Source organism: Clavibacter sp. VKM Ac-2872 (assembly GCF_015351105.1).
In the GTDB taxonomy this organism is placed as follows: Bacteria; Actinomycetota; Actinomycetes; order Actinomycetales; family Microbacteriaceae; genus Clavibacter.
In genome coordinates this window covers 911,069-1,139,293 of record NZ_JADKRR010000001.1, presented here as the reverse complement: position 1 = coordinate 1,139,293, position 228,225 = coordinate 911,069, and the positions used below count along the sequence as shown (strand labels likewise).

At 73.4% G+C, this 228,225-nt stretch carries 205 protein-coding genes, 3 tRNA genes and 1 riboswitch (1 of these 209 running past the window's edge); of the genes, 72 read left to right on the top strand and 136 right to left on the bottom strand.

What is annotated here, in order from left to right:
• Nucleotides 1-196 carry the final stretch of a DoxX family membrane protein gene (locus tag ITJ40_RS05405; RefSeq protein WP_194666089.1) on the top strand. The gene continues 206 nt to the left of window position 1, outside the view, so the window shows 196 of its 402 coding nt (coding positions 207-402); its start codon lies off the left edge, out of view; the stop codon is at nt 194-196.
• Between the two features lie 10 nt (nt 197-206).
• Here ITJ40_RS05405 and ITJ40_RS05400 read toward each other — a convergent pair whose 3' ends face one another.
• From ITJ40_RS05400 to ITJ40_RS05330, 15 genes are all read right to left on the bottom strand, one after another.
• Nucleotides 207-575, bottom strand: a complete 369-nt coding sequence (locus ITJ40_RS05400) for a hypothetical protein (protein ID WP_194666088.1) — start codon at nt 573-575, stop codon at nt 207-209.
• Nucleotides 572-1,090, bottom strand: coding sequence for a hypothetical protein (locus ITJ40_RS05395; RefSeq protein WP_194666087.1), 519 nt, complete (start codon nt 1,088-1,090; stop codon nt 572-574). The genes ITJ40_RS05400 and ITJ40_RS05395 overlap by 4 nt, the downstream gene beginning before the upstream one ends.
• 137 nt (nt 1,091-1,227) lie before the next feature.
• On the bottom strand, nt 1,228-2,253 hold the full coding sequence (ilvC, locus tag ITJ40_RS05390; RefSeq protein ID WP_194666086.1) for a ketol-acid reductoisomerase: 1,026 nt from the start codon (nt 2,251-2,253) through the stop codon (nt 1,228-1,230).
• A gap of 166 nt (nt 2,254-2,419) precedes the next feature.
• Nucleotides 2,420-2,929, bottom strand: a complete 510-nt coding sequence (gene ilvN, locus ITJ40_RS05385; RefSeq protein ID WP_015489796.1) for an acetolactate synthase small subunit — start codon at nt 2,927-2,929, stop codon at nt 2,420-2,422.
• Nucleotides 2,926-4,761, bottom strand: a complete 1,836-nt coding sequence (locus ITJ40_RS05380) for an acetolactate synthase large subunit (RefSeq protein WP_228511818.1) — start codon at nt 4,759-4,761, stop codon at nt 2,926-2,928. The genes ilvN and ITJ40_RS05380 overlap by 4 nt, the downstream gene beginning before the upstream one ends.
• A gap of 44 nt (nt 4,762-4,805) precedes the next feature.
• Nucleotides 4,806-6,500: a dihydroxy-acid dehydratase gene (ilvD, locus tag ITJ40_RS05375; RefSeq protein WP_194666084.1), complete on the bottom strand. Its 1,695-nt coding sequence runs from the start codon at nt 6,498-6,500 to the stop codon at nt 4,806-4,808.
• A 65-nt stretch (nt 6,501-6,565) separates the two neighbouring features.
• Nucleotides 6,566-7,084: a monovalent cation/H(+) antiporter subunit G gene (mnhG, locus tag ITJ40_RS05370; protein ID WP_119372559.1), complete on the bottom strand. Its 519-nt coding sequence runs from the start codon at nt 7,082-7,084 to the stop codon at nt 6,566-6,568.
• Nucleotides 7,081-7,356 carry a monovalent cation/H+ antiporter complex subunit F gene (locus ITJ40_RS05365; protein WP_194666083.1) on the bottom strand — a complete coding sequence of 92 codons (276 nt, stop codon included), beginning with the start codon at nt 7,354-7,356 and terminating at the stop codon, nt 7,081-7,083. Before ITJ40_RS05365 ends, mnhG begins: the two co-directional genes overlap by 4 nt.
• Nucleotides 7,353-8,027, bottom strand: coding sequence for a Na+/H+ antiporter subunit E (locus tag ITJ40_RS05360; protein WP_194666082.1), 675 nt, complete (start codon nt 8,025-8,027; stop codon nt 7,353-7,355). The genes ITJ40_RS05365 and ITJ40_RS05360 overlap by 4 nt, the downstream gene beginning before the upstream one ends.
• Nucleotides 8,024-9,616 carry a Na+/H+ antiporter subunit D gene (locus ITJ40_RS05355; protein WP_194666081.1) on the bottom strand — a complete coding sequence of 531 codons (1,593 nt, stop codon included), beginning with the start codon at nt 9,614-9,616 and terminating at the stop codon, nt 8,024-8,026. Before ITJ40_RS05355 ends, ITJ40_RS05360 begins: the two co-directional genes overlap by 4 nt.
• A complete protein-coding gene (locus ITJ40_RS05350; protein ID WP_194666080.1) occupies nt 9,613-10,173 on the bottom strand; it encodes a Na(+)/H(+) antiporter subunit C in 561 nt (186 codons plus the stop codon). Before ITJ40_RS05350 ends, ITJ40_RS05355 begins: the two co-directional genes overlap by 4 nt.
• Entirely contained in the window at nt 10,170-13,175 is a 3,006-nt protein-coding gene (locus ITJ40_RS05345; protein ID WP_194666079.1) for a Na+/H+ antiporter subunit A, read from the bottom strand. The genes ITJ40_RS05350 and ITJ40_RS05345 overlap by 4 nt, the downstream gene beginning before the upstream one ends.
• A 74-nt stretch (nt 13,176-13,249) precedes the next feature.
• Complete coding sequence (gene otsB / locus ITJ40_RS05340) at nt 13,250-14,077, bottom strand: trehalose-phosphatase (RefSeq protein ID WP_194666078.1); 828 nt, start codon at nt 14,075-14,077, stop codon at nt 13,250-13,252.
• A gap of 5 nt (nt 14,078-14,082) precedes the next feature.
• Nucleotides 14,083-15,678, bottom strand: a complete 1,596-nt coding sequence (otsA, locus tag ITJ40_RS05335; RefSeq protein ID WP_194666077.1) for an alpha,alpha-trehalose-phosphate synthase (UDP-forming) — start codon at nt 15,676-15,678, stop codon at nt 14,083-14,085.
• 100 nt (nt 15,679-15,778) lie between these two features.
• Nucleotides 15,779-16,597, bottom strand: coding sequence for a fructosamine kinase family protein (locus ITJ40_RS05330; protein ID WP_194666076.1), 819 nt, complete (start codon nt 16,595-16,597; stop codon nt 15,779-15,781).
• Between the two features lie 147 nt (nt 16,598-16,744).
• Here ITJ40_RS05330 and ITJ40_RS05325 point away from each other — a divergent pair, with 147 nt between their 5' ends.
• Both ITJ40_RS05325 and ITJ40_RS05320 read left to right on the top strand, forming a co-directional pair.
• Nucleotides 16,745-17,620 carry a sugar phosphate isomerase/epimerase gene (locus ITJ40_RS05325; RefSeq protein ID WP_194666075.1) on the top strand — a complete coding sequence of 292 codons (876 nt, stop codon included), beginning with the start codon at nt 16,745-16,747 and terminating at the stop codon, nt 17,618-17,620.
• 190 nt (nt 17,621-17,810) lie between these two features.
• Nucleotides 17,811-18,113, top strand: a complete 303-nt coding sequence (locus ITJ40_RS05320; RefSeq protein ID WP_012037768.1) for a putative quinol monooxygenase — start codon at nt 17,811-17,813, stop codon at nt 18,111-18,113.
• A gap of 78 nt (nt 18,114-18,191) precedes the next feature.
• On the opposite strand, the gene ITJ40_RS05315 is transcribed toward ITJ40_RS05320, so the two are convergent.
• The 5 genes from ITJ40_RS05315 to ITJ40_RS05295 form a co-directional block, all read right to left on the bottom strand.
• A complete protein-coding gene (locus ITJ40_RS05315; protein ID WP_194666074.1) occupies nt 18,192-19,502 on the bottom strand; it encodes a hypothetical protein in 1,311 nt (436 codons plus the stop codon).
• A 119-nt stretch (nt 19,503-19,621) separates the two neighbouring features.
• Nucleotides 19,622-21,517 (bottom strand): YhgE/Pip domain-containing protein, encoded by a 1,896-nt coding sequence (locus tag ITJ40_RS05310; RefSeq protein WP_194666073.1) that lies wholly within the window; start codon nt 21,515-21,517, stop codon nt 19,622-19,624.
• The gene (locus ITJ40_RS05305; RefSeq protein ID WP_194666072.1) at nt 21,514-24,450 is read right to left on the bottom strand and encodes an MMPL family transporter; all 2,937 of its coding nucleotides are present in this window, start codon (nt 24,448-24,450) and stop codon (nt 21,514-21,516) included. The genes ITJ40_RS05310 and ITJ40_RS05305 overlap by 4 nt, the downstream gene beginning before the upstream one ends.
• 57 nt (nt 24,451-24,507) lie before the next feature.
• Nucleotides 24,508-25,086: a TetR/AcrR family transcriptional regulator gene (locus ITJ40_RS05300; protein ID WP_194666071.1), complete on the bottom strand. Its 579-nt coding sequence runs from the start codon at nt 25,084-25,086 to the stop codon at nt 24,508-24,510.
• Between the two features lie 82 nt (nt 25,087-25,168).
• Nucleotides 25,169-26,323, bottom strand: coding sequence for an SLC13 family permease (locus ITJ40_RS05295; protein ID WP_194666070.1), 1,155 nt, complete (start codon nt 26,321-26,323; stop codon nt 25,169-25,171).
• Nucleotides 26,324-26,480: 157 nt separating this feature from the next.
• On the opposite strand from ITJ40_RS05295, the gene ITJ40_RS05290 reads away from it, so the two are divergent.
• Nucleotides 26,481-26,669, top strand: a complete 189-nt coding sequence (locus ITJ40_RS05290; RefSeq protein ID WP_043560687.1) for a hypothetical protein — start codon at nt 26,481-26,483, stop codon at nt 26,667-26,669.
• 59 nt (nt 26,670-26,728) lie between these two features.
• Here ITJ40_RS05290 and ITJ40_RS05285 read toward each other — a convergent pair whose 3' ends face one another.
• A complete protein-coding gene (locus ITJ40_RS05285) occupies nt 26,729-27,958 on the bottom strand; it encodes a mechanosensitive ion channel domain-containing protein (protein ID WP_194666069.1) in 1,230 nt (409 codons plus the stop codon).
• Nucleotides 27,959-28,169: 211 nt separating this feature from the next.
• Between ITJ40_RS05285 and ITJ40_RS05280 the strand changes: the two genes are divergently transcribed.
• Nucleotides 28,170-28,826 (top strand): hypothetical protein, encoded by a 657-nt coding sequence (locus tag ITJ40_RS05280; RefSeq protein WP_228511816.1) that lies wholly within the window; start codon nt 28,170-28,172, stop codon nt 28,824-28,826.
• Between the two features lie 19 nt (nt 28,827-28,845).
• Here the strand turns inward: ITJ40_RS05280 and ITJ40_RS05275 are convergent, their stop codons facing one another.
• Entirely contained in the window at nt 28,846-30,228 is a 1,383-nt protein-coding gene (locus ITJ40_RS05275) for a glucose-6-phosphate dehydrogenase (RefSeq protein ID WP_194666068.1), read from the bottom strand.
• 56 nt (nt 30,229-30,284) lie between these two features.
• On the opposite strand from ITJ40_RS05275, the gene ITJ40_RS05270 reads away from it, so the two are divergent.
• Nucleotides 30,285-32,153 carry a glycoside hydrolase family 15 protein gene (locus tag ITJ40_RS05270; RefSeq protein ID WP_194666067.1) on the top strand — a complete coding sequence of 623 codons (1,869 nt, stop codon included), beginning with the start codon at nt 30,285-30,287 and terminating at the stop codon, nt 32,151-32,153.
• A 22-nt stretch (nt 32,154-32,175) separates the two neighbouring features.
• Here the strand turns inward: ITJ40_RS05270 and ITJ40_RS05265 are convergent, their stop codons facing one another.
• Both ITJ40_RS05265 and ITJ40_RS05260 read right to left on the bottom strand, forming a co-directional pair.
• Complete coding sequence (locus ITJ40_RS05265) at nt 32,176-32,994, bottom strand: alpha/beta hydrolase (protein WP_194666066.1); 819 nt, start codon at nt 32,992-32,994, stop codon at nt 32,176-32,178.
• Between the two features lie 65 nt (nt 32,995-33,059).
• Nucleotides 33,060-33,233, bottom strand: coding sequence for a hypothetical protein (locus tag ITJ40_RS05260; protein ID WP_194666065.1), 174 nt, complete (start codon nt 33,231-33,233; stop codon nt 33,060-33,062).
• Nucleotides 33,234-33,417: 184 nt separating this feature from the next.
• Here ITJ40_RS05260 and ITJ40_RS05255 point away from each other — a divergent pair, with 184 nt between their 5' ends.
• Nucleotides 33,418-33,840: a MarR family winged helix-turn-helix transcriptional regulator gene (locus ITJ40_RS05255; protein ID WP_194666064.1), complete on the top strand. Its 423-nt coding sequence runs from the start codon at nt 33,418-33,420 to the stop codon at nt 33,838-33,840.
• Nucleotides 33,837-35,165 carry an MFS transporter gene (locus tag ITJ40_RS05250; protein WP_194666063.1) on the top strand — a complete coding sequence of 443 codons (1,329 nt, stop codon included), beginning with the start codon at nt 33,837-33,839 and terminating at the stop codon, nt 35,163-35,165. The genes ITJ40_RS05255 and ITJ40_RS05250 overlap by 4 nt, the downstream gene beginning before the upstream one ends.
• A 27-nt stretch (nt 35,166-35,192) precedes the next feature.
• Here ITJ40_RS05250 and ITJ40_RS05245 read toward each other — a convergent pair whose 3' ends face one another.
• Nucleotides 35,193-35,759 carry a hypothetical protein gene (locus ITJ40_RS05245; protein ID WP_194666062.1) on the bottom strand — a complete coding sequence of 189 codons (567 nt, stop codon included), beginning with the start codon at nt 35,757-35,759 and terminating at the stop codon, nt 35,193-35,195.
• A gap of 96 nt (nt 35,760-35,855) precedes the next feature.
• On the opposite strand from ITJ40_RS05245, the gene ITJ40_RS05240 reads away from it, so the two are divergent.
• Nucleotides 35,856-37,388, top strand: a complete 1,533-nt coding sequence (locus ITJ40_RS05240; RefSeq protein ID WP_194666061.1) for an amino acid permease — start codon at nt 35,856-35,858, stop codon at nt 37,386-37,388.
• A gap of 10 nt (nt 37,389-37,398) precedes the next feature.
• On the opposite strand, the gene ITJ40_RS05235 is transcribed toward ITJ40_RS05240, so the two are convergent.
• The 5 genes from ITJ40_RS05235 to ITJ40_RS05215 form a co-directional block, all read right to left on the bottom strand.
• Nucleotides 37,399-37,890, bottom strand: a complete 492-nt coding sequence (locus tag ITJ40_RS05235; RefSeq protein WP_228511814.1) for a hypothetical protein — start codon at nt 37,888-37,890, stop codon at nt 37,399-37,401.
• Nucleotides 37,887-38,711, bottom strand: coding sequence for an HNH endonuclease family protein (locus tag ITJ40_RS05230; protein WP_194666060.1), 825 nt, complete (start codon nt 38,709-38,711; stop codon nt 37,887-37,889). Before ITJ40_RS05230 ends, ITJ40_RS05235 begins: the two co-directional genes overlap by 4 nt.
• Before the next feature lie 142 nt (nt 38,712-38,853).
• Entirely contained in the window at nt 38,854-39,084 is a 231-nt protein-coding gene (locus tag ITJ40_RS05225; RefSeq protein ID WP_194666059.1) for a hypothetical protein, read from the bottom strand.
• Between the two features lie 122 nt (nt 39,085-39,206).
• Nucleotides 39,207-39,701 (bottom strand): CarD family transcriptional regulator, encoded by a 495-nt coding sequence (locus tag ITJ40_RS05220; RefSeq protein WP_012298114.1) that lies wholly within the window; start codon nt 39,699-39,701, stop codon nt 39,207-39,209.
• Between the two features lie 272 nt (nt 39,702-39,973).
• Nucleotides 39,974-40,049 (bottom strand) — tRNA-Lys (locus tag ITJ40_RS05215).
• A 154-nt stretch (nt 40,050-40,203) separates the two neighbouring features.
• On the opposite strand from ITJ40_RS05215, the gene bcp reads away from it, so the two are divergent.
• Complete coding sequence (bcp, locus tag ITJ40_RS05210; RefSeq protein ID WP_043587778.1) at nt 40,204-40,683, top strand: thioredoxin-dependent thiol peroxidase; 480 nt, start codon at nt 40,204-40,206, stop codon at nt 40,681-40,683.
• 30 nt (nt 40,684-40,713) lie between these two features.
• Here bcp and ITJ40_RS05205 read toward each other — a convergent pair whose 3' ends face one another.
• Nucleotides 40,714-41,145, bottom strand: a complete 432-nt coding sequence (locus ITJ40_RS05205) for a hypothetical protein (protein WP_194666058.1) — start codon at nt 41,143-41,145, stop codon at nt 40,714-40,716.
• 245 nt (nt 41,146-41,390) lie between these two features.
• Here ITJ40_RS05205 and ITJ40_RS05200 point away from each other — a divergent pair, with 245 nt between their 5' ends.
• A complete protein-coding gene (locus ITJ40_RS05200) occupies nt 41,391-41,639 on the top strand; it encodes a WhiB family transcriptional regulator (RefSeq protein ID WP_012037746.1) in 249 nt (82 codons plus the stop codon).
• A 96-nt stretch (nt 41,640-41,735) separates the two neighbouring features.
• On the opposite strand, the gene ITJ40_RS05195 is transcribed toward ITJ40_RS05200, so the two are convergent.
• The 4 genes from ITJ40_RS05195 to ITJ40_RS05180 form a co-directional block, all read right to left on the bottom strand.
• Nucleotides 41,736-43,238, bottom strand: a complete 1,503-nt coding sequence (locus tag ITJ40_RS05195; protein ID WP_194666057.1) for a PAS domain-containing sensor histidine kinase — start codon at nt 43,236-43,238, stop codon at nt 41,736-41,738.
• A 9-nt stretch (nt 43,239-43,247) separates the two neighbouring features.
• A complete protein-coding gene (locus ITJ40_RS05190; RefSeq protein WP_194666056.1) occupies nt 43,248-44,849 on the bottom strand; it encodes a septum formation inhibitor-activating ATPase in 1,602 nt (533 codons plus the stop codon).
• A gap of 2 nt (nt 44,850-44,851) precedes the next feature.
• The gene (locus tag ITJ40_RS05185) at nt 44,852-45,490 is read right to left on the bottom strand and encodes a hypothetical protein (RefSeq protein ID WP_194666055.1); all 639 of its coding nucleotides are present in this window, start codon (nt 45,488-45,490) and stop codon (nt 44,852-44,854) included.
• Nucleotides 45,491-45,559: 69 nt separating this feature from the next.
• Entirely contained in the window at nt 45,560-46,165 is a 606-nt protein-coding gene (locus tag ITJ40_RS05180; protein WP_194666054.1) for a hypothetical protein, read from the bottom strand.
• A 391-nt stretch (nt 46,166-46,556) separates the two neighbouring features.
• Between ITJ40_RS05180 and ITJ40_RS05175 the strand changes: the two genes are divergently transcribed.
• Nucleotides 46,557-46,955 carry an Rv3235 family protein gene (locus tag ITJ40_RS05175; RefSeq protein WP_370531995.1) on the top strand — a complete coding sequence of 133 codons (399 nt, stop codon included), beginning with the start codon at nt 46,557-46,559 and terminating at the stop codon, nt 46,953-46,955.
• A gap of 118 nt (nt 46,956-47,073) precedes the next feature.
• Here ITJ40_RS05175 and secA read toward each other — a convergent pair whose 3' ends face one another.
• The 6 genes from secA to mtrA all read right to left on the bottom strand — a co-directional run bounded on the left by secA (nt 47,074) and on the right by mtrA (nt 55,847).
• Nucleotides 47,074-49,899 carry a preprotein translocase subunit SecA gene (secA, locus tag ITJ40_RS05170; protein ID WP_194666052.1) on the bottom strand — a complete coding sequence of 942 codons (2,826 nt, stop codon included), beginning with the start codon at nt 49,897-49,899 and terminating at the stop codon, nt 47,074-47,076.
• A gap of 199 nt (nt 49,900-50,098) precedes the next feature.
• A complete protein-coding gene (hpf, locus tag ITJ40_RS05165) occupies nt 50,099-50,788 on the bottom strand; it encodes a ribosome hibernation-promoting factor, HPF/YfiA family (RefSeq protein WP_194666051.1) in 690 nt (229 codons plus the stop codon).
• Between the two features lie 154 nt (nt 50,789-50,942).
• A complete protein-coding gene (locus ITJ40_RS05160) occupies nt 50,943-51,749 on the bottom strand; it encodes a phosphoribosyltransferase family protein (protein ID WP_194666050.1) in 807 nt (268 codons plus the stop codon).
• A gap of 61 nt (nt 51,750-51,810) precedes the next feature.
• Nucleotides 51,811-53,544, bottom strand: coding sequence for a lipoprotein LpqB (gene lpqB, locus ITJ40_RS05155; RefSeq protein WP_194666049.1), 1,734 nt, complete (start codon nt 53,542-53,544; stop codon nt 51,811-51,813).
• Entirely contained in the window at nt 53,528-55,162 is a 1,635-nt protein-coding gene (mtrB, locus tag ITJ40_RS05150) for an MtrAB system histidine kinase MtrB (RefSeq protein ID WP_194666048.1), read from the bottom strand. Before mtrB ends, lpqB begins: the two co-directional genes overlap by 17 nt.
• Nucleotides 55,163-55,166: 4 nt before the next feature.
• Nucleotides 55,167-55,847, bottom strand: coding sequence for an MtrAB system response regulator MtrA (gene mtrA / locus ITJ40_RS05145; RefSeq protein WP_194666047.1), 681 nt, complete (start codon nt 55,845-55,847; stop codon nt 55,167-55,169).
• Nucleotides 55,848-55,957: 110 nt separating this feature from the next.
• Between mtrA and ITJ40_RS05140 the strand changes: the two genes are divergently transcribed.
• Genes ITJ40_RS05140 through ITJ40_RS05120 form a run of 5 tightly spaced genes read left to right on the top strand, consistent with a single transcriptional unit; the run spans nt 55,958 to nt 61,431 of the window.
• On the top strand, nt 55,958-57,217 hold the full coding sequence (locus tag ITJ40_RS05140) for a hypothetical protein (protein ID WP_194666046.1): 1,260 nt from the start codon (nt 55,958-55,960) through the stop codon (nt 57,215-57,217).
• Nucleotides 57,214-57,900 carry a DUF4129 domain-containing protein gene (locus ITJ40_RS17405; RefSeq protein WP_194666045.1) on the top strand — a complete coding sequence of 229 codons (687 nt, stop codon included), beginning with the start codon at nt 57,214-57,216 and terminating at the stop codon, nt 57,898-57,900. The genes ITJ40_RS05140 and ITJ40_RS17405 overlap by 4 nt, the downstream gene beginning before the upstream one ends.
• Nucleotides 57,897-59,159, top strand: coding sequence for a DUF4350 domain-containing protein (locus ITJ40_RS05130; protein ID WP_194666044.1), 1,263 nt, complete (start codon nt 57,897-57,899; stop codon nt 59,157-59,159). The genes ITJ40_RS17405 and ITJ40_RS05130 overlap by 4 nt, the downstream gene beginning before the upstream one ends.
• Complete coding sequence (locus tag ITJ40_RS05125; protein ID WP_194666043.1) at nt 59,156-60,109, top strand: MoxR family ATPase; 954 nt, start codon at nt 59,156-59,158, stop codon at nt 60,107-60,109. Before ITJ40_RS05130 ends, ITJ40_RS05125 begins: the two co-directional genes overlap by 4 nt.
• Before the next feature lie 14 nt (nt 60,110-60,123).
• Nucleotides 60,124-61,431 carry a DUF58 domain-containing protein gene (locus ITJ40_RS05120; RefSeq protein WP_194666042.1) on the top strand — a complete coding sequence of 436 codons (1,308 nt, stop codon included), beginning with the start codon at nt 60,124-60,126 and terminating at the stop codon, nt 61,429-61,431.
• Nucleotides 61,432-61,452: 21 nt separating this feature from the next.
• Here the strand turns inward: ITJ40_RS05120 and ITJ40_RS05115 are convergent, their stop codons facing one another.
• Nucleotides 61,453-62,088: a TetR/AcrR family transcriptional regulator gene (locus tag ITJ40_RS05115; protein WP_194666041.1), complete on the bottom strand. Its 636-nt coding sequence runs from the start codon at nt 62,086-62,088 to the stop codon at nt 61,453-61,455.
• A 229-nt stretch (nt 62,089-62,317) separates the two neighbouring features.
• Here ITJ40_RS05115 and ITJ40_RS05110 point away from each other — a divergent pair, with 229 nt between their 5' ends.
• Together ITJ40_RS05110 and ITJ40_RS05105 are read left to right on the top strand one after the other, a co-directional pair.
• A complete protein-coding gene (locus tag ITJ40_RS05110) occupies nt 62,318-63,493 on the top strand; it encodes an MFS transporter (RefSeq protein WP_228511812.1) in 1,176 nt (391 codons plus the stop codon).
• A 53-nt stretch (nt 63,494-63,546) separates the two neighbouring features.
• Nucleotides 63,547-66,018: a glycoside hydrolase family 3 C-terminal domain-containing protein gene (locus tag ITJ40_RS05105; RefSeq protein WP_194666040.1), complete on the top strand. Its 2,472-nt coding sequence runs from the start codon at nt 63,547-63,549 to the stop codon at nt 66,016-66,018.
• Between the two features lie 52 nt (nt 66,019-66,070).
• Here ITJ40_RS05105 and ITJ40_RS05100 read toward each other — a convergent pair whose 3' ends face one another.
• Nucleotides 66,071-67,066 (bottom strand): stage II sporulation protein M, encoded by a 996-nt coding sequence (locus ITJ40_RS05100; RefSeq protein ID WP_194666952.1) that lies wholly within the window; start codon nt 67,064-67,066, stop codon nt 66,071-66,073.
• Nucleotides 67,067-67,082: 16 nt separating this feature from the next.
• Between ITJ40_RS05100 and ITJ40_RS05095 the strand changes: the two genes are divergently transcribed.
• On the top strand, nt 67,083-67,952 hold the full coding sequence (locus tag ITJ40_RS05095; protein ID WP_194666039.1) for an RDD family protein: 870 nt from the start codon (nt 67,083-67,085) through the stop codon (nt 67,950-67,952).
• A gap of 68 nt (nt 67,953-68,020) precedes the next feature.
• Here ITJ40_RS05095 and ahcY read toward each other — a convergent pair whose 3' ends face one another.
• The 6 genes from ahcY to ITJ40_RS05065 all read right to left on the bottom strand — a co-directional run bounded on the left by ahcY (nt 68,021) and on the right by ITJ40_RS05065 (nt 74,293).
• Nucleotides 68,021-69,505 (bottom strand): adenosylhomocysteinase, encoded by a 1,485-nt coding sequence (gene ahcY / locus ITJ40_RS05090; protein ID WP_194666038.1) that lies wholly within the window; start codon nt 69,503-69,505, stop codon nt 68,021-68,023.
• Between the two features lie 62 nt (nt 69,506-69,567).
• On the bottom strand, nt 69,568-71,958 hold the full coding sequence (locus ITJ40_RS05085) for a cation-translocating P-type ATPase (RefSeq protein ID WP_194666037.1): 2,391 nt from the start codon (nt 71,956-71,958) through the stop codon (nt 69,568-69,570).
• A 1-nt stretch (nt 71,959) separates the two neighbouring features.
• Complete coding sequence (locus ITJ40_RS05080) at nt 71,960-72,175, bottom strand: heavy-metal-associated domain-containing protein (RefSeq protein ID WP_194666036.1); 216 nt, start codon at nt 72,173-72,175, stop codon at nt 71,960-71,962.
• Between the two features lie 42 nt (nt 72,176-72,217).
• Entirely contained in the window at nt 72,218-72,499 is a 282-nt protein-coding gene (locus ITJ40_RS05075; RefSeq protein WP_194666035.1) for a metal-sensitive transcriptional regulator, read from the bottom strand.
• A gap of 148 nt (nt 72,500-72,647) precedes the next feature.
• Nucleotides 72,648-74,075, bottom strand: a complete 1,428-nt coding sequence (locus ITJ40_RS05070; protein WP_194666034.1) for a phosphomannomutase/phosphoglucomutase — start codon at nt 74,073-74,075, stop codon at nt 72,648-72,650.
• Nucleotides 74,076-74,077: 2 nt separating this feature from the next.
• Nucleotides 74,078-74,293 carry a DUF3499 family protein gene (locus ITJ40_RS05065; protein WP_012037719.1) on the bottom strand — a complete coding sequence of 72 codons (216 nt, stop codon included), beginning with the start codon at nt 74,291-74,293 and terminating at the stop codon, nt 74,078-74,080.
• 44 nt (nt 74,294-74,337) lie between these two features.
• Here ITJ40_RS05065 and ITJ40_RS05060 point away from each other — a divergent pair, with 44 nt between their 5' ends.
• Nucleotides 74,338-74,781 carry a metallopeptidase family protein gene (locus ITJ40_RS05060; protein ID WP_194666033.1) on the top strand — a complete coding sequence of 148 codons (444 nt, stop codon included), beginning with the start codon at nt 74,338-74,340 and terminating at the stop codon, nt 74,779-74,781.
• 73 nt (nt 74,782-74,854) lie between these two features.
• Here the strand turns inward: ITJ40_RS05060 and ITJ40_RS05055 are convergent, their stop codons facing one another.
• From ITJ40_RS05055 to manA, 5 genes are all read right to left on the bottom strand, one after another.
• Complete coding sequence (locus tag ITJ40_RS05055) at nt 74,855-76,372, bottom strand: DUF5719 family protein (RefSeq protein WP_194666032.1); 1,518 nt, start codon at nt 76,370-76,372, stop codon at nt 74,855-74,857.
• Nucleotides 76,359-79,418: a glycosyltransferase family 2 protein gene (locus tag ITJ40_RS05050; protein WP_194666031.1), complete on the bottom strand. Its 3,060-nt coding sequence runs from the start codon at nt 79,416-79,418 to the stop codon at nt 76,359-76,361. The genes ITJ40_RS05055 and ITJ40_RS05050 overlap by 14 nt, the downstream gene beginning before the upstream one ends.
• A 93-nt stretch (nt 79,419-79,511) precedes the next feature.
• The gene (locus tag ITJ40_RS05045; protein WP_012298082.1) at nt 79,512-79,829 is read right to left on the bottom strand and encodes a WhiB family transcriptional regulator; all 318 of its coding nucleotides are present in this window, start codon (nt 79,827-79,829) and stop codon (nt 79,512-79,514) included.
• 149 nt (nt 79,830-79,978) lie between these two features.
• On the bottom strand, nt 79,979-80,947 hold the full coding sequence (gene galE / locus ITJ40_RS05040; protein ID WP_194666030.1) for a UDP-glucose 4-epimerase GalE: 969 nt from the start codon (nt 80,945-80,947) through the stop codon (nt 79,979-79,981).
• Nucleotides 80,948-80,981: 34 nt separating this feature from the next.
• On the bottom strand, nt 80,982-82,298 hold the full coding sequence (gene manA, locus ITJ40_RS05035) for a mannose-6-phosphate isomerase, class I (RefSeq protein ID WP_194666029.1): 1,317 nt from the start codon (nt 82,296-82,298) through the stop codon (nt 80,982-80,984).
• Nucleotides 82,299-82,462: 164 nt separating this feature from the next.
• Between manA and ITJ40_RS05030 the strand changes: the two genes are divergently transcribed.
• From ITJ40_RS05030 to ITJ40_RS05020, 3 genes are all read left to right on the top strand, one after another.
• On the top strand, nt 82,463-83,641 hold the full coding sequence (locus ITJ40_RS05030) for an acyl-CoA dehydrogenase family protein (protein ID WP_194666028.1): 1,179 nt from the start codon (nt 82,463-82,465) through the stop codon (nt 83,639-83,641).
• Between the two features lie 100 nt (nt 83,642-83,741).
• A complete protein-coding gene (locus ITJ40_RS05025; protein ID WP_228511810.1) occupies nt 83,742-85,187 on the top strand; it encodes an O-antigen ligase in 1,446 nt (481 codons plus the stop codon).
• A gap of 48 nt (nt 85,188-85,235) precedes the next feature.
• Nucleotides 85,236-86,528, top strand: a complete 1,293-nt coding sequence (locus tag ITJ40_RS05020) for an O-antigen ligase (protein ID WP_194666026.1) — start codon at nt 85,236-85,238, stop codon at nt 86,526-86,528.
• A 27-nt stretch (nt 86,529-86,555) separates the two neighbouring features.
• Here ITJ40_RS05020 and ITJ40_RS05015 read toward each other — a convergent pair whose 3' ends face one another.
• From ITJ40_RS05015 to ITJ40_RS04985, 7 genes are all read right to left on the bottom strand, one after another.
• Nucleotides 86,556-87,026 (bottom strand): GtrA family protein, encoded by a 471-nt coding sequence (locus ITJ40_RS05015; RefSeq protein WP_194666025.1) that lies wholly within the window; start codon nt 87,024-87,026, stop codon nt 86,556-86,558.
• Between the two features lie 157 nt (nt 87,027-87,183).
• Nucleotides 87,184-89,037 carry a hypothetical protein gene (locus tag ITJ40_RS05010; protein ID WP_228511808.1) on the bottom strand — a complete coding sequence of 618 codons (1,854 nt, stop codon included), beginning with the start codon at nt 89,035-89,037 and terminating at the stop codon, nt 87,184-87,186.
• Between the two features lie 121 nt (nt 89,038-89,158).
• Nucleotides 89,159-91,177 (bottom strand): glycosyltransferase, encoded by a 2,019-nt coding sequence (locus ITJ40_RS05005; protein WP_194666024.1) that lies wholly within the window; start codon nt 91,175-91,177, stop codon nt 89,159-89,161.
• Nucleotides 91,177-92,340, bottom strand: coding sequence for a UDP-galactopyranose mutase (glf, locus tag ITJ40_RS05000; RefSeq protein ID WP_194666023.1), 1,164 nt, complete (start codon nt 92,338-92,340; stop codon nt 91,177-91,179). Before glf ends, ITJ40_RS05005 begins: the two co-directional genes overlap by 1 nt.
• Nucleotides 92,341-92,407: 67 nt before the next feature.
• Nucleotides 92,408-93,256 carry a glycosyltransferase gene (locus ITJ40_RS04995; RefSeq protein ID WP_194666022.1) on the bottom strand — a complete coding sequence of 283 codons (849 nt, stop codon included), beginning with the start codon at nt 93,254-93,256 and terminating at the stop codon, nt 92,408-92,410.
• Nucleotides 93,257-93,426: 170 nt separating this feature from the next.
• Nucleotides 93,427-94,389: a glycosyltransferase gene (locus ITJ40_RS04990; RefSeq protein ID WP_194666021.1), complete on the bottom strand. Its 963-nt coding sequence runs from the start codon at nt 94,387-94,389 to the stop codon at nt 93,427-93,429.
• Nucleotides 94,386-96,605, bottom strand: a complete 2,220-nt coding sequence (locus tag ITJ40_RS04985) for a hypothetical protein (RefSeq protein ID WP_194666020.1) — start codon at nt 96,603-96,605, stop codon at nt 94,386-94,388. The genes ITJ40_RS04990 and ITJ40_RS04985 overlap by 4 nt, the downstream gene beginning before the upstream one ends.
• A gap of 272 nt (nt 96,606-96,877) precedes the next feature.
• Between ITJ40_RS04985 and ITJ40_RS04980 the strand changes: the two genes are divergently transcribed.
• From ITJ40_RS04980 to ITJ40_RS04970, 3 genes are read left to right on the top strand one after another with little or no spacing between them, the layout of a single operon-like run.
• A complete protein-coding gene (locus ITJ40_RS04980) occupies nt 96,878-97,732 on the top strand; it encodes a glycosyltransferase family 2 protein (RefSeq protein WP_194666019.1) in 855 nt (284 codons plus the stop codon).
• Nucleotides 97,729-98,760, top strand: a complete 1,032-nt coding sequence (locus ITJ40_RS04975) for a glycosyltransferase (RefSeq protein WP_370531994.1) — start codon at nt 97,729-97,731, stop codon at nt 98,758-98,760. The genes ITJ40_RS04980 and ITJ40_RS04975 overlap by 4 nt, the downstream gene beginning before the upstream one ends.
• Complete coding sequence (locus tag ITJ40_RS04970) at nt 98,757-99,734, top strand: NAD(P)-dependent oxidoreductase (protein ID WP_194666018.1); 978 nt, start codon at nt 98,757-98,759, stop codon at nt 99,732-99,734. Before ITJ40_RS04975 ends, ITJ40_RS04970 begins: the two co-directional genes overlap by 4 nt.
• Before the next feature lie 33 nt (nt 99,735-99,767).
• On the opposite strand, the gene rfbA is transcribed toward ITJ40_RS04970, so the two are convergent.
• From rfbA to ITJ40_RS04955, 3 genes are read right to left on the bottom strand one after another with little or no spacing between them, the layout of a single operon-like run.
• On the bottom strand, nt 99,768-100,631 hold the full coding sequence (gene rfbA, locus ITJ40_RS04965) for a glucose-1-phosphate thymidylyltransferase RfbA (protein WP_086520766.1): 864 nt from the start codon (nt 100,629-100,631) through the stop codon (nt 99,768-99,770).
• Nucleotides 100,632-100,634: 3 nt separating this feature from the next.
• Complete coding sequence (locus ITJ40_RS04960) at nt 100,635-101,240, bottom strand: dTDP-4-dehydrorhamnose 3,5-epimerase (protein WP_194666017.1); 606 nt, start codon at nt 101,238-101,240, stop codon at nt 100,635-100,637.
• 25 nt (nt 101,241-101,265) lie between these two features.
• A complete protein-coding gene (locus tag ITJ40_RS04955) occupies nt 101,266-101,718 on the bottom strand; it encodes a GtrA family protein (protein ID WP_194666016.1) in 453 nt (150 codons plus the stop codon).
• Between the two features lie 180 nt (nt 101,719-101,898).
• Here ITJ40_RS04955 and rfbB point away from each other — a divergent pair, with 180 nt between their 5' ends.
• The 5 genes from rfbB to ITJ40_RS04930 all read left to right on the top strand — a co-directional run bounded on the left by rfbB (nt 101,899) and on the right by ITJ40_RS04930 (nt 106,660).
• Nucleotides 101,899-102,888, top strand: coding sequence for a dTDP-glucose 4,6-dehydratase (gene rfbB / locus ITJ40_RS04950; RefSeq protein ID WP_194666015.1), 990 nt, complete (start codon nt 101,899-101,901; stop codon nt 102,886-102,888).
• A complete protein-coding gene (gene rfbD / locus ITJ40_RS04945) occupies nt 102,885-103,739 on the top strand; it encodes a dTDP-4-dehydrorhamnose reductase (protein WP_194666014.1) in 855 nt (284 codons plus the stop codon). Before rfbB ends, rfbD begins: the two co-directional genes overlap by 4 nt.
• A 94-nt stretch (nt 103,740-103,833) precedes the next feature.
• Entirely contained in the window at nt 103,834-104,703 is an 870-nt protein-coding gene (locus tag ITJ40_RS04940; protein ID WP_194666013.1) for an ABC transporter permease, read from the top strand.
• Nucleotides 104,687-105,433: an ABC transporter ATP-binding protein gene (locus ITJ40_RS04935; RefSeq protein WP_194666012.1), complete on the top strand. Its 747-nt coding sequence runs from the start codon at nt 104,687-104,689 to the stop codon at nt 105,431-105,433. The genes ITJ40_RS04940 and ITJ40_RS04935 overlap by 17 nt, the downstream gene beginning before the upstream one ends.
• A gap of 87 nt (nt 105,434-105,520) precedes the next feature.
• Nucleotides 105,521-106,660: a glycosyltransferase family 1 protein gene (locus tag ITJ40_RS04930; protein ID WP_194666011.1), complete on the top strand. Its 1,140-nt coding sequence runs from the start codon at nt 105,521-105,523 to the stop codon at nt 106,658-106,660.
• A gap of 18 nt (nt 106,661-106,678) precedes the next feature.
• On the opposite strand, the gene ITJ40_RS04925 is transcribed toward ITJ40_RS04930, so the two are convergent.
• The 3 genes from ITJ40_RS04925 to ITJ40_RS04915 form a co-directional block, all read right to left on the bottom strand.
• Nucleotides 106,679-108,028, bottom strand: coding sequence for an LCP family protein (locus ITJ40_RS04925; RefSeq protein ID WP_194666010.1), 1,350 nt, complete (start codon nt 108,026-108,028; stop codon nt 106,679-106,681).
• Nucleotides 108,025-108,549 carry a 5-(carboxyamino)imidazole ribonucleotide mutase gene (purE, locus tag ITJ40_RS04920; RefSeq protein WP_194666009.1) on the bottom strand — a complete coding sequence of 175 codons (525 nt, stop codon included), beginning with the start codon at nt 108,547-108,549 and terminating at the stop codon, nt 108,025-108,027. The genes ITJ40_RS04925 and purE overlap by 4 nt, the downstream gene beginning before the upstream one ends.
• 126 nt (nt 108,550-108,675) lie before the next feature.
• Entirely contained in the window at nt 108,676-109,803 is a 1,128-nt protein-coding gene (locus ITJ40_RS04915; RefSeq protein ID WP_194666008.1) for a 5-(carboxyamino)imidazole ribonucleotide synthase, read from the bottom strand.
• A 136-nt stretch (nt 109,804-109,939) separates the two neighbouring features.
• On the opposite strand from ITJ40_RS04915, the gene ITJ40_RS04910 reads away from it, so the two are divergent.
• Nucleotides 109,940-110,443 (top strand): GtrA family protein, encoded by a 504-nt coding sequence (locus ITJ40_RS04910; protein WP_194666007.1) that lies wholly within the window; start codon nt 109,940-109,942, stop codon nt 110,441-110,443.
• Nucleotides 110,444-110,483: 40 nt separating this feature from the next.
• Here the strand turns inward: ITJ40_RS04910 and ITJ40_RS04905 are convergent, their stop codons facing one another.
• Together ITJ40_RS04905 and ITJ40_RS04900 are read right to left on the bottom strand one after the other, a co-directional pair.
• On the bottom strand, nt 110,484-111,278 hold the full coding sequence (locus ITJ40_RS04905; RefSeq protein ID WP_194666006.1) for a PH domain-containing protein: 795 nt from the start codon (nt 111,276-111,278) through the stop codon (nt 110,484-110,486).
• Between the two features lie 3 nt (nt 111,279-111,281).
• On the bottom strand, nt 111,282-112,064 hold the full coding sequence (locus ITJ40_RS04900; RefSeq protein WP_194666005.1) for a biotin--[acetyl-CoA-carboxylase] ligase: 783 nt from the start codon (nt 112,062-112,064) through the stop codon (nt 111,282-111,284).
• A 149-nt stretch (nt 112,065-112,213) separates the two neighbouring features.
• Between ITJ40_RS04900 and ITJ40_RS04895 the strand changes: the two genes are divergently transcribed.
• Nucleotides 112,214-113,785 (top strand): acyl-CoA carboxylase subunit beta, encoded by a 1,572-nt coding sequence (locus ITJ40_RS04895; RefSeq protein ID WP_194666949.1) that lies wholly within the window; start codon nt 112,214-112,216, stop codon nt 113,783-113,785.
• Nucleotides 113,782-114,015 (top strand): acyl-CoA carboxylase subunit epsilon, encoded by a 234-nt coding sequence (locus tag ITJ40_RS04890; RefSeq protein ID WP_194666004.1) that lies wholly within the window; start codon nt 113,782-113,784, stop codon nt 114,013-114,015. The genes ITJ40_RS04895 and ITJ40_RS04890 overlap by 4 nt, the downstream gene beginning before the upstream one ends.
• A gap of 290 nt (nt 114,016-114,305) precedes the next feature.
• On the opposite strand, the gene ITJ40_RS04885 is transcribed toward ITJ40_RS04890, so the two are convergent.
• The 4 genes from ITJ40_RS04885 to ITJ40_RS04870 all read right to left on the bottom strand — a co-directional run bounded on the left by ITJ40_RS04885 (nt 114,306) and on the right by ITJ40_RS04870 (nt 118,711).
• Nucleotides 114,306-115,328, bottom strand: a complete 1,023-nt coding sequence (locus ITJ40_RS04885) for a hypothetical protein (RefSeq protein WP_194666003.1) — start codon at nt 115,326-115,328, stop codon at nt 114,306-114,308.
• Entirely contained in the window at nt 115,325-116,671 is a 1,347-nt protein-coding gene (locus tag ITJ40_RS04880) for a sensor histidine kinase (RefSeq protein ID WP_194666002.1), read from the bottom strand. Before ITJ40_RS04880 ends, ITJ40_RS04885 begins: the two co-directional genes overlap by 4 nt.
• On the bottom strand, nt 116,661-117,365 hold the full coding sequence (locus ITJ40_RS04875; RefSeq protein WP_194666001.1) for a response regulator transcription factor: 705 nt from the start codon (nt 117,363-117,365) through the stop codon (nt 116,661-116,663). Before ITJ40_RS04875 ends, ITJ40_RS04880 begins: the two co-directional genes overlap by 11 nt.
• A gap of 98 nt (nt 117,366-117,463) precedes the next feature.
• Entirely contained in the window at nt 117,464-118,711 is a 1,248-nt protein-coding gene (locus ITJ40_RS04870; RefSeq protein ID WP_194666000.1) for a class I SAM-dependent RNA methyltransferase, read from the bottom strand.
• Nucleotides 118,712-118,784: 73 nt separating this feature from the next.
• On the opposite strand from ITJ40_RS04870, the gene ITJ40_RS04865 reads away from it, so the two are divergent.
• The gene (locus ITJ40_RS04865) at nt 118,785-119,456 is read left to right on the top strand and encodes a Maf family protein (RefSeq protein ID WP_194665999.1); all 672 of its coding nucleotides are present in this window, start codon (nt 118,785-118,787) and stop codon (nt 119,454-119,456) included.
• A gap of 21 nt (nt 119,457-119,477) precedes the next feature.
• Here the strand turns inward: ITJ40_RS04865 and ITJ40_RS04860 are convergent, their stop codons facing one another.
• On the bottom strand, nt 119,478-120,005 hold the full coding sequence (locus ITJ40_RS04860) for a hypothetical protein (RefSeq protein ID WP_194665998.1): 528 nt from the start codon (nt 120,003-120,005) through the stop codon (nt 119,478-119,480).
• A gap of 122 nt (nt 120,006-120,127) precedes the next feature.
• On the opposite strand from ITJ40_RS04860, the gene ITJ40_RS04855 reads away from it, so the two are divergent.
• Nucleotides 120,128-121,897: a biotin carboxylase N-terminal domain-containing protein gene (locus ITJ40_RS04855; protein ID WP_194665997.1), complete on the top strand. Its 1,770-nt coding sequence runs from the start codon at nt 120,128-120,130 to the stop codon at nt 121,895-121,897.
• A gap of 68 nt (nt 121,898-121,965) precedes the next feature.
• Here the strand turns inward: ITJ40_RS04855 and ITJ40_RS04850 are convergent, their stop codons facing one another.
• On the bottom strand, nt 121,966-123,405 hold the full coding sequence (locus ITJ40_RS04850) for an NAD(P)H-quinone dehydrogenase (protein ID WP_194665996.1): 1,440 nt from the start codon (nt 123,403-123,405) through the stop codon (nt 121,966-121,968).
• Between the two features lie 90 nt (nt 123,406-123,495).
• Between ITJ40_RS04850 and ITJ40_RS04845 the strand changes: the two genes are divergently transcribed.
• The 4 genes from ITJ40_RS04845 to ITJ40_RS04830 all read left to right on the top strand — a co-directional run bounded on the left by ITJ40_RS04845 (nt 123,496) and on the right by ITJ40_RS04830 (nt 127,789).
• Complete coding sequence (locus tag ITJ40_RS04845; RefSeq protein ID WP_194665995.1) at nt 123,496-124,323, top strand: purine-nucleoside phosphorylase; 828 nt, start codon at nt 123,496-123,498, stop codon at nt 124,321-124,323.
• Nucleotides 124,320-126,023, top strand: coding sequence for a phospho-sugar mutase (locus ITJ40_RS04840; protein ID WP_194665994.1), 1,704 nt, complete (start codon nt 124,320-124,322; stop codon nt 126,021-126,023). The genes ITJ40_RS04845 and ITJ40_RS04840 overlap by 4 nt, the downstream gene beginning before the upstream one ends.
• An 87-nt stretch (nt 126,024-126,110) precedes the next feature.
• Nucleotides 126,111-126,755 (top strand): MerR family transcriptional regulator, encoded by a 645-nt coding sequence (locus tag ITJ40_RS04835; RefSeq protein WP_194665993.1) that lies wholly within the window; start codon nt 126,111-126,113, stop codon nt 126,753-126,755.
• Complete coding sequence (locus ITJ40_RS04830; protein WP_194665992.1) at nt 126,752-127,789, top strand: hypothetical protein; 1,038 nt, start codon at nt 126,752-126,754, stop codon at nt 127,787-127,789. Before ITJ40_RS04835 ends, ITJ40_RS04830 begins: the two co-directional genes overlap by 4 nt.
• Here the strand turns inward: ITJ40_RS04830 and ITJ40_RS04825 are convergent.
• The 3 genes from ITJ40_RS04825 to ITJ40_RS04815 all read right to left on the bottom strand — a co-directional run bounded on the left by ITJ40_RS04825 (nt 127,738) and on the right by ITJ40_RS04815 (nt 129,641).
• Nucleotides 127,738-128,010: a PTS sugar transporter subunit IIB gene (locus tag ITJ40_RS04825; protein ID WP_015489688.1), complete on the bottom strand. Its 273-nt coding sequence runs from the start codon at nt 128,008-128,010 to the stop codon at nt 127,738-127,740. The genes ITJ40_RS04830 and ITJ40_RS04825 overlap by 52 nt on opposite strands.
• Complete coding sequence (locus tag ITJ40_RS04820; RefSeq protein ID WP_194665991.1) at nt 128,007-128,456, bottom strand: PTS sugar transporter subunit IIA; 450 nt, start codon at nt 128,454-128,456, stop codon at nt 128,007-128,009. Before ITJ40_RS04820 ends, ITJ40_RS04825 begins: the two co-directional genes overlap by 4 nt.
• A gap of 66 nt (nt 128,457-128,522) precedes the next feature.
• Entirely contained in the window at nt 128,523-129,641 is a 1,119-nt protein-coding gene (locus tag ITJ40_RS04815; RefSeq protein WP_194665990.1) for an adenosine deaminase, read from the bottom strand.
• Between the two features lie 103 nt (nt 129,642-129,744).
• On the opposite strand from ITJ40_RS04815, the gene ITJ40_RS04810 reads away from it, so the two are divergent.
• Nucleotides 129,745-130,680: a nucleoside hydrolase gene (locus ITJ40_RS04810; protein WP_194665989.1), complete on the top strand. Its 936-nt coding sequence runs from the start codon at nt 129,745-129,747 to the stop codon at nt 130,678-130,680.
• Nucleotides 130,681-130,747: 67 nt separating this feature from the next.
• On the opposite strand, the gene ITJ40_RS04805 is transcribed toward ITJ40_RS04810, so the two are convergent.
• The 8 genes from ITJ40_RS04805 to ITJ40_RS04770 all read right to left on the bottom strand — a co-directional run bounded on the left by ITJ40_RS04805 (nt 130,748) and on the right by ITJ40_RS04770 (nt 140,267).
• On the bottom strand, nt 130,748-132,046 hold the full coding sequence (locus tag ITJ40_RS04805) for a thymidine phosphorylase (RefSeq protein WP_194665988.1): 1,299 nt from the start codon (nt 132,044-132,046) through the stop codon (nt 130,748-130,750).
• Nucleotides 132,043-132,474: a cytidine deaminase gene (locus ITJ40_RS04800; RefSeq protein ID WP_194665987.1), complete on the bottom strand. Its 432-nt coding sequence runs from the start codon at nt 132,472-132,474 to the stop codon at nt 132,043-132,045. The genes ITJ40_RS04805 and ITJ40_RS04800 overlap by 4 nt, the downstream gene beginning before the upstream one ends.
• Nucleotides 132,471-133,775, bottom strand: a complete 1,305-nt coding sequence (locus tag ITJ40_RS04795) for an ABC transporter permease (protein WP_194665986.1) — start codon at nt 133,773-133,775, stop codon at nt 132,471-132,473. The genes ITJ40_RS04800 and ITJ40_RS04795 overlap by 4 nt, the downstream gene beginning before the upstream one ends.
• Nucleotides 133,772-135,133, bottom strand: a complete 1,362-nt coding sequence (locus ITJ40_RS04790; RefSeq protein ID WP_194665985.1) for an ABC transporter permease — start codon at nt 135,131-135,133, stop codon at nt 133,772-133,774. The genes ITJ40_RS04795 and ITJ40_RS04790 overlap by 4 nt, the downstream gene beginning before the upstream one ends.
• Nucleotides 135,130-136,671: an ABC transporter ATP-binding protein gene (locus ITJ40_RS04785; protein ID WP_194665984.1), complete on the bottom strand. Its 1,542-nt coding sequence runs from the start codon at nt 136,669-136,671 to the stop codon at nt 135,130-135,132. Before ITJ40_RS04785 ends, ITJ40_RS04790 begins: the two co-directional genes overlap by 4 nt.
• Nucleotides 136,672-136,752: 81 nt before the next feature.
• A complete protein-coding gene (locus ITJ40_RS04780) occupies nt 136,753-137,847 on the bottom strand; it encodes a BMP family ABC transporter substrate-binding protein (RefSeq protein WP_194665983.1) in 1,095 nt (364 codons plus the stop codon).
• 150 nt (nt 137,848-137,997) lie between these two features.
• On the bottom strand, nt 137,998-139,071 hold the full coding sequence (locus tag ITJ40_RS04775) for a BMP family protein (protein WP_194665982.1): 1,074 nt from the start codon (nt 139,069-139,071) through the stop codon (nt 137,998-138,000).
• A 74-nt stretch (nt 139,072-139,145) separates the two neighbouring features.
• A complete protein-coding gene (locus tag ITJ40_RS04770; protein ID WP_012037660.1) occupies nt 139,146-140,267 on the bottom strand; it encodes a mannose-1-phosphate guanylyltransferase in 1,122 nt (373 codons plus the stop codon).
• A 117-nt stretch (nt 140,268-140,384) separates the two neighbouring features.
• Here ITJ40_RS04770 and ITJ40_RS04765 point away from each other — a divergent pair, with 117 nt between their 5' ends.
• From ITJ40_RS04765 to ITJ40_RS04745, 5 genes are all read left to right on the top strand, one after another.
• A complete protein-coding gene (locus tag ITJ40_RS04765) occupies nt 140,385-141,560 on the top strand; it encodes a glycosyltransferase family 1 protein (protein WP_194665981.1) in 1,176 nt (391 codons plus the stop codon).
• A 140-nt stretch (nt 141,561-141,700) separates the two neighbouring features.
• On the top strand, nt 141,701-142,135 hold the full coding sequence (gene sdhC, locus ITJ40_RS04760) for a succinate dehydrogenase, cytochrome b556 subunit (RefSeq protein WP_081840904.1): 435 nt from the start codon (nt 141,701-141,703) through the stop codon (nt 142,133-142,135).
• A 2-nt stretch (nt 142,136-142,137) separates the two neighbouring features.
• Nucleotides 142,138-142,602, top strand: a complete 465-nt coding sequence (locus ITJ40_RS04755; protein ID WP_194665980.1) for a succinate dehydrogenase hydrophobic membrane anchor subunit — start codon at nt 142,138-142,140, stop codon at nt 142,600-142,602.
• A 33-nt stretch (nt 142,603-142,635) separates the two neighbouring features.
• Nucleotides 142,636-144,459, top strand: coding sequence for a succinate dehydrogenase flavoprotein subunit (sdhA, locus tag ITJ40_RS04750; protein ID WP_194665979.1), 1,824 nt, complete (start codon nt 142,636-142,638; stop codon nt 144,457-144,459).
• A gap of 59 nt (nt 144,460-144,518) precedes the next feature.
• Nucleotides 144,519-145,280, top strand: coding sequence for a succinate dehydrogenase iron-sulfur subunit (locus ITJ40_RS04745; RefSeq protein WP_094115337.1), 762 nt, complete (start codon nt 144,519-144,521; stop codon nt 145,278-145,280).
• A gap of 94 nt (nt 145,281-145,374) precedes the next feature.
• Here the strand turns inward: ITJ40_RS04745 and ptsP are convergent, their stop codons facing one another.
• A complete protein-coding gene (ptsP, locus tag ITJ40_RS04740; protein ID WP_194665978.1) occupies nt 145,375-147,030 on the bottom strand; it encodes a phosphoenolpyruvate--protein phosphotransferase in 1,656 nt (551 codons plus the stop codon).
• 123 nt (nt 147,031-147,153) lie between these two features.
• Here ptsP and ITJ40_RS04735 point away from each other — a divergent pair, with 123 nt between their 5' ends.
• The 13 genes from ITJ40_RS04735 to ITJ40_RS04675 all read left to right on the top strand — a co-directional run bounded on the left by ITJ40_RS04735 (nt 147,154) and on the right by ITJ40_RS04675 (nt 161,329).
• A complete protein-coding gene (locus ITJ40_RS04735; protein WP_194665977.1) occupies nt 147,154-148,263 on the top strand; it encodes a YihY/virulence factor BrkB family protein in 1,110 nt (369 codons plus the stop codon).
• A 10-nt stretch (nt 148,264-148,273) separates the two neighbouring features.
• A complete protein-coding gene (locus ITJ40_RS04730) occupies nt 148,274-149,119 on the top strand; it encodes an exodeoxyribonuclease III (protein WP_194665976.1) in 846 nt (281 codons plus the stop codon).
• Nucleotides 149,120-149,212: 93 nt separating this feature from the next.
• On the top strand, nt 149,213-150,223 hold the full coding sequence (trpS, locus tag ITJ40_RS04725) for a tryptophan--tRNA ligase (RefSeq protein WP_194665975.1): 1,011 nt from the start codon (nt 149,213-149,215) through the stop codon (nt 150,221-150,223).
• On the top strand, nt 150,220-150,984 hold the full coding sequence (locus tag ITJ40_RS04720; protein ID WP_194665974.1) for an HAD family hydrolase: 765 nt from the start codon (nt 150,220-150,222) through the stop codon (nt 150,982-150,984). The genes trpS and ITJ40_RS04720 overlap by 4 nt, the downstream gene beginning before the upstream one ends.
• Before the next feature lie 65 nt (nt 150,985-151,049).
• Nucleotides 151,050-151,194: riboswitch (FMN riboswitch) on the top strand.
• Nucleotides 151,195-151,264: 70 nt separating this feature from the next.
• Complete coding sequence (ribD, locus tag ITJ40_RS04715; protein WP_194665973.1) at nt 151,265-152,335, top strand: bifunctional diaminohydroxyphosphoribosylaminopyrimidine deaminase/5-amino-6-(5-phosphoribosylamino)uracil reductase RibD; 1,071 nt, start codon at nt 151,265-151,267, stop codon at nt 152,333-152,335.
• Nucleotides 152,335-152,985 (top strand): riboflavin synthase, encoded by a 651-nt coding sequence (locus tag ITJ40_RS04710; RefSeq protein WP_194665972.1) that lies wholly within the window; start codon nt 152,335-152,337, stop codon nt 152,983-152,985. Before ribD ends, ITJ40_RS04710 begins: the two co-directional genes overlap by 1 nt.
• Nucleotides 152,982-154,337 carry a GTP cyclohydrolase II gene (ribA, locus tag ITJ40_RS04705; protein WP_194665971.1) on the top strand — a complete coding sequence of 452 codons (1,356 nt, stop codon included), beginning with the start codon at nt 152,982-152,984 and terminating at the stop codon, nt 154,335-154,337. Before ITJ40_RS04710 ends, ribA begins: the two co-directional genes overlap by 4 nt.
• Complete coding sequence (ribH, locus tag ITJ40_RS04700; RefSeq protein ID WP_194665970.1) at nt 154,334-154,816, top strand: 6,7-dimethyl-8-ribityllumazine synthase; 483 nt, start codon at nt 154,334-154,336, stop codon at nt 154,814-154,816. The genes ribA and ribH overlap by 4 nt, the downstream gene beginning before the upstream one ends.
• 101 nt (nt 154,817-154,917) lie before the next feature.
• The gene (locus ITJ40_RS04695) at nt 154,918-155,778 is read left to right on the top strand and encodes an ABC transporter ATP-binding protein (protein ID WP_194665969.1); all 861 of its coding nucleotides are present in this window, start codon (nt 154,918-154,920) and stop codon (nt 155,776-155,778) included.
• Nucleotides 155,775-156,602, top strand: a complete 828-nt coding sequence (locus ITJ40_RS04690; RefSeq protein WP_194665968.1) for an ABC transporter ATP-binding protein — start codon at nt 155,775-155,777, stop codon at nt 156,600-156,602. The genes ITJ40_RS04695 and ITJ40_RS04690 overlap by 4 nt, the downstream gene beginning before the upstream one ends.
• Nucleotides 156,599-158,005 (top strand): MFS transporter, encoded by a 1,407-nt coding sequence (locus tag ITJ40_RS04685; RefSeq protein WP_194665967.1) that lies wholly within the window; start codon nt 156,599-156,601, stop codon nt 158,003-158,005. Before ITJ40_RS04690 ends, ITJ40_RS04685 begins: the two co-directional genes overlap by 4 nt.
• Nucleotides 157,995-159,536: an ABC transporter substrate-binding protein gene (locus ITJ40_RS04680; protein ID WP_194665966.1), complete on the top strand. Its 1,542-nt coding sequence runs from the start codon at nt 157,995-157,997 to the stop codon at nt 159,534-159,536. The genes ITJ40_RS04685 and ITJ40_RS04680 overlap by 11 nt, the downstream gene beginning before the upstream one ends.
• Nucleotides 159,536-161,329, top strand: a complete 1,794-nt coding sequence (locus ITJ40_RS04675) for an ABC transporter permease subunit (RefSeq protein ID WP_194665965.1) — start codon at nt 159,536-159,538, stop codon at nt 161,327-161,329. Before ITJ40_RS04680 ends, ITJ40_RS04675 begins: the two co-directional genes overlap by 1 nt.
• On the opposite strand, the gene ITJ40_RS04670 is transcribed toward ITJ40_RS04675, so the two are convergent.
• Entirely contained in the window at nt 161,326-161,628 is a 303-nt protein-coding gene (locus tag ITJ40_RS04670) for a hypothetical protein (RefSeq protein WP_194665964.1), read from the bottom strand. The genes ITJ40_RS04675 and ITJ40_RS04670 overlap by 4 nt on opposite strands.
• A gap of 213 nt (nt 161,629-161,841) precedes the next feature.
• On the opposite strand from ITJ40_RS04670, the gene ITJ40_RS04665 reads away from it, so the two are divergent.
• Nucleotides 161,842-163,257: an MFS transporter gene (locus ITJ40_RS04665; protein WP_194665963.1), complete on the top strand. Its 1,416-nt coding sequence runs from the start codon at nt 161,842-161,844 to the stop codon at nt 163,255-163,257.
• A gap of 105 nt (nt 163,258-163,362) precedes the next feature.
• Nucleotides 163,363-164,766 carry an MFS transporter gene (locus tag ITJ40_RS04660; protein ID WP_194665962.1) on the top strand — a complete coding sequence of 468 codons (1,404 nt, stop codon included), beginning with the start codon at nt 163,363-163,365 and terminating at the stop codon, nt 164,764-164,766.
• A 51-nt stretch (nt 164,767-164,817) separates the two neighbouring features.
• Here ITJ40_RS04660 and ITJ40_RS04655 read toward each other — a convergent pair whose 3' ends face one another.
• Complete coding sequence (locus ITJ40_RS04655) at nt 164,818-165,501, bottom strand: hypothetical protein (RefSeq protein WP_228511800.1); 684 nt, start codon at nt 165,499-165,501, stop codon at nt 164,818-164,820.
• A 135-nt stretch (nt 165,502-165,636) separates the two neighbouring features.
• Between ITJ40_RS04655 and ITJ40_RS04650 the strand changes: the two genes are divergently transcribed.
• Together ITJ40_RS04650 and ITJ40_RS04645 are read left to right on the top strand one after the other, a co-directional pair.
• Entirely contained in the window at nt 165,637-166,191 is a 555-nt protein-coding gene (locus tag ITJ40_RS04650; RefSeq protein ID WP_194665960.1) for an MOSC domain-containing protein, read from the top strand.
• 11 nt (nt 166,192-166,202) lie between these two features.
• Nucleotides 166,203-166,400 carry a hypothetical protein gene (locus tag ITJ40_RS04645; protein ID WP_228511798.1) on the top strand — a complete coding sequence of 66 codons (198 nt, stop codon included), beginning with the start codon at nt 166,203-166,205 and terminating at the stop codon, nt 166,398-166,400.
• Nucleotides 166,401-166,410: 10 nt separating this feature from the next.
• On the opposite strand, the gene ITJ40_RS04640 is transcribed toward ITJ40_RS04645, so the two are convergent.
• The 5 genes from ITJ40_RS04640 to ITJ40_RS04620 form a co-directional block, all read right to left on the bottom strand.
• Nucleotides 166,411-167,550 (bottom strand): LacI family DNA-binding transcriptional regulator, encoded by a 1,140-nt coding sequence (locus ITJ40_RS04640; protein WP_194665958.1) that lies wholly within the window; start codon nt 167,548-167,550, stop codon nt 166,411-166,413.
• An 85-nt stretch (nt 167,551-167,635) separates the two neighbouring features.
• Nucleotides 167,636-169,498, bottom strand: coding sequence for a glycoside hydrolase family 3 N-terminal domain-containing protein (locus ITJ40_RS04635; RefSeq protein WP_194665957.1), 1,863 nt, complete (start codon nt 169,496-169,498; stop codon nt 167,636-167,638).
• Between the two features lie 32 nt (nt 169,499-169,530).
• The gene (locus ITJ40_RS04630; protein WP_194665956.1) at nt 169,531-170,439 is read right to left on the bottom strand and encodes a carbohydrate ABC transporter permease; all 909 of its coding nucleotides are present in this window, start codon (nt 170,437-170,439) and stop codon (nt 169,531-169,533) included.
• Nucleotides 170,440-170,450: 11 nt separating this feature from the next.
• On the bottom strand, nt 170,451-171,392 hold the full coding sequence (locus ITJ40_RS04625; protein ID WP_194665955.1) for a carbohydrate ABC transporter permease: 942 nt from the start codon (nt 171,390-171,392) through the stop codon (nt 170,451-170,453).
• A gap of 3 nt (nt 171,393-171,395) precedes the next feature.
• Nucleotides 171,396-172,664 carry an extracellular solute-binding protein gene (locus tag ITJ40_RS04620; protein ID WP_194665954.1) on the bottom strand — a complete coding sequence of 423 codons (1,269 nt, stop codon included), beginning with the start codon at nt 172,662-172,664 and terminating at the stop codon, nt 171,396-171,398.
• A 230-nt stretch (nt 172,665-172,894) separates the two neighbouring features.
• On the opposite strand from ITJ40_RS04620, the gene ITJ40_RS04615 reads away from it, so the two are divergent.
• Nucleotides 172,895-173,416, top strand: coding sequence for a helix-turn-helix transcriptional regulator (locus ITJ40_RS04615; protein WP_194665953.1), 522 nt, complete (start codon nt 172,895-172,897; stop codon nt 173,414-173,416).
• Between the two features lie 24 nt (nt 173,417-173,440).
• On the opposite strand, the gene ITJ40_RS04610 is transcribed toward ITJ40_RS04615, so the two are convergent.
• Nucleotides 173,441-174,265 (bottom strand): ribokinase, encoded by an 825-nt coding sequence (locus ITJ40_RS04610; protein ID WP_228511795.1) that lies wholly within the window; start codon nt 174,263-174,265, stop codon nt 173,441-173,443.
• A 148-nt stretch (nt 174,266-174,413) separates the two neighbouring features.
• On the opposite strand from ITJ40_RS04610, the gene ITJ40_RS04605 reads away from it, so the two are divergent.
• The gene (locus ITJ40_RS04605; RefSeq protein WP_194665951.1) at nt 174,414-175,739 is read left to right on the top strand and encodes an MFS transporter; all 1,326 of its coding nucleotides are present in this window, start codon (nt 174,414-174,416) and stop codon (nt 175,737-175,739) included.
• Here ITJ40_RS04605 and ITJ40_RS04600 read toward each other — a convergent pair.
• From ITJ40_RS04600 to ITJ40_RS04590, 3 genes are read right to left on the bottom strand one after another with little or no spacing between them, the layout of a single operon-like run.
• On the bottom strand, nt 175,702-176,532 hold the full coding sequence (locus ITJ40_RS04600; RefSeq protein WP_194665950.1) for an ABC transporter permease: 831 nt from the start codon (nt 176,530-176,532) through the stop codon (nt 175,702-175,704). The two genes, ITJ40_RS04605 and ITJ40_RS04600, sit on opposite strands and share 38 nt — an antisense overlap.
• Complete coding sequence (locus ITJ40_RS04595; protein ID WP_194665949.1) at nt 176,529-177,362, bottom strand: ABC transporter permease; 834 nt, start codon at nt 177,360-177,362, stop codon at nt 176,529-176,531. The genes ITJ40_RS04600 and ITJ40_RS04595 overlap by 4 nt, the downstream gene beginning before the upstream one ends.
• Entirely contained in the window at nt 177,359-178,285 is a 927-nt protein-coding gene (locus ITJ40_RS04590) for an ATP-binding cassette domain-containing protein (RefSeq protein ID WP_194665948.1), read from the bottom strand. Before ITJ40_RS04590 ends, ITJ40_RS04595 begins: the two co-directional genes overlap by 4 nt.
• 193 nt (nt 178,286-178,478) lie before the next feature.
• Here ITJ40_RS04590 and ITJ40_RS04585 point away from each other — a divergent pair, with 193 nt between their 5' ends.
• Nucleotides 178,479-180,398: an ABC transporter ATP-binding protein gene (locus ITJ40_RS04585; RefSeq protein ID WP_194665947.1), complete on the top strand. Its 1,920-nt coding sequence runs from the start codon at nt 178,479-178,481 to the stop codon at nt 180,396-180,398.
• A gap of 6 nt (nt 180,399-180,404) precedes the next feature.
• On the opposite strand, the gene ITJ40_RS04580 is transcribed toward ITJ40_RS04585, so the two are convergent.
• The 16 genes from ITJ40_RS04580 to ITJ40_RS04505 form a co-directional block, all read right to left on the bottom strand.
• Nucleotides 180,405-180,773 (bottom strand): DUF2834 domain-containing protein, encoded by a 369-nt coding sequence (locus tag ITJ40_RS04580; RefSeq protein WP_194665946.1) that lies wholly within the window; start codon nt 180,771-180,773, stop codon nt 180,405-180,407.
• A gap of 124 nt (nt 180,774-180,897) precedes the next feature.
• On the bottom strand, nt 180,898-181,245 hold the full coding sequence (locus ITJ40_RS04575) for a DUF2834 domain-containing protein (RefSeq protein ID WP_194665945.1): 348 nt from the start codon (nt 181,243-181,245) through the stop codon (nt 180,898-180,900).
• Nucleotides 181,246-181,335: 90 nt separating this feature from the next.
• Nucleotides 181,336-182,136 (bottom strand): RNA methyltransferase, encoded by an 801-nt coding sequence (locus tag ITJ40_RS04570; RefSeq protein WP_194665944.1) that lies wholly within the window; start codon nt 182,134-182,136, stop codon nt 181,336-181,338.
• A complete protein-coding gene (locus ITJ40_RS04565) occupies nt 182,136-183,611 on the bottom strand; it encodes an NAD-dependent succinate-semialdehyde dehydrogenase (RefSeq protein ID WP_194665943.1) in 1,476 nt (491 codons plus the stop codon). The genes ITJ40_RS04570 and ITJ40_RS04565 overlap by 1 nt, the downstream gene beginning before the upstream one ends.
• Before the next feature lie 84 nt (nt 183,612-183,695).
• Nucleotides 183,696-184,286, bottom strand: coding sequence for an isochorismatase family protein (locus ITJ40_RS04560; protein ID WP_194665942.1), 591 nt, complete (start codon nt 184,284-184,286; stop codon nt 183,696-183,698).
• Between the two features lie 64 nt (nt 184,287-184,350).
• Nucleotides 184,351-185,838, bottom strand: a complete 1,488-nt coding sequence (dacB, locus tag ITJ40_RS04555) for a D-alanyl-D-alanine carboxypeptidase/D-alanyl-D-alanine-endopeptidase (RefSeq protein WP_228511793.1) — start codon at nt 185,836-185,838, stop codon at nt 184,351-184,353.
• Between the two features lie 140 nt (nt 185,839-185,978).
• Nucleotides 185,979-186,054 (bottom strand) — tRNA-Thr (locus ITJ40_RS04550).
• Between the two features lie 140 nt (nt 186,055-186,194).
• Nucleotides 186,195-187,751 (bottom strand): alpha/beta hydrolase, encoded by a 1,557-nt coding sequence (locus ITJ40_RS04545; protein ID WP_228511791.1) that lies wholly within the window; start codon nt 187,749-187,751, stop codon nt 186,195-186,197.
• A 17-nt stretch (nt 187,752-187,768) separates the two neighbouring features.
• Nucleotides 187,769-189,046, bottom strand: a complete 1,278-nt coding sequence (locus tag ITJ40_RS04540) for a DNA polymerase III subunit delta' (RefSeq protein WP_194665940.1) — start codon at nt 189,044-189,046, stop codon at nt 187,769-187,771.
• Nucleotides 189,043-189,678, bottom strand: a complete 636-nt coding sequence (gene tmk / locus ITJ40_RS04535) for a dTMP kinase (protein WP_194665939.1) — start codon at nt 189,676-189,678, stop codon at nt 189,043-189,045. The genes ITJ40_RS04540 and tmk overlap by 4 nt, the downstream gene beginning before the upstream one ends.
• On the bottom strand, nt 189,675-192,599 hold the full coding sequence (topA, locus tag ITJ40_RS04530; protein WP_194665938.1) for a type I DNA topoisomerase: 2,925 nt from the start codon (nt 192,597-192,599) through the stop codon (nt 189,675-189,677). Before topA ends, tmk begins: the two co-directional genes overlap by 4 nt.
• A 262-nt stretch (nt 192,600-192,861) precedes the next feature.
• Complete coding sequence (locus tag ITJ40_RS04525; protein WP_194665937.1) at nt 192,862-193,221, bottom strand: Rv3654c family TadE-like protein; 360 nt, start codon at nt 193,219-193,221, stop codon at nt 192,862-192,864.
• Entirely contained in the window at nt 193,211-193,612 is a 402-nt protein-coding gene (locus tag ITJ40_RS04520) for a TadE family type IV pilus minor pilin (protein WP_194665936.1), read from the bottom strand. Before ITJ40_RS04520 ends, ITJ40_RS04525 begins: the two co-directional genes overlap by 11 nt.
• A complete protein-coding gene (locus ITJ40_RS04515; RefSeq protein ID WP_370531993.1) occupies nt 193,609-193,842 on the bottom strand; it encodes a DUF4244 domain-containing protein in 234 nt (77 codons plus the stop codon). The genes ITJ40_RS04520 and ITJ40_RS04515 overlap by 4 nt, the downstream gene beginning before the upstream one ends.
• A gap of 328 nt (nt 193,843-194,170) precedes the next feature.
• Nucleotides 194,171-195,172, bottom strand: a complete 1,002-nt coding sequence (locus ITJ40_RS04510; RefSeq protein WP_194665935.1) for a type II secretion system F family protein — start codon at nt 195,170-195,172, stop codon at nt 194,171-194,173.
• Entirely contained in the window at nt 195,169-196,434 is a 1,266-nt protein-coding gene (locus ITJ40_RS04505) for a TadA family conjugal transfer-associated ATPase (protein WP_194665934.1), read from the bottom strand. The genes ITJ40_RS04510 and ITJ40_RS04505 overlap by 4 nt, the downstream gene beginning before the upstream one ends.
• A gap of 335 nt (nt 196,435-196,769) precedes the next feature.
• Here ITJ40_RS04505 and acs point away from each other — a divergent pair, with 335 nt between their 5' ends.
• Nucleotides 196,770-198,803 (top strand): acetate--CoA ligase, encoded by a 2,034-nt coding sequence (gene acs / locus ITJ40_RS04500; RefSeq protein WP_194665933.1) that lies wholly within the window; start codon nt 196,770-196,772, stop codon nt 198,801-198,803.
• Nucleotides 198,804-198,886: 83 nt separating this feature from the next.
• On the opposite strand, the gene ITJ40_RS04495 is transcribed toward acs, so the two are convergent.
• Both ITJ40_RS04495 and ITJ40_RS04490 read right to left on the bottom strand, forming a co-directional pair.
• The gene (locus ITJ40_RS04495) at nt 198,887-199,351 is read right to left on the bottom strand and encodes a RidA family protein (protein WP_194633578.1); all 465 of its coding nucleotides are present in this window, start codon (nt 199,349-199,351) and stop codon (nt 198,887-198,889) included.
• Nucleotides 199,351-199,533 carry a hypothetical protein gene (locus ITJ40_RS04490; RefSeq protein WP_012297657.1) on the bottom strand — a complete coding sequence of 61 codons (183 nt, stop codon included), beginning with the start codon at nt 199,531-199,533 and terminating at the stop codon, nt 199,351-199,353. Before ITJ40_RS04490 ends, ITJ40_RS04495 begins: the two co-directional genes overlap by 1 nt.
• A 105-nt stretch (nt 199,534-199,638) precedes the next feature.
• On the opposite strand from ITJ40_RS04490, the gene ITJ40_RS04485 reads away from it, so the two are divergent.
• The 3 genes from ITJ40_RS04485 (at nt 199,639) to ITJ40_RS04475 (ending at nt 203,267) form a co-directional block, all read left to right on the top strand.
• A complete protein-coding gene (locus tag ITJ40_RS04485; protein WP_194665932.1) occupies nt 199,639-202,176 on the top strand; it encodes a transglycosylase domain-containing protein in 2,538 nt (845 codons plus the stop codon).
• A complete protein-coding gene (locus ITJ40_RS04480; protein WP_194665931.1) occupies nt 202,176-203,120 on the top strand; it encodes a metallophosphoesterase in 945 nt (314 codons plus the stop codon). The genes ITJ40_RS04485 and ITJ40_RS04480 overlap by 1 nt, the downstream gene beginning before the upstream one ends.
• Nucleotides 203,121-203,193: 73 nt before the next feature.
• Nucleotides 203,194-203,267 (top strand) — tRNA-Pro (locus ITJ40_RS04475).
• 89 nt (nt 203,268-203,356) lie between these two features.
• Here ITJ40_RS04475 and ITJ40_RS04470 read toward each other — a convergent pair.
• The 3 genes from ITJ40_RS04470 to ITJ40_RS04460 form a co-directional block, all read right to left on the bottom strand.
• Nucleotides 203,357-204,562, bottom strand: coding sequence for an acyltransferase (locus ITJ40_RS04470; RefSeq protein WP_194665930.1), 1,206 nt, complete (start codon nt 204,560-204,562; stop codon nt 203,357-203,359).
• 145 nt (nt 204,563-204,707) lie between these two features.
• Complete coding sequence (locus tag ITJ40_RS04465) at nt 204,708-206,939, bottom strand: transglycosylase domain-containing protein (RefSeq protein ID WP_194665929.1); 2,232 nt, start codon at nt 206,937-206,939, stop codon at nt 204,708-204,710.
• Nucleotides 206,940-207,031: 92 nt separating this feature from the next.
• Complete coding sequence (locus tag ITJ40_RS04460) at nt 207,032-208,102, bottom strand: LLM class flavin-dependent oxidoreductase (RefSeq protein ID WP_370531992.1); 1,071 nt, start codon at nt 208,100-208,102, stop codon at nt 207,032-207,034.
• 29 nt (nt 208,103-208,131) lie between these two features.
• Between ITJ40_RS04460 and ITJ40_RS04455 the strand changes: the two genes are divergently transcribed.
• Nucleotides 208,132-208,659, top strand: a complete 528-nt coding sequence (locus ITJ40_RS04455; RefSeq protein WP_194665928.1) for a VanZ family protein — start codon at nt 208,132-208,134, stop codon at nt 208,657-208,659.
• Nucleotides 208,660-208,698: 39 nt separating this feature from the next.
• On the opposite strand, the gene ITJ40_RS04450 is transcribed toward ITJ40_RS04455, so the two are convergent.
• The 17 genes from ITJ40_RS04450 to ITJ40_RS16975 form a co-directional block, all read right to left on the bottom strand.
• Nucleotides 208,699-209,241 (bottom strand): sortase, encoded by a 543-nt coding sequence (locus ITJ40_RS04450; RefSeq protein WP_228511788.1) that lies wholly within the window; start codon nt 209,239-209,241, stop codon nt 208,699-208,701.
• 326 nt (nt 209,242-209,567) lie between these two features.
• On the bottom strand, nt 209,568-210,152 hold the full coding sequence (locus ITJ40_RS04445) for a sortase (RefSeq protein ID WP_194665926.1): 585 nt from the start codon (nt 210,150-210,152) through the stop codon (nt 209,568-209,570).
• Between the two features lie 88 nt (nt 210,153-210,240).
• The gene (locus ITJ40_RS04440) at nt 210,241-212,064 is read right to left on the bottom strand and encodes a DUF4012 domain-containing protein (protein WP_194666945.1); all 1,824 of its coding nucleotides are present in this window, start codon (nt 212,062-212,064) and stop codon (nt 210,241-210,243) included.
• Entirely contained in the window at nt 212,064-213,071 is a 1,008-nt protein-coding gene (locus tag ITJ40_RS04435) for a hypothetical protein (RefSeq protein ID WP_370531991.1), read from the bottom strand. The genes ITJ40_RS04440 and ITJ40_RS04435 overlap by 1 nt, the downstream gene beginning before the upstream one ends.
• A 303-nt stretch (nt 213,072-213,374) precedes the next feature.
• Nucleotides 213,375-214,769, bottom strand: coding sequence for a polysaccharide biosynthesis tyrosine autokinase (locus ITJ40_RS04430; protein ID WP_194665925.1), 1,395 nt, complete (start codon nt 214,767-214,769; stop codon nt 213,375-213,377).
• 356 nt (nt 214,770-215,125) lie between these two features.
• Nucleotides 215,126-215,800 carry a thymidine kinase gene (locus ITJ40_RS04425; RefSeq protein ID WP_043584435.1) on the bottom strand — a complete coding sequence of 225 codons (675 nt, stop codon included), beginning with the start codon at nt 215,798-215,800 and terminating at the stop codon, nt 215,126-215,128.
• Complete coding sequence (locus ITJ40_RS04420; RefSeq protein ID WP_194665924.1) at nt 215,801-216,508, bottom strand: LuxR C-terminal-related transcriptional regulator; 708 nt, start codon at nt 216,506-216,508, stop codon at nt 215,801-215,803.
• A 73-nt stretch (nt 216,509-216,581) separates the two neighbouring features.
• Complete coding sequence (locus ITJ40_RS04415) at nt 216,582-217,766, bottom strand: Rv2578c family radical SAM protein (RefSeq protein WP_194665923.1); 1,185 nt, start codon at nt 217,764-217,766, stop codon at nt 216,582-216,584.
• A 62-nt stretch (nt 217,767-217,828) separates the two neighbouring features.
• Complete coding sequence (locus tag ITJ40_RS04410) at nt 217,829-219,307, bottom strand: malate:quinone oxidoreductase (RefSeq protein ID WP_194665922.1); 1,479 nt, start codon at nt 219,305-219,307, stop codon at nt 217,829-217,831.
• Nucleotides 219,308-219,393: 86 nt separating this feature from the next.
• Nucleotides 219,394-220,488 (bottom strand): aspartate-semialdehyde dehydrogenase, encoded by a 1,095-nt coding sequence (locus ITJ40_RS04405; protein WP_194665921.1) that lies wholly within the window; start codon nt 220,486-220,488, stop codon nt 219,394-219,396.
• A 62-nt stretch (nt 220,489-220,550) separates the two neighbouring features.
• Entirely contained in the window at nt 220,551-221,816 is a 1,266-nt protein-coding gene (locus ITJ40_RS04400) for an aspartate kinase (RefSeq protein WP_015489607.1), read from the bottom strand.
• Between the two features lie 111 nt (nt 221,817-221,927).
• Nucleotides 221,928-222,527 (bottom strand): recombination mediator RecR, encoded by a 600-nt coding sequence (recR, locus tag ITJ40_RS04395; RefSeq protein ID WP_194665920.1) that lies wholly within the window; start codon nt 222,525-222,527, stop codon nt 221,928-221,930.
• Between the two features lie 6 nt (nt 222,528-222,533).
• The gene (locus ITJ40_RS04390; protein WP_194665919.1) at nt 222,534-225,047 is read right to left on the bottom strand and encodes a DNA polymerase III subunit gamma and tau; all 2,514 of its coding nucleotides are present in this window, start codon (nt 225,045-225,047) and stop codon (nt 222,534-222,536) included.
• A 46-nt stretch (nt 225,048-225,093) separates the two neighbouring features.
• Complete coding sequence (locus tag ITJ40_RS04385; protein WP_194665918.1) at nt 225,094-226,287, bottom strand: HTTM domain-containing protein; 1,194 nt, start codon at nt 226,285-226,287, stop codon at nt 225,094-225,096.
• Nucleotides 226,284-227,156, bottom strand: a complete 873-nt coding sequence (locus ITJ40_RS04380; protein WP_194665917.1) for a DUF5819 family protein — start codon at nt 227,154-227,156, stop codon at nt 226,284-226,286. The genes ITJ40_RS04385 and ITJ40_RS04380 overlap by 4 nt, the downstream gene beginning before the upstream one ends.
• 211 nt (nt 227,157-227,367) lie before the next feature.
• Nucleotides 227,368-228,033, bottom strand: coding sequence for an LPXTG cell wall anchor domain-containing protein (locus ITJ40_RS04375; protein ID WP_194665916.1), 666 nt, complete (start codon nt 228,031-228,033; stop codon nt 227,368-227,370).
• A partial coding sequence (locus ITJ40_RS16975; protein WP_228511784.1) for a hypothetical protein occupies nt 228,030-228,225 on the bottom strand: 196 nt, incomplete at its 5' end. The genes ITJ40_RS04375 and ITJ40_RS16975, both read right to left, overlap by 4 nt.

Below are 228,225 nucleotides of genomic sequence, written 5' to 3'. Positions count from 1 at the left end.
CGGCCTGCTGGTCGAGCCGCTGCGGCTCGCCGCGGGCGTGGCGCTGGCCGTCTTCCTGGTCGCGGTCTTCCCCGCGAACGCGCACGCCGCCCGGCACCCGGAGCGCTTCGGCCGCATCGCGATCCCGCTGGTGCCGCGCCTCGTGGCGCAGGTGGTGCTGATCGCGCTGGTGCTGTTCGCCGGGTGGCCCCTCTAGCCCTCCGTCGCTAGACGAGCGGCAGCAGCACCGCGAGGCCGACCGTGAGCGCGCTCGCCGCGGAGAGGCTCGCGAGCATCACGAGGACGCGCGCGGCCACCGGGCGTCCGCGCGTGGCGAGCGCCGCGAGGACGAACGCGACGACGGGCACGAGGATCGCGCCGACGAGCGTCGCGAGCGTGCCGGGCCGGAGCGACCCGCCGAACGCCGTGGCGATGTCGCGGAAGGCCGTGTACTGGTCGACGGCCTGCCACACGAGGATCCCGTGGGCGAGCGCGCCGACGATGCCGACGACCCAGCCGGCGCGCGTCGGCCGGCCGCGGCGCACCCGGGCCGGGGCGACGACGACGGCGCCGACCGCGGGCTGCTCGCCGCTCATCGGGCCACCACCCAGGGCCACGGGAAGAGGACGATCGCGCCGGCGGCGAGCGCGAGCATGCGTCGGCCGACGCGCATCCCGCGCAGGGCGGCGACGACGGCGGCCAGCCACAGCGGCGGCGCCAGGACCGTGAGGGCCTCGGTCGCCTGCGCGACGCCGACCTGGAAGGCGGATCCGGCGCTCGACGGGTTGTCGCGCACCACGAAGAACCAGGCGATGGCCTCGAGGATCGCGACGGCGCCGAAGAAGGCCAACCCCACCACCTCGGGCGAGGCGTCGGGCACGGCGCTGTCGTCGTCGTCGAGGGGCGCACGCGTTCCCTCCGCGGACCCGGTCGCGCCGGCCCGGCGCGCGGCCGTCGCCCCGAGGGCCGATGCACGGCCGCCCTCGGTCGCGGGGGCGGCGTCCGGGCGGCGGCGCGGCACCGCGCGCTGCGGCTCGGGCGAGCGGGCGAGCGTGGGATCCGCCTCCTCGCCGGCCCAGCTCAGGGCGTCGTCGTCGGGGGTGCGGGGCATCCCACGATGGTACGTGCTCGGATCCGGGCGCCCGCCGCACGCTCCCCGGCCACGGCACGGCAGGGGCAACCGCGGGACGCACGGACGCCCGGCCGCACGAGGCGACCGGGCGTCCGGTGATGCGGGTGGGGCGTCGGCTAGCGGGCGACTGAGCCGTCCGTGTAGTCGTCGTCGGCCTTGTTCCACGCGAAGAGCTTGCGCAGCTCGCGGCCGGTCGACTCGATCGGGTGCTCCTCGCCCTTCTTGCGGAGCTCGAGGAACTCGGGCGCGCCGGCGTCCTGGTCCTTGATGAAGCGGTCGGCGAACGCACCGGACTGGATGTCCGCGAGGACGGCCTTCATGTTCTCCTTGACGTCCGGCGTGATGACGCGCGGGCCGGAGACGTAGTCGCCGTACTCGGCGGTGTCGGAGATGCTCCAGCGCTGCTTCGCGATGCCGCCCTCCCACATGAGGTCGACGATGAGCTTGAGCTCGTGCAGCACCTCGAAGTACGCGATCTGCGGCTGGTAGCCCGCCTCGATCAGAGTCTCGAAGCCGTACTGGACCAGCTGCGAGGTCCCGCCGCAGAGCACGGCCTGCTCGCCGAACAGGTCGGTCTCGGTCTCCTCGGTGAACGTGGTGCGGATGGCGCCGGCGCGCAGGCCGCCGATGCCCTTGGCGTACGACCAGGCGAGGTCCCACGCGTGGCCTGACGCGTCGACCTCGACGGCGACGATGACGGGGACGCCGCGGCCGGCCTCGAACTCGCGGCGCACGGTGTGGCCCGGGCCCTTGGGGGCGACGAGGATGACGTCGACGCCCTCGGGCGCCTCGATGTAGCCGAAGCGGATGTTGAAGCCGTGGGCGAAGACGAGCGTCTTGCCCTCGGTGAGGTTGTCGCGCACGCTGTCGGCGTAGAGGCCGCGCTGGTGCTGGTCGGGCGCGAGGATGACGATGACGTCGGCCCAGGCGGACGCGTCGGACGGCGTCTTCACCGTGAAGCCCTGCTCCTCGGCCTTGGCGCGGCTCGTCGAGCCCTCCTTGAGGCCGATGACGACCTCGACGCCGGAGTCGCGGAGGTTCAGCGCGTGCGCGTGGCCCTGCGAGCCGTAGCCGATGACGGCGACCTTGCGACCCTGGATGAGCGAGAGGTCGGCGTCCCTGTCGTAGACGATGTCAGTCACGTGATGGATCTCCTTGTTCTGTCGTCCCCGCGAGGGGCGAGCGGCGGTCGTGCCTGGCTGCCCCGCGCTCGGGCGGGGCGTGGTCGTGCGGGCGGTGGGTGCGTGGGCGACGGGCCGACGCGCGGGGAGCCTAGCCGCTCTCCGCCCTGCGGCGCGTCGGACGGCGTCAGGGGGTGCGGAAGACGCGGTCGGTGATGGACTTCGATCCGCGCCCCATGGCGAGGAGCCCCGACTGCGCGAGCTCCTTGATGCCGAAGGGCTCGAGCACCCGCAGGAGGGCCTGGACCTTCCCCGAGTCGCCCGTGACCTCGATGATCAGCGCATCGGTGGCCACGTCGACCACGCGGGCGCGGAAGAGGTTCACGGCCTCGAGCACCTGGGAGCGGGTGGTGTTGTCGACGCGGACCTTGACGAGCAGGTGCTCGCGCTCGACGGCCTGGCCGGGGTCGAGCTCGACGATCTTGATGACGTTGATGAGCTTGTTGAGCTGCTTCGTCACCTGCTCGAGCGGGAGCGCCTCGACATCCACGACGACCGTGATGCGCGACAGCCCCTCGATCTCGCTCGCGCCGACCGCGAGCGACTCGATGTTGAATCCGCGGCGGGCGAAGAGCCCCGCGACCCGGGTGAGGAGACCCGGCTTGTCCTCCACCAGGAGGCTCAGGATGTGGCTCACTTCTCGGTCCTCCCGGTCTCGGCGAGGTCGTCGTCCCAGTCGGGCGCGTGGTCGCGGGCGTACTGCACGGCGCTGTTGCTGAGGCCCTGCGGCACCATGGGCCACACCATCGCGTCGCGGCTGACCACGAAGTCGATGACGACGGGCCGGTCGTTGGTCGCGAGCGCCAGGCGGATCGCGTCGTCCACCTCCTCCGGCTTCGTCACGCGGATCCCGAGGGCGCCGTACGCGTCGGCCATCTTCACGAAGTCGGGCACCATGCGGGTGCCGCCTCCCGTGTTGAGGTCGGTGTTGGAGTACCGGCCCTCGTAGAACAGGGTCTGCCACTGGCGCACCATGCCGAGCGACGAGTTGTTGATGATCGCGACCTTGATGGGGATGTCGTTGATCGTGCAGGTGGCGAGCTCCTGGTTGGTCATCTGGAAGCAGCCGTCGCCGTCGATCGCCCAGACGTGCCGGTCGGGCTGGGCGACCTTGGCGCCCATGGCGGCGGGCACCGAGTAGCCCATGGTGCCGGCACCGCCGGAGTTCAGCCACGAGTTGGGGCGCTCGTACTTGATGAACTGCGCGGCCCACATCTGGTGCTGGCCGACGCCCGAGGCGAACACGCCCTCCGGGCCCGTGATCTCGCCGATGCGCTGGATGACGTACTGCGGCGCGAGCTGGCCGTCCGCGGGCTCCGCGTAGCCGAGCGGGAACTCCTCGCGGAGGCCGTCGAGGTAGGTCCACCAGTCGGCGATGTCCTGCTCGACCGCCGAGGCGGCCTTGGCCTCGCGGAAGGCGATCACCAGGTCGGCGATGACGTCCTTCGCGTCGCCCACGATGGGGACGTCCGCGATGCGGATCTTGGAGATCTCGGCGGGGTCGACGTCGACGTGGACCACCTTGGCGTGCGGCGCGAACAGGGACGCCTTCCCGGTGACCCGGTCGTCGAAGCGCGCGCCGAGCGACACGAGGAGGTCGGACTCCTGCAGCGCGAGCACGGCGGGCACCGTGCCGTGCATCCCGGGCATGCCGAGCTGCTGCGGGTGGGAGTCGGGGAACGCGCCGCGGGCCATGAGCGTCGTGACGACGGGCGCGCCGACCGCCTCGGCCAGCGCGAGGAGCTCCTCGTGGGCCTTCGCGCGGATCACGCCGCCGCCGACGTACAGGACGGGCTTCTTCGCCTCGACCAGCAGCTGCGCCGCGGCCTGGATCTGCTTGCCGTGCGCCTTGACGACGGGACGGTAGCCGGGCAGGTCGATCTTCGGCGGCCAGTGGAACGGCGCCTCGAGCTGCTGCGCGTCCTTGGTGATGTCGACGAGGACGGGACCGGGACGGCCCGTGGAGGCGATGTGGTACGCCGACGCGATGGTCGCCGGGATGTCCTCGGGCCGCGTGACCAGGAAGCTGTGCTTCGTGATGGGCATCGTGATGCCCACGATGTCGGCCTCCTGGAAGGCGTCCGTGCCCATGAGGGTGGAGAACACCTGGCCGGTGATGGCGAGGAGCGGCACCGAGTCCATGTACGCGTCCGCGATGGCGGTCACGAGGTTCGTGGCGCCGGGGCCGGAGGTGGCGATGCACACGCCGGTGCGTCCGCTCGAGGACGCGTAGCCCTCGGCGGCGTGGCCGGCGCCCTGCTCGTGGCGGACGAGGATGTGGCGCAGCTTCGTCGAGTCCATGAGCGGGTCGTAGGTGGGGAGGATGGCGCCGCCGGGGAGCCCGAAGATGTCGTCGACCCCGAGGAGCTCGAGGGTGCGGACGACGGCCTCGGCGCCCGTGAGGATCTCGTCGCCCTGGTGGGCGGTCGGCGCCTGCGGCGTGGGGGGCGGGGTGGGCAGAGCTGGCATGGGTGCGCGATTCCTGGGAGGTGGTGCTGGAGGTGTGGAGGGGGTCATCCCGTGATGGCGCCCTCGGCGGCCGAGTGCACGAGCTTGGCGTACTTGGCGAGGACCCCGCGCGTGTAGCGCGGCGGGAGAGGTGCCCACCCCTCACGGCGGACGGCGAGCTCGGCCTCGTCGACCAGTAGGTCGAGCGTGCGAGCGGCGATGTCGACACGGATCCGGTCTCCATCGCGCACGAAGGCGACGGGACCTGCGTCCACCGCTTCGGGAGCCATGTGGCCGATGCACAGTCCGGTTGTGCCGCCTGAGAATCGACCGTCCGTCAAGAGTAGTACATCCTTGCCGAGGCCGGCGCCCTTGATGGCCCCCGTGATGGCGAGCATCTCGCGCATGCCGGGTCCGCCCTTGGGGCCCTCGTAGCGGATGACGATGACGTCGCCCTTCGAGATGCGGCCCTCGGTGAGCGCGTCCATGGCCGCGCGCTCGCGCTCGAAGACGCGGGCGGGGCCCTCGAACACGTCGAGGTCGAAGCCGGCCGTCTTCACGACGGCGCCCTCGGGGGCGAGGGAGCCGTGCAGCACGCTGATGCCGCCGGTCGCGTGGATGGGGTCGTCCATCTTCCGCAGGACCGTGCCGTCGAGGTCCGCGAGGTCCATGGACTCGAGGTTCTCGCGCATGGTGCGGCCGGTGACGGTCATGACGTCGCCGTGCAGGAGGCCCGCGTCGAGCAGGGCCTTCATGACGACGGGGACGCCGCCGACGCGGTCGACGTCGTTCATGACGAAGCGGCCGAACGGCTTGAGGTCGCCGAGGTGCGGGACGCGGTCGGCGATGCGGTTGAAGTCGGACAGCTGCAGGTCGACCTCGGCCTCGCGCGCGATGGCGAGGAGGTGGAGGACGGCGTTGGTGGATCCGCCGAACGCCATGACCACGGAGATGGCGTTCTCGAACGCCTCCTTCGTCATGATGTCGCGCGCGCTGATGCCCTTCGCGATGAGGTTCACGACGGCCTCGCCCGAGCGGTGCGCGAAGTAGTCGCGGCGGCGGTCGGCGCTCGGCGGGGCGGCGGACCCGGGGAGGCTCATGCCGAGTGCCTCGGCCACGCTCGCCATGGTGTTCGCGGTGTACATGCCGCCGCAGGCGCCCTCGCCCGGGCAGATGGCCTTCTCGATGCGGGTCAGGTCCTCCTGGCTCATGGTGCCGGCCTTGCACGCGCCGACCGCCTCGAAGGCGTCGATGATGGTGACCTCCTTCTCGGTGCCGTCCGAGAGCTTCACCCAGCCGGGCGCGATGGATCCCGCGTAGAGGAACACGGAGGAGAGGTCGAGGCGGGCCGCGGCCATGAGCATGCCGGGGAGCGACTTGTCGCAGCCGGCGAGGAGCACGGATCCGTCGAGGCGCTCGGCCATCATCACGGTCTCGACGCTGTCGGCGATGACCTCGCGCGAGACCAGCGAGAAGTGCATGCCCTCGTGGCCCATCGCGATGCCGTCGCTGACGGAGATGGTGCCGAACTGGAGCGGGTAGCCGCCGCCAGCGTGCACGCCCTCCTTGGCGCCCTGCGCGAGGCGGTCGAGGCTGAGGTTGCACGGGGTCACCTCGTTCCACGAGCTGGCGACGCCGATCTGGGGCTTCTCCCAGTCCTCGTCGCCCATCCCGACGGCGCGGAGCATGCCGCGCGAGGAGGTGGCCTCGATCCCGTCGGTGACGTCGCGGCTCCGGGGCTTCATGTCGATCTCAGGCATGGCATGAGTTTATGTCCTGCCGTCGAGCAGTCCCGGCCCCTGGGGGATGCGTGGACCGGGTCGGTTCAGCCGATGCCCGGGGGCAGGCGGCCCTCGTCCGCGTCCCGCGGTCCCGCGCCGCCGGCGACATGCCCGGCCTCCTCGGCGGCGATGTTCTCGGCGGATCCGACGGGCAGCGTCGACGCGTCCACCTCGTCGGCCGCGCGCAGCTCGTCGTGCGCCCGGTCGATGGCCTCCTCCAGCTCGTCGACCAGGAGGTCCTCGCGGAGGAAGTGGCGGAGGCGGTAGCCCGCGCGGCCGACCATGTGCGCGGAGATCGGCGCCGTCAGCATCTGGAAGAGGAGCACGGGCACGAGCATCGCGACCGTGCTGAGGCTCTGCGACTGCAGGGCCAGCGCGAGGAGCACGAGGATCACGCCGAGGATCTGCGGCTTCGTGGCCGCGTGCATGCGGGCGAGCGGATCCGGGAAGCGGAGGAGGCCGACGCCGGCCGCGACCGAGAGCACGCCGCCCAGGATGAGGAGCACGAGGCTCACGACGTCGAGGGCGTCGGCCAGCGGACCGGACACGAGGATGCCGTTCACGACGGGTCCTGCTTCGAGACGTAGCGGGCGACCGCGACCGTGGCGAGGAACGCGGTCATGGCGAGCACCAGCATCACGGGGAGCGTGCGGGTGTGGCCGTTGTAGATCATCTCGGCGCCGAGCACGCAGATGAGCGTCGTCAGCAGCACGTCGGACGCGATGATCCGGTCGAGGATGCTCGGGCCGCGCACGATGCGCACGAGCGCCATCGCGGCCGTGGAGAAGAAGAGGGCGCCGACAACGACCCAGCCGACCTGCATCACGATGCTCATGCGAGCTCCTCCCCCGTGGTGGTGATGAGCCCCGCCTCGAGGTCGCGGTCGCGCACCAGCTCGTGGGCGCGCTGCCTGCGGGTCTGCAGCAGCGGCTCGCGGCCCGTCTCGCGCCGCTCGCGGTTGACGCGCCACACGTCGTCGGCGGTGCCGAGCGTGAAAACGATGCGGCTCTCCACGTCGAGCGTCGTGCGCCGCACGCGCTCGACGTCCTCCGGGGTGGAGGTGCCGAGCGCGTGGAGGTACAGGATCGAGCGCTCCCGGTCGGCCTCCACGACGATCGATCCCGGCACGAGCGACACGAGCTCGGCCGTGAGCGTCATCACGAAGTCGCTGCGGGTGTGCAGGTGCACCGCGATGACCGAGTTGACCGGCACGCGGCGCCAGTCGAAGGCCATGGCGGCGACCTGGAACGACGCGCGCACGAGGTCGACCGCGAAGTGCCCGAGCAGGATGAGCGCCCAGCGGAGGTCGAACCGGCCGGACAGCTCGACGGGCGGCAGGTAGAACACGCGCGTCACGAGGAGCGCGAGCACGATGCCGGTGACCACCGAGATGACGGTCACGTGGCCCCAGAGCAGGAGCCACAGGATCACGAGCCAGACGAGCAGGGGCAGCTGCACGAGGAGCGAGAGCCGCTCGGCGCGGGCCCGGGCCTTCCGGGGGCTCATTCGACGCCGCCCGGGAACACGGTCTCGACGTAGCCGAGCTCGCCGGAGCCGTTGCCGGACCCGGGACCCGTGAGGCTCTCGCCCGCGCGCTCGGCGAGGGCGTAGACGGGACCCGCGAACACGGTGAGCGCGACGCTCACGACGACCATGCCGGCCGTCGCCCCCGTCATGAGCACGGGCGTCTTCCGCACGGTGGTCGTCGCCTCGCCGCCCGGTCGCTCGGAGAGCTGGTCGAGCAGGGGCGACTCGTAGTCCTCGACCTCCTCGGCGCCGCGCCAGAACGCCATGTTCCAGACGCGGGCGAGGGCGTAGAGGGTGAGGAGGCTCGTGGCCGCGCCCGCCGCGATGACCGCGTACGTGAGCCAACCGCCGACGTCGGCACCCGCGTCGAACAGCGCGACCTTGCCGATGAAGCCCGAGAACGGCGGGATGCCGCCGAGGTTGAGCGCGGGGATGAAGAACAGGATCGCCATGACCGGCGCCGCCTTGAGCAGGCCGCCGAGCCGGTTGATCGACGTGCTCCCTCCCGTCCGCTCGATGAGCCCGGATGCGAGGAACAGCGTCGTCTGGACGACGATGTGGTGGATCACGTAGTAGATGGTCGCCGTCATGCCGGCGACGGTGTTGAGCGCGATGCCGAAGATCATGTAGCCGATGTGGCTCACGAGCGTGAACGAGAGCAGCCGCTTGATGTCCGCCTGCGCGACCGCGCCGAGGATGCCGATCACCATCGTCAGCGCCGCCACCACCATGAGCGCCGTGGAGAGCTGGTCGGTCGGGAACATGACCGTCTCGGTGCGGAGGATGGCGTAGACGCCGACCTTGGTGAGGAGCCCCGCGAACACCGCGGTGACGGGCGCGGGCGCCGTGGGGTAGGAGTCCGGCAGCCAGAACGACAGCGGGAACACGGCCGCCTTGATGCCGAACGCGACCAGCAGCATGATGTGCAGGATCAGCTGCACGTCCGGCGGGATCTCGTCGAGCCGCACCGAGATCTGCGCGATGTTCACGGTGCCGAGGGCGCCGTAGATCATCGCGATGGACGCGAGGAACAGCATCGACGAGACGAGGCTCACGACGATGTAGGTGACGCCCGCCCGGATGCGTGCCTCCGTGCCGCCGAGGGTGAGGAGCACGTAGCTCGCCACGAGCAGGATCTCGAACCCGACGTAGAGGTTGAAGAGGTCGCCCGCGACGAAGGCGTTGAAGACGCCGGCCGCGAGGATCAGGTAGGTCGGGTTGTAGATGGACACCGGCGTCTCGCCGTCGCCGTCCTCGAGGCCCTGGCCGATCGAGAACATGAGGACCGCGAGCAGCACGATCGACGAGATCAGCAGCATGAGCGCCGACAGCCGGTCGACCACGAGCACGATGCCGAAGGGCGCGGCCCACCCGCCGACCTCGACGGACTGGCCGCCCTGCTGGTCCACCAGCACGAGCAGCACGGCGCTGATCGCCACGACGACCACGAGCGCGAGGACGGACACGGCGACCTGCAGGCGGCGCTGGCGCGCGGCGACCAGGGCGGCGGCCGCTCCCAGCAGGGGCACGAGCACGACCAGCGGGATGAGGGTCTGGAAGATCGTCACGAGCCCTCCCCCTTCTCCTTCTCGGCGCGCTGCGTGCGGAAGTCGCGGTCGTCGTCGTCGTCGGCGGAGTCGTCGATGGCTTCTTCCAGGTCGGATCGGTTGTCGCGGAGCTTGCGGGCGGAGGCGATAGCGGCCTCGGCGTTGGTGCCGAACTCGGTGTCGTCGTCGTCGGGGACGGTGGGCTCCTCGCCGAGGCCCGTGCGGGGGCCGCGCATGGCGAGGTCGTCCTCGTCGTCCGTCACCACGTCCGCGTTCGCCAGCCGCCAGGAGCGGTAGATGAGCGCCATGAGGAAGGCCGAGACGCCGAAGGTGATGACGATGGCCGTGAGGATGAGCGCCTGCGGCAGCGGGTCGGCGTACTCCGACGGATCCACGTCGGGGTCGTAGATGGGGGCCAGGCCCACGCGGCCGGACATGATGAGGATGAGGATGTTGGTCGCGTTGCCCACCAGGAGGAAGCCCAGGAGGACGCGCGTCATGCTGCGCTCGAGCATGAGGTAGACGCCCGTGGCGTACAGCGCGGCCATGATCACGATGAGGGTGACGGAGACGCTCACACGCTCACCCCCTGCTCGGTCTCCATGCCGTCCGCCCCCTGCTCGACCGTCCGATCGCTCTCCTCCTGGCGGTCGACCTCCGCGCCGAGGCTGCGGAGCACGTCGAGCGTGAGGCCGACGACGACGAGGTAGACGCCGACGTCGAAGAAGGTGCTCGTGACGAACTCCACGTGGCCGACGAAGGGCACCTCGGTGTCGATCCACGTGGAGGTCAGGGCGTCGGCGCCGAAGACGAGCGGGACGATCGCCGTACCGACCGCGAAGACGAGGCCCGTGCCGAGGACGCGTCCCGCGTCCACCGGGGCCGCGGCGCCGAGCTCGTACCGGCCGCCGGCGAGGTAGCGCGCGACGAGCGCCATGCCCGCGAGGAGCCCGCCCGCGAATCCGCCGCCCGGCAGGTTGTGGCCGGAGAACAGCAGGTACACCGATACGACGATGAGGCTGTGGAAGAGGAGCCGGACGACGACCTCGAGGAGGATCGACCGGTTCTGCGGCGCGAGCGTGCGGCCGGCGAGGAGCCACGGGCTCCGCTCGGTGCGTCCCTGGTCCTTGATCGCCTGCCTCGCGTCCGTGCGCGGGCCGTCGGCTCCCCGCTCCACCTCGAGCGGCGCCGACGACGACGCGTCGTGCCGGCCGGAGAGGCGCGCGAGCAGGCTGCGGCGCGACGGGGCCGTGAGGCGCGGCAGGGAGTCGGTGCGGCGGTTGAGGAAGATGAGGCTCGCCACGCCCGTGGCCGCGACGATGAGCACCGAGATCTCGCCCATGGTGTCCCAGCCGCGGAGGTCCACCAGCGTGACGTTGACGACGTTGCTGCCGTGGCCCTGCTCGTAGGCGAGGCGCGGGAACTCGAGCGAGATGGGCGACGCCACGCGGGCCCCGAGCGCGACGACCGCCACGGTGGACATGAGGACCGCGACGGCGATGCCGATGGATGCCCGCCAGATCGGGTGCACCGAGCGGTTCCGCTCCCCCAGGCGCACGGGCAGCCGGCGGAGCACGAGGACGAACGCGACCAGCGTGATCGTCTCGATGAGCACCTGCGTGAGCGCGAGGTCGGGCGCGCCGTGCAGGGCGAAGAGCGCGGCCATGCCGTAGCCCGTGACGCCCACGAGCACCACGGCCTGGAACCGCTTGCCGGCGCGCGCGGCGGCGATCGCCGCCACGATCATCACGACGCCGATCACGGGCTGCGCCGGGTGGTCGAACGGCACGGCGGTGGTCGGCCACGAGCGGTTGAGCGCGAGCGCGGATCCGACCGAGCCGATGAGCACGAGCAGGATCACGCCGAGGTAGAAGGGCAGCGAGCCGCGCTGCGTGGTGGCGGTGGTGCGCGCGGCGACCCGGTCGATGAGGCGCATCGACGCCCAGTAGATGCGGGCCGCGTCGACCCACGACGGCACCCGCGACTGGAGCGCGAAGACGCCGTCGCGCAGGCGGAACATCGTGAGGCCGACCACGAGCGTGCCCGCCGAGATGAGGAGCGCGGGCTCGATGCCGTGCCAGAGCGCGAGGTGGTACGTGTGGTCGGGCTCCCCGGACGCGCCGGCGCTCACGGCCGGGAGCGTGTCGGCGTAGCCGACGATCCAGCCGTCGACGGACGACGCGAGGAAGCCGAGCACGAGGCCGGCGACCGCGAGCACGGCCGGGGGCACGAGGAAGTCGAGGTGCTCGTGCACGGGCTGGACCTCGTCCACGCCGCGCTTGCGGGCGAACGCGCCCCACATGAAGCGGGCGCTGTACGCGACGGTGAGGCAGGAGCCGAGCGAGACGCCGACGAGCGCGACCCAGCCGAGCCCGCCGCCCTGCTCCGCGTCTGTGAGGAGCGCCGTGAGCACCGCCTCCTTCGCGACGAAGCCGAGGAAGGGGGGCAGGCCCGCCATCGAGGCGAGGGCGAGCGCCGCGACCACCGCGAGCACGGGCGCCCTGCGGCCGAGCCCGCTGATCTTGCGCAGGTCGCGCGTGCCCGCCCGGTGGTCCACGACGCCGACGACGAGGAACAGGGTCGCCTTGAACAGCGCGTGCGCGAGGAGGAGGGCGACGCCCGCGAGGGCGGCGTCGCGCGTGCCGTAGCCGACCACCACGGTGAGGAACCCCAGCTGGCTGACCGTGCCGTACGCGAGCACGAGCTTCAGGTCCATCTGCTTGAGCGCGCGCCACCCGCCGACGAGCATCGTCGCGACGCCGAGCGCGACGAGCAGGACCCGCCAGCCGGGGACGTCGGCGTACCCGGGCGCGAGTCGGGCCATGAGGTAGATGCCGGCCTTCACCATCGCCGCGGCGTGCAGGTAGGCGCTCACCGGGGTCGGCGCGGCCATCGCGGCGGGCAGCCAGAAGTGGAAGGGCACGAGGGCCGACTTCGAGAGCGCGCCGAGGAGGATCAGCACCACGGCGACGGGGATCAGCTGGCCCCCGGGCGGATCCGCGACCAGCGCGGCGAGGCTCGTGGTGCCGCCGGCCACCGAGAGGATCACGAGGCCGACGAGCATGGCGAGCCCGCCCGCCGTGGTGACGAGGAGCGCCTGCAGCGCGGCGCCGCGGCTCGCCTTCTTGCCGGTGTAGTGCCCGATGAGGAGGTAGGAGAGGACGCTCGTCGCCTCCCAGAAGGTGAAGAGGACGAACACGTCGTCCGCGAGGACGAGGCCGAACATGACGCCCGCGAACGCGACCAGGAGCCCGGCGAACCGCCCGAGCCCCTCCTCGCTGGAGCGGAAGTAGCGCGCGCAGTAGAGGAGCACGAGCGCGCCGACGCCCGTGACCACGAGGGAGAGGAGCCAGGACAGCGCGTCCATCCGCATGTCGAGCGTGATGCCGAGCGACGGGATCCACTCGACGCGCTCGACCACCTCGCCGTCGGGCAGCACGGCCGGGGCCTGCGCGACCGTGTAGGCGAAGGCGGCGGCCGGCACGAGGGCGGCGACCACGAACGCCCGGACGCCCAGCACGCGGGCGAGCACGGGGACGGCGACGGAGGCCAGGAGGAACACCGAGAGGAGGACGATCACGTGCGGTCTCCTCTCGCGAGTCGGCTATTTCCCCAGTCTACCTGAGCCCTGCCTGAGAGACCTGGGCGCGCGCGTCAGTCGGGGTGGACGGCCGGCTCGGCCCGGAGGTCCGCGAGCACCTGGAGCACGCGCGCGACATCGTGCGGGCCGTCGACGCGGAAGTCCGCCGCCGTGGCGCCCGTGCCGCTCTTGAGCCCGAGGTCGCCGGCCTGGAGCGCCGCGAACGCGTCCTCGTCGGTGACGTCGTCGCCCGCGTAGAAGACGGCGGTCGCCTCGGCGTACCGGCGCAGGTGCTCGACTGCCTCGCCCTTGGTGGCGTGCCGGACGCTGAACTCGAGCACGTCCTTGCCGGAGCGCACCTTGAGGCCCTCCACCTCCGCGTGCGCCTCCTGCGTGGCGACGAGGTGCGCGATGCGGCTGTGCTTCTCCGTCGCGAGGCGCGTGTGCAGGGCGAAGCCCGCGGGCTTCTCCTCGATCCACACCTCGTCGAGCGAGTCGGCGACCTGGCCGAGCACGTCCGACAGCACGCCGCGCTGGGTGAGCTCGCCCTCGTCCAGCGTGAGCTCGATGTCGTCGGTGTCGAGGCGGATCTCCACCCCGTGCGACCCGACGAGCAGCACGTCGTCCGGCAGGTCGGCCACGGCCTCGAGGCTCCGCAGCGCGCGGCCGGACACGAGCGCGACGCGCGTCTCCGGCAGGGCGAGCAGAGCGAGCACCGCCGCGCGGGCCTCGGGCACCGCGCGCGCCTTCTCGGGATCGTCGACCTCGGGCGCGAGCGTGCCGTCGAAGTCGAGGGCGACCAGCAGGCGCGGCGTGCGCGCGAGCTCGGTGAGCGCCTCGAACAGGCGGCCCGGGAATCCGCGACCGCCCTTGGCCTGGATGTCGGTGGTCAGCTCGGCCACGCGCGCTACCAGCCCTCGTCCATGAGCGGCTCGACGACCTCTTCGTCGGGTCCCTCGTGGATCGAGGCGGCGTGCGTGCGCCCGAGGTCGGCGAGGAACGAGCTCGACCACGCGGCCACGTCGTTCTCGAACACGCGCTTGCGGAGCGACCGCATGCGCTTGCGCTGCTCGGCCTTCGGCATCTCGATGGCGCGGAGGATCGCCTCCTTGAGGCCCTCGATGTCGTGCGGGTTCACGAGGAGCGCGGCCTTCAGCTCGTCGGCGGCGCCCGCGAACTCGCTCAGCACGAGCACGCCCTCGTCCGAGTGCTTGGTGGCCACGTACTCCTTGGCGACGAGGTTCATGCCGTCGCGGAGGGCGGTGACGAGCATCACGTCGGCGGCCAGGCACAGCGCCACCATCTCCTCGCGCGGGTAGCCGTGGTGCAGGTAGCTGATGGCGGTGTGGCTGATGGAGCCGTAGTCGCCGTTGATGCGGCCGACCGTGAGCTCGATCTCGTCGCGCAGCTGCTTGTAGGTCTCCACCCGCTCGCGGCTCGGGCTCGCGACCTGCACGAGCGTCGCGTCCTCCACCTTCACGCGGCCGTCCGCGAGGAGCTCGCCGAACGCCTTGAGGCGGTGGCCGATGCCCTTCGTGTAGTCGAGGCGGTCGACGCCGAGCAGGATCGTGCGCGGGTTGCCGAGGTCGGCGCGGATCTGACGCGCGCGCTCCTGGATGGCCGGGTCCTTGGCCAGCTCCTCGTAGCTGCGGGCGTCGATCGAGATCGGGTAGTGCTTCGCGACGACCTGGCGCGTGCGGAGCTCGCGGACGGGCTTCGACGGCTTGGTGCCCGGGACCGTGAGCGGGATGCCGCCGCGCACGGGGACGTCGACGGTGGATCCGCGCGTCGTGTACCCGAAGAGGCGGCGCACCGCGCGCGTGAAGTTGCCGGCGTCGGCGACGCGCTGGAAGCCGATGACGTCGGCGCCGAGGAGGCCCTCGATGATCTGCGTGCGCCAGGGCAGCTGCGAGTAGATGCCGTAGGGCGGGAACGGGATGTGGTTGAAGAACCCGATGGTGAGGTCCGGCCGCTGCTCGCGGAGCATCTTCGGGACGAGCTGCAGCTGGTAGTCCTGCACCCACACGGTCGCGCCGGGCGCGGCGGCCTTCGCGGCGGCGTCGGCGAAGCGCTGGTTGACGGTGACGTAGGTGTCCCACCACTCGCGGTGGTAGCTCGGCTGCGCGATGACGTCGTGGTACAGCGGCCACAGCGTGTCGTTGGAGAAGCCCTCGTAGTACTCGGCGAGGTCCTGCTCGGTGAGCGTGACGGGGATGATCGAGATGCCGTCGTCGACGAAGGGCTCGACGTCGTGGTCGGCGATGCCCGGCCAGCCCACCCACGCGCCCTCGTTGGCGCGCATCACGGGCTCGAGCGCCGTGACCAGGCCGCCCGGCGAGTGCCGCCAGGACGTGGTGCCGTCGGGGGCGACGACGCGGTCGACCGGGAGGCGGTTCGACACGACGACGAGGTCGTAGGCGCCGGGCTCGACGTCGGCGCCGTCGTGCGCGGCGGGCCTCGTCGGCTCGGTCGCGGAGGGCGTGGATGAAGGTGGCGGAGTCACGGTTCCCGTCTCGGTTGCGCAGAGCTCTGTGGTACCTGCTCGGTGAGTCGAGGCTACCAGCCCCACCCGGGCCTGACCGGGGGTGTCGCGTCCGCCGGCGTCACATCCGGAGCACCGCGCGGGCCGCGTCGTGCAGCGCGTCGCCGTAGGCCGGGCCGTGCGACGCGGCGTGCACGGCGAGCGGATGCAGCTGGTGCAGCTGCACGCGTGCCCGCCAGCCGACGGCGAGGGACCCGGTGTCCGCGTAGGCGCCGAGGAGGTCGTCGAGGCCCGGGCAGCCGAAGAGCGCGAGCATGGCGAGGTCGGTCTCGTGGTGGCCGCCGTGCGCGGCGGGGTCGATGAGGACCGCGCCGGCGTCCGTCCACTGCACGTTGCCCGCCCAGAGGTCGCCGTGGATCCGCGCGGGTGGCGCCGGGTCGTCGAATCGGCCGTCGGCGGCGAGGTCGCACGCGCGCTCCACGTCGGACGCCTGCGCGGCGGTCGCGTTCCCGGCGTCGACCGCGCGGCGGAGGTACGGCAGCACGCGCTCCCGGGCGTACCAGGCGCCCCAGCCGCCCTCCGGTGCGCCCGCGGCGCGCAGCGACAGCGGCTGACGGCCGATGAACGCCGGGCCGTCGAGACCACGCGGCGGCGATCCGAACGCCGGCGCGCCCGCGTCGTGCGTGACGGCGAGCGCCGCACCGAGCGCGCGGGCCGCCTCGCGCGTGGGCCGGGCGGGCGCGAGGCGCTCGAGGTCGATGCGGCCGGGCGCGACGTCGCGCACCCGCACCACGCGCGCTCCCCCGTCGGGCTCGGCCTCCGCGAGCCACGCGAGCCCGGCCGCCTCCGCCTCGAAGAACCCGCGCGGCGCATCGGGCCGCTCCTTCCGGAACGCGCCGGCGCTCCCGCCCCCGCTCCCGCCCGATGCCGCAGCCGCCATGCCCGCCCCTCGCCTCGCGGGCGGCTCGTCGGCCGCCCTCCCGTCGCATCCAGCATGCCGACCCCCGCTGTCCGCGTCGCGCACCCGACACGCGCCGGACCGCCCGCGTACCCCGCGGGCACAGGGCCGGCAGGTAGGGTCGCCGACGTGATCCGAGTAGGCATGAGCACGACCTGCGTGTACCCCCAGCCCGTCGAGAACGCGTTCGTCATGGCCAAGCGCGCCGGCTTCGACGGCGTCGAGATCATGGTGACGAACGACGAGGTCACCCAGGACGCCGACGCCCTCCGCGCGCTGTCGGAGAGGCACGGCCTGCCCGTCCTCTCCATCCACGCGCCCGTGCTGCTGCTCACGCACTTCGTGTGGGGCCGTGACCCGAAGGTGAAGCTGGAGCGGTCGGCCGAGCTCGCCCGCGCGGTCGGCGCCCCCGCTGTCGTGGTGCACCCGCCGTTCCGGTGGCAGGCCGGCTACGCCGAGTCGTTCCTCGACATCGTGCGCTCCATCCAGACGGAGACGGGCGTCGAGATCGCGGTCGAGAACATGTTCCCGTGGCAGGTCGCCGGCCGCAGCATGAAGGCGTACGCGCCCGGCTGGGATCCGCGCGACATGGACTGCGACGCCACCACGCTCGACTTCTCGCACGCCTCGCTCTCCGGCCAGGACGCGCTCGAGATGGCCAAGGCCCTCGGCCCGCGCCTGCGCCACGTCCACCTGTGCGACGGATCCGGCTCGCAGGACGACGGCCGCATCCTCGACGAGCACCTCCTGCCCGGCCGCGGCACGCAGCCCGTCGCCGAGACCCTCCGCTGGCTCGCCGAGCAGGGCTGGCAGGGCGGCGTCGTCGCCGAGGTCAACACCCGCAAGGCCAAGACCGAGGAGCAGCGCCTCGCCATGCTCGTCGAGACGCGCGAGTTCGCGCAGCGGCAGCTCCGGCTCGACATGGCGCCCGAGAAGACGCCCGTCGCGCCGCCCGTGGTCTCCGGGTACCAGCGGCTCCGCACCGCGCTCCGACGCGACAGGTGAGCCGCCGGGCGCCGGACCGGGCGCCCGCCATCCCCTCTCCGCGCGCCGCCCCTGCTGCGCCGACACGCCCGCTCGACCGGGTCGGGACTGCTGCACGACCGCACGGGGTTGGATGGACGAGGGGAACGTCCCCGCACATGATCGACGTCGCGCGCGGCCCCGCCCGCCCGCCGTCGGGACCGGAGACACCATGAGCACCACCGTGCACCTCGAGATCCAGGTCGACGAGAGCCGCCTGGCCGACGTCGCCGACGTCCTCGCCGAGACCCTGCAGGCCACGCGCGCGTTCGCGGGCAACGAGGGCCTGGAGGTCCTCGTCGACGACGCCGACCCCGCCCGCATGGTCGTCGTGGAGCAGTGGGCGTCGACCGCCGACCACGACGCCTACGTCGCCTGGAGGGCCACGCCGGAGGGCGCCGCGCGCCTCGGCGAGGTGCTGGCCGCGCCGCCCGTGACCCGCGTGTTCAGCGGGCGCATCGCGCTCGCGCTGTAGCGGCGCGCGCACGACGCACGACGAGGGCCGCCCGGGCATCCGGGCGGCCCTCGTCGTGCGCGATGCGGGATCCGGCGGTCAGCGCCCGCTGAGGTCGTAGGGGCGGTGGTGCGGGTCCACCGTGGCGAGGTACCCGCCGTCCGCGAGGGCGGACGGGACCGCGATCGTCCCGCGCACCGTCGCCGTCGTGCCCGCGACGTCGATCTCGAGCACGGACCCCGTGCCCGCCCGAGACAGGAACAGCTCGGAGCCGTCGTCGGACGCCGCGAGGAAGCGCGCGGCGGATCCCGCGCCCGGCGCCTGCCCGAGCGCCGGCAGACGCACGGTCGTCACGGCGCCGTCGTACAGCCCCGCGCGTCCGCGGGCCACGAGGGACAGCGCGTCCACGCCGCCGGAGGTCACGACCGCGGCCGCGTAGCCGGGCGTGACGACCGCGCGGGTCGACATCCCCGAGCCGAGCGCCACGCTCGCGACGCCCGCGTCGCGCATCGACGACGACGTGAGCAGCGTGGGAGCCCCCGGCCCGGTGCCCGTCTGCGTGCCCACGGCGGTCTCGCCGTCCGGCGCCATGCGGGGCCGGTAGCTCTGCACGGCGGGTTCGGGGTACGGCCGGGAGACCGACGCGCCGAAGCCGCCGCGCGTCAGCGGCACCGTCTCGATCCCGTCGTGCAGCGTCGATCCGATCGCGGTGCCGCGCGCGTCCGCCACGGGGCCGTGCGGGTACGCGCCGAGCGGGGTGGTCGCCACGGGCGTCGGGGAGGTGTCGCCGCCGAGGATCGCCGCCACGTCGTACGCGTCGAGGCGGCCGCCCGCGGTCACGACGAGCCGCAGCGGCGAGCCGACGAGGAACGTCTCCATCTCCTCCGTGCCGCGCTCCCCCGTCGTGGCCAGGGTGACCTCGCTCGTGCGCACGGTGGCGGTGCGGGCCAGGCCCTTGCGGGTGTCGAGCACCGTGACCTGCTGGGTGGTGGATCCGTCGATGTCCGAGCCGACCGCGACGAACCGGTGGCTCGGGTCGTCCGCGATCCAGCCGGCCCGGGTCCATGCGCCGGCGGCGGCGGGGATGGGCGTGGCGGACGCGATGCGCGGGACGCCCGCCGACGTGATGTCGACGAGGTCGAGCCGCGGCCCGGCCTCGTCGACGAAGGCCACGCGGCCGTGGCCCATCTGGATCACGCCCGCGTGCGTGCCGAGCACCGCGTCCGGCAGAGCGCCGGTGATGCGGCCGGTCGACGCGTCGACGACCGAGACGTCGTGGGCGGACGGATCCGCGACGAGCAGCCACCTGGCGCGGGGTGCCGCCTCGGCAGCCGGGGTGGGTGCCGCGAGCGAGCCCGCGAGGAGGCCGAGGGCGGCGACGCCGGCGGCGAGGAGGGAGGGGATGCGCATGGGACCGCTTTCTGAGAATGGTTCTCAGAAGAATACGGGCTCCGTGACGCGCTCGCGACGCGCCGTGCGCCGTCCCGCCCCGGCGACCGGCCGACGCGCGCGGCCGCCGGGGCGTGACGTCACATGGCGACCGCGACCGAGGACGGCGCCGTCCCGGGCACGAGCCCGAGGCTCGTCGCGCGGCGGGAGCGCCTGGTCACGAGGTACGACACCGCGAGGCTCAGCAGCAGGAACACCGCGAGCACGCCCGCCGCGCCCCACGCGACGCCCGGGGCTCCGCCCGCGATGATCGCCTGCATGCCCGACGCCGCGTACGTCAGCGGCAGGAACGGGCTGATCGCCTGGATGGGCGCGGCCAGGAGCTGCAGCGGGATCACCCCGCCCATCGCCGCGGCCTGGACGGCCAGGAGGATGAGCGACACCACGAGCCCGGCGCGGCCGAACGCCTGCCGGAGCAGGTGGTGGATCGCCGTGAAGGCCGCCGCCGTGACGGCCGCGAACCCGAGGGTCGCGGGCAGCAGCGCGAGGGACAGCCCGAGCGCGGCGTGCACGAGCGCGACGAGCAGCACGACCTGGGCGAGCGCGATGAGGGCGGCGCGCCCGAGCACGCGCCCCATCACCCGGCCGGTCGCGGCCGAGGAGGCGAGCAGCCGGCGGGCGGCCGGACGCAGCACGAGGAACGTCGCGAACGCGCCGAGCCAGAGGCCGATGGGGACGAAGATCGCGGCGATGGCGTCGCCCGGGCTGGAGATCTCGTTCTCGCGGTCGACCGTGAGGCCGACCGGATCCGCGACGACGCCCGAGGCCCGGGACGCCTGGTCGGCGTCGAGCGACGGGATCTGCTCGGCGCCCTGCGCGAGGCCCTGCCCGAGGTCGGTCGCGCCCGACGACAGCGACGTGGCGCCGGTCGCGAGGTCGCCCGCGCCCGTGGCCGCGGACGTCGTGCCGGTGCGCAGCCGACCGAGGCCGTCGCTCAGCTGGCGGGCGCCGGAGACGAGCGCCGGCCCGTTGGCCGCGAGCTGCGAGGCGCCGGACGCGCTCTGCCCGATGCCCTGCTGCACGCCCTGGATCCCGGCGGCCGCCTTCGACGCGAGGTCCTGGCCCTGCGCCGCGTACTGGTCGAGCCCCTGCTCGAGCGGCTGGAGCTGGGCCGCGATGGGCGCGCTCTGCGGGTTCTCGGCGAGCTGCTGCCGCAGCCCCGCCACCTGCGCCGCGATCTTCCCGGCCCCGCCCGCGTACTCCCCGACGCCGTCGGAGACCTGGGACAGCCCGGCGGCCCCGGTCTGCAGCCGGTCGAGCCCCGAGGAGAGCTGCGAGACGCCGCCCGTGTAGGTGCCGAGGCCGTCGGCGAGCTTCGACGCGCCCTGCTGGGACTGCCCGACGCCGTCGCCGAGCTGCGTGATCCCGTCGCCGAGGGTGGTCGCGCCCGCGGAGAGCTGGGTGGCGCCGTCGGCCAGCTTGTCCGCCCCGGCGCCCGCGTCCGTGAGCGAGCCCTTGAGGCCGCCGAAGGTCGTGTAGATGCCGGAGACGAACTGCGAGGTGATGGCGTTGCCGAACACGCTCGTCATGCCGACGCCCACGGCCTGGGTGGCCGCCCCCGTCAGGTAGCCGTGGGCGTCGTCCGTCTTCACGCTGATCTGCGCGCGCTCGGGGGCGTCCGTCGACAGCGACACGATCGACGCGGAGAAGTCCTTCGGCACGGTGAGCACCGCGTAGACCTCGCCGTCGTCGAGCATCCGCTGGGCCTCGTCGGCGTTCGTGATGGTCCAGTCGAAGGCCTGGTTGTCGTCCGAGGTCAGCTGGGTGACGAGCAGGCGGCCGGCGAGCACGGGTGACTCGGTGCCGTCCTGGGCCTTCTGCTGGACCATCTCGTCCTGGTTGACGATGGCGGCCGGCACGCGCTCGACGCCCTTCGCGACGTCCGACAGCGAGCCGATGAAGAGGCCGGCGACCGCGAGCGGCACGATCGCGACGAGGGCGACGGCGAGGCGTCTGCGGGTGGAGCGGATGGTCATCGGACGGTCTCCTTGCCGGTCGTGACGGGCTGGTCGATGTCGGGGCGCTCGACGGCGCCTGGCGCGTCGTCGGCGGCGAGGCGGAGGCGCACGGTCGGCCTCCCCGGGATCCGGTGGTCGTCCGGGAACCACGGCGCGCCCACGAGGACGGTCGTGCTCTCGTGGACGAGCACGAGCAGGGCGGCGAGGAACGCGCGCTCGGCGGCGGCGTCCGGGAACGGATCCACCACGTCGAGCACGAGCACGGGAGCGCGTCCCGCTGCGGCCACGGCCGTCAGGGCGATCGCGCGCTCGAGCGGCAGGAGCGATCCCACCGGGTCGTCGGCGCCGATGGGCCGGGCACCCGCCGCCTCGGCGGCGCGGCCGATGCGGTCGAGCCACTCCTCCTGCCGGGCGCGGGCACCGCGACGGCGGCCGAGCGGCTCGGACAGGTCGATGCGCTCGGCGAGGAGGTCCCCCACGGTCAGCCCGGAGTCCACCCGGTCCACGCGGCCGAGGTCGGCCATCGCGACGCTCGTGAGGACGCGACCGGATTCCGAGGCGAGCGGGTGGCCCGCGACGTGCGCGCGGCCGGACAGCGGCGCGAGCCGGGCGCCGAGCGTGGCGCCGAGGAGGCGCCGGTCGGCGACCTCGCCCTCGACGAGCACGAGGGATCCGGCCGGGGCGCTGAGGTCGACGGGCAGGAGCCTGCGGCCCGGGACCCCCGCGACGAGCCGCTCCGCCGCGACGGCGGCACCGGACGCGCGGGCCCAGTCGACGTCGTCCTGGTGCTCGCGGAGGCCCTCGCCCTCGATGTCGACGTCCGGGAGGATCCGGTCGAGCCAGCGCGGGATCCACCACGCGCGCTTCCCGAGGAGGGCCATGGCGGCGGGCACCAGGGTCATGCGCACGAGGAAGGCGTCGAAGAAGATGCCGACCGCGAGCCCGAGGGCGATGGTCTTGATCACGCCGGCGCCCTCGGGCACGAACGCCGCGAACACGAAGAACATGATGAGCGCGGCGGCCGTCACGACGCGGGCGGCGCCCGAGAAGCCCGTGACGATGGCCCGCTTCGCGTCGCCGTGGTGCACGAAGTCCTCGCGCATCCCGGAGACGAGGAACACCTCGTAGTCCATGGCGAGCCCGAACAGGATCGCCATGAGGAGGATGGGCATGAAGCTGAGGATGGGGCCGGGAGTCACGCCGAGCGCGTCCGCGAACAGGCCCTGCTGGAAGATCAGCACCACGGTGCCGAACGACACGACGACGCTCAGCAGGAAGCCGACCGCGGCCTTCACGGGCACGAAGATCGAGCGGAACACGATCATCAGCAGGATGATCGACAGCCCCACCACCACGATCCCGAACGGCACGAGGGCCTGGTCGAGCCGCTGCGAGATGTCGTTCTGCACAGCCGTCGTGCCGGTGACGGACACGCGCGTGTCGTAGCGGTCCTGGAGGCCGGGGGCGAGGTCGCGGATCGACTGCATGAGCGCCGTCGTCTCGGCCGACTCGGGCGGGCTGTCCGGCACGACCTGGATGATCGCGGTGTCGACGGACGGGTTCGGCGTGCCGGCGCCCACGAACGCCACGTCGTCGAGACCGCGGATCTCGTCGCCGATCTTCCCGAGCACCCCGATCGGATCGGTGGTCTGCGTGATGTCGACGAGCACGACGAGCGGCCCGTTGTGGCCCGGGCCGAACGCGTCGGAGACGGTGTCGTACGCGACGCGGCTGGTGGATCCGGCGGGCGAGGTCGCCCCGCTCGGCAGGCCCAGCTGGAGCTGCGACGCGGGGACGGCGAGGAGGCCGGCGATGCCGATGACGATCACGACGGGGATGATCGGCACCTTGGTGACGATCGCCACCCAGCGCGCGCCGAGCGTGCGCTGCGTCCCCTCGGCCTGCGCCTTCGCGCGGCGGGCGGCCCGCGAGCCCGCCTTCGGCCGGAGCCGCTCGCCCGCGAGGCCGAGCATGGCCGGCAGCAGCGTCGTCGCGACGCCCATGGCGAGCAGCACCGCGAACGCCGCGCCGAGCCCCATCACCGTGAGGAACGGGATCTGCACCACCAGGAGCCCCAGCAGCGCGATGATCACGGTCACGCCCGCGAAGATCACGGCGCTGCCGGCCGTCGCCACCGCGGTCGCCGCCGACCGCTCGACGGGCATGCCGTTGGCGAGCTGCGTCCGGTGCCGCATGAGGATGAAGAGGGCGTAGTCGATGCCCACCGCGAGGCCGATCATCACGGCCAGCAGCGGCGAGGCGCTCGACACCGTGACGAACCTCGAGGCGGCGAGCAGCGCGCCCGCGGACGCCGCGACGCCGACCAGCGCGCCGATGAGCGGGAGCCCCGCCGCGAGCATCGACCCGAAGGTGAGCACCAGCACGAGGCCCGCGAACAGCACGCCGAACGCCTCCGTCACGGTGACGCCGTAGTGGATGTCCTGGAAGAGCTGGCCGCCGAACGACACCGTGAGGCCCGCGTCGGTCGCCGCCTGCGCTGAGGCCCTCAGGGCGTCGAGCGTCGCCTTGGTCACCTGGTCGCTCTGCCCGGAGAACTGCACCGTCGTGATCGCCACGGTGCCGTCGTCGGAGACCGCGTCCGTCGCGTACTCGGAGAACGGCGACAGTGCCGTCGTGACGCCGGGGACCTCCCCCGCGGCCGTCGCGACCGCCTCGATGGCCGTCTTCTCGGCGTCGTCCGTGACCTTCGCGCCCGCGGGGGCCTTCGTCACGATCTGCGCGCTCGCGCCCGCGGCCTGCGGGAACACGGCGGCCAGCCGGTCGATGGCCTCCTGCGACTCGGTGCCCGGGATCGAGAACGACTCCTGCGTCTTCCCGCCGAGCGCGAGGCCGCCGCCCAGCAGGATGCCGAGGACGAGGATCCACGCGGCGATGACGCGCCACGGGTGGAGGAACGAGATCCGGCCGAGCCGGTACAGAAGCGTGGCCATGGGCGGGTGGCTCTCCTTGCGTGGGACGTGCGGGGGATGTGCGGGGGCGGAGCGGGATCAGGCGGAGCGGGTGCCGAGGGGGGCGAGGAGCTCCCCCACGACCACGACGAGAGCAGCCCTGATCTCGTCGTCGGGCAGCGGTTCGTTGGTGGACCAGTCGTCGCTCGCGGCGAGGATGTACGCCGCGCCGCCGAGCGCCACGCCGAAGCGCAGCTGGTCGAGCGTGCTGTCGAGCGCGCCGGCGGTCTCGCCGAGCGCGCGCACGAGGTCGTTGGCCCGCTCGATCACGGCGAGGTGCCCGAGCGAGCGCCCCTGCGTGATGAAGAGGGCCACCTCGTGCCGGTGCAGCAGGAGGAAGTCGATGAAGGGCTCGACGAACTGCCGCCGGGCGTCCGCGTCGCCGCGGATGGAGTCGGCGCGCTGGATGACCTCGGCGAGCGCGTTGATCGTCGGCTCGAGCAGGGCGTCCAGCAGCGCCTCCTTGGAGGCGAAGTGGTAGAGCACGCTCGACTTCGAGTAGCCGGCCTCGTCGGCGATCTGCTGGAGCGAGGTCGCCTGGAAGCCGTCGCGGGCGAAGCGCGCCGCCGCGATCGTGCGGAGCTCGTCGCCGGCGGAGGCGCGGGGGGTTCGGGTCACCCGGAGAGCCTATGTCGACCGATCGGTCAGTCCCTGCACGATCGGTCAGACTCCCAGTCGTCTGCCAGGCGGGGGCGGCCGATCAGCGTGTGAGGACGAAGGCGAGCATCGCGAGGCCGACCGTGAGGGGCGCGACCACGAGGCCCAGCAGCACGTAGCGCGACCACGTGATGTGGACCCCCATGCTCACGAGCCGCTCGTGCCAGAGCAGGGTCGCGAGCGAGGCCCACGGCGTGATGAGCGGGCCCGCGTTGACGCCCACGAGGATCGCGACGAGGCGCTCCGGGGATCCCGCGACGGGCTCGAGCGCGAGGTACGCCGGCAGGTTGTCCACGGCGTTGGCGCTCAGGGTCGCGACGCCCGCGAGCCGGAACAGCGCGGCGGCGTCCTGTCCCTGGCCCGAGACCGCTGCCATGACGGCGGTGAGCCCGAGCGACTGCGCGGCCTCCATCACGATGAACAGGCCCGACGCGAACACCACGAGCTGCCAGGGCAGGAGGCCGAGCCGGAGGACGCGGGGGCGCCGGACGGCCGTGAGGATCGCGAGGACCACGGCCGCGGCGAGCGCGGGGATCCACACCTCGACACCCGAGACGAGCGCCGGCACGAGCAGGCCCACCACGATGGCGCTGCCCACGAGGAGCACGCGGTCGGCGGGGGCGGTCGGCGGCCCGACCTCGTACCGCGTGAAGAGGTCCCTGCGGTGGATCACGAGGATCGCGAGCACGGGCACCGCGATCGCCACGAGCGCGGGCGCGACCGTGAGCGCCGCGAAGCCGGCCGGCCCCAGCCCGCCGAGCTCGTGCTCCGCGAGCAGGTTCGTGAGGTTGGAGACGGGCAGCAGGAGCGATGCGGTGTTCGCGAGCCACACGGTCGTGAGCGCGAACGGGAGCGGCGGGAGCCCGCAGTGCCGGGCGAGCACGACGACCACGGGCGTGAGCAGCACGGCGGTCGTGTCGAGCGACAGGAAGATCGTGCAGAGGCAGGCGAGCACGACGGTCGCGAGCCAGAGGGCCCACGTGCGTCCGCGGCCGAGGCCCGCCGCCCGCTCGGCGATCCAGGTGAACAGGCCCGCCTCGCTGGCGAGCTCGGTGACCACGGTGATCGCGACCACGAAGAGGAGGATCGGCCAGACCCGCTCGTACAGGACGCCGAGGTCGTCGAGCGGGAGGGCTCCGGTGGCCACGGCGACGGCGCCGACGACGAGGAGCACCACCCCGATGAGGGCTGTGCGCACGGGCGCCTCCTGTCTGATCCGCGATCACTGTACTCACCGCCCACGGGGAGTCCGCACCGCCTGCGGAAAGGGGACGCCACGGACGGCGGCGCGCGGCGGCCGGGCGGCGGACGCGACGGCCGGATCCCGGTACCGTGGAAGCACACTGGGAGGTGTCATGCGCAAGTACATCCTGAACGGCAGCGTCCTCAGCGCCCTCGTGGGCGGCTGGAGCACCATGCAGACGACCCGTCGGGGTCCGCGCGACTGGAAGCTCGGGCTCATGTGGCTCAGCTGGGGCATCACGGTGGCGATCGCCATCGGCACGGTCATCGAGGACTCGCGCGACGGGCAGATCGGCAACTAGCCGCCCCACCCCGTGACGCGCACGCCGCTCGGGGCGTGCGCGTCCGTCGTGCGTGGGCGTCAGTCCTGCGTGCGCCAGCGGTCGCCGTCGACCTCGAGGTCGATGCGCTCCTCCGCCGGCACCGTGGAGATGGGCCCGGTGAACAGGCCCGCGCGCGTGTCCCCCTGCGCGGTGCCCGAGAACAGCCCCGTCGGCTCGGGCTCGGCCGCACGGCGTCCCGCGCGGGGCTCGTCGCCGTGCTCGGCCGGATCCACCATCTGCACGCGCGTCCGCGGCAGCGACTGCGGGCTGTGCTCGTGGAGGAACGCGACGAGGCGCTCGCGCACGAGGCAGCGCAGGTCGAACAGGGTGGGGGCGTCGACGGCGGAGACGAGCACCCGGATCCGCACGTAGCCGCCGACCGCGTCCGTCACCTGCAGCACGGAGACGCGCCCGTCCCAGAGGTCGGTCGTGGCCAGCACCCGGTCGAGCTCCTCGCGCATGCTCGCCGGCGTCGCGCGCCAGTCGAGGTCGAGCTCCACCGCGCCGAGGAGCTCCGACTTGGTGCGGGTCCAGTTCTGGAACGGCGTGGTCGTGAAGTAGGTGGACGGCAGCACCATCCGCCGGTCGTCCCAGATGTGGACGACCACGTACGTGAGCGTGATCTCCTCGACGCGCCCCCACTCCGTCTCCACGATGACCACGTCGTCGACCCGGATGGCGTCGCTGAAGGCGAGCTGCATCCCGGCGAACACGTTGGCCAGCGTCGACTGCGCCGCGAGGCCCGCGACGATCGAGACGAGGCCGGCGGAGGCGAGGACGCTCGCACCGGCGGCCCGCGCGCCCGGGAACGTCAGGAGGATCGCGCCGATCGCCACCACCACGATCGCCACCACCGTGAGCCGCCGGATGATGAGCACCTGCGTGCGCACGCGCCGGGCGACCCGGTTGTCCGCCACGTCCACCCGGTAGCGCGCGAGCCCCAGGTCCTCGAAGAAGATCGCGAGGGAGCACACGAGCCAGGCGGCCGCGACGATCGTCAGCACGTGCAGCAGGTGGTCGAGGCCGTCGCGCACCTCGCCCGGCGCGACCGAGGAGCGGAGCGCGATCCACACCGCCACCACGACGAGCAGCACGCGGAACGGCCGTCGGGCGCGGCGGACGAGGCGGGCCGCCCACTCGCGGCGGCGCGCGATGACGCGGACGACGAGGGCGACGATCGCCGTGACGAGCAGGGCGGCGGCCACGGCGGCGAGCAGCGTGACGCTCACGGCGACGACGGGCACGGCGAGCAGGGTGGGCAGGTCCACGGGTCCTCCATACGGGTCGGGCGGACCGCGCTGTCCCGGGCGTCCAGTCTCGCAGGCGCTGTCCGCGGCGACCCTCCCCCCGATTCCGGGAACGGGGGCGCGTCCCGACGCCCCCGCCCCGGGATCACCGGCGTGTCGCGGGTCAGCCCGGGCGTGTCGCGCACGATGATGGTCCCGATCGTCGCTGGTGCGATCGGGGAGGCCGTGGATCATGTTCCGGTGGCGCAGAGGCAAGTCCGTCCCGACCGAGGCCGCGCCCGCGGCGTCCGAGCCGAGGCCCGAGGCACGGCGCCCCGTCGCCGCGCCGGCCGCTCCCCCGGCGCCCGCCGTCTCGACCGCCACCGGCGAACTCGCGGCGATCGCGGCACGGCTGCACGGCGGACCCGTGCGGCCGACCCACGTCCCCGCGCACAAGGCCATGCCGGAGGACCCGTCCGCGGACGCCGCGCGCGCCGGCACCGACGATGCCGCCGACATCGACCGCGAGCCGGACCTCCGCCCGCTCGCCCTGATCGTGCAGGCGGCGCTCGCCCACCACTTCGGCCCCGACGGCGCGTGGGCGCTCGTCCGCCGCACACCCGACAGCACGGCCGGCTTCTTCGACGAGCTGATGACGGCGCACATCGCCCGTGACGTGGCGCTCGCGCTCGGCGCCTCCCCCGCGGCCGCCGACCTGCCGCTCGAGGACGCCCGGGCCACGGGATCGGACGGGGGCGGGTCCACGGCGCGCGACGCCTCCGCGCATCAGGACGCCGTCGCCCGCGAGCTCGCGGTGTTCGACGAGGATCCGCTCGCCGGCTCGCTCGCCGAGCTCGCCGGGGACCCGCGCCGCGTCCCCGCCGCGCTCCGCGCCGTCCTCCGCGCCTAGTCGGTCGACGCGCGCGGGCTCAGCCCTTCGGCGCCACCTGCGGTCCGTCCCACGGACCCGCGGATCCGGCCGGGTACTCCTCGAGCGGCACGTCGCCCGCGCGCCACGCGGCGATCACGGGCGCGACGATGCGCCAGCACTCCTCGGCCGTGTCGCCGCGCACCGACAGGCTCTCGTCGTCCGCGAGGATGCCGTCGATTACCTGGCCGTAGGGCGGCAGGTCGCCGGCGTCGAAGGCCGTGACGAGGTCGGCGCGGTCGATGACCTCGGGATCGGCCGGGCCGTTCACGTTGAGCTCGAGGTGCAGCTCGTCAGGGGCGATGAGGATGCGGATCCGGTCGGGCTCCTCGGCGCCCGTGAGGCCGGCGGGCACGTGCGGCGCGGGCTGGAAGTTCACGACGATCTCGCGCCGGTGGTCCGCCATCGCCTTGCCGGAGCGCAGCCGGAACGGCACGCCCGCCCAGCGCCAGTTGGCGATCTCGACCGTCATCTCCGCGAGCGTCTCGGTGCCGCGGGACGGATCCACGCCCGCCTCGTCGGCGTAGGCCGGCAGCTGGCGCCCCTCGACGTCGCCCGCCGAGTAGCGGGCGCGGCGCGAGGAGGCCACCGGGTCGCCGCCCCAGGGCCGGGTCGCGCGGAGCACGAGCGCCTTCTGGTCCCGGATGTCGCGCGCGTCCGTCGTGGCCGGCGGCTCCATCGCGAACACGGCCATGACCTGGAGCAGGTGGCTCTGGATCATGTCGGTGAGCGCCCCCGCGGTGTCGTAGTAGCGGGCGCGGCCCTCGAGCGCGAGCTGCTCGTCGTAGACGATCTCGACGCTCGCGATGTGCCGCGCGTTCCAGACGGGCTCGAGGATCCGGTTGGCGAAGCGGAGCCCCAGGAGGTTCCGCACGGTGGAGCGGCCGAGGAAGTGGTCCACCCGGTGGGTGCGCTCCTCGGGCACGAGCGTCGCGAGGAGGCGGTTGAGCGCCTCGGCGCTCGCGAGGTCGGTGCCGAACGGCTTCTCGAGCGAGAGCGACGTGCCCTCGGGCAGCGTCATCCCGGTCATCGCCCGGCAGGCCCTCTCGGTGACGGCCGGCGGCAGCGCGAAGTAGACGGCCGGGGCCGCGTCGCACGCCGCGAACAGGCGCTCGAGGTCGGCCTGCGCGGTGACGTCGGCCGCCCGGTACGTCGTGCCGGCGAGCACGCGGTCGACCGCGGGGCCCTCCGCACCGAGAGAGGCGAACGACGTGCGGACGACCTCGCGCCAGCGGTCGTCGTCCCACTCCTCCGTGCCCGCGCCGACGAGCTGCAGGTCGAGGTCGGGGCGGTGGGCGAGGAGCTCGCCGAGGCCGGGGAGGAGGAGGCGCGCGGAGAGGTCGCCGCTGGCGCCGAGGATGAGGAGCGTGGAGGTCGCGGGCATGCGGTCAGGGTACGCGGCGCGGGCGGGAACGCAGGTGACCCGTGGGAGCATGGCGCATGGCCATGCGCATCGAGGACTACGCACTCATCGGGGACTGCCACACGGGAGCGCTGGTCGGACGCGACGGCTCCATCGACTGGCTGTGCCTGCCGCGGTTCGACTCCGCGTCGATGTTCGGGGCGCTCCTCGGCACGGACGAGCACGGATCCTGGCGCCTCGCCCCCGCCCATCCCGACGCCGCGGTCTCGATGCGCACCTACCTCGGCAACACCTTCGTGCTCTGGACCAGGTGGGAGACGCCCGACGGCGCCGTCGAGGTCACCGACTTCATGTCCATGGGCAACCGCCGGGCCGACGTCGTGCGGCGCGTCCGCGGCATCAGCGGCACCGTGCGGATGCAGGGCGACCTCCGCCTGCGCTTCGGCTACGCGACCGCGCTGCCGTGGATCCGCAAGCTCGACGACGGCGATCCGCGCCTCGTCGCGGTGGCCGGCCCCGACGCGGTCGTCGTCCGCGGCCCCGAGCTCACCGCCACGAACCACCACCACGGCGTGGCCTTCGACGTGCAGGCCGGCGAGACCGTGGACCTCACGCTCACCTGGTACCCCTCGCACCGCAGCGAGCCGCCCGCGTTCGACGTGGACGCCGCGCTCGAGCACACGACCGAGTGGTGGGAGTCGTGGGCCAGCTCCATCGAGCACTCCGGACCGCACCAGGCCGCGGTCCGCCGCTCGCTCCTCGTGCTGCGCGCGCTCACCCACGAGGACACCGGCGGCATCGTCGCGGCCGCGACCACGAGCCTCCCGGAGCAGTTCGGCGGCCCGCGGAACTGGGACTACCGCTACGTCTGGCTGCGCGACGCGTCGCTCACCCTCGAGGTGCTGCTCGCGCACGGCTTCGACGACGAGGCCGACGAGTGGCGCACCTGGCTCCTGCGGGCCATCGCCGGGGATCCGGGCGACGTGCAGATCATGTACGGCCTCAGCGGCGAGAGGTACCTCCCCGAGCGCGACCTCGAGAGCCTGCCCGGCTACCAGGGGTCCGGCCCGGTGCGCGTCGGCAACGGCGCGTTCGAGCAGTACCAGGCCGACGTCATCGGCGAGGTGATGCTCGCCCTCCAGGCCGCGCGCGACGCCGGCGTCGGCGAGACCGAGTTCTCGTGGCCGCTGCAGCGCGCGCTCATCGGCTTCGTGGAGGAGAACTGGGAGCGGCAGGACAGCGGCATCTGGGAGATCCGCGGCGCCGAGCAGCACTTCACGCACTCGCGGGCCATGATCTGGGCGGCCCTCGACTGCGCGGTGCAGGGCGTCGAGCGGCACGGGCTCGACGGGCCGGTGGAGCAGTGGATCGAGCTGCGCGACCGGGTGCGCGACGAGATCCTCGACCGGGGCGTGGATCCCGCGACCGGCGCCTTCCGCCAGCACTACGGCACCACCGAGGTCGACGCCTCGCTGCTGATCCTCGCCCAGGCCGGCTTCTGCGCCTACGACGACCCGCGCATGCTGGCGACCGTCGAGGCGATGGAGAAGACGCTCATGCACGAGGGGTTCCTGCTCCGCTACGACACGAGCGCCGGGGTCGACGGCCTGCCCGCGGGCGAGTACCCGTTCCTCGCCTGCTCGTTCTGGCTCGTCGAGCAGTACGCCCGATCCGGCCGCGAGGCCGACGGCCGTGCGCTGATGGACCGGCTCGTCGCCCTCTGCAACGACGTCGGGCTCCTCTCGGAGGAGTACGACCCCGTCGGGCGCCGCCAGGCGGGCAACGTGCCGCAGGCCCTGTCGCACCTCGCGCTCGTCCGCGCGGCGGATGCCCTGGAGGCCGCCGCGGCCGCGCATCCCGATGACCTCGACCGCGCGCACCGCGACGGCAGCCCCGCCCTGGCCCACGCCGAGGCGGCGCGCGGCGGGTCGTCGACGGCCGCCTGATCCGGCGCGCGCCGGCCGTACGTCAGAGCGCGCCGAGGAACCGCGCGACGGCCGCCAGCGCGTCGGGGTGCCGCGGGGTGTCGGCGTGCGTGGCGCCCGCGAGCTCCACGAGCGGCGCGTCCGGGCGCAGCGCCTTCACATGGCGGGCGGCGCGGAGGCGCTCGGGATCCCGCGTGCCGGCGACGAGAAGCAGCGGCACCGCGGATCCCGCGACCACCTGATCGGGGACGCCGGCGTCCCGCTCGGACTCGCGCATGTAGGCGGCGAGCGCCCGGGCGTCGTCCGCGAGGAAGGCCCCGCGGGTCGCGGCGTCCACGGGGTCCCCGGTGTGCCGCTCCCACGCCTCGAGGAAGCCGGGCATGCCGCCCGTCTCCAGCGCCGCGATGCAGCCGGGGAAGAACACGCGGTCGAAGACGCCGACGCCGCTGCGGGGCGATCCGCCGAGGCTCGACGTGGAGACGAGGCGGTCCGGGTGCGCGGCCGCGAGGGAGAAGCCGACCCGGGCGCCCAGGCTGTAGCCCACGTGGTGCACGACGGGCGCGCCGACCGCGTCGAGCACGGCCACGACGTCGGCGACCATCAGGTCCATCGCGTAGGCGGCGGGCTCGTGCGGGACGCCGCTGCGCCCATGGCCGCGGAGGTCCAGCGTGATCACCTGCCGCGTCGGCGAGAGCGCGCGCACCCAGCCGAACCCGCGCCAGATCGCCTGCGAGAGGGCCGTGCCGTGCACCAGGACGACGGGCGCGCGGACCGGGTCGCGGGGATCCCCGTCGGCCGGCCCGGCGCCGAAGGTCCGGTAGGCGATGCGCGTGCCGTCGAGGGGGTTGGTCGCGGTGTCCACGGGGATCCAGGCTACGCGGGTCCCCGGGCGGGGCCCGGCGATCCGGGAGGGGCGGGTCGAGCGGGCTAGGCGCCGTCGCCGTCCTCGTCGGTGTGGTGCGGCGTGTCCTCCTCGGGCTCGAAGTGGTCGTTCCCGCCGTCGTGGCCGGCGGCGACGCCCGTCGCGCCCGCCGGGATCGTGCCCTCGCCGCCGAGCTTCTCGTCGTCGTGCGCGTCGGCCGTGCCGTCGTGATGGGTCATGTCCGTGCCTCCTCCGGTCGCGCGGCCCGTGCCCGCGTCGTCGCGGGTGCATCGCGGCCGGCGATGTCCTCCCATCCTGCCCGGCTGGGCGGCCGACGCCCGGCGCATGTCCGGCCGATGCGCTCACAGCATCCCGTCACGCCCGACGCGATCGTTAGCAGGACTAATGAGCTAGCCTAAAGACATGCCCGACTCCCCCGACCTCAGCCAGACCCTGCGCGCCGGCGTGATGCGCCTCGCGCGCCGCCTGCGTGCCGAGAAGGCCGACCACGAGCTCAGCGACAGCCAGTTCGTCGTGCTCGCCCTGCTCCTCCGCGACGGGCCCACGAGCCCCGGCCGGCTCGCCGAGATCGAGCGCGTGACCGCCCCGAGCATGAACCGCACGGTCAACTGCCTGGTGGAGGCCGGGTACGCCGAGCGCTCCCCCGCTCCCGACGACGGCCGCCGCGTCACGGTCTCCATCACGGACGCCGGCCGGGGGGTCGTGCAGGAGACCCGCCGTCAGCGCAACGCCTGGCTCTCCCTCCGCCTCGCCGAGCTCACGGCCGCCGAGCGCGCCACCCTCGGCGAGGCAGCGGCCCTCCTCGGCCGCATGGCCGCCGCGTGAGCGCCGTCTTCCGGAGCCTGCGCGCCCCGAACTACCGCATCTGGTTCGCCGGTGCCCTTGTCTCCAACGTCGGCACGTGGATGCAGCGCACCGCCCAGGACTGGATCGTGCTCACCGAGCTCACCCGCTACGACGCGACCGCGGTCGGCATCGTCATGGCGCTGCAGTTCGGCCCCATGCTCCTGCTCTCCCCCTACGCCGGCCTCATCGCCGACCGGTACGACAAGCGCCGCGTGCTGATCATCACCCAGGGCACGATGGCCGTCCTCGGCCTCGGGCTCGGCCTCGTGGTGCTCTCCGGCCGCGCCGAGCTCTGGCACGTCTACCTCTTCGCGCTCCTGCTGGGCATCGCCTCCGCGCTCGACGCACCCGCCCGTCAGTCCTTCGTCTCCGAGCTCGTCTCCGACGACGACCTCTCGAACGCCGTCGCGCTCAACTCGGCGTCCTTCAGCGCCGCGCGCATGATCGGGCCGGCCGTCGCCGGCGTGCTCATCGCGGGCGTCGGCACCGGATGGGTGTTCCTCATCAACGCCGTGAGCTTCATCGCCGTGCTCATCGCCCTCACGCGCCTCCGGGTCGGCGAGCTGCGGCGACCGGAGCGCGTCGCCCGGTCGCGCGGTCAGCTGCGCGAGGGCTTCCGCTACATCGGCGGGCGTCCCGACATCATGGTGATCCTCGTGATCGTCTTCCTCGTCGGCGCCTTCGGCTACAACTTCCCGATCTTCACCTCCACCATGGCGAGCGTCGAGTTCGGCAAGGGCGCGACCGAGTTCGGCCTGCTGTCCTCGAGCCTCGCGGTGGGATCCGTCGCGGGCGCCCTGCTGTCGGCCCGCCGTGAGCGTCCGCGCATCCGCCTGGTGTTCGTGGGCGCCGCGCTCTTCGGCATCGCGACCGGACTGGCCGCGATCGCGCCCACCTACCTGCTCTTCGCGCTGGCGCTGGTGCTGGTGGGCGTCGTCTCGCAGACCCTCATGACGAGCGCCAACAGCACCGTGCAGCTCACGGTCGAGCCGCGCATGCGCGGCCGGGTGATGGCCGTCTACATGGCGATCTTCGTCGGCGGCACCCCGCTCGGCGCGCCGATCGTCGGCTGGGTCGCGAACACCTGGGGCCCGCGCGCCGCCCTCATGGTGGGCGCAGCCAGCGGCATCGTCGCCGCCCTCATCGCGATCGCGTGGCTCGTGCTGCACCGGCACCTGCGCGTCTCGTACCGGATCCACCGCACGCCGCATCTGCTCGTCACCCACGACGGCGACGGCCGCGACCGCCGCGAGGACGCCCGCGAGGACATCGAGGCGGACGAGGCGGTCGCACGCCGAACCTGACGCGTCGCGCCTGCGCCGCGACCGTGCTCAGGGCGCGGGTGCCTGCGTCGCGGTCTGCGGCACGTAGCCGACGTCGTCGAGGCAGTAGTCGAGGAACGCGTTCGTCGCGCGCAGGTACTGCCCGGTGTCGAGCGACGCCCCGTCCGTGTCGGCGCCCGAGCGCAGCGCCTCCAGCTCGTCGACGATCGTCGAGAACGAGGCCACGAGCGGTTTCATGTTCTCCGGCGCCATGCCGGCGAGCGCGGCGTCGCCCTGCTTCACGCGGTCGAGGAGGGTCGGATCCACCTGCTTCCCGTCCCCGAGCGCCTGCACGAGCTTGGTGGAGTCGGGCAGCACCTGCGCGAGCGTCGAGCACGTCGCGAGCTCGTCCTGGGTCGGCGGGCCGGGCGCGCGCGTCACGGTCGGCTCGGGGCCCGGGGTGCCGCCGGGGGCGGCTCCCAGGTCGGGGGTCCCGCTCGCGGCGGGCGCCGTGGAGGCGGGGGCGGGCGCATCCGACCCCGCCGTGCACCCCGCGAGCACGAGCGCTCCCGCCGTGGCCACGAGGACCGGCGCCCACGATCGATTCCGGCGAACTGGACGGTGCGTGCGGGCCATGCGGGTCTCCTCGGCGCGTATCACAGGTGATCTTCCCCGCGGAAGTCGATCGACGCGGGTGTCCGGGCGCATGCCCCGTACCACTACCGTATTCGGATGACACGAAGCGAGAGCGACCGCAGTACCGTCACGCCCGATCCGGACTTCGTGGCGCAGGACTTCAGCCACGAGCAGGAGGGCTACCAGCACGGGTTGAAACCCCGGCAACTCCAGATGATCGCCATCGGCGGCGCGATCGGCACCGGCCTCTTCCTCGGAGCGGGCGGCCGGTTGGCCTCCGCGGGCCCCGCCCTCGCGATCGTCTTCCTGATCTGCGGCGTCTTCGCCTTCTTCATCCTCCGCGCGCTCGGCGAGCTCGTGCTGCACCGGCCGAGCTCCGGGTCGTTCATCTCCTACGCCCGCGAGTTCTACGGCGAGAAGTTCGCGTACGCCGCCGGCTGGATGTACTTCCTCAACTGGGCGACCACCGCCATCGTCGACGTCACGGCCGTCGCCCTCTACATGCACTACTGGTCCGCGTTCACGGCCGCGCCGCAGTGGCTGCTCGCCCTCATCGCCCTCGCGATCGTCCTCGCGCTCAACCTCGTCGCCGTCAAGGTCTTCGGCGAGATGGAGTTCTGGTTCGCGCTCGTCAAGGTGGCGGCTCTCGTGATCTTCCTCATCGTCGGCATCGTGTGGCTCGCCTGGAGCTTCCCCGTCACGGTGGGCGGCGCCGATGTGCAGACCGGCTGGACCGTGCTGCAGCAGAACGGCGGCATCTTCCCGCAGGGCCTCGTCCCGGTCGTGCTCGTCGTGCAGGGCGTCGTGTTCGCCTACGCCGCGATCGAGCTCGTGGGCACCGCGAGCGGCGAGACGCAGGACGTGGAGAAGGTCATCCCCCGCGCCATCAACTCGGTCGTGTTCCGCATCGCGATCTTCTACGTCGGGTCGATCGTGCTGCTCTCGCTCCTGCTCCCCTACACGGCGTACAGCGCCGACCAGAGCCCGTTCGTCACGTTCTTCTCCAGCCTCGGCTCGCCCGAGGTGGGTGCCATCGCGGGATCCGTGATGAACTTCGTCGTCCTCACGGCGGCCATGTCGAGCCTCAACGCGGGTCTCTACAGCACGGGCCGCGTCCTGCACTCCATGGGCATGAACGGCTCGGCGCCGAAGTTCACGACGGTCATGTCGAAGGGCGGCGTGCCGTTCGGCGGGATCCTGCTCACCGGCTCGATCACGCTCCTCGGCGTGGCCCTCAACGCGGTCGTGCCCGACCAGGCCTTCGAGATCGTCCTGAACGTCGCGGCGCTCGGCATCGTGGCCGGATGGGCGACCATCATCCTGTGCCAGATGCGCCTGCGCACCTGGGCGAAGCAGGGGAAGGCCAAGGAGCCCACGTTCCGCCTGCCGGGCGCGCCCGTCACGTCCTGGCTGACGCTCGCGTTCCTCGTCAGCGTGCTCGTGCTGATGGCGATCGACTGGCCCATCGGCACGCTCACGGTCGCGTCGCTCGTGATCATCATCCCGCTGCTGGTCGTGGGCTGGTACCTGCAGCGCGACCGGATCCTCGAGATCGCCCGCGTGCGCGAGGGCGTCACGGGCCCGTTCCCGGTGACCGGGCGCGACGCGGCCGACCAGCGGAAGCGCTGACCGGCGCCCCTCAGCCCGAGCCGGCGCCGCCGTCCCCCACCCCGGGGGCGGCGGCGTCGTCGTCCGCCCGCACGGCGGGCTGCGTCGGATCCGGCCGCAGCCGCCGTGCGAACGCCAGCAGCTCGGCGTCGTGCTGCATGACCCACGCGACCGCGGCGTTGAGGCTCTCGCGCCGCTGGACCCACACCCGCAGCCCGTCGGATCCGAGGCCGCAGGCGTAGACCTCGTAGGAGAACGGGGCCGCGAGGTCGGCCCGGTGCCGCAGCACCCATCCGAGCGCCGGACCGTCGCCCACGCGGACGAGCCACGCGCCGCGCACGGGGTGGGCGTGCGGGTGCTCCGGCACCGGGCTGATCGCGCCGGTCGCGTCGCCGCTCTGCTTGCTCCACATGCGGATCCCCTCGGGTGCGCCCCACACGGGCACCGCGCCCGCGTCGACGCCCGGCCGCGTCGAGCAGAGCGTACGCGCGCGCACCGACGCCGCCCGAGGGGTGCGCCTCACGAGCACGCATCGAGGACACGGTCGACGGCACCACGATCCGCGTCGTCGATCGAGAGGCCGTACCTGCTCACGACGAAGGCGAAGCGGGTCACGTAGAGGCAGCGGTACGCCGCGTCGGGCGGGAGCCACGTGCCCGGCCCCTGATCCGACTTCTCCTGGTTGGTGGGGCCGTCGACCGCCTGCAGCTCGTTGAGGTCGGTGGCCAGGCGCTCGCGTCGCTCGTCAGGCCACGACCACGCCCCGTGCTGCCAGGCCCAGGACAGCGGCACGAGGTGGTCGATCTGCACGGCGGCGCTCGAGCGCGGTCCGCGCACGAAGTCGATCCCGTGCCCCGTGTACGCGTCGTCGAGATGGCCCGCGACCACCGTGCATCCCGGGTCCGAGGGCGAGAAGACGACGCGGACGAGGTCGCGGACGAGCACGTCGTCGCGCTGGTCGCAGCCGTTCCCGTCGGCGTCCGCCCACGCCGGGCCGAAAGCATCACGGTCGTAGCGTGGATCTCGCCCGCGATCGTCCCCGCGGATGGCGTCGGTCAGCCGACGCGCCGCCACCACGTCGATCCGGCCGCCCCGCACGAGTCCCGCCCCCGCGAGCGTGCGCACGACGGCGCCATCCGGGACATCGGCGCTCAGGTGGCCGACGCCCGCGTCCGGCCCGAGGACCGCCTCGCGCGCCCCCACGACCACCGCGACGAGCACGATGGCCACGGCCGTGGCCGCGAGGAGCACGCGCACCGCCCGGCGCCTGTCCCGCAGGAGTCGCGCGACCAGGTGCCGCGCCGTCCGCCGTGGGCCTCCGCTCCGCCGCGCCCGTTCGTCCATGCAGCCCCCGTCCCGAGGGCATGGCTACACCGGCGATCCGACGGGCTCCCGGCCCGTGGATCGACGGGCGGTGAGCGGCGCCGGCGTCGTCCTGGGGAGGAGGCGCCGACCCGGCATCGCGCCGGATCGCGGCGCAGCCGGATCAGATCAGCGCGCGCGCCGCTCCGACCAGCGGGAGCACGGCGCCCAGGGACGACGGGCCGGGCGTGTTCTGCCCGGCGCTCGCGAGGCGCACGAGCGCGAAGGCGATCACGGCGACGATGACGACCGCGGCGATCACGTAGATCCAGATGCGCAACCCGCGGCGCGCGGGCCGGAGGGGGTTCTGCTCGAGGGGGCCGTCGTGGTCGGGTCGTTCGGGGTGATCGCGCATGCTCGCACCCTACGCCGGACGCGCCGCCGATCGACGACCGGACCGGATGCGCCGACGGGCGGTCCCCCGGGTCGAGGGACCGCCCGTCGGCGGTGCCGCGCCTGCGAGGGCGCGGCGGAGGGTCAGGCGGAGATGCTCTGCGCGAGGACGCCGTCGAGCACGACGGAGGCCTCCTCATCGGTGGACTTCTGCGCGAGCGCGAGCTCCGAGACGAGGATCTGGCGGGCCTTGGCCAGCATGCGCTTCTCCCCGGCCGAGACACCCGAGTCCTGGTCACGGCGCCACAGGTCGCGGACGACCTCGCTGACGCGGCGCACGTCGCCGGAGCCCATCTTCTCGGTGTTCGCCTTGAAGCGGCGCGACCAGTTGCCCGCCTCCTCCTCGACGTCGCCGCGGAGCACGTCGAAGACGGCCTCCACGCCGGAGCTGTCGATGACGTCGCGCAGCCCGACGAGCTCGGCGTTGTCGACGGGCACGTCGATGACCAGCTCGCTCTGGTGGATCTGGAGGGTGATGTACTTCTTGTCGACCCCCTTGATGGTGCGGGTCTTGACCGCGGTGATCGTGGCGGCGCCGTGGTGGGGGTACACGACGGTCTCCCCTACTTCGAAAATCATGCAGTGCTGTCCTTCGATACCTCGAGATGTGTGCCGGAGATGTCGCGCACGCGCATGCACAGCCGCGTGGGCGCCGACGTCCCGCTCCGCGTCCAGCCCCGCGGGCGTGGACGTGGCGCGTGGCCGGTGCACCGAGATCACCGGCCGCCGCGGCGCTCGGCTAGGGGCGTCCGCGGTGATGGTCCGACCGGTATTCTCTCACGGTTCTCCCGCGCCCACGGACGCGCGTGATGCACGTGGCGCGGTGTCGAGATGCTCCGACGCGGAGCGTGTGGTGCACCCCCTCGGACTTGAACCGAGAACCCACTGATTAAGAGTCAGTTGCTCTGCCAATTGAGCTAGAGGTGCAGGTGAGGACCCTGTCGTGCGGGGTACCGGACCGAGAGATGACACTAGCACCACGTGCGCGGCGGACGCGAATCGGCCCCGTGGAGCGCCTGATCGGGCCCCGAGCGCACGGCCATAGCATGGACGTCGACACCCGCGAACGAGAGGCTCCCCCATGACCGAGACCGCCCGCCTCGAGAAGGGGCAGCCCGCCCCCGACTTCACCCTCCCCGATCAGGACGGCACGCCCGTCACCCTCTCGGACCTCCGCGGCCAGGACGTCATCGTGTACTTCTATCCCGCGGCGGGGACGCCCGGGTGCACCACGCAGGCGTGCGACTTCCGCGACAGCATGGACTCCCTGCAGGGCGCCGGCTACCGCGTGCTCGGCATCTCGAAGGACCCCCAGGAGGACCTCGCCCGGTTCCGCGAGGAGCAGGGGCTCGGCTTCACGCTCCTGTCGGACCCCGACCTCGAGGTCCACCGCGCCTACGCCGCGTACGGGGAGAAGTCGCTCTACGGCAAGAAGGTCACGGGCGTGATCCGCTCCACGGTCGTCGTGGACGGCGAGGGACGCGTCGCCCTCCCGCTCTACAACGTCAAGGCGACCGGGCACGTCGCGTCGCTGCGGAAGAAGCTCGGCGTCGACGCCTGACGCGCGGGTGTCGAGGCGGTGCGGGTCGACTCAGTCGCGACGGCGCGTGGCGAGGAGCACCGACCTCGTGAACAGCAGCACGAGCACGAGCACGGACGGCACGATGAGGCCCCACCCGAGGTCCTGACGCGCATCGGCGCCCTGCAGGCTGCCCACGCCGACGGCGATCTGCAGCACCTGCCAGGTGACGGCCGCCGGCCGCACCCAGCTCCGACCCCGGAGGATCCCGCGCACGACGGCCGCGAGGAACACGGCGGCGAGCGCGGCGAGGGCGATGAGCGCGACGGCGCTGGCCACGGACGACGGCGTCGAGGTGATCAGATCGACGACGAGGAGGACCGTGACGCCGGCCATGCCCAGCGCCTCGAGCGCGACGATCGCCATGAGGAGGACCACGGCACGAGATCGACGGGGCGCACCCGCGTCCTCGCGCGGATCCAGGGCATCACCGGTTCCGGTCACAGCACGTTCCCATACAAAGCTATTGATTGATCGTTGGCTCTATGCGACGATATTCGAGGTCGAGTTCGTTCACAGGGTGGTGAGCAGATCCGGAACCGAGCTTACAAGGGACGCATCCCCGAAGCTGAGCATCTCACGAGGAGGGCCCACATGCCCCGTCCCGATGCGGTTCCCGGACGCCTCGCCCCACCCCCATCCCGCGGCAGATCTGCCGTGCAACGAGTACCGACCCGAGGAGCATCCCTATGGACTGGCGTGACAAGGCAGCCTGCCTGACTGTGGACCCCGAGCTGTTCTTCCCCGTGGGGAACACCGGACCCGCCGTCGACCAGATCGACAAGGCCAAGGCCGTGTGCGGCCGCTGCTCCGTCACCGAGATGTGCCTGCAGTACGCCCTGGAGACCGGCCAGGACTCGGGAGTCTGGGGCGGGCTCAGCGAGGACGAGCGCCGCGCCCTCAAGCGCCGCGCCGCACGCGCCCGCCGCGCCAGCTGACGCGCCCACGACGCACCACCGACGAGAGAGCCGGGCCGCCCACGGGCAGCCCGGCTCTCTCGTCGTCCGGGCGCACCCGTCGATCGGTGCTCCGACTCAGGTCGTGACGGGGGCCAGCCAGCGCAGCGGCACCTCGATGGTCACCTCGGTGCCACTGCCCATCAGCGTGTGCCAGTCGATCGTGCCGCCGAGCTCCCCCTGGATGAGCGTCCGCACGATCTGGGTACCGAGCCCCGTCCCGACCTTGCCCTCGGGCAGGCCCACGCCGTCGTCGCGCACGCTCACGGTGAGGGTCTCCTCCGTGCGCGCGGCCTCGATGGCCACCTCGCCCGAGCGCCCGGCAAGGCCGTGCTCGACCGCGTTCGTCACGAGCTCGGTGAGCGCGAGGGCGAGCGGCGTCGCATAGGCGCTCGGGAGGATCCCGAAGCTGCCCAGGATCTTCGGATGCACGCGCGTGTTGTGCGCCGAGGCCACCTCCGCGATGAGCAGCAGGACGCGGTCGAACACCGCGTCGAAGTCGACGTTCTGGTTCAGCCCCTCGCTGAGCGTGTCGTGCACCACGGCGATGGCGCCCACCCGGCGCTGCGCGTGGCCCAGCGCCTCCCGAGCCTCCTCCGTGTGCGACCGGCGGGCCTGGATCCGCAGCAGGCTCGCGACCGTCTGCAGGTTGTTCTTGACCCGGTGGTGGATCTCACGGATGGTCGCGTCCTTGGTGATCAGCTCGCGCTCCTGGTGGCGCAGCTCCGTCACGTCGCGGCAGAGGACGACGGCACCGACCCGCTCGCCGTGGCTGCGGATCGGGATCGCGCGGAGCGAGACGGTGACGCCGCGCGACTCGATGTCCGTGCGCCACGGCGCCCGACCGGCGACGATGAGCGGCAGCGACTCGTCGACCGTCAGCCTCTTGCCGGTGAGGAGGCTCGATGTGGCGTCCGCGAGGGACTCCCCCTCGAGCTCCTCGGAGAAGCCCATGCGGTTGAACGCGCTGAGGGCGTTGGGGCTCGCGAAGGTCGTGATGCCGTCCACGTCGAGACGCAGGAGGCCGTCGGACGCGCGAGGCGCACCCCGGCGGGGGCCGGTAGGCGATCCGAGGTCAGGGAAGTCGCCGTCGGCGATCATCGCGAAGAGATCGTTGGCGCACTCGTTGAACGTCAGCTCCTGGCGGCTCGGGGTCCGGGTCTCGCTGAGGTTGGTGTGGCGCGTGATCACGGCGATGGGTGTGTCCGTGACCTCGGGGCTGCCCTGTGCCAGACGACGCAGCACCGGCACAGCCCGCACCCGCGTCGGCGTCTCCTCGTACCAGTCCGGCGCGGACGAGTCGATGATGCGGGCGGTCTCGTGCGCGTCGGTGACCTGCTTGCGCCACTCCGCCTTGATGGGCTGACCGACGAAGTCGCGGTAGAACAGCGTCGCCGAGCTCGACGGCCGGGCGTGCGCGACCGCGACGAAGCTGCCGCTCACGGTGGGGACCCACAGCACGATGTCCGCGAACGCGAGATCGGCGAGGAGCTGCCAGTCGCCGACGAGGAGGTGCAGCCACTCGACGTCCGCGTCGGAGGACAGACCCTGGGCATGCACGAGATCGCTGAGCGTGGACACGGCTACAGCCTATGCGGGCCGCGCACGCTCCTCCCCCGCCGGGTCGGCGCCTCGACGCCGCGAGGCGGTCGCCCGACGCATGCGCCGGGACGCGTCCTCGGGAGGCAGGAGCGTGGCGCGGGTGAACCGCGACCACTCGACGAGCGCGGGCGATCGCGGGGCGATGTCGCGGAGCGTCGCCCCCGCCAGCACCGCGGCGTCGAGGGACTCCCGATCCTCGGGGACGTACGCCGCGGCCTCCACGCTCCCGAAGCGGAAGAGGGTGCGTCGCACCTGGCTGGCGGCATCCCATCCCCCGGCACTGGGGCGGACCCGGTTGACGAGCACGGAGACCCTCGACGGGTCCACGATCTCGAGGAGCTGCACGTACGCACGGAAGAAGCGCGACAGACCGACCGTGTCCGCCGAGACGACGGCGACGACATGGTCAGCGCCGCGGAGCACAGCATGCGTGGCCGCGTTGCGGCGAGGCGCGAACATGTCGCTCGAGATCTCCTCGTCGTCCTCCAGGTTGAACGACGCGTCGACCACGGTGCAGTCGCGCCAGCCACGGCATGCCTGAAGCACTGCGGAGACCCGCCCCTCGGCGAGCTCGGGCCACCTGTCCGGGCGCGAGATGCCCGTCAGGACCGAGAACCCCGGGGCCCGCGTCGAGGGGTGGTGCTGCGCGATCCGCTCCAGCTCCTCCACCGTGAGGCTGTCGGCGGCGGCGAGGCGGCAGGCGGCGGCGAAGCCCGGCGCCTCGTCCAGCAGGCCGAGGGTGGCAGCCACCGTGCCGCCGTGGACGTCGGCATCGATGAGCACAGCCGATCGGCCCGCCGCAGCGAGCTCGCCGGCGATGGCCAGGGCCGTCGTCGTCCGCCCTGGCGCTCCCTGCGGGCCCCACACGGCGATCACGCGGCCGACCCTCTCTCCCCGGCCGACGTCGCCGTGGTCCCGCCCCTCCTCGCGGAGCACCGGAGCCGGCACACGCGGGCGACGGACGAGCCCGAGACGATCTCGCAGCGGCCGAGCTCGGCGGTCCCCCGCCGACCGCGCGCGCGGGCTGCCCTCGGATCGGGAGGAGCCGCCCGGTCCGTCCCGGTCGTCGAGCGGGTCCGTGGGGCCGTCGGAGCCGCGGGAGGTCCGCCGGGTACCGGCATCCGCGATCCGGGCGCGATCGGGTGCGTCGCCCGAGCCGATGCGCTCGGGCGCATCGATCTCCAGGTGCGCGGCCACGGCGTCCGCACGACGGACGCCCGCCGCCATCCCGCCTGCCGCCCCGAGCGGACGTACCGAGAGCAGCAGCGCCTCGATCTCGCGCCACGTGGCGCCCTCGTCGACGACCTCGTGGTGTCCCAGGGACTGCGCGTTGCGACGATCGGCCTCGCTCGACGCGACCGCGACCGCTCGCGCCCCTCGTTCGTCGAGTGCGGCGAGCACGTCCCGGTCGAGCGTCGCGGGGGATGCCGCGATGACCAGGTGCAGGGGGTCGATCGTCGTCGCCCGGACCGCGGAGATCACCTCCGCCCCGCCCGTGACGCGAGCGATGACGGTGTGACCGGCCTCGACGATGTCGCGGAGCAGCGCGTCCTCCACGCGAGGCGGGAGCGCGAGGATGAGCGAGGCCACGATCAGGCCCCCGCATCGCCGACGGGCACGAGCGTCATCTGGTCACGCGCGTCGGTGGAGGAGAGGACAGCCGCCACGTCCTCACGCGGCACGGTCAGCTGCACCTGGGTGTGGTCCTGGTCCGCGACGAAGCCCTCCGGGCGGATGACCTGCGTGACGGTGGCTCCTGAGACGATGACGCGCGGCGCGTCGTAGGCGTTCGTGCCCGAGCCCTTCGCCGCGGCCGCCCAGATGTCGACCACCGTGCCCGGCGCGACGAGGTGGTCGGCACCCGCGGACGTGGGGATGACGACCGATGCGGTGGTGCGCGCATCCGCCGAGGAGAGCGATGACCGCGGCACGAGCTCGCCGGCGCCCACGAAGCGCGTGACGACGAACCCGTCGGCCGAGTCCGGGGAGACGTAGAGGTCGGCGGCGCCGTCGATGCGGACGCGCACGGGCACGAGGTCGGAGGCGTGGACCGTGGTGCCCGCGTCGAGTGCGGAGCCCGCGGCCATGACGACCACCGAGGAGTCCGCGGAGCGCAGGAGCGCCACCACTCCCCCTGTCGACACGAGGACCAGGACCAGCCCGACGATGAAGCGGGGATCCAACCAGACGGGACGGCGCGCCGGACGCGCAGGACGAGGGGTGGGAGGCATGCCGGTCAATGTCGGGGACGGCGCACACGGGCGTCGCGCGTTGTCCACATGCTGTCGCGACGCGCGAGATCAGACGCGGACGAGGACGATCCCGGCGAGAGGGACCAGCCGGTACCCCGAGACGGCCGACTCCCGGCGAGGCGCGCCTGCCTCGTGGACCGCCACGTCGACGTGGTCGCGGGCGACGCGATCCAGCGTGCCCCCGACGACGGTGTCACGGAGCCGCAGCTCGACGCGTGCACGACGTCGGCAGAGGTCGCGGAGGACGAACGGCAGCCCGATCCGATCGACGATGCCGCGCTCGGGCGGGAGCTCCGCGACGGGTGCGAGGCTCGCCCGAACCTGCTCCCGATCCAGGGCGAGCGCGTTGATGGAGGAGAGCGGGAGGATGCACGCCCGCTCCTCACGCGACGGCGCATCGCCCGGGAGGGTCAGCTCCCCCGAGAGCCAATCGCGTCCGAGCACCTTGGCCCGGAGGTCGATCCACGTGCCGTCCGACAGGGACAGGCGCAGCGGTCGCGCCTGATCGGACGAGGTGAGCGCCCTCAGGCGGTCGCGCATGACGGTGCGCGCCACGCGCATGCGCTCCTCCTCGGCGCGCTGGTCCCGTTCCTCCGCGAGCCGGGCCGTCTCCCACTGGCCCTCGAGGTCGTCGAAGAGGTTCTCCCACCTCATCGGTCGCCGGCCCTCGGCATCCGGAGGGCGCGGCGCGGCGGCGGGGACGGCTGGCACATCCGGCTCACCTTGGGTCCCTTCCTTGAGATCCGCTCTCAGTTCTCCACATCTTGTGCCCTGGACGTGCGCCGAGCCTCTCGCACTGTCACAGTTGACCAGTCATCGTGGTCCCCCCGATCGGGGGGGAGCACCGGGATGGGAGTGACGCATGAGTGAAGCAGTGCCACGGGAGGATCTCCCTGACCGCCGGAGCACCGTCGCCGGGAATGCCGAAGGCGCCTCGACCCGTCGGTCCGGTGATCGGAAGGCCGCAGCAGCGACCTCGCAGGCCACGAGCGCATCGGTCGGTCCGGCCGCCGCGCCGGCGGCGACCGCCACGGTCCGGGGCACGGTGCGCAAGCGCTTCGACGTCGACGACTTCTTCGGACGCCAGCCCTGCAGCAGCCAGGATCTCCCCCCGTCGGGTCCGCTGCTCGAGAACCTCACCCGCTGCGTCATCGAGATCCTCGCCGGAGCGCGCGAGCTCGACCAGATCGCCCGCTGGGTCAGCGACGACGTCTACCGCCACCTTCTCAAGCGCGTGGTCCTCAGCGCGCGGGCCCGGCGCACGAAGGGGCAGTCGGTGACCCGTCCGGTGTTCACCATCGGCACGGTCACGTCGTTCTCGCCCCGGGACGGGGTCATCGAGGCCGTCATCGTGGTCCACGGTCGCGCCCGAGCGCGCGCGGTCGCCATCCGGCTGGAGGGCCTCGACCGACGCTGGCGCGCGACGGCCATCAACGTCCTCTAGCAGTCACTCCTCGCACGACGAAGGGCGCACCTCCCGCGGGAGGTGCGCCCTTCGCCGTGCTCTCAGCCCTGGAGCCGGACCCGGGCCGACGAGATCGCCGTCGGCCCGGGCAGGAGGGCTACTTGCGCCGGTCGGCCTTGCGGCGCTCCTCGCGGTTCTGCGGAGCCGACGTGGAGGCGCCGGTCGGCTGGCCGAAGGCACCGCGGGCGGGCGGACCCTGCGGGGTCTCCGGCTCGTCCTCGCCGACGAGCACGGCATCCTCCGCCTGCTGGTCCTTCTGCGCCTTCGCCGTCGCCGCCTTCTCGATCTGCCCGCGCTGGTTGCGGACCTCGACACCACCGTCGTCGGTCGGCGCGGTGTAGCGGAGCTTGTCCGCGGTGGCCTGGTTCGCGGCGAGGCCCTTCGCCTGGATGCGCGGGCCGACGGACTCGGCATCCACCGGAGCCTGCACCTCGACCTCGAGGTTGAACAGGAAGCCGACGGTCTCCTCGCGGATGGCCCCCATCATCTGCTGGAAGAGCGCGAAGCCCTCGCGCTGGTACTCGACCAGCGGGTCGCGCTGGGCCATGGCGCGGAGGCCGATGCCGTCCTTCAGGTAGTCCATCTCGTAGAGGTGCTCGCGCCAGCGGCGGTCGATCACCGAGAGCACCACGCGGCGCTCGAGCTCGCGCATCGCGGCCTCGCCGAGCTGCTCCTCGCGCTTCGAGTAGGCCAGCTTCGCGTCGGACAGGATCTCGCGGCGGACGAAGTCGCGGTTGACGCGGCCCTTGCTGCCGGCCTCCGTGATGACCTCGTCGATGGTGATGGATATGGGGTAGAGCGTCTTGAGCTCGGTCCACAGCGCGTCGAAGTCCCAGTCGTCGCCGTTGCCCTCGCCGATGTGGGAGTCGAGCACGTCGTCGATGACGGCCTCGAGGAAGCGCTGCGAACGCTCCTGGAGGTCGTCGCCCTCGAGGATGTGACGGCGGTCGCCGTAGATGGCCTCGCGCTGGCGGTTGAGGACGTCGTCGTACTTGAGGACGTTCTTGCGGATCTCGGCGTTGCGCGCCTCGACCTGCCCCTGCGCGCTGCGGATGGCGCGGCTCACGACCTTCGACTCGATGGCCACGTCGTCCGGCACGCTGTCGCGGCCCATGAGGCTCGCGGCGGCGCCGTTGTTGAACAGGCGCATGAGGTCGTCGGTCAGCGAGAGGTAGAAGCGGCTCTCGCCGGGGTCACCCTGACGGCCGGAGCGGCCGCGGAGCTGGTTGTCGATGCGGCGGGACTCGTGGCGCTCGGTGCCGAGGACGTAGAGGCCGCCGGCCTCGATGACCTTCGCGGCCTCCTCATCGACCTCGGCCTTGACCTGGGCGAACACGTCGTCCCACTCGGTCTCGTACTGCTCCGGCGTCTCGACGGGGCTCAGCCCGCGCGCGTTCATCGCGGCCACCGCGAGGAACTCCGCGTTGCCGCCGAGCATGATGTCGGTGCCGCGGCCAGCCATGTTGGTGGCGACCGTGACGGATCCGAGGCGTCCGGCCTGCGCGACGATGGCGGCCTCGCGCGCGTGGTTCTTCGCGTTGAGGACCTCGTGGCGCACGCCCTTCTTCGCGAGGAGCTTGGAGAGGTACTCGCTCTTCTCGACGCTCGTGGTGCCGACGAGGACGGGCTGGCCCGCCGCGTGGCGCTCCGCGATGTCCTCCACGACCTGCTCGAACTTCGCCTTCTCGTTCTTGTAGATGAGGTCGGACTGGTCCTTGCGCTGCATGGGCCGGTTCGTGGGGATCGGGACGACGCCGAGCTTGTAGGTGCTCATGAACTCGGCAGCCTCGGTCTCGGCCGTTCCCGTCATGCCCGACAGCTTCTTGTAGAGGCGGAAGTAGTTCTGCAGCGTCACGGTGGCGAGGGTCTGGTTCTCGGCCTTGACCGCGACGCCCTCCTTGGCCTCGATGGCCTGGTGGATGCCCTCGTTGTAGCGACGGCCCATGAGGATGCGGCCGGTGTGCTCGTCGACGATGAGCACCTCGCCGTTCATGACGACGTAGTCCTTGTCCTTCTTGAACAGGGCCTTGGCCTTGATCGAGTTGTTGAGGAAGGAGATGAGCGGGGTGTTGGCCGACTCGTACAGGTTGTCGATGCCGAGGTGGTCCTCGACCTTCTCGATGCCGGCCTCGAGGACGCCGACCGTGCGCTTCTTCTCGTCGACCTCGTAGTCGACCTCGGGCACGAGTCGCTTGGCCACGTTGGCGAACTCCGTGAACCAGCGGTTCGCGTCGCCCGCGGACGGGCCCGAGATGATGAGCGGCGTGCGGGCCTCGTCGATGAGGATGGAGTCGACCTCGTCGACCACCGCGAAGAAGTGGCCGCGCTGGACCATGTCGGCCGCCTGCCACGCCATGTTGTCCCGCAGGTAGTCGAAGCCGAACTCGTTGTTCGTGCCGTAGGTGATGTCGGCGGCGTACTGCTCGCGGCGCTGCTGCGGGGTCTGGCCCGCGAGGATGACGCCGGTGGTCATGCCGAGGGCGCGGAACACGCGGCCCATGAGCTCGCTCTGGTAGCTCGCGAGGTAGTCGTTGACCGTGATGACGTGGACGCCGCGCGAGGCGATGGCGTTGAGGTACGCCGGCAGCGTGGCGACGAGGGTCTTGCCCTCGCCCGTCTTCATCTCGGCGATGTTGCCGAGGTGGAGGGCCGCGCCGCCCATGATCTGGACGTCGAAGTGGCGGAGGCCGAGCGTGCGCCGGGAGGCCTCGCGGACGGCGGCGAAGGCCTCGGGGAGGAGGTCGTCGAGGGACTCGCCGTAGGCGTGGCGCTCGCGCAGCTCGACGGTCTCGTTCTTCAGCTCCTCATCCGTGAGGTGCGTGAAGTCCTCCTCGAGCTGGTTCACGGCCTTCGCGTAGTTCTGCAGCTTGCGGAGCGTGCGCCCCTCGCCGACGCGAAGGACCTTCTCGAGTACTGAGGCCATCGGTGTCTCCCTGCGTAGATGGGCGGGCGCCGGATGACGACGACCGCCGTGACGGCGCGCGGATGTCGCCGCCGACGAGCTTCGCCATAGTACCGGCTCGTCCGGCGCCGTTGCCGGGAGCGACCTGACCCGCGGGCCCCGCGTCACGCACGAGGCCCCGCACGCCGGAGCGTGCGGGGCCTCGTGCGGAGGATGCGGATCAGCGGCGGAGCGACCGGGATCCCGCGCCTGCTCCCGCGAGCTCCTGCTCGCCGTCGGCCAGCCCGATGACGCCGTAGTCCCAGCCCTTGCGGCGGTAGACGACGCTCGGGCGGTCGGTCTCCGCGTCGATGAAGAGGAAGAAGTCGTGTCCGACGAGCTCCATGTGCTCGAGGGCCTGGTCGACGGTCATGGACTGCGACGGGAAGACCTTGGTGCGGATGACCACGGGGCAGTAGTCGTCCTCGTCGACCGGCTGGTCGACCGGGGCGACGCTCTTCCCGTTGACGCGCTCGATGAGCTCGGCGTCGGCCGGGTCGAGGTCGATCTGCGCGAAGCCCTCGGTGGCGGCCTCCTGCAGGGACACGGGGCGGTGGTTGCCGCGGTGGATCTTCTTCTTGTCCTTGGCGCGGCGCAGCCGTTCGAGCATGCGCCCGAGGGCGAGGTCGAAGGCCGCGAACTTGTCGGCGGCGCTGCTCTCGGCGCGGATCACGGGGCCAGGGCCCACGAGCGTGATCTCCACGCGATCGTCCCCGGCGGATCCGCCGGACTTCTCGCTGTGGCGCGAGACCTTGATGTCGAGAGAGATGGACTTCTCGGCGAGCTGGACGATCTTGTCGGCCTTCTCGGTGGCGTACACGCGGAATCGGTCGGTGATCTCCGCGTTGCGGCCGGTGATGTTGATGTCCATGACGTACCTCCAGATCATGACGCGTCGCCCGCTGGAAGAGGGCGATCACTTTCACGCCTTTCGGGCGAGCCTAGACCTCGGGCTCCTCGCAGCGCGAGGCATCCGGCGGGTGGACCGCGAGCGCATCGGACATGCACAGGGAGCGACGGGTCGGTCAGCGGGTGCGCGGCTCCTCGGCGGCCGACCGGTCGGGGACGGCCGCGAGGACCGCGCACGCCACGACGTCGCCTCCCGCGGCACGGACGGCGCGGCAGGTCTCGCGGAGGGTGGCCCCGGTGGTGAGGACGTCGTCGATGACGAGGATCCGGCGGCCGGTGAGGTCGATGCGCGCCACGAGGCAGCCGTCCACGTTCGCTGCGCGCGCCGCCACGCCGAGACCGGCCTGGTCGGCGGGCCGGCGGGTGAAGCGGAGCGGGTGGCGCCGCAGCCCGGGCACGCCAGGAGCGCGCAGCGGGACGATGCCGGCGCGGGCGAGCAGGACCTCGACGGGCGCGTAGCCGCGTCGGCGGAGGGAGGCCGCGGTCGAGGGGACGGGGATCGCGTCGAGGGGCCGCGCGGGGGCGGCGGGGTCGGCCCCGCGCTCGGCGACGGCCAGGGCCGCGCGGACGGCGCCGATCAGGGTGGGCGCCATGGCCCGCGCGGCGTCCGTGCGGCCGTCCTCCTTGAGGCCGGACAGGAGCGCGGGCCAGGGCGGGGCGTACGCGCTCCCGGACCCGACCGGCACGACGCGGGCGGGCACACGTCCGCGGGGCGCGGGGACGGCGGGCAGCGCGAGAGCCCGCACGACGGGCGCGGACGGGATCGCGGCCCGGCAGGCCGGGCACACGGCGCGGTCGGGGGCGCCGCAGCCCGCGCAGGTCACCGGGGCGACGACCGCGAGGGCGTCGAGCAGGGCGGAGCGGAGCGCGGACGGGACGCGGACGGACGGGGAGGCGGCGGGCCGGCCGGGCACGGGGATCACGCGCGCAGGGTCGCACGCGCCGGGCCCGTCGTCGGCGGCCGGGGCGGATCCGTGGAGGGGTTCAGCGCTTGGTCGCCACGAACGAGACGCCGGTCGCCGTCTGCTGCCAGGTGCTGCCCCGCGGCGTGAGCAGGGCGCCCGCGCTCGTGAGGACGCGCAGGCCGCTCTCGTCGTTGGCGCCGGTGATGGAGACGCCGTCGGCCGCCGACCCCATGTCCTTCGACGGACCGCCCACCTGGTGCATCTCCACCTGGCGCTCGCCGTCGGGCGCGAGGGTCAGGGTGGCGACGTCGAGCTCGTCGACCCACGTCGCGTCCAGCGGGGTGCCGGGCGACGCCAGGAGCTCGAGCGGGGCCGTCGTGAGGGAGGTCGGGACCCCGCCGTCGCGCACGATCGACGCGACGAACAGCTGCGGCCCCGCGCCCGTCTCGAGCTGGACGAGCACGCGGGCGCCGTCGCGCGCGACCTCGAGGGAGACGACGCGGCCGGTGGCGGTCCAGCTCACGGCGACGGGGTGGCCCACGCCGTCGGGGCCCCACGCGACGAGCCCGCGGGGATCCGAGGCGGGCGTCGACCAGACGAAGCCCTGCGCGTCGAGGGACGGCGCGACGAGGCCGGGCCGCGTGTCCAGGAGGACGGCGTCGCGGTCGCCGTCGCCGACGGACCACACCCCGGACGCGTTCCGCACCGCGGCCTGCTGCCCGTCCGCGCTGAGCGTGGCGGCATCGGCTCCGAGGGCCGTCACGCGCGTGCCCAGCGTCCCGAGCGGCGCGACCTCTCCCCCGCCGAGGTAGCCGAACGCGCCCTGCGCGAGGACCAGCGGGCGCGACTCGGCCTGCGGGTCCTTGACGGGGCCGCGGCCGCCGAGGTCCGGCACGGTGAGGGGCGTGCCGTCGACGAGCATCTGCACGTCGAGCACGGACGGGATGTTGGAGAGGCTCTGGCGCAGCTGAAGCTTCATGCGCTGCTGGGTGACGGAGTCCGCCGCGCGCGCCTCCGTCGACAGGTCCACCTGCGGCGTGCCGCCCGCCGTCGTGACGGCCGAGGACGCCAGCCGCGTGCCCTCGGGGAAGGCCGTGACGACCGCGGGCTGGGACAGCCACGGCGACGGGCCCTGGAGGAGCGACTTGACGATCCGCGTGCTGACGCTCTGGGACGCGCGCGTGACGAAGAACCGGAGGTCGGGCACGAGGAACGAGAACGTGGGGTCGAAGAAGTAGAGGGCGTGCGCGCTGAAGATCTCGCGGAAGTAGGTGGAGCGCAGGGCGATGCCGTCCGGTGCCTTCGCGATGCGCCACTCGCCGCGCTCCTGGACGAGCTGGAAGGACAGGCGCGTCTCCTGGTCGCTGCCGACCTCGCGGTAGTGGCCCTGCCCGTCGACCGTGGCGATGGTCGTGACGGAGTAGCTGTAGGTGCCGTCGACCTCCTCCGAGGTGCTGGCCTGGCCCTCCCACACGACGACGCTCGCGAACGGATCCCAGCGCGACGCGAAGTCGGACGAGAGGAACTGGCGCGCGACGCCGTACTGGTCGGCGGAGCTCGTGGCGGCGTCGACGAACCCGGCGATGACGTCGTCCGGGCCGTCGCCCGCCTGCGGGCCGTCCGGCTGGTAGCTGACGCCGGACTCGTCCGTGACGGTGGCGGGATCGCCCTCGGAGACGGGGCCGCCGGACGGGATCGAGACGCAGCCGGCGAGGAGCACGGCGCACGCCGCGACGAGCGCGACGGCGGCCGCGCGCCGGGGGCGGCGGGGGGCGCGGCGCGGACGCGGGCGGGGATCAGGTGCTGGGGACACGGGCGTCCTCCTCGTCGGCGCGGTCGTCGGCAGGGTCGTCGGGCGGCAGCGCGACGGGCGAGCCCTCGAGGGGGACGTCGGGGCGCCGGGGCAGGGTCAGGCGGAAGCAGGATCCCTCGCCGGGCCGCGACCAGAGCTGCAGCCAGCCGTGGTGCAGGTTGGTGTCCTCCAGGGAGATGGCGAGGCCGAGGCCCGTGCCGCCCGTGGTGCGCTGGCGCGACGGGTCCGCCCGCCAGAACCGGTCGAAGACGTGGCCCATCTCCTCGTGCGTCATGCCGACGCCGTAGTCGCGGACGGCGAGCGCGACGGCGTCCCGGTCGCTGTCGACCGTGATGACGATCGGTCGGCCCTCGCCGTGGTCGACGGCGTTGCCGACGAGGTTGGTGACGATCCGGCGCACGCGGCGCGCGTCCATCTCGGCGTCGAAGTAGCCGCCTGGGGCGACGAGCCGGAGCTCCGAGCCCTTCTGGGCGGCGAGGCCCTCGAACTCCTCGATGGAGTCCTCGACGAGCCGGACGAGGTTGGTCGGCTCGGTCACGAGGTCCACCGCGCCCGCGTCGAAGCGGCTGATCTCGAGCAGGTCGGCGAGCAGCGTCTCGAACCGCTCCACCTGCGTGTGCAGCAGCTCGGCGCTGCGGGCGGCAGGCGGGCTGAAGTCCTCGCGGAGGTCGTAGAGCACGCCGCCCGCGAGCCGGATCGTGGTGAGCGGCGTGCGCAGCTCGTGCGAGACGTCGGAGACGAAGCGCTGCTGCAGCTGCGAGAGGTCGGCGAGCTGCGTGATCTGCGACTGCAGCGAGTCGGCCATGCCGTTGAACGAACGGGCGAGGGTCGCGATCACGTCCTCGCCCTTCACCGGGAGGCGCTCCTCGAGCTGCCCGGCGGCGAGCTTCTGGCTGGTGTCGGCGGCCACGCGGATCGGAGCGACCACGAGCCGCACCACGAGCCACGCGATCGCCCCGATGAGCACGATGAGGAAGAGGAACGCGAGGAGGATCGTGCCGGCCACGAAGTCGAGGGTCTGCTGGATGTCGCCCAGGTCGTAGACGAGGTACAGCTCGTAGCGGCCGGCCGAGGGGATGTCGATGCTCGAGCCGACGACGATGCCGGGGCTCGTGGCGCCCTGGTCCCCCACCGGGATGGCCACCGACTGCCACTGCTGCGTGCCCGTGCCCGCGCCGACCGCGCGGCGGAGGTCCGCGCTCAGGAGGCTGTCGACGTAGTCGGCGGTGGACGCGTTCTGCAGCACGTTGCGCGCCTCCGTGCCGGGCGTGCGGCGGAAGGCGAAGTCGGAGAGGTTGATGGCGCTGCCGCGCAGCTCGTCGAAGACCTGCGTGCGGAGCTGCTCGAGCTCGGTCTGGTCCGAGGCGTCCGAGGAGGTGAACTGCTCCTGCATCCGGCTGGTGGCGCTGTTCGACTGCTGCAGCACGGTGTCGAGCCGCTGGCGGAAGAGGTCGCTCGAGATGCTCTGGGTCATGAGCACGCCGATGAGCAGGACGGTGACACCCGAGAGCGCGACGGTGATGAGGACGGTGCGGAACTGGAGCGACACCGACCAGATCCGGGTGAGGCGGCGCGGCCACGACCTCCAGTCGACGAGCCACACGGGCAGCGGGCGCATGGGGCTAGGCCGCTGCCCCCGCGCGGTAGCCGACGCCGCGGACGGTCATGACGATGCGCGGGTTGTCGGGGTCGTCCTCGACCTTCGCGCGCAGGCGCTGCACGTGGACGTTGACGAGGCGCGTGTCGGCCTTGTACTGGTAGCCCCACACCTGCTCGAGGAGCATCTCGCGCGTGAACACCTGCTGCGGGCGGCTGGCGAGCGCGTGCAGGAGGTCGAACTCGAGGGGCGTGAGGTTGATCCGCTCCTCGCCGCGGCGCACCTCGTGCCCCTCGACGTCGACCACGAGGTCGCCGACCTGCAGGAGCCCGGGCGACGCGGCGGCCGCGGGGCGCAGCCGCGTGCGGATGCGGGCCACGAGCTCCTTGGGGTTGAAGGGCTTGACGATGTAGTCGTCGGCGCCGGACTCGAGTCCCTTCACGACGTCGGCCGTGTCGGACTTCGCCGTGAGCATGATGATGGGGATGCCCGACTCGGCCCGGATGAGGTCGCACACCTGGATGCCGTCGAGGCCCGGGAGCATGAGGTCGAGGAGCACCAGGTCGGGCTTCGCGTCGTGGAACGCGGCGAGCGCCTGGCCGCCGTCCGCGCAGAAGGAGGGCTCGAAGCCCTCGGTGCGCAGGACGATGCCGATCATCTCGGCGAGCGCGGTGTCGTCGTCGACCACCAGGATCCGTGCTGTCATCTGAACGTGTTCCCTGTCCTCGGAACCCCCAGGGTAGCCGGTGGATCCGCCCGGATCGGCGGGAGACCCGGCGCGGGACATCGCGCGCCGCCTGTGGGAGGCTGGCGAGCGTGACCGATGACCAGAGCTGGCAGGCCCCGGGCGGCGCTCCGTCCGGTCAGGGAGGGTCCCCGGATCCGGATCGCACGCCGGGGGACGCGGGACACGCGGCCCCGCCGGCGCCCGGATCGCCCGGCGCTCCGGCGTACGCTCCCCCGCCCGGTGGAGGCTTCCCGCCGCCCGGCTGGGGAGCCGCGCCCGGCTGGACCCCGCCGCCGAAGCCCGGCCTGCTGCCGCTGCGGCCCATGGGCCTCGGCGCCATCCTCGCGGGCTCGTTCCAGACGCTGCGACGGAACCCCGGCGCCACGGTCGGCAGCGCCCTGCTGATCCAGGGGCTGGTCGGCGTGATCACCCTGGTGATCGTCGGCGGGGTGACCGGGTTCGTCGTCACGCGCATCTTCTCCGCCCGTGAGGCGGACCAGGGGCCGCTCATCGCCGGCGGCGTCGCGGCGGTCGTGATCGCCGCCGTCGTCACGCTCGTGCTGTCGATCGTCGCCTCGGCGTTCCTGCAGGGCGTCGTCGCGAGCGAGGTGGCGCGCGGCACGCTCGGCGAGCGGCTGCGCATGCGGGCGCTGTGGCGCCTGGCCCGGCCGCGGATCGTGCCGCTCGTGCTGTGGAGCCTCTCCCTCACGGCGGCGTGGACGCTCGTCCTCGCGGCGCTCGCCGGCATCGTGGTGCTGCTGGTGCTCGCCGGGGGTGCGGGCATCGTCGCGGGGATCCTCGTGGGTGTGCTCGGGGTGATGGGCCTCGTGGTCGTCTCCGCCTGGATCTCGACGCGCCTCGCCCTCGTGCCGAGCGCCATCGTGATCGAACGGCTCCGGCCGCTGGCGGCGGCCCGGCGGTCGTGGTCGCTCACCCTCGGCTCGTTCTGGCGCGTGCTCGGGATCCTGCTGCTCACCGCGGTGATCGTGTCCGCGGCCGCCAACGTGGTGACGGTGCCGCTGACGCTGCTCACCTCCATCCTGCAGACGGTGCTCTTCCCGAACGGGGAGCTCGACTTCCAGACGTTCGACGCCTCCGTCGTCTTCTACATCGGCGCGCAGCTGCTCTCGCTCGTGGTGAGCGTGGTCGTGGGGAGCATCGGCGCGGTCGTCACGTCCGCGAACGCGGCGATCCTCTACATCGACCTGCGGATGCGGCGCGAGGGGCTCGACCTCGAGCTCGCGCGCTTCGCCGAGGAGCGCGCGGCCGGCGCCGGGTCCGCCACCGGTCCGGACGCGCGCGACCCCTACACCGCGCCCGCGGGCGCCCCCGGCACGGGACGCGCGTGATCGCCTCCCCGCTCCTCACCGCGGTCGCGCACGCCGCCGCGGTGCCGCTCGACCCGGACGCCGACGACGGGCGGCGCCTCCTCCTCGACGAGCTCGCCAAGCCGGAGTACGAGGCGGCCAGGCCGAACGCGCTGGACCTCGCGGCGCAGGCCGTGGGCGACTGGATCGCCGGGCTGATCGGCGGGGCGGGCGGCGGACTCGCCGACCTGGCGCCCGTGGTGATCGCGGTGCTCGCGCTCGCCGTCGTCGTGGTGGCCTTCCTCGTCTTCGGGGCGCCGCGCCGGGACCGCGGGCGGGCGGCCGCGCGCGGCGACGGGCTGTTCGGCTCCGACGACCGGCGCTCGGCCGAGGAGCTGCGCCGCGCGGCCGAGGCGTCGCGGCGGGCGGGCGACCTCGCGGCGGCCGCATCCGACCTCTTCCGCGCCATCGCCAGGGAGCAGGCCGAGCGCACGATCGTGGCCGTGGATCCGGGCACCACCGCGCGCGGGTTCGCCCGGCGCGCGGGATCCGCGCATCCGGCCCACGCCGCCCGCCTCCTCGTGGCCGCCGACGACTTCGACGCCGTCCGGTACCTCGGCCGACCGGGCACCGAGGAGATGCTCGACCGGCTGTCCGATCTCGACCGCGACCTCCGCACGGCCGTGCCCGTGCTGCACGAGCCCGTGGGCGCGGGCCAGCGGTGAGCGTCCCCGCGCCCGCGGCCGCTCCCCCCGGCCTCGCGACGCCCGAGACCCGGACGCCGCGGCAGGCGCTCCGCCGGGCCGGCACGTGGATCGCGCTGGCCGCCCTCGCCGTGATCGTCGCGCTGGCATCGCTCGCGGTCTCCGGCGCCGCCCGGCAGGGCGACGCCCTCGCGCCCGACAACCCGGCACCGGGAGGCACCCAGGCGCTCGCCCGGGTCCTCCAGGCGCAGGGCGTCGAGGTCACGCTCGCCACCACGCTCCCCGCGGCCCGGGCCGCCGTCGGGGACGGCGACGACGCGACGCTCGTGCTGGGGGCGACCTCCGACCGCCTCGACGACGACCGGCTCGCGGAGGTCGGCCGCCTCTCCACCCGGACGGTGCTGCTGGCACCCGACTTCCGCACGCTGCAGGCCATCGCGCCCGACGTCGCGGCGGGCGGCGCGGCCGAGTCCGCCGACCGGGCGCTCGACGCCGGCTGCGCTCTGCCGGCCGCGCGGGCCGCGGGATCCGTGCCCGACGACGCGCCCGTCTTCCGGTACCTCGGCGACGACGCGGCGGACGCCGTCGCGTGCTTCCCGGACGACACCGGCGACGCGTTCGCGCTCCTCCAGGTGCCCGCGACGCTCGCGGCAGGCGGCACCGTGACCGTGCTCGGCGCGGATCCGATCCTCACCAACGACCGCATCGCCGAGCAGGGCTCCGCCGCCCTCGCCCTGGGCGTGCTCGGCGAGCGGCCCCGGCTCGTCTGGTACACGCCGTCGCCCGACGACGCGGCGGGCGACGCGCCCCCCACGCTCGGCGAGCTCACGCCCGGGTGGGTGACCCCGGCGATCCTGCTGCTGGGCGCCGCCGCCCTCGCCGCCGCCGTGTGGCGCGGACGCCGCTTCGGCCCGCTCGTGGTGGAGCGGCTGCCCGTCGTGGTGCGCGCCGACGAGACCGCGGAGGGCCGCGCGCGGCTGTACCAGCGGGCGGATGCGCGCGGCCACGCGCTCGACGCGCTGCGCGTGGGCACGGTCGACCGGATCGCCACGACGCTCGCGCTCGGCCGCCTCGCATCCGTCGACGACGTGGTGGCCGCATCGGCCGCGACCCTCCGCGAGGACCCCGCCGGGATCCGCGCCCTGCTCCTCGACGACGCCCCTCGCACCGACCGCGACCTCGTCGACCTCGCCGGGCGCCTCGCCGCCCTCGAGCGCCGCGTGGCCCGCGCCGCCGACCCGACAGACCCCACCGACCCGACCAGGAGAATGGATCCATGACCGACGACCTCCGCACCAGCCTGCTCGCCGTCCGGACCGAGGTCGGGAAGGCCGTCGTCGGCCAGGACGGCGCCGTGACCGGCATGATCATCGCCCTCCTCGCGCGCGGCCACGTGCTCCTCGAGGGCGTGCCCGGCGTCGCGAAGACGCTGCTCGTCCGCGCGCTCAGCGAGGCGCTCCGCCTCGACACCGCGCGCGTGCAGTTCACGCCCGACCTCATGCCGGGCGACATCACCGGATCCCTCGTCTACGACTCCCGCGAGGGCGCGTTCTCGTTCCGCCGCGGGCCGGTGTTCACGAGCATCCTGCTGGCCGACGAGATCAACCGCACGCCGCCCAAGACGCAGTCGGCGCTGCTCGAGGCGATGGAGGAGCGGCAGGTCACGGTCGACGGCGAGAGCCACGCGCTGCCGGATCCCTTCCTCGTCGCGGCCACGCAGAACCCCGTCGAGTACGAGGGCACGTACACGCTGCCCGAGGCGCAGCTCGACCGCTTCCTGCTGAAGCTCGTGCTCGACCTGCCCGAGCGCGAGGCCGAGGTCGAGGTGCTCCGCCGGCACTCCACGGGCTTCGACCCGCGCGACCTCCAGGCGGCGGGCGTCCGGCCCGTGCTCGACGCCGACGGGCTCCGTCGCGCGCAGGCCGCGGTGCGCGAGGTGCGCGTCGGCGCCGACGTGCTCGCGTACATGGTCGACCTGGCGCGGGCGACCCGCCGCTCGCCGTCGGTGCAGCTCGGGGTGTCGCCGCGCGGATCCACGAGCCTGCTCGCCGCGAGCCGCGCGTGGGCGTGGCTGAGCGGCCTCGACGCCGTGACCCCCGACCACGTGCAGGAGATGGTGCTGCCCGTGCTCCGCCACCGCATCGCGCTGCGGCCCGAGGCGGAGCTCGAGGGCGTGTCCGTCGACGCCGTGCTCCGCGGCGTCATGGCGCAGGTGCAGGTGCCGATCTAGTGGCGCGCCGCTAGATGGCCCTCACCGGACGCACGGTCGCGCTCCTCCTCCTGGGGATCGCGCCGCTCGTCGCGCTCGGCGACGGCTCGGACGCGGCCTACGCGCTCCTCGCGGGCTGGATCCTCCTGGTCGCCCTGCTCGTGGCGACCGACCTGGCGCTGGCCGCGAGCCCGCGCCGGGTGGCGCTCGAGCGCGTGCTGCCCGCGCGGATCCGCCTCGACGAGACCGGCGAGAGCGTGCTGCTCGTGACGAACCGCGGATCCCGCACCCTGCGCGGCGTGGTGCGCGACGCCTGGCAGCCGTCCGCGGGCGCGTCCTCCACGCGCGACCGGGTGCGGATCCCCGCCGGCGAGCGCCGCGCGATCCGTCTCTCCCTCACGCCGACGCGCCGCGGCGAGCGTCGCACCGAGCGCGTCACGATCCGCGCGCACGGCCCGCTCGGCCTCGCCGCGCGCCAGGCGACCCTGCTCTCCCCGGGCGCCGTCCGGGTCCTGCCGCCGTTCCGGTCGCGCCGCCACCTGCCATCCCGGCTCGCCCGCCTGCGCGAGCTCGACGGCCGGACCGCGCTCATGGTGCGCGGGCAGGGCACCGAGTTCGACAGCCTGCGCGACTACGTGCGCGGCGACGACGTCCGCTCCATCGACTGGCGCGCGACCGCACGCCGACAGGACGTGGTCGTCCGCACCTGGCGGCCCGAGCGCGACCGGCGCGTGGTGCTCGTGCTCGACACGGGACGCACGGCCGCGGGCCGGATCCGGGACGAGACCCGGCTCGACACCGCGTTCGAGGCGTCGCTGCTGCTCGCGGCGCTCGCCACGCGCGCGGGCGACCGCGTCGACCTCGTGGCCCACGACCGCCGCGTCCGCGCGCGCGTGCGGGCGGGATCCGGCGGCGACGTCGTCTCCCGCATGGTCGACGCGCTCGCGCCCGTGGAGCCGGAGCTCCTCGAGACCGACTGGACGGCGGTGCCCGCGCTCGTGCGCCGCATCGTGTCGCAGCGCTCGCTCGTGGTGCTGCTCACCGCCATCGACTCCCCCGGCAGCGCGCGTGCCCTCCTGCAGGTGCTGCCGCAGCTGACGCGCACGCACCACGTGCTGGTGGCCGCGGTCGTGGATCCCGGTCTCGCCGAGCGCGCGGCCGACCGCTCCGGCCGCGCCGCCGTGTACCGCGCCGCCGCCGCGGAGCGCGCGCTGCTCGACGTGGCGCGCGTCGAGGCGGCGGTGCGCCGGCTCGGCGCGGACGTCGTCACGGGGGCCCCGGCCGACCTGCCGCCCGCGCTGGCCGACCGCTACATCCGGCTGAAGGCGACCGGGCGGCTCTGAGGCGGAGGCCGAGGCCGGCGGTCAGGCGGTCGCCGCGGCCGGATCCGCCGACGGCACGGGGAGCGCCCCGCCGCTGAGCGCGCGGATCGCCCGCTCGAGCGCGTCGCGCATGTCGATCTCGGGGCGGTAGCTCCACTGCAGCTGCAGACCGTCGCTCACCGCGACCGCGACGCGCGCGAAGGAGTCGGGGTCGAGGCCAGCGGGCAGCTGCACCCCGAGGGCACGCACCTGCGCGGCGACGGATCCGACCACGCGGTCGTACCGGTCGGCGATGTAGGAGTGCGCCGGATGCTCGGCGCCGGCCGCGTCGACGACCAGGCGCGAGTACAGCGCGACGAGGCCGGGCGTGTCGGCGTTGTGCGAGCTCGCGCGCAGGAGCATGCCCACCATGTCCGCGGGATCCCCGTCGGGCACCGCCTCGCGGTAGTCGGCGGCGGAGTGGGCGTCGCGCTCCTCGAGCACCGCGGCGATGAGCGCCTCGCGCGAGTCGAAGTAGTGCAGGACACCGGCCTTGCTGATGCCCACGGCGTCGGCGATCTCCTGCAGCGACGACGCGGAGTAGCCCCGCTCGGCGATGAGGGCGAGCGCCGCCTCGAGGATCTCGCGGCGCCTGGCCGCGCCCTTGGCGTAGCGGCGGGGGCCCTCGTCGACTGCCATGGCTCGACCCTAGCGATCGATGAGGGCCCTCAATACCTACCGTAGGTCGGTTTCGCGTGCTACCGTCGTGCCGTTCCGCCGACGAGGGCGGACGGGAACCTGGAGGCACCGTGGCCGACGCAGTCCGAGATCAGCAGTCCGAGATCAGCAGACCGAGGGCGCGTCGCGCGCCCGCGCAGGAGACCCCGACGGCACCCGTCCCCCCGGATCCCGTCGCGCCGAGATCGGGATGCCCATCGCGCTGCTCGGGCTGTTCGTCGCCCTGCTGCCGCCGATCATCGTGTCGCTCGCGCTCAAGGTCGCCGAGGTGGCGCCCGGCAGCACGGCGGGCACGCTCAGTCTCGTCCTGGGCCTCGGCGCGCTCGTCGCCCTCGTCGTGAACCCGCTCGCCGGCCGCCTCTCCGACCGCACGCCCGGCCGCTTCGGCATGCGCCGCCCGTGGATCATCGGCGGGGTCGTCCTCGGCTACGGCGCGCTGCTCCTGCTCACGCAGGCGACCACCGTGCTCGCGCTCGTGGGCGCCTGGATGCTGGTGCAGGGCTGCTTCAACGCCGCCATCGCCGCGCTCATCGCCGTCATGGCCGACTCCGCCCGCCCGCGCAACCGCGGCCGGGTGGCCGCCGCGATCGGCGTCGCGCAGAACGGATCGCTCGTGGTCGGCACCTTCATCGTCCAGCTGTTCACCACCACGACGCAGCAGGTGCTCGTGCCGGGCGCGATCGGCGTCGCCGTGGTCGTCGTCTTCGCGCTCGTCTTCCGCGACCGCGTGCTCACCGAGCGGCCGACCACGCGCCTCGGCGTCAAGGAGGTGCTCGGGTCCTTCGTGTTCGACCCGCGTCGCAACCCCGACTTCGGTTGGGCCTGGCTCATGCGCTTCCTCCTCACGGCCAGCGCCGTGACCGCCACGAACTACCTCGCCTTCTACCTCATCGACGACCTCGGGGTCGCGCAGGCCGACGTCGCGAACGCCGTGTTCGTCTCGACGCTCTTCAACGTGATCGGCGTCGTCGCCACCACCTTCGTGGCCGGCTGGCTGAGCGACCGGCTGGGCCGCCGCAAGGTCTTCGTGGCCGCCGCGGCCCTCGTCGCGGTCGTGGGCCTCGTGATCCTCGCCCTCGCGCCCAGCCTCGCCGTCGTCTACGTCGCGCAGCTCGTCATCGGCGCGGGCATCGGCTCGTTCTACGCGGTCGACCTCGCCCTCATCACCGACGTGCTGCCGAGCGACCAGGACAACGGCAAGGACCTGGGCGTCGTCAACATCGCGCAGGCGCTGCCGCAGTCGCTCGTGCCCACCGCCGCGAGCGGCGTGGTGGGGATCGCCGGCTACCCCGGCCTCTTCCTCGCCGGCGCCGCGGCCGGCGTGCTCGGCGCGGCGGCCGCCTTCCGCGTGAAGGGCGTCCGGTGACCGCCGGACGCGAGCAGGATCGACCGGACGCCGACGTCACCCGAGGAGCACCCATGGACCCGCACGACACCACCCCGCTCGACCCCGCCACCGCCCGCCTCGAGGAGCTGGCCGCGCGCCTCACCCTCGAGCAGAAGGTGCAGCTGATCACCGGCCGCGACTTCTGGACGACCTGGCCCGTGGAGGGCATCGGCCTCCGTCGCATGCTCGTCTCCGACGGCCCGAGCGGCGTGCGCGGCGAGGTCTGGGACGAGCGCTCCCCGTCGCTCAACCTGCCGTCGGCGTCCGCGCTGTCCTCCAGCTGGGACACCGGGATCGCCGCGCGCTACGGCCGCGCCTCCGCGGTCGAGGCGCGCCGCAAGGGCGTCGACGTCGTGCTCGGCCCGACCATCAACCTGCACCGCTCCCCCTACGGCGGCCGGCACTTCGAGGCGTTCAGCGAGGATCCGCTGCTCACCGCCGACCTCGCCGCCGCGTACGTGCGCGGGGTCCAGGAGAACGGCGTCGGCGCGACGCCCAAGCACTACGTCGCCAACGAGTACGAGACCGACCGCTTCACGGCGGACAGCGTCGTGTCCGAGCGGGCGCTGCGCGAGCTGTACCTCGCCGCGTTCGAGAAGGCCGTCATCGAGTCGCGCGCCTGGCTCGTGATGAGCTCGTACAACTCCATCAACGGCACGACCTCCACCGAGAACGACCTGCTCGAGACCCCGCTCAACTCCGAGTGGGGCTTCGACGGCGTGGTCGTCAGCGACTGGACGGGCGTCCGCAGCGTGGACGCCGCGCGCGCCTCGCAGGACCTCGAGATGCCCGGCCCCGTCGGCGCGTGGGGCGACGCGCTCCTCGACGCCGTGCGCGACGGCCGCGTGCCCGAGGCCGACCTCGATCGCAAGGTGATCCGCCTGCTGCGCCTCGCCGCCCGCGTCGGAGCGCTCGAGGGATTCGACGCCGTCGCCCCCGCGCCCGTCGAGGTCGAGGACGGCGTCGCGTTCGCGCGCACGGCGGAGGCGGCCGGCACGGTGCTCGTCCGCAACGAGGACGCCGCCCTGCCGCTGGACGCGTCCGCGCTCCGCACCGTCGCCGTCATCGGCCACAACGCCGTCGAGGCGCGCACGCAGGGCGGCGGCAGCGCGACCGTCATCCCGGAGCACGTGATCACGCCGCTCGACGGGATCCGCGACGCCCTCGGTGACGGCGTGGAGGTGCGGTACGCGCGCGGCGCGGTCGTGCAGAACGGGATCCAGGAGCTGCCGCTCGCGGAGATCCGGAACCCCCGCACGGGCGAGCCCGGCGCCCTCGTGCGCTTCCTCGACGCCGACGGCCAGGAGATGTTCACGGAGGACCGCCGGGCGACGACCCTCATGTACTTCGGCGGCGACGCGCCCACGGGCACGGCGGCGGTCATCGAGATCACCGCGCGCTGGACCCCGCCGACGACGGACGAGGTGCTGTTCGGCTTCAGCGCCACCGGTCGCGGCCGCCTCTTCGCCGACGGCGAGCTGCTCCGCGAGGACGGCGCCGCGCCCATCGGCATGGACCTCGGCGCGAGCCTCCTGTCCCCGCCCTCCATCTCCGCGCCCCTGCAGACGACGGCGGGCCAGCCGGTGGATCTGAAGGTCGAGTTCGAGCTGACCAGCGCGCCCGGCGGCCTCGCGGGCATCCTCGGCATCACGGTGGGCCTCGAGGCCGACGAGTCGGAGCCCGAGCGCATCCTGGACGAGGCCGTCGCGGCCGCGACCGGCGCGGACGTCGCGATCGTCGTGGTCGGCACCAACGCGCAGGTCGAGTCCGAGGGCTTCGATCGCGAGACCCTCGCGCTCCCCGGCCGCCAGGACGAGCTCGTGCGCCGCGTCGCCGCCGCGAACCCGCGCACGATCGTGGTCGTCAACTCCGGATCCCCCGTGCTCCTCCCCTGGCGCGACGACGTGCAGGCGCTGCTGCTCGCCTGGTTCGGCGGCCAGGAGTTCGGCGGCGCCCTCGCCGACGTGCTGTTCGGCGCCGTCGAGCCGGGCGGCCGCCTCCCCACCACCTGGCCCGCGACCGAGGAGGACGTGCCCGTCCGCTCCGTCACGCCGGTGGACGGCAAGGTGGTCTACGACGAGGGGATCCACGTCGGCTACCGCGCGTGGCTCCGCTCCGGCGCGACCCCCGCGTACCCGTTCGGCCACGGCCTCGGCTACACGACACACGAGATCGACGACCTGCGCGTCGCCGAGGACGGCAGCGGCGGGATCACCGCGACCGTCCGCGTGACCAACACGGGCGACCGCGCCGGCAAGCAGGTCGTGCAGGCCTACCTGTCGCGCGACGGATCCGCGGTCGACCGTCCGGTGCGCTGGCTCGCGGGCTTCGCGTCCGTCGAGCTCGCCGCGGGCGCGTCCGCCGAGGTGGACGTCGCGATCGGCGCGCGGACCTTCGCGCACTGGGACGGCGGCTGGCAGCGCGAGCCCGGCGCGTTCCGGCTGCACGTGGGCACCTCGGTGACGGCGACGCCGCTGGAGGCCGAGGTGGATCCGGCGGCCTGACCGGCGCAACCCGCACGACCCGCGAGGCGGGCGGCGCGGCGGATCCCGCGGCTCAGCCCGCGACGATCCGCCGGCCGCCCGCCTCGAACTCGTCGAGGTCGCCCGTCGCGCCCGCGCGCGCCGCCCGGCCGCCCACGACCACCATGTAGAAGAGGAACGCCCCGAGGGCGACCGCGCCGATCGCGATCTTGAGCGGCACGGGCCACGGCTGCGGCGTCACGAAGCCCTCGATGATCCCGGAGACCAGCAGCACGAGCACGAGCCCCATCGCCACCGTGATGAGCGCGCGCCCGTCCTCCGCGAGCGCCTGCCCGCGCGTGCGGGCGCCGGGGGCGATCCACGCCCACGAGATGCGCAGGCCCGCGGCGGCGGCCACGAAGATCGCCGTCAGCTCCAGCAGGCCGTGCGGGAGGATGTAGGAGAAGAACGTGTCGCCCTCGCCGTAGGAGAACATCACCGCGGTCGTCGTGCCGAGGCCCTGCGCGTTCTGCAGGATGACGTACGGCACCCACAGGCCCGTGATGCCGAAGGCGACGCACTGCGCGGCGATCCACGCGTTGTTCGTCCAGACCTGGCCCGTGAACGAGGCCGCCGGGTTCGCGCTGTAGTAGTCGATGAAGTCGTCCTCGACGTACTTCCGCAGGTCGGCGTCGCTGCCGAGGCTGGCGATCATCGACGGGTCGCGGAGGATCCAGGTGGCGTAGAGCGCGACGATCGCGACCGTGACGAGGGCGACCGCGAGCGTCAGCCAGCGGATCCGGTACAGCGCAGCGGGCAGGTCGACGGCGAAGAACGCGGGGATGCGCGACGCGACGTTGGTCGTCTGCCCGGTGAAGCGCATGCGGGCCCGCGAGAGCGCCACCGAGAGCCGGTCGCCCTGCGCGGTCGATCCGGCCGCCGCCTGGATCGCGGACAGCTCCGCCGCGCCCGCCTGGTACCGGTCGACGAGCTCGTCGGCGTCGGGTCCGGTGAGACGGCTCCGGCCCGCGAGGCGGGCGAGCCGGTCCCAGTCGTCCCGGTGGGCGGCGGTGTAGGCGTCGAGGTCCATCTGCTTGACTATATGCATGGCGGCAGCCGACGCGCACGACCCGATGCTCTCGGACGGTCCCGACGCGCTCGTGGTCGGCGAGGCCGTCGCCCTCGACGTCCGTCCCGCGGGCTTCGTGCTGCGGGCCGCGGGCGCCGCCATCGACGTGATCGCCTCCCTGGTCGTGGGCCTCCTGCTCCTGCTGCTGATCGGGCGGCTCGCCGAGGCGGGCCTCCTCGACGGCGCGTCCGGCGCCGCCGCGGCCATCGCCGCCATCGTGCTCGCGATCGTCGTGCTGCCGGTGGTCGTGGAGGTCGCGTCACGCGGCCGGTCGCTCGGGCGGTGGGCCGTCGGCGCGCGCATCGTGCGGGCGGACGGCGGCGGCATCGGACTCCGGCACGCGGTGGCCCGGGCGCTCGTCGGGATCCTCGAGATCTACCTCACGCTCGGCGGGCTCGCCGCGCTCGTGGGCCTCCTCAGCCCACGCGCCCAGCGCCTCGGGGACCTCGTGGCCGGCACCCGCTCGCAGCACGAGCGGGTGCCCGCGTATCCGGTGCCCCTGCCGCCCGTCCCGCCGCACCTCGTCGCGTGGGCGTCGGAGGCCGACGTCGGGCGCCTGCCGGACGCGCTCGGCCGCCGACTCGCCCGCTTCCTCGCCCAGCGCACCTCCATGACGCCGGCGTCCCGCGCGCGCCTCGCGGCGGAGCTGGCGAACGAGGCCGCGGTGCACGTGTCGCCCCTGCCCGCCACGGATCCCGAGTCGTTCGTCACGGCCGTCGGCGCCGTCCGCCGGGAGCGCGAGCACCGCGCGCTGATGCTGGAGCGCGACCGCATGGCGTCGCTCGAGCCGATCCTCGCGGGGCTCCCGCACGGGTTCCCGGCGCGCGGCGGATCCACGCCCGGCTGAGCCGCCGGACGCGACGACGCCGCCCGTCCCGTGGCGGGGACGGACGGCGTCGGCATGACCCGCGCGGATCAGTACCGGTAGTGGTCCACCTTGTACGGGCCCTCGACCGGCACGCCGATGTAGGCGGCCTGCTCGGGTCGGAGCTCGGTGAGCTCCACGCCGAGCGCGTCGAGGTGGAGGCGCGCGACCTTCTCGTCGAGGTGCTTCGGCAGCACGTACACGCCGATCGGGTACTGCTCGTTGCGCACCCAGAGCTCGATCTGCGCGAGCACCTGGTTCGTGAACGAGTTGCTCATCACGAACGACGGGTGGCCGGTGGCGTTGCCCAGGTTCATCAGGCGCCCCTCGGAGAGCACGAGCACGCTGCGGCCCGACGGCAGGCGCCACTCGTGCACCTGCGGCTTGATCTCCACCTTCTCGACGCCCTCGAGGCGCTCGAGCCCGGCCATGTCGATCTCGTTGTCGAAGTGGCCGACGTTGGCGATGATGGCCTGGTGCTTCATGCGCTGGATGTCGTCCACGCGCACGACGTCGACGTTGCCCGTGCCGGTGACGAGGATGTCGACCGTCTCGATGACGGACGAGAGCTTCGCGACCTGGTAGCCGTCCATCGCGGCCTGGAGCGCGCAGATGGGGTCGACCTCGGAGACGATGACGCGCGCGCCCTGCCCGCGCAGCGCCTCGGCCGCGCCCTTGCCCACGTCGCCGTAGCCGACGACGAACGCGACCTTGCCGCCGATGAGCACGTCGGTGGCGCGGTTGAGGCCGTCGGGCAGCGAGTGCCGGATGCCGTACTTGTTGTCGAACTTGCTCTTGGTGACCGAGTCGTTGACGTTGATCGCCGGGAACAGCAGCTCGCCGTCGCGCGCCAGCTCGTAGAGGCGGTGGACGCCCGTGGTGGTCTCCTCGGTGACGCCCTGGATGTCGGCGGCGCGGCGGGTCCAGCGGTCCGAGGACGCGGAGAGGCTGCGGCGGAGCGTGTCGAGGATCACGCGGTACTCGTGGCTGGCGTCCTCCGGCGTCTCGGGCACGACGCCGGCGAGCTCGTACTCGCGGCCCTTGTGCACCAGGAGGGAGGCGTCGCCGCCGTCGTCGAGGATCATGTTCGGGCCCGTCCAGTCGGCGTCGGCGGCCTGCGCCTCGCCCGACCAGTCGAAGATCTGCTCGGTGCACCACCAGTACTCCTCGAGCGTCTCGCCCTTCCAGGCGAAGACCGGCACGCCCGCGGGCGCCTCCGGGGTGCCGGCGCCGACCGCGACGGCGGCCGCGGCCTCGTCCTGCGTGGAGAAGATGTTGCAGCTCGCCCAGCGCACTTGGGCGCCGAGGGCCGTGAGGGTCTCGATGAGCACGGCCGTCTGCACGGTCATGTGGATGGATCCGGCGATGCGCGCGCCCGCGAGCGGCTGCGACGCGCCGAACTCCTCGCGGAGGGCCATGAGGCCGGGCATCTCGTTCTCGGCGAGGCGGATCTGGTGGCGGCCGGACTCCGCGAGGGAGAGGTCGGCGACGCGGAAGGGCAGGGCGGTGCTGGTGGCGTCCGGGAGCAGGGTCATGCGTCCAGTCTCGCATCCGACGCGTGACGGCCGCCCGTGGATGACGGACGGGCGCGCGCCCGCTAGCGGAAGGACCGCAGACGCAGGCTGTTGGTGACGACGAAGACCGACGAGAGCGCCATCGCGAGCCCGGCCAGGAGCGGGTCGAGGAGGCCCAGCATGGCGACCGGGATCGCGGCCGCGTTGTAGGCGAAGGCCCAGAACAGGTTGCCGCGGATCGTGCCGAGCGTGCGCCGGGCGAGCCGCACGGCGTCGGCCACGAGCACGAGGTCGCCGCGGACGATCGTGATGTCGCCCGCCTCGATGGCCGCGTCGGTGCCCGTGCCCATCGCGATCCCGAGGTCGGCCTGCGCGAGGGCGGCGGCGTCGTTCACGCCGTCGCCGACCATCGCGACCACGCGGCCCTCGGCCTGCAGGTGGCGCACGGCATCGAGCTTGCCCTCGGGGAGGACACCCGCGATCACCTCGTCGATGCCGACCTCCGCGGCGACGCGGTGCGCGGCGCCCGCGGTGTCGCCCGTGAGGAGGACGGGGCGGAGGCCGAGCGCGCGGATCCGGCGGACGGCCTCGGCGCTCGTGGGCTTGACGGTGTCGGCGACGGCGAGGACGCCGCGCACGGCGCCGTCCCACGCGACCGCGACGACGGTGGATCCTCCCGCCTCGGCGTCCCGCAGCGCCGCGGTGAGCGCGGCGTCCGGCTCGGCGGACCAGGCGTCGGCGAGCCACGCCGGTCGGCCGACGGCGACCGCGCGGCCGTCCACCACGCCGTGCACGCCGAGGCCCGCGGTCGCGACGAACCCGGACACCTCGGGCAGGGACCCAGCGCCCGCGGCCTCGACGACGGCGCGCGCGATCGGGTGCTCGGAGCGCTGCTCGAGGGCGGCGGCGACGCGGACGAGCTCGTCGGCGTCGACGCCGGCCGCGGGGACCGCGCGCACGAGTGACATGACGCCCGTCGTGACCGTGCCGGTCTTGTCGAGCAGCACCGTGTCGATGCGGCGGGTCGACTCGAGCACCTCGGGACCGGTGATGAGGATCCCGAGCTGCGCGCCGCGGCCCGTGCCCACGAGGAGCGCGGTCGGCGTCGCGAGGCCGAGGGCGCACGGGCAGGCGATGATGAGCGTCGCGACCGCCGCCGTGAACGCGGCCTCGGGCGCGAAGCCGAGCAGCAGCCAGCCGACGAGCGTGCCGACGGCGAGCACGAGCACGACGGGCACGAAGACGGCCGACACGCGGTCGGCGAGGCGCTGGATCCGGGCCTTGCCGGTCTGCGCCTCCTCCACGAGCGCGGCCATGCGGGCGAGGCGGGTCTCCTCCCCCACGCGCGTCGCGCGCACGAGCAGGCGGCCGCCGGCGTTGAGGGTGGCGCCCGTGACCTCGTCGCCGGGGCCGACCTCCGCCGGCAGGGACTCGCCCGTGAGGAGCGAGCGGTCGACGGCGCCGGATCCGTCGACGACCACGCCGTCGGTCGCGATCCGCTCGCCCGGCCGCACGACGAACTCCGCGCCGACGCGGAGGTCGCGGATGGGGATCCGCGCCTCGACGCCGTCGCGCACCACGGCCACGTCCTTGGCCGCGAGGTCGAGGAGCGCGGCGAGGGCGGCGCCGGACGCGCGGGCGGCCCGCGCCTCCAGGTAGCGGCCGCCCAGGAGGAAGACGGTGACGGCCGCGGCGACCTCGAGGTAGACGTCCCCGGATCCCCCGCCGGGCTCCGAGACGAGGCTCATGGTCATGCGCATGCCGGGCTCGCCCGCGTCGCCGAGGAAGAGCGCGTACAGCGACCACAGGAACGCGGCCGCGACGCCGATGCTCACGAGCGTGTCCATGCCCACGCCGCCGTGGCGCGCGTTGATGGCAGCCGACCGGTGGAACGGCCAGGCGCCCCACACCGCGACGGGCGCGGCGAGGGCGAGCGACAGCCACTGCCAGTCGCGGAACTGGAGCGCGGGGACCATCGCCATGAGGAACACGGGGACCGTGAGCGCCGCGGACACCACGAGGCGCTGCCGGAGCGCGAGCTCGTCGGCGTCGGGGCGGCGGGCGGCGACGGCGTCCCGGACGGGCGGAGCGGCGACCGCGCGCACCGCCGGGGGCTCGGGCACCACCGGGACCTCGGGCGCAGCAGGGACGGCGGGGACGGACGCGACGCCGTCCGTCGGCGCGCTCCCCCATCCGGCGCGCTCGGACGCCCGGTACCCCGTGCGCTCGATCGTGCGGATCGCGTCCTCGACGCTCGTGCCCGCGGGCAGCTGCACGCGCGCCCGACGGGTGGCGTAGTTCACGGCGGCCTCGACCCCGGGCATCCGGCCGAGCTTCCGCTCGATCCGCATCGCGCACGATGCGCACGTCATGCCCTGCACGTCGAGGTCGACGCGCGTCAGCACCACGCCGTCCTCGGCCGGCGCGGCGACGGGACCCGCGGCGGGTCCGGATCCGGATGCGGGGTCGGTCATGTCAGAGCCCCGCGACGTACCCGGCCTCGTCGACCGCGGCGCGCACGGCCGCGGGGTCGAGCGGCCGCTCGCTCTCGACGGTGACGGTGGACGCGCCGCCGACGACGAGGTCGACGGCCACGGACGCGACGCCCGGCAGTTCGCCGACCTCCTCGGTGACGCTCGCGACGCAGTGCGCGCAGGTCATGCCGGTGACGGGGAAGGTCGTGGTGGTCATGGGGACTCCTTCGGGTCGTGCGATGTCGATGGGCACGGCGGATCAGGACCGGACGAGCCGCGCGATGGCCGCGGAGGCCTCGCGCACCTTGTCGTCCGCGACCTGGCCGCCCTCGCTCGCGGCCTCCGCGAGGCAGTGGGCGAGGTGGTCGTCGAGCAGCTTCAGCGCGACGGTCTCCATGGCGCGCGTGACGGCGGAGACCTGCGTGAGCACGTCGATGCAGTAGGTGTCGGACTCGACCATGCGCTCGATCCCGCGCACCTGCCCCTCCGCGCGTCGCAGCCGCTTGAGGATGTCGTCCTTGCCCTCGCTGTACCCGACCATCGCGGCCACCTCCCGTTCCCGTCCATGGTACCCCCTGGGGGTACCGGAAGGAACCCCCCTGGGGTATGGCCGCGTGCACAGCCTGGGACGCGACGACGCCGCGCCCCTCGAGGGGGACGCGGCGTCGGAAGCGGTGCGGGTCGCGGGATCAGGCCCCGCGGATCAGCCCCAGGAGCTCGTCGCGGAGGGCGGCCATCTTCTCCTCGGTCGACGCCTCGACGTTCAGGCGCAGCAGCGGCTCGGTGTTCGAGGGCCGGACGCTGAACCACCAGAACGACCCGTCGTCGCCGACCGGGCCGTCGACCGTGAGGCCGTCGAGCTCGTCGAACTCGCCGCGTCCGCGGAAGGCCTCGACGATGCGCTCGTAGGCGGCCGGCACGTCGTCGACCGTGCTGTTGATCTCGCCCGACAGCGCGTACGGCGTGTAGCGCGCCGAGAGGTCGGACATGAGGCCGTCGGTCTGGCCGAACTCGGCGAGCAGGTGCATGGCGGCGAGCATGCCGTTGTCGGCGCCCCAGAAGTCGCGGAAGTAGTAGTGCGCGGAGTGCTCGCCGCCGAAGACGGCGCCCGTGGCGGCCATCTGGTCCTTGATGAGCGAGTGGCCGACGCGCGTGCGGACGGCCGTGGCGCCCGCCGCCTCGATGGTCTCCGGCACGATGCGCGAGGTGATGAGGTTGTGCAGCACCGTGACCTCCTCGCCAGGCGACTGCGCCTTCACGCGTGAGATCTCGCGGAGCGCGACGATGGCGGCGACGGCGCTGGGCGTGACCGCCTGCCCCTTCTCGTCCACGACGAAGCAGCGGTCCGCGTCGCCGTCGAAGGCGAGGCCGAGGTCGGCGCCGTGCTCGACGACCGCCTTCTGCAGGTCGACCAGGTTGGCGGGCTCGAGGGGGTTCGCCTCGTGGTTCGGGAAGGTGCCGTCGAGCTCGAAGTACAGCGGGATGATCTCGATGGGCAGCTCCGGCAGGCCGGCCGCGGTGCCGAGCACGGCGGGGACGGTCATGCCGCCCATGCCGTTGCCGGCGTCGACCACGACGCGCAGCGGACGGATCCCGGCGAGGTCGACGAGCTGGCGGAGGTAGCCCGCGTAGTCGGCGAGCACGTCGCGCTCGCGCACCTCCCCCGCCGGCTCGACGGGGGCGATGCCGTCCGACAGGAAGCCGATGGCGCGGTCGCGGATGGCGGCGAGGCCCGTGTCGAGGCTGATGCCCTGGGCGCCGGCGCGGGAGAACTTGAGGCCGTTGTACGTGGCCGGGTTGTGGCTCGCGGTGAACATGACCGCGGGGGCGTCGAGGGATCCCGACGCGAAGTAGGTCTCGTCCGTCGAGCAGAGCCCGATGAGGAGGACGTTCCCGCCGCGCGCCGTGGCGCCCCGGGCGAAGGCCCGGGCGAACGACGGCGAGGAGTCGCGCATGTCGTGGCCCACGACGATCTCGCCGCCAGCGGCGCCGAGCTCGTCGACGAAGCCGGCGCCGAGGGCCGTGACCAGCTCCTCGGTGAGCTGGCTCCCGACGAGACCTCGCACGTCGTAGGTCTTCACGATGGCGGTCAGCGTCTCGGCGGCAGTCGTCGTCATGCTCAGGAACCTACCTCACCGAGGACGCCGTGCCGGACGATCTGCCAGCCCTGCGGGGCCGAGAGGCGGGCCGCGTGGCGGTCGCAGAGGTCGTAGCTGTGCGGCTCGGAGTCGTGGCTGAGGGGACCGAGGACGGCCATCGAGTCCGCGTAGACGTAGGTGAGCGTGGTCGTGGCGCCGCCGGTGCAGCCGACGCGGGAGCAGGGCCTGTTCGTCATGTCGGGCCCACACTACCGCCGACCCCGGCCGGTACGATGGGGCCATGCCACGATCGCGCCGCCGGGGAGGCCACGTCTCCATCCGGGGATCCTGGCGGGATCGGCACGGCCGCGGCCTCCGCTCCCCCGTCACCGGGCCGGAGCTGCCGGTGCTGCGCACGCGCGCCGACGTCTTCGACGAGACCATCGCGTCCGCTGCCGAGTACCTCCGCGGCCTCTGGCCCGATGAGCTCGACCGCGTCTCGTTCGAGGTGGCCGCGCTGCCCGCCGACAACAGCGAGCGGGACGGCATCGACCGCTGGAGCGTCCTCGCCGACGAGCGCCGCGTCATCTTCTACCGGCTCCCGATCGAGCGCCTCGCCCACCTCCACGAGGACGACGCGTACCACCAGCGGGCGCTCGTCGAGGGCTGCGTGTACCGCGCGGTCGCCGAGCTGCTCGGCAAGGACCCGTGGGACCTCGCCCCCGACAGGTACGACCCGCACTAGGCGCGGATCCCGAACGGGTGCCAGGCGTCCGCCGGACGCGCGCGCCGCGGTCCGGCGGACGTCGCGCTCGGCGTCAGGGGTGGACGCGCAGCGGGTCGGCGGCGGGCAGGACCGGCACGACGGGAAGGGCAGCGGATCGCCCGGGCTCGGCGAGCGTGACGGTCGCCGTGAGGCCCGTGGCCCCCTCGAGCAGGTAGGTGCGCCCGCCCTCGACGGCGGCCGAGACCTCGGATCCCGCGGGCACGTCGAGCGACACCGCCGCGGAGCCGTCGGTCGGCCGCGCGGTGACGGCGGCCGGCTGGTCCCCAGCGTTCCGCAGGTGCAGGAGCGGTGCCGGGCCCGCGGGCACCGAGACGAGCGCGTCCCGCGTGAGCGCCTCGGCTGACGGCAGCCACGCGAAGTCGGTCGCGCCGCTCTCGGCCGCGCCGGACACGCTGCGGACGGCCGCCGTGACCGGGACCGAGCTCTGCACGGTCACCGCGTAGCGCCCGTCCGTGAGGTCGGCGACCGGCACGTCGACCGTGCGTCCTGCGTCGACCTGCACCGTGAAGGTGGTGCCCGTGCCGTCGGTGCCCTCCTCGGGGGTGACGCTCACGCTGACGTCCGCGTCCTCGGTCCCGGGGGCCAGGATCCGCACCGCCGTCGTGCGGTCGGGCTCGGGGCCGGCATCCGAGCCCGTTCCGGGCGCCGATCCGCCCTCGTCGTCGGCGGCCGCATCCTGGCCGTCGACGGGCGCGACGGGCGCGGCCTGCGAGTCGATGCGGAGGCCGGTCATGGTGAGGGCGGTGGCCGGGGAGGCGGCAGGACCGATCCAGTCGACGCCGCCTGCGAGCAGCCCGCGGACCGTGCTCTGCTCGAGCCGGGCGACGACCTGGCCGCCGCGGCTCTGGACGTGCACGGCCGGGGAGGAGAGGTCCGGGGCGAGGCCCGCGAGGCTGAGCACGCGGCGACCGCCGGCCGGGACCGAGATCCCGCTGGCGCCGGGTGCGCTGACGGCCCCGTCCTCGCCCGTGATGGCGAGGTCGACGGTGGAGGAGACGCCGGACGGGTTGTCGAGCACGACGAACGTGGTGCGGCCGGTGGTCGTGGCGCCGCCCACGAGCCACGCGTCGGCGGTGGCCTCGGAGCACGACGCGGCGGCGAGCCCGGCCAGGTCGGCCTGCGTCGCGATCTCGGAGGCCGCGCCCGCGAGGTCGGTCGGCGCGTCGTCGACGGCGCCCGCGGCGGCGAGCACGGACGGCGCGCTGGACGCCGCCCCCTGCACATCGGGGGCCTGGATGCGCGAGGTGCGGACGGCGGGGGCGGTGCCGGTCGATCCGGTCGTCGCGGATCCGGTCGTCACGGCGGCGCTCCCCACGGCGACCGCGGTCGTCGTCGACGCCGCATCGGCCGCGGGCGGGCGGAGGAGCGCGCCGGGGCAGACGCGCTGCTGGTCGGTCGCCACGGGGGTCACGAGCACCGAGGGGGCGCTCGCGTCGACCGCGGCGGGTGGCAGCAGGAGCGCGCCGGTGACGACGACCCCCAGCACGGCGACGCCGACGATCCCGGTGGTCACGCGCGTCGCGATGCGCACGGCGTCACGCCTGGCCATCTGTCCTCCTGCGGTCGTCGTCGGTGGCGAGGTCGCGGTCGGGCGCGGATCCGTCGTCGCCGCCCTCCCCGTCGTCGCCGGAGCGGCGCTCCCCCGCCTGCGGGATGTCGCCGAACGGCACGGACTCCGCGGCCTGGCCCGTCGGCTCGTCGGGGTAGGCGGGGGTCCCGCGGTCATCGTGCACGGGCCGCGGCTCCGCGGCGTCCGCCGGGCGTGCGTCCGTGGCGGCCACGGGCTCGCGATAGGCCGGCAGCGGTCGGCTGCGCGCGGCGAGCCCGCCGGTGGGGATCGCGAGGAGCAGGGTCAGCGCGAAGACGAGCGCCTGCGCCGCGAGCACGCTCGCGCGACCCGGGTCGTCGAGGTTGCCGGGACCCGCGACCTGGGCGACGAGGTCGTCGCTGCCCACGAAGCGCCACAGCAGCCCCGCCTCGGTCTGCCCGACGGCGGTGAACACGGGGTCGTCGTCGAGCGCGGCGCGGGCGCGGTCGTGCACCGCGGCCTCGGCGTCGCCCCCGGGCGTCTGGAGGAGCACGTAGCTGATCCCGAGCGCCCGGAGGTCGTCGGTGGCGTCGAGGCCCGATCGGGAGGCGACGTTGCCCGCGAGCTCGGCGACGCGGGTCTGCGTGTCGGACAGCGGTCCGATGGTCGAGTCGACCGTGGAGACCTGCTCGAGGGTCCGGCCGGCGCCGCGCTCGACGTCGGCGGACAGGGAGCCGTCGTCCCCGGCGCGCAGCACGAGCGTGCCGACCGCGGGATCCGTGGCGGCCTCGGCGACCACGAGCCCGGGCAGCGAGGTGTCCGCGGTGGCGCGCACGACGGTGGATCCGGCGGCCGCGGCGGAGACGAGCGGCAGCGCGAGCACGACCAGGGTCACGGCGGCCACGAGCCCGGGTACGACCGATCGGCGGCCGAGCGTCGCGAAGCCGAGGACGAGCGCTCCGGCGAGCCCGAGCCAGAGGAGGCTGAGCCCGGATCCGGGCCAGACCGCGACGACGTCGGACCCGGTCGACTGCATCACCGTCCGCGCGGCGAGCACCGCGGTCGCGAACCCGAGCACCGTCACGCCGAGCGCGAGCGCGGCGCGGTGCGACCCGCGGAGGAAGAGCGCGGCGATCGCGCCCAGCACGAGCGGCGCGACCAGCACCGCGACGACCACGAGGGCCACGCCGGCCGGCGACCCGGCGGCCAGCCCGTCGACGAACGCGGACCAGCCGCCGAGGCCGGCGGTCGGGAAGCCCAGCGCGAGGCCGGGCACGTCGGCGGGCGTGAAGCCCGCGGGGACTGCCGGGTCGGCGGCGAGCGCGAGGGGCTGCCCCTGCATCACGCGGGAGACCACGAGGGGCGCGACGAGGGCGAGCAGCGGCACGGGGATCGTCACGAGCCGCCCGGCGTGGCGTCCGGCCCGCACGGTGGCGACGAGCCACAGCACGAGGACGGCCGGGACGAGCGAGGGGGCGGAGGCGCCGACGGCGGCCATCAGGATCCCCGCCACGGCGGACGCGGACCACGAGCGCGGCGCACGCAGCACCGCCAGCGCGAGCCACGGGAGGAGCAGGTGCGCGAGCACGGCAGGCAGGCGGCCGTCGCCGAGCGCGACGAGCAGCGTGGGCGCCAGGGTCCAGACGAGGGCGGCCAGCGCGCGCAACCAGGCGTTCCGCGTCAGCTGCGCGGCGCAGAGCCACGCAGCGAGGGCGGCGAGGGGCAGGGCGGCCACGAACAGGCCGAGGACGGCGAGCGACGGCTCCCACGCGGTGACGCTGCCGAGCACGGCGAGCACGTAGGCGAAGGGGTCGGAGGGGGCGACGGGCCCCGCGCCGGATCCGCGGACCCCGATGCCGACCTGCGCCCACAGCGCGCCGGCGCTCGGGCCGAGCGGCAGGAGCTGCCCGCCGACGAGGGCGGTGCCGGTGAGCCGCGGCAGCCACATCACGGCGGAGAGGAGGAGCGCCGCGAGCACGGTCCAGCCGCCTCCCGTGGCGAGGAACTCCACGCCGTCGGAGACGCCCATGTGCTCCACGCGGTACTGCTCCCGGGCCAGCGACCGGCGGCGACGTCCGACCGCGAGCGGCTGACGGAGCGACGCGATGCTCGACCACGGCGCCGTGCGCGTCGAGGCGAGACGACGACGGCTGGCCAGGATCCGTCCGGGCGCCACCGCCACGCGCACCGCGGCGCCGATCTCGCCGGGCGCGGCGGTCGGCCGCTTGCGCAGCATCTGCAGCAGGGCGCGCAGGATCGCGAGCGGCACGAGCGAGAGCCAGTGGAACGAGACGGCGGCCGGCGGCGCGTACGCGAGACGGCGATGCAGCTGGGCCTGCCGGCGCAGGCGACGGCGGCGACGGCGCGGCGTGCGCTTCCCGAGGAAGGCCGTGCCGGGGGCGGCGTCGCCCGCCGAGGCGACGCGGGCGGCGGGCACGACCACGACGCGGTGGCCGGCGAGGCGGGCGCGGACGCAGAGGTCGAGCGCGTCGTCGATGACGGGCAGCGCGTCGTCGAACCCGCCGAGCTCGTCCCAGAGGCGGTGGCGCACGAGCATGCCGCCCGCGGCCACGCCGAGGACGTCGCTCATCTCGTCGTACTGCGCCTGGTCGAGCTCGACGTCGACGACGGGCACGGCCGCGCCGAGCGTCGTGAGCGTCGTCCCCATCTCGTGGATGTAGCCGGGGTGGTCCCACTCCATGAGCTTCGGGCCGGCGACCGCGACGCTCGGCGAGGCCTCCACGGCGGCGAGGAGGCGCTCGAGCGCGTCGGGCGCCGGCGCGTTGTCGGCGGAGAGCAGCCAGAGCAGCTCGTGGTCGCCCTCCGGCGCCGGGATCACGCGGACGGCCTGCTCGACCGCCTGCCCGAAGGTCATGCGGGCCGGCGCCTGCACCATCCGGGTGGGATCGGACGCCGCGAGGAGGGCGGCGGATCCGTCGCGGGACCCGAGGTCGACCGCGACCACCTGGTCGGGCCGCCGGGTCTGTGCTGCGAGGGCCTGGAGGGTCCGGTCGAGGAACGGCGCGCCCTCGTGGGCGACGAGGATCGCGGTTACTCGTGGCTGCATGACAGAGGAGACCCTACGTGGTGCGTGATGGGGATCCGCCGCAGCGGGACGGCGCGCCGGAACGCGGGCGCCGCGGGGCCGTGGGTGGCCGGGTCAGACCGCGCGCTTGCGGAGCTTCCGGCGCTCGCGCTCGGACAGGCCGCCCCAGATGCCGAAGCGCTCGTCGTTCTCCAGCGCGTACTCGAGGCACTCGCTGCGCACCTCGCACGAGCCGCAGATCTTCTTGGCGTCGCGCGTGGAGCCGCCCTTCTCGGGGAAGAACGCCTCGGGGTCGGTCTGCGCGCAGAGCGAGTCGGCCTGCCATGCGAGCGGGTTGCCGTCGTCGACGCTGCGGACGCCCGGGACCCCGAGTCGGACGGGGTCGACGAACCAGTCGTCGGGGACTCCGGCGTGGTACTCAGGTAGTGCCATGTCACGATCTCCCCACGCGGCCGGGGCGCCCGGCCGGCCCCAGCTCATCGTCATAATTACACCGGTGTAACTCGCTCGCGTCAAGCCGCGGAGCGTAAACCCTCAGCCGCTCCTCGAGGGTTGCGACGCGCCGCCGCTCGCCGCCGGCGCTAGGCCGCGGTGCCGGCCTGGCGGGCGTGCCAGGCGCTCGTGACCATGTCGTCCAGGGAGTGGCGCATGGCCCAGTCGATGTCGCGCGCGGCGAGCTCGCCCGAGGCCACGATCCGCGCCGGGTCGCCGGGGCGGCGGTCGCGCACCTCCGGCTCGAAGTCGATGCCCGTGGCGCGGGCGATGGCCGTCATGATCTCGCGGACGCTCACGCCCGCGCCGCTGCCGAGGCAGTACACGGGCTCGACGGGCTCCCCCGCCTCGAGGCGGCGCGCGGCCGCGACGTGGGAGGCCGCGAGATCGACGACGTGGATGTAGTCGCGCACGCACGTGCCGTCGGGCGTCGGGTAGTCGCCGCCGTTGATCCGCGGCGTGCGTCCGTCGAGCAGCGCGTCGAAGACGAGCGGGAAGAGGTTGTGCGGGCTGGTGTCGAAGTAGCCCTCCTCGCCGGATCCCACGACGTTGAAGTAGCGGAGCGACGCGTGCCGGAGGCCCGCCGCGATGCCCTGGTCGCGCAGGAGCCACTCGCCGATGAGCTTGGACTCGCCGTACGGCGACTCGGGCGCCTTGGCCGTGCGCTCGTCGACCAGGTCGACGTCGGGCGTCCCGTAGACGGCCGCCGAGGACGAGAAGACGATGCTGTCGACGTCCGCGCGCTGCATCTCCTCGAGCAGGACGGCCGTGGCGGTCACGTTCTGCTCGTAGGTGTGCAGCGGGCGCTGGACGGAGACGCCCGCGTACTTGTAGCCGGCCACGTGCACGACGCCGCGGATGTCGCCCGATCCGAGGACGCGGGCGAGCAGCTCGCGGTCGAGCACGGATCCGCGGTGGAACGGCACGCCGTCCGGCACGAACGACGCGTGCCCGCTCGAGAGGTCGTCCAGGACGACCGTGTCGATCCCCGCACGCGCGAACGCGGAGACGATGTGCGAACCGATGTAGCCGGCGCCGCCGGTGACCAACCATGTCATGCGGCCACCCTATCGACGGCGATCCGGCCGCCGGTCACGCGCCGACGCCGTCGTCCGCGCCGTCCGCGTCGCCGCCGGGTGCGGGTGCGGGGGTCGTCGCGAGGAACGCCTCGCCCTCCCCCGTCACCACGAGGCGGCCCTCGTCCGGCGTGATGAACACGGCGTCGCCGCGGCCGACGACGACCGTCGACGCCTGGCCGCGGACGGTCATCCGTCCCGAGGTGCACAGGAGGACGGCCGGCCCGTCGACCACCACGACGCTCGCGCCCGCATCGCCCGCGGCATGGTCGCGCGTGGCCGGGGTGATGTGCGCCAGCAGGAAGTCGGGGACGTCCGGCCGGTAGAGCTCGACGCCGGGCGCGGCGTGCTCGGGCGCGAGGTACGGCACCGGCAGCGCCTGGAACTCGAGCACGTCGAGGAGCTCGGGCACGTCCACGTGCTTGGGAGTGAGGCCGCCGCGCAGCACGTTGTCGGAGGCGGCCATGAGCTCGATCCCGAGCCCGTGCAGGTACGCGTGGATGTTGCCCGCGGGCAGGTAGAGCGCCTCCCCGCGACGGAGCGTCACGCGGTTGAGGAGGAGGGACGTGACGATGCCGGGATCCCCCGGGTACGCCTGGGCGAGCTCGCGCACGGTGCGCATCTCGGTCGAGAACTCGCGGCACTGCCGGTCGGAGGCGAGGCTCGCGAGCAGCGTGACGCGGTCGACCAGGCGACGCACCTCGGGTCCGCCGCCCATGAGGAAGGCGAACGTGTCGCGCAGCACGTCGGCCTCGGAGCCCGTGAGGCGCGACAGGACGGTGCGGATCACGGCCGGGTCGGAGTCGGGCCCGGACGCGTCGAGCGTGAGCAGCAGCGTGAATACCTCCCGCACCTCCGCGAGCGGCCGGAAGCCGCAGAGCGCGTGGAACTCGTCGCTGAGCGCGAAGATCAGCTCGGGCTTGTGCAGCGGGTCCTTGTAGTTGCGGTGCGGCGCGTCGATCGGGATGCCGCGCCCCTCCTCGTCGCGGAAGCCGAGGCGCGCGCGATGCAGGTCCGGGTGCGCCTGCAGCGAGAGCGGGCCGTCGGCGGCGAGCACCTTGAGGAGGAACGGGAGGCCGGGACCGTCGCCGTGACGCAGGCCCCGGGCGAGCGGGCCGAGGGTGGTCGCGGGATCGCGGCGGATCCACTCGGCGAGGGTCCTCGCGCCGCCCGCGGATGCCGGGTCGACCACGCGGGTCGGCGAGCCGTCGTGCGCGCCGAGCCACAGCTCGGCCTCGGGGCCGCCGGATGCCTCGCGGCCCAGGAGCTCGGCGATCGCGGTGCGGGACCCCCAGGCGTAGTCGCGGGGGGTGTTGGCGATGGCAGTGAACACGGGCGATCCTGTCGGGCTTGGCGGCTACCTACAACGCCCGGGCGGGCGCGTCCTGTCCGGACGCGACCAAAGTACCAATCGATGACGACCCGGCCGGGACGCCGACCTAGGCTCGGCCGCAGGCGCCCGTCCCCGAGGGCGCCGACGAACCGCAACGGAGCATCGTGTCCCTCACCCCCCTCATCGGCGACTTCTACGGCTACGAGACCCGGCTCGGCGACCGGGAGAAGGAGTCCCTCGCCGACCTGCGCGCGTACCTCGAGGCCGAGGTCCGGCCGCACGTCAACGGGCTCTGGGCCCGCGCCGAGTTCCCCCGCCACGTGATCGCGGGCCTCGCCGCGCGCGGCATGTTCGGCATGCCGTTCCCCGAGACCCGCCCGTTCGAGAACTCGGCCGTGTACCGCGGCTGGGCGGCGCTCGAGCTCGGCCGCGTCGACGCGAGCATCGCGACCGTCGTCGGCATGCAGAGCGGGCTCGTGATGGGCAGCGTCGCCGTCGCGGGATCCCCCGAGCAGCGCGCCGAGTGGCTGCCGCGCTTCGCGTCCGGCGAGCTCCTCGGGTCGTTCGGGCTCACCGAGCCCCTGTCCGGATCCGACTCCGCGCGCGGGCTCCGCACGGTGGCCACCCGTCGCGGCGACGAGTGGAGCATCACGGGCGCCAAGCGCTGGATCGGCAACGGCACCATCAGCGACGTCACCGTCATCTGGGCCAAGGACGCCGACGACGGCCAGGTCAAGGGATTCCTCGTCCCGAACGACTCCCCCGGCTTCCGCGCGACGCGGATCGAGGACAAGCAGGCGCTGCGCATAGTGCAGAACGCGGACATCGAGCTCGACGGCGTCATCGTGCCGGACGCGAACCGGCTGCAGAACGGCACGTCGTTCGCCGACACGGCCGCGGTGCTGCGCCTCACGCGCGCCGAGGTGGCGTGGGCAGCCATCGGCATCTCGATCGGCGCCTACGAGGCCGCGGTCGCCTACACGGGCGAGCGCGAGCAGTTCGGCAAGCCGCTCGGCGCCCACCAGCTCATCCAGGACCTCCTCGTCCGCAGCCTCGGCAACATCACGGCGTCCATCGGCCTGGTGACGCGCGCGTCCGAGATGGTCGACGAGGGCACGCAGTCCGACGAGCACTCGGCCCTGGCCAAGGCGTACGCCACGAGCCGGATGCGCGAGACCGTCGCGTGGTGCCGCGAGGCGTTCGGCGGCAACGGCATCGTGCTCGACTACGACGTGGCCCGCTTCTTCGCCGACGCCGAGGCCATCTACTCCTACGAGGGCACCCGCGAGATGAACACCCTCATCGTGGGACGGGCGATCACGGGGCACGCGGCCTTCGTCTGATGGACAGCGGGGCGCGCGTCGCGCGGGCGATCACGGGGCCGCCGAGCCCGCTCCGCCCGGGCGGCGGGACGCGGGCCTCGGGCCGGATACCCTGATGGGCATGCCCACCGCCAGCCGCCGAGCCCTCCGGAGCTTCGCGACCTTCGTCCTCGTCACCACGTTCGCCGGTGACATGTGGCGCGACAGCCTCAGCTGGTGGGGGTTCGGCGCCATCGCGCTGGCCGTGCTGGTCACCTGCATCACGCTGCTCGTGCGCTCACGGCCCCTTCCGCGCGTGCGCGTGCTGCCCATCCCGCTCCTCGCGTTCACGGGCATCGCGGTGCTGTCCATCGCGTGGTCGCAGTACCGGCCGGAGTCGGCGCTCGGCGTGATCATCCAGCTGTCGACGTCCATCGCGGCGCTGACGCTCGTGGTGGCGCTGTCGTGGGCGGAGATCGTGCAGGCGCTCGGGCGGGCGCTCCGCATCATCCTGGGTCTGTCGCTCGCCTTCGAGCTCTTCATCGCGGTCGTGGTGCGCCAGCCGGTGATGCCCTTCTTCACCGACTACGGTCCCCGCGCGCCGGCCGCCTTCGCGTGGACCCGCGGGGAGCTGCTCAGCGGCGGCCGGATCCAGGGCGTCGTCGGCAACGCGAACCTGCTCGCGATGGTGGCGCTGCTCGGCCTCATCGTGTTCGCGCTGCAGTACGCGGCGCGCACGGTCCGCCGCCGTGACGCCGGGATCTGGATCCTCGTCGCCCTCCTCACCCTGACGCTCACGGGCAGCTCGACGGTCCTGGTCGCGCTGATCATGACCGGCGTCGTCGCCGCGCTCGCGCTCATCGCCCGACGCGTCGGCATCCGCGGGCGGCTCGTGCTGGCGGGGGGCGTCGTCGTGGCCGCCGTGGTCGGCGCGGGCGTGGTCGCCACGCGCACGGCCGAGGTCTTCGAGCTCCTCGGGCGCTCCCCCGACCTCACGGGCCGGTTCCAGATCTGGGAGTCGGTGCTCGGCCTCGCGCAGCAGCACCCCGTCGTCGGCTGGGGCTGGATCGGCTACTGGGCGCCATGGGTGCACCCCTTCCAGGGACTCGCCGTCCGCAGCGGGGTCACGTACCTGCAGGCCCACGACGCGTACCTCGACGTCCTCCTGCAGGTGGGGGCGATCGGTCTCCTGGCCTTCGCCTCGTTCGTCGTCACCACCTACGTGCGGTCCTGGTGGGCCGCCATCGACCGTCCGCAGCACCGCAGGGACCGGGTCGAGCCGTACTCCACCCTGGCGCTCGCGCCGCTGCTGCTGATGACCGCGCTGGTCGTGCAGAGCCTCGCCGAGAGCCGGCTGCTGTACGAGGGCAACTGGCTGCTGCTCGTCGTCATCGCGATCGCGACGAAGTCCGGCATGGTCGCGCGCGAGGACGTCCCCGGGCCCGACGACGCGCGCCGCCGCCCGGTGCGCCCCGAGGCCGGGCCGACCGTCGCGGTCGCGTCCCCTCCCCGGATCGACGCCGCGACCCCCGCGGCCGCGCCGTCCGCCGCGGCGCCCTCCCCCGTCGCCGACCCCCGCGTCGCCTGATCCGCGCGGCCGCCCGGTGCCCCGCCGACCGCCCGTGATGGCCGACGCATGACCCGCCCCGCCCTCCTGCCCCTCCCCGAGCGCGTGCCCGACCTCCTGGGCTCCGCGCGCTTCTCCGCCGCGCTCACCCAGTGCATCCTCGGCACGGCCGTCCTGTCGCACGCGCTCCGGTCCACCGTGGGCTGGGCCGGTCTCCTCGCGATCGTCACCGCGCTCGTGGCGATGGCCGCGGCGTCCCTCGCGGCGAAGCGGGGCGACTGGGAGTGGCGGGGCCTCCTGCCCATCTCCCTGCTCGTCCTGGTCGGCTGGTGCGCCGCGACGCTCCTCTGGACGGCCTACCAGCCGGACGCGGCCGGGGGCGTGCTCTACCTCGCGGCGTCCGCGTTCCTCGCGGTGTACGTCGGCGTCGTCCGCGACCTCATCCAGATCGTGCGCGCGGTCGGGGACGTGCTGCGCCTGGTGCTGGTGTCGTCCCTCGCCCTCGAGGTGCTCGCCGGGCTCCTCATCGACGGCCCCATCCCGTTCCTCGGGATCCGCGGCGCGCTCGAGCGCCTCGGCCCGATCCAGGGGCTGCTCGGCGAGCGCAACGCCCTCGGGATCCTCGCCCTCGTCGCCGCGGTGACGTTCGCGGTCGAGCTCATGACCCGGTCCGTCTCGCGCGGCCGCGGTGCCTTCTCCCTGGTCGTCGCGCTGCTCGTGGCGTCGCTCACCCGGTCGTCGGTGATCCTCGGCACGTTCCTCGTGCTCGCCGTCGCCGCCCTCGCGATGCTCGGCCTCCGCCACCTCGCGCGGCAGGCACGGCCGCTCGCCACCAGCGCGGTCCTGGTGCTGGCCGCCATCGCCGCGGTGCTGGTCGTGGCGTTCCGCTCCCCCGTGCTGCAGGTGCTGCAGGCGCGGCCCGACTACCTCCAGCGCGTCGCGCTCTGGCGCGAGATGCTGCGCCTCATCGACCTCAACACCATCGAGGGCTGGGGCTTCGTCGGCTTCTGGCGGCTCGACGCGTACCCCTACACGGCGCTCGACCTCGTCAGCCGGGGCGCCCAGGAGACCGGTCGCAACGCCTACCTCGACCTCTACCTGCAGGCGGGCCTCGTCGGGCTCGTGCTGTTCGCCGCGTTCTGCGCCCTCGCGCTCGGGCGCTCCTGGGTGCTGGCGACCACCAAGCGCGGCGTCGGCTACGTCTGGACCGCGCTCGTGCTCGTCGTCCTCGTGGTCGCGTCGCTCGCGGAGAGCGTCACGCTCGTGGAGTGGGGGTGGGTGCTGCTCGTGATCTGCGCCGTCAAGGCCGCGCAGGGCCGCAGCTGGCGGCACGGGCTCCCGGAGCAGCACCGGCCCGGATGACGCGCGGGCGTCGGCCGGGCGTCGGGATCAGCGCGCCGCCTCGTCGCGCGGCCGGCGGAACGAGAAGAACTTGTGGCCGGTGTAGCTCGCCACGGTGATGACGACGGTCACGAGCACCTGCGCGACGATCGGCTGGAGCGGCGTCGTCTCCACGACCAGCGGCAGCAGGATCATGTTCGCGAACAGGGGCATGAGGTTCACGAGCGTGTAGCGCGAGAAGTCCGGCAGGAGGTTGCCGCTCACCCGGAAGACCAGCTTGCGGTGCAGGGTGAACGCGATCGGCAGCTGCACCGCCCACGCGATGACGAGGACGACCGGGTACGGGATCTCGTGGCCCCACAGCAGGTAGAAGAGCGCGAACCATGCCGTGCCGAGCACGGTGTTGAAGCCGCCGACGAGCAGGAACGCGACACGCTCGTCCTTGATCAGCCGGAGGAGGATCCCGGGGGGCGGGGTCGGCTCGCGGGGGGCGTCGACGTCGTGCGCGTGCTGGTCCATGTGCTCTCCTCGCCGCGCCGGGCGCTCGAGGAGCCGGCCGACGGGCCGCCCCGTGGTCGACCGGTGCGGCCCCACTGTATCCGGTGGGTCGACCGCTCCCGGCCGCTCCCGCCTGCCGCGGCGATGCAGCCGGGCGGGAGGAGCGGCCGGACGCGGATCAGTAGGCGGCGCCGACCGGGATCCGGGCGAGGGCCGCGGCGCCCATCGTGGTGATGGTCGGCGACGAGGTGCCCGCGAGGGCGACGAGCCGCGCCCAGCTCGACACCGGCCGCGCCTGCCCGCCCTGGAGGACGTACACGCTGGGATCCGACGCGCTCTTCACGAGCACCGACCCGGTCACGGTCCCGCCGGTGGCGTCGAGCGCGTTGCACGTGGTGGGCACGAGGTCCGTCACGGGGAGACCGGTCGAGCCGGGGTTCGCCAGGGCGACGATGCCGCCCTGCGTGGCGAGGTACGACGTGCCGCCGCAGCGCACCAGCAGCGACAGGTTCGCCGCGGACCGCGCGTAGCCGTCGAGGGTGCCCTGCGTCACCGTGCTGTAGGCCTGGCCGAGGCCCAGCTCGCGCGTGACGGCGAAGTCCGGCACGCCGACCCGGCGGTTCAGCCCGTCGACCACGTAGACGTCGGCGCTGCTCGCCGACTTCACGAGCGTGCCGGGCTCGAGCGCCACGTGGCCCGTCGAGTACCGCGCGCCGACCTGCGCGCGCATCTGCCCGACGAAGGCGGACGCGCCGCCGTTCAGCGCGACGAGCGCCGACCAGCTGGACACCGGGTACTTGACGCCGCTGTCGAGGAGGTACGCCGTGCCGTCGCCGGGCAGCGTGAAGAACGCGCTCATGGCGCCGGCCTGCGGGACCGCGCGGAGCTGGCCCGGATCCAGGGGGACGGCCGCCGAGCAGCTGTACCCGTACGACGCGACCAGGTCGCAGGAGGAGAACGCGTGCTGACGGTCGCCCTGCACCAGGCTGATCGTGCCGTCCGCCGGGTCGCGCACGAGCTCGGACGCCGGGATGCCCGTGACGAGCGCGTCGAGGTACGAGCGGCCGACCGTGCTGATGCCGCCGAGCGCGGAGAGCGTCTGGTAGACGGCGAAGTCGGTGACCGGGTGCTTCTGCCCCCCGCTCACCAGGTAGACGCTGTCGTCGGTCGCGACCTTGACGAAGGAGGACACCGGGCCGTCGCTCGTGCTGCCGAACCAGTCGGTGTAGAGGCGCCAGAAGTTGCGGTTGCCGTACGAGGAGCACGAGTCGCCCGTGCCGTAGAGGTTGTTCAGCGCGGCGGCATTGGGCTGGTAGGGCGTGTAGATGTAGAGGCCCGCGGTGGCCTGGTTGCGGATGGTGACCTGCGAGGATCCGCAGTCCGCGTTCGGGTGCCAGAGGATGCGGTTGCTGCGCCCGGCCTGGTAGTTCCAGCGCGCCGGCGTGGACTGGTACACCTTGAACTGGTGCGCCGCGTTGTAGACCTGGTTGAAGAAGCCGTAGTACAGGGAGTCGCACGCGGCGGTGTCCGGGCAGCCGTAGCCCGTGGCGCTGCGGAACTGGCGGTCGTTCGGCGTGCTGTCGGTGACGAGGCCCTGCTCCTTCTCCAGGAGCACGAGGAGCGCGGCCTGGCTGACCCCGCACGCGCGGCCGACCCAGTAGACGATGTCGGCGCCGCTGAGGCGCGACGCCTGGAGGCTCGAGCAGCGGCTGTCCGCGGCGCGCGCGGGCGTGTTCTCCACGTAGGTCTTGAGGCACACGTAGCCGGAGGCGCAGCTCGGGACGCGCGCCTGCAGGAAGGACTGGATGTCGCCCTGCGACATCGCGTCGCCGTCGTAGAACTTGGCGTCGCTGATGATCATGCCGGGGTCGAAGTCCGCGCCCGACGCGGCCTGCGCGGGCTCGGCCGGACCTCCGATCGTGCCCGTGCCGACGAGCCCGACGCCGAGCGCGACGGCCCAGACGGCCAGGCAGGCGATCAGCCGCGAGCGTCGGCGCGCGCGCCGGACCCGGTCCACCCCGTTGTCGAACAAATGCGTCCCCCTGCGTCCCCGTGCCGTGAGATGCGATTCTCACACACGAAGGGGCGTCCGCCGCACCGTGGTGCGGATCGGACGCCCCTCGGCGCTCAGCGGATGATGGATCCGCGACGGGCTACTTCTTCCGGCGCCCCGCCTGCGGCTGGTCGACGCCGAACGTGCGGGCCCAGGTCTCCGGGCTCGTGACCGTCGGCAGGGCCGCGCGGTACGCGGCCTTGAGCTGCGGCCAGCGGGCGAGGATGCGCCAGCGGAGCACGATGCTCGTCCACAGCATGCGGCGGAAGAGCACGGGATCGCGCCGGTGCAGGAGCGCGGCCGAGCCCTCCGCGTTGGAGACGAGGACGCTGTCGAACGACGGGACGACCCACCAGCGGGCGTCCTCGAAGGAGAGGTGCGCCTCCGGTCCGCGCGTCGCGGCCTGGCTGAGCGGGGAGAACGCGTGGCGCGCCACCGTCCGGGCGAGCCACACGATGCGGGCGATGCCCGCGGGGGCGCCTCCCCCGCGCCGACGCTGCGGCTTGTCCGGCGCGACGATCTCGGGCAGGGCGGCGCGGTCCTTGATGGGGACGCCGTCCGTGAAGCCCTGCGCCAGCTCGCGCGTGCGGGCGAGGCGCGTGACCATGTCCTCGTGGAGGCCGCGCGGCCCGCGGAGGATGTTGCGGTAGGCCTCGTGGCGGGCGGCCAGCGCGAAGTACTGCATCGACACCAGGTGCCGGACGTCCGTGGCGAGGTTCGCCGTGAGGAACCGTCCCCCGCGCTCGTAGGGCGAGTGCAGCAGCGCCGCGATGAGGCGGTTGCGCGCGTGGAAGAACGCCTGCCAATCCTGCGAGTCGTCCTTGTCGACCCAGGACACGTGCCACACCGCGGCTCCCGGGAGCGTCACGGTCGGCACGCCGACCTCCTTCGCCCGCAGCGCGTACTCGGCGTCGTCCCACTTGATGAACACGGGCAGCGACAGGCCGACCTGCTTGATGGTGGAGACGGGGATGAGGCACATCCACCAGCCGTTGTACTCGGCGTCGACGCGACGGTGCATCCACCTGGTCTGGCGGAGGTTCGACGCGCTGAAGTCGTGGCGCGTGGGCGTGACGGGACCCCACATGAAGTTCCACATGTCGAAGCCCTCGGCGTACGCGTGGAGCTTGCTCTTGTCGTACATATCGAACATGTGGCCGCCGACGATGGTGGGCGTCCGCGCGTAGTCCGCGAACTTCACCGCGCGGCGGATGCTCTCGGGCTCGAGGGTGATGTCGTCGTCCATGACGAGGACGTAGTCGCTCGCGCCCTCCTTGAGCGTCTCGTACATGCCGCGGGAGAAGCCCCCGGATCCGCCGAGGTTGGCCTGGTCGATGACGCGGAGCTTCTCGCCCAGCAGCTCCTGCGCCCGCGGGAAGGCGGGCTGGTCGGCGACCTTCTGCGTGCCCTGGTCGGTGACGTACACGTGGTCGAGGAGCGCCGCGACGTCCGGCTTCTCGCCGATGTCGGTGAGGAGCTTCACGCAGTACTCGGCGCGGTTGAGCGTGGTGATGGCGATGCTGACGGATCCCGCGGCGCCCGTGGTGGGGACGGTGCCCGCGGGGGCGTACCAGCCCGCCTCGACGAGCGCGAAGTCGGCCTCCTCGCCCATCAGGTCGAACCAGTACCAGCCGCCGTCCGCGAAGTACGTGAACGGGAGCTCGAAGCGGGAGGTGGTGGATCCGGTGACCGACGCGCCGTCGACCTTCTGGATCACGCCGCGCGCGTTCGAGCGGTAGACGATGACCTGGCCCTCGCCGCTGGTCTCCACCTCGAGCACGACGCCGTCGAGCGTGGTGCTCGCGCGCCAGTACGAGGCGGGGAACGCGTTGAAGTAGGTGCCGAACGAGACCTTGCGACGGTGGGGCACCTGGAAGCCGCGGTCGCCGCGGATGGCGCTGATGATGCCCATGTCGCTCAGGCGGACGACGGCGTTGTGCGAGTCCGAGTCGACCACGCGCAGCGGCGAGCGCCGGCGCTTCTCGGGCGCGACCGGGATGCTCGTCCAGTAGTCCGCGTCGACGTACAGCGGGACGATGTCCGGATCGTGCTCGGACGGCAGGATGACGCGCTGGATGAGGTCGAGCCCGGCGGGCGCGCCCGCGTGGTCGGCGGCCATCAGGAGGCGTCCTTCACGAGGACGGGCTTGAGCCTGTTCTCGTACATCGAGAGCGCCGCGCCGATCGCCATGTGCATGTCGAGGTACTGGTAGGTGCCGAGGCGTCCGCCGAAGAAGACGCCCTCCTCCTGCTTGGCGAGCTCGCGGTACTTCAGCAGGCCCTCGCGGTCGGCGGCCGTGTTCACCGGGTAGTACGGCTCGTCGTCGCCCTCGGCGAAGCGCGAGTACTCGCGCATGATGACCGTCTTGTCCGCGGGGGCGTCGCGCTCCGGGTGGAAGTGGCGGAACTCGTGGATGCGCGTGAAGGGCACGTCGGAGTCGGCGTAGTTCATGACGGGGGTGCCCTGGAAGTCGCCGACCGGGAGCACCTCGCGCTCGAAGTCGAGCGTGCGCCACGACAGCGCGCCCTCCGAGTAGTCGAAGTAGCGGTCGATGGCGCCCGTGTAGACGACGGGGACCTTCCCGACGACCGATGCCCGGTTGATCTCCTGGGTCTCGTCGAAGAAGTCGGTCTCGAGGCGGACCTCGATGTTCGGGTGGTCGGCCATGCGCTCGAGCCACGCGGTGTAGCCCTCGACGGGGAGGCCCTCGTGCGTGTCGTTGAAGTAGCGGTTGTCGTACGTGTAGCGCACGGGCAGGCGGCTGATGACCTCGGCCGGCAGGTCCGTGGGATCCGTCTGCCACTGCTTCGCGGTGTAGTCGCGGATGAAGGCCTCGTAGAGGGGGCGCCCGATGAGGGAGATGCCCTTCTCCTCGAGGTTCTTCGCCTCGCCGGCGTCGAGCTCCGATGCCTGCTCGGCGATGAGGTCGCGCGCGGCCTGGGGCCCGTGCGCGGACCGGAAGAACTGGTTGATGGTGCCGAGGTTGATCGGCAGCGGGAAGACCTCCCCCTCGTGCTCCGTGTAGACGCGGTGCACGTAGGGCGTGAAGTCCGTGAAGCGGTTGACGTACTCCCACACCGTCTCGTTCGACGTGTGGAACAGGTGCGCGCCGTAGCGGTGCACCTCGATGCCGGTCTCCGGGTCCTTCTCGCTGTACGCGTTGCCGCCGATGTGGTCGCGGCGGTCGATGACGAGGACCTTGAGGCCCAGCTCCTCGGCGACGCGCTCCGCGATCGTGAGTCCGAAGAAACCGGACCCGACCACTACGAGATCAGGGCTCATGGCACATTCCTTTGCTGGGGTGGCGCCCGACGGGCGCTCGACGGGACTGGTCAAGGGTAACGGGGGATCAGGCGCGGGCCTGCGGGACCGTCCGGTCGCGCGTGATCAGGCGACGGTACAGCCCGCGGCGGACGGCCTCGGGGATGAGGCGGTAGCTGCCGCGGACGAGCACGTTGCGGAGCGCCTGCGAGGGCGACGTGAACCGGCGGCGGCGGAACTCCCGCTGCAGGCGGAGCTCGGCGACGAGCTGCGCGACGCCGCCGCGGCGGGCGTAGGCGCCCGCGCTCACGCGGTACATGACGAGCGGGTCCGGGAGGTTCTCCACCCGCGCGCCCGACTGGATCATGCGGGCGAAGAGGTAGTAGTCCTCCATCAGCCCGAGCGGGAGGTAGCCGCCGGCCCGCTTCACCGCGGCCCGCCGGTACACCACGGTGGGGTGGTTGAACGGGTCGTGGAACCTGGCGTAGCGGGAGATGGCGTCGGCGCCGACGGGAGGGGTGCGGCGTCCGGCGATGGTGCCCACCTCGTCCGCGAACTCGTACATGCCGGTGCCGACCAGGTCGAGGCCGTCCGAGATGAGCGCGAGCTGGCGGGCGAAGCGCTCGGGGAGGCTGATGTCGTCGGCGTCCATCCGGGCCACGACGTCGTGCGAGCAGGCCTCGAGCCCGCGCTCGAGGGCGTAGGCGAGGCCCATGTTGCGCGGCAGCTCGACCGTGACCACGGGCACGGGCGACGCCTCCGCGAGCTCCGCCATGGTGCGCGCCAGCTCGGCGGACACGGGTCCGTCGCGGACGACGACGACCTCGTCCGGCCGGAGTGCCTGGTCGTCGACGCTGCTGCGGAACGCCCGGCGGAGGAAGTCGGGACGGTCGCCGCGGTACACGGGGAGGAGGAGCGAGAAGGCCTCGGTGGGCACGGGTCCTCCATCATGTTCCGTGCTGCGTGCGCAGCGGGGCCGTCGGTGCCGGACGGACGGCCGGGCGGGCCGGGGCGCGTCGAGCACCAGAGTCTACCGGGAGCACGGCGGGTGTCCCGGCGGCTGTGCGGCCCCGCAGCCGCCGCGCCGGGCGATCCGGCGCGGGGCGCTCAGGCGCGATCGGCGCCCGCCTCGATGCGGCGCACGCCCTCGGTGATGCCGCCGAGGCCGGCGAGGACCTCCGCGGCAGGGCGGGGACGCCGCCGGAGGCCCTGGCGCACCCCGTCGACCAGGCCGCGCACCAGCAGCGGCCGATCCGCGGACCGGGCGATCGTGCGCGCCCAGCTGACGAGCGCCGCGCCTCCGTAGAGCACGCGCTCGCCGGGCGAGAGCGCGCGGGAGAGCCGGAGCATCCAGATCTTGTTGCGCACCTCGAAGACGAAGCGGGCCCCGGGATCCACGTCCGTCGACCCGAACGTGCGCGTGCGGTGCTCCACCGTGCTCCCGTGCACGAGGTACCCGCGACCACGGCGCAGCAGGCGCGCCGAGTACTCGAAGTCGTCGTTCCAGAGGAAGTAGTCGGCCATCGGGAGCCCGTGGGCGCGGATGGCGTCGGCCTCGATCATCATCGACACGAACGACGCCGTGCGGACGGGGGTGCAGCCGCGCCGGGCGGCGCGCGCGATGCTGGCGCGGCTCGCCGACGGCCTGGTGCGCGGCGTGTTCATGGGGTGCGGCCGGCCGTCCGTCCAGCGCACGGCGGACGCGAGCACGACCGTGCCGCGCGGGGCGGCGGAGCGTGCGCGCAGCAGCCCCTCGAGCGCGGACGGATCCGGGACCGTGTCGTCGTCCATGAGCCACACGAGCTCCGCGTCGTGGACCGAGAGCGCCCGCTCGATGCCCGCGGTGAACCCGCCTGCGCCCCCGGTGTTCGTCGGCAGCGTCGTGAGCGCGACCTCGGGGAAGCGCTCGCGGATGACGTCGGCGGACCCGTCGGTCGAGGCGTTGTCGATGACGACCACCTCGTGCAGCGGCACGGTCTGCGCGGCCAGGGCCGCCAGCGTCTCGACGACGAGCTCCCGCCGGTTCCAGGCGACGACGACCGCGACGACGCGCGGCGGCAGCGCGCTCATCGCGCGGTCACCCGGCGGCGGCGACGGCGCACCACGAGGCGGCCGATCGCCCACGCCGCCGTGAGGAGGATCACGAGCGCCGCGGACACGACCTGCACCTGCCATCCCGGGCTCCAGAACGACACCGTGACCGTCTTGCCGACATCCGCCGCGGAGACGTCCACGCCCAGCAGGAAGCCGTCGACCGGCTTCGCGCGCAGCTCGGCGCCGGACACCTGGTAGCCCGGCCACGGGATGAGGGCGAGGGCGACCGTCCCGCCGTCGGCCGGGGCGGCGTCCACGCGGAAGGTGGATCCCATCGGGTCGTCGTGCAGCAGCGTCACCCGCGTGCCGTCCGACGACCACGCGATGCCGCCGGCGCCCGTGAGCGGCGTGTCGCGGACGATCGTGCGCGTGGTCGGGGTGTCCTCCACCACGCTCCAGCCGGACGGGACGTCCTCCCAGTCGCTGCGCGCGACGGCCTTCGCGGGGTCGCTCCCCCGCTGGGCCTTGATCACCTGCACGGTGCTCGCGCCGATGAGGTCGATGAGGTCGACCCCGGTGTCGGATCCCTTCACCGGCTGGAACAGGCGCTCGTACAGGGCGCCGCAGGTGAGCCCGTTGAACTGCATGCAGACCTTGTTGCCGTAGCCCGGGTAGTAGACGGAGGAGTACGCGTTCTGGACCGGCTTGCCCGTGACGTACCAGGAGTTGCCGAGTAGGGTCTCCGCGTAGTCGGTGGTCTGCGGGAAGCCGACGACCAGGATGTCGCCCTCCGCGCGCGGGAGCTGCGTGCTGTAGGCGCTGACGTCCGCGGGGAGGTCGTACGTCTCCAGCGGGGACCTCGGCGAGCGGTAGTGCTGCGGGACCAGCAGGGCCACGGTGCCGACGATCGCGACGACGGCCATGGCCGCGGACCGCGATCGGCCCGTGGCGCGTGCACGGTCCGCGACGCGGCCGACGACGGCGGGCCCGCGACGCGGGCGCCAGCCGACCGCGAGCGCGTACACGAGGAGGACGAGGGCGCCGACGAGCACGACGGCGACGAACGCGGGCTTGACCGCGCGCGGATCCTGCGTGAGGAGCAGGGCCCCGTTCACGGCGACGATGGCCCACGCGGCGTAGAGGTGGCGACGCGTGAGGACGCGGCGCATGCTGCGCGAGAAGCCGAGCGCGAGGACGATGAGGATCACGGTCGTGAGGTACGGGACGATGCGCACGGGGTAGCGGAGCGGCCCGATCTCCGACGGGGCCAGCACGCCCGCGATCGCCGCGACCCCGATGATCAGCAGCGACGGGCGGCGGACGAGGAGCGCCCAGAGGCGGCGCCAGTCGATGAGCACCAGCAGCGGGACGAGCCACGACACGTAGGTGATGGGCGCGCCCGGGATGGTGCCGTTGTAGTAGTCCATGAACGGGCTGCCCATGGGCATCCCCGAGATGGCCAGGTCGCTGAGGTCGACCGTGAGGAAGCCGTCGTTGCCGATCGAGTTGGACCGCCCCGACACGGACGAGGTGAGGACGCCGGGCAGGTGGACCAGGATCGCGAAGAGCCCGGCGATCACGGAGAGCCCGAGGGCGCGCAGCACCTCGGGGCGGCGGCGGCGGATGAGCGCCTCGACGAGCAGCGCGCCGAGCGCCGCGGCGAGCATGAGCGTGGCGGCCGCGTACCCGATGCCCACCACGGTCACGGCCGCGAGGACCGCGCCGACCGGATTGGCGCCGAGGCGCACGACGCGCCGCGAGAGCCCGACGGCGAGCGGCCAGAACGCCCAGGCCATGAGGCCGTTGACCCAGGAGGGGGCGTCGAAGTAGAGGGTGAAGCCGGCCAGGGGCACGGCGGTGGCCACGACCGCGGCCCAGGGACGGGTCACGCTGTATGCGCGGGCCAGCACGTAGAGGCCGGCGGAGGCGATGGCGAGGCAGACGAGCTTCACGATGGTCGAGTAGAGGGCCGCGTTCGACATCAGCTGCGATCCGAGGCCGACGGCCCACAGGAAGGGGCTGTAGATGCCCCACGCGCCCTCGGCCTGGTAGTTGCCGGACTGCCACACGGTGGGGTTCAGCAGGGACCAGTTGCCGTCGAGGATCCGCCGGCCGATCTCGAACCACTGGCCGTAGGCCCCGGCCTCGGTGTCGTTCACGAAGTAGTAGCCCGTGAAGAAGAGGATCGGGATGATCGCGCCGACCACCGTGGCGGCGACGGCGGCGGTCGGCCACAGGAGCTTGCTGCGCATGGGGAGAGGAGTCCGTTCGTCGTGTGCCGCCCGGACCGGCTGGGTCGGCTCGGGCGGGACTCACCCTAACGCCTGGCTCCTCCCGGCCCCGTGACCACCACCCGGTGCGCGCGGCGGCCTCCCGGGTCGCGGGCGGGCGCCGTGAGAGGATGGCCCCCGTCCGCACGCGCACCGCGGTCGCCCACGGTCTCCGTCGCACGTCGCACGATGACGTGCACCGGGTGGGGCTCGACCCGGGCGCGTCCCCTCCTGCCCCGCCGAAGGAGAGCCACGTGGCCCCACGCGTCTCGATCGTCATCCCCGCATACAACAACGCCGACTACCTCCAGGAGACGGTGGACTCCGTGCTGGCGCAGACCTTCACCGACTTCGAGGTCGTGATCGCGGACCACTCCTCCACCGACGGGACGTGGGACGTGATGCAGCGCTACGCCGACGAGCCGCGGGTCCGCCTGCTCCGCACCGACGCGGGCGGCGGGGCCCTCCGCAACTGGAACCGCGTGAGCCAGGAGGCCCGGGGCGAGCTGATCAAGCTGGTCTGCGGCGACGACCTCCTCTACCCGACCATCCTCGAGCGGCAGGTGGCCGAGCTCGACGCGTCGCCGTCGGTCGTGCTCGTGGCCTCGCCGCGCGACATCGTCGACGCCGACAGCCGTCCGGTGGTCCGCGACCACGGCGTCTCCGGATCCCGCATCGCCGTCTCCGGCGCCGCGGCCGTCCGCCGCACCATCCGCTCGGGCACCAACATCTTCGGCGAGCCGGGCTGCGTGCTCATGCGCCGGGCCGACCTCGAGGCCGTGGGCTGGTGGGACTCCCGCTGGCCCTACCTGATCGACGAGACGACCTACGCCAAGGTGCTGCTCCGCGGGGACTTCGCGTCCGTCGGGCCGAAGGCCCTCGCCGGGTTCCGCATCTCCGACTCGCAGTGGAGCGTGCGCCTCGCGGGCGAGCAGGCCAGCGCCGCCGCCGGGTTCCACCGCTGGGTGCTCGAGGCCCACCCCGGCGTCGTCTCGCGGGCCGACGTCCGGATCGGCGACACGATGGCCCGGGCCAAGGCGCTCTCGCGACGGCTCGTCTACCTCTACCTCGGACGGCGCATGTCGCGCTCGGCCGGGAGCGCCGCGTGAGCGCCGTCGAGCCGCGGGACGCGGGGGCCGACGTGATGCCCCCCGACCACTCCGTCTCCGTCGTCATCCCCGTGTACCAGGGCGAGCTGACGCTCGAGGCGCTGATCGCGGAGATCCAGCCGTTCACGGTCCCGCAGATCACCCGCGACGGCCACAGCTACGCCGTCACCGAGGTGCTCCTCGTCTTCGACAACGGGCGCGACGGATCGCCCCGCGTCCTCCGCGAGCTCAAGCGCCTGCATCCCTTCGTCCGGCCCATCTGGCTGAGCCGCAACTTCGGGCAGCACGCCGCCACCCTCGCGGGCATGGCATCGTCGGGCGGCGACTGGATCGTCACGCTCGACGAGGACGGCCAGCACGACCCGGGCTTCATCCCCGACATGCTCGACGTGGCCATGCGCGACCTCGCGTCGGTCGTCTACGCGAAGCCGACGAACACGCCGTCGCACGGCCTCCTGCGGAACGTCGCGTCGCGCGGCGCGAAGGTCGTCCTCAACGCCATGTCCTCCGACCAGGACGCCGAGCAGTTCCAGAGCTACCGGCTCGTGCTCGGCTCCGTCGGCCGCAGCGTCGCCGCCTACGCGGGGTCCGGCGTGTACCTCGACATCGCGCTCGGCTGGGTCGCGAACCGCATCTCGACGTGCGACATCACCCTCCGCGACGAGGGCGAGCGGCAGTCCGGCTACTCGCCCCGCCGCCTCTTCTCGCACTTCTGGCGGATGGTGCTCTCCAGCGGCACCCGGGGCCTGCGCGCCGTGAGCGTGCTCGGGGCGCTCTTCCTCGTGGTCGCGCTGATCTTCGTGATCGTCATCGTCGTCAGCCGCCTCACCGACAACTCGGTGCCCGCGGGCTGGGCGTCGACCATCGTCACGATCCTCGCGTCGAGCGGCATCATCCTGTTCTCCCTCGGGATCATCGCGGAGTACGTCGGCGTCTCGGTCGGCATGGCGCAGGGCCGGCCCGCCTACCTGATCGTGCGCGACCCCCTGGACGGCCCGCACGGGCGTCCGCCGCGCGGACACGTATGACGGCCGCCGTCCCCGTCTGGGTCATCGGCGCGCGCGGCCTCCTCGGCGCGTCCCTGCTCGACGCCCTGACGGCGGATCCCCGGTGGGCGCCCGTCGCGGCCCGGCCGCTGCCCTGGGCGAGCGCGGACGAGTCCGCGGTGCGGACGGCCGCGCGCGCCGAGGCGGAGCGGCTCCTCGACGCGGGCCGCGCGGCCGGTCGCTGGGCCGTCATGTGGTGCGCGGGCGCCGCGGTCACCGGCAGCACGCGCGCGCAGCTGGACCACGAGCTCGGGCAGCTCGAGGCCGTGCTGGACGAGATCGCCCTGGCCGCCGCGGTCGCACCGACGCCGGGCGGCGCCCTGTTCTACTCGTCGTCCGCGGGCGGCGTGTACGCGGGGGCGGCCCGGCCGCCCTTCACGGAGGCGACGGAGCCCCGGCCGCTCGCGCCCTACGGGGAGGCGAAGCTCCGCGCGGAGGGCCTCGTGCGCGCGTTCGGCGAGCGCGCCGGCGTGCGCACGCTCATCGGGCGCATCGCGAACCTGTACGGACCGCGCCAGGCGGTCGGCAAGCCGCAGGGCCTCATCACGCAGCTGGCCCGGGCGAACCTGTCGCCCACGCCGGCCTCGATCTACGTCCCGCTCGAGACGGTGCGCGACTACCTCTACGCCGACGACTGCGCCGGCCTCGTGCGCGACGCGACCGCGCGCCTGCTCGGCCTGCCGGCGGACACCCACGTGGTGAAGATCCTGGCGTCCGGGCAACCGGTCACCATCAGCGCGCTCCTCGGGCACTTCACGGCGCTCGGCAAGGCGCGTCCGCACGTGATGCTCGGCCTGTCGCCCCTCGCCGGCTACCAGGCGGTGGACCTCCGCCTCGAGAGCGTCGTGTGGCCGGACCTCGACGAGCGCGACACGATGCCGCTGCCCGCCGGGATCCACATCACGGCGCAGGCCCTCATCTCGGGCCTGCAGTCCGGCGAGCTCACCGCCCGCTGACTCGAGACGCGCTGACGCGAGACGACCCGGCCGCTACGCGTCGAGCAGCGTGACGAGGTAGCGCCCGTACCCGCTCTTGATGAGCGGGCGCGCGAGCTCCTCGAGAGCGTCGCGGTCGATCCAGCCGGCGCGGTACGCGATCTCCTCGATGCAGCCGATCTTGAAGCCCTGGCGGTCCTCGATGACCTTCACGTACTCGGAGGCCTGCATCATGCTCTCGAACGTGCCGGTGTCGAGCCACGCGGTGCCGCGGTCGAGCACCTGGACGTGGAGGCGCCCGGCCTGGAGGTAGTGGTCGTTGACGGCCGTGATCTCGAGCTCGCCGCGCTCGCTCGGCTGGATGCCCTTGGCGATCTCGACCACGTCGTTGTCGAAGAAGTAGAGGCCGGGCACCGCGTAGGCGCTCTTCGGCTGCGCGGGCTTCTCCTCGATGGAGACGGCCGTGAAGTCCTCGTCGAACTCGACCACGCCGTAGGCCGTGGGGTCGGCCACGTGGTACGCGAAGATCAGCGCCCCGTCGATCTCGGTGTTCTTCCGCAGGCTCGTGCCGAGGCCCGCGCCGTGGAAGATGTTGTCGCCGAGGACGAGCGCGACGGAGTCGTCGCCGATGAACTCCTCGCCGATGACGAACGCCTGCGCGAGGCCGTCGGGCGAGGGCTGCACCGCGTACTCGATGCGCATCCCGAGGTGCGAGCCGTCGCCGAGCAGGGCCCGGAACTGGTCGTTGTACTCGGGCGTCGTGATGATGAGCACCTCGCGGATGTCCGCCATCATCAGCGTCGACAGGGGGTAGTAGATCATCGGCTTGTCGTAGATCGGCATCAGCTGCTTGCTGATGCCCTTCGTGATCGGCCAGAGCCGGGTGCCGGAGCCGCCGGCCAGGATGATGCCCTTCATGGGTCAGCTCACCTTCTGCGAGTCGTGGAAGGCGCGCATGTCCGACCAGGTGGGGAGGAGTCCGGCGGCCGCGGCCTCGGCCAGCGTCGGGGCGTCGGTGTCCTTCGGGGAGAGGAGCGGCTCGCCCGCCTCCTCGGGGAAGACGAGGCCGATCTCGGGGTCGAGCGGGTCGATCCCGTGCTCGGCGCCCGGGTTGTAGACGTCGCTCACGAGGTAGGTGACGGCCGCGTCGTCGGTCAGCGCGACGAAGCAGTGGCCGAGGCCCTCGGAGATGTAGACGGCCTTGTGCGTCTCGGTGTCGAGCCGCACGCTGTCCCACTGCCCGAAGGTCGGGGATCCCACGCGGATGTCGATGACGAAGTCGAGCACGGCGCCGGACACGGCCTTCACGTACTTGGCCTGGCCGCGCGGCACGTCGGCGAAGTGCACGCCGCGGACGACGCCGCGCTTCGAGACGCTCATGTTCGCCTGGCGCAGGTCGAGGCGGTGGCCGACGACCCGCTCGAGCTCGTCGAACCGGTACCACTCGAGGAACACGCCCCGGTCGTCGGCGCGCTGGACGGGGGTGATCTCGTAGCCGTCGGGCACGGCGAGCTCTCGGATCTGCACGGGTCGGAGTCTAGCAACGCACCCATCAGCGGCCGGGGTCGCCGTCGGCCCGCGGACGCCGGAACGAGAACCAGCGGTGCCCGACGTAGCTGATGAGGGTGATCACGACCACGATGAGCGCCTGGGCCAGGAGACGCGGGACGCCGGATGCGACGAGCAGCGGTAGCGAGACGGCGTTGAGCGTGATGGACACGGCGTACACCGACACGAAGCGCGCGAGGTCGCGCAGCACGTGGCCGCGGACGCGGAACACCAGCCGCCGGTAGAGGAGGAACGCCACGAGGATCGCGACCGCGTAGCTGCCGGCGAGGGGCACGAGCGATCCGAGCACCGGGAGCCCCGCCGCGTCGAGCGCCCGTCCCGCGGTGGCGGCCAGCCCCGCGAAGAGGAGGAACGCGAAGGCCGTGTTGAACCCGCCCACGAGGAGGAAGGCCACGCGCTCGTCGCGGAGGAGCGCGCGGATGCGGGAGACGGCCATCCCCGCATCCTGCCCGTCGCCGGATCCGGATCCGCCGCGCGACCCGCGCCTCCCCCGCACGGGGACATGGCCACGCGGCCCGTCGCCGGTACACTCGCAGGCGGTCCGCCCCCGACAGCAGCGGACTCTCCCCCGACGTCGGCCCACCCGCCCGGCGTCTCGACGACAGGACGTATCCCCATGAGGATCCTCGTGACCGGCGGCGCCGGCTTCATCGGCTCCAACTTCGTGCGCCACGCGCTCCAGGACCACTACGCCGGGCTCGAGGGCGCCGACGTCGTCGTGCTCGACGCGCTCACCTACTCGGGCAACCTCGAGAACCTCGCGCCCGTCAGCGACTCCCCGCGGTACACGTTCGTCCACGGCGACATCCGCGACGACGCCGTCCTCGACGAGTGGATCCCGCAGGTCGACGCGGTCGTGCACTTCGCGGCCGAGAGCCACGTCGACCGCTCCGTCCGCGACGCGAGCATCTTCGTGGAGACCAACGTGCTCGGCACGCAGAAGCTCCTCGACGCCGCCCTCCGCCACGACCTCAAGCGCTTCGTGCACGTGTCGACCGACGAGGTGTACGGATCCATCGCCGAGGGCTCGTGGGACGAGGAGCGGCCGCTCGAGCCCAACTCCCCCTACTCCGCGTCGAAGGCCGGCAGCGACCTGCTCGCCCGCTCGTACCACCGCACGCACGGGCTGAACGTCTCGATCACGCGCTGCTCGAACAACTACGGGCCGTACCACTTCCCCGAGAAGGTCATCCCGCTGTTCGTCACGAACCTCATCGACGACGAGCACGTGCCGCTCTACGGCGAGGGCCTCAACATCCGCGACTGGCTGCACGTCGACGACCACTGCCGCGGCATCGCGCTCGTGCTCGTGCAGGGCGCGCCCGGCGAGATCTACAACATCGGCGGCGGCACCGAGCTCACCAACCGCGAGCTCACGCAGCTGCTGCTCGACGCCACCGGCCGCGACTGGTCGTACGTGGACCGCGTCGAGGACCGCAAGGGCCACGACCTCCGCTACTCCGTCGACATCTCCAAGATCCAGCGCGAGCTCGGCTACGCGCCGCAGGTGCCGTTCGAGCAGGGCCTCGCCGACGTCGTGCAGTGGTACCGCGACAACCGCGCCTGGTGGGAGCCGCTGAAGGCGCGCGCCGAGCTGCCCGCGTGAGCCGGATCCTCGTCACCGGCGGGCGCGGCATGCTCGGGCAGGACCTCCTGCCCGCCCTCGCCGCCCACGACGTGACGGCGCCCGCGCGCGCCGCGCTCGACATCACCGACGAGTCCGCCGTCCGCGCCGCCGTGGCCGGGCACGACGTGGTCGTGAACCTCGCCGCGTACACCGCGGTGGACGCGGCCGAGGAGCACGAGGACGAGGCGCGCGCGATCAACGCGACGGGAGCCGGCGTGCTCGCGCGCGCCGCGGCGGAGGCGGGCGCGCGCATAGTGCACGTCTCCACCGACTACGTCTTCGACGGATCCGCGACCTCGCCCTACCCGGAGGACGCGCCCCACGCGCCCGTCTCCGCCTACGGCCGCACCAAGGCCGAGGGCGAGCGCCTGGTGCTCACCGGCCACCCGGACGGCGCGAGCGTCGTCCGCACCGCATGGCTGTACGGCGCGGGCGGGCCGTCCTTCCCCTCGACGATGCTGCGGCTCGCCGCGTCGCACGACACGGTCTCCGTGGTCGACGACCAGCGCGGCCAGCCGACCTGGACGGTCGACCTCGCGGCGCGCATCGTGGAGCTCGTCGACGCCGGTGCGCCCGCGGGCGTGTTCCACGGCACGGCCACCGGCGAGACGACCTGGTTCGCGCTCGCGCGGGCCGTCTTCGCGGAGGCGGGACTGGATCCGGAGCGCGTGCGACCCACCGACAGCGCCTCCTTCGTGCGGCCCGCTCCCCGTCCCGCGTACTCCGTGCTCGGTCACGACGCCTGGCCCCGCGTCGGCCTCGCGCCGCTCCGCGACTGGCGCGCGGCGCTGTCCGACGCCGCCGCGCACGGCGTCCTCCGGGCACGCTGACAGTTACACTCGTGTCCGGTCCGATCCCGGACGCCGCAGCCGAACCCGCTCCGCGCCTCGCGCGAGCCCCACGCAGTCCGAAGGGCACCACCACGTGTCGAGCATGACGACCTCCCACTCCCGGGAGTTCTCGAGGCCCGGCACGGGCGCGGGGCTCCTGGACGTGTACCGCCGCCGCTACCTCCTCTCCCTCCTCGTGAAGAAGGAGGTGCAGGTCAGGTACCGCGGATCCGTCCTCGGCTGGCTCTGGTCGTACGTGAAGCCGGCGGCCCAGTTCGCCGTGTTCTTCGTGGCGATGGGCGTGTTCCTGCAGCTGAACCGCAACCAGGTGAACTACCCCGTGTACCTGTTCTCCGGGATCATCCTCATCAACTTCTACACGGAGGCCTTCTCCAACTCCACGAAGTCGCTCGTGGACAACGGGGCGCTGATCAAGAAGATCTACCTGCCGCGGGAGCTGTTCCCGGTGTCGAGCACGTTCGTGGCGCTGGTGAACTTCCTGCCGCAGCTCGTCATCCTGCTGATCGTCTGCCTCCTCGTGGGCTGGGCGCCCACCCCCGTCCAGGTGCTCGGCATCTTCCTGGCCATCGCCATCATCGGCACGCTCGCCATCGGCCTCGGGATGCTGTTCGGGGCGGCCAACGTGTCGTTCCGCGACTCGCAGAACTTCGTCGAGCTCATCGTGATGGTGGTCGTGTGGGCGTCGCCCGTGCTCTACCCCTACGCCCAGGTCGCCAAGGTCCTGCCGGACTGGCTGCTCGTCGTCTACCAGCTCAACCCCGTCACCGCGGCGGTCGAGCTGTTCCACGCCGCGTTCTGGTACCCCACCACGGGCGGCACGGGCGAGCTCCCGCCGAACCTCTGGGTGTACGGGTTCATCGCCCTCGGCGTCTCGCTCCTGAGCCTCCTGCTCGGGCAGCTCGTGTTCAAGAAGCTGGAGGGGCGCTTTGCCCAGGACCTCTGAGTCGGACGCGCTCCCGCGCATCATCGTCCGGAACGTGCGCAAGTCGTTCCTGCTCCGCCACACGCACTCCATCAAGGAGACGGTCATCGCGGCCGTGCGGCGCAAGCCCCTGGCCTCCACGTTCGACGCGCTCGCGGACGTGAGCTTCGAGGTGCGGCCCGGCGAGTCCGTGGCCCTCATGGGCTTCAACGGATCCGGCAAGTCGACGCTGCTGAAGCTCATCTCCGGCGTCTACCAGCCCGACAGCGGCGACGTGCTCGCGCGCGGCCGCATCGCGGGCCTCATCGAGGTGGGCGCGGGGTTCCACCCCGACCTCTCCGGCCGCGAGAACATCTACCTCAACGCGGCCATCCTCGGCATGAGCCAGGAGGAGATCGACGCGCGCTTCGACCAGATCGTCGAGTTCAGCGAGATCGAGAAGTTCATCGACACCGAGGTCAAGCACTACTCCTCGGGCATGTTCCTCCGCCTCGCGTTCTCGGTCGCGATCCACACCGAGGTCGACATCCTGCTGGTGGACGAGATCCTCTCCGTCGGCGACGAGCCGTTCCAGCGCAAGTGCCTGGCGAAGATCCGCGAGCTGCACGACGCGGGCAAGACGCTCGTGGTCGTCAGCCACGACCTCGACATGGTCTCCGACCTCTGCGAGCGCGGCATCCTCATCAAGTCGGGCCACGTCGAGTTCGACGGGCCGTCCAAGGAGGCCGTGGAGCGGATGCGCCAGGGCTGACCCCGGGCGCTCCTCCCCGATCCCGGGCGCCGCGTCGGTACGATGGTCCTCCCGCGGGCCGACCCGACACCCGCGCGATGGAGGACCGTGACCACCACGCTGCGCGTGATCATCGACCAGCTGACCGGCCCCACGCCCGGCGGCATCGGCCACTACGCCGAGGACCTGACGAGAGCCATCGTCGCCGCGACGCCCAGCGGGTGCGAGGTCGAGGGGGTCGTCTCCGCGATCACGCCCGAGCAGACGGCCGACCTCGAGGCGCGGCTGCCCGGCCTCGCGCGCATCACGCGCGTCCCACTGCCCCGCCGGGAGCTCTCCCGCGCCTGGCAGCTGGGCCTGCCGACGCCCGGCACGACCGGCATGGTCCACGCGCCCGGCCTCCTCGCGCCGCTGCGCCGCCACGACCGCGTGAACACGAACGACCAGATCGTCGCCACCATCCACGACGTCAACGCGTGGACCCACCCCGAGAGCATGACGAGCGCGTCCGTCGCCTGGACCAAGGCCATGGCCAAGCGCGCGCGCAAGCACGCCGACGCCGTCGTCGTCCCGTCGCACGCGCTGGCGGAGGAGCTGGCGCGCTACGTCGACCTGGGCGACCGGGTGCGCGTGATCGGCGGAGCCGTCAGCCCGCGCATCGCCCTGCCCGCGGATCCCGCCGCCCGTGCCGCGGAGCTCGACCTGCCCGCCGAGTACCTGCTCACCGTCGGGAGCCTCGAGCCGCGCAAGGGCGTCCAGGCGCTCGTGCAGGCGCTCGTGCGCCCGGAGACCGGCGACCTGCCGCTCCTCATCGTCGGCCCCGCGACGTGGGGCGACGTCGAGCTCGCGCAGGTGGCGGACGAGGCGGGCGTCGATCCGTCGCGCGTGCGCAGCCTCGGATCCCTCACGGACGCCGACCTGGCCGTCGCGCTCGACCGCGCCACGGTCTTCGTGCACCCCAGCCTCTCGGAGGGCTTCGGGCTCCCGGTCGTGGAGGCGCTGTCCTTCGGGACTCCCGTCGTCCACTCGGACGCGCCCGCGCTCCTCGAGGTCGCGGCCGACGCGGGCGTCGTTGTGCCCCGTGAGGACGCCGCCGGCTACCCGCTGCGCCTCGCCCAGGCGATCGGCGGCCTGCTGTCCGACACGGCCGCGCGGGAGCGCCTCGCCGTGGTCGGCCAGGATCGCGCACGTGCCTTCAGCTGGCGGGACTCCGCGGAGAAGGTCTGGCAGCTGCACGCGGACCTGTAGGCGCGGCCGCCTCCGGGGTCAGCCCGCGGAGCCGTTCGCGAACTGCTGCTGGATCGCCTGGCGGATGGCCGGGAAGTCGGGCTTCTGGGAGTCGAACCGCGGCGGCACGATCTCCAGGTCGTCGATGGGCTGGTCCTTCGTCTTCAGCGCGAGCTGCGTGAAGTAGCCGAGCATGCCGCGGGGGATGTCGGTCTTGACCACCTGCTGCCCGGCCTGGGCGATCGCGTCGAACTTGGTGAGCACGTTAGCCGGGTCGAACTGCTTCAGCACCGCCTGCTGCACCTCGCGCTGGCGCGACATGCGGTCGTAGTCGGTGGTCTGGTAGCGGGAGCGCGCGTACCAGAGCGCGTGGTAGCCGTCGAGCTTCTGCTCCCCGGGCTCGATCCACTCGGGGATGGGCACCGGCCGGAACTTGTCGTCGTGCCCGGATCCCATGCCGATGCGGCGCTTGACGTCGATGTCGATGCCGCCGAGCGCGTCCACCATCTCGGAGAAGCCCTGCATGTCGATGAGCGCGTAGTACTGGATCGTGAGCCCCGTGACGCCCTGCACGGCCTCGCGCATCGCCTCGATGCCGGGGAGGCTGCCCTTCGCCTTCGCGTCGGGGTAGAGGTCCTGCTTGTAGACCTCGACCTCGGTGTAGATCGAGTTGAGCATGCAGGCGTCCACGTCGCAGCGCTGGTAGCCGTTCGGGTAGCGCTTCTGGAGGGGCGAGCCGTCGGAGAACGGCACCTTCTCCATGTCGCGCGGCAGGCCGACCATGGTCGCGCGCCCGGTGTCGGCGTCGATGCTCACGACGGTGATGCTGTCGGGACGCAGGCCCGCCCGGTCGCTGCCCGCGTCGCCGCCCAGCAGCATGATGTTGTACCGCCCGTCGACGGGGGCCTCGGTGGCGTAGTCGCCGAAGATCCCGCCGAGGGCGCCGCGGCCGACGCCCACGATGTAGGCGGCGTAGCCCGCGGATCCGGCCGTGCCGACCAGGAGCAGCACCGAGAGCGCCGCGATGATCGGCCGGGCCCGGGGGGCGACGCGCACGATGCGGGTGAGCCGCAGCGTGTCGAGCGCGAGCACGACCCAGAGCACGGCGTAGGCCGCGAGCAGCACCTGCAGCACGACGAGCAGCCACTCCTGGGACACGACCTGGATGAGGGCGCCGCGGGCGAACAGCGCGAACCCCCCGACGACCACGGCGAGCGCCCAGACGGCGAGCGTGGAGGCGAGGCCGATCCGACCCAGGCGACGGTTCCCCGCGAGGACCTGGGCGGATCCGGGGATGAGGACGTTCAGCACCACGAGCCACCAGGCCCGGGTGGTCATGATGCGCGGGGACCGGGTGTCCGGGTGCCGGATCGGCTGGGTCAGGCTCACGTGCGGGACGACACCTTCTGCTGCAGGGCGGCGTTCTTGCGCTCCACGAGCTCCGCGAGCTCGGCGCGGTGGCGCGCGAGGGCGTCCGCGATGCGGTCGTCGGACGTCGAGAGGATGCGCGCGGCGAGCAGCCCCGCGTTCTCCGCGCCGCCGATGGAGACGGTGGCGACGGGCACGCCCGCGGGCATCTGCACGATCGAGAGCAGGGAGTCCATGCCGTCGAGGGTCGCCAGGGGCACGGGCACGCCGATGACGGGCAGGGTGGTGACGGAGGCGAGCATGCCGGGGAGGTGCGCGGCGCCGCCCGCCCCCGCGACGATGACGCGGATCCCCCGCTCGCGCGCGGTCTGCCCGTAGGCGATCATGCGCTCGGGCGTGCGGTGCGCGGACAGCACCTCGACCTCGTGGGCGATGCCGAGGGCGTCGAGCGCGCGGGACGCCTTCTCCATCACGTTCCAGTCGGAGTCGGAGCCCATGACGAGGCCGACGAGTGCAGGGGTGTCGGGATTCACGGGCTCCATGCTAGGTGGCGGATCCTCGACGCCCGCTGCGCCACGCAGCCCGCGCCCGGCCGATCCGCGACGTCCGCGAGCGCCCCCGCGGGATCCGACGCGCGCCCCCGCGCACGGGCCCCGCCGGGTAGCCGGTCAGCCGCGGAAGAAGGCGGCGGCCGCGCGGGCCCGGTACGCGGTCTCGTCCAGGTCGTCGCCCACCACCGTGACGTGCCCGACCTTGCGACCGGGTCGCGAGTCCTTGCCGTAGAAGTGGAAGCGCGCCTCCGGCTGGTCGGCGAGCGCACGGGGGTAGCGGTCCGCGACGGTGCCGGACTCGGGCCCGCCCAGCACGTTGATCATCACCGACCACGGCGCGAGCGGCCGGGTGGATCCGAGGGGCAGGTCGAGCACCGCGCGCAGGTGCTGCTCGAACTGGCCGGTGACCGCGCCGTCCATCGACCAGTGGCCCGTGTTGTGCGGGCGCATGGCCAGCTCGTTGACGAGGAGGCGCCCGTCGACGGTCTCGAACAGCTCGACCGCGAGCACGCCCGTGACGCCGAGCCCCTCCGCGATCCCGCGGGCCATGTCCTCCGCCGTCTCGCGGAGCCGGGCGCTCGCGCCGTGCGCCGGGGCGATGACCTCCGCGCACACGCCGTCGCGCTGGATCGACTCGACGACGGGCCAGGCGGCGATGTCCCCGGAGGGGCGGCGCGCGACGGACTGCGCGAGCTCGCGGGCGTAGTCGACGAGCTCCTCGGCCAGCAGCGCGTCGCCCGGGCCGAGCGCGGCGAACCAGTCGTCGGCCTCCTCGGCGGAGCGCACCACCCGCACGCCCTTGCCGTCGTAGCCTCCGCGCGGCGTCTTCACGACCGCGACGCCGCCGTTGTCGGCGAGGAAGGCGGCGAGCGCCTGCTGGTCGGCGACGCGCGCCCAGATCGGCACGGGGACCCCGAGCTGCTCGAGCCGCTCGCGCATGAGGAGCTTGTCCTGCGCGACGAGCAGCGCGTCCGGTCCCGGGTGCACCGCGACGCCCTCGGCGACGAGCGCGCGCAGGACGTGCTGCGGCACGTGCTCGTGGTCGAACGTGATGACGTCCACGTCGCGCGCGAAGGCGCGGACGACGTCGAGGTCGCGGTAGTCGCCGACGGCCGTGGCGGCCAGGCCGGCGGACATGCCGTCGGCCTCGGCGAGCACGCGGATCCCGATGCCGAGCTCCACGGCGGGCGCGATCATCATCCGGGCGAGCTGGCCGCCTCCGACGACTCCGACGGTGGGCGTCATGGTGTCCTCCTGGTGCAGGTGGGTGGGCCCGCAGGCGCCGGCGGGCGGCCTGGGGACGGTCGGTGGGCGGGACCAGCCGGTATCATCGTCCGTCACGCCACCCGCCATCCTCCCCCATCCAGGACGGACCCCGCCCATGTCCCCCCGTCGTCCCCTCGCGTCGCTCGGCGTCCAGATCGCGCAGTTCGGCGTCGTCGGCGGCGTGGGCTTCATGGTGGACCTCACGGTCTTCAACCTGCTGCGCGCCACCGTGCTGCACCCCGACGCCGTCGAGGCCGGACCGCTGCTCGCCAAGGTCGCCTCGACCGTGGTCGCCATCGCCGTCAACTGGGTGGGCAACCGCTACTGGACCTTCGGCACGCAGCGCACCACGCGCCGGGGTCGGGAGGCGCTCGAGTTCCTGGCGGTCAGCGTGATCGGCATGGCCATCGGGCTCGCATGCCTCTTCGTCTCGCACTACGTCCTGGGGTTGACGTCGCCGCTCGCGGACAACGTGTCCGCCAACGTCATCGGCCTGGGGCTCGGATCCGCGGTGCGCTTCGTGCTCTACCGCCAGTGGGTGTACTCCCCCGCGCGTCGCCATGCGGCCCCGCCGGCGTCGGCCCGCGCCGAGGACGCCGACCGGGTCGCGGTCTCCTAGGGTCCCGACTCCGCGAGGCCGTCCGGCGACCGGATGCCGGTCAGCCGCGCTGCCAGGGCTGCGTGTCGTCCGGCCACACGGATCGGGGCTCGTCCTGCTGCCGCCAGGCCGGGTCGCCTGGCCGCCCGCGGCGCGACTCCTCCTGGCGGCGGCGCTCGGCCACCATGTTGGCGTTCTCCTCCATGAGGTCCTGCAGCGCCTGGACGACGAGCACCGCGGACGGCACGTCCCGGAGCACGACGGGCGACTCCAGGCCGGCGTTGATGGTGACGTGGCCGCTGCGGTGCAGGTGCTGCAGCGGGCCGCGGCGGAGGGTCACGTCGTATCCGCGGGAGTGCAGCAGCTCCTGCCGGGTGCGCACGAAGAAGCCGTGCGACACGATGAGGCGCCTCGTCGTCACCGTGTAGCGGCGGTTCAGCCAGACGAGCACGGGCAGCAGGGTGACGAAGACCGCGACGCCGGCGAGCGACACGAGCAGCAGCGCGTTCTCCCACGGCTCCGGGAACCAGCCGCCGAAGTACCCGCCCGTGAGGCAGATCGCGAGCAGCAGCAGCACCGGGAGCGTCAGCGCGCGGCCGTGCGGGCGGAGGCGGACGAGGACGCGCTCCGGGTCGGCGGCGACCATCTGCTGCGGCGGCGCGGCGGGCGGCGCGGCCGGGCGCCCGAGGCGCGGATCCACGTCGTGCGGCGCGGTCAGGCGGCCGGCCTCGTCCTCGGCGACGCGACGGCGCTCCTCCTTCTCGGCCTTGCGGCGGGCCCGACGTCCGCCGCGGACGGGGAGCGCCCGCCCGCCCTCTCCGGGTGCGTACCGCTGCGTGTCACCCGTGTGCGCCATGCCTCATTGATACCGCAGATGCGTCACGTCCCCGGCGGCGACAGACGTCACGGCCGGATCCCCGGCGGACTCCACGGTGAGCCGCCCGTCGTCGTCGACCCCGGTGGCGCGCCCGAGGAGCTCGCCGCCGCCCGGCAGCTCGACGCGGACGGCGCGGCCGATGGTGGCGCAGGTGCGGGCCAGCTCGTCGACGAGGCCCGCGGCGCGCGCGTCGCCGTCGGCGGCAACCCAGGCCAGGTACCTGGCGCGGAACGCGGCCAGGTAGGCGGCCAGGACCGCGTCCACGTCGGGGTGCGGCACGCCCGCGAGCCGCAGCGACGTGGAGGTGGGCGTCGGCAGCTCCTGCTCCTCGAGCGTGAGGTTGAGGCCCGTGCCCACCAGCATGCGGCCCGGCGCGACGAGCTCGCCGAGGATCCCGGACACCTTCCGCCCGTCCACGTGCACGTCGTTCGGCCACTTGAGGGTCACCTCGGCGGGCGGGGGCACGACGTCGCGCAGGGTCGCGACGAGCGCGAGCCCGGCGATGAGCGGCAGCCATCCGGGGTCGAGGTCCGCGCGCCCGGGAGCGCAGAGCACGCTCACCGCGAGCGTCCGCCCGGGCGGCGCCACCCAGACGCGGCCACGGCGGCCGCGCCCCGCCGTCTGGTCGAGGGTGAGCACGACGGATCCGTCCGGCCACCCGGCCGGATCCGCGGTCGCCCGCCGGGAGAGCTCGTCGTTGGTCGAGCCGACCGTGTCCAGGGCGAGGAGGCGCGGGGCGGCGCGGCGGCTGAGCGGGAGGTCCATGACGTCACCGTACCGAGCGGATCAGGAGGACACCGCACCCCGGATGCGCCGTCTTCTGTGCGTGGTCCACAAGAGCGGGGCGCGCACCCGCCGGTACAGTGAGGCGGGTGACTGCACACGAGCCAGACGAGGACGCCGGCGCCCCGGACATGTACACGACCGCAGGCAAGCTCGCCGACCTGAAGAGGCGCTACCACGAGGCCGTCACCGCGAGCGGCGAGGCCGCCATCGAGAAGCAGCACGCGCGCGGCAAGATGACCGCCCGCGAGCGCATCGACCAGCTGCTCGACCACGGGTCGTTCGTCGAGCTCGACGAGTTCGTCCGCCACCGGACGCACGCCTTCGGCATGGACGCCAAGCGTCCCTACGGCGACTCGGTCGTCACGGGCACGGGCACCATCAACGGCCGCCAGGTCGCCGTGTACTCGCAGGACTTCACGATCTTCGGCGGCTCCCTCGGCGAGGTCGCGGGCGAGAAGATCATCAAGGTCATGGAGCTCGCCATCAAGACGGGCGTCCCCATCATCGGCATCCTCGACTCGGGCGGCGCCCGCATCCAGGAGGGCGTTGTCGCGCTCGGCAAGTACGGCGAGATCTTCCGCCTCAACACGCGCGCGTCGGGCGTCATCCCGCAGATCTCCCTCATCATGGGCCCGGCCGCGGGCGGCGCCGTCTACTCCCCCGCCCTCACCGACTTCGTGATCATGGTCGACAAGACCAGCCACATGTTCGTCACCGGGCCCGACGTCATCAAGACCGTCACGGGCGAGGAGGTCGGCTTCGAGGAGCTCGGCGGCGCGCTCACGCACAACAAGGTCTCGGGCGTCGCGCACTACCTCGCCAGCGACGAGGACGACGCGCTCGACTACGCGCGCACGCTCCTCGGCTTCCTGCCGGACAACAACCTGGCCGAGCTGCCCGAGTTCCCGCGCACGGCCGACCTCGAGATCACCGCGCAGGACCTCAAGCTCGACACGATCATCCCGGACAGCCCGAACCAGCCGTACGACATGAAGACGATCATCGAGCTCGTCGTCGACGACGGCGAGTTCCTCGAGACGCAGCCGCTGTTCGCGCCGAACATCATCGTCGGGTTCGCTCGCGTCGAGGGCCGCTCCGTCGGCATCGTCGCCAACCAGCCGAACGCGATGGCCGGCACGCTCAACATCGAGGCGGGCGAGAAGGCCAGCCGCTTCGTGCGCTTCTGCGACGCGTTCTCCATCCCGATCCTCACGCTCGTCGACGTGCCCGGGTACCTCCCCGGCACCGAGCAGGAGTGGACGGGCGTCATCCGCCGCGGCGCGAAGCTCCTGTACGCGTACGCCGAGGCGACCGTGCCGCTCGTCACGGTCATCACGCGGAAGGCGTACGGCGGCGCGTACATCGTCATGGGATCCAAGCAGCTGGGCGCCGACATCAACCTCGCGTGGCCCACCGCCGAGATCGCGGTGATGGGCGGCCAGGGCGCCGTCAACATCCTCTACCGCGGCGAGATCAAGGGCGCCGAGCAGGCAGGAGAGGACGTCGCGGCCGTGCGCACGCGGCTCGCGAACGAGTACACGTACAACGTGGCGAGCCCGTTCCTCGCGGCGGAGCGCGGCGAGCTCGACAACGTCATCCAGCCGGCGGCCACGCGCGCGTCGGTCGTGAAGGCCCTGCGGGCCCTGCGCACGAAGCGCGCGAGCCTGCCTCCGAAGAAGCACGGGAACATCCCGCTGTGAGCGACGCGCAGACGCCGGCCGACGCCGCGATCGGCGGGTTCCGCGTGCTCGGTGGCGCGCCCACCGAGGAGGAGCTCGCCGCGGCGACCGCGGTCATCGCGGCGCTGGCGGCGCAACCGGCCGCCGAGCAGCCCGTGCGCCGCGCGCCGGACGCGTGGCAGCGGTCGCAGCGCAGCGTGCGCGGCACGCTGGTGCCGGGTCCCGGACGCTGGCGCGGCTTCTCCGGCTGACCGGTCGCCCGGCCCGCCGGGTGCGCCCGCCGCATGCCGTGTCCTCCCAAATGACGACTTGGCCGCTCCCTCCCGCTGCGTGAGACTCGTCGTGCTGGGGGGCCCGCATCGCGGGTCAGTCAACACGGCGTCGTCCATCTGTGGTGAGCAGACGACGCCGGGGGGCGGATCATCTCGATGCTCGGGTCATCGGGATGACCGGAGAGGCGCGAGGGCGGACGGTGCAGGCACCGGCCCTCGCGCCTCTCAGCACCACCGAGCCGTCGCGCGGACCGTCGCGGCGCAGCAGCTCAGCTGCGCGGTCGCGGGATCTCCAGCCACAGGTCGACCTCGTCGTCCAGGTCGTCGCTGCCCAGCAGGCTCGCGCTGCCGTCCCCGGCCACGCTGAGGCCGACGACGGTGATCGCCGTGTCGGATCCCTCGGGCACCGTCCGCGCGATGATCTTGTCCGCCCGCGTGTCCCGCACGGCCTCGGCCAGCCGGTCGAGCACGGCGTCGCGCGTGGCGTCGTCGAGGTCGTCGATGCCGCCCTCGTCGAGGAGCGTGACGACCGTGCCGCGACGCCGGGCGAGCATGACCTGCTCGCGGACCGCGTCGTTGAGGAGGGTGCGCCCGCGGATCTCGTCGCGGATCGCGCCCTCGAGGTACAGGCACTCCTGCCGCTCCTCCGGGGAGAGGTCGCCGCCGGTCTCCACGATGCGGCGCAGCATCGGCACCGCCATGCGGCTCGTCTGGCGGAGCCGGAACTGCCGCTCGTAGAGGTGCGCCTCCTGCGCGGCCTGCCAGTCCGCCGCCTCGCGCTCGGCGCGGTGGAACTGCCGGGCGTCGCGGGCGGCCTTGGCGAGCGCGTGCGCGAGCACGTGCGAGACGGCGACCCAGAGCGCGCTGCCCGTGACGCCGTAGGCGACGAGCCCGGCCGGTCCGCCCCAGAGCACGGTCTGCACCGCCAGGATGACGATGCCCGCCCAGGCGAAGCCCTGGCGGCGGCGCGCGGACGTGATGGTCATCAGCGTGCCGACCGCGGCGACGTGCCACGTGGTGAACGGCGCGAGGGGCCCGGGCGTGAGCTGGCTGGTCACGAGGACGGGTACGACGGTCGCGACGGCCAGGTTGAACGAGGCGAGCCAGACGGGCATGACCGTGGGGCTCGTGGGCCAGAGGCTCATGAGCGTGGCCACGAGGTACAGCGCGACCGCGACGAGCGTGACGGCCGGATCCGCGGGGGCGCCGATCGCGACGAGCGCGAGGACCACGTGGTACGCCGAGAAGAGGGCGGCGAGGCCGAGCACGATCGAGCGCGGGACGACGATCACCGGTGGCCCCTCTCGCGGTCCGGGCGGTCCTGCGGCGGCGCATCGAGGTCGTCGGGGAGGAGAGGGACCTCGGGGGCGGCGGCGTCGCCCGGAGCGGGCCAGCGGATCCGCACGGCCGTGCCCTCCCCCGGCGCCGAGTCGATGGTGACGAGCCCGCCGGCCTGCGCCACGCGCTCCTTGATGGACACACGGAGCCCGAGGCGCTCCGTCGGGATGCGGCGCTGGTCGAAGCCGACGCCGTCGTCGACCACGTCGATCGCCACGCCCTCGTCGCCGTGGCCGGAGATGACGAGCATCCGGGTGATGGTCTCGGCCGACGTGCCGGCGTGCTGGAGGCTGTTCATCATCGCCTGCACGGCGGCGGAGTAGATGGCCTCGGCGGTTGCCACCGGGACCGTGCGCGCGCCGAGGTCGCGCGTCTCGAGGACGAACGGCGCGGAGAGCGCGGAGGCCGCGTCGACGATGCGCTTCGCGACGGCGCGGAGGGGCACCGAGGCGTCGTCGTCCGTGCCCTGCTCCGCCGCGGCCAGGTGCCCCATCGCGTTCGCGGCCATCGTGGCGGCGAGCGTGCGGGCCGCCGGATCCGCGGTGCGCGCCGCCGAGAGCAGCGTGGTGAGGACGCTGTCGTGCACGATCGCGTCGACCTGCACGCGCTCCACCTCCGTGGCGTGCTGCCGCACCGCGTGCGAGTAGCGTGTGAGCGCCGTCCCCTGGGCCCAGTCGACGCCGAGGGCCGCCTGCCGGAGCACCGTGACGATCATGAGGACCGAGCCGCCGAGGATGATCGAGTAGAGGACCTGCAGGAACGAGTCGAGCGGGGTGATGACGCCGTGGCGGAGCGCCACCTCGAGGAAGCCGAGCCCGAGCGGCACCGCGACGGTGTAGATGACGGCGATCCAGAGGCGGAAGGCCATCGCCGCGCACGTCGTCGCGACCGTGAGCTCCTGGTAGAGGAACGGCTGCGGGACGGTCGAGAGGGTCTCCGGGACGATCGCGAACGGCCACGTCGCGAGCGCGAGGACGAAGACCAGGGCGACGGTCGCGTGCGCGGGCACGACGCCGCGACGGATCACGCCGGCGACGCAGGTCCAGACGAGGCTGCCGAAGAACACCACGAGGAAGGCGATGCTCCAGGCCGGGCGCATGGCGTCCAGCTGGCCGTTGATGACCTGCAGCGACTGCAGGGCGAAGAGGAGGCCGAACGCGCTGGCGCCACGGCCGAGGATCGTCTCGATGCGGGCGAGGCTGATGGGGTTGTCGGGGGTGCGCGGCGGGGCGCCGGCGAGGGCGCGCGTCGCGGGAGCCGCGGGGGGCGGCGCGCTGGCCGGAGGCCTAGCGGCCATCGCCGCCGTCCTGGTCCAGCCCCGGGAGGATGCCGTCCTCCACGGCACGCCGGAGCAGGTCGACCTTGGTGGGAGCGGGACGGCCGACCTCGACGTACTTCACGCGGATCCGGTCGAGGTACTCGCGCGCCGTGCTGTTCGCGATGCCGAGCTGCTGCGCGACGAGCTTGAGCGGCAGGCCGGAGGCGTACAGGTGCAGCACGTCGCGCTCGCGCCGGCCGAGCTGGGCCTTCGCGAAGTCGCGGTCGGCGTCGATCGCGGTGGCCCACTCGAGGTTGTTGAGCACGTCGCCGCGGGCGACGGTGGCGACGGCCGCCATCACGGTCTGCGTGGCCGACGACTTCGGGATCACGCCAGCTGCGCCCGCGGCGAGCGCCTCGCGGACGCTCGCGACGCGGTCGGCGATGCTGTGCACGAGGACAGCCGCCCCCGTGCCCTGCGCGGCCTTGACGTTGTCGGTGACGGAGGACCCGTCCCCCAGCGAGAGGTCGAGCACGACCACGTCGCACTCCCGGCCCACCAGGCCCTCGACGAGCTCGCGGGCGTTGGCGGCGGCGAGGATGAACTCGTATCCGGCGTCGAGGCATGCGGCCTTGAGGCCGAGGCGCACCGACTCGTGGTCGTCGACGACGGCGACGCGGACGGGAGGGCGGCTCTCGGCCACCCGATCGGATCCCTGCGTTGTCTCGGTCATCCGGATCCCCCTCGTCGCGTGGCGCCGTCGAGCTCCGACGGTCGCCTCGCCCACTGTATCGCCCGGCCGCCGCGTGCCCTCGGCGGCGGATGCCCCGGTCAGGAGGCGGCGGGCACCAGCACGGCCACGCTCTCGACGTGGTGGGTGTGCGGGAAGAGGTCGAACGACCGCACCGACCGGAGCGCGTAGCCGCGCTCGGCGAACAGAGCAACGTCGCGGGCGAGCGCGACGGGGTCGCACGCCACGTACACGATCTGCGCCGGGTGCAGCTCCGCGAGCGCGTCGACGACGGGCTTCTTCGCGCCCGCCCGCGGCGGGTCGAGCACGACGGTAGCGCCCTCGAGGCGGCGGCGCTCGGCGGGGCTCGCCTCCCGCGCCAGCTTCTGCAGGTAGCGGTCGACGCGCGACGTGAGGGACGCGGCGCCCACCCACTCCGCCAGGTTGTCGCCGGCGAACTCGGTGGCGACCTCGTCGCTCTCCACGCTCGTGATCCGCGTCGTGTCGCCGAAGCGGTCGCCCACGGCGGCGGCCAGCAGGCCGACTCCCCCGTAGAGGTCGAGGTTGGCGGCGCGCGGGTCGAAGAGGGCCTCGTCGATGGAGGACTGCACGGCGTCGTAGAGCGTCTCGGCCGCGCGGCGGTGGACCTGCCAGAAGCCGCCGGCCTCCAGCTTGAACTCGCGGTCGCGGACGCGCTCGGTGATGGTGTCCCGGCGTTGCGGCTTGCCGTCGATGAGCAGCATGCGCACGTGCCCGTCGGCGGGGGCGACGAGGTCGATCCCCTCGACGCCCGGGAAGCGCTGGCCGAAGGGCGCGGCGCCGTTGACGCCGGCGGTGGCGAGGGGAAGCGACGCGACGGGGATCACGCGGTGCGAGCGCGACGCGTACGGACCGACCTCGCCGTCGTCGCCGACGTGCAGGCTCACGCGCGTGCGCCAGCCGAGGCCGTCGGACTCGTCGTCGCCGGGGAGCGCCTGCACCTGCACGTCGTGGTCGACGTGCGCCATGCGGGACAGCGAGTCGACGACGACCTGCCGCTTGAGCTCACGCTGGTGGGGGAGGTCGATGTGGCCGAGCTCGGCGCCGCCGACGCGGTCCTCGGGGGCACGGTCGACGGAGGCCTCGGCCCAGACGTGGGGGCGGCGGTGCGGCGACGCGTCGAGCACCTCGACCGTGTCGGCCCGCCAGAACGACTTCTTCGAGTCCTCGGTGATGCGCGCGCGCACCCGCTCGCCGGGGATCGCGTCCGAGACGAAGATCACCCGCCCGTCGTGCCGCGCGACGGAGACCCCTCCGTGCGCCATGTTGGTCACGTCCACCTCGACCTCGCGGCCCACCTGCTCACCCATGCGGCAACCCTGACACACGCGCGGACGTCCTCGGGACGCGCGGACGCCCCGACCCGCGTGCCACCATGTCGGCGTGACCACGCGCCTCCACCTCGCCTCCACCTCCCCCGCCCGCCTGGCCCTGCTGCGCTCCGCCGGCATCGAGCCCGTCGTGCTGCCCTCCCACGTCGACGAGCCCGCCGCGGTCGCGGCCGCCGAGGCGGGTCGGGAGCCGCTCGGCCCCGAGGACATGGTGCAGCTGCTCGCGCGCGCCAAGGCCGAGGCGGTCGTCGGGCAGCTCGTCGCCGGCGCGCCGATCACGGGCCTCGTGCTCGGCGGCGACTCGGCCTTCGAGATCGACGGCGTCGTGCACGGCAAGCCCCACACGGTCGCGCGCGCCACGGAGCGCTGGCGGGCGCAGCGCGGCCGTGAGGGGCGGCTGCACTCCGGGCACTGGCTGATCGAGGTGGCCGACGGCCGCATCGTCCGCGGCATCGGGCGCGCGGCCGTCGCGGACGTGCGCTTCCGCGCCGACATCACCGACGCCGAGATCGACGCCTACGTGGCGACGGGCGAGCCGCTGCTGGTCGCGGGGTCGTTCACCATCGACAGCCTGGGCGCCGCGTTCATCGAGCGGATCCAGGGCGACCCGAGCACGGTCGTCGGCCTGTCGCTGCCCACCCTGCGGACGCTCGTCCGCGAGCTCGGCACGGAGTGGACGGACCTCTGGAACCGGCAGGGCGCCGTGGAGGCCCGGCTCGTCTGACGGTCACGGCGCCGGCGGGCGTCAGCCCATCCCGAGGACCTCGATGCGGTCGGCGAGGTAGGCGTCGAGCGCGCGCGTCTCGTGCGCGGCCGGCCCCCACTGCACGCGGAGCTCACGGCCGCGCAGGGACAGCGGACCGGATCCCGCGGCCAGCGACCCCGCGTCGAGGGCGATCGGCTCCCAGTCGTAGTCGACCGCGTCGCCCTCCGCGAAGGCCCGGACCGCCTGGCGCCTCGCCTCCTTGCGCGCCTCGACGCCCGAGTCGAGGCCCTGGGAGCGCGTGGGCTCCACGGCGCGCGTGATGCTGCCGGTGCGACGGAGGGATCCGTCGGCCGAGAGGAGCAGCACGCCGAGGCGCCAGGCCCGGCCGACCGGCACCATGGCCGGCTGCCGCTTGATCGGCCCGAACGAGCGCTTGGTGCGCACCTCCGCGAGGGCCTCGTCGGGCGCGCGGCGCGCCTGCAGCTCGGCGACCGTGGCCGCCAGCAGCTCCTGGAGGTCCTCTGCGGCGGCTCGCGCGTCGTCGTCGCCGGTGCCGGGTGCGGTCATGCGTCGATCATGCCAGGGGCACGCCGGGAGCGGCCGGTTGTGGGCGCGCGTACCCGACGGCCCCGCATGTTTGTGCGGACCCTCCGAAGCCGGGCGCATCCCAGACCCTAGGCTGGGGTCTCATGACGCGTGTGAACAAGGTCCTCATCGCCAACCGGGGCGAGATCGCCGTCCGCATCATCCGGGCGGCGAGGGATGCGGGGATCGGGTCGGTCGCCGTCTACGCGGACCAGGACCGCGACGCGCTGCACGTCACGCTCGCCGACGAGGCGTACGCCCTCGACGGCCAGACGAGCGCGGACACCTACCTCGTCATCGCGAAGCTCCTCTCCATCGCCCGCCGGTCCGGCGCCGACGCCGTGCACCCGGGCTACGGCTTCCTCGCCGAGAACGCCGACTTCGCCCAGCAGGTCATCGACGCCGGCCTCGTCTGGATCGGCCCGTCGCCGAGCGCCATCCAGCAGCTCGGCGACAAGACCACGGCCCGCCACGTCGCCGAGCGCGTGGGCGCGCCGCTGGCCCCCGGCACGCTCAACCCCGTCTCCGGCGCGGACGAGGTGCTCGACTTCGTCGACGTGCACGGCCTCCCCGTCGCCATCAAGGCGGCCTTCGGCGGCGGCGGCCGCGGGCTCAAGGTCGCCCGCACGCGCGAGGAGGTGCCGGAGCTGTTCGAGTCCGCCACGCGCGAGGCCGTCGCGGCGTTCGGCCGCGGCGAGTGCTTCGTCGAGAAGTACCTCGACCGGCCGCGCCACGTCGAGACCCAGTGCCTGGCCGACTCGGCCGGCACCGTCGTCGTGATCTCCACCCGCGACTGCTCGCTGCAGCGTCGCCACCAGAAGCTCGTGGAGGAGGCGCCCGCGCCGTTCCTCACCGACGAGCAGAACGCGCAGCTCTACGCCGCCTCCAAGGCGATCCTGCGCGAGGTCGGCTACGTCGGCGCCGGCACGTGCGAGTTCCTCGTCGCGCAGGACGGCACCATCTCCTTCCTCGAGGTCAACACGCGCCTCCAGGTCGAGCACCCGGTCTCCGAGGAGGTCACGGGCATCGACCTCGTGCGCGAGCAGTTCCGCATCGCCGCGGGCGGCCTCATCGACTACGACGACCCGGCGCCGCGCGGCCACTCGTTCGAGTTCCGGATCAATGGCGAGGACCCGGGCCGCGGCTTCTTCCCCGCGCCCGGCCCGGTGCACGTGTTCCAGGCGCCCGGCGGCCCCGGCGTCCGCGTCGACTCCGGCGTCCGCGCGGGCGACGTCGTCTCCGGCGCGTTCGACTCGCTGCTCGCCAAGCTCATCGTCACGGGATCCAGCCGCGAGGACGCCCTCGAGCGCTCGCGTCGCGCGCTCGACGAGTTCGAGGTGCAGGGCCTGCCGACCGTCCTCCCCTTCCACCGCGCGATCGTGCGCGACGCCGCGTTCGCCCCGGCCGACGGCGCGCCCTTCTCCGTCTACACGCGCTGGATCGAGACCGAGTTCGACAACACCATCGAGCCCTGGTCCGGTGCCCTCGAGGACGCCGCCGAGGCGCCCGCCCGCCACACGGTCGTGGTCGAGGTCGGCGGCAAGCGCATCGAGGTCAGCCTCCCGGAGGACCTCGCGCCCGCCGCGGGCGCGTCCTCGTCGCGTCGCGCGGCCGCGGCACCGGCCCGGCGCACGAAGTCCGGGTCCGTCGACACCTCGGGCGGCGGATCCGTCACGTCGCCCATGCAGGCCACCGTCGTCAAACTCGCGGTCGAGGAGGGCCAGCAGGTCGTCAAGGGCGACCTCCTCGTCGTCCTCGAGGCGATGAAGATGGAGCAGCCGCTCACCGCGCACACCTCGGGCACGGTCTCGGGGATCTCCGCCGAGGTCGGGCAGACCGTCCCGTCGGGGCACCGCCTGCTCGACATCGTCTGACCCCGCGCACCACGCGATGACGGCCGGTCCCCGCGGGGCCGGCCGTCGTCGCGTGCGGGGCGGGTGCGTCAGAGGACGATGTGCATCGCGCGCGCCGCGTCGGAGATGCTGCCCGACAGCGACGGGTAGACCGTGAAGGCGCGGGCGACGTCGTCCACCGTGAGCCGGTGCTCGACGGCGAGCGCGAGCGGGAAGATCAGCTCGCTCGCCTTGGGCGCGACGATGACGCCGCCGATGACGGTGCCCGAGCCCGTGCGCGCGAACAGCTTCACGAAGCCGTCCTTGACGTTCTGCATCTTCGCGCGGGGGTTCGAGGCGAGCGGGAGCTTGTAGATGTCGCCCTGCGCGAGCCCCTCCTCGATCTGCTTCTGCGACCAGCCGACCGTGGCGATCTCGGGCTGCGTGAAGATGTTGGAGGTCACGTTGCGCAGCTCGGTGGGACTGACCGCGTCGCCCATCGCGTGGTACACGGCGGTGCGGCCCTGCATGGACGCGACCGAGGCGAGCGGCAGGAACGTGGTGCAGTCGCCGGCCGCGTACACGCTCGGCACCGACGTGCGCGCGACGCGGTTGACGCGGATGTGGCCGCTGTCGCTCATCTGCACGCCCGCCTCCTCGAGGCCGATCCCGGAGGTGTTCGGCACGGATCCGACCGCCATGAGGCAGTGGCTGCCCTCGACGACGCGGCCGTCGCTGAGCGTCGCGACCACGCCGTCGCCCTTGCGGACGACGGACTCGGCGCGGGACTTCGAGAGCACCGTCATGCCGTTGCGGGTGAAGACGTCCTCGATGACGCGGGCGGCGTCGGCGTCCTCGCCCGGGAGCACCTGGTCGCGGGAGGAGATGAGCGTGACCTTGGCGCCGAGCGCCGTGTAGGCGGAGGCGAACTCGGCGCCCGTGACGCCGGATCCCACGACGATGAGGTGCTCGGGGACCGAGTCCATCGTGTAGAGCTGCGTCCAGGTGAGGATCCGCTCGCCGTCGGGCCGGGCGGTGTCGAGGATGCGCGGGCTCGCGCCCGTGGAGACGACCATGGTGTCCGCGTCGATCTCGTCGAAGTCGGTGCCGCCGCCGCCACGGCCGGTGGAGACGATGAGGCGGTTGGGCCCGTCGAGCCGGCCCTCGCCCTGCACGATGCGGACGCCCGCGCGGATGAGGCTCGACTTCATGTCCTCGGACTGCTGGCGCGCGAGCCGCAGCAGGCGGTCGTTGACGGCCTGCAGGTTGACGGCCACCTCGGGGCGCACGGGCCGGCGGTTCTGCTCGCCGCGGGAGAAGAACTGGACGCCGAGGTCGGCGGCCTCGCCCAGCGCGTTCGTGGCCTCGGCGGTGGCGATGAGGGTCTTCGAGGGGACGACGTCGGTCATCACGGCCGAGCCGCCGACGCCCACGCGCTCCACCAGCGTCACCTCCGCACCGAGCTGCGCTCCGGCGATGGCGGCCTCGTAGCCGCCGGGGCCCCCGCCGAGCACGGCGATCCGCTGGTTGGCCTCGAACTCGTATCCCATGCGCACATCATCCCGCAGGCCCGGGGCCCACGCGAACCCGGCCGTCGTGGCGGCCGGGGCCGCCCGCGCCCGCGCATTTAGGATCGGGGCATGACGTACAGCAACCCCCTCGAGTCGCCCGACGCCGACCCCCAGGAGATCGCGCGGCAGGCGGCCCGGCAGATCGCCGAGCTCACGGGCGTCGAGCGCCACGACATCGCCCTCACGCTCGGCAGCGGATGGGGGAAGGCGGCGGACCTCATCGGCGAGACCACCGCCACCATCCCGGCCACCGAGGTCGTCGGCTTCTCGAAGCCCGCGCTCGAGGGGCACGTCGGCTCGCTCCGCAGCGTGCTGCTGCCGTCCGGCCGCCGCGCCCTCGTCATCGGCGCGCGCACGCACTACTACGAGGGCCACGGGGTCCGCCGGGTCGTGCACAGCGTCCGCACCGCCGCCGCGACCGGCGCCACGACGATGATCCTGACGAACGGCGCCGGCGGCATCACGGAGCACTGGACGCCCGGCACGCCCGTACTCATCAGCGACCACATCAACCTCACCGCCGACTCGCCGCTCGAGGGCGCGACCTTCATCGACCTCACCGACCTCTACTCCGCCCGTCTCCGGGCGATCGCGCACGAGGTCGAGCCCGACCTCGACGAGGGTGTCTACTGCCAGTTCCGCGGACCGCACTACGAGACCCCGGCCGAGGTGCAGATGGCGAAGGCGATCGGCGGCCACATCGTCGGCATGTCCACCGCCCTCGAGGCCATCGCCGCGCGCGAGGCCGGCATGGAGGTGCTCGGCATGTCGCTCATCACCAACCTCGCCGCGGGGATCCAGAAGACCCCGCTCAGCCACGAGGAGGTCATCGAGGCCGGCCGCGCCGCCGAGGGTCGCATCGGCGGCATGCTCGCCCGCATCGTGGGCGCCCTGTGACCCGGGAGGAGACCGCTGCCCTCGCAGCCGCCGCGCGCGCCTGGCAGGCGCAGGACCCGGATCCGATCACGCGCGCCGAGGTCGACGAGCTGCTCGCCCTCGTCGACGGCACGGCTCCGGGCGCCTCGGCGGCGGACCGGGAGCAGGCGGCCGCCGGGATCCGCGACCGCTTCCAGACGCGCCTCCAGTTCGGAACGGCCGGGCTCCGCGGCGAGCTCGGCGCGGGGCCCAACCGGATGAACCGCGTGCTCGTCGCGCAGGCCGCCGCCGGCTTCGCCGACTACCTGCGCAGCCGCAGCCCCCGTCCGAGCATCGTCGTCGGGTACGACGGGCGCCACAACTCGAAGGTCTTCGCGGAGGACACCGCGCGCATCATGGCGGGCGCCGGCGTCCGCACCGTGCTGCTCCCCCGGGCCCTCCCCACGCCCGTCCTCGCGTACGCGGTCAAGCACCTCGCGGTGAGCGCGGGGGTGATGGTCACGGCGTCGCACAACCCGGCGCGGGACAACGGCTACAAGGTCTACCTCGGCGACGAGGACCACGGCGCGCAGATCGTCAGCCCGGCCGACCGCGACATCGCGGCCTTCATCCACAAGGCGGCGGGCGATCGCACGGTGCAGCAGCTGCCGACGGCGGACGACTTCGCGATCGCGCCGGAGACGCTGATCGACTCCTACGTGCGGGAGACGGCCGCCCTGTTCACGGCTCCGCTCGCACCCCTGACCTGGGTCTACACGCCGCTGCACGGCGTCGGGTGGGAGACCGCGGCGCGCGTCTTCGACGCGGTGGGCGTCGACGCCCCCGTCGTCGTGGCCGCGCAGGCGGACCCCGACCCGGACTTCCCCACGGTCGACTTCCCGAACCCCGAGGAGCCGGGCGCGCTCGACCTCGCGTTCGAGGCGGCCGTGCGCGCCCACGCCGAGCTCATCATCGCCAACGACCCGGATGCCGACCGCCTCGCGGTCGCCATCGCGGACGAGCACGGCGCATGGCGGCGCCTCTCGGGCAACGAGGTCGGCATGCTGCTCGGCCTCGGGATCGCCGAGCGCCACGCCGCGGACGGGAACACGGGCACGTTCGCCTCGTCCCTCGTCTCCTCCCCCGCGCTCGAGGTCGTCGCGCGTGAGCTGGGCTTCGGCTACCGCGAGACGCTCACGGGCTTCAAGTGGATCAGCCGCGTGCCGGATCTGATCTACGGCTACGAGGAGGCGCTCGGCTACCTGGTCGCGCCCTGGATCACGAGCGACAAGGACGGCATCTCCGCCGCCGTCGCCGTGCTCCACGGCGTGATGCTGCTGAAGTCGCGCGGGCAGACCATCGACGACTACGACCGCGAGTTCGCCGAGCGCTTCGGCTCCTTCGCGAGCGACCAGATCTCGGTGCGCGTCACCGACCTCGCGGTCATCCCGCGCATCATGGCGAAGCTCCGGCAGTCGCCGCCGGCCTCGATCGGCTCCCGTCGCGTCGAGCGCATGGACGACCTCGCCGAGGGCACGGCCGACCTGCCGCCGAGCGACGTGCTCCGGTTCCACCTGGGCGACGGCGCGCGGCTCATCGTGCGGCCGAGCGGCACGGAGCCGAAGATCAAGGTCTACCTCGACGCGCAGAGCACGGAGGGCACGGTGGCCGAGCGCCGCGACGCCGCGCGCGCCATCGTCGCCGACCTCGCGCAGGCCGTGCCGCTGCTGCTCGAGGTCTGACCGCCCGGATCCGCGGGCCCGCGCTGGCCCGCGGATCCGTCGCACGGTGCACTGGTAGTGGCGCTATCAGTGCGCTAGCCTCGCCGCATGCGCATCACGGAGCTGGCCGACGCCACGGGCGTGGCCCCCGCCACCGTCAAGTACTACGTGCGCGAGGGCCTGCTCCCCGCGGGCACCCGCGTGAGCGACAACCGCACCGACTACGACGAGGAGCACGCGCGCCGCGTCCGGCTGATCCGCGCCCTCATCGACGTCGGCCAGCTCCCCGTCGCGCGGGCCCGCGAGGTCCTCGCGGTGCTCGACGACGACGTCGAGGCACGGCAGGTGCAGCGCGTCTTCGCCGTGGCGCAGCAGGCGCTGACGCCGGGACCCCCGAACGCGGATCCGCCGCCTGCGGACGCGCTCGCCCGCGTCGACGCGGCCTCCGCCGCCGCCGGCTGGTGCGTGCTCGAGGGGCACACCGGACGCGCGCAGGCGGCGCGCGCCGTCGCGGCCTTCGCGCGCTCCGGCCATCCTGTGGCCGAGGACTACCTCGCGCGCTACGCCGAGGCCGCGGCGATCCAGGCCGACGCCGACCTCGCCGCCGTCCGGGGCCGCCCCGACCGCACGGCGATGGCCGAGCTGATGGTCGTGGGCACCGTGCTGGGCGACCAGCTCGCGGCCGGCCTCCGCCGCATCGCGCAGGCGACGGCGTCCATGCCCGCGCAGGCGACGACGGGCGGCGGCGCGTGATCCGCCGCGCCGTCGCCTGGCACCGCCCGCTCATGGCGGTGTCCGCGCTCATGGCCGTGGTCGCCGTGGCCTGCCTCGTCGGCGGCCTGGTCGACCACCGCATCGTGACGGGCGCGCCCGTCTGGGACAAGCCCGCCAAGTTCTCGCTGTCGATCCTCGTCTACGCCGTCTCCTGGGCCTGGCTCATCGAGCACCTGCCCAGCTTCCGGCGCGGCGCGCACCTGCTAGGCACGGTCGTGGCCGTCGCGCTCGTGGTCGAGCAGGCCGTGATCGTGGGCGCGGCCGCGGCGGGCACGACGAGCCACTTCAACGTCGCCACGCCGCTGGCGACGACGCTGTGGGCCGTCATGGCCGCGTCGGTCACCGTGCTCTACCTCTGCGCGTTCGGCACCAGCCTCGCCGTGCTGCGGCTGCGGCTGCCCGACCCGGCGCTGACGCTCGGGATCCGCGCGGGCGCCCTCATCGCGCTCGTCGGCATCGGCCTCGCCTACCTCATGACGTCGCCGACCGCCGCCCAGCTCGCCGACTTCCACGGCATCGCGGGCGCGCACACGGTCGGGGCGACCGACGGCGGCCCCGGGCTGCCCGTCCTCGGCTGGAGCACGACGGCGGGCGACCTGCGGATCCCGCACTTCGTCGGCATGCACGCGCTGCAGCTGCTGCCGATCGTCGCCCTCGTGCTCGGCGCGGCCGCACGACGGATCCCCGCGCTCGCGCCCGACCGGGTGCGCGTGCGCCTGACGGCGATCGCGGCGGCGGCCTACCTGGCCGTGATCGCGATCGTCACCGTGCAGGCGCTGGGCGGCGAGCCGATCACCGCGCCCTCCCCCGGGATCGCGACGGCGACCGCCGCGGTGGCGATCGCGGCCCTCGTCGCGGCCGTCGCGGTGGTGCTGCGCGGCGGCCCGCGCCCACGTGCTGGCGGCGCGGACGCGGATCACCCCGACGGGGCCTCGGCACGCGGCGCGGACGCGTCGGAGGGTCAGCCGAGCGCGGCGTCGAGCTTCGCCGAGATCTCCTCGAGGTCGAAGTAGTTCTCGATCACGACCACGTCGGCGTACGTGGGCCCGATGCGGTCCACGAGCTCCGGCGACGTGAGGATCACCTGCGCGTCCTCGCCGAGGGACGCGACGCTCGCGAGGTCGGCCGCCGTGACGTCCGCCTCGATGCCGAGGCGCGCGAGCGCCCGCTCGGCATTGACCTTGAGGATGCCGGACGTGCCGATCCCCACGCCGCAGATCGCGACGACCTTCATGCGCTCTCCTCGCCGGCCATGATGCGCCGGACCTCGTCGACGGTGGTGGCGGCGCGCAGCCGCGGGATGGCGATGGCGTCGTTGAAGATGTTGGCCATGTCGGCCACCGAGGAGACGTGCCGGTCCACCGTCGTGACCGCGAGCCCCACGATGACGTCCACGGGGTCGTTGTGCGCGTGCCCGAAGGCCACCGGCTCCGTGAGGGTGACGACCGCCAGGCCGTCCGCGAGCGTCTCCGGGCCCGGCCGCGCGTGCGCGAGCGCGAGACCCGGGGCGATGACGACGTAGGCGCCGAACTCCTCGACCACGCGGATCATGGCGTCCCCGTACTCCGGCGTGGCCGCCCCCGAGCGGACGAGCGCGTCGCCCACGAGGCGCACGGCGGCGCGCCAGTCGGCGGCCTCGGCGCCGAGGGTGACGGCGTCGTCCGGGAGCGGTGGGAGCACGGGGTGCGGCCTCTCTGTCGGGGCGGGCGGACGGGTCGAGCGGGACGGGAGGCCGTGGGCCCCGCGCTACAGGCGGGCGAACCCGTCGGAGATGATGTCGGCGAGCGCCTCGCGCTCCTCCAGCGGCAGGAACGCCGCGGCGGCCGCGTTCAGCTGGAAGGCCTCGTGGTCGTCGAGGTCGTAGGCGAACGCGTCCGTGAGGAGAGACAGCTCCCGGCTGATGCTGGTGCCGCTCATCAGGCGGTTGTCCGTGTTGACCGTCACGGCGAAGCCCAGCTGGTAGAGCAGGTCGAAGGGGTGGTCGACCATCGCGTCGCCCCAGGCCTCGATGGCGCCGGTCTGCAGGTTCGACGACGGGCTGAGCTCGAGCGGGATCCCGCGGTCCTTGATCCACTGCGCGAGCGTGCCGAGGGTGACGAAGACGTCCTCGCCCTCCTCGCTGTCGATCTCGATGTCCTCGGCGATGCGCACGCCGTGGCCGAGCCGGAGGGCGCGGCCGTCGAGGAGCGCGCCGCGGATGGACTCGAGGCCGTCGGCCTCGCCCGCGTGCACCGTGCGGGGCATCCACTCGCGCGCCAGCAGGTCGAACGCGCCCTGCATGCGGGACGGGGGGAAGCCCGCCTCGGGCCCGGCGATGTCGAAGCCGACGACGCCGCGGTCGCGGTGGCGGATGGCGAGCTCCGCGATCTCGGTGCCCCGGTCGAGGTGGCGCATGGCGCTGACGAGCTGGCCGACGCGGATGGATCCGCCCGCCTCCTCGACGCCGCGCACGGCCTCCTCGATGCCGGACTGCACCGCCTCGACGGCCGCGTCGAGCGTCAGCCCGTTCGCGAGGTGCTGCTCCGGCGCCCAGCGGATCTCGCCGTAGACGACGCCGTCCTCCGCGAGGTCCTCGACGAACTCGCGGGCGACGCGCGCCAGGTGCTCCTCGGTCTGCATGACGGCGATGGTGACGTCGAAGGTCTTCAGGTACTCGACGAGCGACCCCGAGTCGGCGCTGGTGCGGAACCACTCGCCGAGCGCCTCGGCACCCTGGGCGGGCAGCTCGAGGCCGATCTCGTCGGCGATCTCGACGATCGTGCCGGGACGGAGGCCGCCGTCGAGGTGGTCGTGCAGGGAGACCTTGGGGAGGTCGCGGAACGACCCTCCTCCGGGCAGCGTGGAGTCCTCGGGAGCGATCGTCATGGGACGAATCTACTAGCCTCGACGCGGCCCGCGCCGGAGTAACAGGCACACGAACGATCGGTGCGCGATGCGTCGGCGGGCCGCGACCCGAGCCGGAGGACCCATGCCCACCAAGATCCTGATCGACTGCGACCCGGGGCACGACGACGCCCTCGCCCTGATGCTCGCGCACGGCAGCCCCGAGGTGGAGCTGGTCGGCATCACGACCGTCGCCGGCAACCAGACGCTCGACAAGGTGACGCGGAACGCGCTCGCGGTCGCGACCGTCGCCGGGATCCAGGGCGTGCCCGTCGCCGCGGGCTGCGCGCGCCCGCTCGTGCGTCCCGTGATGACGGCCCCGGAGATCCACGGCGAGTCCGGGCTCGACGGGCCCGAGCTGCCGGAGCCCACCGTCGCGCTCGATGCCCGGCACGCGGTGGACCTCATCATCGAGACGGTCATGTCCCACGCGCCCGGCGAGATCACCCTGGTGCCGCTCGGCGCGCTCACGAACATCGCCCTCGCCGTGCGCCGCGAGCCGCGCATCGTCGAGCGCGTGAAGGAGGTCGTGCTCATGGGCGGCGGCTACCACCACGGCAACCGCACGGCCGTGGCCGAGTTCAACATCGCGGTGGACCCCGAGGCCGCGCACATCGTGTTCGGCGAGGCGTGGCCCGTGACCATGGTGGGCCTCGACCTCACGTACCAGGCGACCGCGACCCCCGAGGTCATGGCGCGCATCGCCGCCCTCGGCACGCCAGCCGCCCGGTTCGTCGTCGACTCGATGGAGCACTACGGCCGGGCGTACCACGACCGGCAGGACTTCCCGAGCCCGCCCGTGCACGACCCGTGCGCCGTGGCGCGCGTGATCGACCCGCGCCTCGTGTCGGTGCGGCGCGCGCCGATCTCCGTGGAGCTGGCGGGCACGCACACGACCGGGATGACCGTCGCGGACCTGCGCCGACCCGCGCCCGCCGGCTGCACGACGCAGGTCGCCGTCGACCTCGACCACGCCGGGTTCTGGGATGTCGTGGTCGACGCCCTCGAGCGCATCGGCTGAGGCGCCGCACGGCACGGCGCGGCACGGCACGGCCGCCGTCACGGGACGACGACGGCCGGCCCGCGGATCAGCCCTCGGCGGTGATGCGCTCCCGCACGAGCGGGCCGCGCGCGACGTGCTCGTCCGCATCGCCGACGCGGTACGCGCCCTCGAGCGACTCCAGCGCCCGGGCGAACCGCTCCGGCTCGTCGGTCGAGAGCGTGAAGAGCGGGTCGCCGCGACGGACACGGTCGCCCGGCTTCGCGTGCAGGTCGACGCCCGCGGCGTGCTGCACGGCGTCCCCCTGGCGCGCGCGGCCGGCGCCGAGGCGCCAGGCGGCGATGCCGAACGGGAGGGCGTCCTGCTGCACGAGGACGCCGTCGCGTTCCGCGGTGACCACGTGGGTCTCGCGGGCGACGGGCATCGCGGCGTCCGGATCCCCGCCCTGCGCGCGCACGGTGGCGCGCCACGAGTCCATGGCCCGGCCGTCGCGGAGGGCGACGTCGACGTCGGCGTCGGGGATGCCGACAGCCGCCAGCATCTCCCGGGCGAGCGCGAGCGTGAGCTCGACGACGTCGGCGGGACCGCCGCCCGCGAGCACCTCGACGGATTCGCGCACCTCGTTGGCGTTGCCGATGGCGAGGCCGAGGGGCACGTCCATGTCGGTGAGGAGCGCGGTGGTGCGCACCCCGGCGTCGGTGCCGAGCTCGACCATCGTGCGGGCGAGCTCGCGCGACCGGTCGATGTCGGTCATGAAGGCGCCGGATCCGAACTTCACGTCGAGCACGAGCGCGCCCGTGCCCTCCGCGATCTTCTTGCTCATGATGCTGGAGGCGATGAGCGGGATCGCCTCGACCGTGCCCGTGGTGTCGCGCAGCGCGTAGAGGCGCTTGTCGGCCGGGGCGAGGCCGCTGCCGGCCGCGCAGATCACGCCGCCGTGGTCGCGCATCTGCTGCACCATCTCCTCCGTGGAGAGGTCGGCGCGCCAGCCGGGGATCGACTCGAGCTTGTCGAGCGTGCCGCCGGTGTGGCCGAGGCCGCGGCCCGAGAGCTGCGGCACGGCGACGCCGTAGGAGGCGACCAGCGGCATGAGCGGGAGGGTGATCTTGTCGCCCACGCCGCCCGTGGAGTGCTTGTCGACCGTGGGCTTGCCGAGCTGCGAGAAGTCGAGCGTCTCGCCGCTCGCGATCATCGCGAGCGTGAGGTCGCGGATCTCGGCGCGGTCCATGCCGCGCAGGAGGATCGCCATCGCGAGCGCGGCCATCTGCTCGTCCGCGACGTAGCGGTCGGTGTACGCGGCGACGAGCCAGTCGATCTCGGCGGTCGAGAGCCGGCCGCCGTCGCGCTTGGTGCGGATGAGGTCGACGACGTCGAACGCGGCGCTCACGCGCGGTCCCCGTACGCGTTCAGCGTGCTCGGGCCGAACGCGTCGGGCAGCACCTCGTCGATCGTGCGGATCCCCGACACGGTCTCCAGCAGCATCCCCGGCACCGCGTGCTCGAACAGCAGCTGCCGGCAGCGCCCGCACGGCATGAGGATGTTGCCGTCGCCGTCCACGCACGTGAAGGCGACGAGCTGGCCGCCGCCCGTCAGGTGCAGGACCGACACGAGCGCGCACTCGGCGCACAGGGTGAGCCCGTAGCTGGCGTTCTCCACGTTGCAGCCGGTGATGACGCGGCCGTCGGTGGCGATGGCCGCGACGCCGACGGGGAAGCGCGAGTACGGCACGTACGCGCGGCCCATGGCCTCGTGCGCCGCCTCGCGGAGGGATCCCCAGTCGATGCCGACCGACTCGACGGGCTCCACCGCGCTCACGACTTCACGTAGGGCTTGCCGGCGGCGGCAGGTCCGCGCACCTGCCCCACGAGGCCCGCGACCGCGGCGATGGTCACGACGTACGGGAGCATCAGCATGAACTCGCTCGGCACGGGCGAGCCGATGACGCCGAGGACGTTCTGCAGGTTGCTCGCGAAGCCGAACAGGAGGGCCGCGAGGGTGGCGCGCAGCGGATCCCACCGGCCGAAGATCACGGCGGCCAGGGCGATGAACCCGGCGCCCGCCGTCATCTCCTTGTTGAAGGCGCCGACGGAGCCGAGCGTGAAGAACGCGCCGCCCAGGCCCGCTATCGCGCCCGCGAGGGAGACGTTCCAGAACCGCGTCGCGGAGACCTTGATGCCCACGGTGTCGGCGGCCTGCGGGTGCTCGCCCACCGCGCGGAGGCGCAGGCCCCAGCGCGTGTGGAAGAGGCAGTACCAGACGAGGAACACGGCGACGTACATGAGGTAGACGATGATCGTCTGCCGGAACAGGACCGGCCCGATGATCGGGATCTGGCCGAGGACAGGGATGTCGATGCGGTCGAAGCGCGGGGGCGAGTTGAGCGTCCCCGGATCGGCCGACAGCACCTGCGAGAACAGGAAGCTCGTGAGGCCCGTCACCAGGACGTTGAGGACGACGCCGACGATGACCTGGTCGACCAGGTACTTGATGGCGAACGCCGCGAGCACGAACGACACGAGCATGCCGGCGACCATCGCGGACGCGAGGCCGATGAGCGGCTGGCCCGTGATGGAGGCCACGACGGCGGACACGAACGCGCCCGCGAGCAGCTGGCCCTCGATCGCGACGTTGACGACGCCGACGCGCTCCGAGAGCACGCCGCCGAGCGCGCCGAAGATGAGCGGCACCGACAGGGCGACCGTGCCCACCAGGAGGCCGGGCACCGGGATCGTCTGGCCCGCGGACGCCCAGGTGAGGAACGCCACCAGGAACAGGATCGCGAACACGGCGGTGAACCACAGCGGCACCTTCGCCGACCGCCGCACCAGCAGGGCGGACACGACGGTGAGCGCGGCGAGCAGCACGGTGACGACGATGCCGGTGGCGGCCGTCGGCAGCACGACCGGCGCGAGCTGGATGAGGTCCGTGCCGGTGGAGAGGCCGAACGTGCTCGATCCCTCGCGGCGGAACAGGACGAACAGGACGAGCGAGATGACCGTGAAGATCCCGAACGCGACGGGCGCCTTCCAGCTCGTCGCGACGGCGCGCTCGAGGGCGACGGCCGCGGGGTCGTGCGGCGCCGGGGACGGCGCGGCGGTGGGCGTGGTCGCGGTCATGAGCTGAGCGCCGCCTTCCGGGTGCGGGTGGTGCGACGCGCCTGGCCCGGCGCGGGCAGGCGGAACACCGCGCGCACGAGCGGGGGTGCCGCGATGAACAGGACGATGAGCGACTGGACGACCACGACGATGTCGATGGGCACGCCCTCGGCCGCCTGCATCGAGAAGCCGCCGGCCTTGAAGGCGCCGAACAGGATCCCCGCGACGAAGACGCCCCACGGCCGGCTGCGGCCCAGCAGCGCCACCGTGATGGCGTCGAAGCCGATGCCCGCGTCGATCCCCGAGCTGAAGCCCGTGGTGACCGTGCCGAGCACCTGGCTCGCCCCCGCGAGGCCCGCGAGCCCGCCGGAGATGAGCATGGCGTAGAGGTAGGAGTTCTTGACGTCGATGCCGGCCACCCGCGCGGCGCTCGGGTTCTCGCCCACCGCGCGGAAGCGGAAGCCGAGGCCGGAGCGGTTCAGCAGGTACCAGACGATGACCGTCGCGACGACGACCACGAGGAAGCCCGCGTGCAGCGAGTACCCGTCGCCGAGCAGCGCCGGGAAGATCGCGCTGTCCTTCATCCCCGGGGTCTTCGGGTTGTTCGACCCGGGCGCCTGGAGGAGGCCGGGCGTGCGGAGCAGGTAGGAGAGGAGGTAGAACGCGACGTAGTTGAGCATGATCGTGACGATCACCTCGTGCGCGCCGGTGCGCGCCTTGAGGAGGCCGACGATGCCGCCCCATGCCGCGCCGCCGACGATGCCCGCGCCGACCGCGAGCACCAGGTGGATCACGGGCGGCAGGTCGAAGCTGAAGCCGACCCAGCCCGCGCACGCGGCGGCGATGAGCATCTGGCCGCGCGCGCCGATGTTGAACAGGCCCACGCGGAACGCGAGCGCGACGCCGAGGCCGGCCGCGATCAGCGGGGTCGCGAAGGTCAGCGTCTCCGTGAGCGGCTTGATGCCGTTCGCGAAGCCCGGGCGGCGGAAGTTGTAGATCGACCCCTGGAAGAGCGCCGAGTAGGCGCCGGACGCGGCATCCCAGCCGGCGCGCAGCGTGTCGAGCGGGCGGCTGAAGAAGTACCCGGCCGCCTTCTGCGTCTCCTCGTCGGTGACGGCGATGAGCAGCGCGCCCACGACGAGCGACAGCACGACCGCGAGCACCGACAGCAGCGCGCTGCCCGACGCGATCTCGCGGAGGACCTGTCCGGCGCGGGATCCCCCGTCGCCGTCGGCGCTCGCCACGGCGGGGACGCCCGCGGGCGCCTCGGAGCGCGTGGGGTCGCCCACGGACCCGGCCTCGCGACCGGAGGCGGGCAGCTGCCCCGCGGACGGGTCGTCGGGGCCCTGGCCCTCGGGACGAGTGGTGTCGTCGGTCATGCGGTGCGCCCTCCGGCGGTCGTGGGGGTGGGGACGGATGCGGGGACCTCGCCGGCCATCATCAGGCCGAGCACGTCGCGCGGGGTGTCGCCCGGGACGATGCCGACGATGCCGCCGCGGTACATCACGGCGATGCGGTCGGCCAGCGCCGCCACCTCGTCGAGCTCCGTGGAGACGACGATGACGGGCAGGCCGCGGTCGCGCGTCTCGACGACGCGCGTGTGCACGAACTCGATGGATCCGACGTCGAGTCCGCGCGTGGGCTGCGCCGCGACGAACAGGCGGAGGTCCCGGCTGAGCTCGCGGGCGAGCACGACCTTCTGCGCGTTGCCGCCGGAGAGCCGGCCGACGTGCGTGTCGATGCCCTGGGTGCGGATGTCGAACTCGCGCACGCGGTCGCGCGCGAACTCGTCGAGGTAGCCGAGCTTCAGGGATCCGGCGACGACGAACGGCGGGCTGTCGGAGCGGTCGAGCATGAGGTTCTCGGCGATGGTGAACTCCGGCACGAGCCCGTCCTCGTTGCGGTCCTCGGGCACGAAGCCGACGCCCGCGTCGAGCACGCGGCGGACGGAGCGGCCGGTGAGTCGCGTCCCGTCGAGGTCGATGGTGCCGGACACGCGCGGCTGCAGCCCGAGGATCGCCTCGGTGAGCTCGGTCTGGCCGTTGCCCTGCACGCCCGCGATGGCGAGGATCTCCCCCGCGTGCACCTCGAAGCTCACGCCGTCGACGACCACCTGGCCGGACGCGTCGATCACCGTGAGGTCGCGCACCACGAGCGCGGCGTCGCCGGGCGTCGCCGGCTCCTTCTGCACGGTGAGCGACACGCTGCGCCCGACCATGAGGGACGCGAGCTCCGCGTTGCTCGCGGTGGGCTCGGCCTCGCCGACCACCTTGCCGAGCCGGATCACCGTGATGCGGTCCGCGACCTCGCGCACCTCGCGCAGCTTGTGGGTGATGAAGACGATGCCGGTGCCGGCGTCCCGGAGCTGCTTCATGATGACCATGAGCTCGTCGGTCTCCTGCGGCGTGAGCACGGCCGTCGGCTCGTCGAACACGAGAACCTCGGCGTCGCGCGACAGGGCCTTGATGATCTCGACGCGCTGCTGCACGCCGACGGGCAGGTCGGCGACGAGCGCGTCCGGGTCGACGTCGAAGCCGAAGCGGGCGGAGATCTCGCGCACCTTCGCGCGGGCTCCGGCCAGGTCGAGCCGGCCGCCGAGCTTCGTCTCCTCGTGGCCGAGCATGACGTTCTCCGCGACGGTGAAGACGGGGATGAGCATGAAGTGCTGGTGCACCATGCCGATGCCGGCGGCCATGGCGTCGCCGGGTCCGGCGAAGCGCGCCACCCGGTCGTCGAGGAGGATCTCGCCCTCCTCCGCCTGGTACAGGCCGTAGAGGACGTTCATCAGCGTGGACTTGCCTGCGCCGTTCTCGCCGAGGAGGCAGTGGATCTCCCCCGGCTGGACCACGAGGTCGATGTGGTCGTTGGCGACCAGGGCGCCGAAGCGCTTGGTGATGCCCCGCAGTTCGAGCTTCATCGGATCAATCCTGTCGGTGGGTCGGGTGGACACGCGGCGGGGGGACCGGCGCCTGCCGATCCCCCCGCGGTGCGTTCGATGCTACTTCGTCAGCGACGAGGGCGACTCGACGGTGATCGAGCCGTCGATGATGCCGGCCTTGATCGTCTCGAGCTCGCCCGAGAGGTCGGACGGGACCGCGGACTCGTAGTCGTGGAACGGGGCGATGTCCACGCCGCCGTTCTTCAGCGTGCCCACGTAGGGCGTCGCGTCGAACTTGTCGTCCGCCGCGGTCTTCACGACGTCCTCGACGCCCGCGTCGATGCCCTTGAGCACCGAGGTGAGGAAGAGGTCCTTGAGGTCGGGCGCGGTCTCGTACGCGTCGGAGTCGACGCCCACCATGACGACCTTCTTGTCGCTGGAGTCGCGGATGGCCTCTCCGGCGCTGAGGAAGATCGGGCCGCCGACGGGCATGATGACGTCCGCGCCCTGGTCGATGAGGGTCTGGGCCGCGGTCTTGGCCGTCTGGTTGGCGACGAACTCGCCCGTGAACGACCCGCTCTGGCTCGCGACGTCCCAGCCGATGGCCTTGACGTCCTTGCCCTTCTGCTGGTTGTAGTAGTCCACGCCGTCGACGAAGCCGTCCATGAAGATCGTGACCGTCGGGATCTGCAGGCCGCCGAAGGTGCCGACCGTGCCGGTCTTCGAGTACGCCGCCGCGGAGTAGCCCGCGAGGAACGCGGCCTCGCTCGTGTTGAAGGTGATGGGCTTGACGTTCGGGGCGTCGATCGAGGCGTCGTCGATGATCGCGTACTCGATGCCCTTGTTGGCGGCCGCCGCCTCCTTGGTGGCGTCGGCGAGCAGGAAGCCGACGGTGACGATGAGGCCGCAGCCCTGGTCGGCGAGGTTGGTGAGGTTCGGAGCGAAGTCGGTCTCCGCGGCGGACTCGACCGTCTTGGGGGTGGCGAGGCCGAGGTCGGTGGCCGCCTTGGTGAGGCCCTCGAAGCCGAGCTGGTTGAACGACTTGTCGTCGAAGCCGCCCGAGTCGGAGACCATGCAGGAGACGAGGTCGCTCTTCGCCTCTCCACCCGCACCTCCCGTCGTCGACTCGGGGGCGGCGCCGCAGCCCGCGAGGATCGCGGTGATGCCGACGGCGGCGAGACCGCCGAGGGCGGCCTTTCGGGTGGTGATGGTCACTGTGGCCTCCAGGTGCAGCCCGGGTCAGCCGGGCGATGTGCGTTCATGTTACCCATGTACGGGAATGCGTCCCGTGCCCCGATCGGGCCCCGGGACGCAAGCGTTATCGATCCGGGACGGGCCCGAAACACCGCGGCAACACGGCCTCTGCTAGGGCGTCGAGACCGACTTCACCTGCACGTCGCCGGAGACGATCCGGGCCTTCAGCGCGTCGAGCTCGGACTGCAGCTCGGGCGACACCGAGGCGGCGAGGTCGTGGTACTCGGCGAGGCCCACGCCGCCGTTGGCGAGAGTGCCGACGTAGGGCTCCGAGGAGAACGTCCCCTTCTGGTCGTCGGCCACGATGTCGACCACGGCCTGGCCGGTGTCCTTGAGCACGCTCGTCAGCAGGAGCGGGCGGTACTCGGCGGGGAGGGTGTCGTAGCCGTCGTTGTCGACCCAGATCAGCTTGCCGCTGCCGTGGGCGAGGATCGCGGAGGCGGCGCCCTCCCCCACCTGGCCGGCCACCGGCATGATCACGTCGGCGCCCTGGTCGAGCAGGTTCTGCGTCGTGGTCTGGCCCTTGGACACGTCCTCGAAGTCGCCGGTGAAGGTGCCGTCCTGCGTGGCCGCGTCCCAGCCGAGGGCCTGGACGCTCGTGCCGTGCGCCTGGTTGTACGCCGCGACGCCGTCGACGAAGCCGTCCATGAAGAGGGTGACGGGCGGCTGGTTGCCGCCGCCGAAGGTGCCGACCTTGCCCGTCTGGCTCACACCCGCCGCCAGGTAGCCCGCGAGGTAGGACGCCTGCGCCGTGTCGAAGACGAGCGGCTTGACGTTCGGGGCGTCGACGACCTCGTCGACGATGGAGAAGTGCACGTCCGGGTTCTCCGCCGCCGCGGCCGACGTGGCCTCCGCCAGCTCGTAGCCGACGGTGAGGATGAACCCGCAACCCGTGCCCACCGCCTGCTCCACGTTCGGGGCGAGGTCGGTCTCCGAGGTCGAGACGAGGACGTCGGCCTGGATCCCGAGCTCCTTCTCCGCGCGCTGCAGCCCCTCCCAGCTCGACTGGTTGAAGGAGCGGTCCTGCAGGCCGCCCGAGTTGGTGACCATGCGGGCGCAGTAGTCGCTCGCGGCGGCCGAGGTGGCGCCGGGCTCGGGGGCGGCACCGCACCCGGCGAGGGCGGCGGCGGAGAGGAGGGCGATGGGCAAGATGGCGGCGCGGACGGCGCGGCGGGTGCGGAGCATCCCCGGAATCTAACGGCGGCGCTCCTGGCCCCTTCCGGCCGCGGAGACCGCCCGAGGGGTTCGTTACCCCTTCGTTACAGGACGTCCGTCCCGCCGCTGAGCTTGAGCGCGTCCACCACGCTCTTGACGCGCTGGGCGTTCTCCTTCGTCGTGACGAGCAGCGCGTCGGGGGTGTCCACCACGACGATGTCGCGGACGCCGATGAGGCTGATCACGCGCTTGCTGTTGGCCACGACGATGCCGCTCGACGCGTCGGACAGGACGCGCGCGTCCTCGCCGAGGATCACGAGGTCGGACTTGCGGCCGCTCGAGTGCATCTTCGCGACGGAGGCGAAGTCGCCCACGTCGTCCCAGGTGAAGCGGCCGGGGATCACGGCGAGCGCGCCCCGAGCCGCGGCGGGCTCGGCGACGGCGTAGTCGATCGCGATCTTCTTGAGGTTCGGCCACACGCGGTCGACGACGAGGCCGCGGTCGGCGGTGTCCCACGCCTCGGCGAGCTCGAGCACGCCCTTCAGCAGCTCGGGCTCGGTGCGGCCGAGCTCCTCGAGGAGGCGGTCGGCGCGCGCGATGAACATGCCCGCGTTCCAGAGGTGCGTGCCGCCCTTCACGTAGCCGCGGGCGACGCCGATGCTCGGCTTCTCCACGAACGACGCCACCTCGAGGGCGTGCGGGGCGTCCGGGATGCTGAGCGCCTTGCCCGTGTGGATGTAGCCGAACCCGGTCGCGGGCTCCGTGGGCGTGATGCCGATGGTCGTGATGTAGCCCGCGTCGGCGGCGATGACGGCCTCGCGGACGGTGTCGCGGAAGCGGTCCGGGTCCGCGATGACGTGGTCGGCCGCGAACGAGCCGATGATGACGCCCGGCTCGCGGCGCTGGAGGATGGCCGCCGCGAGCGCGATGGCGGCGGTGCTGTCGCGCCCCTCGCTCTCGAGGACCACGTTCGGGTCGGTGAGCTCGGGCAGCTGGGCCTCGACGGCGGCGCGGTGCGCGCGGCCGGTGACGACCATGATCCGGTCCTCGCCGGACAGCGGCGCCAGGCGCTCCCACGTGTCGCGGAGCAGCGTGCGGCCGGAGCCGGTGAGGTCGTGGAGGAACTTCGGGGCGTCCGCACGGGACAGCGGCCAGAGGCGCGAACCCACGCCCCCCGCGGGGATCACGCTGTAGAAACGGGAGATCGCGCTCGTCTGCTCGGTCATGGACCCACACTATCTGCACCCTGGGAAACCGCCGGATGCGCCGAGTTCACGCGACGGCAACGGGGCGTTCACGGCGCCGCGGCGACGGCGACGGCGTCCGTCCCTAGCGTCGGGGGCATGCGCGTAGCCGTCGTCAGCGAGAGCTTCCTCCCCACCGTCAACGGCGTCACCACGAGCGTCTGCCGGGTGCTCGAGCACCTGAGGGACCGCGGGCACCAGGCCATCGTGATCGCCCCGGACGCCGGCGCCCCGTCCGAGTTCGCGGGCTTCCCCGTCCACGGCGTGCCCGCCTTCGCCTACCGGCAGTTCCCGGTCGGGATCCCCAACCCGCAGGTGCTGCGCCTCCTCACCGACTTCGCGCCGGACGTGCTGCACGCCGCCTCCCCCCTCTTCCTCGGCGCGCAGGCCATCGCGGCCGCGACGCGCATCGACACCCCGTCCGTGGCCGTGTTCCAGACCGACGTGGCGGGCTACGCGCGACGGAACCGGCTGGCGGCGACCGCGCCGTACGTGTGGCGGCTCGTGCGCTGGATCCACCAGGGCGCCGACCTGACCCTCGCGCCCTCGAGCGCCGCCGCGGCGGATCTGGCCGCCGCCGGCGTCGAGCGCGTCGCCCGCTGGGGCCGCGGCGTCGACCTCGACCGCTACCACCCGCGCAACCGGGCGATGGAGGACGCGGTCGCGCTGCGGCACCGCGTCGCGCCGGGCGGCGAGACGGTCGTCGGCTACGTGGGTCGCATCGCGCCCGAGAAGCAGCTCGAGCGCCTCCAGGCCCTCCGCGGGATCCGCGGCGTGCGCTTCCTCATCGCGGGCGACGGCCCCAGCCAGGGATCGGCCCGCCGCGCCCTCGCCGGCATGCCCGTGACCTGGCTCGGCCGCGTGGGCGGTCGCGAGCTCGCGGCCGCGTACGCCGCCATGGACGTGTTCGTGCACACCGGCACCGAGGAGACGTTCGGCCAGACCGTGCAGGAGGCGCACGCGTCCGGCCTGCCCGTGGTGGCCCCGCACGCTGGCGGCCCCATCGACCTCGTCGACCACGGCACGGACGGCTTCCTCTTCGACCCCGCCTCGCCCCGGGACGCGCACATGCGGCGGCTCGTGGACGAGCTCGTCGCGAGCGAGCCGATGCGGCTGCGGATGGGCGAGGCCGGGCGCCGGGCGGTCCTCGGCCGCTCGTGGGCCACCATCGGCGACGAGCTCATCGGGCACTACGGCCGTGCCGTCTCGGCCCGCCGCTCGACGCTCCAGGCCGCTGATCCGGCGGGCGCGGGCCCCGTCCCCGTCGTCGCCTGACGCGGCCGTCGGCGGCGCCCGACGCTTAGGGTGCCCTAACGGGTGATCACGCGGACCCGCCCGTAGACTCGAGGGCGACGCGCAATGTCGGCGCGAAGGCGCTCCGCCCCCGGGGCACCAGCATCAGGGAGGGTCGTTCCGTGTCCATCAAGACGGCAGGAACCCGCGAACCGCACATCGCTCGCGCACCGAAGGTCCCCGCGGGGACGCTGTACCGGGGCCGCGAGGGCATGTGGTCATGGGTGCTGCACCGCATCACCGGCGTGTCCATCTTCTTCTTCCTCCTCGTGCACGTGCTCGACACGAGCCTCATCCGTGTGAGCCCCGAGGCGTACAACGCGGTCATCGGCACGTACAAGAACCCGATCATGGGCATCGGCGAGGTCGCCCTCGTCGGCGCCATCGGGTTCCACGCGCTCAACGGACTGCGGATCATCCTCATCGACTTCTGGCGCTTCGGCGCCAAGCACCAGCGCCTCATGTTCTACGTGGTGATCGGGCTGTGGGTCGTCCTCATGGCCGGCTTCGTGCCGCGCCACCTCCTCAACGTCTTCAGCGAAGCGGGATGGATCTGATCATGAGCGACATCGCACAGCAGGTGAGCATCGAGCGTCCGCGCCAGCCCCGGCAGCCGCGCAAGCAGGGCGGCGTCAACTGGGAGAAGTGGGGCTGGATGTACATGCGCGCCTCGGGCGTCGTGCTCGTCGTGCTCATCTTCGGCCACCTCTACGTCAACCTCATCCAGGGCGAGGGCATCAAGGCCATCGACTTCGCCTTCGTCGGCGGCAAGCTGTCCGACCCGTTCTGGAAGGTCTGGGACATCGCGCTGCTCTGGCTCGCGGTCATCCACGGCGCCAACGGCATGCGCACCCTCGTGAACGACTACGCGGCCTCGCCCCGCACCCGCACGATCCTCAAGGGCGCGCTCGTCACGTCCACGGGCGTCCTGCTGGTGCTCGGCACGCTCGTCGTCTTCACCTTCGACCCGTGCCCCGCCGGTCAGCCCGCGGACCTGCTCCCCTCCTTCTGCGGCGACCTGTAGCCCGCTTCCCCATCCGCCTCGAGAAAGAAGCCCGTGACCACTGACACCGCGACCCCCGGTTCCGAGCCCTCCGCGAGCACCATCGTGGACGGCGTCCACTACCACCAGTTCGACATCGTGATCGTGGGTGCGGGCGGCGCCGGCATGCGCGCGGCGATCGAGGCGGGACCGCAGGCGAACACGGCCGTCATCTCCAAGCTCTACCCGACGCGGTCCCACACGGGCGCGGCGCAGGGCGGCATGGCCGCGGCCCTCGCCAACGTCGAGGAGGACAGCTGGGAGTGGCACACCTTCGACACCGTCAAGGGCGGCGACTACCTCGTCGACCAGGACGCGGCGGAGATCCTCGCCAAGGAGGCCATCGACGCGGTCATCGACCTCGAGAACATGGGCCTGCCCTTCAACCGCACGCCCGACGGCAAGATCGACCAGCGCCGCTTCGGCGGGCACACGGCCGACCACGGCAAGAGCCCCGTCCGCCGCTCCTGCTACGCGGCCGACCGCACGGGCCACATGATCCTGCAGACGCTGTACCAGAACTGCGTCAAGTTCGGCATCAACTTCTTCAACGAGTTCTACGTGCTCGACCTGGTCATGGCCGAGGTCGACGGCAAGGAGCAGCCCGCGGGCGTCGTGGCCCTCGAGCTCTCGACCGGCGAGATCCACGTCTTCCAGTCGAAGGCCGTGATCTTCGCGACCGGCGGCTTCGGCAAGATCTACAAGACGACCTCGAACGCGCACACGCTCACGGGCGACGGCGTCGGGATCATCTGGCGCAAGGGCCTGCCGCTGGAGGACATGGAGTTCTTCCAGTTCCACCCGACCGGGCTCGCCGGCCTCGGCATCCTCCTGTCGGAGGCGGCACGTGGCGAGGGCGCGATCCTCCGCAACAGCGAGGGCGAGCGCTTCATGGAGCGGTACGCGCCCACGATCAAGGACCTCGCGCCGCGCGACATCGTCGCCCGGTGCATGGCCACCGAGATCCGCGAGGGCCGCGGCGCGGGACCGAACAAGGACTACGTCTACCTCGACATCACGCACCTCGAGCCCGCGGTCATCGACGCGAAGCTCCCGGACATCACGGAGTTCGCGCGCACCTACCTCGGCGTCGAGCCGTACACCGAGCCCGTGCCCGTGCTGCCGACCGCGCACTACGCGATGGGCGGCATCCCCACGAACATCAAGGCCGAGGTCCTCTCCGACAACACCACGGTCGTACCCGGCCTCTACGCGGCCGGCGAGTGCGCGTGCGTCTCGGTGCACGGATCCAACCGCCTCGGCACCAACTCGCTCCTCGACATCAACGTGTTCGGCAAGCGCGCGGGCAACTACGCGGCCGAGTACGTGAAGACGGCCGAGTTCGTGCCCCTGCCCGCCGACGCGGCCGACTTCGTGAAGGGCCTCGTCGAGGGCGCCCGGAACTCCAACGGCACCGAGCGGATCTCGACCCTGCGTCGCGAGCTGCAGGAGTCGATGGACCGCAACGCCCAGGTGTTCCGCACCGAGGACACGCTGATCGAGGTCACCAAGGTGATCGCCGACCTGCGCGAGCGGTACACGAACATCCAGGTGCAGGACAAGGGCCAGCGCTTCAACACCGACCTGCTCGAGGCCATCGAGCTCGGGTTCCTGCTCGACCTCGCGGAGGTCGTCGTCTACTCGGCGATGTACCGCAAGGAGAGCCGCGGCGGCCACTTCCGCGAGGACTACCCGAAGCGGGACGACGAGAACTACATGGTCCACACCATGGCGTACCTCACCGGCGACGCCCACAGCACGGACGCCGGGGACCACATCAAGCTGAGCACCAAGCCCGTTGTCATCACGAACTACCAGCCGATGGAGCGGAAGTACTGACCCCCTGAGGTCAGCCTCCCGCCCGTCACCGCACCACCGATCGGAATAGGACCGCACACGTGAGCACCGCAACCCTGGACGCACCTCCCGCGGGAGAGGCCTCGGCCATCCCCACCTTCACGGTGACCCTCATCATCCGCCGGTACCTGCCCGGCCAGGACGCCGAGCCGCGGTGGGAGGACTTCGACGTCGAGGTGTACCCGACCGACCGCATCCTCGACGCGCTGCACAAGATCAAATGGGAGCAGGACGGGTCGCTGACCTTCCGCCGCTCCTGCGCGCACGGCGTGTGCGGATCCGACGCGATGCGCATCAACGGCCGCAACCGCCTCGCCTGCAAGACGCTCATCAAGGACCTCGACATCAACCAGCCCATCTACGTGGAGGCCATCAAGGGCCTGCCGCTGGAGAAGGACCTCGTCGTCGACATGGAGCCGTTCTTCGAGTCGTTCCGCGACGTGCAGCCCTTCCTCATCTCGAACACGAAGCCGGAGAAGGGCAAGGAGCGGATCCAGTCCGCCGCCGAGCGCGCCCGCTTCGACGACACCACGAAGTGCATCCTCTGCGCCGCGTGCACGTCGTCGTGCCCCGTGTTCTGGACGGACGGCCAGTACTTCGGCCCGGCCGCGATCGTCAACGCGCACCGCTTCATCTTCGACTCGCGCGACGAGTCGAACGTGCGCCTCGACATCCTCAACGACAAGGAGGGCGTGTGGCGCTGCCGCACGACCTTCAACTGCTCCGAGGCCTGCCCGCGCGGCATCCAGGTGACGCAGGCCATCGCCGAGGTCAAGCAGGCGATCATGCGCGGCAAGGCGTAGCGACTCCGCTCCCCCGCAGACGGACGGCCCCGCAGCTCCGAGGAGCGGCGGGGCCGTACGTCTGCGCGGGTCCGCGCGAGCCGCGGTGCGCGGCTCAGCGGTCCGCGAGGATCCGCTCGGCTGCCGCCCGCGCGCCCGCGGCGGTGCGTGCCGTGAGGACGGCCTCGGCCGCCGCCCGCGCGTCGTCCAGGGTGCGGTGCGACAGCTCGAGCCGGATGTCCGCGAGGGCGGCCGGGGTCATCGAGAGGCTCGTGGCGCCCAGGCCGACGAGGACCACCGCGAGCAGCGGATCCGCCGCCGCCTCGCCGCAGATGCCGACGGGCGTGCCCGACGCGCGACCCGCGTCGCCCAGCAGTCGGACGAGGCGGAGGACGGCGGGGTGCCACGGGTCCTGGTAGGAGGCGACCGAGCCGAGCAGGCGGTCCGCGGCCATCGTGTACTGCGTGAGGTCGTTGGTGCCGACGCTCACGAAGTCGGCGACCTCGACGACCTGGTCCGCGAGGAGGGCGAGCGACGGCACCTCGGCCATGACGCCCACCGTGCGGAGGCCGAGCTCGCGACCCAGCTCCACGAAGTACGCGGTCTCCTCCGCGTCGGCGACCATGGGCGCCATGACCCAGAGGTCGGCGTCGGTGGCGGCGTCCGCGGCGGCGAGGGCGGTGAGCTGGTCGCGGAGGATCCGCTCGTTCGCCCGGAGCGCGCGGAGCCCGCGGAGGCCGAGCGCGGGATTCTCCTCGTCCTGGTCGGTGAGGAAGGCGAGCGGCTTGTCGGCACCGGCGTCGAGCGCCCGGACGACGACCTTGCGGCCCGGGAACGCCTCGAGGAGCGCGGTGTACTGCGCGGTCTGCGCGGCGACCGACGGCGCCTCGGCGGCGTCGAGGAAGAGGAACTCGGTGCGGAAGAGGCCGACGCCCTCGGCGCCGAGCTCGACCGCGCGCGCGGCCTCCACCGGGGATCCGAGGTTGGCGAGGAGCGGGACGGGCGTGCCGTCGGCCAGGGCGCCGTCGGTGATCGGGGCGGCGAGCGCCTCCTCGCGGGCGCGGATCCGACGGACGGCGTCCTCGCGCTCGGCGTCGGACGGGTCCGCGATGACGAGCCCGGCCGCGGCGTCGACGACGACCTCGGTGCCATCCGCGAGGTCCGCGGCGCCCGTCGCGCCGACGATGGCGGGGATGGAGCGGCTGCGGGCGAGGATCGCGGTGTGGCTGGTGGGGCCGCCGTCGGTGGTGACCAGGGCGAGCACGCGGTCGAGCTCGAGGAGCGCGGTGTCGGCGGGCGCGAGGTCGCGCGCGACGAGGACGAAGGGCGCATCCGCGGTGGGGATCCCGGGCGCGGGCACGCCGCGGAGGCGGGCGATGACGCGCTGCGCGACGTCGGCGAGGTCCGCCGCGCGCTCGGCCATGTAGCCGCCCATGCCCGTGAGCAGCTCCTGGAAGGTGGCGAACGCCTCGAACACGGCGCGCTCGCCCGAGCGGCCCTGGCCGACGAGCCGGCCGACGGAGTCGAGGAGCGCGGGGTCGCGCGCCATGAGCGACTGGGCGTCGAGCACGTCCTTCGCGTCGCCGCCGGCGCGGGCGCCGCGGGCCGCGAGGTCGTCCGCGGTCGCGGCGAGGGCGTCGGCGACGCGGGCGACCTCGGCGTCGACGTCGCCCGTGAACGGCTCCGTGCCGGGCTCGGGCAGCGGGTCGGGCATCCGCATGACGGGGCCGGTGGCCACTCCGTGTCCTACTCCGATGCCGGTGATGCGCACGGTGACTCCTCGCTCGGGTGCGGCCGCGCGCGCGGACGCCGTGCGCGGGATGGGCTGTCCGGTGGGGCTGCCGGAACGGCCCGTCCACGCTATCAGGGGCCCGGCGGCCCGTATCCTCGGGGCATGACCGCCCCCGACGGCCGCGGACGACCCGCATCCCCCTCCCCCGGCACGACTCCCGCGGAGCAGCCCGCGTCCACCGGCATCCCCGCCCTGCTCGCCCGCGTCATGGCGCTGAAGCCCGTCCGCGTGTTCCTCGCCTACGGGGCCGCCGGCGGGCCGATCCTCGCGGCCGGCATGTCCTACCAGGCGGTGTTCGCGGTGTTCGCGGCGCTCGCGGTCGGGTTCTCGGTCGCGGGATCCGTGCTCGCGGACAACCCCGCGCTGCTCGACTCGCTCCTGCGCCTGATCCAGGGGGCGGTGCCCGGCCTCTTCGGCCCTGAGGGCGTGATCAAGGATCCGCAGGAGCTCCTCAAGTCGAGCGCCATCTCCTTCGCGGGCCTCGTGGGCTCCATCGGCCTCCTCGTCACCGCGCTCGGCTGGCTCGCCTCGACGCGCGACTCGGTGCGCCGCATCTTCGAGCTGCCGCCGCCCACCACGTTCTTCCTGCTCCTCAAGGTCAAGGACCTCGGGCTCGCTCTGGTGTTCGCCCTCGCGATGCTGCTCTCGGCCGCGCTCTCGGTCGTGAGCACCGGGCTCCTCGGGTTCGTGTTCGGGCTGATGCAGGTCGGCGAGGACTCCCTCCTCGCGATCGTCGTCGGTCGCACCGTCGGCCTCGCGCTCGTGCTCGCGCTCGACACGGCCGTGCTGGCGGGGGCGTACCGGATCCTGTCGGGCGTCACGATCCCGCGGCCGCAGCTGCTGCAGGGCGCGCTCCTCGGCGGCGTGGCCATGGGCGTCCTCAAGGTGCTCGGCACGGCGCTCCTCGGCGGGGCCAGCCGGAACCCGCTGCTCGCGTCGTTCGCGGTGATCATCGGCCTCCTGATCTGGTTCAACCTGATCTGCCAGGTCATCCTGATCTGCGCCTCGTGGATCGCCGTGAGCATGCAGGACCGCGGCATCGACGCCCGGTCCCTCACGCCGGAGCAGCTGGAGGCGGAGCGCGTCGCGAAGCTCGACGACGCCCGCCGGATCCTCGAGGAGGAGGAGCGCGCGCGGGAGCGGGAGCGGTACGACGAGTCGCGCGGCATCACCCGGGTCCTGCTCGGGTTGCGGCGTCGACGCCGCCGTTAGGATCGAGTCCATGCCCTCGAACCTCCGCGTCGCGTCCATCAACACGAACGGCATCCGGGCCGCGTTCCGCAAGGGCATGGGCGACTGGCTCGCCACGCGCGACGTCGACATCCTCGCCATCCAGGAGGTCCGCGCCGAGACGAGCGACATCGAGGGCCTCCTCGGACCCGAGTGGAACGTGCTGCACGACGCCGCGACCGCCAAGGGCCGCGCGGGCGTGGCCATCGCGAGCCGCCGCCGCGCCGAGATCCACCGCGTCGCGATCGGCGAGGAGGACTTCGACAGCGCGGGCCGCTGGCTCGAGGCCGACTACGACGTGGACGGCACGATCGTCACGGTCGTGAGCGCCTACGTGCACTCCGGCGAGGTCGGCACCGCCAAGCAGGACGAGAAGTGGAGGTTCCTCGACGGCATGGAGCGGCGCCTGCCGGAGATCGCCGAGCACTCCGAGCTCGCCGTCGTCGTCGGCGACCTCAACGTCGGGCACCGCGAGCTCGACATCCGCAACTGGAAGGGCAACGTGAAGCGCGCCGGCTTCCTGCCGCGCGAGCGCTCCTACCTCGACCGGTTCCTCGGGCCGCGCGGCGAGGAGGTCACGGGAGTCGACGGATCCACCGGGCCCGGCCTCGGCTGGGTCGACGTCGGCCGCCAGCAGGCCGGCGAGGTCGACGGCCCGTACACGTGGTGGAGCTGGCGCGGCAAGGCGTTCGACAACGACACGGGCTGGCGCATCGACTACCAGCTCGCGACCCCGGCCCTCGCGGAGAAGGTCGTGGGCTACGCGGTCGACCGCGCCGAGGCCTACGACCAGCGATGGTCGGACCACACGCCCGTGGTCGTCGACTACGCGATCTGACCCGTCGCCCCGCCCGTCCCGCTCCCCTCTCCCCTCCGCGCCGAACCGGCGCCCCCGTGAGCGCCCCGCGCTCCCCCTCACGAAGGCATCGCCATGACCGCTCGTCCCGTCCTCTTCTCCGGCATGCAGCCGTCCGCCGACTCCCTGCAGATCGGCAACTACATCGGCGCCCTCCTGCAGTGGAAGGAGCTGCAGACGACGCACGACGCCGTGTTCTGCGTCGTCGACCTGCACGCCATCACCGTCCCGCAGGATCCGAAGGCCCTTCGCGACTCCACCCGGCGCACCGCCGCGCAGTACATCGCGGCGGGCATCGACCCGGCCGTGTCGACGCTCTTCGTGCAGTCGCACGTGTCGGCGCACACCGAGCTCGCGTGGATCCTCAACACGCTCACCGGGTTCGGCGAGGCCAGCCGCATGACCCAGTTCAAGGACAAGTCGCAGAAGCAGGGCGCCGACGCGACCACGCTCGGCCTCTTCGCGTACCCGACGCTCATGGCGGCGGACATCCTGCTCTACGGCACGGAGGTCGTGCCCGTAGGCGACGACCAGAAGCAGCACGTGGAGCTCACACGCGACCTCGCCAAGCGCTTCAACTCGCGGTTCGGCGAGGTGTTCCGGATCCCGGAGCCGATGATCCAGAAGGACACGGCGCGCATCTACGACCTGCAGGACCCGACGTCGAAGATGAGCAAGTCCTCCGCCTCCGACGCGGGCGTGGTGTGGCTGCTGGACGACCCGGCGAAGACGGCCAAGAAGATCCGTTCGGCCGTCACGGACACGGACCGCGAGATCCGCTTCGACCGCGGCGAGAAGCCCGGCGTCTCGAACCTGCTGACGATCCTGTCGGCCTTCGAGGGCACGGCCGTGGGCGCGCTCGAGGAGCGCTACGCAGGCCGCGGCTACGGCGACCTCAAGAAGGACGTGGCCGAGACGGTCACGGGCGTGTTCGAGCCGATCCGCGCCCGGACGCTCGAGCTGCTGGACGACCCGGCCGAGCTCGACCGCGTGCTCGCCGGCAACGCCGCGCGCGCCGAGGAGCGGGCCGACTCGATGCTCGCGCGGGTCTTCGACGCCGTCGGCCTCGTGCGACGCGCGCGATGACCCTGCGGCTGGTCCTGCTCGACCTCGACGACACGCTGGTGGACCACCGCGGGTCCGTGGCCGACGGGATCAGCGCGCACCTCGCCGCGCGCGGCATCCTCGACGTGTCCGACGCCGGCGAGCGCGACCGGGCCGTCGCGCTGTGGGTCGCCCTCGAGGAGGAGCACTACCACCGGTACCTCGCGGGCGAGCTCGACTACCAGGGCCAGCGGCGGGCGCGCGTGCGCGCGTTCCTGGCCGCGTGGGGATCCGCCGAGGCCGCGGACCTCGCCGCCGCCCTCGCGGAGGACGACGCCGCGACGGACTCCTGGTTCGGCGGCTACCTCGCCGGGTACGAGGCGTCGTGGCGCGCGCTGCCCGGTGCCGTGGAGGCGCTCGACGAGATCGCGCGCCGGCACCCTGGCGTGCGGTTCGGCGTCGTGACGAACGGCGAGCGCAGCCAGCAGGAGCCGAAGATCGCCGCCGCCGGGCTCACCGCGCGCCTCTCCCCCGTGATCTGCTCCGGCGACCTCGGCTTCACGAAGCCCGACCCGCGCATCTTCCTGCTCGCCTGCGCGGAGGCGGGTGTGGATCCGGCCGACGCCGTGATGGTGGGCGACCGGCTCCGCACCGACGCCATCGGGGCGGTCGACGCGGGTCTCGCCGGCGGCGTCTGGTTCGACGCCCTCGGCGACGGGGACGCTCCCCTGCCCGCCGGCGTCGTGCGGATCACGGCGCTCACGGACCTCGCCGACGCCGTGGACCTCGTCGGCGTCCGCTGACGGCGTAGGTCGCGGAGCGTCACAGGCCCCGGCCCCGCAGCCGCGTGGGCTAATCTCGATCCATACACGTGCTCCGGGGTCGGTGGAAATCCGAGCCGGCGGTGACAGTCCGCGAACGGACGATGCGCGACCGGGTCCCCGGGAGCCTCGTCCGCCGATCCGGTGGGATTCCGGGACCGACGGTTAAAGTCCGGATGGGAGGCGCACGCGGCGCCAGCGACCCTGCCGGCGTCGAGGTCTCGTCGACCGCGCCCGGAGTCCGTCCACGGACGAGGACACCATGCACGACGACCCGACGGCACCCCGCGCGCAGGCGGACGCGCCTGCGCAGGCGGACGCGCTCGAGCGCGCCATGCGCCGCGGCCTGGAGCTCGCCGCGGAGGGCCCCGCGTGGGGCCCGAACCCGCGCGTCGGCTGCGTCATCCTCGACGCCCGTGGCCGCGTCCTCGCCGAGGGCCGCCACCGCGGGGCCGGATCCGCGCACGCCGAGGTCGACGCGCTCCGGCAGCTGCCCGCGGGCGCGGCACGCGGATCCACCGCCGTCGTCACGCTCGAGCCCTGCAACCACCCCGGGCGCACCGGCCCGTGCGCCGCCGCGCTGATCGAGGCCGGCGTCACGCGCGTCGCCTACGCGGTCCCCGATCCGGGCGCCGAGTCCTCGGGCGGCGCGGCCCGGTTGCGCGCCGCGGGAGTCGAGGTCGTGCCCGGCGTGCTCGCCGACGAGGCCGCGGCGTTCCTCCGGGTGTGGCTCGGATCCGCGTCGCTCGGCCGCCCGTTCGTCACGGCGAAGTGGGCCTCGAGCCTCGACGGCCGCATCGCCGCCGCGGACGGCACGAGCCGCTGGATCACCGGGCCCGCCGCACGGGAGGACGTGCACCGCCGCCGCGCTGAGGCCGACGCCATCCTCGTCGGCACCGGCACCGTGCTCGCCGACGACCCCGCGCTCACCGCCCGGCGGCCCGACGGGATCCCGTACCCCCACCAGCCCGCGCCCGTCGTGCTCGGCGACCGCCCGATCCCGGACGACGCGGCCGTGCGCCGGCACCCGCGCCGGCTGATCCGCATCGCCGGCCACGACCCCGCCGCAGCTCTCGACGAGCTCGGCCGCCGCGGGATCCGGCACGTGTTCGTGGAGGGCGGCCCCACGATCGTCTCCGCGCTCGTCGCCGCCGGGCTCGTGGACGAGGTGGTCGCCTACCTCGCACCCGTGCTCCTCGGCGGACCCCGCACCGCGACCGGCGACCTCGGCGTGCCGAGCATGCCGGCCGCCCACCGACTCACCCTCATCAGCACGACGCGGCTCGGGGACGACCTCCTCGTGATCGCGCGACCCACCACGGAAGGCCAGTGATGTTCACAGGGATCATCGAGGAGCGCGGACGCGTCCTCGCGCTCGACGCCGAGGGCGACTCCGCCCGGATCACGGTGGAGGCGCCGCTCGCGGTGTCCGACGCCCGGCACGGCGACTCCATCAGCGTCGACGGCGTGTGCCTCACGGTCGTCGCGCAGACGCCCGAGGGGTTCACCGCCGACGTCATGCGGCAGACGCTCGTGATGAGCTCGCTCGGCCGGCTCGGCGTGGGCGACCGCGTGAACCTCGAGCGCGCCGCGCGCGTCGGCGACCGCCTGGGCGGGCACATCGTCCAGGGTCACGTCGACGGCACCGGCCGCCTGCTGGCGATCACGCCGGGCGAGGCGTGGCGGATCCTCCGCTTCTCGCTGCCCGCCGACCTCGCGCCGCTCGTGGTGGACCGCGGATCGCTCACCGTGCAGGGCGTGAGCCTCACCGTGAGCGCGGTCAGCCCCACCGACGTGCCCGTGGAGGAGGCGTGGTTCGAGGTGTCGCTCATCCCCGAGACGCTCACCGCCACGACGCTCGGCGCGCTGGAGCCCGGCGACGAGGTCAACCTCGAGACGGACGTGCTCGCGCGGCACGTGCAGCGGATGCTCGCGCTCGACGCGCGCGACGCCCGGGGCGCCCGGACGGAGGCCGGCTCGTGAGCCTCGCCGCGATCCCCGACGCGCTGCAGGAGCTGCGCGCCGGCCGACCCGTCATCGTCGTCGACGACGAGGGCCGCGAGAACGAGGGCGACGTGCTGCTCGCCGCCGAGTCCGCCTCGCCCGAGTGGGTGGCCTGGCTCGTGAAGCACTCGTCGGGCTTCATCTGCGCGCCCATGACCAACGAGATCGCCGACCGGCTGGAGCTGCCGCTCATGGTGGCCGACAACCGGGATCCGCGCGGCACCGCGTACACGGTCTCCGTGGACGCCGCCGACCGGCTCTCCACGGGCATCAGCGCCTCCGACCGGGCGCACACCCTGCGCGTGCTCGCCGACCTCGACAGCGTGCCGACGAGCCTGCACCGGCCGGGCCACATCCTGCCGCTGCGCGCGGTGGACGGCGGCGTGCGCGAGCGCGACGGCCACACCGAGGCGGCGGTCGACCTGCTCACGCTCGCGGGCCTCACGCCCGTCGGCGCGATCAGCGAGATCGTGCAGGACGACGGCGAGATGATGCGCCTCCCCGGCCTCCTCGCCCTCGGCGAGCGCGAGGGCGTGCTGGTCGTCACGATCGAGGCGCTCAAGGCGCACCTCGAGGAGTTCCACTGCGACCGGCCGCTGGAGCCCGCGGTCGCGATCCCCGAGGCGTCGCGCGTGATCTTCGAGATCGAGACGACCGTGCCCACCACGCACGGCACGTTCCAGCTGCGGGCGTACCGCGACCGCACGACGGGCGCCGACCACGTGGCGATCGTCTCCGGGCTGCCGGACGCGCACGGCACGCTCGTGCGCGTGCACTCGGAGTGCCTGACGGGCGAGGCGCTCGGATCGCTCAAGTGCGAGTGCGGGCCGCAGCTCGACGCCGCGCTCGACGAGATCCGGCGGGACGGCGGCGTGGTCGTGTACCTGCGCGGTCACGAGGGGCGCGGGATCGGCCTCATCAACAAGCTGCGCGCGTACCGGCTCCAGGAGGACGGCTTCGACACGCTCGACGCCAACGTCGCCCTGGGCCTCCCGGCGGACGCCCGCGACTACGGCGCGGCGTCGGCGATCCTGCAGGAGATGGGCATCGAGGACGTGCGCCTGCTCACGAACAACCCCGAGAAGGTGCGGCAGCTCGAGGCGCACGGCGTGCGGGTCACCGAACGCGTGCCGCTCGTCGTGGGCGTCAACGACGTCAACGCCGGATACCTGGAGACGAAGCGCGACCGGATGGGGCACCGCCTGGTGCTCGACACCGACATGCACATCGGATCCGACGCCTACCCGGACGCCGAGGCGCCCGACGGCCTGACCACCACCACGGCCGGCCCGGCCGGAACCACCACCACCCCCGAGGAGGAGACCGCATGAGCGGACACGGAGCACCCGAGATCGACCCGACCGCGCTCGACGGGACGGGCCTGCGGGTCACCGTCGTCGCCGGGCGGTGGCACGAGGAGATCAGCGCGGGGCTCCTCGCGGGCGCGCAGCGCGTGCTCGACGCGGCGGGCGTCACCACCACGGTGATCCGCGTGCCCGGCAGCTTCGAGCTGCCCGTGGTCGCGCGCGCGGCGCTCGACGCGGGGGCCGACGCGGTCGTCGCGCTGGGCGTGATCATCCGCGGCGGCACCCCGCACTTCGAGTACGTGTCCGACGCGGCGACGTCCGGCCTCACGCAGGCCTCGCTCCTCACGGGCAAGCCGATCGGCTTCGGGCTGCTCACGCTCGACGACGAGCAGCAGGGCATCGACCGCGCGGGGCTGCCGGGCTCGAAGGAGGACAAGGGCGCCGAGGCGGCCGAGGCCGCGGTCACGACGGCGCTGCTGCTGAAGGGGATCCGCGGGGCCTGACCTGCCGCCTGCTCGGTTTTGATATCGAGAACGGGTATCAGTAAGGTCGACGGGAGCGCCGCCGGACCGTCCGGCACCGCGCGCGGACGGACGGGGGCCCGGTGCATCCCGCCCTCGACGTCCGCTCCCTCTCGATCGCGATCGGCCGCGCGGCGCTCGTGCACGACGTCGACCTCCGCGTCGGCGCCGGCGAGCGCGTGGCCCTCGTGGGCGCCTCAGGGTCGGGCAAGTCGCTCACGGCGCAGGCCGTGCTCGGGACGCTGCCGCCCGGATCCCGGGCGCGCGGCGTCGTCGAGCTCGACGGCCGCGCGGTGGCCCCGGACGCGCCGCGCCAGCGCCTCGGCCGCGTCGCCGCCGTGCAGCAGGACTCCCTCGCGGCGCTGAACCCGCTCGTCCCGGTGGGTGCGCAGCTCGTCGCGGCGCTGCGCGCGAGGCGGGCGCGAGGATCCGCCGCCGACGGCGGGCTCCTCACCCGGGGCGACGCGCGGCGGGAGGTGCGGACGCTCCTCGCCGAGGTGGGCATCGAGGATCCCGACGGCGCGCTCCCCGCCTTCGCCGCCGAGCTGTCGGGCGGCCAGCGCCAGCGCGTCTGCCTCGCGCTCGCGCTCCTCTGCCGCGCCGGCCTGCTGGTCGCCGACGAGCCGACGACCGCGCTCGACGTCGTCACGCAGGCGCGCGTGGTCGACGTGATCCGCCGGCGCCTCGACGCGACCGGGCAGGCGCTCCTCTTCATCACCCACGACCTCGCGGTGGCCGCGGCGCTGTGCGACCGGGTCGTCGTGCTCGAGGCCGGTCGTGTGGTCGAGGCCGGGGCGATGCGCGACCTCGTCCGGGATCCGCGTCACGCGTACAGCCGCGCGCTCGTGGCGGCGGCGTCCCGACGCATCCCCGGTGGATCCGCGATGCGGCAGCCGGCCGCGGCGCTCGGCACGGCGGCGCTCGGCGCGGTGGCGGCCCGATGACGGACGCGCTCACCGCCGCCGGCATCACGCACCGCTACCCGCCGCGGCGCGACCCCGCCGCGCGGCGCGCCGCACGGGCCGCCCGCGCGTCCGGTGCCCCCGGGCCCGCGCCCGCGCTCGACGACGTGTCGTTCGGCGTCGCGCCCGGGGAGACGGTCGGGATCGTGGGCCGCTCCGGATCCGGCAAGTCCACGCTCCTGCGCGTGCTGCTCGCGCTCGAGGCGCCGACCTCGGGCAGCGTCCGGCTCGGCGACCGGGAGGTGGCGCCCGGCCGCGCCGCGGCCCTCCGCTGGTACCGGCGACGCGTGCAGATGGTGCCGCAGGATCCGGGCGCGAGCCTGGAGCCGCGCATGACCGTCCGGCAGCTGGTCCGCGAGCCGCTGCGCCGGCTCGACGTGGCGGGCGACCACGCCGCGATCGTCGCCCGCGCCCTCGACGACGTCGGCCTCGCCGCATCGCTCGCCGACCGCCGACCCCGCGAGCTGTCCGGCGGGCAGGCGCAGCGCGTGGCGCTGGCGCGCGCCATCGCGACCTCGCCCGGGATCCTGCTCGCCGACGAGCCCGTGAGCGGGGTGGACCTGCCGCTGCGGGACCGGATCATCGAGCTGCTCGACGGGCTCGTGCGCGAGCGGGGGCTCGGGCTGGTGCTCGTGTCGCACGACCTCGACGCCGTCGCGCGGCTGTGCAGGCGGAGCGTCGTGCTCGCGGGCGGGCGGATCGTGGAGGAGGGGCCGACCGGGCGCCTCCTCGCGGATCCCGCGCATCCGGCGACGCGCGAGCTCGCCGACGCCGTGTCGCGGCTGCCGGGAGCGCGCACCGCATGACCGCGCCCCACCCTCGCGGACCCGCGGGCCCGCCATCCGCCGCGCCCGACGCCGTCCCGCCCGCGACGAGACCGGCCCGCGGCGGCACCCCGCCCGCCGCCGTCCTGCTCACCAGCCAGCTCGTCTTCAACCTCGGCTTCTACGCGGTCGTGCCGTTCCTCGCCGTCGTGATGCGCGACGACCTCGGGCTCGGCGCCCTCGCGATCGGCCTGGTGCTCGGCGCCCGCACCTTCAGCCAGCAGGGCCTCTTCCTCCTCGGCGGCATGCTCGCCGACCGCTTCGGCCCGCGCACCCTGATCGCCGCGGGGTGCGTCGTGCGCGTGTCCGGCTACCTGGGGCTCGCGCTGGCGGCCGACCTGCCCGGTTTCCTGGCCGGCGCGATCCTCACCGGCCTCGGCGGCGCGCTGTTCAGCCCGGCACTGCAGAGCCTCGTGGCGGCGGCCGATGCCCGGGCGCGGTCGTCCCGGCGATCCGGCCGCCCGTCGCTGTTCGCGGCGCTCGTGCTGGTCGGCGAGATCGGCGCGGCGGTGGGTCCGCTCGCCGGCGCGGCCCTGCTCGGACTGGGCTTCTCGACCACGGTGCTCGTGGGCGCGGCGCTGTTCGCGGCCGTGGGCGTGGCGCTCTGGTGCGTGATCCCGGCGGACGCGGGGCGGGCGCCCGCGGCGGGTCCCACCCCGTCCACCCCGTCCGCGCCGGCCGGATCCGCCGCGCACGCAGCGCCCGCCGCGCCGGCCGCGCCCGCCGACCGCTGGGCCGCCGTGCGGGACCGCCGCTTCCTCGCGTTCTCCGCCCTCTTCGCCGTCGACCTCGTGGCCTACAACCAGCTCTACCTCGGGCTGCCGCTCGAGCTCGCGCGCGCCGGTGCGGGGACGGCGGCGGTCGGATCCGCGTTCCTCGCCGTCTCGCTCCTCACGATCGCTCTGCAGTGGCCCGTCGCGCTCCTCGCGCAGCGGCTCGGCCCCGGTCGCGCGCTCGCCTGCGGATTCGGCACCACCGCGACGGGCTTCGTCGCGCTCGCGCTCGCGTCCGTCGTGCCGCCGCCCGCGGGTGCCGAGCTGGTGCCCGCCGGCGTCCTCGTCGTCTGCCTCACGCTCGGCCACATGACCGCGGGTCCCGTGACCATGGAGCTCGTCCCGTCCTTCGCCGCAGGGCGCCCGACCGCCTCCTTCTACGGGTTGCTCGCCAGCTGCGGCGGCGTCGCCGTGCTCGTCGCCGGCGGCGTGGTCGGATCCCTGCTCGACTCCGCGCCCGCCCTCGCCTGGGGGATCCTCGCCGCGCTGCCCGTCGCCGCCGCTGTCGGCCTGCCCCGGCTGCTGCCCGCTCCCCCGACCACCACCCCCGGTGCCCCGCGCATCGCCGCCGATGCCCCGCGCATCCCCGAGACAGGACCCCATGCCCGCTAGACGCCCCCGCCCCGCCCGCACCGCCGCCCTGATCGCCCTGGCCGCCGCGACGACGCTCGCCCTCAGCGGCTGCTTCGCCGCGAGCCCCGGGGCCTCCTCCGCGGGATCCGCCGACGGCGACGGCCGCATCCGCCTCGCGATGCTGCAGCCGCCGCGCTCCGGCCTCACGCCCCTCAGCGACGACGCCTTCAAGCTCGCGCGCTGGAGCACGGCCGAGACGCTCGTGACCCTCGACGACCTCGGCGACGCGCAGCCGCAGCTGGCGACCGGCTGGACCCGCGTCGACGACCTGACCTGGGCGTTCGACATCCGACCCGACGTGCCCTTCCACGACGGCACGACCCTCACGGCCGCGCAGGCCGCCGCCTCGCTCACGGCCGCCGCGACCGCGAGCCCGAAGCCGCGGATCCTCGACGGCGTGGACCTCACCGCCACCGCGGACGGCGACCGGCTCGTCGTGCGCACCGCGACGCCGGATCCGCTCGTGCCGCAGCGCATGTCGAGCCCGCAGCTCGCGATCCTCGCGGCCTCCGCGTACGGCGCCGACGGCACCGTCTCGCCCGTCGGCACCGGCACGGGGCCGTTCCGCCTCACCGCGGTCGACGGCACGTCCTCCGCCACGCTCGACAGGTTCGACGACTACTGGGGCGGCCGCGCCGCGTCCGCCGGGATCGACGTGCGCTTCGTGCCCGACGGCACCGCCCGCGCCGCCGCCCTCCGCACCGGCACGGCCGACGTGGTCGAGGCGATCCCCGTGGGCCAGGCCGCGCAGGTGGATCCGCGGCTCCTGCACGAGGTCGCCATGCCGCGCACCAACACGCTGTACCTCAACACGCGGACGGGGCCGTTCGCGGATCCCGCCGTGCGCGCCGCCGCCCAGGCCGCCGTCGACCGCGCCGCCCTCGTCTCCGGCGTCTACGAGGGACGGGCCGACGCGGCCACGGGTCTCCTCGGACCCGCGCTCCCCTGGGCCGCCGACCTCCGCGACGGAGCGTCCTACCGGGACGCGCTGGCGGGCCGGGCGACGCCCGCGCAGGTCGACGGCGTGCCCATCACCCTCGGCACCTTCACCGACCGCGCCGAGCTGCCGGAGGTGGCCGTGCAGCTCGAGCAGCAGCTCGAGGCCGCCGGCTTCGACGTGACCCAGGACGTGCGCGAGTACCAGTACATCGAGGCCGACGCGCTCGCGGGGAAGTTCGACGCCTTCATCCTGTCGCGCGCCACCGTGCTCGACTCCGGGGATCCGGCCGCGTACCTCTACAGCGACTTCGCATGCCAGGGCTCGTTCAACATCTCGCAGGAGTGCGACCCGGCCGTCGACCAGGCGCTCGCGGACGCATCCGCGCTGCCGGCCGGACCCGAGCGTCGCGCCGCGATCATGCGGGTCGAGGCGCTCGTGCTCGCCGACGACGCCGCGGTGCCGCTCCTGCACGAGCGCGTGATCCAGGGCGAGGCCGCCGGGGTGACGGGCGCCGTGCGGGATCCCCGCGAGCGCGCGCTCATCACGGCCGACACACGCGTCGCGCGCTGATGGGCCGCGCGCGCGACGGGCTCGTCGTCGGGGCGTCCCGCGTCGTCGCCGTCGGCGGCCTCGTGGCGCTCGTCGGCGCGCTCCCTTGGCTCTCGGGGCGCTCGCCCGAGTACACGATCCTCCGCGCGCGCTACGCCGACCTCGAGGCGACCCCCGAGGCCCTCGCGGCGGTGCGCGCGCAGCTCGGCCTCGACCGCGGGCCGCTCGCCGTCTCGGCGGACTGGATCGCGGGCATCGTCCGCGGCGACCTCGGCACGTCGTGGATCTCGGGCCGCCCGGTCCTCCCCGGCACCCTCGCCGCGCTCGGCGTCTCCCTCACGCTGATGGCGTTCGCGATCGCGGTCGCAGTGGCGGTCGCCGCGCTCCTCTGCGCGCCCGCCCTCCGCGACGCGACGCGGGGACGCCGCGCCTCCGGATCCGGCGCCCTGGCCGCCGCCCTCACCGCGCTGCCCGAGTTCCTGGTCGCGACCGCGCTCCTCGTGGTGGTCGCCGTGGGGCTGCGCTGGGCCCCGCCGTCCGGCTGGGACGGGCCCGCGAACGCGGTGCTCCCGGCGCTCGCCCTGGGGATCCCCGCCGGCGGGCTCGTCGGCCGCCTCCTCGCCGACGCGATCCGGGCCGCGTCCGCCGAGCGCTGGGTCGCCACGTGGGCGATGGCCGGCCTGCCGCCCGCGCGGACGACCCTCGCGGTGCTGCGCCGCGCGCTCCCGTCGGTGCTCGGGCAGGTCGGGCTCGTGCTCGTCGGGCTCACGGGCGGCGCGGTCGCGGTCGAGCAGGTGTTCGCGATCCCCGGGATCGGCCGCGCCACCCTCGGCGCCGCCGGCAGCCAGGACGTACCGGCGCTCCAGGCGGGCGTGCTCGCGCTCCTCGTGGTGGCCGTCGCCGCGGGCATCGCCGCCGACCTCCTCCGTCGCGCGCTCCTCGGGCCCGCCCTCCGTCTCGGGTCGCTGCCCGTGCCCGACGCGCGCGTCCCCGCCCGACCGCGTGACGCCGTCGTCCCGGCCGTCGCCGCCGGGCTGCTCGCGCTCATCGTGGTGGCGGGCCTCGCGCGGGATCCCCTCGCCACCACCGCGGGCCGGCTCGCCCCGCCGTCGTGGGCGCTCCCCTTCGGCGCCGACGCGAGCGGCCGCGACCTCCTCGGCCGGGTGGGCCACGGCGCCGTCACGACGCTCGGCACGGCGCTCGTCGTGGTCGTCGTCTGCTGCGTCATCGGCCTCGCGCTCGGGCTCCTGCCGCGCGCGGCGATCGGGCCGATCGAGGTCGCGAACGCGGCCCCGCCGATCCTCGCCGGGCTGGTCGTGGCCGCGATCCAGGGGCCGTCGACCGCGGGCGCGGCCGTCGCCGTCGCGGCCGTCGGCTGGGCGCCGCTCGCCGCGCACGCGGGGGCGCTGATGCAGGAGGCGCGCGCGCAGCCGCACGTGCGGATCCTGCCGGTGCTGGGCGTCGGACGCGCGCGGATCCTCCTCGGCCACCTCCTGCCCGCCGTCGTCGGCCCGGTGGTGCGGAACGCGATGCTCCGGCTCCCGGGCGTCGCCCTCACGCTCGCGGCGCTCGGCTTCCTCGGCCTCGGCAGCGCCCGGCCGACGCCGGAGTGGGGCCTGATCCTCAGCGAGGGCAGCGCCTACGCGGAGCGCGCCCCGTGGGCGGTCGCCGCCCCCGCGCTCGCGCTCGTGCTGGCCGCGGTGCTCGCGCTGTCGCTGTCGGCGCACGACCTGACGGGGCTCGTGCGGCGTCGACGCGGATCCGCCGAGGACGCACGCGCGGCCGACGCGCCCGCGATGTCCACCGGGGGCTAGCGCCGGTCGTCCGACCCCGGCTCCGGCTCGTCCGACGGTCGCGGGTCCACGGCGACGCCGCCGTCCTCGTCCCACCTGAGCGCCTCCGCCTGGTCCTCCTCGGTGGGCTCCTCCGCGAGCCGGGCGCGCTCCTCGAGCTCGTGGTGCGTCCACCGCCGCAGCTGCAGCACGGCGAGCACCACGACCGCGACGCAGGGGATCGCGAGGTACCAGAAGCCGGTCGCGACGGCGACGATCGCGCCCGCGCCGCAGATCTGGGCGAGCCCGGGCAGGAGCGCGCGGCCGGTCTCGTGCTCCATCGTGCTCCTCGTGGTCGGCGGCGTCGCGGGTTCCGCCCGTCGCCCCAGCCTACGGACCGCGCACAGCATCTCCTCAGGGGCGTAAACTCAGCTCGGCCATCACGAGTGGCCCCTCGACTCCGCCGCACCCGGCGCCCGCGCCCGACCGGCGCGCCCGCCCCCTCCGCGCGCCCCTGCCGCTCACGCCGCACCAGCCGAAAGCCGTCTCCTCCCATGTCCACGACCCCCGCGGCCCGCACCGCCGCCCCGTCCGCCTCCACCCCGCCCGCCGGCAACTCGCGCTCGCGCGTCATCATCGCGAGCCTCATCGGCACGTCGATCGAGTTCTACGACTTCTACGTCTACGCGACCGCGGCGGTGCTCGTCTTCCCCGCCCTCTTCTTCGCGAACGACGACCCGACCGTCGCGCAGCTCGCGTCCTTCGCGGTGTTCGGCGTCGCGTTCATCGCGCGGCCCATCGGATCCATCCTCTTCGGGCACTTCGGCGACCGCGTCGGCCGCAAGGGCACGCTCGTCGCGTCGCTGCTCACCATGGGCATCGCGACCGTGCTGATCGGCTGCCTCCCCACCGCGCTCACGCCCGGCTGGGAGGTCGCGGCGCCCGCGCTCCTCGTGATCATGCGCTTCGGCCAGGGCCTCGGCCTCGGGGGCGAGTGGAGCGGCGCGGCCCTCCTCGCGACCGAGAACGCGCCCGTCGGCAAGCGCGCCATCTACGGCACGTTCCCGCAGCTCGGCGCGCCCATCGGCTTCATCGTCGCCAACGGCGTCTTCCTCGCGCTGAGCCTCGGCCTCTCCCCGGAGCAGTTCCAGGCGTGGGGCTGGCGCGTGCCGTTCCTCGCCAGCGCCGTGCTCGTGATCGTGGGCCTCTACGTGCGCCTCAAGCTCATCGAGACGCCGGCGTTCCAGAAGGTCGTCGACTCCGGCGAGGTGGCGAAGCTGCCCGTGGCGCGCGTGTTCGTCACGAGCTGGCGCCCGCTGATCCTCGGCACCTTCATCATGCTGGCGACCTACACGCTCTTCTACCTGATGACGACGTTCACGCTCACCTACGGCACCACCGCGCGCGACGCCGCCACCGCCGAGGCCGCCGCCACGAAGGCCGGCAAGACCTTCAACCCGGACACGTTCGCCGCCGGACTCGGCTACGCGCGCAACGACTTCCTCATCATGCTCATCGTGGGCGTCGTGTTCTTCGGGATCTTCACTCTGGTCTCGGGCCCCCTGGCGGAGCGGTTCGGCCGTCGGAAGATGCTCATCGCGACCACCGTCGGGATCCTCGTGTTCGGCCTGCTCTTCGTGCCCCTCTTCTCGGGCGGCTTCGCGGGCACGATGGCGCTCCTCATCATCGGCTTCACGCTCATGGGACTGACGTTCGGCCCCATGGGCGCGGTGCTGCCGGAGCTCTTCCCGACGAACGTGCGCTACACGGGCTCCGCGATCAGCTACAACGTCGCGAGCATCCTCGGCGCCGCGGTCGCGCCCTTCATCGCGGTGGCGCTGTGGCAGCTGCTCGACGGGAACGTGCTGCTCGTCGGCGTGTACCTGAGCGCCATGGCCGCGATCACGCTGGTGGCGCTCATCATCAGCCGTGAGACGCGCGACGCGGACTACGCCGGGAACGTCAGTTGACCCGCGTCATGTGAACGGCGCGCGCGGAGGGGCGGGGAGCGCCGGTAGCGTCGGCGCGCCACGATCCGTGGCGTCTCCCCGTCCCTCAAGTCGGAAGCCACCGCCATGACCGCTGCCCCTGCCACCGCCCCTCCCCTCGCCGCCCCGACCAACCCGCGCTCGCGCGTCCTGGTCGCGAGCCTCATCGGCACGTCGATCGAGTTCTTCGACTTCTACGTCTACGCGACCGCCGCCGTGCTGGTGTTCCCGGCGCTCTTCTTCGCGAACGCCGACCCCGCTGTCGCGCAGCTCCAGTCGCTCGCGGTGTTCGGCGTCGCGTTCTTCGCCCGGCCCATCGGATCCGTGCTCTTCGGCCACTTCGGCGACCGGTTCGGCCGCACGCGCACGCTCGTCGCGTCGCTGCTCACCATGGGCATCGCCACCGTGCTCATCGGCTCCCTGCCGAGCGGCACCACGCCGGGCTGGGAGATCGCGGCCCCGGCCGCCCTCGCCCTGCTCCGCTTCATCCAGGGCCTCGGCCTCGGCGGCGAGTGGGGTGGCGCCGCGCTGCTCGCGACCGAGAACGCGCCCGCGGGCAAGCGCGCCGTCTACGGCACCTTCCCGCAGCTCGGCGCGCCCATCGGCTTCTTCCTCAGCACCGGCCTGTTCCTGGTGCTCTCGCTCACGCTCTCCCCCGCCGACCTGCAGGCGTGGGGCTGGCGCGTGCCGTTCCTCGCCAGCGCCGTCCTCGTGCTCGTGGGCCTCTACGTGCGCGTGAGGCTCGTCGAGGCGCCGGAGTTCCAGGCGGTGCTCGACCGCGGCGAGACCTCCCGGCTGCCGCTCGGCCGCACCATCCGCACGGGCTGGCGCGGGCTCGTCCTCGGGGCGCTCGCCCTCCTCGCGATCTTCACGCTCTTCTACCTCATGACCACGTTCGCGGTCACCTACGGCACGTCGCCGCGCACCGCGGAGGCCGCGCAGGCCGCCGCCACCGCCGCGGGGAAGCCGTTCGACGCGTCCGCGTTCCACGCCGGCCTCGGGTACTCCCGCACCGACTTCCTGCTCATGCTCCTCGTCGGCGTCGTGTTCTTCGCGATCACCATCGTCATCTCGGGCGCGCTCGCGCAGCGCCGCGGCGCCCGCCCGATCGTCGTCGTGAGCGCCGCCGGCATGGTCGTGTTCGGGCTGGTCATGGATCCCCTGCTGTCCGCGGGCATGCCCGGCACGCTCATGTTCGTGATCCTCGGCTTCGCGCTCATCGGCATCGGGTACGGCGCCGTCGGATCCCTGCTGCCCGGCCTGTTCGCCGCCGACGTCCGCTACACGGGCGCGTCCCTCGCGTTCAGCCTCGCGGGCATCATCGGCGGGGCCGTCGCGCCCTTCATCGCGACCTGGCTGTGGGACATCGGCGGCGGCGGCGTGATGCTCGTCGGCGTCTACCTCAGCATCGCGTCCGCGATCTCCCTCGTGGCGCTCCTGGTGCTGCGCGAGCACGGCGCGGCACGGAGCGCTCCCGCCACCGCGAGCTGACGGGGTGAGCGCGGAGGGCCGGGTCGATGCGTCGGCCCGGCCCTCCGCCGTTCACCAGGCCCGGCGGATCGCCTCGGCTCGCGCTCGCATCGCGGCCGACCTCCCGTGCACCAGGAGCCCGACCACGAGCCCCACGGACGCCACGAGGACCACGGTCGGCAGCGCGAAGAGCAGCGGGATGAGCGGCGACGACTCCGCTCCCGCGCCGAGCAGGCCGAGGGCCTGACCGAGGATCCAGGACGCCGCCGTGACCGTGCCGAGCACGAGGAGCGAGAACCGGGCCAGGGGTTCCAGCAGCCGCGCCCGGACGACGACCACCCCGAGCACGGCGAGCGCCACGACGTGCACCGCGAACACGCCCTGCGTCAGCACGATGACCGCCGGAGGATCCACCAGCCCCGCTGACCCGGGCTGGTCAGGGAGCGTCAGGCCGGCGACGATCCGCGCGACGGTGAAGCCCACCTGGGCGCCCGCGGCCACGAGCACCGCGACCCCGGCCGCACGCGACGCCCGGAGGAGCCCCGGCTCGCCGCGCACGCCCCGCGCGAGGACGATCGCGGACGCCACGGCGAGGACCAGCGCGACGACCTCCACCACGGGACCCCGCAGCACGATCGTCGACGCCATGTCCGGCGTGGGCTGGATCGGGACGCCGCCCAGCAGCTCGGGCTGCAGCAGCAGCGCCCCCGCGGAGGCGAGCCCCGCGACCAGCGTCGTCCTGCGTGATCCGCTCATGGCCGTCGCGCGCATCGCATCCCCCATCGCCGTCGATGCCCCGAACCTAGCGGGCCGACCGGGCGCGCGGGACCCCGCGCCCCCGTCCCGGCCGGGGGCTGGTCCGGCGCCCGCCGCGCCGTTATCGTCGCTGGCATGCAGCCGCCAGCATCACCCCGGGTCCTCGCGGTGGCGCGCGACGACGCCCACGCCTTCTCCAAGCCCGTCCGCCCGTCGATCACGCTCCTCGCCGGCCTCGGCGTCGAGGGCGACGCGCACCTCGGCACCACCGTCCAGCACCTCTCGCGCAAGCGCCGCGACCCGGACGCGCCGAACCTCCGCCAGGTGCACCTGGTCCACGCCGAGCTGCACGACGAGCTCGCGGGCAAGGGATTCGCGGTGGGCCCCGGCGACCTGGGCGAGAACGTCACGACCGCGGGCGTCCCGCTCCTCGACCTGCCCACGGGCACGCGCCTCCACCTCGGCGCGGACGCCGTGGTCGAGCTGACGGGCCTGCGGAACCCGTGCATCCAGATCGACACGCTCGGCGCGGGCGCCATGAAGGCGGTGCTCGACCGCGACGCCGACGGGAACGTCGTGCGGAAGTCCGGCGTGATGGGCGTCGTGATCACCGGCGGCGAGGTCCGCCCCGACGACGCCGTGCGCGTGGAGCTGCCCGCGGGCGAGCAGCGCGCGCTGCAGCCGGTCTGATGGTCGCCGACATGAGGATCCTCGCGGCGGCCCTCGCGGGCATCGGCGCGCTCGTCCTCGCGGTCGCGCTGGGCGCCGTGATGGGCGGCATCGCGGGCGAGGAGCCGGCCGGCATCCAGGTCGCGTGGTCCTTCGCCGCGGTGGGGGCCGTGATCCTGCTGGTGGCGCTCGGCGTCGAGGTCGCGCGCCGCCGGGGTCTCCGCCGCTAGGAGCCCGGCCTCAGCCCCGGCAGCCGCAGCTCTCGCGCACCACGAGCTTCGTGCCGAGCCGCAGCGTCACCGGCTCGGCGGGCTGCGGATCGGTCGTCGTGTCGATGAGGATGCGGGCCGCCGCGCGCCCCATCGCCTCCATGGGCTGCCGCACCGTCGTGAGGCGCGGCGTCGCGAGGAGGCCCGCGAGGATCCCGTCGAAGCCCGTGACCACGACGTCGCCCGGCACGTCCACCCCCTCGGCGCGCAGCAGGTCGACGAGGGCGAGCGCCAGCTGGTCGCTCGCGCACACGAGCGCGCGCGGCAGCCGCCCGGCGCGGAGGGCCGCGATGACCCCGCCGAAGCCGGATCCCTCGCCGAGCACCGTGTCGTCGAGCACCTCGTCGGAGGCCGCGACCCCGAGCTCCGCGAGCGCCGCGCGGTAGCCCTGGAAGCGCTCGCGGTAGTCGCCCACGCTCGTCGCGCCCACGAAGCCGAGGTCGGTGATCCCGTGCTCGAGCACGAGGTGCCGCACCAGCTCGCGCGCTCCCCCGCCGTTGTCGGAGGTGACGCGGTGGTGCCCGTCGTCGGCGGGCGGGTAGCTGAAGAGCACGATCGGCATGGCGAGCGAGACGCGCTTCAGCGATGCGGCAGCCGACGGCCCCGGGAAGATCGCGAGGCCGTCGACGCGGCCGGCCGACTCGGCGACGGCGGTGGCGGTGTCGCTGCCGCGGCTGAGCATCACCGGGCGGTCGTGCGCGCGGCACTCGAGCTCGAAGCCGCGGCGCACCTCGTCGACGTAGAGCGGGAACGCGCGCGGATCCGCCGCGATCTCGCCGGCGTCGTCCCACGGGATGAAGGTGCGGCCGGGCGCGTACGGCGTCGCGGCGGAGGCGGTCTCCGCGGACGCGGCGGGATCCGCGGGCTCGCGCTGCAGCGGCCGGTCGATGAGGAGGTCGAACGAGTGCAGCCCGAGCGCGCCCGTGCGTCCGCGGGCGAGGCCGCGGGCGGACGCGCTCGGCATGTACCCGAGCTCGCGCGCGGTCTCGAGCACCCGCTCGCGCGTGGCGACGCTGATCTGGTCGGGTCGGCTGAACGCGAACGACACCGTCGCGATGGAGACCTTCGCGCGCTCGGCGACGTCGTAGACCGTGGGGCGCCGGGGGCTCATGCGACCGTCCTCTCTCCTGGAGAGCGTAGCGAGGCGGGCGCGGACGACCGCGACCCGGCGCCGCGCGGGGCGGGCACGTGAGCGGTCAGCGGATCCGGAGGCCGTGGTGCAGCGGGTACACCGGGTCCTCGGTGTCCGACGGCACGTCCGTGCGCGAGGCGCGCACGGCGTCCATCGAGCGCGGGATCTCCACCGGCAGCCGACCCTCGGGCGCGATCCGCCCCGTGAGCGCCGCGAGCACGGCGGCGTCGGAGCTCCCGTAGTCGACCGCGAGCGCGGCGGCGAACGGCACCAGCGGCGTCATGATCGCCGGCCGGTCGAGGTTCACGACCACGACGAGCGGGCAGCGGTCGGCGATCCGCCGGAGCCGGTGCACGAGACCGGGCGGGAACTCGAGCGACCCCTGGTGGAACCACGCCTCGAGGAAGAGGTCCGAGCGCGGCTCGAAGGGCGCGCCGAGCCGCACGATCGCGAGGTCGGCGTCGTCGGGCCCGTCCGCGGGATCCGCCCAGCCCTCGAGCGCCTCGGCGCGCATGCCCTCCACGTGCACGCGCAGCCGGGGTCCGTCCACGGGCAGCGGCAGGGTCGGCCGGCCGTCGCGCTCCCGGTTCTCGAGCACGGTGACGGACGCGGCCTGCGCGCGGAAGCCGAGCTCGCGGAGGTCCGCCCGGCCGACGATGCGCTCGGCCGCGTCCTCGTCGACGTAGGGGTCGTCGAAGAGGCCGAGCCGGAACTTCACGAGCAGCAGGCGCCGCACCGACTCGTCGATGCGCGCCTCGGTGACGCGGCCGTCGGCCACGAGGTCGAGCAGCACGTCGACGCACTCCTCGCCGCCGAACTGGTCGCAGCCGGCGGCGATGATCCGCTCCATCCGCTCGTGCGGCGTGAGCTCCTCGACGCCCCACGCGCGCGCCGGCAGCACCTGGTCGCCGACGTGGTTGTCGTTCACGAGCTCCCAGTCGGTGACCACGACGCCGTCGTAGCCGAGCTCCTCGCGCAGCAGACCGGTGATCACCTGCCGGTTGAAGCCGAAGCCCACCGGCTCGATCTCCTCGCCGTCGCGCACGAGGCCCTCCGGCATCCCGTAGTACGGCATCATCGCGGCGGTCCCGCGCGCGATCGCCTCGCGGAACGGCCGCAGGTGGTACTCGAACATGCCGCCCGGGTAGACCTGCTCGCGGCCGTACGGGAAGTGCGCGTCCTCGCCGTCCTTCTGCGGGCCGCCGCCCGGGAAGTGCTTGGTGGTGCAGGCGACGCTCGTGGATCCGAGCTCGTCGCCCTGGAAGCCCTCCAGGTACGCGGCCGTGAACTCGGCCACGCGGTCGGCGTCGTGCCCGAGCGTCTGCGCCTGGCGGCCCCAGCGCGGCTCGGTGGCGAGGTCGATCTGCGGGTGCAGCGCCGCGCGGATCCCGACCGCCACGTACTCCTGCCGGGCGGCGTCGGCGAACGCGCGGATCGCGTCCACGTCGTCGAGCGCCGCGAGGCCGAGCGCCTCGGGCCACTGCGAGAAGGGGCCGGCCGAGAAGGCGACGCCCGCGTTCTCCACGAAGGCGTGCCGCGGATCCGTGCTCACCGTCACGGGGATCCCGTGCGGCGTCGACTCCGCCAGCTCCTGCAGCCGGTTGCTCCAGCGCGCGGCCTGCCGGGCCGTGCGGATCTCGTGCACGTTGAAGTGGTTCATGGCCTTGCCGACCACGACCTCGGTCGTGCCCGACTTCGAGATCGCGCCCGGCTCCTCCTTCAGCTCGCCGTCGGCGCCGACCTCGATCACGGTCTGGAACATGAGGCCGGCCTTCTCCGCGAGGCTCAGGCGCCCGACCAGGTCGGCCGTGCGCTCCTCGGGGGTCAGCCGCGGATCCTCGTAGGGCGCCATCACCCCGTCCCCGTCGAGGTCGCGGAAGCGGGTGCCGTCGGGGGCGGTGAGCTGCGTGCGCGGGGCGCGGGGCATGGGGGTCTCCAAGGGTCGGAGGCGGGAGGTGGTCACTTGAGGCCGGCGGTCGCGACGCCCTGGATGAAGTAGCGCTGCAGGAACACGAACAGGGCGAGGATCGGCGCGATCACGAGCACGGATCCCGCGAGCAGCAGGCCGTAGTCGGTCGCGTTCTGCCCGGTCGAGTACAGCGACAGCGCGATCGGCAGCGTGTACATGCCCTCGGTCTGCGCCGCGACGAGCGGCCAGAGGAAGTTGTTCCACGACGCGAGGAACGTGAGGATGCCCAGGGTCGCGAGCGGCGGCCCGCACAGCGGCATCACGATGCGGGAGAAGATGCGGAACTCCCCCGCGCCGTCGAGTCGGGCGGCCTCGATGAGCGCCTCGGGGATCCCCAGCATGAACTGCCGCATGAGGAAGACCCCGATGGGCGCCGTGATGAACGGGAGGATGAGCGCCGCGTACGTGTTCACGAGGCCGAGCCCCGAGACCATGACGAACAGCGGCACGAAGGTGACGACGCCCGGCACCATGAGCGTCACCATCACGGTGAGGAACAGGATCCGCTTGCCCGGGAACTCCATCTTCGCGAGCGCGTAGCCGACCATCGAGCAGAACACGAGGTTGCCGAGCACGGTCACGAGCGCCACGACGAGGCTGTTGGAGAAGAACGTGCCGAAGTCGAGCGGCCCGAACCACTGCGCGAAGTTGTCGGCGACGGGATCCTGCGGCCACCAGGTCGGCGGCCGCTGCAGGATCTCGCCCTGCGTCTTCACGGACCCGAGCGCCATCCATACGAACGGCACGAGCCAGACGCAGAGCACGCCGGCGAGGACGAGGTACACGATCGCGCGCGTGCGGCGGCCGCGGTCGGTGCGGCGCCGGCGGCGCGGCGGGGTGCCGGTCGCGGCCTGCGCGGCGGCGGCCGTCGCGGCGGGGGCGGATGCGGTGGTGGTCATGCGCGTGCCTTTCAGTCCTTCGACCGCAGCAGCCGGAACTGCAGCAGGCTGAGCAGGGCGATGGCGAGGAAGAGGACGTAGCTCGCCGCGGAGGCGAGGCCGTACTCGCCGAAGCCGAACTGCCGGTACGTGTAGTACGCGACCGACAGCGTGGAGTCGAGGGGGCCGCCGCGCGTCATCACGAACGCCTCCTCGAAGAACTGCAGGAAGCCGACCGAGATGAGCACGGATCCGAGCAGCAGGGTCGGGCGCAGCAGCGGCAGCGTGACCGAGATCAGCCGGCGCCAGGGGCTCGCGCCGTCCATGACGGCCGCCTCCTGCACCTCCTCGGGCACGGCCTGGAGGCCCGCCAGGAAGATGATCATGAGCGTGCCGACGTTGCGCCACACCGCCATGGCGACGAGCGAGGGCAGCGCCCACGTGGTGTCGCTCAACCAGTTCGGCCCCGCGATCCCGACCACCGCGAGCGCGGAGTTGAGCAGGCCGTCGGGCAGCAGGATGTAGCGCCACACGACCGAGACCGCGACGATGCTCGTCACGACGGGCGCGTAGAAGCCGACGCGGAAGAACGACACGATGCGACCGCGGCCGGAGTTGAGCGCGAGGGCCAGGGCGAGCGCGATCACCATCGTGACCGGGATCCCCACGACCACGAAGAAGGCCGTGACGCCGATGGAGCGGAGGAACGTGGCGTCGGTGAAGAGCTTCGCGTACTGGTCGAGGCCCGTGAAGTCGACCGCGAACGGGGAGCGGATGTCGGTCGCGCGGAAGTCCGTGAACGACATGGCGAACGAGCTCACGAGCGGCACGAGCATGAAGACCGCGAACACGGCGACGAACGGGAGGCAGAAGCCCCAGGCGATGAGCGCCTGGCGACGGCGCTGCCGGGCGACGAGCGGGGACCGCGCGCGGCCGGGACGGGTCCCGGCCGCACGCGTGGCGGTGACGGCCAACGGCTACTCCGCCGAGCCGATGGCGTCGGCGTCCGACTGCAGCTTCGCCAGCGCGTCGGGCACGGTGGCGGTGCCGCGGCGGATCTGCTCGAGCGCCGAGTCCGCGGCGGATCCGACCTTGACCCAGTTCGTGCTCACCGGCACCGACTTGGCCGTCTTCAGCTGCTCGCCGAACGCGGCGAGGGTGGGGTCGGACTGCAGGGCGGGGTCCTGCCAGGCGGACTGCTGCGCGGGCAGGTCGCCCGTGGCGGCGTACCAGGCCGCCTGCGTCTCCGGCTGGCCGAGCCAGCGGGCGAGCTTCCACGCGGCGTCCTGGTTCTTCGCCTGGTCGAAGACGACGAGGTTCGCGCCGCCGCTGAACGACGCCGAGGTCTCCTTCGCCGGCAGCACCGCGGTGGTGAACTTCGAGGCGAAGTCCGCGCCGCCGACGGCCTTCAGCTGGCCGATCTCGAAGGGCCCCTCGATGAGCATGGGCGTGGATCCGTCGACGAACGAGGCCTCCTGCGCGCCGGAGGAGACGTCGACGTCGGGGTCGGCGATGCCGTCGGCGAAGAAGCTGCCGTAGTACTCGTAGGCCTCCTGCATCTGGGGGGTGTCGAGGGTCCACTTCGCGCCGTCGGCGATCTCGGCGCCGTTCGACCACGGCATCCACAGCGTGCCCTGGAACGCGTCGTTGCCGGCGGGGAGGCGGATCCCGTGCGCGGCGCCGGCCTTCGACTGCATGGCGGACGCCATCTGCTTGAGCTCGTCCCAGGTGGTGGGGGCCTTCGTCCAGCCGGCCTTCGCCGCGAGGTCGGTGCGGTAGTAGAGGACGCGGGTGTCCACGTACCAGGGGATGCCGGCGGCGCGGTCCTTCACGCTGTTCGTGGCGAGGGAGCCGGGGAAGGAGCCGCTCGCGTCCACGTCGGTCGGCACGGTGGTGAGGGCGTCGGCGAAGTCGGCCATCCAGGTGGTGCCCATCATCGCGATGTCCGGGGTGGTGCCGCCGGCGATGGCGGTCTGGAACTTGTTGTGCGCCGCGTCCCACGGGATCGCCGTGACGTCGACCTCGACGTCCGGGTTGGCGTCCTCGAAGGTCTTGAGGAACGCGGGCAGGGCCTCGCCCTCCGCGCCCATCGCCCACATGGTCACCTTGCCCTTCGCGGGCTCGGAGCCGAGCGTGGTCGCGGCGGCGGGGCCGGATCCCTCGTCGGCGGATCGGCCGCAGCCGGTCAGCGCGACGGTGGCCGCCAGCACGGTCGCGACCGCGCCCAGACGCATGGATGTCTTCACGTGTTCCTCCTTGAACGAAGCGCCCGCGTCGCGAGCCGGTAAGTTACTTATGCGCATAAGAAGCGCAGCGCGTCGAGCATCTCATGGACCCCGTGCAGGGGGCAAGCGCGGGATCCGACCTCCCGCCCGCCGCGCGACGGGAGCGATGTCGCGTCGCTGTCGCGCGCGTGTCGGGGACCTGTCGGGTCCGCGTCGTGGTGCGGGTCGCGTCCGGCGACCAAGCTGGGCGCATGAACGAGACACGGGTGGCGGACCTCCGCCGCGAACGGGGTTGGACGCAGGACAGGCTGGCCGAGGCCAGCGGGATCACGGTGCGCACGGTGCAGCGGCTGGAGGCGGGGAACGACGCGAGCCTCGAGACGCTGTCGCTCGTCGCGAAGGCGTTGGAGGTGCCCGTGCGGGACCTCTTCGGCGCGGTCGGCGCGGACGACTTCGGCCGGACGGTGTCCGCGCTCGACGACCGCGCGGAGCGGCAGCAGGAGAAGCGCGACCAGGCGGTCGACGGCTACCGGTCCCTCTACTCCGGGGTCGGGATCATCTGGACGCTGCTCGTGGTGGCCGGCATCGCCACGCACGTGCTGCCGGGCCCCGCGGCGCTGCTCATCGGGGCGTACTGGGCCGGCGGAGCGCTGCTCTGCGGCTTCGTGTTCCGCGTGGTCGTCGGCCCGCGCCTCGACCGGGCGTACCCGCTGTCGCGGGATCGGTCGCTCGACGAGGACGGCGTCAGGCGGGGTCGGCGGCGCCCGGTCTGACCCCGCCGGATCCGGCTGGCGGGATCAGTCGTCCGCCGGCTGCGCGCCCTGCCGCTGCACGACGACCGCGGCCGCGTCGGCCGCCACGACCAGGGCCGCCTCGCGGTCGGCGCCCGCGGCGAGCGCGGAGGCCAGCGCGCCGCAGAACGCGTCGCCCGCGCCCGTGGTGTCGACGACGCGGGAGACCTTCGACGCGGGGACCTCGACGTCGCCCCACATCGCGCCCTCGGCGCCGAGCGTGACGAGCAGCGACGCGGGCGCGCGGGTGCCCGACTCCCGCAGCAGCCCGGCCTCGTGCTCGTTGACGACCACGGGATCCGCGAGCGCGAGCACGTCGGCGGGCAGCGCGGCGAAGGGCGCCAGGTTCAGCACGACGCGGGCACCGGCGGCATGCGCCCGGCGGACGCCGTCGGCGATCGTGTCGAGGGGCAGCTCGAGCGACGCGAGGAGGACATCGCCGGCGGCGAGCGCGTCGAGAGGATCCAGGTGGGCGTCCGTCACGCGGGCGTTCGCGCCGGGCGCGACGATGATCGTGTTCTCGCCGTCGTCGTCCACCGCGATGACTGCGAGGCCCGTCGTGGCGTCGTCCACGGTGACGAGGCCGGACACGTCGATGCCGCGGTCGGCCAGGCGCGCGCGGTACGCGGATCCGTCGGCGTCGTCGCCCACGGCCCCCACCATCGCGACCTCGCCGCCGGCGTCGGCCGCCGCGACCGCCTGGTTCGCGCCCTTGCCGCCCCAGAGCCGCTCGGGGTCGGATCCCATCAGGGTCTCCCCCGGCTGCGGATGCCGCGGGACGCGCACCACCTGGTCGACGTTGAGCGATCCGAGCACCACGACGCGGCCCATGGGCACCTGCCTCCCCCGGCCCGTGGCCGGCCGCGCCCGGGTGGCGCTCTCGGCCAGGGTACCGAGCGGATCCACCCGCCCGGCACGGCCCGGGCACCGCCGCGCCTGCCGCTACCGTGGGGAGGAGACGACCGATCGGAGGCCGCCCGTGCCGGACCCCGACCGGGGCGCGCGCAGCCCGCGCCCTCCGCTGCTGATCTCCCGCTCGTTCGCGCTCATCTGGGTGGCGCAGGCGCTCTCGTCGTTCGGCGAGTACGTGCTCGCGGCGACCGTGACGGTGTGGCTCGCCACGGGCCTCGCGCCGGGCGACCCGGCCCTGCCGCTCTACATCGGCGCCGTCATCGGCGCGACGAGCCTGCCCCGGCTGCTGCTCGCGCCGCTCGCGGGCGTGCTGGTCGACCGGTGGCCCGCCCGCCGCGTGATGGTCGTCGCCGACCTCGCGCGCGCCGCCCTGCTCGTGCCGCTCATGGTGATCGCCGTGACCGGGCCCGCGCCCGTCGTGATCGCCGCGGTCATCGCGACCCAGTTCCTCATCGGCTGCACGTCGCAGCTCTTCGACCCGGCGCGCGCCGCCCTGGTGCAGGTGGTCGTGCCCGCCGACCGCCGCGCGGCCGCCGCGGGACGCACGCTCCTCGCGAGCACGGGAGTCGGGATCCTCTCCGCCATGTCCGGCCCGGCCGTGTACGCGGGCCTCGGGCCGGAGCCCGCGCTCGTGATGGACGCCGTGTCGTTCCTCGTGTCGGCGGGGCTGGTGCTCGCCGTGCGCGAGCGCGGGGTGGCGGCGGGCGCTGATCCGGCGGACGGCGACGACGGCGCGATCGCCACCGCGGGCGCCCGGTTCCGCGCCGAGCTCGCCGCCGGGATCCGCATCGTGCGCGCCTCGCCGCGCCTGCGGATCCTCGTGGCCGGCCTCGCCGCGTACGGCGTGACCCTGGGCGTCAACAACGCGACCCTGGCCCTCGTCGCCCTCACGACGATGGGGCTGACGGCCGCGGAGTACGGCGTGGTGACGGCGATGTTCGCGGTCGGCGGCCTCGTCGGATCCGTCACGGCGCCCGCGCTCGTCGGCCGGATCCGCCCCGAGCGCGCGCTGCCGGCCGCGCTCGTCGCCCTCGGCCTCACCTACGCGGCCTACTCGACCGTGCGCGCGTTCCTCCCCGCGGCGGTCCTCATGGGCGTCGCGGGCCTCGTCTTCGCCGTGTTCCTCGTGTCGCAGGGCCCGATCCTGCAGGCGGAGGCGCCCGTCGGCACCATGGGCCGGGTCTCGTCGCTCACGTCGACGGTGCTGGCCGCCTCGTCGCTCCTGGCCACGGTGGTGACGGCGCAGGCGCTCGCGCTCCTGCCCGCGGCCGCGCAGCCCGCCGCGTACCCGGTCGCGATCGCGGCGGCGGCCGTCATCATGGGCGTCGCCGGCCTCGCGCTCGTCGCGGGCGGCCTCAGTCGAGGAAGAGGACCCGCAGCCGCCGCGTCGTGAAGACCAGGCCGATCGCCGTCATCACGGCGAAGTAGAGCACGTGGCCGACGACCGCGAACGCGAGCGCGCCCGTCGTGAAGCCGCGGACCAGCTCCACGGCGTGCCAGAGCGGGAGCGCCTGGATGACCGTCTGGATCCACGCCGGGTACACCGACAGCGGGTAGAAGGTCGCCGAGAACAGGAACATGGGCAGCAGGATGAAGTTGATCCAGTCCATCTGCTGGAACGTCTTCATGTAGCTCGTCACCGCCATGCCGAAGCTCGCGAACGCCAGCGCGACGAGCACCACGGACGGCAGCGCGAGGATCGCCCACCACGACAGGTTGAGGCCGAGCACCTGCATCACGACGAGGAAGCCCGACGAGTAGACGACGCCGCGGAGCAGCGCCAAGCCGATCTCGCCGAAGGCCACGTCGAGCGGGCCGAGCGAGGTCGCGAGCATGCCCTGGTACAGCTTCGAGTGGTTCATCTTGAAGAAGACGTTCCAGGTGGAGTCGTAGACGGCGCCGTTCATGGCGGAGACCGCGAGGAGCGCGGGCGCGATGTACGCCGCGTACGGCACGGGCTGGCCGGTGCTCGTCGCCACGTCGCCGACGAGCGAACCGAGGCCGATCCCCATCGCGAGCAGGTAGAAGACGGGCTCGAAGAAGCCGGAGAGGACGACGGTCCAGTTGGTGCTGCGCGTGGCGAGCAGGCCGCGCGCGAGCACCGAGCGGGCGTTGCCGGCGTAGAGCGCGCTGGTGCCGCGGCGGCGGACGGGGGCGACGGGGGCGGGCATCGTGGATCCGGTCATGCGCGGAGCCTCCTCGTCGCGACGCGGCGAGCCAGGGTCCAGCCGACCGCGAGCCAGAGCAGCAGGTAGGCGACGTGGACGAGCGTCAGCCAGAGCGGCTCCTGCATCCCGTATGTCGCGACGCGGCCGAGCTCGGTGCCGTGCCAGAGGGGCGAGATCCAGCCGATCCACTGCAGCCAGACGGGGAACTGCGTGAGCGGGAAGAACGTGCCCGAGAACAGCGACAGCGGCGTGATGACGAAGCGCATCACCATCGCGATCTGGCCGGTGTCCTGCGTGAGGGTCGCGACGTAGGCCATGAGCACCACGCCGATCGCCATGCCCGTGAGGACGGCGGCGCCGATCGCGAGGAAGCCGGTGCCGAGCGGCACCGCGCCGAACAGGAGCATGAACGCGAAGTAGGCGATGCAGGTGGGCGCCATGCGGATCGCGACGCCGATGACCTGGCCGTCGATGATCTGCGCGGGGGTCAGCGGGGATGCGTTCATCGCCTGGAAGACGGGGTTCCACTTGAAGCCGCCGAAGATCGGGTAGCTGAACTCCTCGCTCGCGACCGTCATGGCGCTGGTGGCGAGGAGCGCGGGCGCCACGAACACGAGGAAGCTGACGCCGAGCGCCTGGTTCGCGTCCGTGCCGCGGTCGACGACCGTCGCGAGGCCCACGCCGAGCGCGTAGAGGTAGACGTAGGGGCTCCCGATGCCGGTCGCGAGCGCGGTGCCGAGGTAGGCGCGGATCCCGAGCAGCCGGTGCTCGGCCGCGTACCAGGCGCCGAAGCGGCGGGGGCGGGCGCCGCCGGCGACCGCGGCCTGTCGGGTGTCGACGGCGCTCACTCGACCAGGCTCCGTCCCGTGAGGCGGAGGAAGACGTCCTCGAGGCTCGAGCGGCGCACGAGCGTGGTGATGGGCTTCAGGCCCTGCTCGAGGATCCGGCCGAGCACGGCCTCGCCGTCGGACGCGTAGACGAGCACGCGGTCGGGCAGCACCTCGACCCGGTCGCCGTAGCCGGCGATCTCGCGGGATGCGGACTCATTGCGGTCGGAGCCGAATCGCACCTCGAGCACCTCGCGGCTCGAGTGGTCGCGGATGAGGGACGCGGGCGACCCCTCCGCCATGATCCGGCCCTCGTCGACCACGATGATGCGGTCGCACAGCTGCTCGGCCTCGTCCATGTAGTGCGTGGTGAGCACGAGCGTCGTGCCCTGCTCCTTGAGGCGGAACAGACGGTCCCAGAGGATGTGGCGGGCCTGCGGGTCGAGGCCGGTGGTCGGCTCGTCGAGCAGCAGGATCCGCGGGTCGCTGATGAGGGCGCGCGCGATGGTGAGGCGCCGCTTCATGCCGCCGGACAGGTCGTCGACCTTCGCGTTCGCGCGGTCGCTCAGCTGCGCGAACTCGAGCAGCTCGTCGGCGCGCGCCGCGACCTGCTTGCGCGGAAGCCCGAAGTAGCGGCCGTAGACGATGAGGTTGTCCCGCGCCTTGAGCTCCAGGTCGAGGTTGTCGGCCTGCGGCACGACGCCCAGCTGCGAGCGGATCTCGGGGCCGTGCGTGTCGGGGTCGAGCCCGAGGATGTCGAGCGAGCCGCCCGTGCGCGAGGAGACCGCGCCGATCATGCGCATGGTCGTGGACTTCCCGGCGCCGTTCGGGCCGAGCAGCCCGAAGGACTCGCCGGGCGCGACCTCGAACGAGAGGCCGTCGACGGCGACGTGGTCGCCGTACTTCTTCACGAGGCGGTCGGCGGTGATGACGGGGGTGGGCACGAGTCCACAGCCTAGGGAGGGTCGGGGGTTTTCTCCATGCACTGAATCGCTCCGGGCGGATGCGCGGCGGTCGACGCGTAGAGTCGCCACGGCGATGCGACACGCGCGACATCCCGCTCGCCGGACGCCCGACCACTGGCCGCATGGATCGCGCGCCGCATCACGATCACGCCCACCACCCGGGAGAACACGCATGAGCACCGCCCGCCCCGAGACCGCCGCCGCGCCGCGCGCCCGCTCCCGCAACCCGTTCGCCCGCCGCGACTCGGCCGACGACGGGCCCCGGGCCCGCTTCTCGGAGCTCCTGCCCTACATCCTCGAGCAGCGCGGCCTGATGGCCTTCGTCGTGGTGCTCAGCATCCTGGGCGCGGCCGCGAGCCTCGGCCAGCCGCTCCTCGTGCAGCGCGTCGTCGGCGTCGTGCAGGAGGGCGGCCAGCTCGGCGTCCTCGTCTGGGCGCTCGTCGGCCTGGTCGTCGTGTCCGGCGTGCTCTCCGGCTACCAGCACTACCTGCTGCAGCGCATGGGCGAGGGCATCGTGCTCTCGTCGCGCCGCACGCTCGTGCGCCGGATCCTCCGCCTCCCCATCTCCGAGTTCGACACCCGCCGCACGGGCGACCTCGTCTCGCGCGTCGGCTCCGACACCACGCTCTTGCGCGCCGTGCTCACGCAGGGCCTCGTCGAGGCGATCGGTGGCGCCGTGACGTTCCTCGGCGCCATCATCGCGATGCTCATCATCGACCCCGTGCTCCTCAGCCTCACCGTGCTCGTCGTCGCCGTCTCGGTCGTCGCGGTCGTGGGGCTGTCCGGGCGGATCCGCGTCGCCAGCCAGCGCGCGCAGCGCAAGGTCGGCGACCTGGCCGCGAGCGTCGAGCGGGCCATCGGCGCGATCCGCACGGTCCGCGCCAGCAACGCCACCGACCGCGAGATCCGCGCCATCGAGCGGGACGCCGAGGGCGCGTGGGAGATGGGCATCAAGGTCGCGAAGGCGTCGGCCGTGGTGGTGCCCATAGCCGGCATCGCGCTGCAGGCGTCGTTCCTCGTGGTGGTCGGGGTGGGCGGCTACCGCGTGGCGGCCGGGGCCATCACGGTCGGCGACCTCGTGGCCTTCATCCTGTTCCTCTTCCTCATGATCATGCCGCTCGGCCAGGCCTTCGGCGCCGTGACCGCGGTCAACCAGGCGCTCGGCGCGCTCGGCCGGATCCAGGAGATCGTGAAGCTGCCCGTCGAGACCGACGGCGACGCCGACCTCGCCGGACGACTCCGCGACGACGAGCCCGCGGCGGACGACCGCACCGACGCAGCCGCCGTCGAGCTCGTGGACGTGCGGTTCGCGTACCCGGTGGCGGCGGAAGCTGACGGGACCGCGGATCCCACGGACGCCCCCTCCCCGGCGGACGCCACGGACGCCGCACCCGGCGCCGACCGCACGGGCGGCGGGGTCCTCCAGGGCATCAGCTTCCGCGCCGAGCGCGGTACCCGGATCGCGCTCGTCGGCCCCTCGGGCGCCGGCAAGAGCACGATCCTCGCCCTCATCGAGCGCTTCTACGACCCGACGTCCGGCGTCGTGCGCGTCGGCGGGCGGGACATCCGCGCGCTCGACCGCGAGGACCTGCGCCGTCAGATCGGCTACGTCGAGCAGGACGCTCCCGTGCTCGCCGGCACGCTGCGCGAGAACCTCACGCTCACGGCGTTCGAGGCCACCGACGAGGACTGCATCCAGGTCCTCCACGCCGTGAACCTCACCGAGGTGCTCGCACGCAACGAGCTCGGCCTCGACGCCCCCGTCGGCGAGGACGGCATCATGCTCTCCGGCGGCGAGCGCCAGCGCCTCGCCATCGCGCGCACGCTGCTCTCCGCTCCCCCGATCCTGCTGCTCGACGAGTCGACGTCCAGCCTCGACGGCCTCAACGAGCAGCTGCTCCGCAAGGCGATCGACGCGGTCGCGGAGCACCGCACCCTCATCGTCATCGCCCACCGGCTCTCGACCGTCGTCGACAGCGACCTCATCGTGGTCGTCGACAAGGGCCGCGTGGTCGGCACCGGGACGCACGCGGAGCTCGTCGTCTCGACGCCGCTCTACCGCGACCTCGCGAAGCACCAGCTGCTGGTCTAGCGGCGATCAGACCCGCGGCGTCGGCTCCGCCCGGTCCGGCGCGCTCAGGTGCATCTCCCGCGCCGCGAGGAACACCGGGAGGGCCACCGCGAACGCCAGGAGAGGGGCGAGCAGCACGTAGATCCAGACGCGGCGCATCCGGAGCCTGCGCCCCTCGACGACGATGAAGACGACGCTCGCGACCGCGGCGATCAGCAGGTCCCACGACAGCGACGAGACCGCCGGACCGCCGGCGCCCAGATCCGCGAGGAAGTCGCGGCCCTCCGTGACCACGCGGATGTTCGCCGACCACGTGAGCACGAGGCCGGCCGCCGCGAGCACGAGGTAGACGACGGCGAGGCGCGTGGGGCGTCGTCGTTCGGGACGCGTGCTCATGGGGACCCCTTCTCGTCGGTGGGGCCAGGCTAGGCGCTGAGGCCGCCGGCCGGTCGCGTCGCCGCGCGGCGAGCAGCCGCGGGTCCGCGCTCCGCGGGGTCCCCGCAGGCGATGCCCTCGGGGATCAGCCGGCAGAGGCCTCCGAGCGCACCCGCATCTCGCGCACGCCGAGGAACAGCGGGAGCGCGAACGCGAGCGCGACGAGCGGGATGAGCGCCACGAAGATCCAGGCGAACCGGATCCGGAGGCGGCGCCCCTCGACGAGGATGAACACGACGGCCGCGAGGGCGGCGATGAGGACGTCGGCCGTGAGCGAGGACACCGACGGGCCGCTGCCGAACCAGTCGCCGAGGTAGTCGCGCCCGGACGTGATGGCGGTGACGTTGTAGGTCCACGTCACCACGACGCCGGCCAGCGCCAGCACGAGGTAGAGGTAGGCCAGCGGGGTCGGTCGGCGCCAGCGGTAGGTCATGTCGGTCTCCTCGAGTCGGTCGGTCGGTCGGTCGGTCGGTCGGACGGACACGATGAGGATAGCGGCAGTGTCGTGTGGCGGGACCCGGGATCAGGTCAGCGCGTAGAGCGCCACCGCGCTCGCGGCCGCCACGTTCAGCGAGTCGATGCCGTGCGCCATGGGGATCCGCACCACGGTGTCCGCCGACCGGATCGCCTCCGCCGACAGCCCCGGGCCCTCCGACCCGAGCACGATGGCGAGCCGCTCGTGCTCCTCGGTCGGGAAGTCGCGGATGGACACGGCACCGGGGGTCAGGGCGAGCGCCGCCACGTGGAAGCCGGCGTCGGCCAGCGCCGCCCGCGTCTCCGGCCACTCCCCCGTGCGCGTCCACGGCACCTGCAGCACCGTGCCCATGCTGACGCGGATGGCGCGGCGGTAGAACGGATCCGTGCAGCGCGGCGTGACGAGCACCGCGTCCGCGCCGATGGCCCCGACCGAGCGGAAGATCGCGCCCACGTTGGTGGGATCCACGACGTCCTCCAGCACGACCACCCGCCGCGCGTCCGCCAGCAGCGCCGCGACCGACGGCAGCGCCGGCCGGTCGAGCGACGCGACGACGCCGCGGTGCAGCACGTAGCCGGTGAGCTCCGCGAGCAGCTCGCCCGGCCCCGTGAAGACGGGCACGTCCCGGTCGCCGACGAGCGCCAGCGCCTCATCGACCGTGCCGCCCAGCGCGAGCACGGACCGCGGCGCGTGCCCCGCTCGCAGCGCCCGCTCGAGCACCAGCGCGGACTCGGCCAGGTAGATCCCGTGCCCCGCGCCCTCGGCCTTGCGGAGCGCGACATCGGTGCGGTGGCTGTAGTCGGCGAGCCGGGGGTCCGCGAGGTCCTCGACCGGGACGACGTGCGCCACTACGACGCGAACGGGTCGGGCGTGAGCGTGTACTTCGTGTTCAGGTACTCGTGGATGCCCTCGAGCCCGCCCTCGCGGCCGAGCCCCGACTGCTTCACGCCGCCGAAGGGCGCCGCCGCATTGGAGATGACGCCCATGTTGAGCCCGGTCATGCCCGTCTCGAGCCGCTCGATCATGCGCTGGCCGCGGGCGAGATCGCGGGTGAAGACGTAGGAGACGAGGCCGAACTCGGTGTCGTTGGCGAGGCGCACCGCGTCGTCCTCGTCGTCGAACGGCACGATCGCGACGACCGGCCCGAAGATCTCCTCGCGCAGGATGTCGCTGCCCTCGACGACGCCCGTGATGAGGGTCGGCGGGTAGAAGTGGCCGGCGCCGTCTCGCGGCGCGCCGCCCGCGCGCACGGTCGCGCCGCGCTCGGCGGCGTCGCGCACCAGCCGATCGGCCTTGTCGACCGCGCGGCCGTCGATGAGCGGCCCGACCGTGATGCCCTCCTCGGTGCCGCGCCCGATCCGCAGCCGCGCGATGCGCTCCTGCAGCCGGTCGGCGAAGGCGTCCGCGATCGACGCCTCCACGATGAAGCGGTTCGCGGCCGTGCAGGCCTGCCCGACGTTGCGGAACTTCGCCGCCATCGCGCCCTCGACGGCCTTGTCGATGTCGGCGTCCGCGAAGACCACGAACGGCGCGTTGCCGCCGAGCTCGAGCGAGACGCGCAGCACGTTCTGCGCAGCCTGGGCGCCGAGCTGCCGGCCGACGGGAGTGGATCCGGTGAAGCTCAGCTTCCGCAGCCGCGGGTCGGCGATGAGCGGGCCGGTCACGTCGGCGGCCTTCGTGGTGGGGATCACGTTGAGGACGCCCGCGGGCAGCCCCGCCTCCGCCAGCAGCTCGGCGAACCGGAGCGTGGTGAGCGGCGTGAGGTCGGCGGGCTTGATGACCACGGTGCAGCCCGCGGCGAGCGCCGGCGCGATCTTGCGGGTGGCCATCGCGAGCGGGAAGTTCCACGGGGTGATGAGGAGCACGGGCCCGACCGGGTGCTGCGACACGATCATGCGGCCGGTGCCCTCGGGGTTCACGCCGTAGCGCCCCGTGATGCGCACGGCCTCCTCCGAGAACCACCGCAGGAACTCGCCGCCGTAGGTCACCTCTCCGAGCGACTCGGCGAGCGGCTTGCCCATCTCGAGCGTCATGAGCAGCGCGAACTCGTCCTTGCGCTCCTGGAGGAGGTCGAACGCGCGGCGGAGGATCTCGCCCCGGGCACGCGGTGCGGTCGCCGCCCACGCCGCCTGCGCGTCGACCGCAGCGTCGAGGGCGCGTGCGCCGTCCGCGGGGCTCGCGTCGGCCACGCGCGCGAGGACGTCGTCGGTGGCGGGATCCCGCACCTCGAACGTCGCGCCGCCCTCGGCCCCGACCCGCTCACCCCCGATGAGCAGGCTGGTGGGCGTGCCCGACAGGAGGTCGGTCTCGGTGGATGCGCTCATGCTGTCCTCGCTTCGTCCGTGCGGTGTGGTGCGGATGCTCGTGGCCGTGGCCGTGCTGGTGTTCGTACGGAAGGCTGCCGGCCGTCAGTCGGCCGGACCCTCGACGATCTCGGCCCCGGCGTCGCGCAGGCGGTCGAGGGCGGCGGAGCTGGTGGCGGGCGCCACGCCCGCGACGAGGTCGGCGAGGATCCGGACCCGCTTGCCCTGGTGGACCGCGTCGAGGGCCGAGGCGAGCACGCAGTAGTCGGTCGCGAGGCCGACGACGTCGATGTCGGTGATCTCGTGCAGCGCCAGCAGGTCGGCCAGCGGCACGCCGTCCTCCGTCGTGCCCTCGAAGATCGAGTACGCGGGCGCGCCCTGGCCCTTGCGGAGGTGGAAGTCCACGGCGGTGACGTCGAGGTCGGGGTGGTACTCGGCGCCGGAGGTGCCCTGCACGCAGTGCGCCGGCCACGTGGTCGAGTAGTCGGGGACGCTGCCGGCCGCGGCGAAGTGGCCGCCGTTGTCGCCCGTCGACTCGTGCCAGTCGCGCGACGCGAGCACGTGGTCGTAGCGGTACGGCTCCGCGGCGAGGAGGCGGCTGATGCCCCGCGCGACGTCGCCGCCGCCCTCGACGCCGAGCGCGCCGCCCTCCGTGAAGTCGTTCTGCACGTCGATGATGAACAGGGCCCTGCTCATGCGCCGCTCCTTCCCCGGGCCGGGCCCGGTGCCGTGTATCCGCCGCCCGGGACCGGGCCGCGCGTCACTCGTCCCCCAGGTCCGCCCCGCAGCGGTACGTGCCCGCGGCCAGCGCGTCGAGGGCGATCTTCGCGTCGCCCGTGACGTTCCCGATGGCGTAGAACGCGAAGGTCAGCTTCGTGCCGTCGGCCGCGTCGACGATGCCGGCGAGGGTGTAGCCGGTGTCGATCCATCCGGTCTTGGCCACGACGTGCCCCCGCGCCACGGCGCTGTCGCCGGTGAAGCGGCTCGAGAGCGTGCCGGTGCGGCCCGCGACGGGCAGCCCGTCGTGCAGGTACCCGAGCGACTGCTTCCGCTGGTCGACCTGGATCATCAGCTGCGCGAGCAGCGACGGCGGGACGCGGTCGTCGGGGCTGAGGCCCTGGCCGTCGACGATGGTGAGCGTGGAGGTGTCGAGCCCGTACGCCTGCAGGGCCTTGGGGATCCCCGTCGCCAGCGACTGCTGCGTGTTCCCCGCGCCGACCTGGATGCTCACGAGCCGCGCGAGCGACTCCGCGAGCACGTTGTCGGAGTTGATGAGCGCGGTCTGGATGAGCGAGGAGACCGGCTGCGACTCGACCTTGCCGAGCACCGCGGCGCCGGCCGGTGCCGTGCCCTGCGTGACGTCGGCCGACCCGCCGAGCATGGAGCGGAAGGTGCTGCCGACGCGCGCCAGCGGATCCTCGCTGCGCGCCGAGACGACGGCGGCGGGATCCGCGCGGTCGGCGTCGAGCTGCAGCGGCGTCATGAAGCTGGAGTAGCCCGCCTTCCGCTCGGAGGCGGCCCACGACGGGATCCAGGTGTCGCCCGAGAAGAGCGAGGTGTCGAGCACGATGCGGGTGATGGGGGTGCCTGCGGTGGCGGGATCCGCGGCCCAGGCGGTGCGCACCTGCTGGGCGAGGTCGCTGAGGCGCGGCGCGCCCGGGTAGACGGAGCTGCCGGAGGTGAGGCGCGACAGCGTCGGGTCCCCGCCGCCGACCAGCACGACGGTGCCGGGCTCGGCACCGCGGACCACCGTCGTGGCGATGCGCCGGTCGGGGCCGAGCGCCGCGAGGGCGGCCGCCGAGGTGATGACCTTCATGACGCTCGCGGTGCGCTCCGGAGTACTGCCGTTCCGGTCGAACAGCACGCGACCCGTCGCGGCGTCGCGGACCTGGCCCTCGAACGTGGCGAGACGCGGATCCTGCGCGAGGGACGAGATGGAGCACATGCGGAGGTCCCGCGCCGCGGCCTGGTCGGCCGGTGCGGGGCGCGGCGGCGCCTGCGTGGGCGTGGGGCTCGGGGTGGGCGTCGGGTCGGCGGTGGCCGCGGCGACGCTCGCGGATGCGCTGCCGGCGCGACCGGTCAGCGCGCCGGCGCCGACGGCACCCACGGCGAGCAGGGCGACCACCGCGACGGCGGCCGTCAGGGAGCGGGCGCGACGGCGGTCACGCGCGCGGACACGGGACGCGGGCGCGTCCCGATCGGTGCGGTCGGCGCGCGCGCGGTCGGGGCCGTCGGCAGGGGATCGCATGGGGCCATGTTAGACGCCCCGCCCGGGGGCTCATCCGGGCGACGGCACGACGGGGACGCGACCGACGCACGCGCCCTGTGAGGGGAGGTCCGTGGCGGATTCCCGCTGGCGGGGACGACGCGACGCGGAGGACGGGATGGTGGAGCCGCCTGTCAGAATCGAACTGACGACCTTCTCATTACGAGTGAGATGCTCTACCGACTGAGCTAAGGCGGCCCGGCCCGGACTCAGCGAGTACCGGGCACGAGTAGAGAGCATACCGGACGCGGAGGGCTGCTCCCGCACACCGGCCCTCCCGGAGCCGGGACGCCCGCTGTCGACCAGCGCCCGAGCCAGCGCCCGAGCCAGCGCCCGGGTCAGCCGCAGGTCGTGCCGGAAGCCGGCGGATCCCCACCCAGCAGGTAGCCGTCCACCGCGGCCACGATGCACGGATCCCGCTCGTCGTACGCGATGTGCCCCTCGCCCTCGTAGGTGAGCAGCACGCCCGAGGAGAGCTGTCCCGCGAGCGCCTGCGCCCACGAGTACGGCGTCGCGGGATCCCCCGTGGTCCCGACGACGACGATGGGCGCGGCGCCCTCCGCCGAGACGGGTGCCGGGTCCTGGCGGGCGGGGTACGGCCAGTTGCCGCAGAGCGGGTCGGGCTCGCCGTCCTGGGAGGTGTCGTCGTCCGCCAGCTCGCCGGCGGCGGCGCGGAGCTCGGCCGCCTGCGTCACGAGCACCGCCGGATCGCGCTCCACCGGATAGTCGATGCACTGGATGGCGAGGAACGCCTCGTAGAAGTTGCCGTTGTACGTGCCGTCGGGCTTGCGGCCGAAGTAGGAGTCGGCGAGCGCGAAGGCCGTGCCGGACTGGCCGCGGAGCGCCTCGGTGAAGGCGGTCGTGAGCGCCGGCCACTGCTGCTCGCTGTAGAGCGCGGAGTCGATGGCGCTGCGCATGACCTGCCCGTCGAGCTCCCGCCCGTCGGAGGCGCGCAGCGGGCTCTGGTCGAGGCGCTCGAGGAGGGTGGCGACGGTCTCCTCGCCGTCCTCGACGGATCCGCGGAACGGGCATCCGTTCCCCGCCAGGCACGCCGCCATGTACGACTCGAAGGAGGTGCGGAAGCCCTTCGTCTGCGCGAGCCCGACGTCGAAGGAGCTCGCGGAGGGATCCGTCGCGCCGTCGAGCACCATCCGCCCGACGTGCCCGGGGAAGTCCTGCGCGTACTGCGCGCCGATGCTCGTCCCGTACGAGTAGCCGAGGTAGTGGAGCTGCCTGTCCCCCACCAGCGCCCGCAGCATGTCGAGGTCGTGCACGGTGCTCTGCGTGTCGATGAACTGCAGCAGCGGTCCGGATCGGGCGGCGCACGACTCGGCGAAAGACTTCGACGCCTGCACCAGCTCCTCGTCGTGCGCCGGGGTCCCCGGGGGCGCCTCCGTCTCGCCGTAGAGGAAGGAGTCGAGCTGGGCGTCGTCGACGCAGTCGACGGCGGTGGAGGCCCCCACGCCGCGGGGATCCCAGCCGACGATGTCGTACGCGTCCTGCAGGTCGCGCGAGACCGCGGAGTCGACGCTGGCCTTCACGAAGTCGACGCCGGACGCGCCCGGCCCCCCGGGATTGACGAAGAGCGACCCGCGCGGTGCGCCTGCCCCGCGCGCGGTGTGCCGGACGAGGGCGAGCTGGATGTCGGTGGCCGGATCCGGCGCCGACCAGTCGAGCGGCGCCGTCGCGGTCGCGCACTGGGCGCCGTCCTCGCACGGGGACCAGGCGAGCGTCTGCTCGTAGTACCGCGCGAGGTCGGGCGCGACGTCCTCCGTCGTGGGGCTCGAGGTGGAGCTGCGCGGCTCGGGCACGGGGATGAGGCCGCAGCCGCTCAGGGCGACGGCCGCGGCGATGAGGACCGCGCCGAGGGCGCCGGCCCGACGGACGGCCGCCATCCGCGTCCTCCCCCGCCTCATGCGCGACCCACCGGGCGCGTGCGGGTGATGGACACGAGCATCGCCTCCAGGGCGAGCGCGGGCGAGACGTTGCCGTCGATCCGCCGACGCGCGACCCCGACCGCGTCGAGGACCGCGAGCGACGCGGCCGCGGATCCGGCCTCCGCGGCCTCGGCGATCCGGGGGGCGATCGCCTCGTTCACCCGCGGGAGGTCCGCTCCCAGCTGGTGGAGGAGCACGTCGCGGTGCAGGGACATGAGGTCGACGAGGATCCGGTCGATGCCGTCTCGGAGGCTGCGCGTGGCACGGCGCTTCTGGTCCTCCTCGAGCTGCCGGATCTGCGAGCGGAGCTGCGGCGGGATGGCCCCGCCCTCCTGGACGCCGAGCGACCGGAGGGCGCGCTCGCGCTCGTCGGCGTCGCGCTGGACCGTGAAGGCCTTGGCGTCCTGTCCCGCCAGCTCGAGCATCGCGGCGGCCGCGCGCACGGCGTCGCCGACCGTGCGGATCCCGAGCGCGAGCTCCAGGGTGCGGCTCCGGCGTTCGCGCGCCTCGGCGTCGGTGGCGAGCCGGTGCGCCATGCCGATGTGGCTCTGTGCCTCGCGGGCCGCGCGCGTCGCCGTGGCGGCGTCGACGCCGTCGCGTCGCTGGATCAGCGCGGCCACGTCGTCGACCGACGGGATGCGCAGGCGCACGCTGCGCACGCGGGAGCGGATGGTCGGGATCAGGTCGGCCTCGCTGGGCGCGCAGAGGATCCAGATGGTGCGCTCAGGCGGCTCCTCGAGCGCCTTGAGCAGCAGGTTGGACGTGCGCTCGGTCATCCGGTCGGCGTCCTCGACGACCATGACGCGGTAGCGCCCGACCGACGGGGAGTACTGCGACGACGTGACGAGCGCGCGCACCTCGTCGATGGCGATGATGACCCGTTCGGTCGCGAGCACGCCGAGGTCGGGGTGGCTGCGGGCGGCGACCTGGCGCGCGGTGGCTGCGTCGCCCTCGGGCGTCCCGTCGCTGAGAAGAGCGGTCGCGAAGGCGTAGGCGAGGTTGGAGCGTCCGGATCCGGGAGGGCCCGTGATGAGCCACGAGTGCGCCAGCGCGGTGCCGGCGGCGTCGCGCGCGGTGGCCCGCGGGCTGCTGGCGGCGGCGAGCAGGGCGACGGCCTCGGACTGCCCGGTCAGCTCGTCCCAGATGGCGCGGCCGTCGGGGCGTCCGGGCGTCCCGGTCGGCTGCGCGTCACGGTGCGCCTGCGTCGCGGAGGCCGTCGGCGCGGATGCGCGGTCGCTCGCCGCGTCGCTCACGCGGAGGCTCCCGCCGTGATCAGCGCGTGTGCCCTGGCCCGGATGTCCGCGGCGATCTCCTCGCGGGGGCGCCCGGCGTCGACGACCAGGAAGCGCCCCGGCTCCGCCGCGGCGAGCCCGAGGAACGCCTGGCGCACGCGCTCGTGGAAGTCGGCGCGCTCGGCCTCGAGCCGGTCGAAGCGGGTGCGCGCGGCGTCGAGCCGGACCCGGGCGGCGGCCTGGTCGAGGTCGAGCAGCACGGTCAGGTCGGGCAGGAGCCCCTCCGTGGCCCAGAGCGACAGCTCGCGGATCTCGCCGGCGTCCAGCACCCGCCCCGCCCCCTGGTACGCGACGGACGAGTCGAGGTAGCGGTCCTGCAGCACGACCGCGCCCCGGTCGAGGGCCGGCCGGACGACCGTCTCGACGTGGTGCGCGCGGTCGGCCGCGTACAGCAGCGCCTCGGCGCGCGGCGCGATGTGACCCCGGCGGTGCAGCACGATCTCGCGGATCTCCACCCCGAGGTCGCTGCCGCCCGGCTCGCGGGTGACGACGACCTCGTGGCCCTCGTCCTCCAGCCACCCCCGGAGGAGCGCCGACTGCGTGGACTTCCCCACGCCGTCGCCGCCCTCCAGGGTGATGAAGACGCCGGTCACGTCGCGTCGGACGCCGTCGCCGCAGCAGCGGCCGCCTTGTTGGCGGCCCGCGTGGCCGCTGCCTTGGTCGCCGCGGCCGACCTCGCCGCGGTCGTCTTCGCCGCGGTCGTCTTCACGGCGGTCGTCTTCGTCGCGGTGGTCTTCGCCTTCGCGGGTGCCTTGGCCTTCGCCTTGGCCGGGGCCTTCGCCTTGGACTTCGGCTTGGCCGGTCCCTTGGCGCGCTTGTCGGCCAGCAGCTCGACGGCCCGGTCGAAGTCGATGTCCTCGACGGACTCGCTCTTCGGGATCGTCGCGTTGGTCTCGCCGTCCGTGACGTACGGGCCGAAACGACCGTCCTTGACCTTGATGCCCTTGCCGCTCACGGGATCCGCGTCGAACTCCTTCAGCGCGCTGGAGGGGCGACGGGCGCCGTACTTGGGCTGCGCGAACACCTCGAGGGCTCCCGGCAGGTCGATCTCGAAGATCTGCTCCTCGCTCGTGAGCGAGCGCGAGTCCGTGCCCTTCTTCAGGTACGGGCCGTACTTGCCGTTCTGCGCCGTGATGGGCGTGGCCGTCTCCGGGTCGTCCCCCACGACGCGCGGGAGGTCGAGGAGTCGCAGGGCCGTCTCGAGGTCGACCGTGGCGAGGTCCATCGACTTGAAGATGGAGGCCGTGCGCGGCTTGACGGCGGCCGCCTTCTTCGCGGCGGGCTTCTTCGCGGGGGCCTTCTTCGCGGGTTCTGCTGTGGATGTCGCGGTCGCGCTCTCGAGCACCTCGCCCGTCGCGGGATCCACGCCGTCGGCGGGAGCGACCGGCGCCGCCTCGGGCTCGGGATCGAGCTCGGTGACGTAGGGGCCGTAGCGGCCGTCCTTCGCCACGATCTGCTTGCCGTTCTCGGGGTTGATGCCGATGACCCTGTCGGTGACGACGGGTGCGTCGATCAGCTCCCGTGCCTTGGCGGCCGTCAGCTCATCGGGCGCGAGGTCCTCCGGCAGGTTCACGCGGCGGGGCGTCGCGTCGGCAGCGGCACCCTCCTCGTGGACCTCCAGGTAGGGCCCGTACTTGCCGATGCGGAGCGTGATGTCGTCTGCGATCCGCAGCGAGTTGATCTCCTTGGCGTCGATCTCGCCGAGGTTGTCGATGGTCGGGCGGAGTCCCTTGTGCGCGTCGTTGCCGTAGTAGAAGCCCGTGAGCCAGTCGACGCGCTCGGCCGAGCCCTCCGCGATGCGGTCGAGGTCGTCCTCCATCCCGGCCGTGAAGTCGTACTGCACCAGCTCCGTGAAGAACTCCTCCAGCAACCGCACCACCGAGAAGGCGATCCAGTTCGGGACGAGCGCCGTGCCGCGCGGCGTGACGTATCCGCGGTCGACGATCGTCGAGATGATGGCGGCGTAGGTCGACGGACGGCCGATGCCCAGCTCCTCGAGCGTCTTCACGAGGCTCGCCTCCGTGTAGCGCGGCGGCGGGCTCGTCTCGTGCCCCTTGGCGTCGACGTCCACCAGGCGCAGGTCATGGCCCTTCTTGAGGTCGGGCAGCTTCGCCTCGCGCGGCTCGGCGGCGCCGTGGCGCTCCTCGTCGCGGCTCTCCTCGTAGGCGGCCAGGAAGCCGCGGAACGTGATGACCGTGCCGGAGGCGGCGAATTCGGCCACCTCGCCCGCGGACGTGGGCCCCGCGGCGATGACGACCGATGCGGTGGATCCCTTCGCGTCGGCCATCTGCGACGCGATGGTGCGCTTCCAGATGAGGTCGTAGAGCTTGTGGTCGTTGCCGCGCAGAGTGGAGGCGAGCTGCTGCGGCGTGCGGAAGGTCTCGCCCGCGGGGCGGACGGCCTCGTGGGCCTCCTGCGCGTTCTTGCTCTTGCCCGCGTAGAGGCGCGGCTTGTCCGGCACGGTCTCGGGCCCGTACAGCTCGGCGGCCTGCTTGCGCGCCGCGTTGATCGCCTGCTGCGACAGCGAGGGCGAGTCGGTGCGCATGTAGGTGATGTAGCCGTTCTCGTAGAGCGACTGCGCGACGCTCATGGTCTGCCGCGCGGAGAAGCGCAGCTTGCGCGCGGCCTCCTGCTGGAGCGTCGACGTGGTGAACGGCGCGGCGGGCCGACGCGTGTAGGGCTTCGACTCGACGCTCTGCACCGTCAGCGGGACGGACGGGTCGCGCAGCGCCTCGGCCAGCGCCTCCGCGCTGCTCGCGTCGAGGGGGCGCGAGTCGTTCTTGAGCGCGCCCCTGTCGTCGAAGTCGCGGCCCGTGGCGATCCGGGCACCGTCGATGCGGACGAGGCGGGCGTCGAACGGCAGCTCCTGGTCGAGCGGCGAGAGCGATGCCGTGAGGTCCCAGTACGAGGCCGTCACGAAGGCCAGGCGCTCGCGCTCGCGGTCGACGACCAGCCGGGTGGCGGCGGACTGCACTCGACCGGCCGACAGCCCCGGTCCGACCTTGCGCCAGAGGACGGGTGACACCTCGTACCCGTAGAGGCGGTCGAGGATGCGCCGCGTCTCCTGCGCGTCCACGAGGGCCGTGTCGATGTCGCGCGTGCTGTCGCGGGCCCGCTCGATGGCCTCCTTCGTGATCTCGTGGAAGACCATGCGCTTGACCGGCACCTTCGGCTTCAGGACCTGCAGGAGGTGCCATGCGATGGCCTCGCCCTCGCGGTCCTCATCCGTCGCGAGGAAGAGCTCGTCGGCGTCCTTGAGGGCCCGCTTGAGGTCGGCGACCGTCTTCTTCTTCTGGTCGCTGACGACGTAGTACGGCTCGAAGCCGTTCTCGACGTCCACGGAGAACTTGCCGAGCGTGCCCTTCTTCAATTCGGGCGGCAGGTTCTTGGGCTCGATGAGGTCGCGGATGTGACCCACGGAGGCCTGCACCTCGTAGCCGCTGCCCAGGTACTGGGCGATCGTCTTGGCCTTGGCCGGCGACTCGACGATGACCAACTTCTTCGTGCCGGGCACGTGACTCCTTATATATGCGTTCGCGGGGGCCGGTGGCCGGCCCGGTGTCCGGGATGCGTGCCCGCTCGGATCCGATCCGATCCGGGGCGACGTGCGGCGGGGTCCCCGACAAGGCACACCATACACACGCGCACCGACCGGGCACCTAATCGCGGTGCCACCCGGACGCGGCGTGTCCAGGCGCCACCGAGGCGGTGTCGGAGCGCAGCGCTCGGCCTCGCATGGAGGGGCGACGACGGCCCGGACGACGGCCCGGAGCCGCTCATCCCGACGCCCGGGCCGGGGGCTGACCGGCCCGCGCACGGGCCGTCACCGGCAGGCCCATCGGGCCGTCGTGACGCTCCGCCTCCACGACCGCCGTCGTGCCCGTGACGTCGCATCCCGTGAGCAGCGCCCCGGCCGCGGCCACGACCTCCTCAGCCGCCGAGCAGGGGGAGCCGGCCGCGAACCCCGCGGCGACATCCGCCGCGGCGAGCGCCCCGGAGTCGGCCGCTCCCGCTGCCGCCGCCCTCTCCACGAGCACGGAGGAGACGGCGACGGTGGCCAGCGCGAGGGCGGTGACCGCGCCGAGCACACCGACGGCGACCACGGTGCCCGAGCCGACGTCGCCGTCACGGGGCACCCGAATCCTCCTGCCATGCGCAACCTCGTGCCGAGACCCGGAGCCCCGCCGCGCCAGCGGGCCCGAAGCGGCTGGGAGCCGTGAGCCGGACGCAGACGGCGTGGCCCGACCGCTCCACCGCCATCGCCGCTCCCGCGGCAGCGCCCTCGATGCGCGCCCCCGCCGTGCCCGCGTCCTCCCCGCGTCCGATGCTCCGTGCCGCCTCCTCCGCCGCGGACGTCAGCATCACCTGCTGGCCGACCGTCTGCACCGCGCCCAGGCACAGCCCGAGGACCAGCACGACCGCGGGCAACACCACCGCCAGCTCCGCGGCGGCCGCCCCGCGATCCGCGACCGGGGACGCATGCGGATCGTGTCGCGGACGGCCCTCCGCCGAGGTGAGCGGGATCACCGGTCGTAGGTCAGGGCACGCCGCACGAGATCGAGGAGCATGCCGCGGACCTCGTCGCTCTGCAGGATGACCACGAGCAGTCCGGCGAACGCCACCGCCGCCATGGTCGCGATGGCGTACTCGGCGGTGGCGGCGCCCGCGTCACCCGCTGCACGGCCCAGGAGAGCGCGACGCGCCGCCTGCGCCACACGCGCGGACCGCGAGGGCTCCAGCCGCATGGGTGCCGCCACCACCCCTCCGCAGCGGATCCCCCCGCACCTCTCGACCCGCGCTGTCGATCGCGACGGAGCCGATGCCGCCGCGGCCAGCGGCCACACCGCGCGTCCCTCCGGCGCCACCGCGGGTCCGGTCGTCCCCGATGCGGGGACCTGCGCCCCGCCGATCGCGGCACGGCCCACGTCGATCGGATGCGCCCGCTCCTCGATTCGTCCCATGTGCTCGTCCTCTCCCTCTCACGGGCGGTGCCCGTCGTCCTGTCCTGCCGACCATCGGCCAGGGGCTCACCATGCCCCGTCCGCCGGGCTGAGCTCGTGCCGGGCACCGCGATGGTGGATGCCGTCACCCGCGGCCGAGTGTTGAGGACACGACGGCCAGCAGCATCGGCACGACGCCCAGCGCCAGGAACGCCGGCAGGATGCACACTCCCAGCGGCAGCATGAGCCGCGCTGCCAGGCGTGCGGCAGCCCGCTCGCCGCAGGTGGCGGCGTCCCTGCGCATCCGTTCCGCCTCGCTCCCGAGGAGCACGGCGACGGGCGCGCCGGTGCGAGCGGCCGCGTCGACGACCGACCCGACGTCGTCGAGATCGTCTCCCACCCCCAGCCCGGCGCGCTCGCACGCACGGCGGACGACCGCGACGGCGCGAGGCACGGATGCCCCACCCGACATGGCCATCGCCACCAGGTCCAGGGCGAGCCCCGGTGCCGGTTCGCGTGAGACGGCCCGGATCACCAGACCGCGATTCCACCGCCACCCGACCGCCACGAGCCCGGAGCCCACGACGAGGCACACCAGGCCGGGAACCGTGGTGACGAGGACGCGCAGCGGATCGAATCCGAGCCCCGCGGCCAGGAGCAGGCCGGCCCCCGGCATGAGGAGCACGGTGCGGCTGGTCGCCACCGGCCCCGCGAGCGCCGTCCCCGCGTCACGGCGCACCCGGGCGATGTCGACCAAGGAGTCGGCGAGGCGGTGGAGGGACCGCGCGAGGGGCGCTCCCGTGCGGTCCGCGACCTCGAGCCCGGCCGCGAGCGCGCACCACGAACGCGCCGCGGCTCCGTCCGCCGGGTCGCCCGCGGTGGCCGCCGCGACGATGCGACCAGCGAGGGGAGCCGGTCCTTCATCCGCGGCCACGCGGCGGACCAGCGCGGGCACGGCCCGCTCCCCCCTCCTGACCCGCTCGCCGGGCGGGGCCAGCTGCGACCACGCGCGCTCGAGGTGCAACCCCGCATGGAGCAGCACCGCGAGCCGTCGCACGAACGCGGCGATCTCCTCCGCCTCCTCGACGAGAGCCCCGTCCTCCGCGCCGCGCATCCGCGACAGGACGGCGTGCCCGCGCCGGATCATGCGCGGGTCCCGTGCATGCCCGACGCCACCACCGCGTGCTGCGCCATCGGAGCCGCGCCGGGGTCCCAGCGCACCGGCACGACGCGGAGGCGACCGTCGTCGCCGGTCGCGAGGCGTCCGGCGGCCGTCACGCGACGCCCCATCGGCGTCCGCGAGAGGTGGACGACGAGCCCGATCGCGCTGACGGCCTGGCGTGCCGTCGTGACCGCGTCCATGCCGGCGAGCGCGCCCAGGGCCTCGAGCCGGGCGGGCACGTCCGCGACGCCGTTGGCGTGCAGGGTGCCCGCGCCCCCGTCGTGCCCGGTGTTGAGGGCGCCGAGCAGCTCCCGGATCTCGCCGCCGCGGCACTCCCCCACGACCAGCCGGTCCGGCCGCATCCTCAGCGCCTCCCGCACCAGGCGCGGCAGGGACAGCTCTCCTGCCCCCTCGATGTTCGCCTGCCTGGCCTCGAGCGACACGACGTGCGCATGCCGCACCCGCAGCTCCGCGACGTCCTCGACGAGCACGATGCGCTCGCGCGGGTCCGCCCGGGCGAGGAGCGCGCCGAGCAGGGTCGTCTTCCCGCTCCCGCCGGCGCCCGTGATCAGGAGGTTCGTGCGCCGCCGCACCGCCTCCTCGAGCAGCGCGCGACACCCGGGCGGGAACGCCCCCGCCGCGTCGAGCGCGTCGAGCGTGGGCCGCGCCCGCGAGGGGAGCCGGATGGACAGCAGCGTGCCGCGCGTCGACACGGGCGGCAGCACGGCGTGGATGCGCATGCCGTCGCCCAGCCGCACGTCCACGCACGGCGCCGCCTCGTCCAGGTGCCGCCCGCCCTCCGCGGCCAGGCGGACGGCGAGCGCCCGCACGGAGGGCTCGCCACCCAGGTCCACGTCGGGTCGGCGTTCGGGCCCGGATCCGCGGTCCACCCAGACCTCGCCGTCTCCGTTGACGAAGACGTCGGTCGTCCGGGGATCCTGCGCCAGGGGGGCGAGGGGACCGAGCGCGGACGGGACCCGGCGCGGGGACGGGACCGGAGAGGACGCGGCGCCGCGACCGGCGGACGGGAGGCGCACGGCCACGCGGTCGCGCGCCCCCGCGGCCTCGGAGGGGTCGGCTCCCCGACGAACCGCACCGGGTGTCCTGGCCCGGGGGACGAAGGCCACAGGGGCGTCGATGCGCGGCCAGCCGTCCGCTCCCGGCCCCGCGCCTCCTGCGGACCGGTACCGCGACGCCTCCCCCGGGAGGACGCCCCGACGGACGACGGATGCCTGCCACTCGATCATGCGCGGAGAGTAGGCGCGGCGGTCCCCCGACCTGTCCGGCGCACCCGACGCGGGGAGGACGGATCAGCACGGTCTGCTGGGGAGGAGAGGGGCGGCGCCCATCGGGGGAACGGGCGCCGCCACGTGGCGAAGGATCGGGGGAATCCTGGACTCGCCACACGTCGGGCTTGACCCGACGCGATGAGCATACGCCGCACGCCTCCCGCCACGGCAGGGTTCTGCGCGTTCTGGCCGTTCCCCCACCGGACTCCCGGGCAGCAGGTCGCCCCCGCCCCGTCCTGTCACCCCGGCGCCACGGCACCCACCCGCTAACGTTGGTGGCGGAGAGGATGACGATGACGATGTCCACGAACCCCCGATCGACCCAGCCCGGAGCCGCGACGCCCGACCACCGGGACGAGGCGGGGACGACCGCCCCCTCGCATCCGGCCGCGACGCCGGAGCCGGGGCCCGTCCACCCGCCGTCGGACGCGTTCCGCGCGAGCCGCGTCGCCGACGAGTCCCTCGCCGCTTCGGCCGCCGCCGACCGCCTCGGCTTCTGGGGCGATCGGGCCCGCGAGCTCGTGACGTGGGAGACCCCCTTCGAGACGGTCCTCGACTGGTCGGACGCCCCCGTCGCCCGCTGGTTCCCCGAGGGACGGCTCAACGTCGCCTACAACTGCCTCGACCGGCACGTGCTCGCCGGGAACGGTGATCGCGTCGCGCTGCACTGGGAGGGCGAGCCGGGCGACACCCGCGACCTCACCTACGCCGAGCTCACCGCGGAGGTCAAGCGCGCCGCGAACGCCCTGCGGGACCTGGGCGTCGTCGCGGGCGATCGCGTCGCGATCTACCTCCCGATGATCCCGGAGGCCGTCATCGCGATGCTCGCCGTGGCGCGCATCGGCGCGGTCCACTCGGTCGTCTTCGGCGGCTTCAGCGCCGAGAGCCTCCGGGCGCGCATCGACGACGCGGCGGCCCGCGTCGTCATCACCGCGGACGGCGGCTGGCGCAAGGGCAAGGTCTTCCCGCTGAAGCCCGCCGTGGACGCCGCGCTGGTCGGATCGGCCGGATCCGTCGAGCACGTCCTCGTCGTCAGGCGCGGCGAGAACGAGGTCGACTGGGACGAGAGCCGCGACCTCTGGTGGCACGAGCGCGTCGCCGCCGCGGATCCGGAGCACGAGGCGCCAGGCTTCGAGGCCGAGCACCCCCTCTTCATCCTCTACACGAGCGGCACGACCGGGAAGCCGAAGGGCATCCTGCACACCTCGGGCGGCTACCTCACGCAGGCCGCGTACACGCACCGCAACGTCTTCGACCTGCACCCCGAGACCGACGTCTACTGGTGCACCGCGGACGTCGGCTGGATCACCGGCCACAGCTACGTCGTCTACGGCCCGCTCGCCAACGGCGCCACGCAGGTGATATACGAGGGCACGCCCGACACCCCGGAGCCCGGCCGCTGGTGGGACATCGTGGAGAAGCACGGCGTGACGATCCTCTACGCGGCTCCCACGGCCATCCGCTCCTTCATGAAGACCGGCCGCGAGATCCCGGACGCCCGCGACCTCTCCTCCATCCGCCTGCTCGGCTCGGTCGGCGAGCCCATCAACCCGGAGGCGTGGCGCTGGTACCGCGACGTCATCGGCGGCGGCGACGTGCCCGTGGTCGACACGTGGTGGCAGACGGAGACCGGCGGCATCATGATCTCCGTGCTCCCCGGCGTCACCGCGACGAAGCCCGGATCCGCGCAGTCCCCCATCCCCGGCATCCAGGTCGCGGTCGTCGACGACGCCGGCGAGCCTGTCGCGCGCGGCGAGAGCGGCCTGCTCGTCGTCACCGAGCCGTGGCCCGGCATGCTCCGCGGCATCTGGGGTGACCCCGAGCGCTACCGCGAGACGTACTGGGACCGCTTCGGCGACCGCTACTTCGCGGGCGACGGCGCACGGCTCGACGAGGACGGCGACATCTGGCTGCTCGGCCGGGTCGACGACGTGATGAACGTCTCCGGGCACCGCCTCTCGACCGCGGAGATCGAGTCCTCGCTCGTCGCGCACCCCTACGTGGCCGAGGCGGCGGTCGTCGGCGCCTCCGACGAAGCCACGGGCCAGGCCGTCGTGGCGTTCGTGATCCTCCGCTCGGCCGAGGCGGTCGCCCTCGGCGACGAGGACCCGAACGAGGTCCTCCGGAAGCACGTGTCCGACCAGATCGGCGCCATCGCCAAGCCGAGGCGCGTGTTCGTGGTGCAGGAGCTGCCGAAGACGCGGTCGGGGAAGATCATGCGGCGGCTGCTGCGCGACGTGGCGGAGGGCCGGGCCGTCGGCGACACCACCACGCTGGCCGACACGCAGGTGATGCAGGTCATCAGCGACCGGATGAACGCCGGCTGACCCGACCCGGCGACCGCCGGACACGAGGAGAGGCCGGGTGCGATGCGCACCCGGCCTCTCCTGTCCGCCACGGCGGGCGGTGACTACTCGACGAGCGCCACCACGAGCTCGACCTCGACGGGCGCGCCGAGCGGCAGCTCCGCGACGCCGACGGCGGATCGCGCGTGGACGCCCGCGTCGCCGAGGATCTCCCCCAGCACCTCGCTCGCGCCGTTGATGACGCCCGGCTGCCCGGTGAAGCCCTCGGCCGAGGCGACGAAGCCCGTGACCTTGACCACGCGCGCGATGCGGTCGACGCCGCCGGCCGCGTCCGCCGCCGCCGCGAGCCCGTTCAGCGCGCACGTGCGGGCGTGCGCCTTCGCGTCCTCCGCCGACACCTCGGCGCCGACCTTGCCGGTCGCGGCGAGCGCGCCGTCGACGAAGGGCAGCTGGCCGCTCGTGTAGACGAGGCCGCCGTGCACGACAGCGGGGACGTAGGCGGCCACAGGGGCCGCGACCGCGGGCAGCTCGATGCCGAGCTCGGCCAGTCGATCGGAGATCGTGCCCATCAGGCGCCGTGCTCCGCGCCGGCGACCGGGCGCTTCATGTACGCGACGAGCCCGCCCTCGGGGCCGGTGACGACCTGCACGAGCTCCCAGCCCTGCGACCCCCAGGTGTTGAGGATCGCGGCGGTGTTGTGGATCATCAGCGGCGTGGTGAGGTACTCCCACTGCGCGGGCGTTGCGGTCATCTCGGCTCCTTGCCGGTCGGGTCGGGGTGCATGACGGGACGGGCGCGGGCGGCCGGCGCACAGGTCTCACGGGTTCCCATACACCCTTCCCGTACTCTGGAGTCTATGTCTGCTTCCAAGAACACGCCCGGCCGCGTCGCCGCCGCGCTCACGGGCGTCCTCGGCATGAGCGCCGTGGCCGGCGTGCTGGTCGCGGCGATGGTCACCCCGGCCATCGCCGTCACGAGCCTCGCGGCCAACAACACGATCGGCCTCTTCGAGGATCTGCCGGACTACCTGCAGATCGACAACCTCGCCCAGAAGACCGAGCTCTACGCCACGAAGGGCGGCCAGCCGGTGAAGTTCGCGGAGTTCTACGCGCAGAACCGCCAGGAGGTGAGCTGGGACGAGGTCTCCGACAACGCGAAGGCCGCGGCCGTCGACACCGAGGATCCCCGCTTCTACGAGCACGGCGGCGTCGACGTGCAGTCCACGTTCCGCGCGCTGGCGCAGAACGTCATCGGCGGGGGCGTGGAGTCGGGCGCCAGCACCATCACCATGCAGTACGTGAAGAACGTGCTCGTGCAGAAGGCGGAGACGCTCGCCGAGACGGATCCGGACGCGGGCAAGAAGGCGTACGCGGAGGCGACGCAGGAGTCGACCGCCCGCAAGCTCAAGGAGATGCGCCTCGCGATCGGCCTGGAGAAGAAGTTCTCCAAGAACGACATCCTGCTCGGCTACCTCAACATCGCGAACTACGGCGGCAGCGTCTACGGGATCCAGTCGGCCGCGAAGTACTACTACGGCGTGGACGCCAAGGACCTGAGCATCGCGCAGGCCGCGAGCCTCGTCGCCACGGTGAACTACCCGACGGCCCTGCGGATCGACGAGCCCGGCAACATCAAGGCCAACCAGGAGCGCCGCGACGTGCTCATCGACAACATGCTCAAGCACCACAGCATCACGCAGCAGCAGCACGACGAGGCGATCGCCACCCCGGTCACCCCGGCGATCACGCCGTCGGTGAGCGGCTGCAACGCGGCGCAGCCCGCCAGCGCCGCGTACTTCTGCGACGCGGTGAAGTACACGGTCGAGAACTCGAAGGAGTTCGGCCAGACCCCCGACGAGGCCCGTCGGAACCTCAACCGCAACGGCTACAAGATCTACACGACGCTCAACCTCGACCTGCAGGCGAAGGCCACGGACGACATGCGCAAGCAGATCCCCACGACGATGAACAGCATCAACGTCGGATCCGCGATGACGAGCGTCGAGGCCAAGACCGGCCGCGTCATCGCGATGGTGCAGAACACCGATTACGGCAACGGCGACCAGCGCGGCGTGACGAGCGTCAACTTCAACACCGACCAGAACTACGGCGGCTCCGGCGGCTTCCAGGCGGGATCGACGTACAAGATCGTCACCCTCCTCGAGTGGCTGAAGGAGGGCCACTCGGTCAACGAGGTCGTGAACTCCTCCAAGGGCACGTGGTCGGGCAAGGACTTCCGCGACTCCTGCACGGGAGGCACCCTCGGGTCGCCGTCGAAGACGTACTCCAATGACGGGGACGCACCAGGGCCCAACCGGACGGTCATGTCGGGGACGGCGAACTCCACGAACACGGCCTTCCTCGCCATGGCCTCCGAGCTCGACATGTGCGGCATTGTGCAGACCGCCAAGGACATCGGCATCCACCAGGCCGACCCGAACAAGCAGCTCTCGAACTTCGTGACGGACATCATCGGCTCGGGTGGCAACGACATCGCCCCCCTCACCATGGCGAGCGCGTACGCCACCGTCGCGAACAACGGCACCACGTGCAAGCCGATCATGATCGACAAGGTCGTCCTCCCCGACGACACGGAGGTGACGCCGCCGCAGGCGAACTGCGAGGAGAAGGTGAGCCCCGACGTGGCCCACACCGCGGCGTACGCGCTCGCCGGCGTCATGGGCGCCACCGGGGCCGCCGCCAACACGGGTGACGGCACGCCGCTCATCGGCAAGACCGGCACGACGGACCTGGCGAAGGACACCTGGTTCGTCGGCTCCAGCACCGAGGTCACCACGGCCATCTGGGTCGGCAGCTACACCGGCCAGCAGATCCAGCAGCGCAAGACGAAGCTCCCGAGCGGGCAGCTCATGTCCACCGCGCGCTTCGCCGTGTGGAAGCCGTTCATGCAGGCCGTCAACGCGGTCTACAAGGGGTCGGCGTTCCCCGGCCCGGCAGCGGACCTCACCCGCACGCCGACGGTCCAGGTGCCGGACGTGTCGGGCATGTCGCCCGCCGACGCCCAGTCGGCCATCGAGGGCGCGGGCCTGACCTTCGCCCAGGGCGGCGCGCGGTCCTCCGCGAACGTGCCCGCCGGGCAGGTCGCCGGATCCGACCCGGGCGCCGGCGCCAACGCCGCACGCGGATCCACCGTCACGGTGTTCATCAGCAGCGGGCCCGACCAGAGCCAGCAGGGCACGCCCGGCACCGTGCCCAACGTGCAGGGCCAGGACATGACGGGCGCCCGTCAGACGCTCCGCTCGGCCGGCTTCGACGTCACCATGGCGCAGGAGCAGGTGCAGGACAACTCGCAGATCGGCAAGGCGACCCGAACGGATCCCGCGGCCGGTCAACAGAGCAGCGGCCCCGTGACGCTCTACATCGGACGCAGCTGATGAGCGTCGTCGGCACGATCGCGCGCACCGTCGGCGGGGTCGCCGCGGCCGGCGCGGCGGTCTTCGCGTACGCGTCCTTCTACGAGCGGCGCCGCTTCACGCTGCGGGAGGTGACGGTGCCGGTGCTCCCCGTGGGCGCGGATCCCATCCGGGTGCTCCACCTGTCGGACATGCACATGGCTCCGTGGCAGCACAAGAAGCAGCGGTGGGTGCGCGAGCTCGCGGAGCTGAAGCCCGACCTCGTCGTCGACACGGGTGACAACACGGGCCACGAGCAGGGCATCGTCGCGGTCGAGGAGACCCTCGAGGCCTTCCGCGGGATCCCCGGCGTCTTCGTGCACGGCTCGAACGACTACTACGGGCCGATGCTCAAGAACCCGTTCAAGTACTTCACCGCCAACACGCACGCCACGCAGCGCCCGGCCGACCTCGACCTCGCGCGGCTCGAGCGGCTCTACGCGTCGCTCGGCTGGGTCGACCTCAACAACGCGGCCGGCGCGATCGAGGTCAACGGCACGCTGCTCGAGTTCTTCGGCGTCGACGACCCGCACCGCGACTTCGATCACCTCGAGGCGCTCCCCGGCGCGCTCGACGCGCTGCGCGAGGACGGGGAGGCCTACCAGGGTGCCTCGGACGCGCCGGTCGTGTCGCTCGGCGTCGCGCATGCGCCCTACCGCCGCGTGCTCGACTCGTTCGTCACCAACGGCGCCCGCATGATCTTCGCCGGGCACACGCACGGCGGCCAGGTCTGCGTGCCCGGCTACGGCGCGCTCGTCACCAACTGCGACATCCCCCGCCGCCAGGTGAAGGGCCTCAGCGTCTGGCCGCACGCCGACCGGGCGTCGTTCCTGCACGTGAGCGCCGGGCTCGGCACGTCGATCTACGCACCCGTGCGCTTCGCCTGCTACCCCGAGGCGACGCTGCTCACGCTGACGGCGGTCTGACCGCGGTCTGACCGCCTCCGCGTACTCGGGAGCCCGGAACATCGGGTATCGTAGAGCCCGGCCCTCGGGCCATCGGGGTGTGGCGCAGTTTGGTAGCGCGCTTCGTTCGGGACGAAGAGGTCGCAGGTTCAAATCCTGTTACCCCGACACACCGCCTCCTCCGGGAGGCACAGCACGACTAAGGGCCGCTCCTCCGGGAGCGGCCCTTCGTCGTCCCCCGCGCAGGTCGGCCGCTCCTACGGCGAGCGGGGCTTGAGCCGGAGCGCGGGGCGCTCGATCGCGTAGTACGTCGCCGCCGACAACGCGAGCGTCACCGCGCCCACGACGAGCGTGTTGAGGGCGAAGCCCGCGAGCGTGTCCGGCAGCACGAGGCCCGCGCGGCGGAGGAAGCGGATCACCGGCAGATGCCAGAGGTACACGCTGAACGAGATCGTGCCGAGCCAGGCGATCCACCGGAGCTCGAGGACGCGCGTCACCGGGCCGAGGGATCCCCCGCGCCGCGGCAGCGCCACGAGCAGCAGCAGCGTCGCGCACGAGGCGGCCACGATGCTCTCCTCGAAGGCCCCTACGCGCGCCGCGGAGGCGACCACGATGAGGACCGCCGCGACGATCCCGGCGGGCACGCGCCAGCTGGCGACGCGATCGCGCACGCCCTCGTCCGCGGACACGGTGAGGAGGACGACGGCCGCCGCCATGCCGTAGGCGAAGAGGTCCGCGTGCACGAGGATGCTGCGGTTCGCGACCGCCTCCCACGTCACGCCCCACTCGCTCGCGAGACGGCCGCGGTGGCTGAGCGGGGCCTGCGCGATCATCGCCCACACCTTGCCGGCCACGCCGATCAGCAGGAGGACGGCCGCGGGGGCGAGGGCGCGGATCCATGTGGCCCTCCCCCGCAGCAGCCGCGCCGCGAGGAGCGCCACGACGGGCAACACCACGTAGAAGGACACCTCGACGGCGAGCGTCCAGGCGACCTCGATGCCGCTGCGGAGCGTGCGCGGCGTGTAGCCCTGGAGAAGCAGCGCATTGACGACCGTGTCGACCGGTCCGAGCGTGCCCACCGAGATCCCGGCGTCACGCGTCTCGCGCGGCAGGATCGCGATGCGCAGCACGAGGCTCACGAGCAGCAGCACCACGATGTAGCCCGGGAAGACGCGGAGCACGCGATTGGCGGCGTAGCGCGACAGCCGCGGCAGGGCGACCCCGTCGACGAGGCTGCGCGCGAACGGGAGGAACAGCAGGAAGCCGCTGAGCACGAAGAACAGCGTGACGCCGTGGCTGAAGAAGGCGACCTCGCCGACGAGCGGGACGTCGGTCGTGGGGCGGGCCAGCTGCCGCTGCACGTGGTACAGCAGCACGGCGACGGCGGCGACCCCGCGCAGGCCCTCGATGCCGGGCAGGAGCGTGCGGACGCGCGCGGGCGCGGACGTCGGGGTCCCGGTCATGTCGGCCTCCCCGGGTCGGTGGAACGGCGGTCGTCCAGTCTACGAGGCACGTCCTCCGAGCGATCCGAGGCCGGGCCGCGCACAGCACGACGGCCGCCGCCCGGAGGCGACGACCGTCGGCGCGCGCTCCCCATCGAGCGCGGGCTCACCCCTCCGCGGGAGGTGCCGGCTGCGCGGGCGCAGCGGGAGCCGCGGGTGCGTCCGGTGCGGTGGGCGCCGCGGACTGGCTGGGCTTCGGTGCCGGCGCCACGTACGGCTTCTTCGTCAGCGTGCTGCTCGGCGCGGGGAAGCCCTCCGCCGGGTAGCGGTCGTCGATGAACGTCTGCAGCGGCTTGAAGATCCGGTGCCGTGCGCTGTCCGCGGCCGAGCCGTTGAGGACGTTGCGGCGCATGGACGCGAAGCCCTCCACGTTGCCGACCCAGACGGCCGTCGTGACCTCGGTGGAGGATCCGACGAACCAGGTGTCCTTCGAGCGGTCGGTCGTGCCCGTCTTGCCCATGATCTCGGTGCCGTCGCGCGGGTTCGACGCGGAGCCCGTGCCGCCCATGACCGCCTTGAGCGTGAAGGCGGCCGTGTTGGCGACCTCGGGGCTCATGGCCTGCGCGCACTCGCTCTTGGGCGTCACGAGCTCGGAGTCGTCCGGGAGGACGACCTTGTCGATCGCTATGGGCGGGCACATGTTGCCCTGGTTCGCGACGGAGGAGAAGGCGGTGGCCATCTGCAGCGGCGCGACGTTGTTGCCACCGGAGCCCACGACGTCCGGCGGGTAGTTCTGCAGGTCCCGCTGGTCGGCGTTGTAGACGCCCATGTCCTTCGCGGTCTGGTTGATGTCGCAGATGTCGAGCTGGCTCGCCATCGCGATGAACGCCGAGTTCACGGATGCGACGGTCGCCTGGAGCACCGTCTGGTTCGAGGTGGCCCCGGTGTTGGTGTCGTTGGTGACGGTGTACGGCTCGGAGCCCACGCGCTCCCCGCACGCTCGGAATTCCGACTGGTTCCACTTCGTCTTCGACGCGTTGACCGTCTGGTACACGGACTTCCCGCTCTTGAGCCAGTCGACGAGCGTGAAGATCTTGTAGGTGGATCCGACCTGGAACCCGGCGGAGCCGCCGTGCGCCTTGTCGGCCGAGTAGTTGATCTCGGTGACGCCGGCCTGGTCGGCCGCGACTCCGTAGTCCGTGTTCTGAGCCATGGCGATGATGCGGCCGGTCTTGACCTCGCGGGAGACGACGGATCCGCCGATCTTCGTGAAGCGCGCCGTCGTGGGCACCTGCTTCCGCATCTGGTCCGCCGCGTTCGCCTGGATGTCGAGGTCGAGCGTCGTGTACACCTGCATGCCGCCGCGCTTGAGCACGGCGTCGCGCTCGGCCGGCGTCGCGCCGAACTCCGGGTTCGTGAGGATCTCGTTCTTGACGTAGTCGCAGAAGTACGCGGCCGAGATCGGGTTCGCCTGGATGCAGCCGCTCGTGGAGGGCGTGATCGTCGGCGTGATCGCGGCGGCGGACGCGGTGTCGTACTGCTCCTGCGTGATCTTCTGCTCCTTGAGCATGTTCCGCAGCAGGAGGTCGCGGCGCTCCTTGTTGCGTTCGAGGTTGTCCGGGTTGTCGATCTTGAAGACCTCGGGGGCGTTGACGGTCGCGATGAGGCTCGCGGCCTGCTCGAGCGTGAGGTCGGCGGCGGAGACGTTGAAGTAGTAGCGCGCCGCGGACTCGATGCCGTAGACCCGGCTGCCGAAGTTCGCGATGTTGAGGTACGCGAGGAGGATCTCGTTCTTGGAGTACTTCTTCTCCACCCCGATCGCCATCCGCATCTCCTTGAGCTTGCGGGGCATGTCGGGCTGGGTGGCCTCGGTGAAGGCCTTGCGGCCCTCGGCCTGCGTGGCCTCGTCGGAGGAGTCGACCATGTTCTGAGCCTTCTGGACCAGCACGTTGCGGACGTACTGCATCGTGATGGTGGAGGCGCCCGACTGGACCTCCTTGTTCAGCACGTTCTGCGCGAGGGCGCGGGCGGCCGACAGCACGTCGACGCCGCCGTGCTCGTAGTAGCGGGGGTCCTCGGTCGCGATGGCGGCGTCCTTCGCGAACGACGAGACGGCGTCCCACGGGACCTCCTCGCGGTCCTGCGAGAAGAACTCGGCGAAGGGCACCTGCTGGTCGCCCTGCTTGGCGTAGAGGACCGTCTTCTGCGCGAGGTTGTCGATCTGCAGGTTGTCGGGGATGTCCTCGAACACGCCGATGGTGCTGTTGGCCGCGATGCCGGAGACGGCGATGGCCGGGGTCACCATGGCAGCGACGAGCACGCCGGCGATCGTGCTCATGCCGACGAGTCCGAGGAACGCGCCCAACCGGGTCGAGATGGTCAGGTCAGTTTTCCTCATGGTACGAATCTAACCCGCGCCCGGAGGCGCCACATCCGCCTGAGGGAGGGTCTCAGCTCCCCGTGGCCGAAATGTGATGAGTGCACTCGCGATCAGGCCGCGTGGACCTGCCGGCCGGACAGATCGCGCACGGTGCCGAGCGTCTGGATGCGGTGCTCGAGCGTCGTGGACGACGGCGCGACGATGAGCTCGTCGGCCCCCGTGCTCGTGAGAAGGCGCTCGAGCCCGATGCGCACGGCCTCCGGCGAGCCGATGGCCTGGCGGCGGTCCCGCGCCCCGATGATCTCGCGCTCGACGTCGCTGAAGGCGTACGCCGCGGCCTCCGCCGGATCCACGGGCTGCGGCTTGCCGCCCCCGCGCATGCGGAGCCACGTGATGCGGCCGGCGCGCGCCTCGCGCTCGACGACGTCCGGGTCCTCGTCGGCGATGACGCTCACCGCGATGGCGCTGTGCGGCGACGCGAGGTCGTCGCTCGGCTCAAAGCGCTCGCGGTACATCGCGAGCGCCTGCTCGGTGCGGTCGCCGGCGAAGTGGTGCGCGAAGGCGAAGCGGATCCCGAGGGCCGCGGCGACCTGAGCCGAGTAGCCGCTGGATCCGAGGAGCCACATCTGCGGGACGTCGCCGAGCCCCGGGACGGCCGTGATGCCGCGCAGCGGGTTGTCGTCCGCCATGCCGCCCGTGAAGAAGCCGACCAGGTCGACGAGCTGCTGCGGGAAGTCGTCCGCGCCGAGACCCGCCTCGCTGCGGCGGAGCGCCATCGCGGTCGCGCCGTCGGTGCCGGGAGCGCGTCCGATGCCGAGGTCGATCCGGTCACCGTAGAGGGCGCGGAGGGTCCCGAACTGCTCGGCGACGACGAGCGGCGTGTGGTTCGGCAGCATGACGCCGCCGCTGCCGACGCGGATGGTGGACGTGCGCGCGGCGATGCCCGCGAGGAGGACGGCCGGAGCGGAGCTCGCGATGCCCGGCATCCCGTGGTGCTCGGCCACCCAGAACCTCGAGTAGCCCGCGGCCTCCGCTTCCTGGGCGAGCCGGATGCTGCCGGAGACGGCGTCAGCGTTCGTGCCGCCGAAGGGGCGCGGGGCGAGGTCGAGGACGTTCAGCGGGACGCGTTCGAGGTGGGTCACCACGGTGAGAACGGGCGGGCTCGGCGGGGCATTCCCCACGGAGGTCGCGTTGCTAGGCTGCGGCACCCATGGATCCCGCCACCTCAGCTCCCCCGTCGCGCGCGGCGGAGGAGGGTGCCGTGCCCGGTCGGTCGCCATGGGGCGCGCGGCGGGACCGCGAGCGCCGCCGTTCTCGCCGACGGCAGGCCGGCGCGCTCCTCGTGGCGTACGTCGCCCTGATCGGCCTGGTCACGCTCACCCCCGACAGCGTCGACCGCGGCGTGTACCCGTACCTCCTGCGGGGCGTGGTGTTCGTGCAGCACCACGGCATCCCCGGGTTCCGCTACTCGATGATCGAGGAGGTCGCCAACGTCGCCCTGTTCGCGCCGCTGGGCGTGCTCGGCGTGCTCGCCGTCGGTGCGCGGCGCTGGTGGGCCGTCGCGCTCGCCGGCACGGCCCTGTCGGCCTCGGTCGAGCTCGCGCAGGGCGCGTTCCTGCCGGCGCGCGTGGCGTCCATCACCGACGTGGTGGCCAACGGCACCGGCGCCCTGCTCGGCGCGACGGCCGCGGCGTTCGTCGCGGCCCGGAGGCGACGACGCGGGCGGATCCGGTCGTGATCGGATCCGCCCGGGTCGGGTCGGGAGCGGGGTCGGGCGTCAGGCGGCGCGGCGACGGCGGACCGTCGCGATTCCCGCGGCCGCGGCGCCGGCGAGGAGCAGCCCACCGCCGGTGAGCGCGAGCCCCGTCGGCAGCGTGCCGCCGGTGATGGGGAGCGAACCGCTATCGGCCGCCGTGCGGGCGCTCGCCGGGACCACCGACACGAGGCCGCACCAGTGGTCGCCCGATGCAACGGTCTGGTTGGCGCGCCAGGTCGCCGATGCCGTGGTCGGGACGACGAGCGTGCCGGCGACGGAGCCGTCGGCCGCGGCCGTGACGGAGGCGGCGGGGTCCCCCGCGGCGGCAGGCACGCCGGCCGTCGCGGAGAGGCGGACCGCGACGGTCTCGCCCGCGGTGAAGGACCCGGCGACGCCGGCTATCCGCACCGACCCGCCGGGCGCGACCGCGGCGGGGGTGACGGACATGCCGCTGCAGGCGATGGCGGAGTCCGTGGGGACGTAGTTCTCCGCCTGGGCGGCGAGGGGGACGGAAACGGTGATCGCGAGCGCGACGAACGCGCCCGCCAGGGTCTTGGCGAGCATCTCGGGTGTGCCTTCTCTGATGCACCCGGGACGGACGTGCGGGGGCACGACGGGTATCGCCTCGGGGCTGTGGTGTCCGCGGCGCGCGATTTCGGGTCGACGCCTTCAGGCAGACAGCGGGTCGGGTAAACCCACGATCGAGATGCTAGCCGCGTCGGCGGTCCGGGCGCAGGAGCGCGGGCGCGTTCGGCCCCGGACTGGGGGCACGCGATGCCCGCGTCCCGCGTCGGCGGCCGGAGACGAGGGAAGGCCCCGAGGCGGATGCCTCGGGGCCTTCTCTCGCCGAGCTCCGGAGGGGAGTCAGGCGACGCTGTCCGGGATGCGGATCAGACCGTGGTGCGCTGGCGACGGACCGTGGCGAGCACGGCGACGAGGGCGGCACCGAGCAGCAGCAGGCCGCCGCCGGTCCAGATGAGGACGACGGGCAGCTGGCCGCCCGTGACGGGGAGGCCGGCCGAGCCGTCGGCGGCGGAGCCGCCGGTCGCCGTGCCGTTGCCGGCCGCCGCGACGACCGAGATCGTCGTGGAGACGGTGTTGCCGAGGGTGTCGGTGCCGGTCAGGGCGTAGGAGCCCGTGGCGGAACCGGCCGGCAGGGTGACGGTGACGCGGAGGCCGCCGGCGCTGGTCGAGTTCTTGGTGATGGAGTTGCTCGTCACGGCCATGGGGGCCGTGCGGTAGGAGGCCAGCGTGGCGTTGGCCGCGTCCTCACCGGTGATGGTGATGGTGACGGGGACGCTCGGGGCGAACGAGCCGTCGGCGAAGGTCAGGACGGTGCTCTGGCCGGGCGCGACGGTCGGGTCGCTGACGGTGACTCCACCCTCGGGCGTGTACGGGTCCGCGTTGGCGGCGGTGGCGACGCTGAACGTCGCGGCGAGGGCGATGGCCGCCCCGGCGAGGATCTTCTTGAACATGGTGGTTCCCCCAGTGTGAGCTTCTCGTGGTGCATAGGGGTCACTAGCGGACTCGGGTCCGCCGTCGATCATTCCCCCGCTGAGGAGACTACTGCGAATCGTCGCAGGACAGGGAGCGGAACTCTGTCGCGATCGTGTCAATTACCGGGGTGGTCACGATCGAGAGCGGCGTGTCGGGCTTTTTGTCCCCCAGTGTGTCCACTGAGATGCGGACCTCCTGGCCGGGCGTCAGCGTCACCTCGACCTGGGCGACGGCCCGCCCGCCCACGATCTCGGGCTGGAACGGCGTCTCCGCGCCGTCGATGTGCACGCGCAGCGGGACGGTGCCGGGCGGCCCGTAGACCGCCACGCGGGTCTTGATGTCGCCGGGCGGCACGCCGTAGACGCCGCCGCCCGTGACCACGAAGGGAAGCGTGGCCGCGTCGGCCGGGGCCGTGGATCCGAGGATCACCTCGGTGCGGTAGTCCGGCCGGCCGTCGTCCCGGCACATGGCCATCGCCAGGGTGGTCTTGAGCGAGAGGTAGTAGTCCATCTTCGCGCCGGTCGCGTCGTTGAGGAACACGCCGAAGGCGGTCGACTCGTCGTTGTCGGCGGGCAGCGAGCCCTGGAACGTGGTGCCGTCGAGGGTCGCCTGCTCATCGGCGCGCGAGTTCCAGATCAGGATCCGACGCTCCTCGGCGGCGTGCCCCAGGGCCTTCACCAGCGCGGCCGGGTCCACATCCCCCGAGGAGACCTTCGCGAACACCGAGTCGGCGACGCTCGCGAAGACCGCGTCCTGGACGTCCGGGTTCGGGTAGCGGAGGTACACGTCGTGCAGGAGGAGGTCGACGGCGTCGTCGGAGCGCAGCACGTCGCCCGTCGCGAGCGTGATGGGGCCGGTGGCCTCGAGCAGGTACGAGAGGGCGACCGGGTCGAAGCTGATCACGCCGTCGACCGCCTGGCCGTGCTTGAGCCGCCACATCTCGGCGGCGAGCGGCGCGGCCTGGGGGAACTCGGGCGTCAGGGTGACGTCCTGCATGTAGCGGCCCGTGATGGTCCCGTAGAGGCCCGCGGTCTGCGGGTCCAGGGGCAGGGCAGGCTCCGCGAGCCGCGGGAAGGCGCGCGCGGAGTCCTGGCCGGCGAGCGAGAACGCGCCGCCGCCCGTGCGCACGAGCGCGAGCGCGCCGGGGATGCCACCCGTGGAGCGCACCTCGGCGTTGTTCTGGAACATGAGCAGGTAGCTGCGGTCGCCGTCGGCCCCGAGCATCGCGGGCGCGAGGTCGGTGACGTGGCGCACGACGGCCAGTGTCTCGGCGGCCTTCCCGACCGTCTCCTTCAGGCGCGCGACCGCGTCGGCGACCGGCCGGATGGTGCTGCCGGTGTCGATGTCCGTCACGTCGGTCAGCGCGGCGTCGAGGGCGTCGTCGGCCTGCCGGACCGGCACCTGCGCGGCCACGATGGGATCGAGGTCGAGCTTGCCGTCCTTCGGGGTGAGGCTCGCGACGTCGAGCGTGTCGGCGATGCCGACGACGGGCTGCAGCGCGTCCCCGCCGATGCGGTCGACGATGCCGGAGATCTCCCGGAATGCGCGCAGGTTCGGGCCCACGAACGGCACGTGCTCGCTTACCGCCCACACGGGATCCCCCGTGAGCGACACCGCGCGCGCGGAGTGGTCGCGCAGCTGCGCGACGTTCGCGGAGGCTCCCGCGGAGTCGCCGGCCAGGAGGTCGCGCTGCACGGCGGATGCGAGCGGCACCGCCTGCTCGAGCTCGCCGCGGGCCAGGAGCGCGCGGGCGGCGACCCACGCGATCCAGAGCACCAGGACGACGGCGACCGCGGCACCCGCGACGACGAGGACGCGACGTCGCGTCCAGGGGCGCCGCGAACGGCGGCGGCGCCTCCTCGACGGCTGCGCGACGTCGGCCGCGGACATCACCAGGTGGCCCCGCCGTCGGTGGAGATGCTGACGGCGTCGCCGGTCAGGAGCCAGACGTCACGGCCCGCGGCCGAGAGGGCGACGGCACCGCTGGTGGGCGCAGCCGCCGCGCAGCCGAGGACGCTCACGGCGCCCGACGCCGGGACGATGCGGCCGACGCTCGTCCCCGCGCAGGACCCGGCGGTCCCCGCGGTGAGGATGCCGTCCGTGCCCAGCGCGAGAGCCAGGACGCCGGGAGCGTCGATCCGCCGGAAGTCGCCGCTGCCCGAGCGGACGTGCAGCGCGCCGGAGCCGCAGAGCACCGCGGCGGCCTGACCGCTGTCGACGACCTGGACGGCGTCGTCGCAGGGAGCGTCCCGGGAGCCCTGGACGAGCTGCACCGTGCCGGGCTGCGTCGGGTCGACGTACGCCGTCGTCGCGGTGAGCGCGGGCGCGTCACGCCAGAACTCGCCGCCCGTGAAGCTCTGGAGCGTGGTGCGGGTGCAGGCGGCCGTGACATCGGCGACGATGCTGCCGACGTCCGGGCTCTCCACCTGGAGGGCGAGGATCCGGCGCGCGTCGAAGGAGCCCGTGGAGCGGGTGTCCCAGGTGCGGCCCTCGTCGATGGTGGTCTGGATGCGGGCGGGCTCCCCCGTGCAGGAGCCGCCCGTGGTGCGCCAGGCGACCTCGGCGTTCCCCGCGGCGAGGAACACGGTCGGGGCCGCCACGGTGGCGGTCGGCGCGGCGCTCGGGGCGGGCGTGGGAGTCGCGGTCGCGGTCGCGGCGGCGTCCGTGCTGGTGCCGGTGGCGGTGGCCGACGGGGCGGGGGCGGCCGTGCCCGTGTCGGTCGACCCGCCGCCGCTGCGGGTGACCGCGGCCGAGACGAGGATCAGGTCGATGACGAGGAAGGCGACCACCCCGGTCACGCCGATGCCGGGGACGAGGCGCCCGAGCGACGGACGACGACGCCGGGCGCGTCCCGTGACGGCCATGGGCTTGCGGCCGTCGGGCGCCGGCCTAGCCACGCGATGCTCCCGCGGGTCGCGGGGCGCTGTGGTCGGACGGGCGTCCTGGCAGGCGGCGCGATCGCGCCTCGGCGTGAGCCGACATGGTGTCTCCCGGTGTGGCTGGCATCGTGCGGCGCGCGGGCCGCCCACCCTCTCGGGCGGCCGGATCCGGCCCACGCCCCGGGGACGATCCGAGACCCGCTCCTCCGGTGGAGCACGGCCCCCGGGCCGCGCAGCGGGAGATGCGGGTCGAGCGGTGGTGTCACCCGGATCGTACAGGCCCCCGCAGCAGCCGCCGGGACGACACGGGTCGGCGGGCGGTCAGGGAGCGGCGGGACTCGTGCTGTCGGCGCTCTCGGGGCGAACGTACGAATAGCCGTACTGGCCGTACCCGTACGCATCGGGGCCCTTGGTCGGGAGCATGGTCAGCACGACGCCCAGCACCTCGGCGCCCACGCTGTTGAGCGACTCGAGGGCCGCGTGGACCTGGCCCCGGTGCGCGCGACCGGACGACACGATGAGGATCGCCCCGCCCGCGCTCTTCGACAGCACGGCGCTGTCGGTGACGGGGAGGAGCGGCGGCGCGTCGATGAGCACGGTGTCGAACTCGGCCTCGAGCTCCTTGAGGAGCGTCACCATGGTGCGGGAGCCGAGCAGCTCGCTCGGGTTCGGCGGGATCTGCCCGGCCGGCAGCACGAACATGTTGCGGTTGCCCCACGGCTGCAGCACGTCCTTGAGCTCCGCGCGCCCGATGAGCACGTCGGTGAGGCCCACCGCGCCCTCGAGACCCAGGTACGACGCGAGCTTGGGCCGACGCAGGTCGGCGTCGATGACCGCCACCCGCGCACCCGCGTCGCTCAACGCGATGGCGAGGTTGGCGCTCGTCGTGGACTTGCCCTCCGACTCGACCGCGCTCGTGATGACGAAGCTGCGCGCGCGGCCGCCGAAGTCGAGGAACTGCAGGTTGGTCCGGAGGCTCCGGAAGGACTCGGCGCGCGGGCTGCGGGGATCCGACTGCACGATGAGCGGGCGCTCCGTGGCCTTCGGATCGAAGGCGATGCCACCGAGGATGGGTGCCTTCGTGACGAGGCGCAGGTCGCGCTCTCCGCGGATGCGCGTGTCGAGCGTGGACCGCAGCACGGCCGTCGCGATGCCGAGGGCGAGGCCGACGAGGCCGCCCAGGGCGAGGTTGAGCGGCACCTTCGGGGACACGGGCGATGCCGGGATCCGCGCCTCCTGCAGGATCGAGATCTTCACCTGCGGCTGGCCGTTGGCGTCGAGCGGCGTGAGCTGGGCGACGACGTCGGTGAAGCTCCGGGCCACCGCGTTCGCGATGGTGGCGGCGGCCTCGGCCTGCTCGTCCTCGACGGAGATCTCGATGATGACGGTGTCGACCGCCGCGGTCGCGGTGACCTTCGGCGCCAGCGACTCGGCGGTCGCGTCGAGGCCCAGCTGCGCGATGACCGGCTCGAGGACGACGGGTGTCGACACGACGTCCGCGTAGCTCTTCACCGCCTGCTGGGTGAACGAGTTGCCCTGGCTGAGGTCCTGCACGGTGCCGGCCGACTGCGTCGAGACGAACACCTTGGACGAGGCGCGGTACTCCGGCGTCTGGACCAGCGAGTAGCCGGCGGCGGCGCCGACCCCCAGGAGCAGGACGAGCAGGATGAGCACCCACGAGCGTCGCAAGATCCGGATGTATTCACGCAGTTCCACAGGCGATCCCCCTCGTCGATGGAGCGCCCCCCAGCGGCGCTCGAGCCCCATGCTCCCACAGCTGCGGACCCGCTCCTGTTCACGGGGGTGGGGATTGACGCCCCGCGGATGACGCCCCAGCATCTGGGGCGTCGGCGCGGCGGGACGGTCGGTCTAGCGTGTACGCGGCAGGACGCGAGCCAGTAGGGCCGCGCGCCGCCCGAACGCCCACCCGACGACGAGGTCCGCATCTCCATGTCCGACGCCTGCATCGCCCTCGTGCCGCTCGCCACCCTGGTCATCACGGGCGCGTTCGCCGCCTACGGCCTGCGCTTCCTGCGCGACTGACGACCTGCGCCGTCGACCGCCCCGCCGGATCAGGCGAAGTCCGCGTCGGGGCCCGCCGGGTACCCGAACGCCGACGCGGACGCCTCGACGGGCCGCCCGCTCGTGAGCACTCCCCCGCTCTCCGCGAGGTAGCAGGCGCCGCAGAGCGACATGTACGTGACGTCCTCGCCGTCGATCGCGACCTGGTCGCCGGCGAAGATGAACCGCTCGCCGACCTGGCGCGCGTTGAAGACGGCCTTGCGCCCGCAGCGGCAGATGGTCTTCATCTCCTCCAGGCTGTGCGCGATCTCCAGCAGCCGTCGGCTCCCGGGGAACGCCACCGTCTGGAAGTCGGTGCGGATCCCGTAGGCGATGACCGGGACGTCCTGGAGGATCGCGATGCGCAGCAGGTCGTCCACCTGCGACTCGCGGAGGAACTGCGCCTCGTCGACGAGGAGGCACGCCGTCGGGCCGCCCTTCTCCTGCAGCACGCGCTCGCGATGGATCCCGAACTCCTGCCAGACGTCCGCGTCCGGCTCGAGCAGGAAGTCCACCGGGCGACGGACGCCGAGTCGGGACACGATGTCGCGGTCGCCCTTGGTGTCGATCACGGGCTTCGTGAGCAGCACGTGCTGCCCGCGCTCCTCGTAGTTGTAGGCGGCCTGGAGCATCGAGGTGCTCTTGCCGCTGTTCATCGCGCCGAAACGGAAGTAGAGCTTGGCCATCTACCGAAGGTAGCCGTCCTCGGTGGCGCGATCGATCAGGTCGGACCGACGACCCGCGATCCTCCCCACGAGGCGGTACTTCGCGCGGACGCGCCGGAGGTACGTCTTCGCGGTCTCGTACTGGACGTTCATGGCGGCGGCGACGGCCTGCGTCGAGCGGCCGGTCACGTAGAGGCGGAGGGCCTGCTCCTCGCCCTGGCTGAGGCGGGGGCTCGCGAAGGCGTGCGCCGCGCGCCCCTCCTCCTCGTGCGTCGTGCCGTCGACCCGCCGCTGCGGGGAACGAGCGCCGGTGGCGACGGCACGGACCGCGGGTTCGATGTCCGCCGCGGGCACGGGCCCGGTCAGCAGCGCCGCCGCCCCCGCCTCGACCACGCGGCGACGGACGCTCTCCGCCCCCGACCGCGACAGGACCACGACGGCCGCCCCGGCCGCGCGGCAGGAGCGGATCCGGCCCTCGAGGCTGACGGCGTCGGCGAGGTCGTAGTCGACGACCACGACGTCCGTCGGGAAGCGCGGCGAGCGGACCAGCTGGAGCCAGCCGGTCGTGCTGACCACGACGTCGATCTCGGGAGCCAGGCGGCGCAGGATCGCGCAGACCTCGTCCAACGCGGACTCGTGGCCCATGAGCACGCCGACGCGCACGGGCTGCGGCGACGACCGCCGGGAGGCGTCGCGCGCACCCGGCCCGGGGTCGCGCTCGCTGGTCATGTCAGAACCATAGCCACGGGGCCCGTCGGCGCGGCGAACGGGGGCGTGGGCGGACACCTCAGCGCCCCCGGCGTCAGAACAGGGTGGCCTGCGTCCCGGAGGCGGCCGGGAGCGCGGCCGCGACGAGCGGTCCGGGCGTCGGCGCCTGCGTCCAGCTGCCGCGGCCGCGTGCCGTGGCGGCCCGGCTGTCCGCGCCCTCCTGGCTCCAGCCGGGACGCGGCCGGTCGCCGGCCCGCGCGCGGGCCGCGTCGAGGCCGGGCAGGTCGGCGCGGGACAGCACGCCGCCGGTGCGGGGATCCGCCCGCCCGCCGCCGAGCCCGTGTCGCCGGACCAGCGGATCCATGCGCGTCTTCAGCCACGACCGATAGGCCTGCGGCGCGTAGGCCCCGCGCGCGTAGAGGTCGAGGTAGCGGCCCACGAGATCCGGGCGCTCGCGCTCGAGCCACTGGAGGTACCACTCCTTCACGCCGGGCTTCAGGTAGAGCGCGGAGTAGAGGACGCGCGTGCCGCCGGCCTCGCGGATGCGGGTCAGCGCGTGGTCGAGGTGCTCCGTCGAGTCCGTGAGCATCGGCAGGATCGGCATCATGAACACGGTGCAGTCGAGGCCCGCCTCGCGGATGGCCGTGACCGTCGCGAGGCGCGCCGCGGTCGTGGGCGTGCCGGGCTCCACCGACTGCTGCAGGTCGTCGTCGAGCACGGCGATGCTCATCGCGAGGTCGACCGGCACGCTCGTGGCCGCCTCGGCGAGCAACGGGAGGTCGCGGCGCAGGAGCGTGCCCTTGGTGAGGATCGACAGGGGCGTGCCCGACGAGGCGAGCGCCGCGATGATGCCGGGCATGAGCGCGTAGCGGCCCTCTGCCCGCTGGTAGGGATCGGTGTTCGTCCCGAGCGCCACGGCGTCGTGCGTCCACGTGGGCTTCGCGAGCTCGCGTGCCAGCACCTCGGCGACGTTGACCTTGACGATGATCTGGTCGTCGAAGTCGCGTCCCCCGTCGAGGTCGAGGTACTCGTGCGTCGGGCGCGCGAAGCAGTAGACGCAGGCGTGCGTGCAGCCCCGGTAGGGGTTGATGGTCCAGCCGTACGGCATGACCTTCGACTCCCCCGGCACGCGATTGAGGGCTGACTTCGCGAGCACCTCGTGGAACGTGACGCCCTGGAACTCCGGGGTGCGCACGCTCTGGACGAGGTTGCTCAGGCGGGCGAGTCCGGGCAGCGCGTCCGCGCTCGCGTCGGACAGCTTCTGCGCGCTCCATCTCATGCTCCCATTCGAACACAGTTTCGAATGGAGCGCGAACGGGCGGCGTGGGCCGCCCGCCCGCGTCAGAGCTGGAGCTCGAGGACCTCGGCCGTCTCCTGGATGATCTTCGGCGTCTTCTTGGGGTCGGACGCCACGAGGGTGCCGTAGTTCGGGATCATGCGCCGGAGCGGCTTCTTCCATCCGTCGATGCGGTCGGGGAAGCAGCGCTCGAGGACGTCGAGCATGATCGGGACCGCCGTGGACGCACCGGGCGATGCGCCGAGCAGGCCGGCGATGCTGCCGTCGGCCGCCGCGACGACCTCGGTGCCGAACTGCAGGACGCCGCCCTTCTGCGCGTCCTTCTTCATGACCTGGACGCGCTGGCCCGCGGTGACCTGGTACCAGTCCTTGGGGTCGGCCGTGGGCATGAACTCGCGGAGCGCGTCGAACTTCGTCTCCTTCGAGGCGATGAGCTGGCCGACGAGGTACTTGATGAGGCTCAGGTTGTCCTTGGCGACTGCGAGCATCGGGATGATGTTGTGCGGGCGGATCGACGTGAACAGGTCCAGCAGCGATCCCTTCTTGAGGAAGCGCGGGCTGAAGCCGGCGTAGGGCCCGAAGAGCAGCGAGGTCTCGCCCCCCACCACGCGCGTGTCGAGGTGCGGCACGGACATGGGCGGGGAGCCGATGGCCGCCTTCCCGTAGACCTTCGCGCGGTGCTTGGCGACGATCTCGGGGTCGTCGGTGCGGAACCACTCGCCGCTGATGGGGAACCCGCCGAAGCCCTTGATCTCGGGGATGCCCGACTTCTGCAGGAGGTGCAGCGCGCCGCCGCCCGCGCCGATGAAGACGAACTTCGCGTCCACCTCGACGGTCGAGCGGCCGACGTCGTTGCGGACACGGAGGTGCCAGGTGCCGTCGGGGTTCTTCGACAGGCCGCGGACCTCGTGGTTGAGGTGCAGGGCCGCGCCGTGCTCCGTCAGGTAGTCGATGAGCTTGTTGGTGAGCGCGCCGAAGTCGACGTCGGTGCCGCCCTCGAAGCGCGTGGCCGCGATCACCTCGTCCTTCTCGCGCTGGAGCACGAGGAGCGGGGCCCAGGAGTGGATGACCGCGGGGTCCTCCGAGTACTCCATCGCCTCGAAGAGCGGGTGGGCGCGCATCGCGTCGAAGCGGCGGCGCAGGAACTCGGCGTTCTCCGTGCCGCGCACGAACGTCATGTGCGGGGTGGGGTTGATGAACTCCTTGGGCTCCGGCACGGCGCCGGCCGTGACGAGGTGCGCCCAGAACTGGCGGGAGAGCTGGAACTGCTCGTTGATGCGGGTCGCCGACCCGATCTCGATCTTCCCGTCCTTCTCCGGCGTGTAGTTGAGCTCGCAGAGCGCCGCATGGCCTGTGCCGGCGTTGTTCCAGGGGTTGCTCGACTCCATGGCGACCTCGCCGAGACGCTCGAAGATCTGGATGGTCCAGTCGGGTTCGAGCTGCTTGATGAGGCTGCCGAGCGTCGCGCTCATGATGCCCCCGCCGACGAGGACGACGTCTACCGGTTCCGCTGTATCACTCACCGGATCAGTGTACGCCCGCCCTCCCGCGCACCTCCGGGACCGCGTCCGGTGGTACGGACACCCTCACGCGCACCGCCGGGGAGGGATCAGCGGCGGGCCGCGACGACCTCGGCGATCTGCACGGCGTTGAGCGCGGCGCCCTTGCGGAGGTTGTCGTTGCTGATGAAGAGGGCCAGGCCCCGGCCCTCGGGCGCGCCCTCGTCGGCGCGGATCCGGCCGACGTAGCTGGGGTCGGTGCCGGCGGCCTGGAGCGGCGTGGGGATGTCGGACAGCTCGACGCCGGGCGCCATCGACAGCAGCTCGATCGCGCGGGCCACGCTCAGCGGCGACGCGAACTCGGCGTTGACCGACAGCGAGTGGCCGGTGAAGACGGGGACGCGGACGCACGTGCCGCTCACGAGGAGGTCCGGCAGGCCCAGGATCTTGCGGCTCTCGTTGCGGAGCTTCTTCTCCTCGTCGGTCTCGAAGAGGCCGTCGTCGACGATGCTGCCGGCGAGCGGGATCACGTCGAACGCGATGGGGCGCTGGTACACGGCGGGCTCGGGGAGCTCGACCGCGCGACCGTCGTGGACGAGGCGGCGCAGGGCCTCGGGGCCGGCGGCGACGGCGGCCTCGGCCTGGCCCGCGAGCTCCTCGGCGCCGACGAGGCCGGACCCGGAGACGGCCTGGTAGGTGCTGACCACGAGGCGGGTGAGCCCGGCCTCCTCGTGCAGGACCTTGAGGACGGGCATCGCGGCCATGGTGGTGCAGTTCGGGTTCGCGATGATCCCGCGGCGCGCGTCGTCGATGGCCTCCGGGTTGACCTCGGAGACCACGAGCGGCACCTCGGGGTCCATGCGCCAGGCGCTGGAGTTGTCGATGACGAGCACGCCCGCCTCGGCGAAGCGGGGCGCCTGCGCGCGCGAGGTGGTGGCGCCCGCCGAGAACAGCGCGATGTCGAGGCCCGTGGGATCGGCCGTCGCCGCGTCCTCCACGGTGATGTCGCGGCCGGCGAACGGCAGCGTCGTGCCGGCGGAGCGGGCCGAGGCGAAGAAGCGGATCTCGGCGACGGGGAACGCGCGCTCCTCCAGCAGCCGGCGCATGACCGCGCCGACCTGGCCGGTGGCGCCGACGACGCCGACGCGGAGGCCGGGGGTCTCCCGGGCGGGGGCGGCGGATGCGGCGGGTGCGGTGTCGGTCACGGGTGTCTCCTCCTGCGGTGCGCGGGCGTGCGGGTCGACGTGCGGATCGGTGCGGGTGCGGGTCAGCGGCCGGTGCCGGCGTGGACGACGGCGACGTCGTCCGCGTCGAGCCCGAACGCGTGGTGGACGACGCGCACGGCCTCGTCGATGGTGTCGGCGCGCGTGACCACCGAGATGCGGATCTCGCTGGTGGAGATCATCTCGATGTTGATGCCGGCCTCCGACAGGGCGGTGAACAGCTGCGCCGAGACGCCCGCGTTCGTGCGCATCCCGGCGCCGACGAGCGCGAGCTTGCCGATCTGGTCGTCGTGCTGGAGGCCGGTGAACCCGACCTCGTCCTTCTCGGCGGCGAGGACCGTGAGGACCCGCTGCGCGTCCGACTTCGGGAGCGTGAACGAGATGTCGGTGAGGCTCGTGGCGGCGGCCGACACGTTCTGCACGATCATGTCGATGTTCGCGCCGGTCTTGGCGACGATGGTGAAGATCTGCGCGGCCTTGCCCGGCACGTCGGGCACGCCGACCACCGTGACCTTGGCCTCGCTGAGGTCGGCGGCGACGCCGACGATGACGGGCTCTTCCACATTCTCTCCATCCGTGGGGTTGTAGACGATGGTGCCCTCGTTGTGCGTGAACGAGGATCGGACGTGCAGCAGGACACCGTGCCGGCGGGCGTACTCGACGGCACGGATGTAGAGGACCTTCGCGCCGGACGCCGCCAGCTCGAGCATCTCCTCGCTCGTGATGCGGTCGATCTTGCGGGCGAGCGGCACGACGCGCGGATCGGCCGTGAAGATGCCGTCGACGTCCGTGTAGATCTCGCAGACGTCGGCGCCGAGGGCGGCGGCGAGCGCGACCGCCGTGGTGTCGGATCCGCCGCGGCCGAGCGTGGTGATGTCCCCCGTGCCCCGGTTGAAGCCCTGGAAGCCGGCGACGATGGCGATGGCGCCCTCGCCGAGCGCGTCGCGGACGCGGCCCGGGGTGACGTCGACGATGCGGGCGGCGCCGTGCTGCGCGTCGGTGATCATGCCAGCCTGGCTGCCGGTGAAGGAGCGGGCGTCGTAGCCCATGCTCTTGATGGCCATCGCGAGCAGCGCCATGGAGATGCGCTCGCCCGCGGTGAGGAGCATGTCGAGCTCGCGCGGCGCGGGGATGGGGGTGACCTCGTGGGCGAGGTCGAGCAGCTCGTCCGTGGAGTCGCCCATGGCGGAGACGGCGACGACCACGTCGTTGCCGGCCTTGCGGGTGGCGACGATGCGCTTCGCGACGCGCTTGATGCTCTCGGCATCGGCCACCGACGATCCGCCGAACTTCTGCACGATGAGGCTCACGGGCGACTCCTGGGGTTCGGGTGGGCGCGGGCGGCCCGGTTCACGATTGTAGGGCGGGGCGATCGGTGGTCCCGCCGTGTGACGGCGTCCGCCGGGCGGTGCGCGGTCGGGTCACTCCCCCACGAGGCGTCGGCCCTCGAAGGCGCGGCCGAGGGTGACCTCGTCGGCGTACTCGAGGTCGCCGCCGACGGGGAGGCCGGAGGCGAGGCGCGTGACGCGGATGTCGAAGGTGGAGAGCAGCCGCGAGAGGTAGGTGGCGGTCGCCTCGCCCTCGAGGTTCGGGTCGGTGGCGATGATGACCTCGCTGACGGTGGCGTCGGCGAGGCGCTGCATGAGCTGGCGGATGCGGAGGTCGTCCGGTCCGATGCCGTCGATGGGGCTGATGGCCCCGCCGAGCACATGGTAGAGCCCGCGGAACTCGCGCGTGCGCTCGATGGCGACGACGTCCTTCGCCTCCTCGACCACGCAGATGGTGGCGGGGCTGCGGCGGGGATCCCGGCAGATGCCGCAGGTCTCCTCCTCGCTGACGTTGCCGCAGATGGCGCAGAAGCGGACCTTGTCGCGCACCACCGTGAGCACCTCGGCCAGGCGCGAGACGTCGAACGTCTCGGTCTGGAGGATGTGGAACGCGATGCGCTGGGCGGACTTCGGGCCGATGCCCGGCAGACGGCCGAGCTCGTCGATCAGCTCCTGGACGATTCCCTCGTACATGCGGCGCTAGTCCTGACCTGTGGGGCGGATGGTGGGGCGGGCCTTGCGCTCGACGGGCTTCTCCTCGATGAAGCTCGCCTGCAGGATCTCGCGGACGACGGACTCGCCGTAGCGCTGCGGCGCAGCGGATGCCGGGGAGGCGGGGGGCGCGGCCTTCGCGGTGCCGGGGGCCGCGTCCGACCGCGAGGCGGATCCGGACGCGGATCCGGATCCGGACGCGGCGGCGGGCGGCTGCTGCGCGGGGACGGATCGGGCGATGGGCGGTGCCGAGTCGGGAGACGCGCCACCCGTGGCCCAGCCGGGCTCTGCGGGACCGAACTCGTCGGGCTCGGGCTCCTCGAAGTCGGGGACGTGCGCGTCGGGGACGACCGAGGACCCGCGGACGGGCGGGCTCGAGGCCGCACCGCGCGGGTCGCGCGCGGGTGCCGTCGGCGGGACCGCGGGGGGCGCGGAGACCGCGGGCGCGCTGCGTTCGGGACGGGAGGCGGGCGCGCGGACGGCGGGAGCCTCGGACGCGCCGGGGTCGGACGTGGGGATGGCCACCGTGGCCCAGCCTCCCCCGGCCGGAGTGGTCTTCGCGGGTCGCGCCGACGCGGCGGACGGCGCCGACGTCGGGGCAGGCGACGCCTCTGGGGCCGGAGCCACCTTCGGGGCAGGCGACGCCGATGAGGCCGACGGGGCGGCGGCACCGGACGGCGCGGTGGCGCTCCCCGCCGTCGCGCGCGTGGCGGCCGACGTCGGGCGAGACGCGGCTGGGCCCGAGGCGTCGGGCGCGGGCGATGCGGATCCGCCTCCGGTCGGGGCCGCGGAGCCCGCGGGTGCCGGGGTGCCGCCGTGCGGCTCGACGCGGGCGATGAACTTCACGCGGATGCCGAGCACGTCGAGGATGGCGGTGCGCAAGATGTCGCTGACGCCCTGGCCCGGGGCGCCGCGCTCCTTGAACCTCTCCGCGTCGTTCGCGCTGACGAAGGACAGCGTGAGCACGTCGTCCGCGAGGGCGCGCGGCGTGGCCGTGACCGCGACGAGCCAGGCGCTGCGCTTGGCCTTCTCGACCCCCTCGACCACCGAGGGCCAGGAGTCGCGGAGCTGCTCGAAGGTGACCGGGCCCACCGGCACGGCGGGCACGGGCGCGGCCGCCGACGGCACCTCGGCGGGAGGCGCGCTCGTGTCCGACGAGGCGGGCGGCGGGACGGGAGCGGACGGTGCCGGTGACGGCGCACCGGCCTCCGTCGACGTCGCGACGGGGCGGGGATCGGGAGCGGCCGCCGGCGCCGCTGCCGGGGGAACCGGCGTGACGGCCGGAGCCGCTGCAGGGGCAGGAGCCGCGACGGGCGCCGGATCCGCGGCCGCGTCCGCGACGCCGACCCGGCGCTCGAGCCGCTCGACCCGGGCGAGGGCCCCGCGGTGCGAGTCGTCGCTGGCGGGCACGAGCACGCGCGCGACCAGCAGCTCGAGGTGCAGGCGCGGCGAGGTGGCGCCCGTCATCTCGGTGAGGGCGGCGTTGACGACGTCCGCGGCGCGCGACAGCTCGACGGCGCCGAACGCGACGGCCTGGGCGCGCATCCGCTCGAGCTCGTCCTCCGGGGTGCCGCGCAGCACGGCGGCGGCGCCCTCGACCGAGGTGGCGCCCACGATGATGAGGTCGCGCAGGCGCTCGAGGAGGTCCTCCACGAAGCGGCGCGGGTCCTGGCCGGTCTGGATGACCCGGTCCACTCCCGCGAAGGCGGCCGCCGCGTCGTGCCTCGCGACGGCGTCGATGACCTCGTCGAGCAGGGCCGCGTGCGTGTACCCGAGCAGGGCGACGGCGCGCTCGTACTCCACGCTCTCGTCCTCCGAGCCGGCGATGAGCTGGTCGAGCAGGGAGAGGGTGTCGCGCACGGATCCCCCGCCGGCGCGCACCACGAGCGGCAGGACGCCGGGCGCCACCTGCACGCTCTCCTCGCGGGAGAGGTGCTCCACGTAGTCGAGCATCTGCGCGGGCGGCACGAGGCGGAAGGGGTAGTGGTGCGTGCGGGAGCGGATGGTGCCGATGACCTTGTCGGGCTCGGTGGTGGCGAAGATGAACTTCACGTGCTCCGGCGGCTCCTCCACGATCTTCAGCAGCGCGTTGAAGCCCTGCGGCGTGACCATGTGCGCCTCGTCGAGGATGAAGATCTTGTAGCGGTCGCGCGCCGGCGCGAAGACCGCGCGCTCGCGGATGTCGCGCGCGTCGTCAACGCCGTTGTGGCTCGCGGCGTCGATCTCGACCACGTCGAGGGACCCGCTGCCGTCGCGGCTGAGCTCGACGCAGCTGGGGCAGACGCCGCACGGGGTGTCGGTGGGGCCCTCCGCGCAGTTGAGGCAGCGCGCGAGGATGCGGGCCGACGTGGTCTTGCCGCAGCCGCGCGGGCCGCTGAACAGGTACGCGTGGTTGACGCGGTTGGTGCGGAGCGCGGTGCGCAGCGGATCCGTCACCTGCGTCTGGCCGATGAGCTCGGCGAAGTTCTCTGGCCGATAACGGCGATACAGGGCGGTGACCACGGTCCTGAGGATACCGGGCACCCCCGACCGTCCGGCGGCCCGGGCGTCAGGCCTCCGCCGCGACCTCGGCCGTGGCGGCTGGGGAGGAGCGGCGGATGCGGAGGGCGCGGAGCCGACGGAGCCGGCCGGGCGCATCCGTCCACCCGCGTCCGAGGAGCGCGATGCCCTCCCGCCACGTCGCATCGCGCACGAACAGGAAGTCGAGGGCGATCATCGCGAGGGAGAAGGGCCAGAGCCCGAGCAGCACGCCGATCATGACGTGCATGCCCGTGATGACCACGAGCGCGAGGATGCGCGTCGGCCGCCACAGGATCAGGAGCGGGAACAGGCCCTGGAACACCATGGCCGCGAAGCTCGCCAGGGCGATGCCGACGCTCGACTGCACGAGCAGGTCGTTGATCCACGGCCACGGGCGGTACCCGTCGATGACGAGCGAGTAGTAGGTCGCCGTCCCGTTCCGCCACTCCTCCCCCGACACCTTGAGGATCGCGGAGTTCACGTAGATGAGCATGATCTGGTACGCCGACAGCACCAGCGCGGTGTTGTGCAGCAGGACCGGGACGAGCCGCGGGATCCGCGCCGTGAGGCGACGCGCCCGGACCACCGCGGACGGCGGACGACGCGCGCCCGGCTCGGCCTCGCGGCGACGGCGCACCGCGTCGAGCGAGAAGTGGCGCGACAGGTCGGCGAAGAGCGCGAAGAACAGCGTGAGCCGCAGCACGGTGTCGCCGCCGTTGCTGAGCAGCGTGCTGTTCGTGGACAGGCTGATCCAGAACAGGAGCAGGAACGGCGTCACGATCCGCGAGCGCCAGCCGAGGGTGAACAGCACCGCCAGCGCCGCGAGGGCGAGGTAGGCGAGGTCGAACAGCGTCGCGTCGGTCTTGGAGAAGAGGCCCTCGACGAACGGGGGCCAGCCGCGGCGGCTCGCCTCCGGGTCGATGAACCGGGATCCCACGCCCCAGAGGTAGTGGCGGTCAGCGAAGCACGTGACGAGCACCAGCAGGATCACGGAGCCGAGCGTGATGCGGAGCGCGGCGAAGCTGTAGGTCGCGTGCTCGCGCTCGGTCATCCACGTGGCGACGCCGCGGGGCCAGCCGCGCGGGTCGCGGAGCGCGCGCAGCAGCTCGCGATCCTGCACCACCTGGCGGAACCGGGCCGCCGCCGCGGCGCGCGGGCCGGGGCGGCCGGCAGAGGGGACATGGGGGTCGGCGGGACGGGAGCCGTCCGTGCGGGTGCTCATCGTGCGTACCTCTCCACCAGTGCCTGGTAGGCGCCGAGCGCCTGCGGATCGATGACGTCGTCGACGTGACGCCATCCGAACGTGCGGACCGAGGGCGCGAACTGGCGCTCGGCGTCGAGCCGGTGCTCGAAGTCGTTGGGTCGCGTCGTGACGATCCGCCAGCGGACGCGCTCCACGTCGCGGCCGAAGTAGGCCGTTCCCCAGTAGGTCGTGAACTCCTTCATCACGTAGTCGTAGCGGAGGAAGGAGACGACGCGGCCGTCCGTGCCCTCGGCCAGGCCGGTCAGCTGCTGGACGAGCGCTGCCGGCGTCTTGGCGGCGAAGCCGTCGTCGGTGCGACGGATGAACGTGTCCCGCACCACGGTCCGCTGCTCCTCGCTGAGCGCCTGGTAGCGGGTGCTGTAGGTCTTCAGCAGGTTGGCGCTCTGCTTGTTGGCGCGCGACGCCTGGACGTGCCCGTCGCCGGACTCGTACTCGGCGTCCGTGATGTCCACCCAGTCGCTCTTCACCAGCGCACCCGATCCGTCGCGCCACTGCGCCTGCATCTGGAGGTACCGGTTCGTCTTCTGGATGGAGGGCGCGAACACGTTCCACTGCTGGCCGAAGTACGGGCGGGCGGGGGCGGTGAGGGCGCGGGTCGTGGAGGTCTGCGGGACGACCATGAGGATCGTGGTGGCCACGTAGACCGCGACGACGAGCGCGGCGACGGCGGTGCCGATGCGGGCGCCCCGGGTGAGCGGCCGGTGCTCGCGCGCATGCGCTCCGGCCGGATCCGCGGGCGGCGCCGCGGCGGTCGTCTCCGCTTCGGCGTCGGGGCCGGCGTCGGTGTCGTCCGTGTCGGTGTCGTGCGGGTGGATCGTGTCGGTCATGCGCCGTCCCCTGGTGCGTCGGGTGGGTCCTGTCGGCGGCGGGAGCGGATGGTCCCTGCCGAGCCGCCGTGCGGGTCGTGCTGGTCGTGCTGGTCGTGCTGGTCGTGCTGGTCGTGCTGCGCCGGTCGTCCTCCGGGACGGCCTGCGGGAGCGGGAGGGCGGGCGACCCGGCTGTGCGCCGGATCACCCGCCTGCCCGCCTCAGCGGTGCGTCACGCCTGGCGGCTGCGACGGCCGCGGTGCAGGGCACCGGCGCCCGTCAGCATCATCAGGAGCGCGATGCCGCCGAGGAAGAGCATCCCGTCGGCGTCGCCGCCCGTGACCGGGAGGATCCCGCCGCCGTAGCCGCCGGCCCCTCCGCGGATCGGGGTGCTCGGCAGTCCGGCCGCGGCCGTCTTCGCGATGACCCTGAACTGCGTGTTCGGCACATCCGTCGGACCGGTCACGCTGCCCGAGATGGTGACCGAGTGCTGGCCGAGCTCGAACTCCTCGTGGATCGGGAAGGTGAAGGTCACCTGCCCGTTCGCCGGGGCGATCTGGTCCGGCAGCGGCATCGGCGTGGAGTTCACCGTGGCGCTGACCGTCTCGCCGGGCATGAACCCGACGGCGGTCACCTCCTGGTCGATGCCCATGCCGCGCATGACCTCGAAGAAGCGGACCGAAGCGCGGGTGGTGAGCTCGCTGCCGTCGGGGCCACCGTCGGCGGCGTCGGTCGCGTCCGCGGCATCCGTCGCGTCAGCAGCATCCGTCGAGTCAGCAACATCCGTCGCGTCCGCGGCATCCGTCGCGTCAGCAGCGTCCGTCGAGTCAGCGGCATCCGTCGCGTCCGCAGCATCCGTCGAGTCAGCAGCATCCGCGGCATCGACTGCATCGGTCACATCAGCCGCGTCGTTGTCGCCATCAGCGTCGTTGTCGCCATCGGCCGCATCCACGGAGTCGACCGCGTCAGTGCCGCCCGCATCGACCACATCAGAGACGTCGTCGCCCGCAGCATCGTTGTCGCCATCAGCGTCGTTGTCGCCATCGGCCGCATCCACGGAGTCGACCGCGTCAGTGCCGCCCGCATCGAC

Excerpts from the sequence above, each read along its gene's own strand:
- ITJ40_RS05400 (WP_194666088.1), bottom strand. The coding sequence starts at position 575 with ATGAGCGGCGAGCAGCCCGCGGTCGGCGCCGTCGTCGTCGCCCCGGCC.
- ITJ40_RS05395 (WP_194666087.1), bottom strand. The coding sequence starts at position 1,090 with ATGCCCCGCACCCCCGACGACGACGCCCTGAGCTGGGCCGGCGAGGAG.
- ITJ40_RS05380 (WP_228511818.1), bottom strand. The coding sequence starts at position 4,761 with ATGCCAGCTCTGCCCACCCCGCCCCCCACGCCGCAGGCGCCGACCGCC.
- ilvD (WP_194666084.1), bottom strand. The coding sequence starts at position 6,500 with ATGCCTGAGATCGACATGAAGCCCCGGAGCCGCGACGTCACCGACGGG.
- ITJ40_RS05365 (WP_194666083.1), bottom strand. The coding sequence starts at position 7,356 with ATGAGCATCGTGATGCAGGTCGGCTGGGTCGTTGTCGGCGCCCTCTTC.
- ITJ40_RS05360 (WP_194666082.1), bottom strand. The coding sequence starts at position 8,027 with ATGAGCCCCCGGAAGGCCCGGGCCCGCGCCGAGCGGCTCTCGCTCCTC.
- ITJ40_RS05330 (WP_194666076.1), bottom strand. The coding sequence starts at position 16,597 with ATGGCGGCTGCGGCATCGGGCGGGAGCGGGGGCGGGAGCGCCGGCGCG.
- ITJ40_RS05320 (WP_012037768.1), top strand. The coding sequence starts at position 17,811 with ATGAGCACCACCGTGCACCTCGAGATCCAGGTCGACGAGAGCCGCCTG.
- ITJ40_RS05315 (WP_194666074.1), bottom strand. The coding sequence starts at position 19,502 with ATGCGCATCCCCTCCCTCCTCGCCGCCGGCGTCGCCGCCCTCGGCCTC.
- ITJ40_RS05310 (WP_194666073.1), bottom strand. The coding sequence starts at position 21,517 with ATGACCATCCGCTCCACCCGCAGACGCCTCGCCGTCGCCCTCGTCGCG.
- ITJ40_RS05305 (WP_194666072.1), bottom strand. The coding sequence starts at position 24,450 with ATGGCCACGCTTCTGTACCGGCTCGGCCGGATCTCGTTCCTCCACCCG.
- ITJ40_RS05290 (WP_043560687.1), top strand. The coding sequence starts at position 26,481 with ATGCGCAAGTACATCCTGAACGGCAGCGTCCTCAGCGCCCTCGTGGGC.
- ITJ40_RS05280 (WP_228511816.1), top strand. The coding sequence starts at position 28,170 with ATGTTCCGGTGGCGCAGAGGCAAGTCCGTCCCGACCGAGGCCGCGCCC.
- ITJ40_RS05275 (WP_194666068.1), bottom strand. The coding sequence starts at position 30,228 with ATGCCCGCGACCTCCACGCTCCTCATCCTCGGCGCCAGCGGCGACCTC.
- ITJ40_RS05270 (WP_194666067.1), top strand. The coding sequence starts at position 30,285 with ATGGCCATGCGCATCGAGGACTACGCACTCATCGGGGACTGCCACACG.
- ITJ40_RS05260 (WP_194666065.1), bottom strand. The coding sequence starts at position 33,233 with ATGACCCATCACGACGGCACGGCCGACGCGCACGACGACGAGAAGCTC.
- ITJ40_RS05255 (WP_194666064.1), top strand. The coding sequence starts at position 33,418 with ATGCCCGACTCCCCCGACCTCAGCCAGACCCTGCGCGCCGGCGTGATG.
- ITJ40_RS05245 (WP_194666062.1), bottom strand. The coding sequence starts at position 35,759 with ATGGCCCGCACGCACCGTCCAGTTCGCCGGAATCGATCGTGGGCGCCG.
- ITJ40_RS05240 (WP_194666061.1), top strand. The coding sequence starts at position 35,856 with ATGACACGAAGCGAGAGCGACCGCAGTACCGTCACGCCCGATCCGGAC.
- ITJ40_RS05230 (WP_194666060.1), bottom strand. The coding sequence starts at position 38,711 with ATGGACGAACGGGCGCGGCGGAGCGGAGGCCCACGGCGGACGGCGCGG.
- ITJ40_RS05225 (WP_194666059.1), bottom strand. The coding sequence starts at position 39,084 with ATGCGCGATCACCCCGAACGACCCGACCACGACGGCCCCCTCGAGCAG.
- ITJ40_RS05220 (WP_012298114.1), bottom strand. The coding sequence starts at position 39,701 with ATGATTTTCGAAGTAGGGGAGACCGTCGTGTACCCCCACCACGGCGCC.
- bcp (WP_043587778.1), top strand. The coding sequence starts at position 40,204 with ATGACCGAGACCGCCCGCCTCGAGAAGGGGCAGCCCGCCCCCGACTTC.
- ITJ40_RS05200 (WP_012037746.1), top strand. The coding sequence starts at position 41,391 with ATGGACTGGCGTGACAAGGCAGCCTGCCTGACTGTGGACCCCGAGCTG.
- ITJ40_RS05185 (WP_194666055.1), bottom strand. The coding sequence starts at position 45,490 with ATGCCTCCCACCCCTCGTCCTGCGCGTCCGGCGCGCCGTCCCGTCTGG.
- ITJ40_RS05180 (WP_194666054.1), bottom strand. The coding sequence starts at position 46,165 with ATGAGGTGGGAGAACCTCTTCGACGACCTCGAGGGCCAGTGGGAGACG.
- secA (WP_194666052.1), bottom strand. The coding sequence starts at position 49,899 with ATGGCCTCAGTACTCGAGAAGGTCCTTCGCGTCGGCGAGGGGCGCACG.
- hpf (WP_194666051.1), bottom strand. The coding sequence starts at position 50,788 with ATGGACATCAACATCACCGGCCGCAACGCGGAGATCACCGACCGATTC.
- mtrB (WP_194666048.1), bottom strand. The coding sequence starts at position 55,162 with ATGCGCCCGCTGCCCGTGTGGCTCGTCGACTGGAGGTCGTGGCCGCGC.
- mtrA (WP_194666047.1), bottom strand. The coding sequence starts at position 55,847 with ATGACAGCACGGATCCTGGTGGTCGACGACGACACCGCGCTCGCCGAG.
- ITJ40_RS05125 (WP_194666043.1), top strand. The coding sequence starts at position 59,156 with ATGACCGACGACCTCCGCACCAGCCTGCTCGCCGTCCGGACCGAGGTC.
- ITJ40_RS05120 (WP_194666042.1), top strand. The coding sequence starts at position 60,124 with ATGGCCCTCACCGGACGCACGGTCGCGCTCCTCCTCCTGGGGATCGCG.
- ITJ40_RS05115 (WP_194666041.1), bottom strand. The coding sequence starts at position 62,088 with ATGGCAGTCGACGAGGGCCCCCGCCGCTACGCCAAGGGCGCGGCCAGG.
- ITJ40_RS05110 (WP_228511812.1), top strand. The coding sequence starts at position 62,318 with ATGCCCATCGCGCTGCTCGGGCTGTTCGTCGCCCTGCTGCCGCCGATC.
- ITJ40_RS05105 (WP_194666040.1), top strand. The coding sequence starts at position 63,547 with ATGGACCCGCACGACACCACCCCGCTCGACCCCGCCACCGCCCGCCTC.
- ITJ40_RS05100 (WP_194666952.1), bottom strand. The coding sequence starts at position 67,066 with ATGGACCTCGACGCCTACACCGCCGCCCACCGGGACGACTGGGACCGG.
- ITJ40_RS05095 (WP_194666039.1), top strand. The coding sequence starts at position 67,083 with ATGGCGGCAGCCGACGCGCACGACCCGATGCTCTCGGACGGTCCCGAC.
- ahcY (WP_194666038.1), bottom strand. The coding sequence starts at position 69,505 with ATGACCCTGCTCCCGGACGCCACCAGCACCGCCCTGCCCTTCCGCGTC.
- ITJ40_RS05085 (WP_194666037.1), bottom strand. The coding sequence starts at position 71,958 with ATGACCGACCCCGCATCCGGATCCGGACCCGCCGCGGGTCCCGTCGCC.
- ITJ40_RS05080 (WP_194666036.1), bottom strand. The coding sequence starts at position 72,175 with ATGACCACCACGACCTTCCCCGTCACCGGCATGACCTGCGCGCACTGC.
- ITJ40_RS05075 (WP_194666035.1), bottom strand. The coding sequence starts at position 72,499 with ATGGTCGGGTACAGCGAGGGCAAGGACGACATCCTCAAGCGGCTGCGA.
- ITJ40_RS05070 (WP_194666034.1), bottom strand. The coding sequence starts at position 74,075 with ATGACGACGACTGCCGCCGAGACGCTGACCGCCATCGTGAAGACCTAC.
- ITJ40_RS05065 (WP_012037719.1), bottom strand. The coding sequence starts at position 74,293 with ATGACGAACAGGCCCTGCTCCCGCGTCGGCTGCACCGGCGGCGCCACG.
- ITJ40_RS05060 (WP_194666033.1), top strand. The coding sequence starts at position 74,338 with ATGCCACGATCGCGCCGCCGGGGAGGCCACGTCTCCATCCGGGGATCC.
- ITJ40_RS05055 (WP_194666032.1), bottom strand. The coding sequence starts at position 76,372 with ATGGCCAGGCGTGACGCCGTGCGCATCGCGACGCGCGTGACCACCGGG.
- ITJ40_RS05050 (WP_194666031.1), bottom strand. The coding sequence starts at position 79,418 with ATGCAGCCACGAGTAACCGCGATCCTCGTCGCCCACGAGGGCGCGCCG.
- ITJ40_RS05045 (WP_012298082.1), bottom strand. The coding sequence starts at position 79,829 with ATGGCACTACCTGAGTACCACGCCGGAGTCCCCGACGACTGGTTCGTC.
- galE (WP_194666030.1), bottom strand. The coding sequence starts at position 80,947 with ATGACATGGTTGGTCACCGGCGGCGCCGGCTACATCGGTTCGCACATC.
- ITJ40_RS05025 (WP_228511810.1), top strand. The coding sequence starts at position 83,742 with ATGCCCACCGCCAGCCGCCGAGCCCTCCGGAGCTTCGCGACCTTCGTC.
- ITJ40_RS05020 (WP_194666026.1), top strand. The coding sequence starts at position 85,236 with ATGACCCGCCCCGCCCTCCTGCCCCTCCCCGAGCGCGTGCCCGACCTC.
- ITJ40_RS05015 (WP_194666025.1), bottom strand. The coding sequence starts at position 87,026 with ATGGACCAGCACGCGCACGACGTCGACGCCCCCCGCGAGCCGACCCCG.
- ITJ40_RS05005 (WP_194666024.1), bottom strand. The coding sequence starts at position 91,177 with ATGGCCGCCGACCACGCGGGCGCGCCCGCCGGGCTCGACCTCATCCAG.
- glf (WP_194666023.1), bottom strand. The coding sequence starts at position 92,340 with ATGAGCCCTGATCTCGTAGTGGTCGGGTCCGGTTTCTTCGGACTCACG.
- ITJ40_RS04990 (WP_194666021.1), bottom strand. The coding sequence starts at position 94,389 with ATGAGCGCGCTGCCGCCGCGCGTCGTCGCGGTCGTCGTCGCCTGGAAC.
- ITJ40_RS04985 (WP_194666020.1), bottom strand. The coding sequence starts at position 96,605 with ATGCGCAGCAAGCTCCTGTGGCCGACCGCCGCCGTCGCCGCCACGGTG.
- ITJ40_RS04970 (WP_194666018.1), top strand. The coding sequence starts at position 98,757 with ATGACGGCCGCCGTCCCCGTCTGGGTCATCGGCGCGCGCGGCCTCCTC.
- rfbA (WP_086520766.1), bottom strand. The coding sequence starts at position 100,631 with ATGAAGGGCATCATCCTGGCCGGCGGCTCCGGCACCCGGCTCTGGCCG.
- ITJ40_RS04955 (WP_194666016.1), bottom strand. The coding sequence starts at position 101,718 with ATGGCCGTCTCCCGCATCCGCGCGCTCCTCCGCGACGAGCGCGTGGCC.
- rfbB (WP_194666015.1), top strand. The coding sequence starts at position 101,899 with ATGAGGATCCTCGTGACCGGCGGCGCCGGCTTCATCGGCTCCAACTTC.
- purE (WP_194666009.1), bottom strand. The coding sequence starts at position 108,549 with ATGGAGCCCGTGAATCCCGACACCCCTGCACTCGTCGGCCTCGTCATG.
- ITJ40_RS04915 (WP_194666008.1), bottom strand. The coding sequence starts at position 109,803 with ATGACGCCCACCGTCGGAGTCGTCGGAGGCGGCCAGCTCGCCCGGATG.
- ITJ40_RS04910 (WP_194666007.1), top strand. The coding sequence starts at position 109,940 with ATGTCCCCCCGTCGTCCCCTCGCGTCGCTCGGCGTCCAGATCGCGCAG.
- ITJ40_RS04905 (WP_194666006.1), bottom strand. The coding sequence starts at position 111,278 with ATGGCGCACACGGGTGACACGCAGCGGTACGCACCCGGAGAGGGCGGG.
- ITJ40_RS04900 (WP_194666005.1), bottom strand. The coding sequence starts at position 112,064 with ATGGACCTCCCGCTCAGCCGCCGCGCCGCCCCGCGCCTCCTCGCCCTG.
- ITJ40_RS04895 (WP_194666949.1), top strand. The coding sequence starts at position 112,214 with ATGTACACGACCGCAGGCAAGCTCGCCGACCTGAAGAGGCGCTACCAC.
- ITJ40_RS04880 (WP_194666002.1), bottom strand. The coding sequence starts at position 116,671 with ATGGCCGCTAGGCCTCCGGCCAGCGCGCCGCCCCCCGCGGCTCCCGCG.
- ITJ40_RS04875 (WP_194666001.1), bottom strand. The coding sequence starts at position 117,365 with ATGACCGAGACAACGCAGGGATCCGATCGGGTGGCCGAGAGCCGCCCT.
- ITJ40_RS04870 (WP_194666000.1), bottom strand. The coding sequence starts at position 118,711 with ATGGGTGAGCAGGTGGGCCGCGAGGTCGAGGTGGACGTGACCAACATG.
- ITJ40_RS04860 (WP_194665998.1), bottom strand. The coding sequence starts at position 120,005 with ATGACCGCACCCGGCACCGGCGACGACGACGCGCGAGCCGCCGCAGAG.
- ITJ40_RS04855 (WP_194665997.1), top strand. The coding sequence starts at position 120,128 with ATGACGCGTGTGAACAAGGTCCTCATCGCCAACCGGGGCGAGATCGCC.
- ITJ40_RS04850 (WP_194665996.1), bottom strand. The coding sequence starts at position 123,405 with ATGGGATACGAGTTCGAGGCCAACCAGCGGATCGCCGTGCTCGGCGGG.
- ITJ40_RS04845 (WP_194665995.1), top strand. The coding sequence starts at position 123,496 with ATGACGTACAGCAACCCCCTCGAGTCGCCCGACGCCGACCCCCAGGAG.
- ITJ40_RS04835 (WP_194665993.1), top strand. The coding sequence starts at position 126,111 with ATGCGCATCACGGAGCTGGCCGACGCCACGGGCGTGGCCCCCGCCACC.
- ITJ40_RS04825 (WP_015489688.1), bottom strand. The coding sequence starts at position 128,010 with ATGAAGGTCGTCGCGATCTGCGGCGTGGGGATCGGCACGTCCGGCATC.
- ITJ40_RS04815 (WP_194665990.1), bottom strand. The coding sequence starts at position 129,641 with ATGACGATCGCTCCCGAGGACTCCACGCTGCCCGGAGGAGGGTCGTTC.
- ITJ40_RS04810 (WP_194665989.1), top strand. The coding sequence starts at position 129,745 with ATGCCCACCAAGATCCTGATCGACTGCGACCCGGGGCACGACGACGCC.
- ITJ40_RS04795 (WP_194665986.1), bottom strand. The coding sequence starts at position 133,775 with ATGACCGCGACCACGCCCACCGCCGCGCCGTCCCCGGCGCCGCACGAC.
- ITJ40_RS04790 (WP_194665985.1), bottom strand. The coding sequence starts at position 135,133 with ATGACCGACGACACCACTCGTCCCGAGGGCCAGGGCCCCGACGACCCG.
- ITJ40_RS04785 (WP_194665984.1), bottom strand. The coding sequence starts at position 136,671 with ATGAAGCTCGAACTGCGGGGCATCACCAAGCGCTTCGGCGCCCTGGTC.
- ITJ40_RS04775 (WP_194665982.1), bottom strand. The coding sequence starts at position 139,071 with ATGCTCCGCACCCGCCGCGCCGTCCGCGCCGCCATCTTGCCCATCGCC.
- ITJ40_RS04770 (WP_012037660.1), bottom strand. The coding sequence starts at position 140,267 with ATGACCGAGCAGACGAGCGCGATCTCCCGTTTCTACAGCGTGATCCCC.
- ITJ40_RS04765 (WP_194665981.1), top strand. The coding sequence starts at position 140,385 with ATGCGCGTAGCCGTCGTCAGCGAGAGCTTCCTCCCCACCGTCAACGGC.
- ITJ40_RS04755 (WP_194665980.1), top strand. The coding sequence starts at position 142,138 with ATGAGCGACATCGCACAGCAGGTGAGCATCGAGCGTCCGCGCCAGCCC.
- ITJ40_RS04735 (WP_194665977.1), top strand. The coding sequence starts at position 147,154 with ATGACCGCCCCCGACGGCCGCGGACGACCCGCATCCCCCTCCCCCGGC.
- ITJ40_RS04730 (WP_194665976.1), top strand. The coding sequence starts at position 148,274 with ATGCCCTCGAACCTCCGCGTCGCGTCCATCAACACGAACGGCATCCGG.
- trpS (WP_194665975.1), top strand. The coding sequence starts at position 149,213 with ATGACCGCTCGTCCCGTCCTCTTCTCCGGCATGCAGCCGTCCGCCGAC.
- ITJ40_RS04720 (WP_194665974.1), top strand. The coding sequence starts at position 150,220 with ATGACCCTGCGGCTGGTCCTGCTCGACCTCGACGACACGCTGGTGGAC.
- ribD (WP_194665973.1), top strand. The coding sequence starts at position 151,265 with ATGCACGACGACCCGACGGCACCCCGCGCGCAGGCGGACGCGCCTGCG.
- ITJ40_RS04710 (WP_194665972.1), top strand. The coding sequence starts at position 152,335 with ATGTTCACAGGGATCATCGAGGAGCGCGGACGCGTCCTCGCGCTCGAC.
- ribH (WP_194665970.1), top strand. The coding sequence starts at position 154,334 with ATGAGCGGACACGGAGCACCCGAGATCGACCCGACCGCGCTCGACGGG.
- ITJ40_RS04690 (WP_194665968.1), top strand. The coding sequence starts at position 155,775 with ATGACGGACGCGCTCACCGCCGCCGGCATCACGCACCGCTACCCGCCG.
- ITJ40_RS04685 (WP_194665967.1), top strand. The coding sequence starts at position 156,599 with ATGACCGCGCCCCACCCTCGCGGACCCGCGGGCCCGCCATCCGCCGCG.
- ITJ40_RS04680 (WP_194665966.1), top strand. The coding sequence starts at position 157,995 with ATGCCCGCTAGACGCCCCCGCCCCGCCCGCACCGCCGCCCTGATCGCC.
- ITJ40_RS04675 (WP_194665965.1), top strand. The coding sequence starts at position 159,536 with ATGGGCCGCGCGCGCGACGGGCTCGTCGTCGGGGCGTCCCGCGTCGTC.
- ITJ40_RS04670 (WP_194665964.1), bottom strand. The coding sequence starts at position 161,628 with ATGGAGCACGAGACCGGCCGCGCGCTCCTGCCCGGGCTCGCCCAGATC.
- ITJ40_RS04665 (WP_194665963.1), top strand. The coding sequence starts at position 161,842 with ATGTCCACGACCCCCGCGGCCCGCACCGCCGCCCCGTCCGCCTCCACC.
- ITJ40_RS04660 (WP_194665962.1), top strand. The coding sequence starts at position 163,363 with ATGACCGCTGCCCCTGCCACCGCCCCTCCCCTCGCCGCCCCGACCAAC.
- ITJ40_RS04655 (WP_228511800.1), bottom strand. The coding sequence starts at position 165,501 with ATGAGCGGATCACGCAGGACGACGCTGGTCGCGGGGCTCGCCTCCGCG.
- ITJ40_RS04650 (WP_194665960.1), top strand. The coding sequence starts at position 165,637 with ATGCAGCCGCCAGCATCACCCCGGGTCCTCGCGGTGGCGCGCGACGAC.
- ITJ40_RS04645 (WP_228511798.1), top strand. The coding sequence starts at position 166,203 with ATGAGGATCCTCGCGGCGGCCCTCGCGGGCATCGGCGCGCTCGTCCTC.
- ITJ40_RS04640 (WP_194665958.1), bottom strand. The coding sequence starts at position 167,550 with ATGAGCCCCCGGCGCCCCACGGTCTACGACGTCGCCGAGCGCGCGAAG.
- ITJ40_RS04635 (WP_194665957.1), bottom strand. The coding sequence starts at position 169,498 with ATGCCCCGCGCCCCGCGCACGCAGCTCACCGCCCCCGACGGCACCCGC.
- ITJ40_RS04630 (WP_194665956.1), bottom strand. The coding sequence starts at position 170,439 with ATGACCACCACCGCATCCGCCCCCGCCGCGACGGCCGCCGCCGCGCAG.
- ITJ40_RS04615 (WP_194665953.1), top strand. The coding sequence starts at position 172,895 with ATGAACGAGACACGGGTGGCGGACCTCCGCCGCGAACGGGGTTGGACG.
- ITJ40_RS04610 (WP_228511795.1), bottom strand. The coding sequence starts at position 174,265 with ATGGGCCGCGTCGTGGTGCTCGGATCGCTCAACGTCGACCAGGTGGTG.
- ITJ40_RS04600 (WP_194665950.1), bottom strand. The coding sequence starts at position 176,532 with ATGACCGGATCCACGATGCCCGCCCCCGTCGCCCCCGTCCGCCGCCGC.
- ITJ40_RS04585 (WP_194665947.1), top strand. The coding sequence starts at position 178,479 with ATGAGCACCGCCCGCCCCGAGACCGCCGCCGCGCCGCGCGCCCGCTCC.
- ITJ40_RS04580 (WP_194665946.1), bottom strand. The coding sequence starts at position 180,773 with ATGAGCACGCGTCCCGAACGACGACGCCCCACGCGCCTCGCCGTCGTC.
- ITJ40_RS04575 (WP_194665945.1), bottom strand. The coding sequence starts at position 181,245 with ATGACCTACCGCTGGCGCCGACCGACCCCGCTGGCCTACCTCTACCTC.
- ITJ40_RS04565 (WP_194665943.1), bottom strand. The coding sequence starts at position 183,611 with ATGAGCGCATCCACCGAGACCGACCTCCTGTCGGGCACGCCCACCAGC.
- ITJ40_RS04560 (WP_194665942.1), bottom strand. The coding sequence starts at position 184,286 with ATGAGCAGGGCCCTGTTCATCATCGACGTGCAGAACGACTTCACGGAG.
- dacB (WP_228511793.1), bottom strand. The coding sequence starts at position 185,838 with ATGCGATCCCCTGCCGACGGCCCCGACCGCGCGCGCGCCGACCGCACC.
- ITJ40_RS04545 (WP_228511791.1), bottom strand. The coding sequence starts at position 187,751 with ATGGCGGCCGTCCGTCGGGCCGGCGCCCTCGGCGCGGTCCTCATCGCC.
- ITJ40_RS04510 (WP_194665935.1), bottom strand. The coding sequence starts at position 195,172 with ATGATCCGGCGCGGGCACGCCGTCCTGTCGCGGATGCGCGGCGCGGAG.
- ITJ40_RS04505 (WP_194665934.1), bottom strand. The coding sequence starts at position 196,434 with ATGATCGAGTGGCAGGCATCCGTCGTCCGTCGGGGCGTCCTCCCGGGG.
- acs (WP_194665933.1), top strand. The coding sequence starts at position 196,770 with ATGACGATGTCCACGAACCCCCGATCGACCCAGCCCGGAGCCGCGACG.
- ITJ40_RS04495 (WP_194633578.1), bottom strand. The coding sequence starts at position 199,351 with ATGGGCACGATCTCCGATCGACTGGCCGAGCTCGGCATCGAGCTGCCC.
- ITJ40_RS04490 (WP_012297657.1), bottom strand. The coding sequence starts at position 199,533 with ATGACCGCAACGCCCGCGCAGTGGGAGTACCTCACCACGCCGCTGATG.
- ITJ40_RS04485 (WP_194665932.1), top strand. The coding sequence starts at position 199,639 with ATGTCTGCTTCCAAGAACACGCCCGGCCGCGTCGCCGCCGCGCTCACG.
- ITJ40_RS04480 (WP_194665931.1), top strand. The coding sequence starts at position 202,176 with ATGAGCGTCGTCGGCACGATCGCGCGCACCGTCGGCGGGGTCGCCGCG.
- ITJ40_RS04470 (WP_194665930.1), bottom strand. The coding sequence starts at position 204,562 with ATGACCGGGACCCCGACGTCCGCGCCCGCGCGCGTCCGCACGCTCCTG.
- ITJ40_RS04465 (WP_194665929.1), bottom strand. The coding sequence starts at position 206,939 with ATGAGGAAAACTGACCTGACCATCTCGACCCGGTTGGGCGCGTTCCTC.
- ITJ40_RS04455 (WP_194665928.1), top strand. The coding sequence starts at position 208,132 with ATGGATCCCGCCACCTCAGCTCCCCCGTCGCGCGCGGCGGAGGAGGGT.
- ITJ40_RS04450 (WP_228511788.1), bottom strand. The coding sequence starts at position 209,241 with ATGCTCGCCAAGACCCTGGCGGGCGCGTTCGTCGCGCTCGCGATCACC.
- ITJ40_RS04445 (WP_194665926.1), bottom strand. The coding sequence starts at position 210,152 with ATGTTCAAGAAGATCCTCGCCGGGGCGGCCATCGCCCTCGCCGCGACG.
- ITJ40_RS04440 (WP_194666945.1), bottom strand. The coding sequence starts at position 212,064 with ATGTCCGCGGCCGACGTCGCGCAGCCGTCGAGGAGGCGCCGCCGCCGT.
- ITJ40_RS04425 (WP_043584435.1), bottom strand. The coding sequence starts at position 215,800 with ATGGCCAAGCTCTACTTCCGTTTCGGCGCGATGAACAGCGGCAAGAGC.
- ITJ40_RS04420 (WP_194665924.1), bottom strand. The coding sequence starts at position 216,508 with ATGACCAGCGAGCGCGACCCCGGGCCGGGTGCGCGCGACGCCTCCCGG.
- ITJ40_RS04415 (WP_194665923.1), bottom strand. The coding sequence starts at position 217,766 with ATGAGATGGAGCGCGCAGAAGCTGTCCGACGCGAGCGCGGACGCGCTG.
- recR (WP_194665920.1), bottom strand. The coding sequence starts at position 222,527 with ATGTACGAGGGAATCGTCCAGGAGCTGATCGACGAGCTCGGCCGTCTG.
- ITJ40_RS04385 (WP_194665918.1), bottom strand. The coding sequence starts at position 226,287 with ATGAGCACCCGCACGGACGGCTCCCGTCCCGCCGACCCCCATGTCCCC.
- ITJ40_RS04380 (WP_194665917.1), bottom strand. The coding sequence starts at position 227,156 with ATGACCGACACGATCCACCCGCACGACACCGACACGGACGACACCGAC.